Annotated in this window: 204 protein-coding genes, 3 tRNA genes, 6 pseudogenes and 1 riboswitch (2 of these 214 cut by a window edge); of the genes and pseudogenes, 114 read left to right on the plus strand and 99 right to left on the minus strand. The window is 55.3% G+C overall.

The features are described from left to right. The 10 genes from rapZ to EA20_RS0109875 form a co-directional block, all read right to left on the minus strand. A protein-coding gene (rapZ, locus tag EA20_RS0109830; RefSeq protein ID WP_024966660.1) for an RNase adapter RapZ crosses the window boundary here: on the minus strand, window positions 1–264 show its 5' end (the start). It extends 591 nt beyond the left edge of the window; the window shows 264 of its 855 coding nt (coding positions 1–264); the start codon lies at window positions 262–264; its stop codon lies off the left edge, out of view. A 109-nt stretch (window positions 265–373) separates the two neighbouring features. Then, window positions 374–856: a PTS IIA-like nitrogen regulatory protein PtsN gene (gene ptsN, locus EA20_RS0109835; RefSeq protein ID WP_024966661.1), complete on the minus strand. Its 483-nt coding sequence runs from the start codon at window positions 854–856 to the stop codon at window positions 374–376. Between the two features lie 154 nt (window positions 857–1,010). Further along, a complete protein-coding gene (gene hpf, locus EA20_RS0109840) occupies window positions 1,011–1,298 on the minus strand; it encodes a ribosome hibernation promoting factor (protein ID WP_024966662.1) in 288 nt (95 codons plus the stop codon). A gap of 22 nt (window positions 1,299–1,320) precedes the next feature. Further along, window positions 1,321–2,751: an RNA polymerase factor sigma-54 gene (gene rpoN, locus EA20_RS0109845; protein WP_024966663.1), complete on the minus strand. Its 1,431-nt coding sequence runs from the start codon at window positions 2,749–2,751 to the stop codon at window positions 1,321–1,323. Window positions 2,752–2,799: 48 nt separating this feature from the next. Beyond that, complete coding sequence (lptB, locus tag EA20_RS0109850) at window positions 2,800–3,525, minus strand: LPS export ABC transporter ATP-binding protein (protein WP_024966664.1); 726 nt, start codon at window positions 3,523–3,525, stop codon at window positions 2,800–2,802. Further along, window positions 3,525–4,073, minus strand: coding sequence for a lipopolysaccharide ABC transporter substrate-binding protein LptA (gene lptA / locus EA20_RS0109855; RefSeq protein ID WP_024966665.1), 549 nt, complete (start codon window positions 4,071–4,073; stop codon window positions 3,525–3,527). Before lptA ends, lptB begins: the two co-directional genes overlap by 1 nt. Continuing rightward, complete coding sequence (gene lptC / locus EA20_RS0109860; RefSeq protein ID WP_024966666.1) at window positions 4,045–4,620, minus strand: LPS export ABC transporter periplasmic protein LptC; 576 nt, start codon at window positions 4,618–4,620, stop codon at window positions 4,045–4,047. The genes lptA and lptC overlap by 29 nt, the downstream gene beginning before the upstream one ends. After that, window positions 4,617–5,183 (minus strand): 3-deoxy-manno-octulosonate-8-phosphatase KdsC, encoded by a 567-nt coding sequence (kdsC, locus tag EA20_RS0109865; RefSeq protein ID WP_024966667.1) that lies wholly within the window; start codon window positions 5,181–5,183, stop codon window positions 4,617–4,619. Before kdsC ends, lptC begins: the two co-directional genes overlap by 4 nt. A 16-nt stretch (window positions 5,184–5,199) precedes the next feature. Further along, on the minus strand, window positions 5,200–6,186 hold the full coding sequence (gene kdsD / locus EA20_RS0109870; protein WP_024966668.1) for an arabinose-5-phosphate isomerase KdsD: 987 nt from the start codon (window positions 6,184–6,186) through the stop codon (window positions 5,200–5,202). A gap of 14 nt (window positions 6,187–6,200) precedes the next feature. After that, window positions 6,201–7,181: a calcium/sodium antiporter gene (locus tag EA20_RS0109875; RefSeq protein WP_024966669.1), complete on the minus strand. Its 981-nt coding sequence runs from the start codon at window positions 7,179–7,181 to the stop codon at window positions 6,201–6,203. A 223-nt stretch (window positions 7,182–7,404) separates the two neighbouring features. On the opposite strand from EA20_RS0109875, the gene mlaF reads away from it, so the two are divergent. From mlaF to murA, 7 genes are all read left to right on the plus strand, one after another. Continuing rightward, on the plus strand, window positions 7,405–8,217 hold the full coding sequence (mlaF, locus tag EA20_RS0109880) for a phospholipid ABC transporter ATP-binding protein MlaF (protein WP_024966670.1): 813 nt from the start codon (window positions 7,405–7,407) through the stop codon (window positions 8,215–8,217). A 6-nt stretch (window positions 8,218–8,223) separates the two neighbouring features. Next, window positions 8,224–9,006 (plus strand): lipid asymmetry maintenance ABC transporter permease subunit MlaE, encoded by a 783-nt coding sequence (gene mlaE / locus EA20_RS0109885; protein ID WP_024966671.1) that lies wholly within the window; start codon window positions 8,224–8,226, stop codon window positions 9,004–9,006. Between the two features lie 4 nt (window positions 9,007–9,010). Beyond that, complete coding sequence (mlaD, locus tag EA20_RS0109890) at window positions 9,011–9,553, plus strand: outer membrane lipid asymmetry maintenance protein MlaD (protein WP_024966672.1); 543 nt, start codon at window positions 9,011–9,013, stop codon at window positions 9,551–9,553. A gap of 11 nt (window positions 9,554–9,564) precedes the next feature. After that, window positions 9,565–10,200: a phospholipid-binding protein MlaC gene (mlaC, locus tag EA20_RS0109895; protein WP_024966673.1), complete on the plus strand. Its 636-nt coding sequence runs from the start codon at window positions 9,565–9,567 to the stop codon at window positions 10,198–10,200. Then, window positions 10,200–10,496, plus strand: coding sequence for a lipid asymmetry maintenance protein MlaB (gene mlaB / locus EA20_RS0109900; protein WP_024966674.1), 297 nt, complete (start codon window positions 10,200–10,202; stop codon window positions 10,494–10,496). Before mlaC ends, mlaB begins: the two co-directional genes overlap by 1 nt. A gap of 123 nt (window positions 10,497–10,619) precedes the next feature. After that, window positions 10,620–10,874 carry a BolA family iron metabolism protein IbaG gene (ibaG, locus tag EA20_RS0109905; protein WP_024966675.1) on the plus strand — a complete coding sequence of 85 codons (255 nt, stop codon included), beginning with the start codon at window positions 10,620–10,622 and terminating at the stop codon, window positions 10,872–10,874. A gap of 75 nt (window positions 10,875–10,949) precedes the next feature. Beyond that, window positions 10,950–12,212 carry a UDP-N-acetylglucosamine 1-carboxyvinyltransferase gene (gene murA / locus EA20_RS0109910; RefSeq protein ID WP_024966676.1) on the plus strand — a complete coding sequence of 421 codons (1,263 nt, stop codon included), beginning with the start codon at window positions 10,950–10,952 and terminating at the stop codon, window positions 12,210–12,212. A 36-nt stretch (window positions 12,213–12,248) separates the two neighbouring features. Here murA and EA20_RS0109915 read toward each other — a convergent pair whose 3' ends face one another. Together EA20_RS0109915 and ispB are read right to left on the minus strand one after the other, a co-directional pair. Then, window positions 12,249–12,524: a helix-turn-helix domain-containing protein gene (locus tag EA20_RS0109915; protein WP_024966677.1), complete on the minus strand. Its 276-nt coding sequence runs from the start codon at window positions 12,522–12,524 to the stop codon at window positions 12,249–12,251. Window positions 12,525–12,819: 295 nt separating this feature from the next. Next, the gene (gene ispB / locus EA20_RS0109920) at window positions 12,820–13,791 is read right to left on the minus strand and encodes an octaprenyl diphosphate synthase (RefSeq protein WP_024966678.1); all 972 of its coding nucleotides are present in this window, start codon (window positions 13,789–13,791) and stop codon (window positions 12,820–12,822) included. A gap of 255 nt (window positions 13,792–14,046) precedes the next feature. On the opposite strand from ispB, the gene rplU reads away from it, so the two are divergent. From rplU to cgtA, 3 genes are all read left to right on the plus strand, one after another. Further along, window positions 14,047–14,358 carry a 50S ribosomal protein L21 gene (gene rplU / locus EA20_RS0109925; protein ID WP_024966679.1) on the plus strand — a complete coding sequence of 104 codons (312 nt, stop codon included), beginning with the start codon at window positions 14,047–14,049 and terminating at the stop codon, window positions 14,356–14,358. A 15-nt stretch (window positions 14,359–14,373) separates the two neighbouring features. Further along, window positions 14,374–14,631: a 50S ribosomal protein L27 gene (gene rpmA, locus EA20_RS0109930; RefSeq protein ID WP_004155107.1), complete on the plus strand. Its 258-nt coding sequence runs from the start codon at window positions 14,374–14,376 to the stop codon at window positions 14,629–14,631. A 332-nt stretch (window positions 14,632–14,963) separates the two neighbouring features. Further along, a complete protein-coding gene (gene cgtA / locus EA20_RS0109935) occupies window positions 14,964–16,145 on the plus strand; it encodes an Obg family GTPase CgtA (protein ID WP_024966680.1) in 1,182 nt (393 codons plus the stop codon). Window positions 16,146–16,350: 205 nt separating this feature from the next. Here the strand turns inward: cgtA and dacB are convergent, their stop codons facing one another. Continuing rightward, window positions 16,351–17,784: a serine-type D-Ala-D-Ala carboxypeptidase gene (gene dacB, locus EA20_RS0109940; protein ID WP_024966681.1), complete on the minus strand. Its 1,434-nt coding sequence runs from the start codon at window positions 17,782–17,784 to the stop codon at window positions 16,351–16,353. 249 nt (window positions 17,785–18,033) lie between these two features. Here dacB and greA point away from each other — a divergent pair, with 249 nt between their 5' ends. Next, entirely contained in the window at window positions 18,034–18,510 is a 477-nt protein-coding gene (gene greA / locus EA20_RS0109945; RefSeq protein ID WP_024966682.1) for a transcription elongation factor GreA, read from the plus strand. Window positions 18,511–18,634: 124 nt separating this feature from the next. Here the strand turns inward: greA and yhbY are convergent, their stop codons facing one another. Continuing rightward, window positions 18,635–18,928 (minus strand): ribosome assembly RNA-binding protein YhbY, encoded by a 294-nt coding sequence (gene yhbY / locus EA20_RS0109950; protein ID WP_024966683.1) that lies wholly within the window; start codon window positions 18,926–18,928, stop codon window positions 18,635–18,637. A gap of 127 nt (window positions 18,929–19,055) precedes the next feature. On the opposite strand from yhbY, the gene rlmE reads away from it, so the two are divergent. From rlmE to EA20_RS0110045, 19 genes are all read left to right on the plus strand, one after another. Further along, window positions 19,056–19,685, plus strand: a complete 630-nt coding sequence (gene rlmE / locus EA20_RS0109955) for a 23S rRNA (uridine(2552)-2'-O)-methyltransferase RlmE (RefSeq protein ID WP_024966684.1) — start codon at window positions 19,056–19,058, stop codon at window positions 19,683–19,685. A 175-nt stretch (window positions 19,686–19,860) separates the two neighbouring features. Continuing rightward, window positions 19,861–21,795, plus strand: a complete 1,935-nt coding sequence (gene ftsH / locus EA20_RS0109960) for an ATP-dependent zinc metalloprotease FtsH (protein ID WP_024966685.1) — start codon at window positions 19,861–19,863, stop codon at window positions 21,793–21,795. 119 nt (window positions 21,796–21,914) lie between these two features. Continuing rightward, window positions 21,915–22,751, plus strand: a complete 837-nt coding sequence (gene folP, locus EA20_RS0109965) for a dihydropteroate synthase (RefSeq protein WP_024966686.1) — start codon at window positions 21,915–21,917, stop codon at window positions 22,749–22,751. A gap of 4 nt (window positions 22,752–22,755) precedes the next feature. After that, window positions 22,756–24,090 (plus strand): phosphoglucosamine mutase, encoded by a 1,335-nt coding sequence (gene glmM, locus EA20_RS0109970; RefSeq protein ID WP_024966687.1) that lies wholly within the window; start codon window positions 22,756–22,758, stop codon window positions 24,088–24,090. 343 nt (window positions 24,091–24,433) lie between these two features. Continuing rightward, window positions 24,434–24,766 carry a preprotein translocase subunit SecG gene (gene secG, locus EA20_RS0109980; RefSeq protein ID WP_024966688.1) on the plus strand — a complete coding sequence of 111 codons (333 nt, stop codon included), beginning with the start codon at window positions 24,434–24,436 and terminating at the stop codon, window positions 24,764–24,766. Between the two features lie 55 nt (window positions 24,767–24,821). Next, window positions 24,822–24,908 (plus strand) — tRNA-Leu (locus EA20_RS0109985). A gap of 59 nt (window positions 24,909–24,967) precedes the next feature. After that, window positions 24,968–25,044, plus strand: a tRNA-Met gene (locus EA20_RS0109990). Between the two features lie 210 nt (window positions 25,045–25,254). Continuing rightward, window positions 25,255–25,707, plus strand: a complete 453-nt coding sequence (gene rimP / locus EA20_RS0109995; protein ID WP_024966689.1) for a ribosome maturation factor RimP — start codon at window positions 25,255–25,257, stop codon at window positions 25,705–25,707. Window positions 25,708–25,731: 24 nt separating this feature from the next. After that, complete coding sequence (gene nusA / locus EA20_RS0110000; RefSeq protein ID WP_024966690.1) at window positions 25,732–27,219, plus strand: transcription termination factor NusA; 1,488 nt, start codon at window positions 25,732–25,734, stop codon at window positions 27,217–27,219. 25 nt (window positions 27,220–27,244) lie between these two features. After that, the gene (gene infB, locus EA20_RS0110005; RefSeq protein ID WP_024966691.1) at window positions 27,245–29,935 is read left to right on the plus strand and encodes a translation initiation factor IF-2; all 2,691 of its coding nucleotides are present in this window, start codon (window positions 27,245–27,247) and stop codon (window positions 29,933–29,935) included. A gap of 65 nt (window positions 29,936–30,000) precedes the next feature. Further along, window positions 30,001–30,414, plus strand: coding sequence for a 30S ribosome-binding factor RbfA (rbfA, locus tag EA20_RS0110010; RefSeq protein WP_024966692.1), 414 nt, complete (start codon window positions 30,001–30,003; stop codon window positions 30,412–30,414). After that, window positions 30,414–31,382 carry a tRNA pseudouridine(55) synthase TruB gene (gene truB / locus EA20_RS0110015; protein ID WP_024966693.1) on the plus strand — a complete coding sequence of 323 codons (969 nt, stop codon included), beginning with the start codon at window positions 30,414–30,416 and terminating at the stop codon, window positions 31,380–31,382. The genes rbfA and truB overlap by 1 nt, the downstream gene beginning before the upstream one ends. An 83-nt stretch (window positions 31,383–31,465) precedes the next feature. Continuing rightward, a complete protein-coding gene (gene rpsO, locus EA20_RS0110020) occupies window positions 31,466–31,735 on the plus strand; it encodes a 30S ribosomal protein S15 (protein WP_024966694.1) in 270 nt (89 codons plus the stop codon). Window positions 31,736–32,041: 306 nt separating this feature from the next. Further along, window positions 32,042–34,171, plus strand: coding sequence for a polyribonucleotide nucleotidyltransferase (gene pnp / locus EA20_RS0110025; protein WP_024966695.1), 2,130 nt, complete (start codon window positions 32,042–32,044; stop codon window positions 34,169–34,171). A gap of 129 nt (window positions 34,172–34,300) precedes the next feature. Continuing rightward, window positions 34,301–35,185: a lipoprotein NlpI gene (nlpI, locus tag EA20_RS0110030; RefSeq protein WP_024966696.1), complete on the plus strand. Its 885-nt coding sequence runs from the start codon at window positions 34,301–34,303 to the stop codon at window positions 35,183–35,185. A 104-nt stretch (window positions 35,186–35,289) separates the two neighbouring features. Beyond that, window positions 35,290–35,346, plus strand: coding sequence for a protein YrbN (gene yrbN, locus EA20_RS21295; protein ID WP_152540238.1), 57 nt, complete (start codon window positions 35,290–35,292; stop codon window positions 35,344–35,346). Between the two features lie 16 nt (window positions 35,347–35,362). Further along, a complete protein-coding gene (locus tag EA20_RS0110035) occupies window positions 35,363–37,285 on the plus strand; it encodes a DEAD/DEAH family ATP-dependent RNA helicase (RefSeq protein WP_038381572.1) in 1,923 nt (640 codons plus the stop codon). A gap of 153 nt (window positions 37,286–37,438) precedes the next feature. Next, complete coding sequence (locus tag EA20_RS0110040; RefSeq protein ID WP_024966698.1) at window positions 37,439–38,437, plus strand: ROK family protein; 999 nt, start codon at window positions 37,439–37,441, stop codon at window positions 38,435–38,437. Between the two features lie 155 nt (window positions 38,438–38,592). Further along, window positions 38,593–39,750: an MFS transporter gene (locus tag EA20_RS0110045; RefSeq protein ID WP_024966699.1), complete on the plus strand. Its 1,158-nt coding sequence runs from the start codon at window positions 38,593–38,595 to the stop codon at window positions 39,748–39,750. A 57-nt stretch (window positions 39,751–39,807) separates the two neighbouring features. On the opposite strand, the gene EA20_RS0110050 is transcribed toward EA20_RS0110045, so the two are convergent. From EA20_RS0110050 to EA20_RS0110060, 3 genes are all read right to left on the minus strand, one after another. Continuing rightward, complete coding sequence (locus EA20_RS0110050; protein WP_024966700.1) at window positions 39,808–40,815, minus strand: LLM class flavin-dependent oxidoreductase; 1,008 nt, start codon at window positions 40,813–40,815, stop codon at window positions 39,808–39,810. 398 nt (window positions 40,816–41,213) lie between these two features. Further along, on the minus strand, window positions 41,214–42,092 hold the full coding sequence (locus EA20_RS0110055; RefSeq protein WP_024966701.1) for a U32 family peptidase: 879 nt from the start codon (window positions 42,090–42,092) through the stop codon (window positions 41,214–41,216). Window positions 42,093–42,100: 8 nt separating this feature from the next. Further along, a complete protein-coding gene (locus EA20_RS0110060) occupies window positions 42,101–43,096 on the minus strand; it encodes a peptidase U32 family protein (RefSeq protein WP_024966702.1) in 996 nt (331 codons plus the stop codon). Window positions 43,097–43,298: 202 nt separating this feature from the next. Between EA20_RS0110060 and EA20_RS0110065 the strand changes: the two genes are divergently transcribed. Next, window positions 43,299–43,823, plus strand: coding sequence for an SCP2 domain-containing protein (locus EA20_RS0110065; RefSeq protein ID WP_200868316.1), 525 nt, complete (start codon window positions 43,299–43,301; stop codon window positions 43,821–43,823). After that, window positions 43,817–44,320 (plus strand): GNAT family N-acetyltransferase, encoded by a 504-nt coding sequence (locus EA20_RS0110070; protein WP_024966704.1) that lies wholly within the window; start codon window positions 43,817–43,819, stop codon window positions 44,318–44,320. The genes EA20_RS0110065 and EA20_RS0110070 overlap by 7 nt, the downstream gene beginning before the upstream one ends. Here the strand turns inward: EA20_RS0110070 and EA20_RS0110075 are convergent. Beyond that, complete coding sequence (locus tag EA20_RS0110075; protein ID WP_024966705.1) at window positions 44,307–44,636, minus strand: GIY-YIG nuclease family protein; 330 nt, start codon at window positions 44,634–44,636, stop codon at window positions 44,307–44,309. The two genes, EA20_RS0110070 and EA20_RS0110075, sit on opposite strands and share 14 nt — an antisense overlap. 106 nt (window positions 44,637–44,742) lie before the next feature. Between EA20_RS0110075 and EA20_RS0110080 the strand changes: the two genes are divergently transcribed. Next, window positions 44,743–45,174 (plus strand): YhbP family protein, encoded by a 432-nt coding sequence (locus tag EA20_RS0110080; protein ID WP_024966706.1) that lies wholly within the window; start codon window positions 44,743–44,745, stop codon window positions 45,172–45,174. A gap of 145 nt (window positions 45,175–45,319) precedes the next feature. On the opposite strand, the gene EA20_RS0110085 is transcribed toward EA20_RS0110080, so the two are convergent. Continuing rightward, entirely contained in the window at window positions 45,320–45,838 is a 519-nt protein-coding gene (locus EA20_RS0110085; RefSeq protein WP_024966707.1) for a type 1 glutamine amidotransferase domain-containing protein, read from the minus strand. A gap of 158 nt (window positions 45,839–45,996) precedes the next feature. Between EA20_RS0110085 and EA20_RS0110090 the strand changes: the two genes are divergently transcribed. Beyond that, window positions 45,997–46,632, plus strand: a complete 636-nt coding sequence (locus tag EA20_RS0110090; RefSeq protein WP_024966708.1) for an NAD(P)H-binding protein — start codon at window positions 45,997–45,999, stop codon at window positions 46,630–46,632. A 28-nt stretch (window positions 46,633–46,660) separates the two neighbouring features. Here EA20_RS0110090 and nrdG read toward each other — a convergent pair whose 3' ends face one another. Beyond that, window positions 46,661–47,128: an anaerobic ribonucleoside-triphosphate reductase-activating protein gene (gene nrdG, locus EA20_RS0110095; protein ID WP_024966709.1), complete on the minus strand. Its 468-nt coding sequence runs from the start codon at window positions 47,126–47,128 to the stop codon at window positions 46,661–46,663. Then, entirely contained in the window at window positions 47,125–49,263 is a 2,139-nt protein-coding gene (gene nrdD / locus EA20_RS0110100; protein WP_024966710.1) for an anaerobic ribonucleoside-triphosphate reductase, read from the minus strand. Before nrdD ends, nrdG begins: the two co-directional genes overlap by 4 nt. Before the next feature lie 400 nt (window positions 49,264–49,663). Here nrdD and EA20_RS0110105 point away from each other — a divergent pair, with 400 nt between their 5' ends. Further along, complete coding sequence (locus EA20_RS0110105; protein WP_024966711.1) at window positions 49,664–52,237, plus strand: DEAD/DEAH box helicase; 2,574 nt, start codon at window positions 49,664–49,666, stop codon at window positions 52,235–52,237. A gap of 133 nt (window positions 52,238–52,370) precedes the next feature. On the opposite strand, the gene treC is transcribed toward EA20_RS0110105, so the two are convergent. After that, the gene (treC, locus tag EA20_RS0110115; protein WP_024966712.1) at window positions 52,371–54,032 is read right to left on the minus strand and encodes an alpha,alpha-phosphotrehalase; all 1,662 of its coding nucleotides are present in this window, start codon (window positions 54,030–54,032) and stop codon (window positions 52,371–52,373) included. 350 nt (window positions 54,033–54,382) lie between these two features. Between treC and EA20_RS0110120 the strand changes: the two genes are divergently transcribed. After that, window positions 54,383–56,770: a beta-N-acetylhexosaminidase gene (locus tag EA20_RS0110120; RefSeq protein ID WP_051516350.1), complete on the plus strand. Its 2,388-nt coding sequence runs from the start codon at window positions 54,383–54,385 to the stop codon at window positions 56,768–56,770. Window positions 56,771–56,807: 37 nt separating this feature from the next. On the opposite strand, the gene ridA is transcribed toward EA20_RS0110120, so the two are convergent. The 4 genes from ridA to argF form a co-directional block, all read right to left on the minus strand. Continuing rightward, window positions 56,808–57,194, minus strand: a complete 387-nt coding sequence (ridA, locus tag EA20_RS0110125; RefSeq protein ID WP_024966714.1) for a 2-iminobutanoate/2-iminopropanoate deaminase — start codon at window positions 57,192–57,194, stop codon at window positions 56,808–56,810. Window positions 57,195–57,361: 167 nt separating this feature from the next. Then, complete coding sequence (gene pyrI / locus EA20_RS0110130) at window positions 57,362–57,826, minus strand: aspartate carbamoyltransferase regulatory subunit (RefSeq protein ID WP_024966715.1); 465 nt, start codon at window positions 57,824–57,826, stop codon at window positions 57,362–57,364. 12 nt (window positions 57,827–57,838) lie between these two features. Next, a complete protein-coding gene (gene pyrB / locus EA20_RS0110135; RefSeq protein ID WP_024966716.1) occupies window positions 57,839–58,774 on the minus strand; it encodes an aspartate carbamoyltransferase in 936 nt (311 codons plus the stop codon). A 257-nt stretch (window positions 58,775–59,031) separates the two neighbouring features. After that, complete coding sequence (gene argF, locus EA20_RS0110145; RefSeq protein ID WP_024966717.1) at window positions 59,032–60,042, minus strand: ornithine carbamoyltransferase; 1,011 nt, start codon at window positions 60,040–60,042, stop codon at window positions 59,032–59,034. Between the two features lie 159 nt (window positions 60,043–60,201). On the opposite strand from argF, the gene rraB reads away from it, so the two are divergent. Next, window positions 60,202–60,621: a ribonuclease E inhibitor RraB gene (gene rraB / locus EA20_RS0110150; RefSeq protein WP_024966718.1), complete on the plus strand. Its 420-nt coding sequence runs from the start codon at window positions 60,202–60,204 to the stop codon at window positions 60,619–60,621. 71 nt (window positions 60,622–60,692) lie between these two features. Then, complete coding sequence (gene miaE / locus EA20_RS0110155; protein ID WP_024966719.1) at window positions 60,693–61,460, plus strand: tRNA isopentenyl-2-thiomethyl-A-37 hydroxylase MiaE; 768 nt, start codon at window positions 60,693–60,695, stop codon at window positions 61,458–61,460. Window positions 61,461–61,505: 45 nt separating this feature from the next. Here the strand turns inward: miaE and EA20_RS0110160 are convergent, their stop codons facing one another. From EA20_RS0110160 to pepA, 4 genes are all read right to left on the minus strand, one after another. Continuing rightward, window positions 61,506–62,015, minus strand: a complete 510-nt coding sequence (locus EA20_RS0110160; RefSeq protein ID WP_024966720.1) for a GNAT family N-acetyltransferase — start codon at window positions 62,013–62,015, stop codon at window positions 61,506–61,508. Between the two features lie 169 nt (window positions 62,016–62,184). Then, a complete protein-coding gene (locus EA20_RS0110165) occupies window positions 62,185–65,040 on the minus strand; it encodes a valine--tRNA ligase (RefSeq protein WP_024966721.1) in 2,856 nt (951 codons plus the stop codon). A gap of 5 nt (window positions 65,041–65,045) precedes the next feature. Next, complete coding sequence (locus EA20_RS0110170) at window positions 65,046–65,501, minus strand: DNA polymerase III subunit chi (protein WP_024966722.1); 456 nt, start codon at window positions 65,499–65,501, stop codon at window positions 65,046–65,048. 114 nt (window positions 65,502–65,615) lie between these two features. Beyond that, a complete protein-coding gene (gene pepA / locus EA20_RS0110175; protein WP_024966723.1) occupies window positions 65,616–67,127 on the minus strand; it encodes a leucyl aminopeptidase in 1,512 nt (503 codons plus the stop codon). 287 nt (window positions 67,128–67,414) lie between these two features. On the opposite strand from pepA, the gene lptF reads away from it, so the two are divergent. The 4 genes from lptF to EA20_RS0110195 all read left to right on the plus strand — a co-directional run bounded on the left by lptF (window position 67,415) and on the right by EA20_RS0110195 (window position 71,424). Next, the gene (gene lptF, locus EA20_RS0110180; RefSeq protein ID WP_024966724.1) at window positions 67,415–68,515 is read left to right on the plus strand and encodes an LPS export ABC transporter permease LptF; all 1,101 of its coding nucleotides are present in this window, start codon (window positions 67,415–67,417) and stop codon (window positions 68,513–68,515) included. After that, window positions 68,515–69,591, plus strand: coding sequence for an LPS export ABC transporter permease LptG (gene lptG / locus EA20_RS0110185; protein WP_024966725.1), 1,077 nt, complete (start codon window positions 68,515–68,517; stop codon window positions 69,589–69,591). The genes lptF and lptG overlap by 1 nt, the downstream gene beginning before the upstream one ends. Before the next feature lie 368 nt (window positions 69,592–69,959). Then, a complete protein-coding gene (locus tag EA20_RS0110190) occupies window positions 69,960–70,367 on the plus strand; it encodes a YsnF/AvaK domain-containing protein (protein WP_024966726.1) in 408 nt (135 codons plus the stop codon). Window positions 70,368–70,392: 25 nt separating this feature from the next. After that, complete coding sequence (locus EA20_RS0110195) at window positions 70,393–71,424, plus strand: YsnF/AvaK domain-containing protein (protein ID WP_024966727.1); 1,032 nt, start codon at window positions 70,393–70,395, stop codon at window positions 71,422–71,424. Between the two features lie 20 nt (window positions 71,425–71,444). Here EA20_RS0110195 and EA20_RS0110200 read toward each other — a convergent pair whose 3' ends face one another. The 5 genes and pseudogenes from EA20_RS0110200 to EA20_RS0110220 all read right to left on the minus strand — a co-directional run. Next, window positions 71,445–72,725 carry a DUF445 domain-containing protein gene (locus EA20_RS0110200; protein ID WP_024966728.1) on the minus strand — a complete coding sequence of 427 codons (1,281 nt, stop codon included), beginning with the start codon at window positions 72,723–72,725 and terminating at the stop codon, window positions 71,445–71,447. A gap of 78 nt (window positions 72,726–72,803) precedes the next feature. Beyond that, complete coding sequence (locus tag EA20_RS0110205; protein ID WP_024966729.1) at window positions 72,804–74,303, minus strand: helicase HerA-like C-terminal domain-containing protein; 1,500 nt, start codon at window positions 74,301–74,303, stop codon at window positions 72,804–72,806. A gap of 232 nt (window positions 74,304–74,535) precedes the next feature. Next, window positions 74,536–74,970, minus strand: coding sequence for a hypothetical protein (locus tag EA20_RS19975; RefSeq protein WP_024966730.1), 435 nt, complete (start codon window positions 74,968–74,970; stop codon window positions 74,536–74,538). A gap of 134 nt (window positions 74,971–75,104) precedes the next feature. Then, window positions 75,105–75,539, minus strand: a complete 435-nt coding sequence (locus EA20_RS0110215) for a hypothetical protein (RefSeq protein WP_152540228.1) — start codon at window positions 75,537–75,539, stop codon at window positions 75,105–75,107. Between the two features lie 76 nt (window positions 75,540–75,615). Then, window positions 75,616–75,981, minus strand: a pseudogene (locus EA20_RS0110220) (Hcp family type VI secretion system effector); the annotation flags it as partial. 906 nt (window positions 75,982–76,887) lie between these two features. Between EA20_RS0110220 and EA20_RS21100 the strand changes: the two are divergent. The 4 genes from EA20_RS21100 to EA20_RS0110240 all read left to right on the plus strand — a co-directional run bounded on the left by EA20_RS21100 (window position 76,888) and on the right by EA20_RS0110240 (window position 80,108). Beyond that, window positions 76,888–79,053: an S-type pyocin domain-containing protein gene (locus EA20_RS21100; protein ID WP_235192644.1), complete on the plus strand. Its 2,166-nt coding sequence runs from the start codon at window positions 76,888–76,890 to the stop codon at window positions 79,051–79,053. 16 nt (window positions 79,054–79,069) lie between these two features. After that, a complete protein-coding gene (locus EA20_RS0110235; protein ID WP_024966735.1) occupies window positions 79,070–79,354 on the plus strand; it encodes a hypothetical protein in 285 nt (94 codons plus the stop codon). Between the two features lie 338 nt (window positions 79,355–79,692). Next, complete coding sequence (locus EA20_RS21105; protein ID WP_235192645.1) at window positions 79,693–79,848, plus strand: hypothetical protein; 156 nt, start codon at window positions 79,693–79,695, stop codon at window positions 79,846–79,848. Next, window positions 79,845–80,108, plus strand: a complete 264-nt coding sequence (locus EA20_RS0110240; protein WP_024966736.1) for a hypothetical protein — start codon at window positions 79,845–79,847, stop codon at window positions 80,106–80,108. Before EA20_RS21105 ends, EA20_RS0110240 begins: the two co-directional genes overlap by 4 nt. 398 nt (window positions 80,109–80,506) lie before the next feature. Here EA20_RS0110240 and EA20_RS0110245 read toward each other — a convergent pair whose 3' ends face one another. Next, window positions 80,507–81,013, minus strand: a complete 507-nt coding sequence (locus EA20_RS0110245) for a DUF2501 domain-containing protein (RefSeq protein WP_024966737.1) — start codon at window positions 81,011–81,013, stop codon at window positions 80,507–80,509. A 498-nt stretch (window positions 81,014–81,511) separates the two neighbouring features. On the opposite strand from EA20_RS0110245, the gene EA20_RS0110255 reads away from it, so the two are divergent. Both EA20_RS0110255 and EA20_RS0110260 read left to right on the plus strand, forming a co-directional pair. After that, a tRNA-Leu gene (locus tag EA20_RS0110255) sits at window positions 81,512–81,596 on the plus strand. Window positions 81,597–81,760: 164 nt separating this feature from the next. After that, window positions 81,761–83,017 carry an integrase arm-type DNA-binding domain-containing protein gene (locus EA20_RS0110260; RefSeq protein WP_024966738.1) on the plus strand — a complete coding sequence of 419 codons (1,257 nt, stop codon included), beginning with the start codon at window positions 81,761–81,763 and terminating at the stop codon, window positions 83,015–83,017. A gap of 317 nt (window positions 83,018–83,334) precedes the next feature. On the opposite strand, the gene EA20_RS0110270 is transcribed toward EA20_RS0110260, so the two are convergent. Then, on the minus strand, window positions 83,335–83,586 hold the full coding sequence (locus tag EA20_RS0110270) for an ogr/Delta-like zinc finger family protein (protein WP_024966739.1): 252 nt from the start codon (window positions 83,584–83,586) through the stop codon (window positions 83,335–83,337). Next, window positions 83,583–84,293, minus strand: a complete 711-nt coding sequence (locus EA20_RS0110275; RefSeq protein ID WP_024966740.1) for a hypothetical protein — start codon at window positions 84,291–84,293, stop codon at window positions 83,583–83,585. The genes EA20_RS0110270 and EA20_RS0110275 overlap by 4 nt, the downstream gene beginning before the upstream one ends. A 573-nt stretch (window positions 84,294–84,866) precedes the next feature. Between EA20_RS0110275 and EA20_RS0110280 the strand changes: the two genes are divergently transcribed. From EA20_RS0110280 to EA20_RS0110305, 6 genes are read left to right on the plus strand one after another with little or no spacing between them, the layout of a single operon-like run. Beyond that, on the plus strand, window positions 84,867–85,124 hold the full coding sequence (locus EA20_RS0110280; protein WP_024966741.1) for an AlpA family transcriptional regulator: 258 nt from the start codon (window positions 84,867–84,869) through the stop codon (window positions 85,122–85,124). Continuing rightward, window positions 85,121–85,369: a hypothetical protein gene (locus EA20_RS0110285; protein ID WP_024966742.1), complete on the plus strand. Its 249-nt coding sequence runs from the start codon at window positions 85,121–85,123 to the stop codon at window positions 85,367–85,369. Before EA20_RS0110280 ends, EA20_RS0110285 begins: the two co-directional genes overlap by 4 nt. A 13-nt stretch (window positions 85,370–85,382) precedes the next feature. Beyond that, window positions 85,383–85,907, plus strand: coding sequence for a host cell division inhibitor Icd-like protein (locus tag EA20_RS20205; protein WP_071995398.1), 525 nt, complete (start codon window positions 85,383–85,385; stop codon window positions 85,905–85,907). Further along, a complete protein-coding gene (locus tag EA20_RS0110295; RefSeq protein ID WP_024966744.1) occupies window positions 85,904–86,173 on the plus strand; it encodes a hypothetical protein in 270 nt (89 codons plus the stop codon). Before EA20_RS20205 ends, EA20_RS0110295 begins: the two co-directional genes overlap by 4 nt. Further along, window positions 86,163–86,498 carry a DUF5375 family protein gene (locus EA20_RS0110300; protein WP_024966745.1) on the plus strand — a complete coding sequence of 112 codons (336 nt, stop codon included), beginning with the start codon at window positions 86,163–86,165 and terminating at the stop codon, window positions 86,496–86,498. The genes EA20_RS0110295 and EA20_RS0110300 overlap by 11 nt, the downstream gene beginning before the upstream one ends. 11 nt (window positions 86,499–86,509) lie before the next feature. Beyond that, entirely contained in the window at window positions 86,510–88,825 is a 2,316-nt protein-coding gene (locus EA20_RS0110305; RefSeq protein ID WP_024966746.1) for a primase-helicase zinc-binding domain-containing protein, read from the plus strand. A gap of 96 nt (window positions 88,826–88,921) precedes the next feature. Here EA20_RS0110305 and EA20_RS0110310 read toward each other — a convergent pair whose 3' ends face one another. Continuing rightward, window positions 88,922–90,172: a hypothetical protein gene (locus EA20_RS0110310; RefSeq protein WP_024966747.1), complete on the minus strand. Its 1,251-nt coding sequence runs from the start codon at window positions 90,170–90,172 to the stop codon at window positions 88,922–88,924. An 832-nt stretch (window positions 90,173–91,004) separates the two neighbouring features. Continuing rightward, a pseudogene (locus tag EA20_RS21110) lies at window positions 91,005–91,138 on the minus strand (transposase); the annotation flags it as partial. On the opposite strand from EA20_RS21110, the gene EA20_RS19650 reads away from it, so the two are divergent. Then, entirely contained in the window at window positions 91,082–91,597 is a 516-nt protein-coding gene (locus tag EA20_RS19650; RefSeq protein WP_024966748.1) for a polyprenyl synthetase family protein, read from the plus strand. The pseudogene EA20_RS21110 and the gene EA20_RS19650 overlap by 57 nt on opposite strands. Here EA20_RS19650 and EA20_RS0110320 read toward each other — a convergent pair. The 3 genes from EA20_RS0110320 to EA20_RS0110335 all read right to left on the minus strand — a co-directional run bounded on the left by EA20_RS0110320 (window position 91,582) and on the right by EA20_RS0110335 (window position 94,361). Further along, on the minus strand, window positions 91,582–92,223 hold the full coding sequence (locus EA20_RS0110320) for a response regulator transcription factor (protein WP_024966749.1): 642 nt from the start codon (window positions 92,221–92,223) through the stop codon (window positions 91,582–91,584). The two genes, EA20_RS19650 and EA20_RS0110320, sit on opposite strands and share 16 nt — an antisense overlap. Before the next feature lie 7 nt (window positions 92,224–92,230). After that, on the minus strand, window positions 92,231–93,730 hold the full coding sequence (locus EA20_RS0110325; RefSeq protein ID WP_081772567.1) for a PAS domain S-box protein: 1,500 nt from the start codon (window positions 93,728–93,730) through the stop codon (window positions 92,231–92,233). A 100-nt stretch (window positions 93,731–93,830) separates the two neighbouring features. Next, on the minus strand, window positions 93,831–94,361 hold the full coding sequence (locus EA20_RS0110335) for an RNA polymerase sigma factor (RefSeq protein ID WP_024966751.1): 531 nt from the start codon (window positions 94,359–94,361) through the stop codon (window positions 93,831–93,833). Between the two features lie 286 nt (window positions 94,362–94,647). Between EA20_RS0110335 and EA20_RS0110340 the strand changes: the two genes are divergently transcribed. The 11 genes from EA20_RS0110340 to sctU are packed head-to-tail and all read left to right on the plus strand — an operon-like array spanning window position 94,648 to window position 105,156. Further along, window positions 94,648–95,772 (plus strand): HrpJ domain-containing protein, encoded by a 1,125-nt coding sequence (locus EA20_RS0110340; protein ID WP_024966752.1) that lies wholly within the window; start codon window positions 94,648–94,650, stop codon window positions 95,770–95,772. A 17-nt stretch (window positions 95,773–95,789) separates the two neighbouring features. Further along, the gene (locus tag EA20_RS0110345; protein ID WP_024966753.1) at window positions 95,790–97,991 is read left to right on the plus strand and encodes an FHIPEP family type III secretion protein; all 2,202 of its coding nucleotides are present in this window, start codon (window positions 95,790–95,792) and stop codon (window positions 97,989–97,991) included. Continuing rightward, entirely contained in the window at window positions 97,991–98,857 is an 867-nt protein-coding gene (locus EA20_RS0110350; protein ID WP_024966754.1) for an FHA domain-containing protein, read from the plus strand. The genes EA20_RS0110345 and EA20_RS0110350 overlap by 1 nt, the downstream gene beginning before the upstream one ends. Next, window positions 98,851–100,209 carry a type III secretion system ATPase SctN gene (sctN, locus tag EA20_RS0110355; protein ID WP_024966755.1) on the plus strand — a complete coding sequence of 453 codons (1,359 nt, stop codon included), beginning with the start codon at window positions 98,851–98,853 and terminating at the stop codon, window positions 100,207–100,209. Before EA20_RS0110350 ends, sctN begins: the two co-directional genes overlap by 7 nt. After that, window positions 100,193–100,654, plus strand: coding sequence for a hypothetical protein (locus EA20_RS0110360; protein ID WP_024966756.1), 462 nt, complete (start codon window positions 100,193–100,195; stop codon window positions 100,652–100,654). Before sctN ends, EA20_RS0110360 begins: the two co-directional genes overlap by 17 nt. Further along, the gene (locus EA20_RS19980; protein WP_024966757.1) at window positions 100,651–101,310 is read left to right on the plus strand and encodes a flagellar hook-length control protein FliK; all 660 of its coding nucleotides are present in this window, start codon (window positions 100,651–100,653) and stop codon (window positions 101,308–101,310) included. Before EA20_RS0110360 ends, EA20_RS19980 begins: the two co-directional genes overlap by 4 nt. Then, window positions 101,307–102,335, plus strand: coding sequence for a FliM/FliN family flagellar motor switch protein (locus EA20_RS0110370; protein WP_024966758.1), 1,029 nt, complete (start codon window positions 101,307–101,309; stop codon window positions 102,333–102,335). Before EA20_RS19980 ends, EA20_RS0110370 begins: the two co-directional genes overlap by 4 nt. A gap of 6 nt (window positions 102,336–102,341) precedes the next feature. Continuing rightward, window positions 102,342–102,995 (plus strand): type III secretion system export apparatus subunit SctR, encoded by a 654-nt coding sequence (sctR, locus tag EA20_RS0110375; protein ID WP_024966759.1) that lies wholly within the window; start codon window positions 102,342–102,344, stop codon window positions 102,993–102,995. A 7-nt stretch (window positions 102,996–103,002) separates the two neighbouring features. Beyond that, the gene (gene sctS, locus EA20_RS0110380) at window positions 103,003–103,263 is read left to right on the plus strand and encodes a type III secretion system export apparatus subunit SctS (RefSeq protein ID WP_024966760.1); all 261 of its coding nucleotides are present in this window, start codon (window positions 103,003–103,005) and stop codon (window positions 103,261–103,263) included. Beyond that, window positions 103,263–104,078 carry a type III secretion system export apparatus subunit SctT gene (sctT, locus tag EA20_RS0110385; protein WP_024966761.1) on the plus strand — a complete coding sequence of 272 codons (816 nt, stop codon included), beginning with the start codon at window positions 103,263–103,265 and terminating at the stop codon, window positions 104,076–104,078. The genes sctS and sctT overlap by 1 nt, the downstream gene beginning before the upstream one ends. Continuing rightward, window positions 104,071–105,156, plus strand: coding sequence for a type III secretion system export apparatus subunit SctU (sctU, locus tag EA20_RS0110390; protein WP_024966762.1), 1,086 nt, complete (start codon window positions 104,071–104,073; stop codon window positions 105,154–105,156). The genes sctT and sctU overlap by 8 nt, the downstream gene beginning before the upstream one ends. Before the next feature lie 420 nt (window positions 105,157–105,576). Here sctU and EA20_RS0110400 read toward each other — a convergent pair whose 3' ends face one another. From EA20_RS0110400 to EA20_RS0110450, 11 genes are all read right to left on the minus strand, one after another. Beyond that, entirely contained in the window at window positions 105,577–106,005 is a 429-nt protein-coding gene (locus EA20_RS0110400) for a type III secretion system chaperone (protein WP_024966764.1), read from the minus strand. 12 nt (window positions 106,006–106,017) lie between these two features. Further along, complete coding sequence (locus tag EA20_RS0110405) at window positions 106,018–111,372, minus strand: AvrE-family type 3 secretion system effector (RefSeq protein WP_024966765.1); 5,355 nt, start codon at window positions 111,370–111,372, stop codon at window positions 106,018–106,020. A 21-nt stretch (window positions 111,373–111,393) separates the two neighbouring features. Beyond that, on the minus strand, window positions 111,394–111,582 hold the full coding sequence (gene hrpT / locus EA20_RS0110410) for an HrpT family type III secretion system protein (protein WP_024966766.1): 189 nt from the start codon (window positions 111,580–111,582) through the stop codon (window positions 111,394–111,396). Between the two features lie 8 nt (window positions 111,583–111,590). Next, window positions 111,591–113,651, minus strand: coding sequence for a type III secretion system outer membrane ring subunit SctC (gene sctC, locus EA20_RS0110415; RefSeq protein ID WP_024966767.1), 2,061 nt, complete (start codon window positions 113,649–113,651; stop codon window positions 111,591–111,593). Window positions 113,652–113,728: 77 nt separating this feature from the next. After that, window positions 113,729–113,956 carry a hypothetical protein gene (locus EA20_RS0110420; protein WP_024966768.1) on the minus strand — a complete coding sequence of 76 codons (228 nt, stop codon included), beginning with the start codon at window positions 113,954–113,956 and terminating at the stop codon, window positions 113,729–113,731. Window positions 113,957–114,030: 74 nt separating this feature from the next. Continuing rightward, window positions 114,031–114,633, minus strand: coding sequence for an HrpE/YscL family type III secretion apparatus protein (locus EA20_RS19660; RefSeq protein WP_161635081.1), 603 nt, complete (start codon window positions 114,631–114,633; stop codon window positions 114,031–114,033). Further along, window positions 114,617–115,162, minus strand: a complete 546-nt coding sequence (locus EA20_RS20940; RefSeq protein WP_024966769.1) for a hypothetical protein — start codon at window positions 115,160–115,162, stop codon at window positions 114,617–114,619. Before EA20_RS20940 ends, EA20_RS19660 begins: the two co-directional genes overlap by 17 nt. Further along, window positions 115,159–115,935 (minus strand): type III secretion system inner membrane ring lipoprotein SctJ, encoded by a 777-nt coding sequence (gene sctJ, locus EA20_RS0110435; RefSeq protein ID WP_024966770.1) that lies wholly within the window; start codon window positions 115,933–115,935, stop codon window positions 115,159–115,161. Before sctJ ends, EA20_RS20940 begins: the two co-directional genes overlap by 4 nt. Window positions 115,936–115,940: 5 nt before the next feature. Beyond that, window positions 115,941–116,306: an EscI/YscI/HrpB family type III secretion system inner rod protein gene (locus EA20_RS0110440; RefSeq protein WP_024966771.1), complete on the minus strand. Its 366-nt coding sequence runs from the start codon at window positions 116,304–116,306 to the stop codon at window positions 115,941–115,943. A 67-nt stretch (window positions 116,307–116,373) separates the two neighbouring features. After that, on the minus strand, window positions 116,374–116,613 hold the full coding sequence (locus tag EA20_RS0110445; protein ID WP_024966772.1) for a hypothetical protein: 240 nt from the start codon (window positions 116,611–116,613) through the stop codon (window positions 116,374–116,376). A gap of 142 nt (window positions 116,614–116,755) precedes the next feature. Beyond that, the gene (locus EA20_RS0110450; RefSeq protein ID WP_024966773.1) at window positions 116,756–117,748 is read right to left on the minus strand and encodes a sigma 54-interacting transcriptional regulator; all 993 of its coding nucleotides are present in this window, start codon (window positions 117,746–117,748) and stop codon (window positions 116,756–116,758) included. 468 nt (window positions 117,749–118,216) lie between these two features. On the opposite strand from EA20_RS0110450, the gene EA20_RS0110455 reads away from it, so the two are divergent. Further along, on the plus strand, window positions 118,217–119,002 hold the full coding sequence (locus tag EA20_RS0110455; RefSeq protein ID WP_024966774.1) for a hypothetical protein: 786 nt from the start codon (window positions 118,217–118,219) through the stop codon (window positions 119,000–119,002). Then, a complete protein-coding gene (locus EA20_RS19670) occupies window positions 119,002–120,120 on the plus strand; it encodes a hypothetical protein (RefSeq protein ID WP_024966775.1) in 1,119 nt (372 codons plus the stop codon). Before EA20_RS0110455 ends, EA20_RS19670 begins: the two co-directional genes overlap by 1 nt. 49 nt (window positions 120,121–120,169) lie before the next feature. On the opposite strand, the gene EA20_RS0110465 is transcribed toward EA20_RS19670, so the two are convergent. The 3 genes and pseudogenes from EA20_RS0110465 to EA20_RS20220 all read right to left on the minus strand — a co-directional run bounded on the left by EA20_RS0110465 (window position 120,170) and on the right by EA20_RS20220 (window position 121,797). After that, a complete protein-coding gene (locus EA20_RS0110465; protein WP_024966776.1) occupies window positions 120,170–121,189 on the minus strand; it encodes a lytic transglycosylase domain-containing protein in 1,020 nt (339 codons plus the stop codon). Window positions 121,190–121,443: 254 nt separating this feature from the next. Then, window positions 121,444–121,642, minus strand: a pseudogene (locus EA20_RS20215) (PhoH family protein); the annotation flags it as partial. 8 nt (window positions 121,643–121,650) lie between these two features. After that, window positions 121,651–121,797, minus strand: coding sequence for a DUF1778 domain-containing protein (locus EA20_RS20220; RefSeq protein WP_081772570.1), 147 nt, complete (start codon window positions 121,795–121,797; stop codon window positions 121,651–121,653). Between the two features lie 261 nt (window positions 121,798–122,058). Between EA20_RS20220 and EA20_RS0110470 the strand changes: the two genes are divergently transcribed. The 7 genes from EA20_RS0110470 (at window position 122,059) to EA20_RS0110500 (ending at window position 129,523) form a co-directional block, all read left to right on the plus strand. Continuing rightward, entirely contained in the window at window positions 122,059–124,815 is a 2,757-nt protein-coding gene (locus EA20_RS0110470; RefSeq protein ID WP_024966777.1) for a sigma 54-interacting transcriptional regulator, read from the plus strand. Window positions 124,816–124,905: 90 nt separating this feature from the next. Next, window positions 124,906–125,328: a PTS sugar transporter subunit IIA gene (locus EA20_RS0110475; RefSeq protein WP_024966778.1), complete on the plus strand. Its 423-nt coding sequence runs from the start codon at window positions 124,906–124,908 to the stop codon at window positions 125,326–125,328. A 15-nt stretch (window positions 125,329–125,343) separates the two neighbouring features. Beyond that, on the plus strand, window positions 125,344–125,814 hold the full coding sequence (locus EA20_RS0110480) for a PTS sugar transporter subunit IIB (RefSeq protein WP_024966779.1): 471 nt from the start codon (window positions 125,344–125,346) through the stop codon (window positions 125,812–125,814). A gap of 14 nt (window positions 125,815–125,828) precedes the next feature. After that, window positions 125,829–126,605, plus strand: coding sequence for a PTS mannose/fructose/sorbose/N-acetylgalactosamine transporter subunit IIC (locus EA20_RS0110485; protein ID WP_024966780.1), 777 nt, complete (start codon window positions 125,829–125,831; stop codon window positions 126,603–126,605). Next, window positions 126,586–127,422: a PTS system mannose/fructose/sorbose family transporter subunit IID gene (locus tag EA20_RS0110490; protein ID WP_024966781.1), complete on the plus strand. Its 837-nt coding sequence runs from the start codon at window positions 126,586–126,588 to the stop codon at window positions 127,420–127,422. The genes EA20_RS0110485 and EA20_RS0110490 overlap by 20 nt, the downstream gene beginning before the upstream one ends. A gap of 10 nt (window positions 127,423–127,432) precedes the next feature. Beyond that, window positions 127,433–128,494 carry an SIS domain-containing protein gene (locus tag EA20_RS0110495; RefSeq protein WP_024966782.1) on the plus strand — a complete coding sequence of 354 codons (1,062 nt, stop codon included), beginning with the start codon at window positions 127,433–127,435 and terminating at the stop codon, window positions 128,492–128,494. A gap of 18 nt (window positions 128,495–128,512) precedes the next feature. Next, on the plus strand, window positions 128,513–129,523 hold the full coding sequence (locus tag EA20_RS0110500) for an SIS domain-containing protein (RefSeq protein ID WP_024966783.1): 1,011 nt from the start codon (window positions 128,513–128,515) through the stop codon (window positions 129,521–129,523). A 402-nt stretch (window positions 129,524–129,925) separates the two neighbouring features. On the opposite strand, the gene EA20_RS0110505 is transcribed toward EA20_RS0110500, so the two are convergent. The 3 genes and pseudogenes from EA20_RS0110505 to uxaC all read right to left on the minus strand — a co-directional run bounded on the left by EA20_RS0110505 (window position 129,926) and on the right by uxaC (window position 134,437). Next, window positions 129,926–131,389, minus strand: a complete 1,464-nt coding sequence (locus EA20_RS0110505; protein ID WP_024966784.1) for a mannitol dehydrogenase family protein — start codon at window positions 131,387–131,389, stop codon at window positions 129,926–129,928. 74 nt (window positions 131,390–131,463) lie between these two features. Beyond that, window positions 131,464–133,008: an MFS transporter gene (locus tag EA20_RS0110510; RefSeq protein WP_024966785.1), complete on the minus strand. Its 1,545-nt coding sequence runs from the start codon at window positions 133,006–133,008 to the stop codon at window positions 131,464–131,466. A 20-nt stretch (window positions 133,009–133,028) separates the two neighbouring features. Beyond that, window positions 133,029–134,437: pseudogene (gene uxaC / locus EA20_RS19675) on the minus strand (glucuronate isomerase). A gap of 480 nt (window positions 134,438–134,917) precedes the next feature. On the opposite strand from uxaC, the gene uxuA (EA20_RS0110520) reads away from it, so the two are divergent. The 3 genes and pseudogenes from uxuA (EA20_RS0110520) (at window position 134,918) to EA20_RS0110540 (ending at window position 139,435) form a co-directional block, all read left to right on the plus strand. Continuing rightward, window positions 134,918–135,988, plus strand: coding sequence for a mannonate dehydratase (gene uxuA, locus EA20_RS0110520; protein WP_024966786.1), 1,071 nt, complete (start codon window positions 134,918–134,920; stop codon window positions 135,986–135,988). Window positions 135,989–136,256: 268 nt separating this feature from the next. Continuing rightward, window positions 136,257–137,398 (plus strand): annotated as a pseudogene (locus tag EA20_RS0110535) (IS3 family transposase). A gap of 321 nt (window positions 137,399–137,719) precedes the next feature. Further along, window positions 137,720–139,435, plus strand: coding sequence for a DUF4153 domain-containing protein (locus tag EA20_RS0110540; protein WP_024966789.1), 1,716 nt, complete (start codon window positions 137,720–137,722; stop codon window positions 139,433–139,435). Window positions 139,436–139,502: 67 nt separating this feature from the next. Here the strand turns inward: EA20_RS0110540 and rtcR are convergent, their stop codons facing one another. Beyond that, a complete protein-coding gene (gene rtcR, locus EA20_RS0110545; protein ID WP_024966790.1) occupies window positions 139,503–141,089 on the minus strand; it encodes an RNA repair transcriptional activator RtcR in 1,587 nt (528 codons plus the stop codon). Between the two features lie 185 nt (window positions 141,090–141,274). Here rtcR and EA20_RS0110555 point away from each other — a divergent pair, with 185 nt between their 5' ends. Together EA20_RS0110555 and EA20_RS0110560 are read left to right on the plus strand one after the other, a co-directional pair. Continuing rightward, window positions 141,275–142,498, plus strand: a complete 1,224-nt coding sequence (locus EA20_RS0110555; RefSeq protein ID WP_024966791.1) for an RtcB family protein — start codon at window positions 141,275–141,277, stop codon at window positions 142,496–142,498. Window positions 142,499–142,502: 4 nt separating this feature from the next. Next, a complete protein-coding gene (locus EA20_RS0110560; RefSeq protein ID WP_024966792.1) occupies window positions 142,503–143,297 on the plus strand; it encodes a nucleotidyltransferase domain-containing protein in 795 nt (264 codons plus the stop codon). Between the two features lie 226 nt (window positions 143,298–143,523). Here EA20_RS0110560 and EA20_RS0110565 read toward each other — a convergent pair whose 3' ends face one another. The 5 genes from EA20_RS0110565 to EA20_RS0110595 all read right to left on the minus strand — a co-directional run bounded on the left by EA20_RS0110565 (window position 143,524) and on the right by EA20_RS0110595 (window position 148,988). Continuing rightward, on the minus strand, window positions 143,524–143,850 hold the full coding sequence (locus EA20_RS0110565; RefSeq protein WP_024966793.1) for a DNA-binding protein: 327 nt from the start codon (window positions 143,848–143,850) through the stop codon (window positions 143,524–143,526). A gap of 662 nt (window positions 143,851–144,512) precedes the next feature. Then, complete coding sequence (mtr, locus tag EA20_RS0110580) at window positions 144,513–145,757, minus strand: tryptophan permease (protein ID WP_024966795.1); 1,245 nt, start codon at window positions 145,755–145,757, stop codon at window positions 144,513–144,515. Window positions 145,758–146,176: 419 nt separating this feature from the next. After that, complete coding sequence (locus tag EA20_RS0110585; RefSeq protein ID WP_152540229.1) at window positions 146,177–147,319, minus strand: hypothetical protein; 1,143 nt, start codon at window positions 147,317–147,319, stop codon at window positions 146,177–146,179. A gap of 62 nt (window positions 147,320–147,381) precedes the next feature. Further along, window positions 147,382–147,975 (minus strand): bifunctional 2-polyprenyl-6-hydroxyphenol methylase/3-demethylubiquinol 3-O-methyltransferase UbiG, encoded by a 594-nt coding sequence (locus tag EA20_RS0110590; RefSeq protein ID WP_024966797.1) that lies wholly within the window; start codon window positions 147,973–147,975, stop codon window positions 147,382–147,384. Further along, window positions 147,975–148,988: an HNH endonuclease gene (locus EA20_RS0110595; RefSeq protein ID WP_024966798.1), complete on the minus strand. Its 1,014-nt coding sequence runs from the start codon at window positions 148,986–148,988 to the stop codon at window positions 147,975–147,977. Before EA20_RS0110595 ends, EA20_RS0110590 begins: the two co-directional genes overlap by 1 nt. Before the next feature lie 400 nt (window positions 148,989–149,388). Between EA20_RS0110595 and EA20_RS19680 the strand changes: the two genes are divergently transcribed. Continuing rightward, a complete protein-coding gene (locus EA20_RS19680) occupies window positions 149,389–150,162 on the plus strand; it encodes a glycosyltransferase family 25 protein (protein WP_024966799.1) in 774 nt (257 codons plus the stop codon). A 415-nt stretch (window positions 150,163–150,577) separates the two neighbouring features. Here the strand turns inward: EA20_RS19680 and EA20_RS0110605 are convergent, their stop codons facing one another. Genes EA20_RS0110605 through EA20_RS0110615 form a run of 3 tightly spaced genes read right to left on the minus strand, consistent with a single transcriptional unit; the run spans window position 150,578 to window position 153,442 of the window. After that, window positions 150,578–151,879, minus strand: a complete 1,302-nt coding sequence (locus EA20_RS0110605; protein ID WP_024966800.1) for a TRAP transporter large permease — start codon at window positions 151,877–151,879, stop codon at window positions 150,578–150,580. Further along, a complete protein-coding gene (locus tag EA20_RS0110610; protein ID WP_024966801.1) occupies window positions 151,879–152,400 on the minus strand; it encodes a TRAP transporter small permease in 522 nt (173 codons plus the stop codon). Before EA20_RS0110610 ends, EA20_RS0110605 begins: the two co-directional genes overlap by 1 nt. 43 nt (window positions 152,401–152,443) lie before the next feature. Further along, entirely contained in the window at window positions 152,444–153,442 is a 999-nt protein-coding gene (locus EA20_RS0110615) for a TRAP transporter substrate-binding protein (protein ID WP_024966802.1), read from the minus strand. A gap of 426 nt (window positions 153,443–153,868) precedes the next feature. Between EA20_RS0110615 and EA20_RS0110620 the strand changes: the two genes are divergently transcribed. From EA20_RS0110620 to EA20_RS0110630, 3 genes are all read left to right on the plus strand, one after another. After that, window positions 153,869–154,960, plus strand: a complete 1,092-nt coding sequence (locus EA20_RS0110620) for a LacI family DNA-binding transcriptional regulator (RefSeq protein ID WP_024966803.1) — start codon at window positions 153,869–153,871, stop codon at window positions 154,958–154,960. 121 nt (window positions 154,961–155,081) lie between these two features. Further along, entirely contained in the window at window positions 155,082–158,186 is a 3,105-nt protein-coding gene (locus EA20_RS0110625) for a beta-galactosidase (protein ID WP_024966804.1), read from the plus strand. 72 nt (window positions 158,187–158,258) lie between these two features. Further along, a complete protein-coding gene (locus EA20_RS0110630) occupies window positions 158,259–159,524 on the plus strand; it encodes an MFS transporter (protein WP_024966805.1) in 1,266 nt (421 codons plus the stop codon). Window positions 159,525–159,561: 37 nt separating this feature from the next. Here the strand turns inward: EA20_RS0110630 and fucO are convergent, their stop codons facing one another. Beyond that, window positions 159,562–160,713, minus strand: a complete 1,152-nt coding sequence (fucO, locus tag EA20_RS0110635) for a lactaldehyde reductase (protein WP_024966806.1) — start codon at window positions 160,711–160,713, stop codon at window positions 159,562–159,564. Between the two features lie 175 nt (window positions 160,714–160,888). Next, the gene (gene ampH, locus EA20_RS0110640) at window positions 160,889–162,082 is read right to left on the minus strand and encodes a D-alanyl-D-alanine-carboxypeptidase/endopeptidase AmpH (protein WP_024966807.1); all 1,194 of its coding nucleotides are present in this window, start codon (window positions 162,080–162,082) and stop codon (window positions 160,889–160,891) included. A 270-nt stretch (window positions 162,083–162,352) separates the two neighbouring features. On the opposite strand from ampH, the gene EA20_RS0110645 reads away from it, so the two are divergent. Beyond that, complete coding sequence (locus tag EA20_RS0110645; RefSeq protein ID WP_024966808.1) at window positions 162,353–163,906, plus strand: sensor domain-containing diguanylate cyclase; 1,554 nt, start codon at window positions 162,353–162,355, stop codon at window positions 163,904–163,906. A 102-nt stretch (window positions 163,907–164,008) separates the two neighbouring features. Here the strand turns inward: EA20_RS0110645 and EA20_RS0110650 are convergent, their stop codons facing one another. The 3 genes from EA20_RS0110650 to EA20_RS0110660 all read right to left on the minus strand — a co-directional run bounded on the left by EA20_RS0110650 (window position 164,009) and on the right by EA20_RS0110660 (window position 170,172). Continuing rightward, window positions 164,009–165,568, minus strand: coding sequence for a methyl-accepting chemotaxis protein (locus tag EA20_RS0110650; RefSeq protein WP_024966809.1), 1,560 nt, complete (start codon window positions 165,566–165,568; stop codon window positions 164,009–164,011). A gap of 215 nt (window positions 165,569–165,783) precedes the next feature. Then, the gene (gene opgB / locus EA20_RS0110655) at window positions 165,784–168,081 is read right to left on the minus strand and encodes a phosphatidylglycerol--membrane-oligosaccharide glycerophosphotransferase (RefSeq protein ID WP_024966810.1); all 2,298 of its coding nucleotides are present in this window, start codon (window positions 168,079–168,081) and stop codon (window positions 165,784–165,786) included. Between the two features lie 369 nt (window positions 168,082–168,450). After that, window positions 168,451–170,172, minus strand: a complete 1,722-nt coding sequence (locus tag EA20_RS0110660) for a glycerol-3-phosphate dehydrogenase/oxidase (protein ID WP_024966811.1) — start codon at window positions 170,170–170,172, stop codon at window positions 168,451–168,453. Window positions 170,173–170,491: 319 nt separating this feature from the next. On the opposite strand from EA20_RS0110660, the gene EA20_RS0110665 reads away from it, so the two are divergent. Further along, window positions 170,492–171,643 carry a porin gene (locus tag EA20_RS0110665; protein WP_024966812.1) on the plus strand — a complete coding sequence of 384 codons (1,152 nt, stop codon included), beginning with the start codon at window positions 170,492–170,494 and terminating at the stop codon, window positions 171,641–171,643. A gap of 100 nt (window positions 171,644–171,743) precedes the next feature. Further along, complete coding sequence (gene mug, locus EA20_RS0110670) at window positions 171,744–172,265, plus strand: G/U mismatch-specific DNA glycosylase (RefSeq protein WP_038381576.1); 522 nt, start codon at window positions 171,744–171,746, stop codon at window positions 172,263–172,265. Window positions 172,266–172,343: 78 nt separating this feature from the next. Here mug and rpoD read toward each other — a convergent pair whose 3' ends face one another. The 3 genes from rpoD to rpsU form a co-directional block, all read right to left on the minus strand. Beyond that, window positions 172,344–174,188: an RNA polymerase sigma factor RpoD gene (gene rpoD / locus EA20_RS0110675; RefSeq protein WP_024966814.1), complete on the minus strand. Its 1,845-nt coding sequence runs from the start codon at window positions 174,186–174,188 to the stop codon at window positions 172,344–172,346. Between the two features lie 298 nt (window positions 174,189–174,486). Continuing rightward, window positions 174,487–176,223, minus strand: coding sequence for a DNA primase (dnaG, locus tag EA20_RS0110680; protein ID WP_024966815.1), 1,737 nt, complete (start codon window positions 176,221–176,223; stop codon window positions 174,487–174,489). 230 nt (window positions 176,224–176,453) lie between these two features. Beyond that, window positions 176,454–176,669 carry a 30S ribosomal protein S21 gene (gene rpsU, locus EA20_RS0110685; protein WP_001144069.1) on the minus strand — a complete coding sequence of 72 codons (216 nt, stop codon included), beginning with the start codon at window positions 176,667–176,669 and terminating at the stop codon, window positions 176,454–176,456. Between the two features lie 299 nt (window positions 176,670–176,968). On the opposite strand from rpsU, the gene tsaD reads away from it, so the two are divergent. Then, a complete protein-coding gene (gene tsaD, locus EA20_RS0110690; protein ID WP_024966816.1) occupies window positions 176,969–177,991 on the plus strand; it encodes a tRNA (adenosine(37)-N6)-threonylcarbamoyltransferase complex transferase subunit TsaD in 1,023 nt (340 codons plus the stop codon). A 220-nt stretch (window positions 177,992–178,211) separates the two neighbouring features. Here tsaD and plsY read toward each other — a convergent pair whose 3' ends face one another. Further along, complete coding sequence (plsY, locus tag EA20_RS0110695; protein WP_024966817.1) at window positions 178,212–178,829, minus strand: glycerol-3-phosphate 1-O-acyltransferase PlsY; 618 nt, start codon at window positions 178,827–178,829, stop codon at window positions 178,212–178,214. 107 nt (window positions 178,830–178,936) lie between these two features. On the opposite strand from plsY, the gene folB reads away from it, so the two are divergent. After that, the gene (folB, locus tag EA20_RS0110700; protein WP_024966818.1) at window positions 178,937–179,296 is read left to right on the plus strand and encodes a bifunctional dihydroneopterin aldolase/7,8-dihydroneopterin epimerase; all 360 of its coding nucleotides are present in this window, start codon (window positions 178,937–178,939) and stop codon (window positions 179,294–179,296) included. A 111-nt stretch (window positions 179,297–179,407) separates the two neighbouring features. Continuing rightward, complete coding sequence (gene bacA / locus EA20_RS0110705) at window positions 179,408–180,253, plus strand: undecaprenyl-diphosphate phosphatase (RefSeq protein WP_369699785.1); 846 nt, start codon at window positions 179,408–179,410, stop codon at window positions 180,251–180,253. 46 nt (window positions 180,254–180,299) lie between these two features. Here the strand turns inward: bacA and EA20_RS0110710 are convergent, their stop codons facing one another. Then, window positions 180,300–181,532 carry a multifunctional CCA addition/repair protein gene (locus EA20_RS0110710; RefSeq protein ID WP_024966820.1) on the minus strand — a complete coding sequence of 411 codons (1,233 nt, stop codon included), beginning with the start codon at window positions 181,530–181,532 and terminating at the stop codon, window positions 180,300–180,302. A 142-nt stretch (window positions 181,533–181,674) separates the two neighbouring features. Beyond that, window positions 181,675–182,295: a TIGR04211 family SH3 domain-containing protein gene (locus tag EA20_RS0110715; protein WP_024966821.1), complete on the minus strand. Its 621-nt coding sequence runs from the start codon at window positions 182,293–182,295 to the stop codon at window positions 181,675–181,677. Between the two features lie 303 nt (window positions 182,296–182,598). On the opposite strand from EA20_RS0110715, the gene EA20_RS0110725 reads away from it, so the two are divergent. The 3 genes from EA20_RS0110725 (at window position 182,599) to hldE (ending at window position 188,351) form a co-directional block, all read left to right on the plus strand. After that, the gene (locus EA20_RS0110725; RefSeq protein ID WP_024966823.1) at window positions 182,599–183,903 is read left to right on the plus strand and encodes an inorganic triphosphatase; all 1,305 of its coding nucleotides are present in this window, start codon (window positions 182,599–182,601) and stop codon (window positions 183,901–183,903) included. Between the two features lie 70 nt (window positions 183,904–183,973). After that, window positions 183,974–186,814 carry a bifunctional [glutamate--ammonia ligase]-adenylyl-L-tyrosine phosphorylase/[glutamate--ammonia-ligase] adenylyltransferase gene (gene glnE, locus EA20_RS0110730; protein WP_024966824.1) on the plus strand — a complete coding sequence of 947 codons (2,841 nt, stop codon included), beginning with the start codon at window positions 183,974–183,976 and terminating at the stop codon, window positions 186,812–186,814. Between the two features lie 109 nt (window positions 186,815–186,923). Continuing rightward, window positions 186,924–188,351, plus strand: a complete 1,428-nt coding sequence (gene hldE, locus EA20_RS0110735; protein ID WP_024966825.1) for a bifunctional D-glycero-beta-D-manno-heptose-7-phosphate kinase/D-glycero-beta-D-manno-heptose 1-phosphate adenylyltransferase HldE — start codon at window positions 186,924–186,926, stop codon at window positions 188,349–188,351. A gap of 69 nt (window positions 188,352–188,420) precedes the next feature. Here hldE and EA20_RS21115 read toward each other — a convergent pair whose 3' ends face one another. Further along, on the minus strand, window positions 188,421–188,822 hold the full coding sequence (locus tag EA20_RS21115) for an accessory factor UbiK family protein (protein WP_024966826.1): 402 nt from the start codon (window positions 188,820–188,822) through the stop codon (window positions 188,421–188,423). A 203-nt stretch (window positions 188,823–189,025) separates the two neighbouring features. Then, window positions 189,026–189,178, plus strand: a riboswitch (FMN riboswitch). Between the two features lie 108 nt (window positions 189,179–189,286). Between EA20_RS21115 and ribB the strand changes: the two genes are divergently transcribed. After that, window positions 189,287–189,943: a 3,4-dihydroxy-2-butanone-4-phosphate synthase gene (gene ribB / locus EA20_RS0110745; RefSeq protein WP_024966827.1), complete on the plus strand. Its 657-nt coding sequence runs from the start codon at window positions 189,287–189,289 to the stop codon at window positions 189,941–189,943. A 121-nt stretch (window positions 189,944–190,064) separates the two neighbouring features. Here the strand turns inward: ribB and zupT are convergent, their stop codons facing one another. Next, window positions 190,065–190,832: a zinc transporter ZupT gene (zupT, locus tag EA20_RS0110750; protein WP_024966828.1), complete on the minus strand. Its 768-nt coding sequence runs from the start codon at window positions 190,830–190,832 to the stop codon at window positions 190,065–190,067. 190 nt (window positions 190,833–191,022) lie between these two features. Here zupT and ygiD point away from each other — a divergent pair, with 190 nt between their 5' ends. After that, window positions 191,023–191,808, plus strand: coding sequence for a 4,5-DOPA dioxygenase extradiol (ygiD, locus tag EA20_RS0110755; protein WP_024966829.1), 786 nt, complete (start codon window positions 191,023–191,025; stop codon window positions 191,806–191,808). A gap of 75 nt (window positions 191,809–191,883) precedes the next feature. Here ygiD and EA20_RS0110760 read toward each other — a convergent pair whose 3' ends face one another. The 3 genes from EA20_RS0110760 to tolC form a co-directional block, all read right to left on the minus strand. Further along, window positions 191,884–193,044 (minus strand): glutathionylspermidine synthase family protein, encoded by a 1,161-nt coding sequence (locus EA20_RS0110760; RefSeq protein ID WP_024966830.1) that lies wholly within the window; start codon window positions 193,042–193,044, stop codon window positions 191,884–191,886. Window positions 193,045–193,050: 6 nt separating this feature from the next. Next, the gene (locus EA20_RS0110765) at window positions 193,051–193,725 is read right to left on the minus strand and encodes a DUF1190 family protein (RefSeq protein ID WP_024966831.1); all 675 of its coding nucleotides are present in this window, start codon (window positions 193,723–193,725) and stop codon (window positions 193,051–193,053) included. Between the two features lie 151 nt (window positions 193,726–193,876). Continuing rightward, on the minus strand, window positions 193,877–195,361 hold the full coding sequence (gene tolC, locus EA20_RS0110770) for an outer membrane channel protein TolC (RefSeq protein WP_024966832.1): 1,485 nt from the start codon (window positions 195,359–195,361) through the stop codon (window positions 193,877–193,879). A gap of 213 nt (window positions 195,362–195,574) precedes the next feature. On the opposite strand from tolC, the gene nudF reads away from it, so the two are divergent. From nudF to parE, 5 genes are read left to right on the plus strand one after another with little or no spacing between them, the layout of a single operon-like run. Beyond that, the gene (nudF, locus tag EA20_RS0110775) at window positions 195,575–196,210 is read left to right on the plus strand and encodes an ADP-ribose diphosphatase (RefSeq protein ID WP_024966833.1); all 636 of its coding nucleotides are present in this window, start codon (window positions 195,575–195,577) and stop codon (window positions 196,208–196,210) included. Next, complete coding sequence (locus EA20_RS0110780) at window positions 196,207–196,632, plus strand: DUF1249 family protein (RefSeq protein WP_024966834.1); 426 nt, start codon at window positions 196,207–196,209, stop codon at window positions 196,630–196,632. Before nudF ends, EA20_RS0110780 begins: the two co-directional genes overlap by 4 nt. A gap of 47 nt (window positions 196,633–196,679) precedes the next feature. Next, window positions 196,680–197,507, plus strand: coding sequence for a 3',5'-cyclic-AMP phosphodiesterase (gene cpdA, locus EA20_RS0110785; protein ID WP_024966835.1), 828 nt, complete (start codon window positions 196,680–196,682; stop codon window positions 197,505–197,507). A gap of 3 nt (window positions 197,508–197,510) precedes the next feature. Continuing rightward, a complete protein-coding gene (gene yqiA / locus EA20_RS0110790; protein ID WP_024966836.1) occupies window positions 197,511–198,092 on the plus strand; it encodes an esterase YqiA in 582 nt (193 codons plus the stop codon). A gap of 52 nt (window positions 198,093–198,144) precedes the next feature. Then, window positions 198,145–200,040 carry a DNA topoisomerase IV subunit B gene (gene parE, locus EA20_RS0110795; protein ID WP_024966837.1) on the plus strand — a complete coding sequence of 632 codons (1,896 nt, stop codon included), beginning with the start codon at window positions 198,145–198,147 and terminating at the stop codon, window positions 200,038–200,040. A gap of 79 nt (window positions 200,041–200,119) precedes the next feature. Here the strand turns inward: parE and EA20_RS0110800 are convergent, their stop codons facing one another. The 4 genes from EA20_RS0110800 to EA20_RS0110815 all read right to left on the minus strand — a co-directional run bounded on the left by EA20_RS0110800 (window position 200,120) and on the right by EA20_RS0110815 (window position 203,762). After that, on the minus strand, window positions 200,120–201,451 hold the full coding sequence (locus tag EA20_RS0110800) for a gluconate:H+ symporter (RefSeq protein WP_024966838.1): 1,332 nt from the start codon (window positions 201,449–201,451) through the stop codon (window positions 200,120–200,122). Window positions 201,452–201,514: 63 nt separating this feature from the next. Next, entirely contained in the window at window positions 201,515–202,579 is a 1,065-nt protein-coding gene (gene uxuA / locus EA20_RS0110805; RefSeq protein ID WP_024966839.1) for a mannonate dehydratase, read from the minus strand. A 252-nt stretch (window positions 202,580–202,831) separates the two neighbouring features. Then, window positions 202,832–203,146 carry a putative quinol monooxygenase gene (locus tag EA20_RS0110810; protein WP_024966840.1) on the minus strand — a complete coding sequence of 105 codons (315 nt, stop codon included), beginning with the start codon at window positions 203,144–203,146 and terminating at the stop codon, window positions 202,832–202,834. Between the two features lie 34 nt (window positions 203,147–203,180). Beyond that, window positions 203,181–203,762 carry an NAD(P)H-dependent oxidoreductase gene (locus EA20_RS0110815; protein ID WP_024966841.1) on the minus strand — a complete coding sequence of 194 codons (582 nt, stop codon included), beginning with the start codon at window positions 203,760–203,762 and terminating at the stop codon, window positions 203,181–203,183. Between the two features lie 148 nt (window positions 203,763–203,910). Between EA20_RS0110815 and EA20_RS0110820 the strand changes: the two genes are divergently transcribed. The 4 genes from EA20_RS0110820 (at window position 203,911) to ftsP (ending at window position 209,504) form a co-directional block, all read left to right on the plus strand. Continuing rightward, complete coding sequence (locus tag EA20_RS0110820; RefSeq protein ID WP_024966842.1) at window positions 203,911–204,678, plus strand: transporter substrate-binding domain-containing protein; 768 nt, start codon at window positions 203,911–203,913, stop codon at window positions 204,676–204,678. Window positions 204,679–204,820: 142 nt separating this feature from the next. Beyond that, window positions 204,821–207,106: a DNA topoisomerase IV subunit A gene (gene parC / locus EA20_RS0110825; RefSeq protein ID WP_024966843.1), complete on the plus strand. Its 2,286-nt coding sequence runs from the start codon at window positions 204,821–204,823 to the stop codon at window positions 207,104–207,106. A gap of 147 nt (window positions 207,107–207,253) precedes the next feature. Then, a complete protein-coding gene (locus tag EA20_RS0110830) occupies window positions 207,254–207,991 on the plus strand; it encodes a 1-acylglycerol-3-phosphate O-acyltransferase (protein ID WP_024966844.1) in 738 nt (245 codons plus the stop codon). 97 nt (window positions 207,992–208,088) lie between these two features. Beyond that, window positions 208,089–209,504: a cell division protein FtsP gene (gene ftsP, locus EA20_RS0110835; protein WP_024966845.1), complete on the plus strand. Its 1,416-nt coding sequence runs from the start codon at window positions 208,089–208,091 to the stop codon at window positions 209,502–209,504. Window positions 209,505–209,726: 222 nt separating this feature from the next. Here the strand turns inward: ftsP and dkgA are convergent, their stop codons facing one another. Beyond that, window positions 209,727–210,551 (minus strand): 2,5-didehydrogluconate reductase DkgA, encoded by an 825-nt coding sequence (gene dkgA / locus EA20_RS0110840; protein WP_024966846.1) that lies wholly within the window; start codon window positions 210,549–210,551, stop codon window positions 209,727–209,729. Window positions 210,552–210,794: 243 nt separating this feature from the next. On the opposite strand from dkgA, the gene EA20_RS0110845 reads away from it, so the two are divergent. Next, entirely contained in the window at window positions 210,795–211,685 is an 891-nt protein-coding gene (locus EA20_RS0110845; RefSeq protein ID WP_024966847.1) for an AraC family transcriptional regulator, read from the plus strand. Window positions 211,686–211,700: 15 nt separating this feature from the next. Here the strand turns inward: EA20_RS0110845 and EA20_RS0110850 are convergent, their stop codons facing one another. Together EA20_RS0110850 and metC are read right to left on the minus strand one after the other, a co-directional pair. Further along, window positions 211,701–212,360 carry a DedA family protein gene (locus EA20_RS0110850; RefSeq protein WP_024966848.1) on the minus strand — a complete coding sequence of 220 codons (660 nt, stop codon included), beginning with the start codon at window positions 212,358–212,360 and terminating at the stop codon, window positions 211,701–211,703. 113 nt (window positions 212,361–212,473) lie between these two features. Then, a complete protein-coding gene (metC, locus tag EA20_RS0110855; RefSeq protein WP_024966849.1) occupies window positions 212,474–213,667 on the minus strand; it encodes a cystathionine beta-lyase in 1,194 nt (397 codons plus the stop codon). 249 nt (window positions 213,668–213,916) lie between these two features. Between metC and exbB the strand changes: the two genes are divergently transcribed. Both exbB and exbD read left to right on the plus strand, forming a co-directional pair. Next, window positions 213,917–214,651, plus strand: a complete 735-nt coding sequence (gene exbB / locus EA20_RS0110860) for a tol-pal system-associated acyl-CoA thioesterase (protein ID WP_071995429.1) — start codon at window positions 213,917–213,919, stop codon at window positions 214,649–214,651. Window positions 214,652–214,656: 5 nt separating this feature from the next. Then, complete coding sequence (gene exbD / locus EA20_RS0110865) at window positions 214,657–215,079, plus strand: TonB system transport protein ExbD (protein WP_024966851.1); 423 nt, start codon at window positions 214,657–214,659, stop codon at window positions 215,077–215,079. A 92-nt stretch (window positions 215,080–215,171) separates the two neighbouring features. Here exbD and EA20_RS0110870 read toward each other — a convergent pair whose 3' ends face one another. The 5 genes and pseudogenes from EA20_RS0110870 to EA20_RS0110890 all read right to left on the minus strand — a co-directional run bounded on the left by EA20_RS0110870 (window position 215,172) and on the right by EA20_RS0110890 (window position 220,431). Further along, on the minus strand, window positions 215,172–216,155 hold the full coding sequence (locus EA20_RS0110870; protein ID WP_024966852.1) for a spore coat U domain-containing protein: 984 nt from the start codon (window positions 216,153–216,155) through the stop codon (window positions 215,172–215,174). After that, the gene (locus EA20_RS0110875) at window positions 216,152–218,569 is read right to left on the minus strand and encodes a fimbria/pilus outer membrane usher protein (protein ID WP_024966853.1); all 2,418 of its coding nucleotides are present in this window, start codon (window positions 218,567–218,569) and stop codon (window positions 216,152–216,154) included. The genes EA20_RS0110870 and EA20_RS0110875 overlap by 4 nt, the downstream gene beginning before the upstream one ends. 3 nt (window positions 218,570–218,572) lie before the next feature. Continuing rightward, window positions 218,573–219,286: pseudogene (locus tag EA20_RS19685) on the minus strand (molecular chaperone). Window positions 219,287–219,309: 23 nt separating this feature from the next. Further along, window positions 219,310–219,807, minus strand: a complete 498-nt coding sequence (locus EA20_RS0110885) for a spore coat U domain-containing protein (protein ID WP_024966854.1) — start codon at window positions 219,805–219,807, stop codon at window positions 219,310–219,312. A gap of 57 nt (window positions 219,808–219,864) precedes the next feature. After that, entirely contained in the window at window positions 219,865–220,431 is a 567-nt protein-coding gene (locus tag EA20_RS0110890) for a spore coat protein U domain-containing protein (protein WP_024966855.1), read from the minus strand. A 550-nt stretch (window positions 220,432–220,981) separates the two neighbouring features. Between EA20_RS0110890 and EA20_RS0110895 the strand changes: the two genes are divergently transcribed. Further along, window positions 220,982–223,123: a bifunctional diguanylate cyclase/phosphodiesterase gene (locus EA20_RS0110895; RefSeq protein WP_024966856.1), complete on the plus strand. Its 2,142-nt coding sequence runs from the start codon at window positions 220,982–220,984 to the stop codon at window positions 223,121–223,123. Between the two features lie 172 nt (window positions 223,124–223,295). Next, the gene (locus EA20_RS0110900; protein WP_024966857.1) at window positions 223,296–224,705 is read left to right on the plus strand and encodes a PLP-dependent aminotransferase family protein; all 1,410 of its coding nucleotides are present in this window, start codon (window positions 223,296–223,298) and stop codon (window positions 224,703–224,705) included. A gap of 44 nt (window positions 224,706–224,749) precedes the next feature. On the opposite strand, the gene EA20_RS0110905 is transcribed toward EA20_RS0110900, so the two are convergent. Beyond that, complete coding sequence (locus EA20_RS0110905) at window positions 224,750–225,232, minus strand: YlaC family protein (RefSeq protein ID WP_024966858.1); 483 nt, start codon at window positions 225,230–225,232, stop codon at window positions 224,750–224,752. A gap of 340 nt (window positions 225,233–225,572) precedes the next feature. Here EA20_RS0110905 and EA20_RS0110910 point away from each other — a divergent pair, with 340 nt between their 5' ends. Further along, the gene (locus tag EA20_RS0110910; protein ID WP_024966859.1) at window positions 225,573–226,181 is read left to right on the plus strand and encodes a cupin domain-containing protein; all 609 of its coding nucleotides are present in this window, start codon (window positions 225,573–225,575) and stop codon (window positions 226,179–226,181) included. Here the strand turns inward: EA20_RS0110910 and EA20_RS0110915 are convergent. Further along, complete coding sequence (locus tag EA20_RS0110915) at window positions 226,157–226,558, minus strand: hypothetical protein (protein ID WP_024966860.1); 402 nt, start codon at window positions 226,556–226,558, stop codon at window positions 226,157–226,159. The genes EA20_RS0110910 and EA20_RS0110915 overlap by 25 nt on opposite strands. A gap of 524 nt (window positions 226,559–227,082) precedes the next feature. Here EA20_RS0110915 and mdcA point away from each other — a divergent pair. The 4 genes in view from mdcA to EA20_RS0110935 are tightly spaced (at most 32 nt apart) and all read left to right on the plus strand, a layout consistent with a single transcriptional unit that may run on beyond the window. Continuing rightward, window positions 227,083–228,738, plus strand: coding sequence for a malonate decarboxylase subunit alpha (mdcA, locus tag EA20_RS0110920; protein WP_024966861.1), 1,656 nt, complete (start codon window positions 227,083–227,085; stop codon window positions 228,736–228,738). Between the two features lie 32 nt (window positions 228,739–228,770). Then, complete coding sequence (locus tag EA20_RS0110925; RefSeq protein WP_024966862.1) at window positions 228,771–229,616, plus strand: triphosphoribosyl-dephospho-CoA synthase; 846 nt, start codon at window positions 228,771–228,773, stop codon at window positions 229,614–229,616. Between the two features lie 9 nt (window positions 229,617–229,625). Continuing rightward, a complete protein-coding gene (gene mdcC / locus EA20_RS0110930; protein WP_024966863.1) occupies window positions 229,626–229,928 on the plus strand; it encodes a malonate decarboxylase acyl carrier protein in 303 nt (100 codons plus the stop codon). Next, on the plus strand, window positions 229,918–230,686 hold the 5' portion of the coding sequence (locus tag EA20_RS0110935; RefSeq protein WP_024966864.1) for a biotin-independent malonate decarboxylase subunit beta. 68 nt of this gene lie beyond the right edge of the window; 769 of the gene's 837 nt are visible here — the first part of the coding sequence; the start codon lies at window positions 229,918–229,920; its stop codon lies beyond the right edge, outside the window. The genes mdcC and EA20_RS0110935 overlap by 11 nt, the downstream gene beginning before the upstream one ends.

Raw genomic sequence — 230,686 nt, forward strand, 5'->3', positions numbered from 1 at the left:
ATCGGCATCAAGGAAGAGAAGCTGAGGCGAAAAGCTTTCCGGCAGGCTGGTCAGGGCTTTTTCAAAAATCTCAGGTGATTCTGGCATATTACGAACATCAATACTGACCGCCGCGGACATATTACGATCGGCCAGTGAGTTCGCCAGTTCAGGCAGTAAAGCGACGGGCAGATTATCCACACAGTAAAAGCCCATATCTTCCAGCGCGCGCAGCGCGACGGACTTGCCGGAACCTGAACGCCCGCTGACGATCATCAGCACCATGACTTATTCTCCTGAGTTGCCAGTTAGCCGGAGCGTCCTCTGCGTCAGCACAAAAGGTCCCGGCACACGCTTATTGATTCAATCAGCCGGCTCCTGCCGGCGCGAAAGGTTAGTGACTCTCTTCCTGGCCCTCGGCCATGATCTCAAAGAGTTCCTCATCGCTCTGCGCTGCCCGGAGACGACGGCAAACGGTTTTATCGGCCAGGCGCCGCGCCACCAGCGAAAGCGTATGCAGATGCGTTTTGCACTGGTCTGCGGGCACCAGCAGGGCGAACAGCAGATCGACCGGTTGATTGTCGATAGCATCAAAAGCGATAGGCTGATCGAGACGGATAAACACGCCGACCGCACGCAACGTATCTTCAAGCAACTTGCCGTGAGGAATGGCTATGCCGTTGCCGATACCGGTACTCCCCATCCGTTCACGGGTCAGAATTGCTTCGAAAATCGTCTGGTGCGGAAGGTTTAGCTGCTTGGCTGCCAGCTCGCTGATAATTTCCAGCGCCCGCTTTTTACTCTGGCAGTGTACCCCGTTCCGGGTGCAGGAGACGCTTAGTACAGAGCTCAGTTCCAGTTTTAAGTCATTGTTCATCATAGGTTCACTTACGTGTTCACTTCCGCCTGGCCAGATGGCCTTCTATTGATCAACGGCCCGTACCCCATCAGCAGAGTACGAGCCGAAAATTTTCCATCGCCTTCTTCTTCAGATGAGGGTGACGAAAAAAGAATCAATGTCTGAGTGAAATTTAGTGTTGCTTCAGTTTGTCTTTGTGTTTGTTAAGTTGGCGCGTCAGCTTGTCGATCAAGCCGTCAATCGCCGCGTACATATCTTTATCTTCCGAGGTGGCGTGCAGCTCTCCGCCATTGACATGCAGTGTTGCATCCGCGATTTGCGTCACCTTCTCCACTTTGAGAACGATATAGACCTGATTTATCCGGTCAAAATAGTGCTCAAGCTTGGCAAATTTTGTTGTCACAAACTCCCGTAAAGGTTCGGTGATTTCAACATGCTGGCCAGTAATATTGAGTTGCATACGCTATTCCTTATCTGTTCGTTCAGACCAGCTGTTTTCGCTGGTTTGAGGGCGGGATGGATAAAGACTCTCGGTACTTCGCGACGGTACGGCGTGCCACCATGATTCCCTGACTGGAAAGCAGGGCGGTCAGCTTGCTGTCGCTCAGTGGTTTGGCGGGATTCTCCGCCGAGATTAATTTTTTCACCAGCGCCCGTATCGCCGTTGAGGAGGCTTCGCCACCCCCTTCGGTACTGACGTGGCTGGAGAAAAAATACTTCAGCTCAAAAATTCCCCGCGGGCTGTGCAGATACTTCTGCGTGGTCACGCGGGAAATCGTGGATTCATGCATATCGACGGCCGTTGCGATATCCGCCAGCACCATTGGTCGCATAAACTCTTCACCCTGCTCAAAGAACGCCTGCTGCTGCTCGACGATACAGCGGGTGACTTTAAGCAGCGTCTCATTCCGACTCTCAAGGCTTTTGATCAGCCACTTCGCTTCCTGCAGATTGCTGCGAATAAACTGGTTATCGCTGTCGTTACGGGTACTGCCGCCAAGGGAGGCATAATGCTGATTAATCTTCAGCCGCGGTACGCTGTCAGAATTAAGCTCCACCGTCCAGCGATTGCCGACTTTACGCACCAGCACGTCCGGAATGACATATTCAGGCTCGCTGGTGTTGATCGACTGGCCGGGACGAGGATCAAGCGTCTGGATCAGCTGCATGGCATTTTTCAGCACGTCCTCTTTCAGACGGGTTACGCGCATCAGGCTGCGGAAATCATGATTGGCCAGCAGATCGAGGTGCTCGCTAACGATAAGCGTAGCCTCTTTCAGAAAAGGAAGCTCCGCAAACTGGGAAAGCTGGACCAGCAGACAGTCACGTAAGTCGCGCGCGCAGACGCCAACCGGATCGAACCGCTGTACGCGTTTCAGCACCGCCTCGACTTCTTCCAGCGTCACCTCTTCATCACCGAGGCTTTCCAGAATTTCCGGTAAGTCTGCGGTCAGGTAGCCCGTCTCATCCACGGCATCGACGATAGAGGTGGCGATAGCGCGATCGGTATCGCTAAAAGGCGTCAGCTCCACCTGCCACATCAGGTAATCCTGAAGTGACTGAGTCGTCTCGCCCTGATAAACAGGCAGCTCGTCGTCATGATAATCGGTTCCGGTACCGGAAGGGGTGCCCGCCGTGTAGATTTCGTCCCAGGTCGCATCCAGCGGGAGTTCTTCCGGCATATCCTTTTGTTCAAGCGCTTCACGCGTATCCAGGGCTTCTTTTTCCTGATATTCGCGGGCATCCACTTCTTCATGAACGTCGGTTTGTTCAAGCAACGGGTTGCTTTCCAGCGCCAGCTGAATTTCCTGCTGTAGTTCAAGCGTAGAGAGTTGCAGCAGGCGAATGGCCTGTTGCAGCTGTGGCGTCATGGCAAGCTGTTGGCTAAACCTGAGTTGCAAACCTTGCTTCATGTTCAGGATACTGATTCCTCAAAATTTCCGGCTGGTCTGGACACCTTATCAGAGTCTGAACTCTTCTCCCAAATAGACTCGCTTAACTTGTTCATCCGCCAGGATTTCTTCCGGCGAACCGTGGGCGATTAAATGCCCCTGGCTGACAATATAAGCCCGTTCACAAACCGCGAGAGTTTCCCGCACGTTGTGGTCGGTAATCAGTACGCCAAGGCCGCTGTCGCGCAGGTGTTCGATGATCTTTTTGATATCGATAACCGAGATAGGGTCCACGCCCGCAAAAGGTTCATCCAGCAGAATAAATTTAGGATTGGCGGCCAGCGCGCGGGCAATCTCCACCCGGCGGCGTTCACCACCAGACAGTGCCTGACCCAGGCTGTTCCGCAGGTGCTCAATGTGAAATTCGTTCATCAGCTCATTGGCGCGATCTTCACGCTGCTCTTCCGTCAGATCGTCGCGGATTTGCAGCACGGCCATCAGATTGTCAAACACGCTAAGCCGGCGAAAAATTGAGGCTTCCTGCGGCAGATAGCCAATTCCCCGGCGCGCACGGGCATGGAGCGGCAGGATGCTGATATCTTCATCATCAATAATGATGCGGCCCGCATCACGGGGAACAATGCCCACCACCATATAAAACGTGGTGGTTTTACCCGCACCGTTAGGGCCGAGAAGGCCCACAATCTCACCGGACTTCACCTTCAGGCTAACATCTTCGACTACGCGCCGGCCTTTGTAAGCCTTCGCCAGGTTTTCCGCAATTAAAGTCGCCATTAGTTACTCTTTTTCTGTCCGTTTGCCGGAGTGCCTTTGTCCTGGAGCTGCGAAGGCACCAGAACGGTGGTTACGCGCTTGCCGGAATTGCTGTAGGCCTGCATTTTCTGTTCCTTCACCAGATAAGTAATGCGGTCGCCTTTCACGTTGCTGTCCAGCTGTTCCAGATAGGCGTTAGTGGTCAGCTCAACGAAATCTTTAGCCAGCTCATAATGCATTTTCTGCGCATGCCCTTTTACCGGTTTGCCGTTGTCCTGCATCTGAAAAAAGGTCGCCGGATTGCCATAGGCATCAATGATCGTTTTATTGCTGTCGCCGCCGGGACGGGTCACCACGACTTTATCGGCGGTGATCTTGATTGAACCCTGAGTGACGATGACGTTGCCGGTAAAAGTGGCCACGTTGCCCTGCATATCGAGCGCCTGGTTTTCCGAGTCCACATTGACCGGCTTGTCAGAGTCACCCGTCAGGGCAAATGCCGGCAGGCTGGCCGCTAACAACAGGCCGAGGGTCAGAAACTTAAGGTTGTTTTTCATTTTGAATTTCATAGGAGGTTTTGACCTTTTCAATCAACTCGGCAGTTTTCTTCCGTAAATTCCCACGCAGTTTCATCCCGGTAGAGTTGAAGCTACGGCCATAAAGCGTGACCTGATCTTCTGATGTCACGTCCTGTGTTACCAGATTTACCACAGCGTTATCAGTCTTGATCCGATCAATCTGAGCCTGTTGCGTCAGGCTATTGACCTCAACGTGACCATATAAATAGAGCATGCGGTCTTTGGTCAATTTGGCCTTATCCGCCCGGACGGACCAGGTAGGGATTTTGTTCTCGTCATAGGTCGTCATCACCGGATTTTCGAACCAGCTCACCGCTTCTTCAGAGAAGTGGGTAACTTTGTCCGAGACCAGCTTATAACTCATCGCCCCCTGTGGATTATAAACCACAGTGCTTGATGTCTGGCTGGTATAGGTTGGCTCAAGTTCATTGACGGCAGCCGATGAAGCGTCATCGTCCGGTCCGGCCAGATTCCAGCCGATCAGTACCAGGGCCACAAGGGCCAGCAATAGCGTAATCCAACGCCGTGTTTTACTCATACAGACTGCCCTTTGGCCTCATCGAACTTACCCTGTGCGATCAGGATAAGGTCGCAAATTTCTCTAACGGCGCCGCGCCCACCCGCGATGCGGGTCACGTAATCCGCCCGGGGAAGCAGGGCGGGATGCCCATCGGCGACGGTAACGCTCAGCCCCACTTCGGCCATTACCGGCCAGTCGATCAGATCATCACCGATGTAAGCGACCTGCTCCGGGCGTAACGACAGTTTATCCAGAAGTTCACGGAAGGCCAGAAGCTTATCTGACTGTCCCTGGTAAAGATGCGTAATGCCAAGCGTGGCGCAGCGATCTTCCAGCAGCTTCGCGCTGCGGCCGGTTATGATAGCGACTTCCACCTCAGAGGTCAGCAGGCAGCGAATGCCATAGCCGTCACGGACGTTAAATCCCTTCAGCTCTTCGCCATTATTTCCCTGATAGATCACGCCGTCCGACATCACGCCATCAACATCGCAAATTAACAGCCTGATTTGGCCGGCGCTTTTCATGACTTGCTGGCTAACCGTGCCGTAACAGGTTTCAATCCCTTCCGCTGCACTACTCATTACTTTTGTTCCTTTATTAAACTACGCCCGCGCGCAGCATGTCATGCATGTGGACCACGCCCAGCAGCTGATCGCCATCTGCAACCATGACGGCGGTAATATTGCGGCTCTGCATTAAATTAAGCGCATCGACCGCCAGAATATTTGGACGCACTCTGATGCCGCCGGTCGTCATCACGCTGGCGATGCTGGCATGCTGAATATCAATCCCCATATCAAATACTCTGCGCAGGTCACCGTCAGTAAAAATACCTTCGATTTTCATCAGATCGTTGCAGATAACCGTCATGCCCATATTTTTTCGTGTGATCTCCAGCAACGCATCGCGCAGGGAAGCGTCACGGCTGACATGAGGGATTTCATCCCCCGTGTGCATAATATCACTGACGGTTAATAGCAGCTTACGGCCCAGCGCGCCGCCAGGATGGGAGAGGGCAAAATCTTCCATGGTAAAGCCACGCGCTTTCAGCAATGCGACGGCCAGCGCATCTCCCATGACCAGCGTGGCCGTGGTGCTGGAAGTTGGCGCCAGCCCTAAGGGACAGGCTTCCTGAGGTACTTTAACACAGAGATGAATATCGGCCGCACGGCCCATTGCGCTCTCTGGCTTGCTGGTCATACAGATCAGTGAGACGTGCAGGCGTTTCAGTACCGGAATCAGCGCCAGGATTTCTGAGGATTCTCCGGAGTTTGAAATGGCGATCACAACATCGCCTGCACCTACCATACCTAAATCACCGTGGCTGGCCTCGGCGGGATGGACAAAAAATGCCGGTGTACCGGTACTGGCGAAGGTGGCCGCCATTTTTTTCCCAATGTGGCCCGATTTGCCGATGCCCATAACGACAATTTTACCCAGGCAGTGAGAGATAAGCTGACAAGCCTGGGTAAAGTCATCGTTAATATACTGATCGAGCTGTTCAAGTCCCTGACGTTCAATATTCAGTACTTCTTTGCCGGCCTGTATGAAATCAAAGCCTGGCTCGATGTTAGAAGTTGCCATTTTTTATCATCCTTTTACCAGAAGGTGGCCTCGGGAAACCAGTAGAGAACCGATACCCAGGCGATGAATCCGCAAACCAGCAGCGCACCCGCAGGGCGACCAATACAGCGGCTGCGTTGCAAACAGAGAAGCGCAAACAGGGCGCTGACGCCCAGCATGAGCCAGTAATCTCGCGCAAAGGCATGAAAATCCACACTTCCCGGATGAATCAGGGCGGGGACGCCCAGCACGATGGCGATATTGTAGATGTTGGAGCCGATCAGGTTGCCGATCGCAATATCATCTTCGCCTTTCAGGGCGCCGGCGATAATGGTTGCCAGCTCCGGCAGGCTGGTGCCCACTGAAATAATCGTCAGGCCGATGACCAGTTCGCTGACGCCAAAATAGTCAGCAATAACGGTGGCGTTATCAATGATCATCCGGGTCGACATCGGCAGAATGACCAGCGCGACAGCCAGCCAGAGAAACGCCACCGTATTACCCGCTTCGTCGCTTGGCAATTCCGCCAGTTGTTCCCGCGTCAACGAATCATTATTGTCGCGCTCGGCACGCCGGGCGATTTTAATAATAAAAAGCAGATAGCCCGCCGCAAACGCGATCAGCGCCAGACCATCATTGCGGCTGAGCGTATCGTCAAACAATACGATGCCGCAAAGCAGCGTTACCAGCAGCATTAAGGGCAGCTCTCGTCTGACGAGGTTTGAGGTGACGTTAAGGGGATGAAGCAGCGCCGCCCCGCCTAAAATCAGCAGAATATTAGTCATGTTCGAGCCGATAACGGTGCCGACAGCAATATCAAGCTGTCCATGATTGGCGGCGGAAATGGAGACAATCAGCTCAGGTAACGAAGTGCCTATGCCTACCACCGTCATGCCGATAATTAATGGCGGTATCCCTGAGGCACGGCAGAGGATGGCGGCACTGAACACCAGACGATCGGCACCATATACCAGCAGGACTAAACCGATAATCAAGAGTGCTGTAGCTACGAGCATGAAATGTCCTTTGATCGGGTATAATCGTCGGCTTACCTTGCGCGACGTCTAAAAAGGGGCGAAAGGATAATGGGCGTGATTTTGACGGTCTGAAAGCAAAAAGTAAAACTTATGCCAACTTTAGCCACGTCCTGGGAACAAGTTTCTGTAAAAGTGTCCTGTCAGGTGCTTATAGGCTACCATCGCAGAGAAATTATCTGTTTGTATAAGTGAAGAGGTAACAATGGGTAAGACGGAAACGAACTTGGTTGATGTCCGCAACGTCAGTTTTGCCCGTGGCGATCGGCCGGTTTTCGATAATATCTCGCTGACGGTGCCAAAAGGGAAAATCACCGCCATTATGGGGCCCTCTGGCATTGGTAAAACGACGCTGCTGCGCTTAATTGGTGGTCAGCTGCGCCCTGACAGTGGGGAGATCTGGTTCAACGGTGAAAATATTCCGGGCCTTTCCCGATCGCGCCTTTATGAAGCACGTAAGAAAATGAGTATGTTGTTTCAGTCAGGCGCGCTGTTTACCGATCTGAATGTTTTCGATAACGTGGCCTGGCCGCTGCGGGAGCATACGCAACTTCCTCCTCAATTGCTGCACAGTACCGTGATGATGAAACTGGAAGCCGTAGGATTACGCGGTGCGGCAAAACTGATGCCTTCCGAGCTTTCCGGCGGAATGGCCAGGCGTGCGGCATTGGCCCGGGCTATTGCACTTGAGCCCGATCTGATTATGTTTGACGAGCCTTTTGTCGGGCAGGATCCTATTACAATGGGCGTGCTGGTGAAGCTTATTGATGAACTGAACCACTCGCTTGGCATGACGTGTATCGTGGTTTCGCATGATGTGCCTGAAGTCCTGAGTATCGCTGACTATGCCTATATTATCGCGGGTCAGAAGGTCATTGCTCAGGGGACGGCCCGTTCGCTTAATGAAAATAAGGATGCCCGCGTACGTCAGTTTATTGATGGTATCGCCGATGGCCCGGTGCCGTTTCGCTTTCCCGCAGGGGATTATCTGCAAGATTTAGCTGGCTCAGGGAGTTAATCACTGATGTTTCTACATATACTGGCGTCAGCAGGACGTCAGGCTATTAATACCTGTGCCGCTTTTGGCCGGGCGGGACTGATGCTCTTCCACGCGCTGGTCGGTATTCCCCGCTTCCGCAAACATGCGCCGCTGGTGGTAAAGCAACTTTACAGCATTGGCGTACTGTCACTGTTGATTATCGTGGTATCAGGTTTATTTATCGGTATGGTGCTGGGGCTGCAGGGCTACCTTGTCCTTAATACCTACGGTGCAGAAAGTAGCCTGGGCATGCTGGTGGCGCTGTCACTGCTGCGTGAACTGGGTCCGGTAGTAACCGCACTACTTTTTGCTGGCAGGGCGGGATCGGCACTGACGGCGGAAATCGGGCTGATGAAGGCAACCGAGCAGCTTTCCAGCATGGAGATGATGGCCGTTGATCCACTGCGCCGGATAATTTCGCCCCGTTTCTGGGCGGGCTTTATCAGTATGCCGCTGCTGGCGCTGATCTTTGTTGCGGTGGGCATTCTGGGTGGCGCGATCGTTGGCGTCAGCTGGAAGGGTATCGACAGCGGCTTCTTCTGGTCGGCGATGCAAAATGCCGTTGATGTCCGGGCAGATATCGTCAATTGCGTGATCAAAAGTGCCGTGTTTGCCTTTACGGTAACCTGGATTGCGCTGTTTAACGGTTATGATGCGATCCCGACATCAGAAGGGATCAGTCGCGCGACGACGCGTACAGTAGTACATGCTTCTCTGGCAGTACTCGGTTTAGATTTTGTGCTTACCGCACTGATGTTTGGGAACTGATGCAATGCAAACGAAAAAGAGCGAAATTTGGGTAGGGGCATTTTTACTGCTGGCGCTGGTTGCCGCACTGTTCCTCTGCCTGCGCGTGGCTGATTTAAAATCGTTAGGCAATGAGCCGACCTGGAAGCTCTATGCCACTTTCGATAATATCGGCGGGCTGAAGACCGGATCGCCGGTTAAAATTGGGGGGGTGGTAATTGGCCGCGTTTCAGATATCACGCTGGATGAAAAAAATTATTCACCCCGCGTCACCATGGATATTGAAGACAGATATAACCAGTTGCCCGACACCAGTTCGCTGGCGGTCCGCACTTCCGGCCTGCTGGGCGAACAGTATCTGGCGCTGAATGTGGGATTCGACGATCCTGACATGGGTACTGCTATGCTGAAAGATGGCAGTACATTACAGGATACTAAATCGGCGATGGTCCTTGAGGATCTGATTGGTCAGTTCTTATATAAGAGCGACAACGATAACAAGAGTGATTCGCCAGCAGCACCGGCAGCCAGCGAGTCTCCTTCGCCAGCTACCACGACTAATCCATAAGAGGACAAGTAATGTTTAAACGTTTCCTGATGGCGGCAATGCTGATTATCGCGCCGGTTGTTGCTACAGCAGCAGCGGACCAGACCAATCCTTACCAGCTTATGAACGAGGCCGCAGAAAAAACATTTTCACGGCTTAAGAATGAGCAGCCGAAAATCCAGCAAGATCCGAACTACCTGCGTCAAATCGTTCGCGAAGAATTGCTGCCTTATGTGCAGATTAAATATGCTGGCGCTTTGGTGCTGGGGCGTTACTACAAAGACGCGACGCCCGCGCAGCGTGAAGCCTATTTCAAAGCTTTTGGCGATTATCTGGCACAGGCCTACGGTCAGGCGCTGGCGCTCTACAACGGCCAGACTTACCAGATTGCACCTGAACAGCCTTATGCCGATAAGAACATTATCGCCATCCGCGTGACGATTATCGACCCTAACGGACGCCCACCGGTTCGCCTGGATTTTCAGTGGCGTAAAAACAGCCGTACTGGCGAATGGCAGGCGTATGACATGATCGCTGAGGGTATCAGCATGATCACCACCAAACAGAATGAGTGGAGCGATACGCTGCGTCAGAAAGGGGTTGACGGTCTGACAACGCTGCTGAAGTCCTATGCGAGCCAGCCTATTACGCTGGACAAGAAGCAGTAATGAGCGATCACTTAAGCTGGCAGAGTGAAGGGAATCAGCTTCGGCTGGCGGGCGTTCTGGAGCGCGAGACGTTGCTGGCGCTCTGGGAGGCGCGTTACGGCGTGATGAAACAGATCGATACAATCGACGTTTCCGCTCTGAGCCGGGTCGATTCTGCGGGTCTGGCGCTGCTGGTCCATCTGCAGCAAATCGCGCAACAGCAGGGAAATACGCTGAAGTTCAGCGGGATAACCGACAAACTGCACTCTCTCATCTCGCTTTATAACCTGCAGCAGATCATTCTCGCCGGCAACTGAAAGAATATCTGAACCGACAGAACAAAAGCCCCCGTTAGCCCGGGGGCTTTTTGCTTGTTTAAGATGACGGCGCTTTCCACTAAGATGTGTGCCTGTTTACGATCAACTGGATCCGGAAGCCTCATGGAAAATAGTGAAATTCAGTCCGTGCTGATGAGCGCGTTACCTCTTCAGGAAGTTATTGTGACCGGCGACGGCAGCCACTTCCAGGTCATTGCGGTAGGTGAACTGTTCGGCGAGCTGAGCCGCGTTAAAAAACAGCAAACGGTTTATGCGCCGCTGATGGCCTATATTGCTGACAATCGTATTCACGCAGTGTCGATCAAGACCTATACCCCTGAGGAATGGGCGCGCGACCGTAAGCTGAACGGTTATTAAGCTGGTCTGCTGATGTCATCGCGCAGGGCTGCGGTGAGGCGGGCAACACATTTATGATTAATGAGAACTGGTGCAATGGATAAATTTCGTGTGCAGGGTCCCACCCGTCTAAGCGGGGAAGTGACAATCTCTGGCGCCAAAAACGCGGCGCTGCCGATCCTGTTCGCTGCTCTGCTGGCGGAAGAGCCGGTAGAAATTCAGAATGTCCCGAAGCTGAAGGACATTGATACCACTATGAAGTTGTTGAGCCAGCTTGGTGTGAAAACCGAACGTAATGGCTCAGTGCATCTGGATGCCAGCGAGGTCAGCATTTACTGCGCGCCTTACGAACTGGTAAAAACCATGCGGGCTTCGATCTGGGCGCTGGGGCCGCTGGTGGCACGTTTTGGTCATGGTGAGGTATCACTACCCGGCGGCTGTGCTATCGGTGCCCGTCCTGTAGATTTGCATATTACTGGTCTGGAACAACTGGGTGCAGAAATCCGGCTGGAAGAAGGTTACGTTAAAGCGTCCGTTAATGGCCGTCTGAAAGGCGCGCATATCGTCATGGATAAGGTCAGCGTAGGCGCAACGGTCACTATCATGAGCGCCGCGACGTTGGCGACGGGCACGACGGTGATCGAAAATGCTGCCCGGGAACCAGAGATTGTTGATACCGCAAACTTCCTCAACACGCTGGGCGCGAAGATCAGCGGTGCCGGCAGCGATCGCATTACGATCGAGGGCGTGGAACGGCTGGGCGGCGGCGTTTATCGCGTGCTTCCCGATCGTATCGAAACCGGAACTTTCCTGATCGCGGCGGCGATTTCAGGCGGTAAGGTTATCTGCCGGAACACTCAGCCTGATACGCTTGATGCCGTTCTGGCAAAACTGCGCGAAGCCGGGGCGGATATAGAGCTGGGTGAAGACTGGATCAGTCTGGATATGCACGGCAAGCGACCTAAAGCCGTGAATTTCCGTACGGCACCCCATCCGGGTTTCCCGACCGATATGCAGGCGCAATTCAGCCTGTTGAATCTGGTCGCGGAAGGCACCGGCGTGATAACAGAAACTATCTTTGAAAACAGGTATATGCATGTTCCTGAGCTGATCCGTATGGGCGCTCATGCTGAAATAGAAAGCAATACGCTTATCTGTCACGGCGTGGAGACGCTTTCCGGCGCGCAGGTCATGGCGACCGACCTTCGTGCTTCAGCCAGCCTGGTGCTGGCTGGCTGTATTGCAGAAGGAACGACGACGGTCGATCGTATTTATCATATCGATCGCGGCTACGAGCATATCGAAGATAAGCTTAAAGCATTAGGGGCCAATATTGAGCGCGTAAGCGGCGAAGAGTAAGCGTCACTACGTGAGTAAACAGGGGCAATAGCATCGCTATTGCCCTTTTCTGTTTTCACGGATCAGCCGTTTGCGATCGATTAGCGTATGGCTCACCGGATCGTAATAGCGGCTGGGCCAGATCTCAGCTGGATGGACATTGAGCGCATCTGCAATCAGCCATTCACCTTTTGGCCATGGGCGAAACAGCGCATTGGCGAGTGTTGAAGAACTGAGTCCTGCCTCACGTGATACCTTCGCGAGAGAGGTTCCCTGTTTCCGAAGCGCCGCAATAATGTCAGCGTTATGCCAGTCTTTCTTTATCCGTTGCATGCGTTATCCTCCTTGTACACATGATTTCAGGAAGCTTTAAGCTTAACTTGTTATGCAAACATCTGTCTGAATAAGGGGTTATGTCAAAAACCTCTTTCAGATCAGTTGATGAGTGCGTGTTAGTTTATAGCAATAATAAGCTTGTTATTTCCAATAATTTCCGTAAATCATGTAGTTTTTGCGTGCTTTTACGCAAAAAAAGCGCAAATGTGGCGAGGGTTTCATTGCAGGGGAGAGAATAAATCAGACTGGCTGAGAAGAAGTAACAGAGCGCGGAGAACCGCGCCTGTAATGATTAAAATTCGCGTTGTACTGACATATGCGCTATCGCTTCCAGCGCACTGCGCCACGGTGACTCCGGCAGCACTTGCAGGGCGGCAATCGCTTTATCGGCTTCCTGTTCAGCGACCTGCCGTGTCCACGCCAGTGAACCGCAGAGGCGCATAGTTTCGAGAACGGGTTCCAGCAGGTGGCGCCCGTTACCCTGTTCGATGGCGCCCCGGATCATTGCGCTCTGCTCGGGAGTACCGTTACGCATAGCATGAAGAAGCGGCAGCGTCGGTTTACCCTCGCTAAGGTCATCACCGACGTTTTTACCCAGCGTTTTGCCATCTGCGCTGTAATCCAGCAGATCGTCAATAAGCTGAAACGCCGTACCGATGTAACGGCCATAATCCTGTAGCCCTTTCTCCTGTTCTGGCGTGGCGGCAGCCAGAATAGCCGACGACTGCGCGGCAGCTTCAAACAGACGCGCTGTTTTACTGTAGATCACCCGCATATAGCTCTCTTCAGTAATATCGGGATCGTTACAGTTCATCAGCTGCAGCACTTCGCCCTCAGCAATGACGTTAACGGCTTCGGACATCAGCGCCAGTACGCGCAGTGAGCCAAGGCTGGTCATCATCTGGAAAGCGCGGGTGTAGATAAAATCACCCACCAGCACGCTGGCCGCATTGCCGAAGGCTGCGTTTGCGGTCGCTTTGCCGCGGCGCATATCAGATTCGTCCACGACGTCATCATGCAACAGCGTGGCCGTATGGATGAATTCAATCAGCGCGGCGACGGTAACGTGCTGTTTTCCCGTATAGTCCAGGGCCCGCGCTGCGAGGACGGCAATCATCGGGCGAATGCGTTTCCCACCGCCGCTGATGATGTAGTAGCCCAGCTGATTGATGAGGGTGACCTCAGAATTCAGCTGTTCGAGTATGGTTGCATTGACGTCCGCCATGTCCTGCGCGGTGAGTTCGTTTATCTGTTCTAAGTTCATCAGTCTGTTCAGCTATTGCTCAATATGCTGCTAGGATAAGCGTCTTTACCGGTGCCTGCGGCATGTAATGTATAACAGATTGTACTTGAAAATGACGGCCTTGAAACGTTTGCATTCGATTAGCGTTTTTTTTCTGCAATACGGCGCAACAGACACTTGTCATTACCGCTGAATTTGCGTAGAATTCGCGCCCTATTGTGAATATTTATAGCGCAGCCTGAAACCATGACGGCAAGCGCGAGAGCGGAGTTTTATATGTACGCGGTTTTCCAAAGTGGTGGTAAACAACACCGAGTAAGCGAAGGTCAGACCGTTCGCCTGGAAAAGCTGGACATCGCAACCGGCGAAACAATTGAATTCGACCAGGTTCTGATGATCGCTAATGGCGAAGACGTAACTATCGGCGCGCCGTTAGTTTCAGGTGGCGTGATCAAAGCAGAAATCATTGCTCATGGTCGTGGCGATAAAATTAAAATCGTTAAGTTCCGTCGCCGTAAGCATTATCGTAAGCAGCAGGGTCACCGTCAGTGGTTTACTGACGTGAAGATCACTGGCATCAGCGCCTAAGAGGAGATCTGACACATGGCACACAAAAAGGCTGGCGGTTCCACTCGAAATGGCCGCGATTCCAATGCAAAACGTCTGGGTGTTAAGCGTTTTGGCGGCGAATCTGTTCTGGCAGGTAGCATCATCGTTCGTCAGCGTGGCACCAAATTCCACGCAGGCACCAACGTAGGCTGCGGCCGTGACCATACCCTGTTTGCAACAGCAACGGGTAAAGTCCTGTTCGAAGTGAAAGGCCCGAACAACCGTAAATATATCAGCATCGTTGCTGAGTAAGGTTTTCGAGCCTGAAAGCGGTACCTGATACCGCTTTCAGCAGCGAATCGAAAAGCCCCGCTATGATTGCGGGGCTTTTTACATTCTGCTTTTCAGTTTGCAATAGTGCCGCAGGCACCTGCGGGTTGACAGCATTACGCATATTTGCTGTACACTTTATATTCAGCTGCACGATGTCTTATGGCGGATCCCCTTTCTGGTAATGACGCGAAGACAGGATTTGCGGCTCCAGATACCCTGTTTCCGTCACCCGACATCGCTGTTGGCCACGACGGATCACCCCCGGCCTGAGACGTATTTTGCGCCGGGTGAATGATTTACGGAGAAGTAACATGAAGTTTGTTGATGAAGCGACGATCCTCGTTGCTGCGGGCGATGGCGGCAATGGCTGCGTCAGCTTCCGTCGTGAGAAATATATTCCCCGGGGCGGCCCTGATGGCGGTGACGGTGGCGACGGCGGCGACGTTTATATGCAGGCCGACGAAAACCTGAACACCCTGATCGACTATCGTTTTGAAAAATCTTTCCGTGCAGAGCGTGGGCAGAATGGTCAGAGTCGCGACTGTACCGGTAAGCGTGGCAAAGATATCACCATTAAAGTCCCAGTCGGGACACGTATCATTGACCAGGGTACCGGCGAAACGCTGGGTGATATGACGCACCACGGCCAGGTTCACATGGTCGCTAAAGGTGGCTGGCACGGCCTGGGAAACACCCGCTTTAAATCATCCGTAAACCGTTCTCCGCGCCAGAAAACGATGGGAACGCCGGGCGAGAAACGCGATCTTCAGCTGGAGCTGATGCTGCTGGCTGACGTGGGGATGCTGGGGTTACCTAACGCCGGTAAATCGACCTTTATCCGTGCTGTTTCGGCCGCTAAACCCAAAGTAGCGGATTATCCGTTTACCACGCTGGTGCCTAGCCTGGGCGTGGTACGTATGGACAGCGAGCAAAGCTTCGTGGTGGCCGATATTCCAGGTCTGATCGAAGGCGCCTCTGATGGCGCAGGCCTGGGGATCCGTTTCCTTAAGCATCTGGAACGTTGCCGGGTATTGCTGCACACCATCGATCTTGCACCTATCGACGAATCAGATCCGGTCGAAAATGCCCGCATTATTCTCGGTGAGCTTGAGAAGTACAGCGAGAAGTTATTTAACAAACCGCGCTGGCTGGTATTCAACAAAGTTGACCTGCTGGATCAGGAAGAGGCGGAAGCGCGCGCTAAAGCCATTGCCGAGGCACTGGGCTGGACGGACAAATACTATCTGATCTCAGCGGCTAATCGCATTGGTGTAAAAGAGCTGTGCTGGGATGTGATGTCCTTTATCAACGCGAACCCGAAAGAAGCTGAACTGGCCGCGAAAGAGCCGGAGAAAGTTGAATTCATGTGGGATGACTACCATCGTCAGCAGCTTGAGGAAGCCGATGCGGCGGCCGTTGAAGACGACGACGAGTGGGATGAAGAGTGGGACGATGAGGACGACGAAGGCGTCGAATTCATCTACCAGCGCTGACAGGCAAAAGGGACACGAAATGTGTCCCTTTTTTATAGGTTATTGCCAGGCTTTCAGCAACGTTCGGGCAGCCTGAAGGGCGGGAACATCTGACGTGATAAGTTTTGGTGGGCTGAAAAAAGCAGGGCTGATGATGGCGCCGAAAGCGTAACAACCGCAGCGGAATAGCGCGTCGCTGCGGTTATCAGTCCGGATCGGATCGCCGTCAGTTATTCTGGTACACATCCTTATAAAGCCGGCTTTCAAAACGCACCAGCGGAATACGGCGCTGGCGATGATCCTTCGGCGGCACAGCATAGCCGGAAAGGAACTGAACGAACGCCACGCGCTGCCCGCTGGCGGTAGTCATAAAGCCAGCGAGATTATAAACGCCCTGTAGCGATCCGGTTTTGGCTGAGACCTTGCCATCCACGCCCGCCTCATGCAGCCCGCCGCGATAGCGTAAGGTGCCGTCATAGCCTGCCAGCGGCAGCAGAGAGATAAAGTTAAGCTCACGATCGTTTTGCGCAATGTACTGCAATACTTTCATCATTGTTGCGGGGGAAATCAGGTCGTGACGAGACAGGCCAGATCCATCGACCTGAATGCTGTTGCCGAGATCAATATCCGCTTTCTGACGAAGGATCTGCCGCACGGCATCCGATCCCGCGCGCCAGGTTCCCGGCACACCAAAACGCTCATGACCAATGGTACGAAACACCGTATCGGCAATCATATTATCCGATTTTTTCAGCATGATTTTCAGCAGGTCATGCAGCGGCGCTGACTGGGTGCTGGCGAGGACGCTCGCGGGCGGGGTGACCAGTCGCTGGCGTACCAGATGACCAGTGTAATCAATCCCTGCTGACTGGAGCTCTGCTTTCAGTAGCGCACCGGCATAGCTGGCTCCGTCCTGGATAGCAAACGCCAGGGGTAAAGGCTCTGTGCGCTGCATCATACAGCCTGTGAGAGTAAAGCGGTTAAGCTCTCCCGGCACCACGTCCAGTTCACAATATTGTGCCTCAGGAGAACCTTTGGCCAGCGTACGGACCTGACTGAACATATTAACCGGATAGAACGAGGCGACGCGGATAAAGGCGTTATCACCCGCAGTGGGTGCGCTGTAAAGTGAAACGGAGAAGCAGTTCCGGTCAACGATAGCCGCTGCGGGCGGCGCACTGAAGCATTGCGTCATATCATTCCACGGCCAGCCGGGGGCCTGGTCATGGCTGGCGAAGACGGACGTATCAATCACCAGGTTGCCTTTAATATGCTGGACGCCTTGTTTTCTGAGCGTCGCCACCATATTACGCAGATCCTGACGCGTCAGCGTGGGATCGCCGCCAAAGCGCGCCACAAGGTCGCCCTCCAGCGTATCACCGCTCAGGCTGCCTTTACTCTCCAGTTGAGTATGAAAACGGTAGTCGGGACCAAGCTGTAGCAGCGCGGCCAGCGCAGTAATCACCTTAATCGTACTGGCTGGCAGTGCCATCTGCTGGCTGTTGTAGTCGACAGAAGGTGTGCTTTCGCCTATTTTTTGCACCATTAGCGCCAGGTTTGCGCCTTCGGGTAAATATTTAACGTAGTTTTCAACTGGAGCAGCCTGGGCATTCAGCATAAATGCGCAGGTTAAGCCCGCAACAATTCTTAAAAATCGCATAATCTCGCGTTTACTGGCAGGTGATGCAGCCATACTACGGTGCATTACGGTGGAAAGTAAACGATGACCCATAAGGAACTCTGGGGTAAAATACGTATCAAAATGCAAAACCTGCCGGGTCCTGAGCTTTCCTCCGGGCCAGGTTTCTTTCGTTTGTAATTCAGTGGCAAGCGCCGCAGAACGCTTTTTCTGCATTAACCTGTCAGGATGACGAAATTTTGCACAGGACCGACTTTACGAGGTATTGAGATGAATCAGATTCCGATGACGTTAAGGGGCGCAGAGAAGCTGCGCGAAGAGCTCGAAGAGCTGAAAACCGTTAAACGCCCCAGAATTATTGCCTCAATTGCTGACGCACGTGAGCATGGCGATCTGAAAGAAAACGCTGAGTATCATGCTGCACGTGAAGAGCAGGGCTTCTGTGAAGGCCGTATCCAGGAAATCGAAGCGAAACTGTCGAACGCGCAGGTGATTGACGTCACAAAAATGAACGCGAATGGTCGGGTGATCTTCGGTTCTACCGTCACCGTGCTGAATCTGGACAGTGATGAGGAGTCAACCTATCGCATCGTCGGTGATGACGAGGCTGACTTTAAGCAAAATCTGATTTCTGTGAACTCGCCCATGGCGCGGGGCCTGATTGGCAAAGAAGTGGATGATGTTACCGTCATCAAAACGCCGGGCGGCGATGTAGAATATGAGATTCTTAAAATCGAATATCTCTGATTTCTGCTACGCTGACCAGGTCAGTGTAATGTAAAGAAAGGAAAAAGGCCGCTAAGCGGCCTTTTATCAACATCAGGAGCGTGGCACCTTTCTCTCCACTCAGGTTAAGGAGTCTCTCCCAACCTTAGCGTGGAATGGTGATTTTTCGTTCTTTCGTTGGACGGTACAGCACCAGCGTCTTGCCGATGACCTGCACGTTAACCGCACGGGTTTCACGCACGATGGCCTCAACAACAAGGTTTTTTGTCTCACGGTCTTCCGTGGCGATTTTCACCTTGATGAGTTCGTGGTGCTCCAGTGCCTGTTCGATCTCAGCCAGCACCCCTTCGGTCAGACCATTGTTGCCGAGCATAACGACCGGCTTCAGCGGATGAGCCAGTCCTTTCAGGTGCTGTTTTTGTTTGGTACTCAGATTCATCGTATTTTTTACTTACATTGGGATTGAAAACGGGTCATTCTACCGCCATCTCAGGTGTATCACCAAATCGGCGTGCTGATTTGCGCGGTTTATTTATCGCATACGTTGAATCATAGTTGGAAATTGTATGACTGGTAAAAAGCGTTCGGCCAGTTCCAGCCGCTGGCTACAGGAACACTTTAGCGATAAATATGTGCTTCAGGCACAGAAAAAAGGGCTGCGCTCGCGCGCCTGGTTTAAACTTGATGAAATACAGCAAGGCGATAAGCTCTTTAAGCCTGGCATGACCGTTGTGGATTTGGGCGCAGCCCCGGGCGGCTGGTCTCAATATGTGGTCACGCAGATTGGATCTAAAGGGCGAGTAATCGCCTGTGATATCCTACCGATGGATCCTATCGTTGGTGTCGATTTCCTTCAGGGTGACTTTCGTGATGAACTGGTCCTGAAAGCCCTGTTGGAGCGTGTTGGTGATAAAAAAGTGCAGGTTGTGATGTCCGATATGGCACCCAACATGACCGGCACGCCAGCCGTTGATATCCCCCGATCGATGTATTTAGTCGAACTTGCGCTGGATATGTGTCGTGATGTACTGGCACCCGGCGGCAGTTTTTTAGTGAAAGTATTTCAGGGAGATGGCTTTGAAGATTACCTCCGGGAAATTCGCTCCCTGTTTACGAAAGTAAAAATTCGTAAGCCGGACGCTTCACGCTCTCGTTCGCGTGAAGTGTACATTGTAGCGACAGGGCGCAAAATATAGCCATCACAGGTGGTTTCGCGGCAGAGCGGCAGACGCAGCTTCATTCTGATTTACATAATAAGTCAGTCAGAGTGAGACGCAGTCAGCATCGCAGCGATTCCAACCAGGATGGTTATATAGTACCCTACGCTGTCTGTTAACACCGTTGTAAGAAGAGGTTAATCCCTTGAGTGACATGGCGAAAAACCTGATTCTCTGGTTAGTCATCGCAGTCGTGCTGATGTCTGTATTCCAGAGCTTTGGGCCCAGCGAGTCGAATGGCCGTAGGGTTGATTACTCTACCTTCCTGTCTGAAGTGAACCAGGATCAGGTCCGCGAGGCGCGTATTAACGGGCGTGAAATCAACGTTACCAAAAAAGACAGTAATAAATACACGACCTACATCCCCGTCAACGATCCCAAGTTGCTCGATAACCTGTTGACTAAAAATGTAAAAGTGGTTGGTGAACCGCCGGAAGAACCGAGCCTGCTGGCGTCGATTTTCATCTCCTGGTTCCCAATGCTGTTACTTATCGGTGTCTGGATCTTCTTTATGCGTCAGATGCAGGGCGGCGGCGGAAAGGGCGCGATGTCCTTCGGCAAAAGCAAAGCCCGTATGCTGACGGAAGATCAGATCAAAACGACTTTTGGTGATGTGGCTGGTTGCGACGAAGCGAAAGAAGAAGTGAGCGAACTGGTTGAATACCTGCGCGAACCGAGCCGCTTCCAGAAACTCGGCGGTAAGATTCCGAAAGGCGTGCTGATGGTAGGCCCGCCGGGTACCGGTAAAACATTGCTGGCTAAGGCGATCGCTGGCGAAGCGAAAGTGCCATTCTTCACCATCTCCGGCTCCGACTTCGTTGAAATGTTTGTTGGCGTGGGTGCATCCCGCGTCCGCGATATGTTTGAGCAGGCGAAAAAAGCTGCACCTTGCATTATCTTTATCGATGAGATTGATGCCGTAGGTCGCCAGCGTGGCGCAGGTCTGGGCGGTGGTCACGACGAGCGCGAGCAGACGCTGAACCAGATGCTGGTTGAGATGGATGGGTTTGAAGGCAATGAAGGCATTATCGTCATCGCCGCAACTAACCGTCCGGATGTGCTTGACCCCGCGCTGCTGCGTCCAGGCCGCTTTGACCGTCAGGTGGTGGTTGGTTTGCCAGACGTACGTGGTCGTGAGCAGATTCTGAAAGTGCATATGCGTCGTGTTCCTCTGGCGACGGATATTGATGCATCTGTTATTGCCCGTGGCACGCCTGGCTTCTCCGGTGCGGATCTCGCTAACCTGGTAAACGAAGCCGCGCTGTTTGCTGCGCGCGGAAACCGCCGCGTTGTGTCGATGGTTGAGTTCGAAAAAGCGAAAGATAAAATTATGATGGGTGCGGAACGCCGCTCCATGGTAATGACGGAATCGCAGAAAGAGTCGACCGCCTATCATGAAGCAGGCCACGCTATCATTGGCCGTCTGGTTCCTGAGCATGACCCGGTGCACAAGGTGACGATTATTCCTCGCGGACGTGCTTTAGGTGTGACGTTCTTCCTGCCCGAAGGCGATGCCATCAGCGCCAGCCGTCAGAAGCTTGAAAGTCAGATTTCAACGCTGTACGGCGGTCGTCTGGCCGAAGAGATTATCTATGGTCCTGAGCGTGTTTCTACCGGTGCGTCGAATGACATTAAGGTAGCCACCTCCATTGCACGTAACATGGTGACGCAATGGGGCTTCTCAGAAAAACTTGGCCCGCTGCTCTATGCTGAAGAGGATGGCGAAGTCTTCCTCGGCCGCTCAGTGGCAAAAGCGAAGCATATGTCTGATGAAACCGCGCGCATTATCGACCAGGAAATTAAATCTCTGGTTGAAGGTAACTACCAGCGTGCACGCCGCATCCTGAATGAAAATATGGACATCCTTCACGCGATGAAAGACGCGTTGATGAAGTATGAAACCATTGATGCTCCTCAGATCGATGACCTGATGGCTCGCCGTGAAGTACGGCCACCTGCAGGTTGGGAAGATCCGGGCAGCACCAGTAATTCTGATGACAGCGGTACGCCAAAGGCACCGCGTCCGGTTGATGAACCGCGTACGCCAAACCCAGGCAATACCATGTCCGAGCGGCTGAGCGACAAATAAGTCCCTCTCTGACAGACAAAAAATTGAAACCCCGGCGCCGTCCGGGGTTTTTTATATCCCCGCATTCGTTACACTATCAGCCTGACTGTCCCGCCTGATGTGCATGGAGAAACTCAAACATGAAGCTGTACGCCCGCGATTCCATTCTGGATCTGTCACATCCCCACGTCATGGGGATTTTAAATGTGACGCCGGACTCTTTTTCAGACGGCGGTCAGCATAACGAGTTAATCCGGGCTCTGACGCATGCTAACGAGATGATTAATGCCGGCGCCACCATCATTGATATAGGCGGCGAGTCCACCCGCCCAGGCGCAGCTGAAGTTAGCGTTGAGCAGGAACTGGAACGTGTAATACCTGTGGTTGAAGCTATCGCTCAGCGGTTTGAAGTTTGGGTGTCAGTAGACACTTCCAAGCCTGAAGTCATACGCGAATCAGCGCGCGCTGGGGCGCACATCATCAACGATATTCGCTCCCTGAGCGAACCCGGTGCGCTGGAAGCGGCGGCAGAGACAGGTTTGCCGGTATGCCTGATGCATATGCAGGGCGCGCCTCAGACCATGCAGCAGGCGCCGAAATATGACAACCTTCTGCAAGACGTGAATGATTACTTCGTTGAACAGATTGCACGTTGTGAGCGCGCTGGGATCAAAAAAGCGCAACTGCTGCTCGACCCGGGATTCGGTTTCGGTAAGAATCTCTCCCATAATTATCAGCTACTGGCGCACCTGGCCGACTTTCACCACTTTGGATTACCGCTGCTGGTCGGCATGTCCCGTAAGAGCATGATCGGACAACTCCTGAACGTCGGACCGTCGCAGCGCCTTACCGGCAGCCTGGCTTGTGCGGTCATAGCGGCTATGCAGGGCGCGCATATCCTGCGCGTTCATGATGTTAAAGAAACCGTCGAGGCGATGCGCGTCGTCGAAGCAACACTGTCAGCGAAGGAAATGTAAGGCTATGAGCAATCGTAAGTATTTTGGTACCGATGGCATCCGCGGCAAAGTGGGCGAGTCGCCTATCACTCCTGATTTTGTGCTGAAGCTTGGCTGGGCGGCCGGAAAGGTGCTGGCAAGAAACGGTTCTAAAAAAATCATCATCGGCAAAGATACACGCATCTCCGGTTATATGCTGGAATCTGCCCTTGAAGCTGGCCTGGCGGCCGCCGGACTTTCTGCGGCTTTTACCGGGCCGATGCCGACACCGGCCATTGCCTATCTGACCAGAACTTTCCGCGCTGAAGCAGGTATCGTCATCTCCGCTTCCCATAACCCGTTTGATGATAACGGCATTAAATTTTTCTCGATTGAAGGCACTAAACTGCCTGACGACGTGGAAGAAGCGATTGAGGCAGAGCTTGAGAAGCCGATCACCTGCGTCGAGTCTGCTGCGTTAGGGCGTGCCAGCCGCATTGTTGATGCTGCTGGTCGTTACATCGAATTTTGTAAGGGGACTTTCCCGAGCGAGCTGAGTCTGAACGGCCTTAAGGTCGTGGTGGATTGCGCTAATGGTGCCACATACCACATCGCGCCTAATGTGTTACGTGAGCTGGGCGCCACGGTGATTACGATTGGCATCCAGCCGGATGGCATGAACATTAACAAAGAGTGTGGCGCGACCGACGTGCGGCAGCTTCAGGAGCGCGTCCTGGCTGAAAAAGCCGATGTGGGTCTGGCTTATGATGGCGATGGCGACCGCATCATGATGGTGGATCATCTGGGCCATAAAGTGGATGGTGACCAGATACTTTACATTATCGCCCGTGAGGGTTTACGCCAGGGGCAGCTTCGTGGCGGCGTTGTAGGTACGCTGATGAGCAATATGGGACTTGAGCTGGCGCTGAAGCAGTTGGGTATCCCTTTTGCCCGGGCGAAAGTGGGTGACCGTTACGTGCTGGAAAAACTGCAGGAGAAGGGCTGGCGCCTTGGCGCAGAAAACTCTGGTCACGTCATCCTGCTCGACAAAACCACCACCGGCGACGGTATCGTGGCGGGTTTGCAAGTGCTTACCGCTATGGTGCGTAACCATATGACGCTGCATGACCTTTGCAGTGGCATGAAACTGCTGCCGCAAATTCTGGTGAATGTGCGCTTCAGTGGTACCACAGACCCGCTGGAAGATGAAACCGTGAAAGCGGTAACGGCCGAGGTGGAGAAAGCGCTGAGTGGACGCGGACGTGTGCTACTGCGTAAATCCGGTACCGAGCCGCTTATCCGGGTCATGGTTGAAGGGGAAGATGAAGCTCAGGTCAGCGCGCTGGCGCATCGCATTGCAGATGCGGTGAAAGCAGTGTAATTCTCCTCCGGCCAAAGCGGCCAAAGCGTGAATTTTCCGGGCCGGACAGCCTCAAAAACTGCCCGGCCTGTTTTATTGTTTAGCCAGCAACAAAAGCTCAGGCATACGGCATCCTGACCTGCATTTTTGCTATTAAATCAGTCGTTTTCGCTTAAAAAAAATGCAACCTGACTTTTTTTGCTGTTTTTTTCTGCAGTTGATGAAGGCATGATAAATTGCTCTTGCACAGAAGGGCGGGTTTGGTTAGTATTCACACCCGCTTCTGATGGGTAGCGACAACGCTATCACTCTGACTGGTTTGAAGCTTTTGATGTGCGGTTTCCGCGCAAGGAACAGGTTGAATATGTACGAAGCTCTTTTGGTAGTTTTCCTTATTGTGGCAATCGGCCTTGTAGGTCTGATCATGCTGCAGCAAGGTAAAGGCGCTGATATGGGCGCGTCATTTGGTGCAGGCTCTTCTGCAACGCTGTTTGGTTCTAACGGTTCAGGTAACTTTATGACCCGTATGACCGCAGTGCTGGCAGCATTGTTTTTCATCATCAGCTTGATTCTGGGTAACCTCAACAGCAACAAAACCCAGACAGGAAGCGAGTGGGAAAATCTGACTCAGCCTGCACAGTCGCAGCAGAGCCAGCCAGCTAAACCGGCCTCGCCGGCAAGCGATATCCCACAGTAAGCAGTAAGCGTCACTATTTCGACGCGACAGAAATAAAAAAGTCGCAATCTTTTGTGCCGTGGTGGTGGAATTGGTAGACACGCTACCTTGAGGTGGTAGTGCCCGCATGGGCTTACGGGTTCAAGTCCCGTCCTCGGTACCAAATCTCAGTTTTGCTTGCATTTTATGCAAGATCGGCGTAGTATTTGCCACGTTTTCGGACGCGGGGTGGAGCAGCCTGGTAGCTCGTCGGGCTCATAACCCGAAGGTCGTCGGTTCAAATCCGGCCCCCGCAACCACTTTCCCTTAGAGTTCTTTTTCAAATATACTGTATGCAAGGTAACGCGCATTTCAGCAGATTTTGAAAAAAATTCTTCTGGATTGTGCCGAACCGCCAGTGATGGCGTACAGGGTCCAGTCGCATAAAGCCCCGAATTTTCGGGGTTTTTTGTTATCAGGAAACAGCATACTGGGCTATTAAGCCCTTTTTTTATGTCTTGGGGGTGGGATTGTCCACATTAGAGCAAAAATTGACAGAGCTGATTTCAGCACCGGTTGAAGCGCTAGGCTACGAACTGGTTGGTATTGAGTTTGTACGCGGCCGCACATCCACGTTGCGCATCTATATTGATAGTGAAGATGGCATCACTGTTGATGATTGTGCTGATGTCAGCCACCAGGTAAGCGCCGTATTCGACGTTGAAGATCCGATAACCGTCGCCTACCATCTTGAAGTCTCCTCACCAGGCCTTGAGCGCCCTCTCTTCACCGCTGAGCACTACGCACGATTTACTGGCGAAGAAGTGAGCCTGGTGCTGCGTATGGCCGTACAGAACCGCCGCAAATGGCAGGGAATCATTAAATCTGTTGAAGGTGAAATGATCACTGTTACCGTTGAGGGTAACGACGAAGTGTTCGCGCTGAGCAATATCCAGAAGGCGAACCTGGTTCCCCACTTTTAAGAGTCCGGATTGAGGCATACCAGGATGAACAAAGAAATTTTAGCTGTAGTCGAAGCCGTATCTAACGAAAAATCCCTCCCGCGCGAGAAGATTTTTGAAGCGCTGGAAAGCGCTCTGGCGACAGCAACCAAGAAAAAATATGAGCAGGAAATCGACGTCCGCGTCAGCATCGATCGCAAAAGTGGCGATTTTGATACGTTCCGTCGCTGGGTTATCGTTGATGAAGTGACCATGCCAACGCGTGAGATCACGCTTGATGCAGCGCGTTTTGAAGATGAATCACTGAATCTGGGCGAATATGTCGAGGATCAGATTGAATCTGTAACCTTTGACCGTATCACCACGCAGACCGCTAAACAGGTTATCGTGCAGAAAGTGCGCGAAGCTGAACGCGCGATGGTGGTCGATCAGTTCCGCGAGCAGGAAGGTGAGATCATCACCGGCGTGGTGAAGAAAGTAAACCGCGACAATATCTCTCTGGATCTGGGTAGTAATGCAGAAGCTGTCATCATTCGTGAAGATATGCTGCCTCGCGAAAACTTCCGTCCGGGTGACCGTATTCGCGGCGTTCTCTATGCGGTACGTCCCGAAGCACGCGGTGCCCAGCTGTTTGTCAGCCGTTCCAAACCGGAAATGCTGATTGAGCTGTTCCGCATCGAAGTGCCGGAAATTGGCGAAGAAGTGATTGAGATTAAAGCCGCCGCGCGCGATCCGGGCTCTCGTGCCAAGATTGCGGTGAAAACCAACGACAAGCGTATCGATCCGGTCGGCGCCTGCGTGGGTATGCGTGGTGCGCGTGTTCAGGCGGTATCCAGTGAACTGGGTGGCGAGCGCATTGATATCGTACTGTGGGATGATAATCCTGCGCAGTTCGTGATCAACGCGATGGCCCCGGCGGATGTCGCCTCTATCGTGGTGGATGAAGATAATCACACCATGGATATCGCTGTTGAAGCCGGAAATCTGGCTCAGGCGATCGGCCGTAATGGCCAAAACGTACGTCTCGCTTCGCAGCTAAGTGGCTGGGAGCTGAACGTAATGACGGTCGACGATCTGCAAGCGAAGCATCAGGCTGAGGCCCATGCCGCCATCGACGTCTTTACCAAACATCTCGATATTGATGAAGACTTTGCCACCGTGCTGGTCGAAGAGGGCTTCTCTTCGCTGGAAGAACTGGCTTATGTCCCGATCAATGAGCTGTTGGAAATCGACGGTCTGGATGAAGAGACAGTAGAAGCGCTGCGCGATCGTGCGAAAAATGCGTTAACCACTCTGGCTCTTGCTAAAGAAGAGAGCCTTGGCGACAACCAGCCAGCAGAAGATTTGCTGGGTCTGGAAGGTCTTGATCGCGAGCTGGCGTACAAGCTGGCAGCGAAAGGCGTATGCACGCTGGAAGATCTTGCCGAGCAGGGTGTTGACGATCTGTCAGATATTGATGGCCTGAGCGACGAACAGGCTGGTGAGCTGATTATGGCTGCACGTAATATCTGCTGGTTCGGCGACGACGCGTAATAAACTGTAAGCAGGAAGGAACAGCATGACAGATGTAACCGTAAAATCGCTGGCCGCAGAGATTCAGACCCCGGTAGAACGCCTGGTACAGCAATTTGCTGATGCAGGGATCCGCAAGACTGAAACAGACTCTGTGACACAGCAGGAAAAAGAGACGCTCCTCAACCACTTGAACCGTGATCATAACAGCGGTTCGGGTAAACTGACTCTGCAGCGCAAAACGCGCAGCACCCTGAATATTCCGGGCACCGGCGGTAAAAGCAAATCGGTGCAAATTGAAGTCCGCAAAAAGCGCACCTACGTGAAAGGCGATCCTGCCGAAGCCGAGCAGGCTGAAGCAGAAGAGCAGGCGCAGCGTGAAGCGGAAGAACTGGCTCGTCGTGAGGCTGAAGAACAAGCCAAACGCGAAGCTCAAGAGAAAGCGAAGCGTGAAGCCGAGGAGCAGGCTAAACGTGAGGCAGCTGATAAAGCCAAACGTGAAGCAGCGGAAAAAAATAAAGTGAGCAATCAACATACCGACGATATGACCCGGGCGACCCAATCTGACAAAGCCCGTCGCGAAGCCGAAGCCGCAGAGCTGAAGCGTAAAGCTGAAGAAGAAGCGCGTCGCAAAATTGAAGAAGAAGCGAAGCGCGTAGCGGAAGAGGCCCGTAAAATGGCGGAAGAGAAGGGCTCCGAGTGGGCTGAAGCGGAGAAAGAAGTGGAAGACACTTCTGACTACCACGTCACCACTTCTACCCATGCTCGTGCGGCAGAAGATGAGAACGACGCGCAGGTTGAAGGCGATCGCCGCACCCGCGCTGCCCGTCCGGCTAAGCCAGCACAGCGCAAAAAAGGCAATAAGCATTCCGAAGCGAAAACTGACCGGGAAGAAGCGCGTGCGCAGTTCCGTGGCGGTAAAGGCGGTAAGCGTAAGCCAAGCACCCTTCAGCAGGGCTTCAACAAACCTGCTCAGGCTGTTAACCGCGACGTGATCATTGGTGAAACCATTACCGTCGCTGAACTGGCGAACAAAATGGCGGTGAAAGGCTCTCAGGTCATCAAAGCGATGATGAAAATGGGCGCTATGGCCACCATTAACCAGGTTATCGATCAGGAAACGGCTCAGATGGTCGCGGAAGAGATGGGTCACAAAGTGACGCTGCGCCGCGAGAACGAGCTGGAAGAAGCGGTAATGAGCGATCGTGATACCGATGCGGCAATGGAATCCCGCGCACCGGTCGTGACCATCATGGGTCACGTTGACCACGGTAAAACCTCGCTGCTGGACTATATTCGCTCCACAAAAGTCGCCTCTGGCGAAGCGGGTGGCATTACCCAGCACATCGGTGCATACCATGTTGAAACCGACAACGGTATGGTCACCTTCCTGGATACTCCAGGTCACGCCGCGTTTACCGCAATGCGTGCCCGTGGTGCTCAGGCAACGGATATCGTTATCCTGGTCGTCGCCGCTGATGATGGCGTTATGCCACAGACTATTGAAGCTATCCAGCACGCCAAAGCCGCTAAAGTGCCGGTTGTGGTTGCGGTGAACAAGGTTGATAAACCAGAAGCCGATCCGGATCGCGTTAAGAACGAACTGACTCAGTACGGTATCATTCCGGAAGAGTGGGGCGGCGAAAACATGTTCGTCAACGTATCAGCGAAAGCGGGTACCGGTATTGACGACCTGCTGAATGCGATTCTGCTTCAGGCGGAAGTGCTGGAACTGACCGCAGTTCGCCAGGGTATGGCAAGCGGTGTGGTCATCGAATCCTTCCTGGATAAAGGTCGTGGTCCGGTTGCTACCGTTCTGGTACGTGAAGGGACGCTGAACAAAGGCGATATCGTTCTGTGTGGCTTCGAATATGGCCGTGTGCGTGCGATGCGTGACGAGTTAGGTCGTGAAGTTATGACGGCGGGTCCTTCGATTCCTGTCGAGATCCTCGGCCTGTCAGGCGTTCCTGCTGCCGGTGATGAAGCGACCGTTGTGCGTGATGAGAAGAAAGCGCGTGAAGTTGCGCTCTATCGTCAGGGCAAATTCCGCGAAGTTAAGCTGGCTCGTCAGCAGAAATCTAAGCTGGAAAACATGTTTGCCAACATGACCGAAGGCGAAGTGTCCGAGCTGAACATCGTGCTGAAAGCCGACGTACAGGGTTCTGTCGAAGCAATCACCGACTCCCTGCTGAAGCTGTCAACCGAAGAAGTGAAAGTCAAAATCGTGGGCTCTGGCGTAGGTGGCATCACCGAAACCGACGCCACGCTGGCTGCGGCTTCCAATGCGATTCTGGTTGGCTTCAACGTACGTGCTGATGCTTCTGCCCGTCGCGTTATCGATGCTGAGAGTCTGGACCTGCGCTATTACTCCGTCATCTATAATCTGATTGACGAAGTTAAGCAGGCCATGAGCGGGATGCTGGCGCCGGAATACAAGCACCAGATTACTGGACTTGCCGAAGTGCGTGACGTGTTTAAATCACCGAAGTTTGGTGCTGTCGCGGGCTGTATGGTCACCGAAGGCAACATCAAGCGTCACAACCCAATCCGCGTTCTGCGCGACAACGTGGTTATCTATGAAGGCGAGCTGGAATCACTCCGTCGCTTCAAGGATGACGTCAACGAAGTCCGTAACGGCATGGAATGTGGTATCGGCGTGAAGAACTACAATGATGTGCGTGTTGGCGATATGATTGAAGTCTTCGAGATTATCGAGATCCAGCGTACTATCGCTTAATGGTTGCCTGAACAACCTATTCGGGAGGCCTTAGCGCCTCCCGTATTTATTTGGAGAGAATAATTATGGCGAAAGAATTTGGTCGCCCGCAGCGTGTCTCCCAGGAGTTGCAGAAAGAGATCGCTATTATTTTACAGCGTGAGATTAAAGATCCCCGTCTGGGCATGATGGTAACTGTTTCAGGTGTGGAGCTTTCACGTGACCTGGCCTATGCCAAGGTCTTTGTTACCTTCCTCAATGACAAAGACGAAGACGCTATCAAAGGCGGCCTGCGCGCGCTGGGTGATTCCACAGGATACATCCGCTCACTGCTGGGTAAAGCAATGCGCCTGCGTATTGTGCCGGAACTGACCTTCTTCTATGACAACTCGCTGGTTGAAGGGATGCGCATGTCTAACCTGGTGACAAATGTGGTCAGAAACGACGCCGAGCGTCGTGGGCCGGGTGAAGGGCAGGAAGAAGACAAGAAGGAAGAGTGATGAGCCGTCCCCGTCGTCGCGGTCGCGACGTCCACGGCGTGCTGCTGCTGGACAAACCTCAGGGGCTTTCAAGCAATGATGCCCTGCAGAAAGTAAAGCGGCTGTTCACAGCAAACCGTGCCGGCCACACTGGCGCGCTGGATCCGCTGGCGACAGGCATGCTGCCTATCTGCCTGGGCGAAGCCACCAAGTTTTCCCAGTATCTGCTGGACTCTGATAAACGCTACCGCGTGATTGCCCGACTGGGCCAGCGCACGGATACCTCTGATGCCGATGGTGCGGTAATCAGCGAGCGTCCGGTAACGTTTACGCAGGAAGCGCTGGATCAGGCGCTGGAGGGTTTCCGCGGAGAAACTCAGCAGGTGCCATCGATGTACTCTGCTTTGAAGTACCAGGGCCGTAAACTGTATGAATATGCCCGTGAAGGTATTGAAGTGCCACGGGAAGCGCGCAGCATCACAGTTTATGATCTGCAGTTTATCCGCTGGGAAGGGGATGAGCTTGAGCTGGAAATCCACTGCTCAAAAGGGACTTACATCCGCACCATTATCGACGACCTTGGCGAGATACTGGGCTGCGGCGCGCACGTCATTTTTTTGCGGCGCCTGCAGGTGGCGACTTATCCCATCACCAGCATGGTGACGCTGGAGCAGCTGGCCGCGCTGAGTGAAGAAGCTTACCGAACAGATCGAACCCCTGCAGACCTGCTGGATCCTTTACTGATGCCAATGGACAGTCCCGCAGCGGCCTGGCCTGAGGTTAATCTGCCAATCACCGTCTCCGCTTACTTTAAGCAGGGGATGCCGGTGCAGGCGGCTAACGCGCCAGACACCGGACTGGTGAGGGTGACAGAAGGCGATGAACGCAAGTTTATCGGCATGGCGGAGATTGCGGAAGATGGGCGCGTTGCTCCCCGTCGTCTGGTTGTGGAATATTCTGACCTGCCATTTGCGAAAGCATCGGGCTAAGAGTAGAATAGTGCGGCTTTACACTGGGTGGCTGAATTAGAGATCGGCGCCTGTACATTTATCTTATAATTTGGAGTTGTAACATGTCTCTAAGTGTTGAAACTAAAGCGCAGATCGTTGCTGATTACGGTCGTGATGCGAACGACAGTGGTTCTACCGAAGTTCAGGTTGCTCTGCTGACTGCTCAGATTAACCACCTGCAGGGTCACTTCTCTGAGCACAAGAAAGACCACCACAGCCGTCGCGGTCTGCTGCGTATGGTTTCCCAGCGTCGTAAGCTGCTGGATTACCTGAAGCGTAAAGACGTTGCACGTTACACCAGCCTGATCGAGCGTCTGGGTCTGCGTCGCTAAGTCTCAGAATCGGCCCCGCCACCGTTTCAGCGCAATCTGATTCGAAAAATGGCATAAAGGCAGATTCGTGCGAGTTTCGCTAAAAAGGGGCCTTTATGGCCCCTTTTTTCAGGTGAGCCGCAGCATTTACGACCAAACTATTGTATTGTTGACGAGTGTGATCTTCAGTTGCAGCGTTTCGCGCGGCTAATGAGAGGCTTTACTCCCGGGTGGGGATTAAAGATTGTCATTAGTCGCGAGGATGCAGATGAGGATTGAAAATTAACGGCAGGGTCAGTGCCCTGCCAGCACGTTAAGGACATAATTTTGCTGAACCCGATCGTAAGAAAATTCCAGTATGGTCAGCATACCGTCACCATTGAGACCGGTATGATGGCTCGCCAGGCAACCGCAGCCGTAATGGTAAGCATGGACGACACCGCAGTGTTCGTGACCGTTGTCGGCAAGAAAAGCGCCAAGCCAGGCCAGGACTTTTTCCCGTTAACCGTTAACTATCAGGAGCGTACTTACGCTGCTGGTCGTATTCCGGGCAGCTTCTTCCGTCGTGAAGGCCGTCCAAGCGAAGGTGAAACCCTCACGTCGCGCCTGATTGACCGTCCGGTACGCCCGCTGTTCCCTGAAGGGTTTGTTAACGAAGTCCAGGTCATCGCGACCGTGGTTTCCGTTAACCCACAAGTTAATCCGGACATCGTTGCGATGATCGGTGCTTCTGCCGCGCTCAGCCTTTCCGGTATGCCATTTAATGGCCCGATTGGTGCTGCTCGCGTCGGTTATATCAACGATCAGTACGTGCTGAACCCAACCACCGATGAGCTGAAAGAGAGCAAGCTGGACCTGGTGGTTGCCGGTACTCAGGGCGCGGTGCTGATGGTTGAATCTGAAGCAGAACTGCTGAGCGAAGATCAGATGCTGGGCGCAGTGGTGTTCGGCCACGAGCAGCAGCAGATCGTAATCGATCAGATCAATTCACTGGTTGCAGAAGCGGGCAAGCCGCGCTGGGACTGGCAGCCTGAAGCTGTAAATGAATCGTTACACTCCCGTATTGCCGCGCTGGCTGAATCCCGTCTGAGTGATGCTTACCGCATCACTGAAAAACAGGAACGTTATACCCAGGTTAGCGATATCAAAACGGAAGTCACCGCTGCGCTGCTGGCTGAAGATGAGAGCCTGGACGAAGGTGAAATCAGCGATATCCTGCACGGTCTGGAAAAAGACGTTGTACGTAGCCGCATCCTGCGTGGTGAGCCACGTATCGACGGACGTGAGAAAGACATGATCCGTGGCCTGGATGTGCGTACCGGCGTACTGCCACGTACTCACGGTTCAGCCCTGTTCACCCGTGGTGAAACTCAGGCACTGGTCACCGCCACGCTGGGCACCGCCCGTGATGCGCAGAATCTGGATGAGTTGATGGGCGAACGTACCGACAACTTCCTGTTCCACTACAACTTCCCTCCGTACTCCGTGGGTGAAACGGGTATGGTTGGCTCGCCTAAGCGTCGTGAAATTGGTCACGGACGTCTGGCGAAGCGCGGCGTGCTGGCAGTAATGCCTAAAGGCGATGCTTTCCCTTATACCGTGCGTGTGGTTTCTGAAATCACCGAATCTAACGGCTCCTCTTCAATGGCTTCCGTCTGCGGTGCTTCTCTGGCGCTGATGGATGCTGGCGTGCCGATTAAAGCCGCCGTCGCGGGTATCGCGATGGGTCTGGTAAAAGACGGCGATAACTTTGTTGTCCTGTCAGATATCCTGGGTGACGAAGATCACCTTGGCGATATGGACTTTAAAGTAGCCGGTAGCCGTGAAGGTATCACCGCGCTGCAGATGGACATCAAAATCGAAGGCATCACCCGTGAAATCATGCAGGTGGCGCTGAATCAGGCTAAAGGTGCGCGTCTGCATATCCTGGGCGTGATGGAACAGGCTATCAGCACACCACGTGGTGATATCTCTCAGTTTGCGCCACGCATTCACACCATCAAGATTAGCCAGGACAAAATCAAAGACGTTATCGGTAAGGGCGGCTCGGTTATTCGTGCGCTGACCGAAGAAACCGGCACCACTATCGAAATCGAAGATGACGGTACCGTTAAAATCGCGGCAACCGATGGTGAGAAAGCGAAGTATGCTATTCGCCGCATCGAAGAGATCACCGCAGAAATCGAAGTAGGTCGAATCTACAACGGTAAAGTTACCCGCATCGTTGACTTCGGTGCCTTCGTGGCTATCGGTGGCGGTAAAGAAGGTCTGGTGCATATTTCTCAGATCGCCGATAAGCGCGTAGAGAAAGTGACTGATTACCTGCAGATGGGCCAGGAAGTCCCGGTGAAGGTTCTGGAAGTTGATCGTCAGGGCCGTGTGCGCCTGAGCATCAAAGAAGCGTCCGAACAGGCTGAGCCTGAAGCGGCCGCGACACCAGCGCCTGAAGCAGAGTAACGTCGTACCAATAAGCTCCTCCTGCGTGATGCCGGAGGAGCTGTTTCATCGCGAGGGCAGGAAGACACCTTGTGCACGGCAGGCGGATGAAAGGATTATCATCCCATTGTTTGTATTCGGGAGTGGGAAATGAAGCCTTTTTTGCGCTGGTGTTTCGTTGCGACAGCTTTAACGCTGGCAGGATGCAGCAACTCTGATTGGCGTAAGAGTGAGGTTCTGGCCGTCCCGTTGCAGCCAACGTTGCAGCAGGAAGTCATTCTGGCGCGCATGGAACAAATACTTGCCAGTCGGGCCCTGAGCGATGATGAACGCGCACAGCTGTTATATGAGCGCGGAGTGTTGTATGATAGTTTAGGTTTGAGAGCACTGGCGCGAAATGATTTTTCACAAGCGCTGGCTGTCAGACCCGATATGCCTGATGTATTCAATTACTTAGGCATTTATCTTACGCAGGCAGGCAATTTTGATGCTGCCTATGAAGCGTTTGATTCTGTACTTGAGCTTGATCCAACTTACAATTATGCGCGTTTAAACCGTGGTATCGCACTTTATTACGGCGGAAGGTTTAAACTGGCGCAAGATGATCTGCTGGCGTTTTATCAAGACGATCCTAACGATCCCTTCCGCAGCTTGTGGCTTTATCTCGATGAACGGGAAATTGACGCGAAAAAGGCTGTCGCCGCGCTACAACAGCGTTACGACAAAGCGGCCAGGGACCAATGGGGATGGAATATTGTCGAGTTCTACCTGGGGGATATCAGCGAAAGCACGCTGATAGACAGCCTCAAGGCGGACGCAACGGATAACACCTCGCTCGCTGAACATCTCAGTGAAACCAACTTCTATTTAGGTAAGTACTACCTAAGTCTGGGGGAGAAGGACAACGCAGAAGCGTTGTTCAAGCTGACGGTCGCTAACAACGTTCATAACTTCGTTGAGCACCGATATGCATTGTTGGAGCTGGCGCTACTCGGCCAGACACAAGACGATCTATCAGAATCTGACCAGCAATAGCTGACGAACTTTTATTGCCCTTTTTTTCGAAATGTCATCATCTTAGCGGATGAGGGCTTTCTTGTTCGTCGAAACCACTAATTTGAGCCGGTTCACACTTTTTGATGAAAATGACTAAATGTTTTCACGACGAGTTATGTAGACTGGCCGCCGCAATCTAAGAGGCACGTGTACTACATGACTGATATTGAAACCACTATTGAAACCACTTTCGCTGACCTTGGCCTGAACGAAGATATCCTTGAATCACTTAACGGCATGGGCTATGTAAAGCCTTCTCCGATCCAGGCTGAGTGTATTCCTCACCTGCTGGCGGGCCGTGATGTGCTGGGTATGGCTCAGACCGGGAGCGGCAAAACCGCAGCGTTCTCGCTGCCACTGCTGCATAACATTGACAGCAATCTGAAAGCACCACAAATCCTGGTACTGGCACCAACCCGTGAGTTGGCGGTTCAGGTTGCAGAAGCGGTCACCGACTTCTCTAAACATATGCGCGGACTTAACGTTGTGGCCCTTTACGGCGGTCAGCGTTATGACGTCCAGCTGCGCGCTCTGCGCCAGGGACCACAGGTCGTTGTGGGTACACCTGGACGCCTGCTCGATCACCTGAAACGCGGCACGTTAGACCTTTCTAATCTGCGCGGCCTGGTGCTGGACGAAGCTGATGAAATGCTGCGTATGGGCTTCATCGAAGACGTCGAAACGATTATGGCGCAGATTCCAGCGGACCATCAGACCGCGCTGTTCTCTGCCACCATGCCAGAAGCGATTCGTCGTATCACTAAACGCTTTATGAAAGATCCGCAGGAAGTGCGCATCCAGTCAAGCCTGACCACGCGCCCTGACATCAGTCAGAGCTACTGGACGGCTTACGGTCGTAAGACCGATGCACTGGTTCGCTTCCTGGAGTCGGAAGATTTTGATGCGGCGATTATCTTCGTGCGTACCAAAAACGCCACGCTGGAAGTGGCCGAAGCGCTGGAGCGCAGCGGTTACAACAGCGCCGCGCTGAACGGCGATATGAACCAGGCGCTGCGTGAACAGACCCTGGAACGCCTGAAGGATGGTCGTCTTGATATCCTGATCGCCACCGACGTTGCTGCCCGTGGTCTGGACGTTGAGCGTATCAGCCTGGTCGTTAACTATGACATTCCTATGGATGCGGAATCTTACGTGCACCGTATTGGCCGTACCGGTCGTGCAGGTCGTGCGGGCCGCGCGCTGCTGTTCGTTGAGAACCGTGAGCGTCGTCTGCTGCGTAACATCGAACGCACCATGAAGCTGACCATTCCTGAAGTTGAACTGCCTAACGCAGAGCTGCTGGGTCAGCGTCGCCTGGCTAAGTTCGCGGCAAAAGTTCAGCAGCAGCTGGAAAGCAGCGACCTGGAACAGTACCGTGCGCTGCTGAGCAAAATGCAGCCTGCGGAAGAAGAGCTGGATATCGAAACGCTGGCTGCCGCGCTGCTGAAAATGGCGCAGGGCGAACGTCCGCTAATCGTACCTGCCGATCCGGCTCCGCGTCCGCGTCGTGAGTTCAAAGAGCGTGACGATCGTCGTGGTGATCGTCCGGAGCGTGGTCCGCGCGAAGCCCGTGATGGCGACCGTCCACGCCGTGAACGTCGTGACGTTGGCGATATGGAAGTGTACCGCATTGAAGTTGGCCGTGATGATGGCGTTGAAGTCCGTCACATCGTTGGCGCGATCGCTAACGAAGGTGATATCAGCAGCCGTTACATCGGTAACATCAAGCTGTTCGGTACGCACTCCACTATCGAGCTGCCGAAAGGTATGCCGGGCGACATCCTGACGCATTTCACCCGTACGCGTATTCTGAACAAGCCGATGAATATGCAGCTGATTGGTGATGCCCAGCCTCGCAGCAACGATCGTGGCGGCGAACGCCGTGGCGGTGCTCCAGCGCGCGGCGGTTTCGGCGAGCGTCGTGAAGCTGGTCGTGGCGATCGTCCTGAAGGCGCCCGTCGCTTCAGCAACGACCGTGGCGGTGAGCGTCGCAGCGGTGGTTTCAGCCGTGACGGTGGCAACCGTGGCCCACGTCGTGAAGAGGGTGGCGCAGCGCCAACCCGTCGCCGCGATGCGTAATCGCTGACGGTCCTTTACCGGCAATCGTCAGAAAAACCAGTCACCTCAGGGTGGCTGGTTTTTTTTTGCCTGAAGGATCCGGCCTGTTCAGTTCAGGCCTTCGCCTGCGTTGTGATAAATTAGCGCTGTGAATGAACACGTCAGTGAGGCGATATGAATATTCCCGTCACCCGTACGACCCGTGAAATGAAAAAAAATAACGTCGTGCAGGTTATCGAAGCGCTGAGATCGCAGGAAGCTGCCACTAAATCAGAGGTGGCAGTGGAAACCGGCCTGAGCGTGGCGACGTGTGGCACCGTGCTGAATGAGCTGTGTGAGAGCGGTGAAGCGCTGATGCTGGAACAGGCCGCTTCGCGGGGGGGACGGCCAGCGCAGCGTTACGCCCTCAATCCAGATTATTATTCCGTGCTCAGCCTGTATGCGGAAGGTAGCGATACCGCCGCCACGCTTGTCTGGTCTGTCACGTCGGCGACGGGCGAGATGCTCGGGCAGGGGGAAATGGATTACAGGCCGCTGACGCTGGACTATTTTTTTCAGCAGGCGAAAAACCTGCTTGATGCCTGGCCGGGTGTTAAGGTGCTGGGCGTCGGGCTACCGGGCGTGGTCACGGATGGCGTGGTACTTTCCTGCGACATCAGTCATTTTGTTAATGTGCCGGTTTTGGCAGAATTGCAGCAGCGGTTTGGTCTGTATGTGCAGATCGATAACGATATGAATTATACCGCCTGGGGCTTTTATCGCAGCAGCTGTGCCGACATAACAGCGCCGGTAGCCTATATACTGAAACCGGACGTGCCCTGCACCGGTTGCGGCATTGTCGTTAACGGTCAGCTACTACAAGGTGCCAGCTTTTTTGCGGGAGAAGTCTCCTACCTTCCCTGGCAAGCCGGAAATGACCTGCCACTCGCCGATGAGCTGGGAAAAATTGTGGCCTCGCTGACAGCGGTAATCAACCCGGCCACGGTGGCGCTATCCGGACCCCGCCTCAGCGATGCGCTGCTGCCGCAGATACGCCAGCGCTGTGCGGAGTATATTCCAGCAAGACATATGCCCCAGCTTGTCTTTCGTCCTTCCGTCCGTTCTGACTATCTGCAAGGCATCGCCGAACTGAGCCGCCAGCGCTATATGCTCTATCGTCTTTTTAACGACTGAACCACACTTTCATCTTCTCCTGCCACTGTCTGAGGCGGAAATTTACCGCTGATGATTTGACAGTTTTTGCCGGGCATGAATATAATCATCACTTATTAAAAGTGTTTTAATAAGCTGCGGCCGTTCCTCTCCCTCTTTTATAAAGGTAGCCAACGATGACTGTCGAAAACGTAATGGTGATGGCGGGCAGCCATGACAAGCGTATCGCCACCCGGGCGATTTTTTTTATCACCGGTATGGCGATGGGGCTCTGGGCAGCGCTGGTGCCATTTGCCCAGCAACGTACCGGATCGGCTGCCGGTGAGTTGGGCCTGCTGTTGCTCTTCCTTGGCGCAGGTTCTTTGCTGTCTATGCTGGGATCAGGGCGCATTATCGGCCGGTTTGGCTGCCGCAGCGTCATCATTGCATCAGTCGTGCTCTACAGCCTGATGTTACCGCTGCTGGCGATGCTAGAAACGCTACCACTGCTGGCCATGAGCCTGTTTATCTTTGGCATGGGCATTGGTCTGACGGATGTGGCGGTCAACGTACAGGGCTCGCTGGTTGAGCAGGCGGCGGGTAAGCCGCTGATGTCCGGATTCCACTGTCTGTGGAGCGTCGGCGGCATCGCGGGTGCGGGCGGCGGAGCGCTGCTGTTCAGCCTGGGCATGACGCCGCCGGTAAGTACTTTCATCGCCATCGCCCTGATAGGGGTAGTGACGCTGCTGTCATTTACCGCATTGCTTCCTGTGGGCAGTCATGAAGAAAAAGATGAAACCAAACCGAAGGCGCGACCCAATTTCCGCCTGGTATTGATGGCGGCAATGACCATGATCTGCTTTATGGCAGAAGGCGCAGTCATTGACTGGAGCGGCGTCTTTATGACGGAGGATCGTGGGCTGGCGCTGGAACATGCAGGATGGAGCTTCGCGCTTTTTTCGCTCACCATGTCGCTGATGCGTATGACGGGTGATGCGGTGGTCAGCCGTCTCGGACGTAAACGTGTCCTCATTTATGGCGGGATTATCGCGATGCTGGGCTATCTGATCGTGGTACTGATGCCAGGCTGGATGTGGTCACTGGCCGGTTTCGCACTGGTTGGCCTTGGGGCTGCAAATATTGCGCCGGTGCTGATTACGCTTGCTGGTCAGGAAAAAGTGATGCCGGTAAATATGTCGGTCGCGCTGGTGGCTACTATGGGTTATCTGGGCATTCTGGGTGGTCCGGCGCTGCTGGGCTGGGTTGCACATCTCTCCAGCCTCTATCTCGCTTTTACCCTGATGGGGCTGGCGTTCCTGATCATTATCGCCGGGGCATTCAGGCTACGTTATTAGCCGTTCAGCCTGGGTAGCCGACAGCAGATGTTGGTGCACCTGCTGTCGGCAAGCGAATTAAAGCGCGTTGTGCGCTTCCATCGCCAGAGCAAAGGAGCGCAGGCGCGCCGCTGTATCAAAGATCTGGCCATTTACCATGATTTCATCCGCCTGTGTTTCCCTGATCAACGTCGCAAGTCCGCTGCGGACCATCTCTTTATCGCCAACGACAGACATGCTCAGCGCCTGCTGTACGCCATACTGTTCGGATGGCGACCACAGATTATCCATATTCTCAACAGGTGCTGGCAGCGGGCCTGGCATGCCGCGACGCAGATTAATAAACTGCTGCTGCATGGAGGTAAACAGGAAGCGTGCATCGCGCTCGCTGTCAGCCGCTACGACGTTAATGCAGACCATGGCATGAGGTTTCTCCAGACGCGCCGAGGGCTTGAAGTTCTCGCGGTAGAGATGGAGTGCCTGAAGCAACATATCCGGGGCGAAGTGCGAAGCGAAAGCAAACGGCAGACCGAGCCGGGCGGCCAGCTGGGCGCTGTAGAGGCTGGAACCGAGCAGCCAGACCGGAATCTTCAGGCCCAGGCCAGGCACCGGCTGTACCGCAGGCCGGTCAGTTTCCGCTGCGTCAAACCAGTGCAGCATCTCTTCGACATCGGCGGGGAAATTATCAATATGCCCGCCCATATGGCGGCGCAGTGCCATCATCGTCCGTTGATCGGAACCAGGCGCACGGCCCAGGCCCAGATCAATGCGGCCGGGATAGAGGGATTCCAGCGTGCCGAACTGCTCGGCAATCACCAGCGGCGCGTGGTTAGGCAGCATCACACCACCGGCGCCCAGACGCAGCGTCTGGGTATTCGCGGCAAGATAACCGATCAAAACCGAGGTGGCGGCGCTGGCAATCCCGGTCATATTATGATGTTCAGCCAGCCAGTAACGGTTATAACCCAGCTTTTCAGACTGCTGCGCCAGTGCCAGTGAGGCGTGAAAAGCGTCGCGCGCGGTGGCGTTCTGCGGGATGGGGGCCAGATCGAGAACCGACAGTGGTACCAATTTTTTATCAGACATACTCGCTCACTTATTTGAAGGGCGGAAGCTAACGTTCACTTACAGACGTGCAGATGCAGCAGAACCCGTCTGCAAGCAAACCATTAAGGTTAGCGCACCAATACCCACAGACTAAAGGATCTTGCGCCAGAGTAATTGGCAGTTTGCAGCACTTTTCATGCGGGAAGGCCCGGCATGCGTACCTTTACTGACAAATGCAGAAGGCAGAGAGACCAGTATTGCGCATCATTATGAAGAGTCAAACGGGGATGGTTTTGACAAATGCGCCCTGAGCATGGGTCTGAGGTAAGAATATCACGTCATCAACCGCGTACGCCGTTGAACACCCCGTCCGTACCGTCCCTGGCATGGGGTTATCTCTCCGCATACAGGTGAGAAAATATAACGGACGCCGCGTGTTAGCTGACCAGCTCCAGTCCGGCGACCTGACGCCAGTAGCCGTTGCAGTGCTGCTGTGAGCTCACGGATAATGGATGTTTACCGGCTTCGTTGGCGCGAAAGCGGCCAATCATCGCCAGCGTTTCCTGACTGTCTGGCGACAGCCGGACGATATCCACCAGTCCCTGCATTGAGATCAGATCGTTGCCAAGGTTATAGCAGTAGCCGCTCATTGTCTGAATGCCGTTCAGCACGAATACCTGCTGATCTTCCTGCGACCGCAGCACACGGCCCTGCGGCCAGTTAATACAGCAGGTCTGGCAGTCATCCTTACCCCGGTTTTCAGCTCTGGCCGTAAAGCAACGGGCGGACCAGGCAAGCGGCAGATGGCCATAGCCCAGCACTTCAACCTCGAACTGATGGCGAATGCCCAATGTTTCACACTGCGTCAGCAGGTTTTTCAGCCAGTCACGCGACAGCTCAACAGGCATGCACCAGCGCACCATACCCATTTTCAGCAGCAGGCGCAGCGTGACGGCGTTGTAACAGTTAAGCGCGTGGCCCGCCACAAAGGGCAGGCCAGCTTCCGCCGCCATATTTACCGTGCCCATATCGTTCGCTTCGATCAGAAACTCACCGTTATCGACGTAGCGTTTCAGTTCAACCAGTTCGGAGCCGGATTGCACCAGCGCCAGCGTAGTGAGCACCACCTGCTTACCGGATGCCGCCAGCGTTTTCGCCATCGCCAGCCAGTCTGCAACTTTCGTTGCGCGACGTTTGCTGCAGACGGCTTCGCCCAGATAGACGATCTCCGCGTCGCTTTCTGCTGCCGCCTGATAAAATTCCTGTAACGTTTCTTTTGGCCAGTACCATAATACCGGGCCGACTGCATATTTCATGGGATATCCTACTGCCATTGACGATGATACGCGCCCAGAGTGGTTTGCGTGCCCTCACTTAATGCACTGAGCGCGGTCATCCAGTTTTGCTGGACGGCAAAAAGCTCAGGATCCGCTTTACAGCGATCGATAGCCTGACGCCAGATGCGGGCAACCTGCTCAACATAAGCCGGGCTGCGCTGACGCCCCTCAATTTTTACCGAGGCGATATTGGCACCCAGTAGTTCGGGTAACAGCGCGAGCGTGTTCAGGCTGGTCGGCTCCTCCAGCGCATGATAGCGGCCGGCATCCACCTTATAGCGGCCCTTACAGAGCGTCGGATAGCCGGCGTTCTCATTGGCCTCGTAGCGGTCAATCAGCACCTCATTCAACCTCGACTCCAGCCCCTGTGGGGTTTGTTGCCAGCGGACGTAACGGGCAGGCGAGCAGGCACCCACCGTATTGGGAGACTCACCGGTCAGGTAAGAAGAGAGATAACAGCGTCCTTCAGCCATAATGCACAGGCTGCCGAAGGCAAAGACCTCCAGCGGTACGGTGGTGGTGCGGGAGAGCTGGCGCACCTGATGCATCGACAGCACGCGAGGCAATACCACGCGGGACACGTCAAAGTAACGCTGGTAAAAATTAACGGCTTCCGCATTGGTCGCGGAGGCCTGGACAGAGACGTGTCGTTCAATGTGGGGATAACGCTCTGTGGCGTATTCCAGCATGGCGATATCGGCCAGTATCAGCGCGTCCGCGCCAGCATTGGCAGCTAAGTCGATCGCTCTCTGCCAGCGCTCGTAGCCATCCGGATGAGCAAAAGTATTGATCGCAACATGCAGTTTACGTCTATGCTGATGCACGTAACGGGCCGCCTCCTGGAGACGTTTTTCGGTGAAATTCAGGCCCGCAAAATGACGGGCGTTGGTGTCATCTTTCAGACCGATATAGACGGCGTCGGCGCCATTTTCAATCGCCGCCTTCAGCGCAGGCAGATTACCGGCGGGGCAAAGCAGTTCCATAAACGCATTCCTGGAAACATAAGAACCGTTAAGTCTAGACAGCCTGGCGAGGACAATTTTTGATTTAAGGCAGCTAATGGCGTATTGATGAGAAACGGATTCGGGGTCATCACGCCATAAGTTGCACGTTTTGTTGATCCAGCCGCCAGATGGGATTTGTCAGTGTGGCAAAATAGCTGAAATTTATTCGTAAGGAGTGAAAATGGTGTTAAACCAGTTACGTGCGCAACTTGTCCGCAAAGGACCGCAATATTTGCGCTTTCCGCTACGATTTGCCCCCTTTGTGCTGAAAAAAAAGCTTCTTCAGCAGCTGCTGGGCTGGCAATTTCATCATGCTCTTGCCGAAGGTGAGTTAGACTTTCTTGAAGGGCGCTGGCTGGGCATTGAAATCCGCGATTTGGGGCTGCGCTGGACGACAACGCTTGAGCAGGGCGTGCTGCGCGTGGAAGAGCGGGATGAGGCGGACGTCTGGTTTCGCGGAGACGCAAACGATCTGGTGCTCGTGGCCGCCCGCAAACAGGACCCGGATACGCTCTTCTTCCAGCGACGTCTGGTGATTGAAGGAGATACTGAACTGGGGCTGGAGGTGAAAAACCTGATGGATGCCATTGAACCTGAACACATGCCGGCACCGTTGCGCTTTGGGATAATGCAACTGGCTGAGCTGGTAGAGAGAGGACTGACTGAGGACGCGACCCCCGCGGATCGCGCAGGTGCATCATGTTAATTCGTACTGAAATCGGGGTGGATGCGGCCAGCATCGACATGCTGTTACGCCGGAGCTTTGAAACCTCTGCGGAAGCGGAGCTGGTTCAGCAACTGCGTGAAGACGGGCTGCTGACGCTGGGCGTGGTGGCGACAGATGATGAAGGTCAGGTGCTGGGCTATGCTGCGTTCAGTCCGGTGACGCTGAACGGTGAAGATCGTCAGTGGGTTGGACTGGCACCGCTGGTGGTCGATGCAAGCGTACGGCGTCAGGGGCTGGGAAAACAGCTGATCTATGAGGGGCTGGATACGCTGAATGAGTTCGGTTACGCCGCCGTGGTAGTGATGGGCGATCCTGCATATTACGGTCGCCTTGGCTTTGAGCCAGCTGCACGCCACCAGCTGCGTTGCCGCTGGCCGGGCACCGAAGCGGCGTTTCAGGTCTATAAGCTCTCCGATGGGGCTTTTGATCAGATTGAAGGCCAGATCGAGTACGCCGCCCCCTTTACCCGTTTTTAAGCGCCTCAAGCCATGCGCTGAGGGAAGCAGGCTGGTGGGTCACCAGCCTGAGCTTATCCTGCCGTTTCAGCTGCTTGACCCGATATTCAAGCCTCGACGCGCTGGCGCGGTCTCCCGCCTCACAGTGAAATATCAGTTCAAGCGGGCCTTTCCCCCGTAGCGCTTTTGCCCCTTTTCCGCTCTGATGCTGTAAAAAACGCCTGGCCACATTATTGGTAATACCGGTGTAAAGCACGCCGCTGGCGGTGCGCACAATATAAAGTCGCCACAGGGTGCTTTCGCTGCTTTCCGTTACGATTTTCTCAAGTCTGCTCATTACATCTGGCCCCTCAATAGCGGATATGTCGCAACGGTATCAGCGCCTGCGGCTGGTAAAAAGCCCCAGGCCTGTGGCAAAGTGGCGGTTTATTCGCGAGGTCAGTATGTCCGATTCCAGTTCGCTTGACGCTATCAGTCGCTATCTCAAGAAACAGCACGTTCTTTCCCTTTGTTGCGGCGATCCTGTGTGGTGCGCCAACTGTTTTTATGTGTTCGATCGCGAACGGGTCGCCTTCTGGATCATGACCGAACAAGAGACCCGGCACGGTCAGCAGATGACCGCCGCTCCGCAGGTGGCTGGTACCATCAACGGACAACCTAAATCCGTTATGCTCATTAAAGGCGTTCAGTATGCCGGACGGATCGCCTTGCTGGAAGGCGAGGACGAAGCGCGTGCGCGCCACTATTATATCCGTCGTTTTCCCGTCGCGGCCCGGGTTTCCGCGCCAGTCTGGGAAATCAGGCTGGATGAACTGAAAATGACCAATAACGCGCTGGGCTTTGGCAAAAAACTGAGCTGGATACGGGAACACTGAGGATTGGGGCAGAACATCTGCCTGACGCGCCAGATACGGATTCAGTGAGTCTGATAGAGAATGCAGGCTGAGCGGGGAGGCGCGAAGCGTGAGCAGGGCAGTGATATAAAGAGAACAAAGCCGGGCGAACCCGGCTCAGTGAGGCTTATGCCGTTTCCAGAATACGTAATGATTCCCGGTTAAACGCGGGAAGATCGTCAGGCGTGCGGCTGGTCACCAGTTTGTCGTTATCAACCACGACTTCTTTATCATAAAAATCCGCGCCGGCATTTTTCAGATCGATGGCGATGGCCTTAACCGACGTCATCTTACGCCCGCGAACGGCGTTAGCGCTGATCAGCAACTGAGGGCCGTGGCAGATGGCAAACACAGGCCGGCCCAGCGCGACAAACTCCTTGGTGAAGTTAACAAAGCGATCGTCACCGCGCAGGCTGTCCGGCGAATGGCCGCCCGGCAGCAGCAGGGCATCAAACTCATCCGCCCTGACGTGATCAATATCTTTATCAATCTTGACCGTCGCCTTCCCCTGTTTGCCGGTAACGGTAACGCCAGCTTTTTTATCAATGGTGACAACCTGATGGCCCGCTTTGGTAAAGGCATCGGCAGGAGAGGTAAATTCTGAATCTTCAAATTCGTCCGTAATCAGAACCGCAATCTTCTTCATTTTTCCTCCGGTTAAAATGTTGTGCAGTATCGCTAAGTGTGGTTGGTCATTCTGAAAAATCAAGCCAGGAAGGATATTCAGACTGCAGATTGCGGAAACGCCTAATCCTTTCTCTGCTTTGGCGGAAGCAGCTAAACTGATTGAAAAGGAGAGAAATTATGAGCCGGGTTCTGATAACGGGCGCTACCGGTCTGGTGGGGCGCCATCTGCTGCGAAAACTGATCGATGAGCCGAAAGTCAGCGAAATTATTGCGCCGACGCGACGCAGGCTGCCGGAAATGAAAAAAGTCATCAACCTTGTCGAAGCCGATCTGACGGACTCACTTGGCCCGCTGAAAACGCCGGTTGATATGGTCTTCTGCTGTCTGGGAAGTACGCGCCGTGAAGCGGGCACGAAGGAGGCTTTTATTCATGTGGACTATACGCTGGTCGTGGATACGGCGATAACGGGTCAGCGGCTGGGCGCGAAACATCTGCTGGTGGTCAGCGCCCACGGCGCTAACAGGCGTTCGCCCTTTTTCTATAACCGGGTCAAAGGCGAGATGGAAAATGCGCTGATGCAGGAGCATTGGCCGCGCCTGACGCTGGTCAGGCCCTCGCTGCTGCTGGGCGATCGCGAAAGCAAGCGCAGCGGGGAATCCTTTATGGCCCCGATCTTTAAGATCCTGCCGGGCAACTGGCGTGCCGTGCAGGCCGCTGATGTAGCGGCAGTCATGATGCGGGAAGCCTTTTCACCCGGTGGGCAGAGCCTGAAAATCATCGAATCGGGCGATATCCCGCAGGAAAACGCATGACTAACCGGTTACCGGGAACATTTGCTCCCTATTTTCGCAGATAATGGATCACCTGATTGCTGCTGCCACGCCAGAGCAGCGCAGGATCTTTCAGTGCCTGAATAAATTTGCCGTCAATGAGCACGTCTAACAGCTCCGTCACTTGCCGCTGGGCTGAGGTGAGCTCAGCCAGCCGGTAGCCCGTCCACATCCAGATATCCTTTTCCGGGCATGTCCGGCGGACGCGCTTCACCAGCCTGAGAATGTCCGCCACATTGGCTGGGTGAAGAGGATCGCCGCCCGTCAGCGACAGCCCCTGGCGCGGAATACGGCTGTCGGTGAGATCGGCGATCAGCTGCTCCTCATGCTCGATTGTGAACGGCGTACCGGAATTGAGCCGCCAGGTACTTTTGTTGTAGCAGCCTTCGCACTGATGCTCACAGCCCGCCACAAACAGCGTACAGCGGGTACCCGGCCCGTTGACAATATCGACCGGGTAGTATTGATGAATATTCATCCCAGCTGGCCCGTTGCCATGTGTTTGACGCGGCGCTTCACTTCTTCCTGCTTGCCTGCGTTGAAAGGGCGCGCATCCGGGCTGCCCAGATAGCCGCAAACCCGCCGGGTTACCGATACGCGGGCAGCGTCATGGTTGCCGCATTTCGGGCAGGTAAAGCCTTTGCTGGTGCATTCAAACTCACCGCTGAAGCCGCACTCGTAGCATTCGTCGATAGGCGTATTGGTGCCGTAGTAGGGAATGCGGCTGTAGCTGTAGTCCCAGACATCCTCCAGCGCCTTCAGGTTGTGCTGGATATTGGGGTATTCGCCGTAGCAAATAAAACCGCCACTGGCGATCGGCGGATAGGCCGCCTCAAAGTCGATTTTATCGTAGGGATTTACCTTCTTCTCCACGTCCAGGTGGAAGCTGTTGGTGTAGTAGCCTTTATCGGTAACCCCAGGCACCACGCCAAACTCGGCGGCGTCCAGACGGCAGAAACGGTCGCAAAGATTTTCGCTTGGCGTACTGTAAAGGCTGAAACCGTAGCCGGTCTCCTCTTTCCAGCTGTCGACGGCCTCGCGCAGGCGGCTGACGATAGCCACGGCTTTTTCACGCAGCGCGGCATCATCATAAAGATGCGTCTGGCTGCCATAGAGTGCGTTAATGGTTTCATGCAGGCCGATATAACCCAGCGAAATGGAAGCGCGCCCGTTTTTGAAAATCTCCGCCACGTTATCATCGGCATTAAGGCGAACGCCGCAGGCACCTTCCATATAAAGTATTGGCGCGACGCGGGCTTTAACGTTCTCCAGCCGCGCGATACGGGTCATCAGCGCCTTTTTCGCCAGCAGCAGACGGCGATCCAGCAGCGCCCAGAAAGCGGCCTCATCGCCTGCTGTTTCCAGCGCAATTCTTGGCAGGTTCAGGCTGATGACGCCAATATTGTTGCGACCTTCATGCACCAGCTCGCCATTTTCTTCCCAGGCATTGAGAAAGCTCCGGCAGCCCATCGGCGTTTTAAACGAGCCGGTGACTTTCACCACCTGTTCATAGTTAAGGATGTCGGGATACATGCGCTTGCTGGCGCACTCCAGCGCCAGCTGCTTAATGTCATAATTCGGATCGGACGGTGCACGGTTGAGACCCGCTTTAATGGCGAACACCAGCTTGGGGAAGACCGCCGTTTTATGATTTTTGCCTAAGCCGGCGATGCGGTTGCGCAGGATGGATTGCTGAACCAGCCGCGCCGCCCAGCAGGTACCAAGACCAAAGCCGAAAGTCACAAACGGCGTCTGGCCGTTAGCGGTATGGAGCGTGTTCACTTCATATTCAAGCGACTGGAAGGCGTCGTAACACTCTTTCTCCGTGCGGGTATGAGCATAGGCGTCGGGATCGGGGATCTGCCACTCTTCGGCAATGACGCGATGCTTCTGCAAGCTGGCCTCAACGAAAGGCGCCAGCACTTCATCAATACGATTGATGGTGGTGCCGCCGTAGATGTGGCTGGCTACCTGCGCAATAATCTGCGCGGTGACGGCGGTGGCCGTGGAGATCGATTTTGGCGGTTCGATCTCCGCATTGCCCATTTTAAATCCGTGGGTCAGCATGCCTTTCAGGTCGATCAGCATACAGTTGAACATCGGAAAGAAAGGGGAATAGTCGAGATCGTGATAGTGGATCTCACCCCGCTCGTGCGCCTGCACCACGTCGCGCGGAAGGATATGCTGCGTGGCGTAATGTTTCGCCACGATCCCCGCCAGCAGGTCGCGCTGGGTAGGGATCACTTTACTGTCCTTATTGGCGTTTTCATTCAGTAATGCCGGGTTACTCTGCTCGACCAGACCGCGAATCGCCTTATTCAGATTGCCACGCAGTTCGCGGGCAATATCTCTGTCGTGACGGTATTCAATATAGGTACGGGCCAGTTCGGGATAAGGGCCTGCCATCAGGTGATTTTCAACCGCTTTCTGAATATCACTGATATCCACGCTTTCCTGCGGCTGAAGCTGCTGACAAATCTCACGGGTAACGCGACTGCAGTATGGGCCATCATCAATGCCCGCTGCCCGCGCCGCGCCGCGCACGGCGTCGTGAATGCGTGCTTCATCAAAAGCGACCTTGCAGCCATCCCGTTTTATTACCCTGGAAACCATGACCTTCCCTCGCGCTAAGTAACTATATGTAGGTTTTGACAGGCATAGTAAACGCTATATATAGTGTTTTCGCCTTTTTTAACTGCCACTTTATTGACCTGAAACAAAGATTAAAAAAGGACGCAGCAAAGTTAATCAGTTGCGTTAGCCTCGATTGTTGGCAAAACGGGAAGAGAAATGAACAGGGGGTACAAAGCGTGAAGCGGGAGGAAATGAGGGATCCTGCCAGCAAGCATTTTGCCGCTTCCTGAGGTGATGATGCCCGGAGAATAACCGTGCCTTTCCGGAAAATTTGCGCACCGCAAGGCTTAACACGGTTGCATAACAGGTGGAGGAATTCATATTATTGCCTGTTATGCAGAGCAAACACGCGGTTGCTCAGGTTCCGGGACACTCTCTGATGCCTTCTGTGACATACAATGAAAAACAGGTAAGCCGATGGATCGGTGCGCGCACCGTCGCCAGAGCGAAAGGCCTGGTGGAAAAAGCGCAGAATATTCACTGGGAAAATAACCTGCTGACCGGTGAAGTCCCCGGAAGGAAAATCGAACCTTTTCAGGTGATCGTCCATTTCAGCCAGCCTCAGGGGCAGCTGCATGCCAGCGGTGAATGTACCTGCCCGGTGAAAAATAACTGTCGCCACGTGGCGGCGGTGATGCTGGCGTGGCTGCACCGCCCACAGGCCGGTAAGGTGGATATGGCCGCAGGCAGCATCAGCGTGGCCCCCGTTCCGGTACTCCGGCTGGAGTCCCGCGCAAAATTCATCAGCGGGTTTGGCCGTTATGGTCACCGACAGAAGCGGCTGGACTTTGCTGCCCTCAGTTTTGACTATGCGGGCGTCAGCGTTGCCGCAGGCAGTAGCGGTAATCGCTTTGCCGATCGCGAAGGGCGTTTGTTTCATGTCGATCGCCAGCTGGAACGCGAGCAGCAGTGGCTGGCAGAGATAAATGCGGCCGGCCTGCGCACGATCCCCGCTGCGCATATCTACACGCCTGCATCCGCGCCGCTGCCGCCCCTGATATTCGCACCGGAAACGCCCGCCTTCTGGCGGGAGGTGATCCGTACCACGCTGCCTGCGCTACGCAGGCAGGGCTGGCAGGTCAGCATGGACGAGGATTTCACCTGGAACGTTACCGATATCAGGACGATACATGGCCGGGCGGAACAGGATCAGGATGGCTGGTTCAGGCTGACGCTGGAGGCGAAGGTGGGTCGCAGACAGCAGAATCTGCAGCCGTTGCTAACCTCGCTGTTTCAGCAGGATCGCCGCTGGTTCGCTGGCGATCTCTCCCTTATCCCTGACGAGGAAGTGATTGAGCTGCGCAGCGATCGCAACGAGCGGCTGCATATTAATGCCGGTACGCTCAAGCCCGTCTTGGGTAATCTGATCGATCTCTTTACGCAGGAGAGTGACGCACCGCTGCGGCTGCCGCCGTTCGAAGCGGGCAGGCTGACGGCGCTGAGCGATACCGGACGCTGGCAGTTTTATGGTGAAAGCGGCGTTTATGCGCTGGCTGAACGGCTGCGCTCAAGCGAAGGTATTCTGCCTGTTGCGCCACCGGAAGGGTTACATGCCCGGCTGCGTGATTATCAGCAGCAGGGGGTGAACTGGATGCAGTTCCTGCGTGCGCACGATCTCTCCGGCATACTGGCTGATGATATGGGGCTGGGCAAAACCATTCAGACGCTGGCGCACCTGCTGCTGGAAAAAGAGGCCGGACGGCTCGACCGCCCCGCGCTTATCGTGGTGCCGACGACGCTGGTCTATAACTGGATGCAGGAAGCCAGCCGCTTTGCGCCTGGGCTTAAGGTACTTGCGCTGACCGGATCTGGGCGTAAGGCGTTCTATGACAGCATCGGGCACTATGACATTGTGCTGACGACCTACTCACTGCTCTGGCGCGATCAGCCGCAGCTGCTCAGCTTCAGCTATCACCTGCTTATCCTTGATGAAGCGCAGTATGTCAAAAACAGCGCCTCGCGGGCAGCCTCCGTCATCCGTACGCTGAAGTCCCGCCATCGTCTCTGCCTGACCGGCACGCCGCTGGAAAACCACCTGGGTGAACTCTGGTCGCAGTTTGATTTTCTGCTGCCGGGCTTTCTGGGCAGTGAAAAAGCGTTTACCCAGGCGTGGCGGATCCCGATTGAGCGCAACGGCGATCGGGTCCGGCGTGAACTGCTGGCCCGACGCGTCAGGCCCTTTATGCTGCGGCGCCGGAAGATGGAGGTGGCAAAAGAACTGCCGCCGAAAAATACCATTATCCGCTCGGTAGCGCTGGAAGGCTCGCAGCATGAGCTGTATGAATCGGTCCGCAGCGCCATGCAGGATCGCGTCCGTCTGGCGATCGAGCAGCAGGGCGCCGGACGCAGCCATCTGCTGGTGCTGGATGCGCTGCTGAAGCTGAGGCAGATCTGCTGCGATCCACGGCTGGTCAGCACGGATAAAGCGGTAAAAGTGAAGCACTCGGCCAAGCTGGCGCTGCTGCGGGAAATGCTCAGCGAGCTGCTGGCGGAAGATCGCCGGATCCTGATCTTTTCACAGTTTACGACGATGCTTTCGCTGATAGCCGAAGAGTTGCAGAAAGCCCGGATCCCCTTTGTCACGCTCACGGGAAGCACGCGGGATCGCAACGAACCGGTGCGCCGTTTTCAGGAAGGTGAAGTGCCGGTATTTCTGATCAGCCTTAAAGCGGGCGGTGTCGGTCTGAACCTGACGGCGGCGGATACGGTGATCCACTACGATCCCTGGTGGAATCCGGCCGCAGAAAACCAGGCGAGCGATCGCGCCTGGCGCCTGGGTCAGGATAAGCCGGTGTTTGTTTACAAGCTGATTGCGGCAGGCACGATTGAAGAGAAAATCGTTTCCCTCCAGCAGCAGAAAGCGGAACTGGCGGGCGGGATCCTCGAAGAGGGACTGAGCGATCCCGCTATATTGAGCAGTGAGGATCTTGCAGCACTGTTCGAGCCGGTCTGATCCCCGTTTAAGTCACTTCGCCGTGTCAGGATCGGGTGTTGGCATCCGGTCTGGCACGCGGTTCTGGCCCTTCCGATCCCGGTTTGAGCGGCCTCGCCCTGTCAGGATAGGACGCTGGCATCCGCTTCCCGGTTCAGCCCCGCTTCTGATACCACCATACGGCTTCCCAGGGTCGCAGCATGACTTCGCCCGGTGTTACATGCGTGTCCGGATAGTTGCTTATCAGCACCTCCCAGTGGCCGCTATAGGCCGGCGGATGCCAGACCTGTGTATCACCACTGAAGTTGGTGGCGACCACCAGCGTCTCATTCCCCATACGGCGGCAGTAGCACCAGAGATAAGGATGCTCTGGCAGCAGGTCCAGGTAGTCTCCCCAGGTCAGAATCGCATACTCTTTACGCAACCTGATCAGTTTCTGATAGGTGTAAAATACTGACTGCTCATCGGCGACTACGGCTTCGGCATTGATGGTTTCGATGTTATCGCACATCCCGATCCAGGGCGTGCCGGTGGTAAATCCGCCGTTTTCGCCCGCGTTCCACGGAATTGGCGTACGCCCGTTATCGCGGGATTTACTGGCAAGGATCGCCAGCAGGTTATCGCTGTCACGTCCCTGCGAGCGCAGCTCGGCATACATGTTATGGCTTTCAATATCGCGATAGTCGAGGATGCGCGTAAAGTGCGGGTTGGTCATGCCCAGCTCTTCGCCCTGAAAAATATAGGGCGTGCCCTGCATACCGTGCAGCACCATCGCCAGCATTTTCGCCGACTGAACGCGATACTGACCTTCATCGCCCCAGCGGGAAACCACGCGCGGCTGATCGTGGTTACACCAGAACAGCGCGTTCCACGCTTTGTTGTGCATCCCCTGCTGCCAGTGGGTGAAGATCGCCTTCTGCGCCACCAGGTCAAGCGGCGTCAGCGTCCACTTCTGGCCGTTGTAAAAATCGACCTCAACGTGATCGAAGCTGAACACCATCGACAGCTCTTCACCGCTCAATGCACCATAGCGCTGGCAGTGCTCCAGCGTGGCGGAAGACATTTCGCCCACGGTCATCAGCTCGCGCGGCTTGAACACGTCACGGCTCATCTCCTGCATATATTCGTGAATGCGCGGACCGTCGGTATAGTAGCGAAGCCCGTCTCCGTTAGGATCATCCGGGAAATCCAGATGTTTTGACACCAGATTCACCACGTCCAGCCGCAGGCCATCAATGCCTTTATCCGCCCAGAAGTTAACAATCTGCTTCAGCTCGGCGCGCAGATTGTCATTTTCCCAGTTGAGTTCAGCCTGCTCGGGCGCCCAGAGGTGCATATAGTACTGGCCACTTTCCGGATGCCAGCGCCACGCGCTGCCGCCAAACTTGGAAAGCCAGTTATTAGGCGGCTCGGTGGGCGTGCCGTCACGCCAGATATAATAGGAACGGTACGGGCTTTCCCGATCGAGCGCCTCATGGAACCAGTGATGCTGGGTGGAGCTGTGGTTAAATACCATGTCCAGAATCAGGCGCATACCGCGACGGTGAGTCTCCTCAACCAGCGTATCGAAGTCGGCCATGGTACCGAAAATAGGATCGATAGCGGTATAGTTGGCAACGTCGTAGCCGTTATCCACCTGCGGTGAAATATAGAACGGCGTCAGCCAGATAGCGTCCACGCCCAGTTTCTTCAGATAGTCCAGCCGCTGAACCACGCCTGCCAGATCGCCCATGCCGCTGCCCGTCGTATCCTGGAAGCTTTTGGGATAAATTTGGTAAATCACGCCGTTTTGCCACCAGGGTGGAATTTTATTCATTGCTCAATCCCGTTATCAGGGTGAAAAGATCCGCCCGTTCTTATGAAGATGCTTTGCTTTTTTAATCTCTTACTAAGGTTAGCTATTAACTCAGAAGGTGAAACCGTCGCGCCAGTACTACGGGTAAAAATTTTTTTCCGGCTGTAACACAATTGCGGTAACGGCCTCTCCTGTATACCCCTGCCCAATGAAGGCAGCCGAAAAAAGTGAGAATAATCCGGCGTTAAGCCCATCACAAAATCGCGGCTCCCGGCGGCGGCCTGCCTTGTGTTACTTGATGTGTGTCGCGAATTATGTTTTATGAAGGTTTGTGCGTTTTTTACCCCGCATCCCTTCAGGAGAGTGCCCTCGTGCCCAGACCTCTGCGTTATACGCTGCTCGTAACCTCACTGCTTGCCACTTTCGCCACCTTTGCCGCACCCGCAGGAAACCTGCCGCTCATGCCCTGGCCTCAGCAGGTGAAACAGCCTGCCGGCGGGGGAAAGCTCGTGCTGGATAACCTTTTTTCGGTACGCGTTGAGGGCGACAACCTGGATAACGCGGTATCCCGGCTGCGTCAGCGTGTGGGACTGCAAACGGGCTGGGAAATGATGCCACAGACGACGACGCCGGCGAAGCCCACGATGCAAATCATTATCAGACAGCGGGTCGATCCACTGCCGCAGCCTGACAGCGATGAAAGCTACAACCTGAAGGTTTCTGCCGGGGGTATCAGGCTGGAGGCCGCTACCCGCTTTGGCGCGCTGCACGGTATGGAGACATTGTTACAGCTGGTTGAGAATACGCCACAAAATAGCGTTATCCCCTGGGTTGAGATTCAGGACAGCCCGCGCTTCCCCTGGCGGGGGATCCTGATCGATTCAGCCCGGCATTTTATGCCGCTGGAAACTATTCGCCGGCAGATCGATGGCATCGCCGCCGCACGAATGAACGTCTTTCACTGGCATCTGACGGACGATCAGGGCTGGCGTTTCGCCTCTGAGCATTTTCCGCAGCTGCAGGAAAAGGGCAGCGACGGCCTCTTTTATACCCAGCAGGAGATGAAAGCGATCGTGAGTTATGCGGCGGAGCGTGGCGTGCGTGTCGTACCGGAGATCGATTTCCCTGGCCATGCAACGGCGCTGGCGGCGGCGATGCCGGAGCTGATCAGCGCGCCGGGGCCTTTCCAGATTGAACGTGGCTGGGGGGTGTTCAAACCGCTGCTCGATCCCAGCAATGAAAAAGTGTATGACTTTATCGATAGGCTGATCGGCGAGGTGGCAGCGATATTCCCCGATCCCTGGATACATATCGGCGGTGATGAAGTCGATGCCACTCAGTGGAAGGACTCAGCGACCATCCAGCGCTTTATGCAGCAGAACGGCCTGAAGGATGAGCATGCCCTGCAGGCCTGGTTTAACCAGCGCGTGGAAAAAATCCTCGAAAAACATCAGCGCAAAATGGTCGGGTGGGATGAAATTGCGCATCCCGATCTGCCGCGCAGCATTTTGATCCAGTCATGGCAGGGCCAGGATGCGCTGGGTGAAGTCAGCAAGAATGATTATCGTGGCATCCTTTCCGCCGGTTTCTACCTCGATCAGGCCCAGCCTGCGTCCTATCACTATCGCAATGAAGTCTATCCGGTGGGTCTGGAAGGCCAGGATCGGTTGCAGCCGGGCGAGGAGGCGCAAAGCTGGTCATTCACTATGCCGCGCCTGAAAGGCAGTGAGGTGAAAGGCAGCTTTACGCTTATCCGGCATGAGGATCGCTGGCGTGGGTTTATTGATTTTGCTGGCAAAGCGCGGCGCATGGTACGCGATGTGCACTGGTTATCGCCCGACCGGGTGACGTTTGAGGTGGATACCTGGATGGGCGTTTTCAAACCGGTTGTCACCCTGAACGACAGCCTGAGCGGCTATATGCTGGTGGGCAATGTGCGCTATCCCGTCCAGGGGAGCAAGCTGAAGAACATCCCGGAAGGTATTCAGCCTGAGGTGCCGGACGCGCAGCAGATGAAGGCGAATCTGCTGGGCGGTGAGGCAGCGCTCTGGGCGGAGATCGTCAATGCCCAGGTTATTGATACCCGTCTCTGGCCGCGCGCCTTTGTGGTGGCAGAACGCCTCTGGTCAGCGAAGGACGTCACCAGCGAAGAGAATATGTACCGTCGCCTGGCTGCCGTGGACGGCTGGTCAGCGGTGTCGGTTGGCCTGCAGCAGCACGCTCAGGCACAGCGGCAGATGATACGCCTGGCCAACGGCAGCGATATTCTCCCGTTACAGATCCTGGCCGAAGCGCTGGAACCGGCACAGTATTACACCCGACAGCATCTGAAATTCCAGGCGGGGCATTACGATTTGAGCGAGCCGCTAAACCGCCTTGCGGATGTTTTGCCTGCGGAAAGTCAGAAAGTGCGGGAGCTGGATCGTCAGCTGGACGCGCTGATAAAAAATCCTGGCGATCGGCAGGCGATGCAGGCGGTGCGTCATCAACTGACGGCGTGGCAGCAGAACGTACCGGCGGTCCTGCCGCTGCTCAGTCAGAACTATCAGCTGAAGCCGCTGGAACCGGTCGCCCGTCAGCTTGCCGCCGTCAGCGCCATGGGGCTGACGCTGCTCGATGCGCTGGAGCAGGATAAGGCCGTTGAGGCTCAGCAAAAGGCAGCGATGCAGGAGACACTGGATAACGCGGCGGCCACGCAGGATGAGGTGGTGATCGCGCTGGTCTATCCGGTTGAGAAACTGCTCAGGGCAGGAAAATAGCATAACGCCTCTCCCGCCAGCGGGAGAGGCGCTGGCATCAGCGACGGACAGCGATCGCTTCGATTTCGATTTTCACATCTTTCGGCAGACGGGCCACTTCCACACAGGAGCGCGCCGGGAAGCTGGCGTTATGCTCGGTAAAGAACGCTTCATACGCGGCGTTAACTGTGGCGAAGTCGTTCAGATCTTTAACGAACACGGTCGTTTTGACGATATCGCCGACCTGCAGGCCGGCAGCCTCGACGATGGCCTTCACATTCTCCAGCGACTGACGCGCCTGTGCCGTTACGTCTTCGGCGACGGCGCCCGTTTTTGGGTTAACCGGGATCTGACCAGAGGTGATAATCATGCTGCCGAGATCGACGCCCTGTACGTAAGGTCCGATGGCGGCAGGGGCGTTTTCAGTACTGATTTCACGAGTCATAATTTCTCCATGAACAATGTTCGGTTCAGGGCGCTGCCGCACCCGTTGGTTTCCGGCGGGTGCGGCAATGCCCTTTGTGAAAAGATGTCTATCAGGCTGTGATAAACACCGGCTGAAGCGGCACGCTGCCGCCTGCTACCGCCTCATTATATGACGCGGTCCGGCGATTACCAGTTCGCCAGCACCACGTGATGAGCGAAGCCTTTTTCGCAATATTTACAGGTTAACTGCACCTCATCGTTCCGTTTTTTCACGGTAAAGCTGGAGTAAACCGGCTCGCTGAGGCTGATGCAGTTGCTGTTCGGGCAGGTCAGGACCCGCTCAATCCGCTCTGGCAGCGTTGGGGCAATTTTTCCCACCACGTCATAATTATCAATCCGGTTAACCGTGGCGTGCGGGGCGTAAACGGCCAGCTGGTTAATCTGATCGTCAGTCAGAAAGGTATTTTCAATCTTAATCAGGTCCTTACGCCCCAGCTCGCGCGAAGGCAGATTGAGGCCGATAGTGATGCGCTGATCGGTCTCCGTCAGGCGGAACAGCGAGAGCAGCTTAAAGCCGATCTGCGCCGGGATATGGTCAATGACCGTGCCACGCTTAATCGCTTCGACCTGAAGTTTATTATCCTGCGTCATTCTCGTTCCCCCTTACAAAGCCAGTTCGCTGTTCAGCACCAGCGCCAGAAGCGCCTGGCGCGCATAGATGCCGTTGCCCGCCTGCTGAAAGTACCAGGCGTACGGCGTGCTATCCACGTCGGTGGTGATCTCATCAATCCGCGGCAGTGGATGCAGGACTTTCATATTGTCACGCGCGCCCGCCAGATCTGCCGCACGCAGGATAAACTGCGCTTTGACGTTGGCATATTCGGACGGGTCGAGGCGCTCTTTCTGGACGCGGGTCATATAGAGAATATCCACCTGCGGCACCACTTCTTCGATGCTGTCGTGGCGGCTCCACTGAATGCCTTTTTCATCCAGCATATCGGTAATATAGGCGGGCATGGCCAGCGCATCTGGCGCAATAAACCAGAAACGGTTGCCGTCAAATTTCGCCAGCGCCTGCGCCAGCGAATGGACGGTACGCCCGTACTTCAGATCGCCGACCATCGCTATGTTCAGGTTATCCAGACGGCTCTGGGTTTCCCTGATGGTAAACAGATCCAGCAGCGTCTGCGTGGGATGCTGGTTTGCGCCATCACCGGCGTTAAGGATCGGCACGCCGCCTGAAAACTCGGTCGCCAGGCGCGCCGCCCCTTCCTGAGGATGGCGCATCACGATGGCATCCACATAGGTGCCGATGACCGAAATCGTGTCAGCCAGCGTCTCGCCCTTTTTGCCCAGCGAGGTGTTGCCGCCGTCGGCAAAGCCCACCACCGAGGCGCCGAGGCGGTGCATGGCGGTCTCAAAAGAGAGCCGGGTACGCGTGGAGGCCTCAAAAAAACAGCTCGCCACCACGGCGTGCCGGAGCAGCTCCGGCTGCGGGGTCGCTTTCAGGCTGGCCGCGGTATGCAGCACCAGTTCCAGCTCGTCGCGGTTCAGATCGTTAATCGAAATAATATGTTTTTGATACAGCGGATTGGCCATCTCCACACCTCTTATACGTGCCGGCTGGCGGAAAAACGGACAAAAAAAAGCCCCTCAATGAGGGGCTTTTTTCTATGATCGGTGATGCCGGAACAGGAAAAACGGCACTGCCCGCCTGTGGCGAGGCGCGTCAGTTCAGCAATGTTAACGGTGCTCAGTTTCATGCATTCTCCCGGCAAACGGGGAGGATTATACGCCTTCAGGCCACTGCGGCAAGTAAAAAACGACAGGCGGGTAATCGTTTGCCCGCCCCGCTATCAGTGCAGTTTGGCCAGCGTTGCGACCATCACCGCCTTGATCGTATGCAGGCGGTTTTCTGCCTGGTCGAACACCACGCTATGAGGCGATTCAAACACTTCATCGGTCACTTCCATACCGCCGTGCAGGTCATACTGCTCCGCCATCTGGCTGCCAAGCACGGTCTGATCGTCATGAAAGGCGGGCAGACAATGCAGAAACTTCACCTGCGGATTGCCGGTCAGCGCAAGCATGGCGCGGTTAACCTGATAATCCCTCAACAGCGCGATGCGCTCCTGCCAGACCGCTTTCGGCTCGCCCATCGATACCCAGACGTCGGTATAGATAAAATCGGCGCCGTTCACGCCTTCAGCCACATCTTCAGTCAGGGTGATTTTGCCGCCGGTCTTCTCCGCCGCCTGACGGCATTCCGCCACCAGCGCCGCTTCCGGCCAGCACGCCTTCGGCGCGACCAGGCGCAGATCCAGCCCGACCAGCGCGGCGGCTTCCATCATGGTATTTCCCATGTTGTTGCGCGCATCTCCCACATAGGCGAGCGTCATCTGACTGAATGCTTTCTCCGGCAGATGCTCCTGCATGGTCAGCAGGTCAGCAAGCAGCTGAGTAGGGTGAAACTCATCGGTCAGGCCGTTCCATACCGGCACACCCGCATGTTCCGCCAGCGATTCAACCAGCGCCTGACCATAACCGCGATACTGAATACCGTGATACATCCGGCCAAGCACGCGCGCGGTATCCTTCATCGACTCTTTATGGCCGATCTGGCTGCCGCTTGGCCCAAGATAGGTGACGTTGGCGCCCTGATCGTAGGCGGCAACTTCGAAAGAGCACCGGGTGCGGGTCGAGTCTTTTTCGAAGATGAGCGCAATGTTTTTCCCCTCGAGGTGCCGGGTTTCTTCACCATTTTGCTTGTCGGTTTTCAGGGTGGCGGCCAGCGCCAGTAGGGCGGTTAACTCGGCGGGGGTAAAATCGAACAGCCTGAGAAAGTGGCGTTGATATAACTGACTCATAAAGCACTCCGGAGATTAATAAATGAATTAAAATTCAATTTAAACGTATGGATATGCATTTTCAACCCCAGCGGCAAGAAACTTTTCTATAAAGGTAGTGGCAGGATGGGCAGTGTGGGAAAATACTTGTCAAAGATGCCACACATTGAGGAACGGATCATGGCTAATGAAGCATTGCTGGAAGAGCAGCGTGAAGAGACGCGGCTGATTATTGAAGAGCTGCTGGATGACGGCAGCGATCCCGATGCGCTTTACACCATCGAACACCACCTCTCCTGCGACAGTTTCGACGCGCTGGAAAAGGCGGCGGTGGAAGCGTTTAAACTCGGTTATGAAGTCACCGAGCCTGAAGAGCTGGATCTGGAAGATGGCACCAAGGTGATGTGCTGCGACATTCTCAGCGAAGGTGCGCTGAATGCAGAGCTGATTGACGCACAGGTGGAACAGCTGATCGATCTGGCAGGAAAATACAACGTGGATTACGACGGCTGGGGCACCTACTTCGAAGATCCGGATGCAGAAGATGAGGACGATGACGGTGAAATGATTGACGATGAGGACAACGGCATTCGTCACTAACCGTTCTGGCCGGGGAGGGAACATCTCCCCGGCACTTTATGACCACGCTTTTAATGGATCGTTATTCCCGCATGAACACCGAGCACCTGCTTGCCCCCATTCACGCTTTTCTGCACTGTAAAACCCCTCAGGCCTGGACAGATGAAGCCCGCAAGCCGGAGAATCTGCCGCTGCTGCTGACCGATCATCTGGTCTGTGAACTGAAGGCGGCGCAAACGGCAATGTGGCTTATCCGCAAATATGTGGCCGACAAAGAGAGCGGCGAAGCGCTGCTGGCCTGGCTCAGGCCCTGGGAACAGTTTGTCCACAGTGAAAATGTTGACCTGGCGTTTCTTGAGCAGCAGAAAGGGTTATCGAAAGCGATTATCAGCCGGACGGAAGTCCCCTATGGTGACAATCTCGTCGACAAGATGGTCCTGCTGATTAAAGAAGAACTGCACCATTTCTGGCAGGTGCTGGAAATTATGCAGGCGCGTAACATCCCCTATATCAAAATCACCGCCAGCCGTTACGCCAAAGGGCTGATGCGGGAAGTGACCACGCACGAGCCGCAGACGCTGGTGGATAAGCTGATTTGCGGGGCCTACATCGAAGCTCGCTCCTGCGAACGCTTTGCCAGCCTCGCGCCTTATCTGGATGCGGAACTGGCCGCTTTTTATATCTCGCTGTTGCGCTCTGAAGCGCGCCACTACCAGGATTACCTGGCGCTGGCGGCGGAGATCTCAGCCACGGATATCAGCGCCCGGGTAAGGAAAATTGGTGAAACGGAAGCGAAGCTTATTCAGGAACCGGACAGCGAACTGCGCTTTCACAGCGGCGTACCGGCTTTCAGGACATAAGAAGCGGTCAGGCGTTAATTCAGCATGGTGCTGAGGCTCGCTTATTCAGCATGGTCTTAACGATCGCAGCATGGTCACTTCACAATCCACATGGCCGGTGTTGCCCATTGGCCCGTCGATATGCTGAAAGCCCAGATGCTCATAAAGCCGCACGGCGCGGGTCAGCGAGGCGGTGGTTTCAAGGTAGCAGCGCTGAAATCCCCGCTCGCGGGCAAAATCCATCGCCTGCATCGCCAGTTCTCGTGCCATGCCCATACCGCGAATGGCCGGCATAAAATACATTTTTTGCAGTTCGCAGGTACCCTCATCACCGCCCTGAAGCGGCGCCACGCCGCCGCCGCCGAGCACTTTCCCTTCCAGTTCTATCACCCAGTAGGCGCTGTTGGCCTCACTGTAGCGTTCAAACAGGCGGTCAAGATCGGGGTCAGAGACGGTAAAACCTTTATCGGCGGTCAGGCCAAATTCAGCGGAAACGTCGCGGATAACCTGGGCGATATGCGGATTATCCGCGGCCTGAATAGGCCGGACCCGCAGTCGGGTTGGGAGCGTTGTCATAGTCGGTGCCGTTCATTTTCTGATCCAATGGCAGTGTAATAACACCGCCAGCGACGGGATGCAATCCTGTACCAGAGGAAGCATGAGCCTTAAAGCTGCACCGGGTTAATCGCAGGCATGAAAAAGGCCCGGCAAAGTGCTTACCGGGCCTGACAGATGCAGAAAGGATTTACAGTGCTTTAATCACTTCCTGCTGCTCAATCAGCTTCGCTTTGGCCTGCTCAAAACCGGCCATGCGCTCACGCTCTTTCGCCACGACGGCTTCCGGTGCGCGGGAAACAAAGCCTTCATTGGAGAGCTTGCCTTCGATCTTACCGATTTCCACTTCCAGCTTGGTCACTTCCTTCGCCAGACGCTCCAGCTCGGCGGTTTTATCCACCAGGTCGGCCATCGGGATCAGCAGTTCCGCACCCTCGATAATCTTGGTGACGGAAACCGGCGCTTCCTCACCGGCGGCCAGGCAGCGCAGGCTGTCCAGACGCGCCAGCGTTTTCAGGAAGTTATGGTTATCAGTCACCCGGCGCACCACGTCGGCGCTGGCGCCACGCAGCAGCACTTCCAGCGGTTTCGATGGCGGCAGATTCATCTCGGCACGAATATTACGTACCGCGACAATTGCCTGCTTCAGCCATTCGGTATCGTTCAGCGCGGCGTCATCCACCTTCGCCTCATCAAAGGCTGGCATCGGCTGCAGCATGATGGTGTCATCGCTGATGTTTTTCAGCACTTTCACCTGCTGCCAGATGGTTTCGGTAATAAACGGAATGATCGGATGCGCCAGGCGCAGCAGTGCTTCCAGAACATTCACCAGCGTATTACGGGTACCGCGCAGCTGAGCTTCTGAACCGCCGTTCATTACCGGCTTGGCCAGCTCCAGATACCAGTCGCAGAACTGGTTCCAGGTGAACTCATAAAGGATATTGGCCGCGATATCGAAACGATAGCTGTCCAGCGCGCCGCGATACGCTTTCACCGTCTGGTTAAATTCAGCGATGATCCAGCGATCCGCCAGCGACAGTTCAAGCTCGCCGCCGTTAAAGCCGCAATCCTGATCCTGAGTGTTCATCAGCACAAAGCGGCTGGCGTTCCACAGCTTATTACAGAAGTTGCGGTAACCTTCCAGGCGTTTCATATCCCAGTTGATATCACGACCGGTGGAAGCGAGTGCCGCCAGGGTAAAGCGCAGGGCATCGGTGCCGTGCGGCTCGATGCCGTTCGGGAACTGCTTCTCGGTGCGCTTGCGGATTTTGTCCGCCAGCTGCGGCTGCATCATATTGCCGGTGCGCTTCTCCAGCAGATCTTCCAGCGAAATGCCGTCTACCATATCCAGCGGATCGATGACGTTGCCTTTCGACTTGGACATCTTCTGGCCTTCATCATCGCGGATCAGACCGGTCATATAGACGGTCTTGAACGGCACCTGAGGCTTGCCGTTCTCATCTTTGATAAAGTGCATGGTCAGCATGATCATGCGGGCGATCCAGAAGAAGATGATGTCGAAGCCGCTGACCAGCACGCTGGTAGGATGGAAGGTGCGCAGCGCATCGGTATTCTCAGGCCAGCCCAGCGTGGAGAAAGTCCACAGGCCGGAAGAGAACCAGGTGTCCAGCACGTCTTCATCCTGGTTCAGCGCCACCTCTGCCCCCAGGTTATTTTCCGCACGGACTTCTTCCTCGGTACGGCCAACGTAGACGTTGCCTTCGGCGTCATACCAGGCCGGGATACGGTGACCCCACCAGAGCTGGCGGGAGATACACCAGTCCTGAATGTCACGCATCCAGGAGAAGTACATGTTTTCATACTGCTTCGGCACGAACTGGATATCACCCTGCTCAACGGCTTCAACGGCCACTTTCGCCAGCGGCGCGGTACGCACGTACCACTGATCGGTCAGCATCGGCTCAATCACCACGCCGCCGCGATCGCCGTAAGGCACGGTCAGGTCGTGCGGTTTGATCTCATCCAGCAGGCCCAGCGCGTCAACGGCCGCCACCACAGCTTTACGGGCGGCAAAGCGCTCCAGATTCTGGAATTCCGCCGGGATAGCCGGATCGCAGACGTTGCTCTCCTCACCGTTGGTATCGTAAACCTGCGCCTCTTCACGGATATTACCGTCAAAGGTCAGGATATTAATCATCGGCAGCTGGTGACGACGGCCTACTTCATAGTCGTTGAAGTCGTGCGCAGGCGTGATTTTCACGCAGCCGGTGCCTTTTTCCATGTCGGCGTGCTCGTCGCCCACAACCGGAATACGGCGGTTCACCAGCGGCAGCACCACGAATTTGCCAATCAGATCTTTGTAGCGCGGATCTTCCGGGTTAACGGCCACACCGGTATCGCCCAGCACCGTCTCAGGACGGGTGGTGGCGACAACCAGATAATCTTTGCCATCGGCGGTTTTCGCACCGTCGGCCAGTGGATAGCGGATATGCCACATTGAGCCTTTAGACTCACGGTTTTCCACTTCCAGATCGGAGATTGCGGTGCGCAGTTTCGGATCCCAGTTAACCAGGCGCTTGCCGCGGTAAATCAGGTTCTCTTTATAGAGGCGGACAAACACTTCTTTGACGGCGTTGGAGAGGCCGTCATCCATGGTGAAGCGCTCGCGCTCCCAGTCCACGGAGTTACCCAGACGGCGCATCTGGCGGGTAATGGTGCCGCCGGATTCCGCTTTCCACTGCCAGATCTTGTCAATGAAGGCATCACGGCCATAATCCTGACGGGTTTTTCCTTCTTCAGCGGCGATTTTACGCTCGACCACCATCTGGGTAGCGATACCCGCGTGATCGGTACCGGCCTGCCACAGGGTGTTTTTTCCCTGCATGCGCTGGTAGCGGATCATGGTATCCATGATGGTCTGCTGGAAAGCGTGTCCCATATGCAAGCTGCCGGTAACGTTCGGCGGCGGGATCATGATGCAGAAGCTTTCCTGGCGGGTGTCGCCATGCGGTTTGAAGTAGCCCTGCTTTTCCCAGTGCTCGTAAAGCGGCTGTTCGATCTCTTGCGGGTTATATGTCTTTTCCATTTCTGCTATGTCTTAGGCACGGGCGGCGTGGCCGTATTCAAGTGGAATCCAACGCTGCGATACGCCTTAAAGCGTTCGCGCGCCAGCTGTTTCAATGATTCTTCAGTCGGGACAAAGTCTATCACTTCATGGAAAGCGGTGGCAAAATCCACAAAGTAGGGCAGCAGGCTGATCAGCAGATCGCGCGGGGCGTTGCCGCGCCGCTGTGGCCAGGCCAGCTCCACCGGCGCGCCATACTTTGGCCCTTCGCCCGCCAGGTTATGGGGAACAAAGGCGCTGGCGGGGCGCTGCCACAGCGCCTCATCCAGCCGGATCGCCTGCGCTTCATCCTCACAGGCGATCAGCACGCGTTTCCCCTCGCGCCAGCGCGTCTCCGCCAGCTCACAGGCCAGCGCTTCCAGCGCGCTGAGGCCCGCAACCGGCGTATCGGTTTCCAGCAGATAAAAGGTGGCGTTTTTCATAACTGAGCCTGCTACTGAATAAAAACGGGCGGAAAAATTCCGCCCTGAAATTGACTGCCGTAATTTTACAGGCTGCACCCTGGGCGGGTCGAATAAAATCGACCCGCCGGCGGATTAATCGTCGCCGTTAAGGCCGGCGCGGTTCAGCAAAAACTGTGACAGCAGAGCGACCGGACGACCGGTGGCGCCTTTGGCTTTGCCGGAGCGCCAGGCCGTACCGGCAATATCCAGGTGCGCCCAGTTGTATTTACGGGTGAAGCGCGCAAGGAAGCTGGCTGCGGTAATGGCGCCGCCAGGACGACCACCAATGTTTGCCATATCGGCAAAGTTGGAGTCGAGCTGCTCCTGATATTCATCGGCCATCGGCAGACGCCATGCGCGATCGCCCGCCTGCTCAGAGGCGCCAATCAGCTCATGGGCCAGCGGATTATGGTTCGAGAGCAGACCGCTGATATGGTGCCCCAGCGCGATGACGCAGGCACCGGTCAGGGTGGCGACGTCAATCACCACATCCGGGTCGAAACGCTCGACGTAGGTCAGGGCGTCGCACAGCACCAGACGGCCTTCCGCATCGGTATTCAGCACTTCGACGGTCTGGCCGGACATGGTAGTGAGGACATCGCCCGGACGGTAGGCGCGGCCGCCCGGCATATTTTCACAGCCGGCCAGCACGCCCACCACGTTCAGCGGCAGGTTCAGCTCAGCGACCATGCGCATCACGCCGTAGACCGACGCCGCGCCGCACATATCGTATTTCATCTCATCCATGGCTTCGCCAGGCTTGATCGAGATGCCGCCTGAGTCGAAGGTCACGCCTTTGCCGACCAGCACAATCGGTTTGCTTTCCGGATCCGGGCTGCCTTTATATTCGATAACCGACATCAGGGATTCGTTCTGCGAACCCTGGCCGACCGCCAGATAGGCGTTCATGCCCAGCTCTTTCATCTGCTGCTCGCCGATAACGCGGGTCGTGATGTTTTTGCTGTAGGCGTCCGCCAGCTGGCGTGCCTGAGAAGCCAGATAGGCAGCGTTACAGATATTCGGCGGCATATTGCCGAGATCTTTTGCCGCCTTCACGCCTGCCGCCACGGCCAGGCCGTGCTGGATCGCGCGTTCGCCGCTGGTCAGTTCGCGACGGGTTGGCACGTTGAACACCATCTTGCGCAGCGGGCGGCGTGGCTCAACCTTATTGCTCTTAAGCTGGTCGAAGCTGTACAGCGTCTCTTTAGAGGTTTCAACCGCCTGACGCACTTTCCAGTAGGTGTTGCGGCCCTTAACGTGCAGTTCGGTGAGGAAGCAGACGGCCTCCATAGAGCCCGTATCGTTAAGCGTATTAATGGTTTTCTGAATAACCTGCTTATACTGGCGCTCGTCAAGCTCGCGCTCTTTGCCACAGCCGATCAGCAGGATGCGCTCTGACAGAATATTCGGCACGTGATGCAGCAGGAGCGTCTGGCCCGGTTTACCTTCCAGTTCCCCACGACGCAGCAGGGCGCTGATGTAGCCATCGCTGATTTTATCCAGCTGTTCAGCTATCGGTGACAGTCTGCGCGGCTCAAACACGCCGACCACAATGCAGGCACTGCGCTGTTTTTCCGGGCTACCGCTTTTTACACTGAACTCCATGCACTCTCCTGAATCTTAAAGACAACGGCGCTTGCTGCGGCTAGAATGGTGCGCTTTCATAACGTCCGCTGCCGGGGCACAACGCCGTTAAGGGTAACGGGCGACAGATTTAGTTTCGGTGATTACCCGCCAGATTGGGGTAAAATGGTGTTTCTACCTCACCAGAACGCGATTATTGTCATACTCTTTGAGCTATGACGAGGGCCATTGATGAGAATAAATGGCGTATAAGCGATGAAACTAGCGATTTTCCTGCAAAAAGACAAGTTTTCACAGGCGTACTCAGCGTGATCATCATTAGATATCTGGTTCGTGAAACGCTCAAAAGCCAGCTGGCTATCCTTTTCATCCTGCTGCTGATCTTCTTTTGTCAGAAGCTGGTCAGGATATTAGGCGCCGCGGCAGAGGGCGAAGTACCGACAAATTTAGTACTGACATTATTGGGCCTTGGCGTTTCGGAAATGGCGCAGCTAATTCTGCCGCTAAGCCTCTTTTTAGCCATTTTGATGACGCTCGGCCGGTTGTATACCGAGAGTGAAATCACGGTGATGCACGCCTGCGGCTTAAGCAAAGCGGTGCTGGTGAAAGCGGCGATGGTACTGATGCTGTTCACCGCCGTGGTCGCGGCCGTTAACGTCGCCTGGCTCGGTCCCTGGTCTTCCCGCTATCAGAATGAAGTGACGACCAACGCCAAGGCCAACCCCGGCGCCGCCGCGCTGGCTGCCGGTCAGTTCCAGCAGTCCGGGGACGGGCAGTCCGTGCTGTTTATTGAGAACGTGAAGGGTAACACCTTCGGTAATGTGTTCCTGGCGCAGCTGCGGCCAAAAGGGAACGCGCGCCCTTCGGTAGTGATGGCGGATAAAGGGCATATGGAGCAGCGGCAGGATGGTTCTCAGGTGGTGACGCTGGATAACGGCACCCGCTTTGAAGGTACCGCCATGCTGCGCGATTTCCGCATCACCGACTTCAAAAACTATCAGGCGATTGTGGGCCATCAGCAAGTGCTGCTTGACCCGAACGATGCCGAGCAGATGGACTTCAAAACCCTCTGGCAGTCTCCTAAGCCGGAGTTTGCCAGCGAGCTGCACTGGCGGCTGACGCTGATTTTCTCCGTGCTGGTGATGGCGCTGATGGTGGTGCCGCTCAGCGTGGTGAACCCACGTCAGGGTCGCGTGCTTTCGATGCTTCCCGCCATGTTGCTCTATCTGATCTTCTTCCTGCTGCAAAGCTCGTTGCGCTCCAGCGGGGCGAAAGGGCGCCTGGATCCCGCCATCTGGATGTGGGGAGTGAACCTCTTTTACCTGGCGCTGGCGGTGCTGCTTAACGTCTGGGATACGGTGCCGATGCGGCGTATTCGTGCCCGCTTCAGCAAGAGAGGTACCGTCTGATGTTTGGCGTTCTCGACAGATATATCGGTAAAACAATCTTTAACACCATCATGGCCACGCTGTTTATGCTGGTCTCGCTTTCCGGCATCATCAAGTTTGTCGATCAGCTGCGCAAAACCGGGCAGGGCGAATATACCGCCCTCGGCGCCGGGCTTTACACCGTTCTCAGCATTCCTAAGGATATTGAAATTTTCTTCCCGATGGCGGCCCTGCTGGGTGCGCTGCTCGGGCTGGGAACGCTGGCGCAGCGCAGCGAGCTGGTGGTGATGCAGGCGTCTGGCTTTACCCGGATGCAGATCGCCGCTTCGGTGATGAAAACGGCGATCCCGCTGGTGATCCTGACCATGGCTATCGGCGAGTTTGTAGCGCCGCAGGGTGAGCAGATGGCGCGTAACTACCGCGCACAGCAGCTGGTGGGCGGCTCGCTGCTCTCAACGCAGAGCGGCCTCTGGGCGAAGGATGGTAACAACTTTATCTTTATTGAGCGCCTGAAGGATAACAGCGAGCTGGCCGGTATCAGTATTTACACTTTCAGTGACGATCGTCGCCTGCGCAGCGTCCGTTACGCCGCCTCGGCAAAATATAACCCCGAAGCCCGCGCGTGGGATCTCTCCCAGGTTGATGAGTCCGATCTGACCAATCCCCAGCAGGTTTCCGGCAGCCAGACGCTGACCGGCCAGTGGCAAACGACCCTGACGCCCGACAAGTTAGGCGTGGTGGCGCTGGACCCGGAAGCACTGTCGATCAGCGGGCTCTACAGTTATTCCAAATATCTTAAGCAGAGCGGGCAGGTGGCCGGGCGCTACCAGCTCAATATGTGGAGTAAGATCTTCCAGCCGCTGTCGGTGGCGGTGATGATGCTGATGGCGCTCTCGTTTATCTTCGGGCCGCTGCGCAGCGTGTCGATGGGAATGCGCGTGGTGACCGGGATCAGCTTCGGCTTCCTGTTCTACGTGCTTGACCAGATCTTCGGCCCGCTGAGTCTGGTCTACAACATACCGCCCGTGCTGGGCGCGCTGCTGCCAAGCGCCGCGTTTTTCGCCCTCAGCGTCTATATGCTGCTGAAGCGACGCTAACCGGACTGACCTTCCACGGCTGCCTGCCGTGGAAGGTTGCTTAATTGCCGCTGGTACTAAATCTTATAATCCCCGCCCCATAAATAACCCGGAAAAATATAAAACATCTCTGTTTATATTTCGCCGTTTTCCAGGGACAACGCATTTATAAAAATGTTCACAAAATAACGTTCAGTTTGTGTAAATAATACAGCTGCGCGAATTTTTGTCAGTGAATTTAATTATTGTTACATTTTCAACGCTAACAGACGCAGCGGAAGAATTAATTTCAACTACAGTTATAAGCGTGAGGTTGTTAATACTCTTGCGGTGAAAGGCAGCGTATCAGCGAAAGGCACATTTTTAATTATTCTCTACAGGATTTTACTATGGGAAATAAAAACGCGCCGCAGGCTGAACAGGCAGAGCGCGCAGAAATTATGCCGCTGGCTGAAGAGGAAGTGACTCTCAGCAAGCAGCGCGAGGTGGACAGCAGGCTACGGCTTGAACGCACCACGCATTCTGTTGATAAGCTGCTGGAAGCCGAGCTGACACGCGATGAGGTGCATATTGAGCACGTCGCGAAAAACCAGCTGCTTACGTCCGATGACTCACCACAGGTTCGTCAGGAAGGGGAAGTATTAATTATTCCCGTGATCGAGGAACAGGTTGAAATAATACGTCGGAAAGTTCTGAAAGAAGAGATACATATTCACAAGCGGACTAAAACTGAATTATTCAGGGAAAGTGTGACGCTACGCAATCAGGAAGTAACGATTACCAAAGAAAAACCCTGACTTCATTAACTGCGAGGATCTATCCATGGCACATGAAAAAATTGTTACCGCATTCAATCAGGTACAACAGGCAGAAGCCGCCAAAGAGAAATTGATCGTCGAAGGTATTGCTGAGAAAAATATTGATATTATTTCAGGTGAAAGACTGCGGGTTGAAGATAAAGAGATTCGTCACCCCAGCTTCTGGCAGCGCCTGTTTGGTGATGACCTGGATGATGATTACGCAAGCGAATACAGTAAAGCTATCCAGTCGGGCGGCGTACTGCTGACCGTCAGGGCACCAAAAGATCAGGCTGACCACATTGAGCAGGAGCTGAGCGCTTTTGCGGCGGATTACTCCTCCGTTTCCCACCAGGATCGTGCGCTGACCGGTGGTGAATTTGCTGGTGAAACCAATGACCGTATGACCAATGCGCCGGGCGTCTCGCCGGATAACCTGGCCTCAGTCACTGCGGGTACCTCATCTATTACGCCGCCAGACGTGAACAAGCCTTCGCTGACCAGCGCTGAAACAGAGATGAACACCGATCGTGATCCGCTGACCAGCGATCTTGACCGGGACCCACTTGGTAATCTGGATAACGAGCCGCTGTCCCGCGTTGACAGCACCACTGACCGTGACACCCTGGCAACCGATCACGATGCGCTGAAGCTGGCAGAAGAACAGGTCGATATCAGCAAGCGTCAGGTAAGCGACGGTACAGTACGTCTGCGTCGCTATACGGTTGAAGATGAAGTGTCGGAAGATCTGTCACTGTACGATCAGCACGCTGAAGTGGTCCGTCGCGCCGTTGACGAGCCCGCTTATCTGAACAACGTCGACTGGTCTGATAAAACCATCGAAGTGGAAGAGTCACACGAAGTGCCGGTCATTGAGAAGACCGCCCGCGTGAAAGAGGAAGTGGGCCTGCGTGGTGAAGAAACATCTCGCGTCGAGACTGTGAAAGACAGCGTACGTCGCCAGGAAGTGGAAATCGACCACACTGACGACGCCCGCCTGAAAGAAGATAAACTTTCTGGCCTCTCCGGTGATGGCATCTCTGATAAGAAGTTCTGATACTGAGTAACCGCGCTGGCTTACCTGAGCAGTGCGGGAACCAGCGAGAACAACCAGAGCAGTAAGCCAATGGCACCGCCAACAACGGTGCCATTGATGCGTATACGCTGTAAATCTTTGCCGATATTCAGCTCCACCTGATGTGACATATCCGCCGCATCCCAGCTTTTTACCGTATCGCTGATATGGCGGCTCAGGAACGCGGAGAATTCCGGCGCAACGCTCATGGCGGCCTCTTCCATATGCTGATTCAGCGAGGCGCGGAGGTTGGTGTCCTGAAGCAGCGTTTCCCCCAGCCACTGCCCGGCGGCGCTGACTTTAGCGTGCAGCGTGGAATCCTCTTTCGCCAGATCCTCTTTCAGCCAGGCCCTGACATCGCCCCACAGCTGGCCGATATAGGTATTCAGCGCCTCATCCTGTTTCAGATACGCTTTAATCTCTTCCGCCTTCAGCGCCATCTCCGGATCGGTTTTCAGCCGCTCAATAAGCCGCTGTACCGCACGGTTAAAGCCCTGACGCAGTTCATGGGTACCGTCCTGCTCAATATCATTCAGGATAGACTTCACCGCATTGGCCGCCAGCTCGGCGCTTTTCTCACCGACCCATTCGGTCGGTAACATCTTCTCTTTCAGCGGATGCTCCCGCTTCAGCCAGCGCATCACCTGCTGGGCGATAAACTCGTGGGTGCCCGGTTTATTCACCAGCTGCAACAGCTGGCTGATGGCGTCATCCAGTAGCGCCTGATGGCGGTTATTTTTGGTCAGGCTCTCCAGCACTAACGCGGCTGACTGGGTCAGATCAACCTTATCGATCGCTTTATGGATGGCGCGGCGCATAAACGCCTGAATGCGGCTGTCGTCCGCCAGATCGAGAAAGCCTCTGACGATCTTCAGCAGATAGCCGCCCAGCCGGGCGGCATTGTCCGGGGTGCTGAGCCAACTGGCGATAATGTGCGCCGGGTCGTGGCGGCGGATCAGCGTCAGCAGCGAGGTGGTGTTAAGGAATTTATCCTGCACGAACAGCGCCAGGTTATCGGCAATCCGATCCTTATTGCGCGGCACGATGGCGGTATGCCTGCCGACCAGCGGAATGGGAACCCGGCGAAACAGCGCGCTGACGGCAAACCAGTCCGCCAGCGCGCCCACCATCGCCGCCTCAGAGACCGCCTTCAGCGCCGCCACCCACCAGACGGGCGGAAACCAGACTGGCCAGAGCACGGTGGCGATAAACAGTAGCACCGCGCCGCACAGCAGCAGCAGTGGAAGACGTTTCGCTTTTAGCAGTTCAGTTTCTTTATCCATCCTGAGTGTGCCGCTCCTCTGTTCTGTTATAAAAGTAGATCCGCCCGACGAAGCCTTCAGGGCGGAATGGCGGGGCGCTTAGCGTCTGCGGCCGCCCATAATGCTGCCGAGGATACCGCGAACGATCTGCCGGGCAATCTGCCGGCCAGCGCTTTTCGCCATGCTTTGTACCACGCTGTCACGCTTACCGCCCCGCGGGCCGGTGCTGCCAAATAATATCTCTTTAAGGTTGCCCATCAACCCATCATCCTGCTCACTCTGGTCTTTCGCCGCTGGTGCATCCGCTTTTTCCGCCGCCGCCGCCGTTCCCTTACTCAGCATCTCAAAGGCCGATTCCCGATCCACCGCTTCTTCATATTTGCCGGAAAGCGGGGAGTGATTAATCAGCCCATTGCGCTCGTCATCGCTGACGGGCCCCATACGGGAGAAGGGCGCGATCACCGAGGCACGTTCGACAACGGACGGGCTGCCTTTCTCATCAAGAAAAGAGATCAGCGCTTCCCCGGTGCCCAGTTCCTGGATGACGGTCGCCGTATCAAACGCCGGATTGGCCCGCATTGTCTGCGCTGCCACCTTCACCGCTTTCTGATCCTTTGGTGTAAAGGCACGCAGCGCATGCTGGACGCGATTTCCTAACTGACCAAGCACCGCATCAGGGATATCCGCCGGATTCTGTGAAACGAAGTAGACGCCAACGGCTTTGGAGCGGATCAGTCTGATTACCTGTTCGATTTTATCCAGCAGCACCTTCGGCGCATCGCTGAACAGCAGATGCGCTTCATCGAAAAAGAAAACCAGTTTAGGTTTATCCCGATCGCCTGCTTCCGGAAGATGCTCATAGAGTTCGGAAAGCATCCACAGCAGGCTGGTGGCGTAGAGCTTCGGCTGCTGATAAAGCTTCTCTGCGGAAAGGATATTAATGATCCCCTTGCCGTCGCTGTCGGTACGCATCCAGTCGCGGATATCCAGCATCGGCTCACCAAAAAAATATTCCGCGCCCTGCTGCTCCAGCGTCAGCAGTCCACGCTGAATTGCGCCGACCGACCCGCTGCTGGTATTGCCGTATTCGCTGCGCAGGGTTTTGGCGTTATCCCCCACGAACTGCGTCATGGCCCGCAGATCTTTAAAATCGAGCAGCAGCAGGCCGCGGTCGTCCGCCACGCGGAAGATGATTTGCAGCACGCCGCTCTGCACTTCGTTCAGATCGAGCAGTCGGGCAAACAGCAGCGGGCCGAGGTCGCTTACCGTCGCGCGTACCGGATGCCCCTTTTCACCAAAGATATCCCACAAGACGACCGGATTCCCCTGCGGCGACCAGTCGTTCACACCTATCTTTGCCAGACGCGCCATCAGCTTTTCTGACGCTTCGCCCGCTTTGGCGATGCCGGTTAAATCGCCCTTAACGTCGGCCATAAACACCGGTACGCCGATGTTTGAAAAACTTTCGGCGAGCTTCTGTAGCGTGACAGTCTTTCCGGTGCCGGTGGCGCCGGTGATCAGCCCGTGGCGGTTAGCCATTGCTGGCAGCAGATGCAGGTCAGTGCCGTTGGATCTGGCAATCACTAGTGGTTCACTCATCAATCTCATCCCTAAAAGTCAGTGAAGGTGGCAGGCGAAACAGCCCCTGGGTCAGCCGCCCCGCGACGGGACGTTTTGCTTTCCGGTATGGTATACCGGGACGCAGAGCAGGCGCGAGGATAGAAACGAGGGACAGATGCTTGAGAGAAGAGAGTCAGGCTGATATATCCCTGCGGAAAGTGATGTGTCAGCAGTTGACCCCCTTTGCGTTGGCATTGGGGGAAGAATTAGATCAAAATTCACGCTGGGCTATGATATAACCATTAAACCTTATACTGCATTCATAATCATTAACTATTGCTGAAGCATAAAAAATATTATGCTTTCCCTGGTTATTTTCATAAACCAGTTTCACGATTAAATTTTCCGCTCCATCATCAAAATATATTTCTTTATAGTCTCTTACGGAAAGCCATCTCTCCGGCGATTTTTTTTGATCATTGACAGCATAAAGCTCCGCCAGTCTGTCATTTACTCTGACTTTTTCAATGAGTTGCGTAGTGGTCTTCTTCCTTATGACAGTACTGATATCAATTTTCATATTCTGTTCCATGGCGTCAATCATATCAATATCAATTGACGAACCCGTTCTGATACAGGGTTCGGATTGAGTTGCGAATAAGAATGCTGGGAAAGAAATTAATGCAAGTAGTAATATCTTATTCATTTAATAATAATCTCCTTGTCATTGCTATCCCATATATACTTTCTGACGCTCAGTTTTGTAACAATGCAACCATTTGACGCTGTACCCGGCAGCAGTTGAACCCCCTTTGCGTTGGCATTGGGGGAAGTATTAGATCAGAACTCGCGCTTAACTATAATATAGCCATTATACCTGACGCTACATTCATAGTCGTTGACGAAGGCTGATACTAAAAAGATATCTTTTTTCTCTTTTTTGAAAAACGTGAATTTTATTATCAGATTTCTTGGGTTGTAGGTGAAATAAGTATCGAAATAATCCTTTGCAGTCATCCATCTGTCGGGGGTTGCCCTGTAATCATCAGTGGCATACTGATAGGCTAAATTTTCATCCACAGGTTCATTAAAGAGTAATTCGGTTGTGGTTTTTTGTTTATCTATACTGTCAGTATCAATTTTCATCGTATTGTACATATCATTCATTAATGATGATGAGATGCCAGATACAGGTGATTTGCAATTATCATCTTTCACTGGGGAAGCAAAAGAGCTAACGGAAAAAACTAACAGCGTAAAAATTAATAATTTCACTGTATGATTACCTCTTTATCCAGACTTTCCCAGATGACTCTTCGGTAATGAGGGTCAAGAATTATACAACCGTTTGATGCCGTACCGGGGGCTCGCCTGCTATCCCTAAGACCTTAACGCCCTCCAGGAACATATTGAAATACTCCTCTTCCTGTCCGGCATGGTTGAGGCGGTACCATTTTATTTCTGCGCTTTTTAACGTCTGACCGGTTGCTACTGCTTTGTAGAGATAAGGGCTGGAGGAGTCGAATTCTTTCTCAAATTCAAGGGCGCTATGTATACGTGTACCGGTAAGTTTACCTGTGTGGTCGTCTGTTGGGATACTGAGGCCGTGAGTAAAGCTGATAATTTCGATGCTGTTTTCACGATCAAAAACCTCAACCGAGCCTTTGATATCTGCGCCGCCATCGTCTTTAAGCCACAGGTATGCTGGGATAGCCATAATATTTCCTTATATTGTCAGCTGATTAAAAATTCCTTTGCGCTAACAGATAGCAAAATCCCCGGGTTGTTTACCAGTGCCGGACTGTTAAAGTTAATTCTGGTTTGATATGCATCAACTAATAATTGATTATTTATTAATCGGTCTTATTGTCTGCAAAGAATGAGTTTCTATGCACCGTTTCTCTACTATTTGAATACTTTCCCAGTGGGGTTTCCTGCTTTTCTGAGAAAAGAGAGTCCGAAATTTTATCAACCGATAAATATCCATTCCAGAACGCCGCTATGAGGGTATCTGTTATTGTCTTGCTTCTGTAATTCCATAATGTTCACTTCCCGGACTATGATAGTCACATTGCTTCAGAGATCGTTTTACCGCTTGTCAGTGGGGAAGGCGCCGGATCAGATGGCTGATGCTGATATGATGAGGTGTTCCCCACGCTGCTATTTGTTCGGTTCGTTGATGCTGGAGGCCTTTTGCGTGTTTTTTACGTAGATAAGCACTTTGCTACTAAAACAAGTCAACTATTTCTTTCAATGTTGCAATGCGTAAGTAACATTGATAATCAAATGATATCAATTATCAAAGATAACGGGTGGTTTAGTTTTTGTAAAAAGCTGATGATCACAACTTTCTTAGATATGCCTGTTATTATTGGGTGACGATAACATGTTACGTGAAATCATTAAGCAATAAGATAGTGGTGCAGTCATTAGAATACGCCATGGTTCTGCAGAGGTTTATATTACTTATTTCCTTGCTAAATTTTGTTCTGAATAATAAACCTAAGGAATTACTTTCTCTCTGGTTCGGAATTTAAGATGAGAGAGCAGTATGATGGCATATGCCGGGACGCTGCCCCATAGATTCAATGCTCTTATTAACCATAAGGAAGAGGTAAATAATATGAGTAACAGCAACGATCAGGGAACGATGACGGTAAGTGCCTCATCATCTGAACCTGGCTCACAAAGCCCGCGCGGAAATGGCGGGGGCGCCGGTAAGGACAATTCTGGTGGGGGAAAAAAGCAGAGTAATACCGCTTCATCAACTCTGGGCTATATCGGAGATAAACTGGCGCGATCGGCAGGCATTCCGCCCACGGAATTTATATCTTACTTTATTGATGAAGGTCACATATATGGACTTAGCAAAACGGCGACTGTGGAGCTAAACGGGGATATTTCTCCTGCATGGGTCGATCTGGGGCCTGTCCCTGACAACCTGAAAAATACCAGCAATAGCGTGGAGGCAGTGGCGGAAGCCAACAGCAGTATTAGTGTCACTTACAAAGGCGATATTTCTGACGCACGCATAGCAGCACTGAAGAAGATCATCGCCGACAATGCCCGTCTGGCAAATAGTACCCAGGCAGGCAGGAGGATTACTGCAGCCCGACTGAAGACACTGCGGGCGAAAAATGAACTCGGAATGATCCATTTTGTCCGTGAGAAACGTCAGGAAAAAGAGGCAAAAGCCAAAGCTGAGGCAGAAGCGAAGGCCAGAGCTGCGGCGCAGGCAAAGGCTAAAGCTGAGGCAGAAGCGAAGGCCAAAGCTGAGGCAGAAGCAAAAGCGAGAGCTGAGGCAGAAGCGAAGGCCAAAGCTGAGGCAGAAGCGAAGGCCAAAGCTGAGGCAGAAGCAAAAGCCAGAGCTGAGGCAGAAGCAAAAGCCAGAGCTGAGGCAGAAACAAAAGCCAGAGCTGAGGCAGAGTCAAAAGCCAGAGCTGAGGCAGAGGCAAAAGCCAGAGCAAAAGCAGAGGCAGAAGCTCGGGCAAATGAAGAGGCCAGAAAGGAACTTTTTGCAAAGGCGGGAGTAATAGCCCCACCCAAATACACTCCGGAAATGGTAAAGGCGGCAGAAGCTTCGTTAAGTGCTTCCGGCGTGATGTCACTGAACAATGCTGCATCTTCTGCGCAACTTTCACTGGCAGGCAGAGGAGTATGGGCTGCTACCGGTGACACTCTTAACCTTATTGAAGCAAGTGTCAGCACATCACTTCGACATCTCACAGCATCGGGTATTGCAGGGATAGCTGGAGCGACGGTGGCCTCTGTCACTATGTTGCTCTGGTCAGCGCCAGCAGGAGAAGGTTCAGATAACGTGCCAGGCAGAGACGTGGAAGCGATGCTTGCGCTTAACGCGCGGCATCTGACTGGTGAAAATATAAAAATTGAACCGGGTGCAACAAACGTTAACCTGCCCGTTCGTGGACATCTGGCCTGGCGTAACGGGCAGTTGGCGCTGCAATTACTGAAAACTGATGGTGTATCACTTCCAGCCGCCGTGCCTGTTCTGAATGCCGTTCGGGATGCAGTAACAGGCCTGGATCGTATCACTTTACCGGCCATACCTGGCGCACCGTCGCGCACTATCCTGGTAAACCCAGCGCCCGCGTCAGGAGGGGGATGGAATACAGGAAATCAGAACCCGCAGGTTCCATCAAATCCTGTACTGAGCGGGGTGACAGTCAATCCTGTCGATTTTGGTAAAACCTCAGAACCGGTATTGATCGGAAATAAAGTCATCTCAGTGCAGACGCCCGTGATAACCACGACGCCAGTGCCAGAAATTGATAAGTCTCAGGACTTTATATACTGGCGTCCTGACGCGGCGGGAACAGGCGTGGAGCCGGTCTATGTTGTGCTGAGCGACCCTTACGGCGAAACCAATGCCAGAGGAAAATACAGCGGTCGTGACTACAATACGGATAAAGCCGGTGGGCCGATTCAGGATTTGGACTGGAGATCGGCGTCAATAGATCGTGCCGGCGTGGATAAGGTTAAGCTGCATACGGGACGGTTTGGTGAGTCGGATGCCAACAAGGTAATGATTGACCGGCTGGAAAAAATCCTGAAAGGAGAGATGCAGCCCACCGACACCGACAAGCGTTTCTATACCCATGAAATCAGAGAACTGGAGCGGTACAGGGCTTTGGGTGTTAAGGATGGTGAGGTACCAGAAAATAAGGCTGAAGTATGGAATAACACACATACAGCAACACTTGAAGATTATCAGTTAGCTTCTGATGAAGCGCTTTTGTATACACCAGAAGCACTGAACGCATTAGAATAAATATTGAGGTATTTAAATGATTGATTTTGATGCAATGGTTAAGAATGAAACTATGGGTGATGTTATTTTATTTTTGGTTAGTCATAGAGAGAATGGTATAGACTATCCGACTATGGACCGATTTTTCGGCAAGCATAAGGCTGCTGAAAAATATAAATCTTATAACATTAAACTAATTCATGAAGTAAAGCACCTGGAGGAGTTAGGTAGGATCTTCTCAGGAAAAACTTATATCTATCAAAAGGGCCCTAACTGGCAGGTTCCTGCATTTGTAGCCGAGAAAAAATACGGGGTTGAATAGTTTTCTTATGCGCCACCTTTTCTGGTGGCGTTTTACCATTAAAAATAATTTTTTGATTATAAAATAGAAGGGTTTTAAAAGTTACGATTCTAGGTTTTATTAGCATAGCGGCTATTGTTAGCATGAATAAATATATGTCATTCGGTTTATCTTAACAAAACACATTTATTTTATTATCTTGTTGATTTAACATGAAAAAACAGGCGTCATTAAACCATGTAAGGCAGTTATTAATCATTTTCCGGCTGGGGAGAATCCTGAAAGGAGAGATGCAGCCCATCGACACCGACAATCGTTTCTATACCCATGAACTCAGGGAACTGTAGCGGTACAGGGCTTTGGGTGTACCTGATGATATGGAAGAAGAGTCCGTCTGGAATAACGCACATACTGCTACTTTAGAAGATTACAAAACAAACGAGAAAACTCAGCCTTTGTATACACCAGAAGCAGACAAGGCTTATGAAGAACAAGATAAGCGAGAAAATCCATGATTGATTTTAAAAAAATGATTGAAAATGAGAGCGTTGAAGATGTTCTTTTATTCTTTGCTCCGAAAAGATCTTACCCTGATATAGATCGTATTTATGTCCGGTATAGTTTTGAGGTGGCCGCAAAACGCGAGCTTCTGATATCTTTTCAGAGGTTAATCAAAGAGGGAAAATTAGCAAAAAACGAAAAAGGACATGCCATTAAAGGACCATATTGGCAAGAGCCAGTGTTTGTCACTGAGAAGAGATATGGTATCGAATAATTTTTAATATATATGCCATCCGTAAGGGTGGCGTTTTTAACAGTATGTATCTATTATACTACCGTATCTCAGCGGGAGAATTCGCGCAGAAAATTACGATTCGAGGTATTGTCAGGATAACGGCGATAACTTCCCACATGCTTATATATGTTATCCGGTTTCGGCTTAAAAGATTTTTTACCGCATTTCTTACCCGAAGAGCAAGCATGTTGTCCGTACCAGTCTGTATTCCCTGCATTACCGGTTATCAGTCTATAGTTGCTGGATGCGTCGGGATAGCTAGAGCGATTGTCTCGCGCCATCCATTACGCGAGACGCTTTATATAATGCCCGTTTTTCCCGTCATTCTGGGTGCATGAGGAATCAGCAAGCCGGGCTAAGAACCAACTTCGCCATTATCAAGAGATAAACTGGCTACTCTGCTTCAGCACCAGGTCGCAGGCTTTGGTTTTCACCTTCTTGCCCAGTGCGGTGTCGCCCAGGCTTTTCAGGTTGATCTGCTGGTTGTCGGCGGTGTTCAGTAGTCCCATCAGACCCTGCTTGTAATCGGTGGTTTCTTTGGCTTTCTGCGTGTCTTCCAGACCCAGTTTGCCCATCAGCTGATCTTTGACCGAGTTAACGTTGTTATCCACGATATTGTTCTGCACGCAGTACTGCAGCACGCCTGCGGCATTGGTCATGCTGTTAGCGCTCAGCGTCTGGCTGCCGCCGTTCAGCAGGCCGGTCAGCGCACCCAGCGACAGGCCATTGCCCTGCGTATTGGTGGATGAGCTGGAATTGGAGTCCTGGCTGAGCGCATTCGCCGCGCTGCTTAACTGCTCCTGCCAGCTTGCTGCCGACGCTGCACCTGCCAGCAAGGAAGAAGATACTGCCAGCGCCACCATCATCATTGAAACTGCTTTCATTTACATACCCTTTTAGTAATTAGCCTGTGCCGCCGCCAGCCCTGGCATGGCGACAGGATCTCCTTTCGGACTGCGGGCCGCCGGAGGAGTTCCCATGACAGGAAAAAGAAGCCGTAAGTACACCAGGGGTTTGAGAGTAATCTTAAGAGACTCTTGTGGCGCGGCATTGGCCTGGGTATCCATCCGCTAAAAGGGTAAGGCCGTCAGGTAAATCGTGGTGGTGTTGGCGACATTGGTAAAATGGTAGACGTTACCTTTTACAGCCAGCCTGAGATTGCTATTGCTGATTTCATATTTGACGTCGGGGGCGGCGGTGGAGAGAAAGTATATTGGGAGGAAGTAAATGTGCTGAAGAAGTGGGATATTTTCAGGAAGCACGGAGGGAAAAATACGCGGTAGTGGTGAATTTTACAGCGGTTGCACGCGCCTCTGCGGATAGGGGTTGCGGAAACAGGGGGTAAGGGTATAATCCACAGCGTTTTCCGCATACCCTTCAGTGCCGAAGTGGCGAAATCGGTAGACGCAGTTGATTCAAAATCAACCATCGAAAGATGTGCCGGTTCGAGTCCGGCCTTCGGCACCAGTATCCTGTCCATCCCCGTCCGGGGAAGTCCAAAAAAACCTTAAAAATCATTGTGTAGGATGATTTTATCATCCGGCGTCGTCCGAGCACATCCGTTGCAATCCAAACCCCGCTGGGGGCATAATTGGGGGCATCCCCACTTCGATAAGAAATGTGCCCCCAAAATGAAGCTGAATGCCCGCCAAGTCGACACTGCAAAGCCTAAAGAAAAAACCTATAAAATGGCTGATGGTGGCGGTTTGTATCTTGAGATCACGACCAAAGGATCAAAGTACTGGCGTATGAAGTACCGACGGCCAGCCGACAAAAAAGAAGACCGGCTTGCCTTTGGCGTCTGGCCGATAGTAACGCTTGCCCAGGCGCGTGCTAAGCGTGACGAAGCTAAAAAGATGTTAGGGCAGGGGATTGATCCCAAAGCTGAGCAGAAAGAAGCCCAGGCTGAAAATGCGGGGGCCTACACTTTTGAAACGATCGCTCGCGAATGGCATGCCAGTAACAAGCGCTGGAGTGATGACCATCGTTCACGGATCCTGCGCTACCTCGAACTGTATATTTTTCCTCATATTGGTTTGGCAGACGTTCGCAAGCTGAAAACCAGCCAGCTGCTAGCACCCATTAAGGCCGTTGATGCAAGTGGCAGGCATGATGTCGCTCAGCGCCTTCAGCAGCGTGTTACTGCGATAATGCGCTATGCCGTGCAGAACGATTACATTGAGTCTAATCCGGCTGTTGATATGGCCGGTGCACTTTCTACGGTCAAGGCCCGTCATTATCCCGCATTACCCTTCAGCCGTTTTCCTGAGTTTCTTGCGCGGCTTGCCGCATACCGTGGCCGTATCATGACGCGCATAGCCGTCGAGCTTTCATTACTGACTTTTGTCCGCTCCAGTGAGCTGCGCTTTGCCCGGTGGGATGAGTTCGATTTTGAAAGGGCTTTGTGGCGGGTTCCTGCACAACGCAAAGAGATTGAAGGAGTTCGTTACTCCCACCGTGGTATGAAAATGAAAGAGGAGCATCTTGTACCGCTAAGCCGTCAGGTTTTAGCCCTCTTGGAAAAGCTGAAGCAATTAAGCGGTGACAACGAGAGACTTTTCCCCGGCGATCACGACCCCAAAAAAGTCATGAGCGAAAACACGGTTAATAATGCTCTGCGTGCTATGGGGTATGACACGAAAACCGAGGTTTGTGGGCATGGCTTCAGGACAATGGCACGAGGTGCGCTGGGTGAGTCGGGATTATGGAGTGATGATGCGATTGAGCGGCAGTTGAGCCACTCCGAGCGTAATAATGTACGCGCTGCTTACATTCATACTTCTGAGCATTTAGATGAACGCAGATTGATGGTGCAATGGTGGGCGGATTTTCTTTATGCAAACAGTAGTGAGTACGTCTCTCCTTACGATTATGCAAAACGTAAGTGAGGTATTGCGATGCGCAATTTAGCCACTCCAAAACAAAAGCATGTTTGGCACTAAGCTATATTGTTTTTCCCCTCAGCGCGCAATGCTACCCCCGCCTCGCCTGCCCGCTTTATGCATCGGTTTTTATGCAGATGCATGAACCGGGCAAAGCCTCGCCGGGAGTGGGCTGACAGGATATTTGGGGCGCTGCATTATGCATGCAAATCCATGCACCTTATGCATGCATCGCTCTTTACAAACCGGGCTGGCCAGAAAAAGGGCGTTGAAAGGACGAAAACCGGAGACAAAAAAGCCGCTGTTTTCAGCGGCCATGATGGTTAATGGAGAGTGCGGAAGGCCGAGCCGTAGCGCCCGATGGTCTGGCGTTCTTTAATCAGCTCCGGGATGACTGCGGGGGCCGGTTCGGGCTGCGGCGGCGCCGTAATCACCTTCGTAATACTCTCATTCGTTTTGAAGGTGCAGGAACAGTCAAGGTTTGTGCACTGGTGATAACGTTCCTTCACCTGTTCAGACATATACCGGCTTGAACGGGTATGCGCCGGGCTTTTGCAGTACGGACAGTGCATCATTTCTTTTTACCTTCCCTTATCCACGGGCGGTGTACATGGATGGCATCCCACGCCCTGTTGCGCTTAATCGGATTTGCATACAGCACCATATCCACGCCGGTGAGCGCCGGACGCCACAGGCCGATATTCTTTAGCACCGGAGCTTCGGTCAGCGCCTTCTCTGGCAAAGCGGCCGCCGCGCGGGTCAGCGCGTTACCAATCAGCTCCGCCACGACCTGTACGTCGCTGCGCTCGTCGTCGTCACGGGGATTAACCTTCTCACGCTGAAGACGCAGGCGGATGGCCCATAAGAGCGACGGACTGACGTTGCGCAGTGCCGACAGCCAAGTTGCATCAGCAAACTCGTTAAACGCCAGCTTGTGCGCGTAGATATATTCCTTACCCGTGCCGCATGCATTCAGCATGGCGACCTGCTTATCCAGCTCCAGCTCGGCAATCAGCCCGGTAAACTCTTCCGCCAGCTCCCGGCTGGCGATGCGCTGGCTGTGCTCCGCTTTCAGCTCGTCGGTCAGGTTGCCGCGCAGGCTGCGAAAGCGCATCCGCCAGTTTGTTTCGGCTTCCTTTCCTGCCTCAATGGCCGCTTCACGCTCTTTCGTGCAGCGGGTGATATCGGCGCAGATGGCGTTGTACTCTTTCATCTTCTCAAGGTGTGCGGTACGGGCCTGCTCAAAGGCTGCCAGGGTACTGCTCTTTTCCGGGGTGCTCATAGCTTTTCTCTCTGTCTGTAAAGTATGTCGCTATTCTGTCGTTCACCACCGGACAAATCATTCCATTGCTGTCTGTCTGTCGCTCAGCAAACACGGCTACATTCTGACCTGCCCCCCTGCTGAGCTTTTAGTTTTATATGAAACTGTTCACTACTCTTCACCTTAAGAAAAAAGATAATAAATACAGTAAGTAGAGGGGTGAACACTTTAGGATTACCTGTTCACCGGGTGTTCACCACTGTTCACCCGGTTTTGAAACGCCCTTTTTCTGGCAAGCCTGATTTTGAGATTAAAACTCACTCAGGCTAAAACAGAGGGGTGATGCAATTAGAACTTATTGGAATAAAAAGTAAAACTTACAGAACTGGAAGTGGCGCATTCATTTGCCACAATGGGCCAAGATATGCCAAAACATTGTCACAGTTTACCTCTCTTACAAATCAACCACTTTGTTCATTTACCAGCAAAAAATCGCTTGTTTACACGGGCAAAAATATTCTCACAATAGGGGGTTACCAGCACAACACGACCGGAACCGGCCAGCGCCGCCCGGATACAAATTGAGGTAACACCATGCTCTCCACCGCTACACCTTCCACCCCGGCCACGCCGTCCGTAAACGACCTGCAATACCCCCGCGACCGCTTTATGCGCCTGCCGGAAGTTATCAGCATCTGCGGGCTGTCCCGCTCCACTATTTACGACCTGATTTGCCGTGAGCAGTTTCCGTCACAGATTTCGCTGGGCGGCAAGAACGTCGCCTGGCTGGCGTCAGAGATTGACGACTGGATGCAGGCCCGTATCGCGCAGCGTGCCGGAGGTGCGGCATGATTAAGCTCAACTTTGGCACTTGCAGTTACCCGCTGAGTAAGGAAGAGGCCGTGTACGTGGCCGAAAGCCTGCTTTCCGCTGCCGGTGGTAAAGCCGCCACGCTGCCCGCGTTTAACAGCAGTCGTCACGGCCATATTTCCGTATTCACCGGAAAGCCGAAGCCTGCAAAGGGAAGTGGAAGTGCGCAAGGCGAGAACTTCCGATCAAATCCGCCTCAATCCGATCACGTCCTGACCGATTGCTGAGGAAAAAAGCCCGATGCGTAAAAAAAGGCTTTTTTCTGGCGAGCCGCCGGTATACAGTTTCTCCGCTGCCGCAAAATCGGCAGCCGGGCGTGGAAACCCGAGCTACTCAATGGTGACACCAGACGCGCCATGCGTCTTTTTTTGTGTCTATGCCTTCGTGCACCTGTTACTTGCACACCGGTTTATATGCCGTTGTGTATCTCGAGTAATGGTGGCCCGGGCGGGGCAGCCTTCGGGCTGGCCGGTATCCATTGAGGCCGGTTTTCCACCCCCGTTCGGGCCACCGCCAGAGTGTGGAAACTCCGGTAGTGGCGTTAACCGCTACTCAATGGAGTCTGCCACTATGGCCGCAACCCTTATTTCTGCACGCATGCAGTTCACCTTTCTATTTGCCGCCGTGCGCCGCGCCGATACCGCCGCCCGTCCCTGCATGCTGCGCACCACCGCCGAAACCGAAACTGCCGCCCGCCGCCTGCTGGCCCGCGATTACGTGCTTTCCTTTGCCGGTCGCCTGCCGCTGTGTGAGGTGGCCGCATGAATACCCTGTCAGCCCGACATAACCAACACGCAAGCTATCCCATTCCCCACGCCGATTTTCTGCGCCTTCAACATGCCCATAACGTCGGCGTGACCGTACTCGACATGCTGAACGTGATTGAATGCTCCGGTAACCGCCACAGCGGGCCGGATGGTGATGCGCTGGCGTCCGTGGTGGCGCTGCTTACTGACCAGCTGGGTAAAGTGGTCAGCACCTGTGAATCCGTCATGCTCACCGATATGGAGGTCTCCGCCCGTGACAACTAATCATTCCTGCCTGCCCGTTGAGGTGCGCACCGCCGTCTACCGCCGCGCCGTTGCCCAGGGCTATCTTTCCGCCTGTGAATATTACGGCCTCGACGTGTCCGCCTCGCTTGACGAGGTGCAGATGACCATCGCGCTGGAGCTTGAGGGCTATTACGTACGTAAGTACGGCCCGGTAAACGGCATGGACATGGCCTGCACCATGCTCAGCGAAATGGTACAGCCCGACGTGCTGGTTGCCGCACCGCGACTGACACGCATGGGCGAAACCATGATGGATGAACTGCTGTGCGGTCGTCTGGCCGCGTCTAAAGCCAAGCTGCATTAAGGAGGCCAGCCATGACACATATCGTCACCGACACCGTACGCGCCGCCGCCGGTCACTGGCCTCAGTTGCTGCCCGCCTTAGGTATCAGCATTAACGTAGCCGGTCAGCACTCGCCGTGCCCCATATGCGGCGGGAAAGACCGCTTCCGCTTTGACAATCAGGCCGGGCGCGGCACGTGGGTCTGCAACCAGTGCGGCGCGGGCGATGGGCTGGCGCTGGTTGAAAAGGCGCTGGACGTTAATACAAAAGAGGCCGCCTGCCGTGTGGCCGACCTGACTGGCACACTGCCGGTTAAGCTGGTTACCTCTCAGGAAAAGACCGATGAAGAGAAGGCGCGTGCGCGCCTTAACGCCGCAAAAGAGGCTTCACGGCTTATCGCCGGTGCGAAAGCGAACACCGGTAACGCCTACCTGACCGGCAAGGGGCTGGCTGATATCAGCGCCCTGACGCTGACAACCACAAAGCGCATCAGCGACACCACCTATCAGCCCGGCGATCTGCTTGTGCCGCTGACGGACTTTAACGGCGACACGGTTAACGCCCAGCTGATTAACGCTGACGGCACCAAGCGCACTCTTGCAGGCGGTCAGGTAAAAGAGGCCTTTCACCGCCTGGGTGAACCGGGCGACACGCTCTGGCTGACCGAAGGGTACGCCACCGGTCTGACCGTGCACAGGCTTACCGGGCAGGCGGTTTTTGTGGCATTAAGCGCCAATAACCTGCCCGCGCTGGCGGAACTCCTGCACGCGGAATACCCGGAGACGATGATACTGATTGCCGCCGACAATGACGAGAACGGCACCGGCCAGTTGCGCGCCGAAGCGGCCTCAAAACGCTGTAACGGGAAGCCCGCGCTGCCGCCCGTGACCGGCGACTGGAACGACGTCTTTCAGGCAGAAGGAGAAATGATCACTCAGGCGATGCTGACCGCCTTCACGCAGCCGAAAGCGCTCAGCCCGTTTGAGTCGGTAAGCGAGGCCGACCTTAAGGCGATGAGCGCCAGCCAGAAGGCCGAGCTGCTGGCCACGCACTACCTCAACACGCTGGCCGTGCCGGTTGTCGGTGAAGACCTGTGCCGCTATGAGGGCGGCGCGTGGCAGGTGCTGCCTTACCGCGTGCTCAGCCGTGAGATTGCCGCGCTGTTTCAGAAAGTGCGCGCCCCGTTCTCGGCAACCGGTATCGGCGGCATCGTGGATACCCTCAAGCTGATGGTGCCGCAGATGGGCGCGCCGGCCCGCCGGCTGATTGGCTTTCGTAATGGCGTATTCGATACCGCAACCGGCACCTTCGGCCCACACAAGAAAGAGCACTGGCTCCGCACCGTTAACAGCGTCAACTACACCACCCCGAAGGCGGGCGAGAATCTCGCAGACGATGCCCCTGCCTTCTGGCAGTGGCTGACGCGGGCGGCCGGACGTAATGAAACAAAGCAGGAGCGTATCCTCGCGGCGTTATTTATGGTGCTGGCAAACCGCTACGACTGGCAGCTGTTCCTTGAGGTCACCGGCCCCGGCGGCAGCGGTAAAAGCGTGATGGCCTCCATTGCCCGCCTGCTTGCAGGCGAGGACAACACCACGGCCGCCACCATCGACACGCTGGAATCGTCACGGGAACGCGCCTCGGTCGTCGGCTACTCCTTAATTATTCTGCCGGACCAGGAGAAGTGGAGCGGCGACGGCGCGGGCATCAAGGCGATCACCGGCGGCGACGCCGTGGCGATTGACCCGAAATACCGCGACGCCTACTCAACCCACATCCCGGCGGTGATACTGGCAGTGAACAATAACCCGATGCGCTTCAGCGACCGCAGCGGCGGCGTTTCGCGTCGGAGGGTAATACTGCCGTTCCCGGACGTGATACCGGCCAGCGAGCGCGACCCGCAACTACTGGAGAAGATTGCCGGTGAGCTGGCGGTTATCGTGCGTTACCTGATGCAGCGCTTCACCCGGCCTGATGATGCCCGCGAACTGTTACAGGCGCAGCAGTCGTCGGAGGAGGCGCTGGAAATCAAGCGCAGCGCCGACCCGCTGGTCGACTTCTGCGGCTACCTGACGCCGCTGAGCACGCCGACCGGGCTGTTTATCGGCAACGCGAATATCCGGCCAATGAACCCGCGCCGCTACCTCTATCACGCCTACCTGTCCTTTATGGAGGCCAGAGGCCATCAGCACCCCATGAGCCTGACGGCGTTCGGCCAGGCGGTGCCGCAGACGCTGAAGGAGTATGAAATTGAGCTGTTGAAGCGCAAGACGAAGAACGGCATCCAGACTAGCCTGGAGCTGAGCGAAGACTGTGAGGCCGACTGGCTGCCGCGCTGCGATGCATAAATAATACGAAAAGACCAAACCGGCTCTGGCCGGTTTGTGCCAGGAGCAGTCATTAACAACAGGAAAAAGCAGGCACGCAAAAAGTGGTTATTTTCTTTACATTGGAATAGGGTCTGTAGCTGCGATCCAGTCAGGCGGAATTTCCATTTTTCTGCCATATTTACCTGTATCTTCCATAAAAAGATTTAAGTGTTTTTTGTGCTGTTTTATTGCCCATGTCAAGCTCTGGAACTCAAATGCAACCCGTAAAAATGATTGCATTGATACCCTAAACCCTCCATCTAAAATATTTCCTGTTGCTGATATTTGAGCATACCAATGCTCGTCTTGTAAAAAAATGATATGTAGACCATTTCTCTTAAACCTTCTCTTTATGACTTGCAAGTCAAGAAGAACAAAAATGCTTAAATTTCCATTTATGAAATTGTATATATGTTCAGGGCTTAGAGAAAGTTGGAAGGGTGTATAGGGATGCCAATTCATTTCCCTTTTGTATTCGTTCAAACTGAGCATATGAATGTACTTTCCATGTATCTGGTCAAAAACTTCTTGCTTGAATTTTGTTATAGCTAGATAGTGAACTCCGCTCTCTGGTGAGACATGGCTAGTGCCTTCTTCATAGGACTTACTTATGCAATCATTGATAGCTTGCAAGTGATACTCTTCTTTTCCTATGTGTTCGCGTCTTATTACAGGCCCTACACCTCGGAAGTTTTCAGCCTCATCGTTTATGAAAAAGCCATTTAGCTCATCTATGTTTTTAAGTTGTTTTTCCCCTCTATTATTCAGTTTACTTGATGTTTTAACTTCAATAGGATAGGGGTCATTATGACCTAGTAGGCATACATCGCCATGTCTTAGCGTATTTGTAAGATCACAAAGCACTGCAGGCACATTCTTTTGAGCTGCTGTTTTTAAAAGCATTATTTCCGATTTGATGCCTTCTTTCCCAGAAATGAATCCGGCAGTTTCCTTTACATGATAATGTTCATTGTAAAGAAAGTGTTTTATTGCATATTTGTCACAAAAATGGAATGCAATGCTATCTCCATACATCTTCCATATATAAATGATATATCTATAGCTCTCCGTTTTTTTATCAAGTTTATTTATAAGAGCTGTTATTTCTTTTGAACGTTCTCTGGTTGGTCTATCATTTGCTTTTTCAAGACGTAGTTTTTTAATTATTCCTTTTGTGCGAATAATTGCTTTTTCTGCCTCTTTAATCTTTTTCAAAAGCAATAATTGAAAGTCTACGATTGCTCCTATCGACAAATTTTTTTGTGTCTTGATAATGTGAAGCATTATCGTGAATTGTTCAAGGCTCTTCTTGTATCTGGCAACCATTGATTAGCCCCCTCCCAAAAAAAACACATGTAAAACATGTCTTGAACTTACCACAAAGTCCAGCAGTCTTGCGACAGCCTTTCATAGTTCCACAACAGGCGGCGAAATCTCGCAGCCATCCAAAGTTCCGCTCGTCTATCAAGTAATTTTGATACTTTTTATCGAGATCGAAAGATTGCGTGACCTGCTCCCTGTTTGTTAACACAGAATGCAGTTAGCAATTTCCGATTCTCGCTCATAGCAGCCTTTCATCTTAGATGATAAGTATGGGTGAGTGACATTTTTGTCATAATCTTCAGGTTAACTCCGATTTGCCAAGCCATGAAGTTAGCCAATGGTTTCAGTGCGATAGATAACCATCTGAAAAAGCCAAACTGGGCAGACCAGATTTTTTACGTCTGAAAGTGAATAGTGTTCACCCTCGGGTGAAGAGTGATGAATAGTACAAATGTAAGTGATCACCACTTAACTGTATGATAATAAATAATAAAAATGAAAGGTGAACAGGGTGAACACTTTTCAGTAAAATCTTTTTTTTCTGAGTGGATAGTACAATTTTAGGGGCGGTAGCGCCGGTTAGGGTCTACAGCACGGAACCGAACCGGGGGAATAATTTTATAGAAAAAAGGAATGGGTGATTTTTATTCAATTTCATAAACGTTTGTTTTTAAAAAGATAGCCATAAATTATTGTGGGGGCACAAAAGGGGGCACTCCTAGGTTTTGTTTATATAAAATTCAATTAAAACATAAGGTTGTATGAGTATTTGAGTCCGGCCTTCGCATCAGTCTGTTTCCTGCGTGCAGCAAGCCATGCTGCTTTGGTGGCTTGGGCGCTTAACTTCCGGCACCTCCATGCCGCCATTCTTCTTGCGCCACGTGTAAAACGTGGCGTCGGAAATGGCGGCTTATGGCAGAACTTCCGGGCGGAAATACCGGCTTCAGCCTCGCGCAGGATGCTGAAGATCTGTTCATCGGGAAATCGCTTCTTCATGGGGATGTCCTCACGTTGCTGATGAAGACATTACTAACATCGCGGTGTATTAATCAACGGGGGGCAGGTCGCTATACAAACAACGCGCAGCCGCGCCGGAGCCGTCCCACTATTCATCGACAGTATGGCGAAAATGCCGCTATCCTTGTGGCGGTTGCGCTGCTGAGCCGCGCCTTTGGCGTGGTTGCGGAGGCGCAGTTGCTGCCGCACGCCTGTAAAACCCAGGTGGTGGTGGAGCTTTCAACCACCGTCGGCCTGCAAGGCCGATACGGGGGCAATATCTTGAAGGAAGAAGCGCGCAGCGCCGAAACCATCCTGTTGACCAATGAACTGGAAACCAGCCGCTTATTCGATGCCACGCTACAAATGGCGGCGATCGTCGCGGATGCTTCGTCGCAGGCGCGTCAGCGGTTGCGCTATTGCACCAGATGATGGCTAATGGCGTATTTAACGATCTCGGCGTTGGTGGTGAAAGCCATTTTCTTCATCAGGCGGGATTTATAGGTGCTGACGGTTTTGTTGCTGATTACCAGCGCATCGGCAATGGCATTAATCGATTCGCCGTGCGCCAGCATAATCATGATCTGGCGCTCGCGCATGGTAAGACCCTCATGGGGCGGGCGATCGCCGCTCTGATAGTGGGAAAAAATAATCTCCTGCGCCAGCTCGTGATCGATATAGCGCGATCCGCGCGCTACCTGGCGAATCGCCGCCAGCAGCGCTTCGGGGTTTTTATCTTTGGTAATATAGCCCAGCGCGCCGCAGTATAGCACCCGACGGGCGATCTGCGGTTCGTTATACATGCTCAGCACCAGAATACGCTGCTCCGGATATTGCAGCGTAATGCGGTTAATCAAATCTTCGCCGCTGATGCCGGGCATAGAGATATCCAGCAGCAACAGATCCACGCCGCCTTCGCGCAGCCGCTCCAGCACCTGGCCGCCGTCAGCCGCTTCCCCAACCACGTTAATGCCGTCGTCCAGCAGAAAAATTTGCTTCAGGCCTTCACGCATAATGGCGTGATCGTCGGCAATCATCAGGCGTATTGCTTGCGTCATTGGTTACTCACTTATCGTTCTTGTTAAACAGGGCGTGGGCAAGCACGCGCGGGCGATGCGGAAAGCTCAACTGGACGCGCGTGCCCTCGCCGGGACGGCTGTCGATGCAAACCTCGCCGTTCAGCATCGCCGCCCGCTCTACCATGCCCGGTAATCCCCAGGCGTTCGGGCGCACATGCTGCATATCAAAGCCTCTGCCGTTATCCACCACATCGATCCGCAGCTTATCGCCATCCTGTTTCACAAAGATATAGACGCTGCTGGCTCCGGCATGACGCTGCACATTGGTTAGCGACTCCTGGACCACACGAAACGCGGCGGTTACGCACTCATCGCTCAGGCGTAGCTCTTGTTCATGCGGGGGAATAAAAATACAGCGGGTAGTATTGTGCTTATTGAATTCGTCGCGCAGCCACTCCAGCGCTGGCACCAGGCCCAGGTTCAACATATTGGGGCGCAGGCGGGTAGAGACATCGCGCACGACCTGGATGGTGCTGTCGACCAGCTGCATCAAATTATCCACCTGCTGATGCACCGCTTTGCCCGCTTCTGGCGACCGCATATGGATCAGCGACAGGCCGACGCGTAGCGACGTTAAATGCTGACCGAGTTCATCATGGATCTCATGGGCAAGATGTTTACGTTCCGCCTCGCGTTGGGCTTCCTGATTACGCGCCAACAGGCGTAACTGTTGATGTGCCTCGCGCAGCTCCTCTTCTGCCAGACGAATGCCGGTAATATCGCGTCCGACCGTTAGCACGCTTTCCAGCTCGCCGTGCAGATCGTATTCCGGTACGCTGCGCACATGCAGAATACGCCGACGGCTGCCCTGCGTCAGCGTCAGTTCGCCTTCCGCCTCGGTGCCGCTCGCCAGGCTCTGTGATACCAGGCGCAGCAGCGCCATTCCGGTCTCGTTATGGGGAACAGCCTCCGTTAACTGGCGGCGGTAAATCTCCTGTTCGCGTCCTGCAAACCAGCTCAGCACCGGCGGATTAACATAAACACAACGCAGGGTCAGATCGAAGCGCGCGATCATATCCGGCGAGTTTTCCACCAGCGCCCGAAACTGCTTTTCACGCAGCTGCTGGACCGCCTCTTTCTGTTTCAGCTCGCGTACATCGCGCACCACGCACAGCACGTGCGGCTCGCCGCCGTGAAGATAGTGGCTGGAGCTAACCTGAACCGAGATCAGCTCTCCGCGACGGGGCGTATGTTGTGAAGTAAAGGTAATGCCCTCCGGGCGCATGGCCAGTTTCCACCACAGCGCGGTGACATCATTATCCTGTAGTTCATGATCGATAACCGCAAAGCTCAACTGCATCAAGGCGCGCTGGGAATAGCCCATTAATTTGCACGCCTTCTCATTGAAATATTTTATACGCAGGTTGCGGTCCACTAAATAAATCGCATCATGAATACGATCCAGCGCAATAGAAGAAAGCGTATCGGGCGGCGTCAAAGCCGGATTAATTGAATTAAAATAACCCTGCAATAGCGAGATCTCCATTTTCTTACATCATTAATCAGCACCAAAAACATCCCGGCGCCGGGCCAACAGAATAAACTTCCCGTCAAGTTTATCATGCCCGCGTAATGTCAGGATAATCTCAGGCATAAACACGGCTTTTTAGCGTCTCCCTGGCGCGAGAAAGTCGGGAGCGAACGGTCCCCACTGGAATATTAAGCTGTTGCGCCACATCCTGATAGCTGCCGTCATGCCCAACCAGAATCGACAGCATGGTTTTCAAATCGTCCGGCAATGTTTCGATCGAGGCCAGCGTCGCGCCTAAAACCCGTTCATTTTCCGTGATATCGCTGGGATCGCTGTCACAATGCAGATTGGTAAGAATATCGTCGTTTAGCGAATCAAATAAAAAACGCCCCTGCTGGCCCTTATAATAATTACGAATCAAATTAATAGCGATACCAAACATCCAGGTTTCCGGGCGTGACGCGCCGATAAATTTATGACCATTGCGCAGCACCTCCAGGCAGGTCATTTGTGCGATATCCTCCACATCTTCGTGATTAGCCACACGCTTACGAATAAAATTCAGCAATTTCTTATTATTTTCTTTAAAAACTTCAGCCCAGTCGATGGCAACGGTAATTGGCTGACAGGCAGTTGCGTTGAGCATTTTATTTTCTCCAGAGGAATCAATAGTAATGGCCCACTGGATATAGCAAGCGCTGTGCCAGGAAAAAAAGATCAACTAACAGCTTGTTTTTATTATTTACTGGAGAAGCCTCCAGGATATTTCTGAGAAAGAATCGGCAAAAAAGGTTTTATTTGCTGTGCCATATTTTACACAAGTTTCCTTGCTGAATTATTTCGCAGCGGTGAGAATTTTTTTATTTATTTTTGACGGAACCCAGGCGGCCGTATCGCCACATAATCGGGGTCAACCTGATGAGGAACTGGCGATGCTGAAAAGCTCAATGACGCCGCTGATGCCGCACCCACTTAAAGCCCTGATGAAAGCTGCCGACAGCGGCACGCAGAAAAATGCCAGCCGGGCAGGGGAACACCCGTCTGCCGCTGCCAGCGCCAATGACATGAAAGAAGAGGTGGGGATGATGTTCACCGAGCGCGCTGAAAGCCAGAAAAAGGCCGAGCAGCGCCGGGTACAGCAGCAGCACCTGCGTCACCGGAAGAACGCAGGCAAGGTTGAACTGCACCGGCTTTACGCCATGCTCGACTCAGGCGATCGGTCACGGCGCGAAGCGCATCTCAGCCAGATGCGCGAAGCGCTAAAACGCAAGCCACCAGCGGATACCGATGAACTGCTGGCGCAGCTGGATAACGATCCGGCACGCTGCGATCTGCTGCTGCGCGTCATGGAACGCGAAGCGCGCGAGCAGGGCGATGAGGAACTGAGCCAGACCATCGCCACCCATTTACAAACGCTGGAAAGCCAGCATGGCGAGCGCCTGCGCGCCGGTCTGAACACTGCCGCCGCCTTTGCGGAAGCTACGCCCCATGCCGGGCAACGGCAGACGCTGCGCAATCTCTATTACGACAGCATCGTTCATCAGCAGTCGGCGATTGCCATGGTCGATTTACTGCTGGCGCATACCGAGCCGTCGCAGTTCGTCTCCGGCCTGCGCACCTTACAGCGGGCGTTGGCGGATGATATTGCCGCGCTGGCGTCTTCTATCAGCACCGGTGCGCTGCGCCATATTCAGAATGGCCTGGCGGAAGCGCGGCAGGTGGGACATACCCTGGAAGAGAGTCAAAAGCTGCTGAATCGCATGGCGGGGAAAATGACGCTACATGCCGTTAGCGGCGTGGATCTGACGCGCCGCCTGCTGCATCTCAGTCATCACGGCGCCTGGCAACAAGATTTACAGCAGCTCGGCGAGGATGTGGTCGCCCATCCCACCGCGCGTCAGCTGTCGCAATTTTTTAACGCGATATTGCCGCTGGTGCGCAGCCTGCCGCTGCCGCTGTGGAAAGTGAAAGATGGACGGAAAACCGCGCTGGCGCTGCTGGCGAGTCACAGCGTGATGCTGCTGGATAACGAACGTAAACAGGCGCGCCGCGCCTGATCGGGTAGAGACGCAAGATGAACGGCTTATTTTTAATTCTTAATAAAATCGCCATCAGCGCTATGCAGCGCTCGGAAATCGTCGGCGCGGTCTTCGCCATGGCGCTGGTGTTTATGCTGATTATTCCGCTACCGCTGGCGCTGATCGATACATTGATTGCGCTGAACATCTGTCTGTCATCACTACTGATTGTACTGGCGATGTACCTGCCGAAGCCGCTGGCGTTTTCTACCTTTCCGGCGGTGCTGCTGCTGACCACCATGTTTCGCCTGGCGCTGTCGATTTCCGTTACCCGTCAGATCCTGATCCAGCAGGACGCCGGGCATATCGTTGAGGCGTTCGGCAGTTTCGTGGTCGGCGGCAACCTGGCGGTGGGCATGGTGATGTTTTTGATTCTGACGGTGGTGAACTTTCTGGTGATCACCAAAGGATCGGAGCGCGTCGCGGAAGTGGCGGCGCGCTTCACCCTTGATGCGATGCCCGGTAAACAGATGTCGATAGACAGCGATCTGCGTGCTGGCCTGATCGATGTGCATCAGGCCAAATCGCGTCGTAGCGATCTGGCGAAAGAGAGCCAGCTGTTCGGGGCGATGGATGGCGCGATGAAGTTCGTTAAGGGCGACGCCATCGCCGCGCTGGTGATCCTGTTTATTAACCTGGTTGGCGGCGTCAGTATCGGCGTGCTCCAGGTTGGCATGTCGGCGGGCGAGGCGATGCATGTCTTTTCGATCCTGACCATTGGCGACGGCCTGATCGCTCAGATCCCGGCATTGCTGATCTCACTCACCGCCGGGATGATCATTACCCGCGTTTCGTCAGATAACGATACGGTGGAAACGCCCAACATCGGTCGCGAGATCGCCGAGCAGCTGACCAGCCAGCCGAAGGCGTGGATACTTGCCTCCATGGGTATGCTGGGCTTTGCGCTGGTGCCGGGGATGCCGGGTATGGTGTTTACCCTGCTGGCGATGATTACCCTTGGCAGCGGCGGCTTCCAGATCTGGCGCGCGAAGCATACGCTGCGGCTGGCGCAGCCGCAGATCGAAAACGAGGTAATCCCGCCGGAGCTAAATGGCCGAGAAGATCTGCGCCAGTTTAACCCGACGCGGCCTTACCTGATCCAGTTCCCGGTAGAGTGCCGCGGCAAAGCGGAAGCGCTCGATCTGGTCCAGGAGATCCGTCGTCTGCGTAACCGCATCGTTTACCACTTTGGTTTTACCCTGCCAGCCTTTGATATTGAGTTCAGCGACAAGCTGGTGGCAGATGAATTCCGCTTCTCGGTATATGAGATCCCAAAAGTGGTCGGCACCTTTAATACGCCCCGTGTCGCCGTCGAGGCACACTGGCAGGAGAGCCTGAGCGGCGAAGAACAGCAGCGGCTGGCGCAGGAGGCAGAGCAAACGGCGCTGCCCGAAACGGTTGAAGGCGAAGAAGCGGCTGCGCCGCTGCCTGGCGTGGCGCTGGGGCAGACCACGCGTCAGGAGACCGACTATCTCTGGCTGCCAGCCGATCATCCGCTGCTGGAAAATGAGGAGGTGGCGCGTTGGACCGCCGCCGGGCTGCTGCTGAAACGTATGGAAAACGCCATTCACGCCAGCAGCCCGCATTTTATCGGCCTGCAGGAAACCCGCGCGTTAATGGGCTGGCTGGAAAGCGAACAGCCGGAACTGGCGCAGGAGCTCCAGCGCGTGATGCCGCTGGCGCGTTTCTCCAGCGTGTTGCAAAAGCTGGTGGCGGAACGCATTCCGCTGCGTTCCGTGCGCGCCATTGCCGAAGCGCTCATCGAGCATGGCCAGCATGAGCGCGATGTCTTTCTGCTGACCGAGCAGGTGCGCATTACCCTGAAAACCCACTTATGTCATCAGTACAGCCAGGTGGACGGCATTCATGCCTGGCTGCTGGCGCCAGAGCTGGAAGAGGCGCTGCGCGATAGCCTGCGCCAGACGCAAAACGATCTCTTCTTTGCGCTGAGCCAGGAACAGATCCAGGCCGTACATCAGCAAATTCGTATGGCCTTCCCGGCCAGCAATGAACAGCAAAAGGTACTGCTGGCGGCGCAGGATCTGCGCGGCCCGCTACGTGCGCTGATTGCGGAATCTTTCCATCAGGTGCCGGTGCTCTCCTTCGCTGAGCTGGAACCAACGCTGGCGGTGCATGTGCTGGGACGCCTGGAAGCAGATGCCCTGTTTTATTCACTCAACCACTGGGAGGGAGAATAATGTTTGAACTGCGCGTATTGTCAGGGTTGCACTGCGGAGCCGCGCTGCCGCTCAGCGGCGATCGCTGGCAGATTGGCGCGTCGGCGCAGGTCGATCTGTTGCTCAGCGATGAGAGCGTAGGCGGTTGCGAACGCTGGCTGCATCGTCAGGGAGAGCACTGGTGGCTGGCGGAACAGGAAGAGGCCAGCAGCGGAGAACCGGTCACGCTGGAAGAGCCGTTTGTGCTGGCGGGCGTCTGGCTGTGCGTGGCGCAGGCAAATACGCCCTGGCATGAGGCGGCCGCGCTGCCCGCCAGCGCTTTTGCGGCTGCCGCGGCTGACGCGCCGAAAGAGATCGCCGTATCCCGTACCGGCACGCCACGCTGGATGCGCGGGATGATGTTCGGCCTGCTGCTGTTGTTCAGCTTTACCGTGGTGAGCTGGATATTGCAGCCGACGGTTGCCCAGCCTGCCGCAGGTGAAAGCTCGCGCCCCGTCTGGGCAACGGTGGAAGATCTCCGTGCGCCGCTGCAAATTATGCTGCGGGAGCGCGATCTGGCTAACAACGTGAAAATTACCCGCCAGGGGGATCAGCTGCTGTTGAGCGGCACCCTGAGCAAGCCGCAAATCTCAGTATTTAACCGTATGATGACGCGTTTTTATGCACGTTACAGCGCCAGCGCGCCGGTAAAAAGCGCAGTGCGTCCGCTGGAGAAAGAGCTGCCGTTTCGTATCGTGCAGATCGCTACCGGATCGCGCGCCAATATCGTCACCGATGAAGGCGATCGACTGTTTATCGGCGATCAGGTTGGCGAACTGCGGTTGGTGGCGATCACCGACGATCGTATTGAATTCAGCGGGCAAGATCCGATTACGGTGAAATGGTAATGAGCCTGGATCTCGACAGCTGGTTTAGCCAGCAGCAGCAGCGTTTGCAGCAGCCCGATGCGGTTAGCGTTTATGGCCGCATTACCGGTATCAGCGGCATTCTGCTGGAGTGCAGCCTGCCGCGGGCGCGTATCGGCGATCTTTGCCGCATCGAGCGTGACGCCGAAGAGAGCGTGATGGCGGAAGTGGTGGGCTTTAACCCGCAGCATACGCTGCTGTCGGCGCTGGGGCCGCTGGATGGCATTGCGCAGGGCGCACGGGTTACGCCGCTCTACCTGCCGCACAGTATTTGTGTCTCCGATGCGCTACTGGGCTGCGTGCTGGATGGCTTTGGTCGTCCGATTGACGGGCAGGGCGTTGGGGCCTTTGCCCTGCCGGGCGAGGCAGAACAGACCATTCCGGTACTGGGCGATGCGCCACCGCCCACCGCTCGTCCACGCATTTCCACTCCGTTGCCGACCGGCGTACGTGCCATTGACGGTATGCTGACCATTGGCGTCGGCCAGCGCGTCGGCGTATTTGCCGGGGCCGGCTGCGGTAAAACCACGCTGCTGGCGGAGCTGGCGCGTAACGCGCCCTGCGATGCGATCGTTTTCGGGCTGATAGGCGAGCGTGGTCGTGAGCTGCGCGAGTTCCTCGACCATGAACTGGACGAGGAGCTGCGCAGCCGCACGGTGCTGATCTGTTCTACCTCCGATCGCAGCAGCATGGAGCGCGCCCGCGCCGCCTTTACCGCCACCGCCATTGCCGAAGCCTTCCGCGAGCAGGGCAAAAGCGTACTGCTGATCCTCGATTCCCTGACCCGTTTCGCTCGCGCCCAGCGTGAAATTGGTCTGGCGCTGGGCGAACCACCCGGACGCGGCGGCCTGCCGCCGTCGGTGTATACCCTGCTGCCGGGGCTGCTGGAACGGGCCGGGCAAACTGAAAAGGGGGCGATCACCGCGCTCTATTCAGTGCTGATTGAAGCCGACTCAATGAATGACCCGGTGGCCGATGAGGTGCGATCGCTGATCGACGGCCATATCGTGCTGTCTCGTCGTCTGGCAGAGCGCGGCCACTATCCTGCCATTGATGTGCTGACCAGTCTGAGCCGTACCATGAGCAATGTGGTGGAACGCGAGCAGATGCAGGACGCCACCCAGCTGCGCCGCATGATGGCAGCGTGGCAACAGGTGGAAATGCTGATTCGCCTGGGGGAATACCAGCCGGGACATGATGCGATGACCGATGCGGCGGTAGAGGCGCAGCCGGTGATTAACGGGTATTTACGCCAGGCGACGCGCGCGCCCAGCGACTGGGAGAGCACGCTGCACCATCTTTCGGAGGTAAGCCAACATGCGCCAGAGAATTAATCCGGTTGAAGAGCTGGCAACGGACGATCCCGCCGCTGGCCTGCGTGAGGCGTTTGCGCTGCTGATGCCGATTCGCCGCCAGCGTCTGCGCCGCAGCGAACGCCAACAGCGTCAGCATGAACAGCAGCTGGCGCGTCTGCAGGAAGAAGAACGCGCCGCCGCCGAACAGCTCACCGAGCGACAGGGCAGCTATCAAACGCTGCGTGCCGGATTTGACGTCGCCTGTCTGGGCCATCAGCCGCTTTCTCAGCTACAGCGCGGTTTGCATCAGGAAGATCGCGCCGCCGAAGCGGTGCAGCAACAGCGTCAAACCGTACGCGAGAGCGCTGCGCAGTGCGCTGCGCAAAGCGAACAGCTGACGTCGGCGCGGGCAGAAACCCAGCTGCGCCAGCGCGAGCTGGAAAAACTGGAATTGTTGATGCAGGAACATGAGGTTAAGCCATGAATCCTTTTGTGGATCGATCGATCACGGCGAAGCCGCGCCCGGAAGCCAAAACAACCGAGCCGCGTGAACCACGCCCGCCGACACGGCAAGAGACGCGTCCCGCACCGGCGCGGGCAAAAGCGCAGCCTGAACCGGTGCCGCAGGCTAAACCTGCGCCGCGCGGTGCGGATAAAACCCGTGGCGAGCGTAGCCAGGCCAGCCCCCAAAGCAGCGGCGCGAAACGCAACAGTGAACCGCCTGCCGCCAGCCCGGATGGTATGTTGTTCAGCGCGCTGCTGGATATTGCGCCGACGCCGCCCGCCTTGACAACCGGCGGCGTGGAGCTACAGGTGCAGCCGCGCCATGCGCACGCCGCCGAGCAGAGCACGCCAGGCGCCGCGCCGATGGCGCTCTGGCAGCCGCTGGAGGCGGAGCTGGGACGCATAACCGATCGTCAGCCTGATGGCCCGGTGGCGATGACGCTGCTGCTGCCGCGGCTTGGCGCGGTGGATGCGCGTTTGCAGCATCTGCCCGCCGGCGGCTGGGATATTGCGCTGCGCTTTTCACCTGCGGCGCTGGGGGCGCTGGAAGCGCATCAGGAACGCTGTCGCCAGGCGTTGCGACGACGGTTGACCAGCCGGGTACGCCTGCGCTTTGAACAACGGGGGGCAGCATGAAGCTCGCTTTGCCGTGCCGGGAGTCTGCTGAGGCGCAGCTGCGTCAGCGTATCGGCGCTGGACGCTGTTTTCACTATACGCTGGCGGGCGAGGCGGGCCATCTGGTGCTCTCTTTGCCTGTCGGCCAGCCGCTGGAAGTGTGTCCGCTATCGCTGCGTTGCCACAGCGGTCTGTTACAGCTAAGCGATGCGGAAGGCGCGCTGGCGCTAATGTCGGAATCTCCCGCACTGCCATACGCTGAAGCAGAGATGACGCCCTGGTACTGGCCGCTGTTTAATCAAAGCTTGAGTCCGGAACTCCAGCAGCTGTTCGGCGATCTGGCGCCGGAAACTCAGACAAATAACCCATCATTTGCACTTCGCCTGGAACTCACGCTTGGCGGACTCCACTCAGAAAGCATGTTGATGGCATCGATCGCCACGCTAAACGCCCTGTTGGATAAGGCGGGCTGGCAGCCGCAGACGGCAGCATTGCCGTCTGATTTGCCGCTACGCTTTCCGCTGACGTTGGGCGCGCTGACTTTAAGCGCCGCGCAGCTGCGTCAGCTGTACCCGGAAGATGTGCTGTTGCCAACGCGCAACGCATTTTCTCCCTGTGGCGAAGGCGCGCTACAGCTGGCAGGGATACGCCTGACGGGCGCGCTAACCGGCGAGGCGGATCGCGCCTTTTTTACTCTTTCTGATTTGGAGATCATGCCAGTGACTTTGCCCTACGATAACGATGATATGGCCCCTGCTGCACAGCCTGATGAGGCGTGGCAGGGCGAACCTGCGCCCGGGCTGGATGGATTGCCGCTGGCGCTAACGGTACGCTGCGGCCAGCTGCGTTTGACGCTGGGAGAGTTACAGCACCTGAGCGCCGGGTCAACGGTCATGGTAGATAACGTCCAGCCGGGCGAGGCGCTGCTGTGTCACGGTGATTATCCGCTGGCGAAAGGCGAACTGGTGGATGTAGAAGGGCGTCTGGGATTACAAATTACCCATATGCTGCCGGGCAGCATTAACCCTTTGGGCCAGGGCGGGTAAGCACGCATGGAGATGCAGTCGCTTAATCCGATGATGCTGGCGCTGTTCCTCGGCGTGCTGTCACTGGTGCCGATGTTAATGATTGTTTGCACCTGCTTTCTGAAAATATCCATGGTGCTGATGCTGACGCGTAACGCCATGGGCGTACAGCAGGTGCCGCCCAATATGGCGCTGTACGGCATCGCGCTGGCTGCGACGCTGTTTGTCATGGCACCGGTATTTAATGCCTCCAGCGAGCGTATTAAGGCGATGCCGCTCGATTTCAGCAGTATGGAGCGGCTGGAGTACACCTTCGGCAACGGCGCGGAGCCGCTGAGAAAATTTATGTCGCACAATACCGATCCGGACATTCTGGTGCATCTTCAGGAGAACGGCGCGCGTATGTGGCCGAAAGAGATGGCGGAGAGCATTACGCCGCAAAGCCCGCTGCTGATTATCCCCGCCTTTGTGCTGTCGGAGCTGCAAAACGGCTTCAAAATCGGCTTTCTGGTCTTTATCCCCTTTCTGGTCGTGGATCTCATCGTGTCGAACGTGCTGCTGGCATTAGGGATGCAGATGGTTTCGCCGATGACGGTCTCGCTGCCGCTAAAAATCCTGCTGTTCGTGCTGGTCAGCGGTTGGACAAGGCTGCTGGACGGCCTGTTCTACAGCTATCTGTGAGGCGGTAATGGAAATACTGACTTTCTTCCGCCAGGCGATGTTGTTAGTGGTACTGCTTTCCGCGCCACCGCTGATTGTCGCCGTGCTGGTGGGTATTGTGATCTCGCTGGTGCAGGCGGCGATGCAGTTGCAGGATCAAACACTGCCGTTCTGCCTGAAACTGATGGCGGTAGGCATCACGCTGGCGATGACCGGGCGCTGGGTCGGCGTGGAGCTGATCCAGCTGACGCAAAACGCCTTTGCCATGATGTCGCGGGTAGGCAGCTAATGCTATGGAGCGATGCGCTGGATGAACTGTTTAACGCGCTACTGGCGCTGCTGCTGGGCATGGCACGCATTTTCCCCTGTTTGCTGCTGACGCCGATTTTCTCTTTCTCAGCCATTAAAGGCGTACTGCGCACCGCTATTGTGTTGTCGCTGGCGCTGTTTATCGCGCCGGTGTTTTATCGCGATATGTTAAGCGCTTCGCTGCCGATGACGGCGCTGGCGGCGATTGCCATTAAAGAACTGATCCTCGGCACGCTGATTGGCCTGATCCTCGGGTTGCCTTTCTGGATGTATGAATCGGTCGGCGCGCTGTTTGATAACCAGCGCGGCGCGCTAATGGGCGGGCAGATTAACCCACAGCTGGGACCGGACGCCACGCCGCTGGGCTATCTGATGAAGCAAACCATTATTCTGCTGCTGATGGTGGGGCCGGGCCTGAGTGCCATCACCCAGCTGCTGTGGGACAGCTATCGCATCTGGCCGCCGCTGGCATGGCTGCCGCCGTTGAGCGAGCAAGGCTGGCAGGTTTGGCTGGGTCTGCTGAAAGAGACCTTTGTCACCATGGTGCTGTATGCCGGTCCGTTGGTGGGATTGCTGCTGCTGCTTGATTTCGCCGTCGGCACTATCAGTATCTATAGCCCACAGATTCAGGCCACGGTACTGGCGATCCCATTGAAATGCCTGCTGGGTCTGCTGTTTTTCGTGCTCTACCTGCCGTTGCTGAATCATCTGGCCGGTGAGCGGCTGTTTGAACTGCGCGATCTGACGCATCTGTTCCCCAACCTGTTTGATGCTAAAGGCGCAGGGCATGAGTGAAAAAACCGAAGACGCAACCCCGCAAAAACTTCAGGAATCGCGAAAGAAAGGCCAGGTAAGCCAGAGCCAGGATATCCCCAAATTGCTGATCTTTATTGGCATTCTGGAGGCAATTTTTGCGCTGGTGGATAGCGGAATGCAGCGCATGGAAGCGATGGTTATGTTGCCGCTAACGCGCATCGGTCAGCCTTTTGGTCATGCGATGGAGGAAGTGATAACGAATTCGCTGATGGTGCTGCTGCTGTTTTCCACCATTATTGGCGCGATAGCGATTTTGCTGCGTATTGTCGGCGGCTGGCTGCAGTTTGGTCCGCTGTTTGCGGTGGAGGCGATGAAGCCGAAGCTGGATAGCCTGAATCCGGTCAACCACTTTAAAAATATGTTTTCGGCGCGTCAGTTCACCCAGCTGTTAACCAGCATCGTAAAGGCGTGCGTGATTGGCATCGTGGTATGGATGGCGCTGGAGCCTGAAATCGGCAACCTGGCGCGGCTGGCGCAAACCGATCTTAATACCTTCTGGCACGGCGTACTGATGCTGTTTATCAAGGCAGCACGCCAGGTATTGCTGGCGCTGCTGGCAATGAGCCTGCTCGATTTCGGCCTGCAAAAGTATTTTTATCTCAAGCAGCAGCGCATGAGCCACGAAGATATTCGCAAAGAATTTAAGCAGAGCGAAGGCGACCCGCATATGAAAGGGCATCGTCGTCAGGTAGCGCATGAAATTCTTAACGAAGCGCCCAAAGCGCCGCGCCAGGTGGCGGTAGAGGAGGCGGATGTATTACTGGTTAACCCCACTCACTTTGCCGTTGGGCTCTATTATCGTCCTGGCGAAACGCCGCTGCCGCGTCTGCTATTTAAGGCCAGCGATGATGACGCCCACCACTTAATCGAACAGGCCCAGCGCGCCAAAATCCCGGTTATTCGCTATATCTGGCTGGCGCGCACCCTGTATCGCACCACAGCAGAAGGGGAATGGATCCCACGTGAAACCTTAAAAGCGGTGGCCCAGGTTTATCGCCTGTTACGCGAACTGGAAGAGCACTATCTGGATGAGGTGATTGAACTGGAGGAAGAATAAGGACCATGCAAATACAGGGAAATGTAAAAAGTATCGCTTCTGATAATATCTTTTACAGGGGACTTGTTTATTTAAAATGCACGATGAATTAAATCAGTTGAAATAGATTTATTCGCAATCTAAATCCACTCGTTATTCGTTGATAATTTTTATCCTGCATCAAAACAATTAATTCTGCCCAGGAAATCAAAGTGTCTGCTTTTGCTGAATATTTAATTTCCTGGTATCGCCTGGCTGTTATCCAGTAACCGGGCCCGTCCGAAAAGGTCAGGCTCCAGTTCGTGTGCTGGAAAAACGTCCTGAAGGTATTGTCCCTGCCAGCGGCGGGCGGAGCCTCTCTTTTTTCTGACTTGCCTTTCAAAGCCAGACGCGCCTTTGCTGTTTTTACAAAAGGCGCGTTGGATCTTACCGTGACAATAATCAGACGGCTTCCGCCGTTTCAGCCAGCCGTGTCAGCAGCGTTGGCATAAACTCGCGGACCTGCCGTCCCTGGTCGATAAAATTATTCACTAATTTGGTAAAGCGCGGCGCGTCCAGATGCTCCAGCATGTATTGACTACACAGCCGCAGCGTCATTTCGCTATCCAGCGCCAGCCAGCAGCCGCGCATTGCGTCCATTTCAAAATTCATCGTCAGTAGCGCGCGCCATAGCGCTGGGTCGTCAGTCATCAGCTGCGACGACATCACCTGACAGTGCAGCAGCAGGTTTTCGCCCGGCGGCGCCTCAATGGTGACCAGCTCCTGCTGTTGCTTATCCAGTAGCAGACAAACGCCATTATCCAGCGTTAACTCACTATTCAGGGTATGGCCGTACTGCTCCAGCAGGCGCTGTAAGTAGAGATTATCCATGATGCTTCCTCATTAACTTTTAAGTACCCGACCACTCTGCCGGGCGGCCTGCAACGGCTGCGCCAGCTGTCCGGTGCTGCGCTTAGCCATTTCACCCTCCAGCGTATAAGCGAGCGGGCTCTGCTGATCGCGACCGTAGCTGAAACTGATTTTGCCGAGATTGCGGCTTTTGGCGATTGAGACATTACTGCCGCCGCCCAGCAAGAACTGCGGCGAGGTAACGCCGTCGCTTTTGCTCTTGCTCTCGGTAAAGGCGACCGATTTGATACGCATATTGCTGCGCGTCTGAAGGCGCGTTTCCAGTTCGTTGCGGCTGATGCGTCCAGCCATCCAGTCTGCATTCAGCTGCTCTTTAACCTCATCCTTCGGCTCCAGCGTTACCACCGCCTGGGTATCCGGGGAGAGCTGCATCTGCTTGATCAGCCCGCTCAGATGGCCATCCTGCTCCATCATGGTGCGAATGCGGTTGGCATTGCTGAGTGGGTGATTCGAACCGGTTTCATGGTTGAGCATATCGCCCAGCCAGTGCAGCAGACCGTTACTGTCAATTTTCGCCAGGTTGTTATAGGTGGATTGCGTCTCGGCACCTGCCGGTAGCGGAACATGCAGATTCAGCGCTTCACGCTGCTGGCGTAGCTTCACCAGCTCGCGGATAGCGGCGTACTGCGCGTTGTTGGTCACCTTGCCCTGCGCTTCGTGCTGGCCGAAATGGTTCAGTAACGCATCCAGTTTTTCATTGTTGGTTTTGGCCGTTTTACCGCTGTCGGCGGCAGGCTCCTTAAGCGAATCCATTAGCTGCGCGGTTGCCCGGTCGGGAAACGCTTTGGTCAGGCTCTCGGTTAACTTATCCAGATGCGTAGCGGCCAGGCGGTGCGGCTGGGTCAGCTCCAAGCTCAATGACTGTTTGGTTCGGTTATCAAAGCTGAAGCGCACGCCCGCGCCGGTGACGGCCATAATCGGCTGTCGCGCCTGATCGGTACGGTTCACCATGCCGCTCGGCGACACAAAGCGCGCTTCGGCAGCCCCCTGATTAAAGAAGCGTACGCGGTTAGTGCTGCTGGTCTGTTTACTGGTACTGGAATTGCCGTTGGTGTTGCGCTCGCGTGCGGCGGCGGCAATATTGAGGCTCGCTGCCACGCCGCCGCCAAAGCGCGTCAAGGCAATATGATTTTTTTCATTTTTATTGGTCATCGGCAGGCCGATGCTGGCCAGCGCGGCGCCACCGGTATCCAGGCTGGTGGTCCAGGTCGTGCCGTTTTTGACCTTGTGTTCATTGCCTTTATCCAGCAGTTCCAGCGGATCGATTTGGTCGCTGGCCAGGCGGTTAAGGAAATCTCCGATCTCATTATCAGCCAGGCTAAAAGTGACATTGTTTTGCGACTGCCGCTGAATATTCAGCGAGGCCGCGGCACCCAGCCGCACCACCGGCGATGCGGTATGTTCGCCATCCTTACCAAACTTGACATCATTGGGATCAACATGCCCCGTCAGCATGTTGTGTCCCACTCCAGTAAAGGGCGTGATACCGCCTGCGCCATTACGTCCGACGGTAACGGTCAGCCCTTCTTCCCCACGGGCGAAAGCCAGACTGTAGCCGCGGTCGGCATTCGCCCGTCCGCCTGCCAGTACCTGCGTCTGGACGCCTGGCACCACGACGCTGGAAGCAAAGGCGCCGTAGTTACTGCTAAAGGTCAGGTTCTCGCCGTTGCTTAATGACTTCAGTTCGTTCGCCATGCTCTCTACCAGCTGCGCCTGGTTTTGTGCGTTAAACACCGTACGCGAAGTGAGATTAAGGCCGTGGTGCTCTTTGGAAAAGGCATTGGTCATTTTCTTGATAGCGTCATAGTTCGCCTCGATCTGTTTAAGATTGGCGAATCCCTGATCGGTTAATTTTTTCACCGGATCAGCGCCCCAGCGTTGATGGCGCAAGTCACGAATATGTGTTTGCAAATCGCTGCGCGCCGTCGCCGGATCGGTGCCGCCATCCAGGCTACGCTGATAAACATCCAGCGCGCTGTGCAGGCGCTGTTGGGTTATGGCGTCGAGAAACAGCCGCGATTTCACCAGGCCCAGTTCATCACTGCTGTCGCGCACCGGCTTATCGGTATTGTGTTTCAAATGATCGAGCACTAAGCGATGGTTACGCATGTCGTTAATCACCCCCAGCGCCGGCGCGGTGTGAGCGGAGGGATTGTTATTAATCAGCTGATGCAGCGTGTTGACCATTTGCGGATCGCGATGGCGGGCCGAATTCAGGTGGCCGTTATGGGTATTCTTTAATTTTTTCGGATCGCTATTCAGCTGGTTTTTATCATCCAGCACGCCGTAATGCTGACCAACCGCCCGGGTTTGCAGCATCAGGCTGTGGCCCAGCTCCTCAGCAAATTCATTGATCTCCTGATGCAGGCCCGGATCGCTGCTTTTAAGATTCAGGCCGGTCAGGCGCTGCTCCAGCGCCTGCTGCGGCCGCGTACGCGCGTTGTGTTGGGAAGTGATTTCCAGCGCGATATTATTCTGCGCCGTATAGAGCGGGCTGAGTCCTTCGCGTCCGTGCAGGCGATGTTTAAATTCATTACCGAGGTTCTTCAACGGACGCGGCCAGCCGCCGCCGGAGGTACGCAGCACAAACGCCTCCATGCGTTTTTTAAACGGGCTGTTGACCTTCGAGGTATCGCTGCCGCTGCTGCCGAATAGGTCGATCTCACGTTTATAAGTGACGTTAGTGCCAGGAATGCGACCTGATTTGCCCGCATCACCCAGCCGCCCGAAGGTTTCGGCAGAGCTATTATTTTCATAGGCGCTTAGCGCCTGCTGACGATCCAGCGGCCGCCAGGTACCTGCCTCCAGTCGGGCGGCATTACCTGCTTCATCCGCCACCATCAGACGGCCTTGCCCATCGGTATGCAGGCTGGCAGGCGCGCCGGGATTTGGCGGCAGGGCGGTAACCGGCTGCCAGCCGCCGCCGTTATTGCCCTGCCAGTCTTTATCATCCAGCATAAACAGCCGACCGCCGCCGGTCAGGCCAAAGAGTTTGTGATGTTCGTTAACCGCCATATCCTTCAACTGGGCCTGCTTTGCCGCATCGCCGGTTAGTCCCTGCATCGAGGGCAAACCCGCTTTGGTAATGCTCTGCGGCGGCATCAGATCGCGCCGCAGGCCGGAAGCGATCTGATGCAGGCGCATTTCACCGCTCTTATCCAGCGCCAGCAGCCGACCATTGCCCAGCGAGGCGATAGTCTGGGTTTTGCTCTCTTTTCCCAGGCCGTGCAGCGCCAGATCCGCCTTGATGCTGTTTTTCACCTGCGTCAGCTGAAACAGGTTGTTGTGATGCAACGTTTTATTGCCTGCCTGGTTAACCTTCAGCGGCTTCACTTCGCCGCCTTCTACTTTCAGCGGCAGCCCGTCGTTGCCGCGAATTAAACGGTCCGCTTTTTCCGTGGTCGGCTCCCAGCGTTGGGAAACCTTATCGTAGAAATGGACCTTGCCATCCATTAGCGCCAGCTTGCCGAGGCGGCCGGAATCCACTACCGCGTGCGGCAGCGGTTCGCTGCGGCGCAGCCCTTTCTGGTAATCCATCACCATGCTTTCACTGAGATTCCAGCCCGGGGTGATGCCGTGCGCATCCAGCTGACAGCTGTGCTCGTTATCCAGCCGATCTTTCACCACCGCATGGAGCTGGCCCTGACCGTTGCTGTGCAGCGCGGCGATCTGCGCACCTTCGCCAAACACGGCGTGGATCGCCTGGTTGCGGTTATCTTCGGTGAAGTTAAGGTCGCTGGCGTTCGCGCCGGGACGAGCGGCGCTAAACAGCTTGCCGTTGGGATCGACAGCAAGGATCTGGTTGTCGTGCAGCGCGATGCTGCTGAGCTGAAAGTCAGCAGGTTGTCCATTTACGCGCTGCTTCATCGCCAGCGTCGGACTTTGCCAGTCGCCCGCCTTGATATTGTTCATCAGCCGCAGCTGTTGGGCGTGCGTTTCACCGTCTTTCAGCACCACCGCCAGTTCGCCCTGCGCGCCGGCGCTAAAGGCAGCGATCTTGTGATCGAACAGCAGGCTTTTCTGCTGCTGGCTTAAGTTATGCAGGCGCTTATCGCCCTGAATGGCATACAGTTGGTTGTTGCCCTGGCGGCTGAGCTTGTCGAAGGTTTTATCATCTGTGCCGTGCACCGGCTCCCAGCGCTGGCTGGTGGTATCAAAGCGGTGCAGACGATTTTCATGCAGGCGCAGCTGTTCACTTTGCGCGCCGTTGGCAGGTTGATGGCTGTAAATGCCGGTCAGCAATGCGTGAACCGCCTGGTCGGGTAGCGGACGATTCTCCCGCTCGCCGTTTTGCAGCAGGGCGATACGCTGTCCGGCGCGGTCCATACGCGGCTGCTGACCTGCGGCGGCAGGCTGGCTGTGGGCGATGGCGGTAAAGGCCAGCGGCGAATCCTGGACGTTAAGCAACCGCCCGCTGTGATCGAGCAGGACATGATGACGATCGCCCGCGCTGGCGTGCCAGCGATAACGCTGATCGGCTTTCCCCAGGGTCTGATCCAGCAGCGGCTTGAGCGTGTCCGCCGCATCAATATTTAATCGTTCGCCAGTAAGCGAGAGGCGGTTTAACTGTTCGCCTGGCGCCGCAGCGTCAGGTGCTGGCGTCTGGCCTTCGGCAGAGGTGCGCTCCAGCAGCTGGCGCTGCGCCTGTTTGGTGGCCAGTTTGCTTTTTTCATCATCGCTTAACGCGCTGGCGTGGCGCTCGGCGACCAGATCGATCAGCTGCAACATATTGCTGCTCCATTCGCTCAGCGATGCTGAAGAGCGGGACTGCTGCTGCGGCGGACGGGCGTTTTGCGTCGGCGTATCAGAGAGCGAATTGCGCCGTACCGGCGCGGCGGGCTTTCCTGTGCCGGACGGCGCGCCATCAACGGAATGGCGACGTTCCGGAATGACGGGCGTTTGCGTTCCCACATCCGCGCCGTCAATGCTGTGGCGGCGGGCGTGCCCGGCGGGTTTGGGCGTTTCTGTCGGCACGCCCTCAATAGAGTGTCGTCGGGCTGGGGGTTTGCTCACTGGCCAGTTATCGACGGGCAGCGCCTCTTTTTCGCCAGTGGAGTGCCGCCGCCGCAGCGCCGTGCCGTTGCCTGCATCCTGACCGGCGCGGCCGGGGCCCGGATGCGAGCCATGGCGACGCAGAGAGGCGGCGCCCGCCTGCTGCTGTGCTGAGGCGGGGCCTCGTGCTGCCCCCTGTAACAGGTTGCCGCTGCTACGCTGGGTCGCGCGCGCTGCGCCCTGAGTTACGGCAGATGATGTGGCGTGCGAGCTGGCCTGACCAACAGTGCGTGCCACCGCGGCGGCGGCGCTTGCGATTCCGGGAGCTAAAACCATTTGCTTCTCCTTTTATCTTACTCAGGGATGAACCTGGACCCGGGTGTAATCGTAAGGGCCGTTACGCAGTTCCGGCTGCCACCATATGGTTAAATGCTGTAGATCGGATTGCGGACGGCAGCGCACATCCTGACAGCCGGACGGCGCTTTTGGCGCGCAGGCGCTAAGCAGCAGACTGAGCAAAGCGGTAAAAAGCAGTTTACGTAACATAACGGTCCTCAACGTAGCAGGCGGCTGCCGGTGCTGGCGGCAGTGGAAGTGAGTAAGGAGACGCGTCCCGGGCGGGCAACGGCGCCAGGCTCAAAAGCCACGTAGACTTCGGCTGATTCGCCGGGGCGTAGCTGCGAGCGCGGCCAGACCGCTACCGCCAATGTGCGATCGCTACGGCAGGCTGCCTCGTCAAAGCGCTGGGTGACGTTGCTGTTATTGGTGATCACGCCCACGGCGATCTGCACCGAGCTGCTGTGATACCACTGATGGCGTCGGTAATCGTTAAACAGGCCGCCCGGCAGGCTACAGAGAGCGCTCAGCGTCTGGCCGCTGCCGCCGACGGAAAAGCCGGTGGGCTGGCGATTTTCGGCCAAATCACGCAGCGCGGTTTCCACCAGGCTTTTCATATCGGTGTACTTATGGCGGCGATTAACCTCGCCCATCGCATCATTCAGCTGGCTGCGGTTTTCGTCAGCGATATAGCGGGAAGGATCGACCTGATCGCCCACCAGATGCGGCGTGATGATAAATAATCGTTCGCGCTGCGAGGTCTCATGCTGGGTTGAAGTAAACAGCTTGCCGATCAGCGGGATGCTGCCGAGGATCGGGATGCGCCGCTCACGATCGCCGCTCCGCTTGGTATGGAAGCCGCCCATCACCAGCGAACGGCGCTCCTGTACCAGCGCCTGGGTGCTGATCACCCCGTTGCTGGTGCCTTCTGCTTCGCCGTCATCGTTTTTATCCAGCTTGCCGTCTTCCACGTCCACAATAAGCTGCACCGACGATTTAACGTTACCGATAGCGCGCGGCGTGACGCGCAGGCTTGTGCCCGCAGTGACCGCCTGAATATCCACCACCCGTTCGCCAACGGCGCGGATAAAGGCGGTATCGCTGAAATCAATGACCGCTGGCTGGTTTTCCAGCGTCATGATCGAGGGATTGGCAATAATCGACGCGGTGCCTTCGCCTTCCAGCGCCTGAATATCGGCGAAGAAACGGCGGAAGTCGGTGACGAACAGCGTGCTGGGGCCGGAAAGCAGCGCCGATCCGCCACTTACGTTACCAAACTGGCCTGCCCAGCTGGTGGAAAGACGCGCCAGTTCGTTGCGATCGATATCTACAATCAGCGCGTCGATCTCAATCAGCTTCTGCGGCACGTCGATGGTGGCGATCAGCGATTGATAGGCGTTGCGGTATTTGGGATCGTCACGCACCAGCAGGGCGTTGTTGCGGACATCGGCGGAAACGCGTCCGGCCATGGCGCTGGGTGCACCGCCAGAGGTATGGCGATCCTTATGGGTGCCGCGCCCCACCAGCTGGTTAAGAATACTTTGCGATTCCATGCGCATCTGCTCCATGCCGTCATCGCCAGCCTGGCCGCTGCTCATGCCTTTAGCGCTGTCGCTGCCGCCCTGGCCTAACAGTTCGTTGAGCATGGTCGCCACGCCGGGCACCAGTAGCGTCTGGTCGCGATAGCGAATAGTACGATCGGCTACCGAGGCATATTTCAGCGGAAACGCCATCATCTCTTTAGGCTCTTTATCTTCTTTCGGCGTATCTGATTTTTTCGCGAAGTCGGCGATCAGGTTGACATATTCTGGCGGGCCGGTGACCAGCACCACGCCTTCATCGGGCAGTTCACCCCAGCCGAAGCGCGGCTCCAGCAGGCCAACGCCTTTCAGCGCCTGTTTGATATCGGGCGCGGCGTCAGGCGAGATCTCCAGCCGCCGTGAGGCCTGCGCCGTCAGCGGGCTGACATACAGCGTGTCGTTGTAGACAAACCATTGAAAGCGGTACTCCAGCGCCAGGCGGTTCAGAAACGCTTCCGGGCTGGCGGCGCGCAGGCGGCCAGTGACATTGCTGTCGGGCAGGGTGCCAAGGTTAATATCCACGCCGAAGCTGTTGGTGAAGTCTTCAAGAATAATGTTGAGCGGCGTATTGTCGGCGGAATAGGCGTAGGCGCCATTTTTCCAGGCTTCCGGGGTGCTGGCATGTAAGGTGCCAGCGCACAGCAATAACAGGGCGGCTGTCCAGCGCAGCAGCCGTTTAACAGCGGGCAGGGTGATCACACCTTACTCCTTTCTTCTGACAGAATTTTTATGAAAGCCTGTTAACGGCAGCCGCAGCTGCCGTTGGTTAACGCACATCAGTTAATGGCATCAATAATCGATTTACGGATACCGAACTTAAACTGGGTATATTGCGAGCTGGCCCAGCTGGCGTTGGACATATCCAACAGCTGGTTCTGGAAGGCGTACATATCGCTGAGACTGAACGACTGATCCGACATCTCTTTAGCGACCTGATAGGTCTCGTTGTGGGTGCGGCTGGACTGTGCGGACAAGCGACGCTGCAGTAAATCTCCGGAAGGCATGGTGCGACTCCTCTGGTTTAGGGTTCTCCCTTAAGTGGCGCCGGTTATCGTTGGGTTCCGTTGGCGGTAAAAAATTATTCGCCGCCTAGCGTCTGGCAGAGCGCCTGCCAGCTGATGTGCAGTTCGCCCTGCGCGGTGACCAGCCGCAGCGCGTCGCTTTCCAGCCGCTCATTGGCAATCAGCTGCCAGCGCAGCGCGGGATGGGCGCTGAGCCAGGCTGATAGCGATGGCTGTTGCGGGACGGCGCAGTAAAGCGTCGCCTGGGTTTCTGCCGGACAGCGGCTCATTAACTGCGTCAGTAACGCTTCCAGACGCGCGGCGGGCGGCACCTCCGCCAGGCAGTGCGTCAGCGCCTGCGCTAACAGCTGGCTGGCCAGTGCGACCACCTGCTGCTGCTGTGCTTCCCGCTGCTGCCGCCAATCGTCAAACAGCACTTGCGCCTGTTGCCAGAAGTGCGCCTGCTCTTGCTCCAGCAGCCCGGCGGCCTGTTCCTGCGCCTGTTGCAGTATTTGCTGCGCCTGCTGAAGGGCTTCATCCAGCTGCCGCTGCGCCTGCTGTTTTGCCTCCAACAGGATGGCCTGCGCCTGCTGCTGCTGCGCCAGCGCCTCACGGCTGAGTAACGCCTGTTGCGGCTCTGGCGGGGTAAAGCAGGTTAATTGCCTAAGCTGCCACATCATTCTTCTCTCCGGCACGGCAGCGCCATAGCGCCGCTTCCCATAAGGGCTGCAATCGACGGGCAGGAATAACGAGTGGCGTGGCCGGGCAGGCCAGCGCCGCATCACGTGGAAAAGCCATGCGTAAACGGCTCCAGCAGGCGGGCCAGAGCGCCTGCAACAGCGGGAGCGCCGCAGGCTGCGGCTGAAAGGCATCTGGCAGCCAGCTTTCCGGGCGTAACCCTTTCGCCAGCCGCCGACACCAGATTTTCTCTTCGCCGGGTAGCCCGGTCTCTGCGCCGCAAATCGCTTCAGTGAGCGTCAGCAGCCGCGTTTTTTGTGGTTCCGACAGCGCCAGCAGATCCAGCAGCAGCGGCTGCGGCGGGGCAAGGGGCGCTGCCTCGACGCCCCAGTGGCGGCCTATCGCCGCGCCGCGCATCCGGGCCAGCGCCAGCTGACGCGCTTCCGGCAGCGCGAACCAGCTATCCTGGCGCCAGCTGTCATGGGCTGCTTGCCAGTAACCGCTGTGCCACCATGTTAGCCACGCTGTCATGACGGTTTCCCTGGGTTGGCGACCGCCGTACGCGTTCCTTTTTTACTGGAGCGCAACATCACGACGCCTGCGATCAGCAACAGCAAAATGCCCGCCATGCTCAGCACCCCTTTAACCAGCGAAAACTGGCCGGGAGAGAGGGTAAACGGCCCCATTTTCACTGTCTCCACCCGATCCTCATAGACCTTAGCCGGGACGAAAACGATGGCTAAATCGCGATCGTCGCGTCCGACCAGGCCGGGAATACTGGTGGCGACCAGGCGACGAATACGTGGCTCAATGCTGTCGGGATCGAGCGTGTCGTGGTATTTGATAAACACGGAAGCAGAGGCGGGCTGCACCGGCTCGCCGGGAGCGATACGCTCTGGCAGCACCACATGAACGCGCGACACCACCACGCCGTCAATTTGCGCCAGCGTGGATTCCACCTCCTGCGACAGCGCATAGATATAGCGTGCCCGCTCCTCCATCGGGCTGGATATGACGCCACTTTTCTGGAATACCTCGCCCAGATTGGTGCGCGCCTTGCGCGGCAGCCCGGCAGCCTCGAGAATATTGACCGAGCGCTCAATATTTTCCGGCGCGACCAGCACCGAAACGCCCGCCTTATCCACACGCTTGCTGGCGGGAATATGGTAGCGATTCAGTTCGGCAACAATATCGTTGGCATCATTTTCGGCCAGATTGCTATTCAGGACGGTATCGTCGCCACAGCCGCTCAGCAGCAGGGCAAGGCAGCCGACCAACAGGGCTTTTACCAGAAAAGGTCGCATAGCGTTTACTGTAGGTTGGTTAATTTATCCAGGCTTTGCACGCCCTTGGCAACGATCTTGGCATTCATCAGGCTCTCTACGTAATAGTCCGACAGCGCGGCGTTAGCGGCGCTAAAGTCGAGCGAGCTGGTAGAACGTGATGCCACTTCCAGATTGCGAAACGCGCTCTGCTGCGCCTGCTGGTTACGGCTGATGGCGCCGGTCAGGCTGCTGATAATATCGGGCGTACCGCCCGCAGGCGCGGAACCTTCAGGCGCGTTCAGCGCGGCACTGAACCACTGCGCATCTGCCTTATCAGGCTGGGGCGCGGTATCGTCCGCTTCTAACGTTACTGAGGTGGTCAGAGAAGGCGAGGCGTTATTGACTTTCATCGGTTCAGCTCTTCTGTTAAAGGAAAGAGAGGGAGGAGCGTGGCGTTCTCCTCCCCGCCCGCCGTGCTTAGTAGGAGATCTTCACCTGGGCTGCGGCTGAACCCGCCTGGGCCGCGCTGTCTGCGATACCGTTGACGCGCTGGTTTTCTGCGTCCAGCTTGGCCTTTGCCACCTGGTTCTGCTGCATCTCTTTCTGTACGCCCTGCATTTCCATCATAAAATCGGCACCGCCCATTGCGCCTGAAATCTGGCTCAGGGAGCTGGCGCCGCCGGTGATCATATTGGAGATGCCTGTAGTTACGCTCATGGTTATTTCCTCGTTAAAGTTTAAGGTTGTACTGCGATGGTTTCGATCATTGAGTGGTGAGCGCGCCGGGCGGGTTCCATAAAAATGCAGAATTTTTTCTGGCAAGAAAAAACCCGCGGTCGGTTGACGGCGGGCTGGGGGATCAGGCGCTGAGTTTCAGCTGTTTGAGCCGGTGATAGAGGGTGCGACGTGGAATGCCTAACTCATGCACCACCTCGTCGATACGGTTGCCGTGGCGATGCAGACACTCATGGATCAGGCTGCGTTCAATACGCCGTAGCCGCTCTTTCAGCATGATCGATTCCGCCTGCGGGATCGCCTGCTGACAGAGTACCGGCAGCCCCAGCACAAAGCGTTCCGCCGCCGCTTTGAGTTCACGGATATTCCCCGGCCAGCTGTGTAGCAGCAGCGCCTCATCCAGCCCGGGCTGGCGCGGCGGCAGGGGCTGATGCAGCCGCTGCGCCGCCTCCTGCGTAAACTGGCGGAACAGTGGAATAATCAGTTCCGGACGCGAGCGCACCGTGGGCGTAGCCAGCGTGATGGTGTTCAGACGGAAATAGAGATCGCGGCGAAAACGCCCTTCAGCCACCAGCTGTTCCAGCGGCGTCTGGGCTGCGGCGATCACGCGCAGCGTCAGCGGAATGCAGCGGGTGCTGCCGAGCCGCTCAATGGCGCGCGTCTCCAACATGCGCAGCAGTTTGGCCTGGACGGTTAACGGCATACTGTCGATTTCATCGAGGAACAGAATGCCGTTATTGGCGGCTTCGATATAGCCAGGACGCGAATGGTTGGCGCCGGTGTAAGCGCCGGACATCACGCCAAACAGTTCGCTTTCCGCCAGGGTTTCCGGGATGGCGCCGCAGTTCACCGGCACCAGCGGACCGCTGCAGCCGGAGCTGTCATAAATCCGCCGCGCCAGCGTATCTTTCCCGGTACCGGTTTCGCCCTCTAACAGCACATCCACATGGAGTGGGGCAATTATATCAACCAGTTTATGCAGATGAGCATGGATATCCGCTGACGGAACCGGGCAGGCCGACAATGTTGGCTGATGCAGCGCGGTGCTCTCAGCATGGCCGGTGCGCCGGCTCTCATGCGCCGTGCAACGCGTGCTGGTAGTCATTGCTTTAACCATAATGTCTCCAGTGATTCGACATAAAATTTTTGCTGCGCGTAGTGGTGCATAGATACGTAACGTAAATTGTGAAATTTTTTTTATGGCAGGTGGTTGATAAAAAATTACAAAACCATTCGGTTCACTTACTTTCCGCTATATCGATCGGCTACAGCTATCAGTCTGCGCTGATAAACTCGTAGGGATTCCCAACGCCGTTGTAGGGATTTCCTTACCTGTTGCCCGTTCGCCCCTTTAACCGTGCCGCTTGCCGCAATCCCTTGCCTATCAAGGTTGTCAGATGAATTTTTTATGTCTGTGGCCTGTGACACATCTCTTATCGCTTCTGATGGAACCCCTTTCGCTGTATTGCCACTTACAAATCGAGTCAGAGCCTGCCATGCCGTTACAAATGTCAGCAATCTGTAAATGCGGGGCGGCCTGGGATGCTCAATTCATTCACAAACGTAACGTTTAACCGGAGGATGTATGGGATTTAAATTAGGCGGACCTGGCGGACTTGGCGGCGGCGCGGGCAAACCGACAATGCCACCACCGGATTTATCTGGCAAAGGGCGTCAGGATATCGGGCCGAACGGTCCGCGTACCAATGCCAACAGCACCAACGGCACCGGTAATGGCACCAACACCCCGAATGCTAACGGCCCCAATACCAGCGGCCAGAACGTGAACGGCAAACAGGGTAAAGCCGGCAACCTGCTAGATTTCGGCGTCAATGCGGGCAGCGCCGGGCTGAGTCTGTTGGGGCCAGGCTTAACCGGCGGCGCAGGCGCGACGGGCGGTTCCGCCGGGCCCGCCAATCCCCTTAGCGCCCTGACAGGCAATCAGAGCGGCGGCCTGCTCTCGTCTGCTGGTAAAGGCGGCGGCGTTAGCCAGCTGCTACAGCAGCTGATGCTGCTGCTTGGTCTGCAACAGCTGCTGAAAGGCGGCGGTAGCGAACAGAACACCCAGCAGGCGGGCGGGCAGTCTGGCGGCAGCCAGGCGACGCAGGGTAACCAGGGCGGCGTTAACGGCATGATCCAGCAGCTTCAGCAAATGATGCAGCAGATGATGCAGATGATGCAGCAGCTGACCGGGATGCAGCAGGGCGGCGGCAATAGCGGCGGTACGCAGTCCAACAGCGGTGGTCAGAGCAATAGCCAGTCCGGCGGCAATATGTTAGGGAATCTGCTGAACTCGGTGCTGCAAGTGACCGGCCTGAATGCGCTGATGTCGCTGCTTGGCGGCGGTTCCAATAATGGGGACGTAAAATAATGGCATTAAACGTTAATGGAGGGGGAGCAGTCCCCCTTTTATCCGATCTCCCCGGGCGGCAGCCCGGCGGGGCAGATCTCAACGCAGGCGCTCAGCCCGGCACGCTGAAAAGCAATGGCGGCGTGCTTAAATATGGCGGCGCGGCGGCCAATGCGCCGCTGCCCGGCGAGGCATCCGGCAATGCGTTGCAGGCGGGTAGCGGACAGCAGGGCGGCGGTTTGTTACAGGGGCTGATGATGTTGATCGGGTTGCAGTCGTTGTTGCAAACCCTGTTCCAGTCGGCGGGCAGCCAGCAGACGGGGCAAACGACCCAGAGCGGTGAAGCCAGTCCGGAACTGCAAAATTTAACGCAGACGGGCGTACAGGGCGGCAGCGCCGGCGCAGGTCAGGTACGCAGCAGCGAGCATGACACCAGCGTCAGGCCGACCGAAGAAAACCTGACGGGCCGTCCGCCGGGCGATAACCGCAGCGCCGAACAGATTCTGGATGAAAACCCGGTATTGAAAAACCTGGGCAATCAGAAAGATATCAAGCGCGATCGGCTGAAGGAACGCTTTGGCGACTGGACCGAAAGTAACCCCGATCCGAAGAGCCGTGCTGACGCAGCCTACAATATGGCCTGTGTGCTCAACAGCGTGAAGGGGCTGAAGGATCGTGAAGGCGGCGATCGCGGCAGCGTGCATACCAACGGCAAACTCGAAGGGATCACCAAATCCGGCGATGCCCGTCACGGTACGGAAGCTGGCGTGCTGAAGGATATTGCGGAGAAAGGACTGAGCGCGTTGCCCGCTGACGGCAATCTGCCCCAGACCAAAGATACGCACGTGCGTAAGGACGGTACCAATAAAGACAACTTCCAGTGGGGAATGGGCGAAGTTGGGCGCGTGCTGTCCAATATCCCGATTCTGAAGTCAGTGCTGGCCCCGATGTTTAATAATATCGGCGAGGCGCGGACGCTGGGTGAGGTCTTTACCGGCGGCCTGACCGGGCTGGCGGAAGGGGCGATGAGCGCGGCGCGTGGCCCGGCGGGCTGGGCGGTGACGGCGGCGACCGATGTCGTTTCCATTGCGATAGAAAACGGTGGTAAGAATAAAAAAGATCCGCCGCCTTTTTCGTGAGCAACGGATGGCGACGAAAGTCCCTGCACAGGTGCAGGGACTTTTTTTATCAGGCGGGAAGCTGGCCCTGACCGCTGCTGATAATGGAGGAGAAGTTCATGACTTTATCCACGTAGGTGGCATCGCCGGTGCCAGTTTTCGATATATCGTTCAAATTATCGACGTTCACGTTAAGCGGACCCGAGTTATAGGCACGCAGCGCGGCGCCCATATTGCCGTCAAAGGCATTAAGCTGCTCTTTCATATAGAGCGCGCCTGCCATGATATTATCCGTGGGATTGTTGGGGTTGGCATTCGGCCCTAACAGATCCGGATTTTTGCTTTGCAGATCGGCAAAGGTGTTGCTGTTCACCTGCATCAGACCACTGTCCTGTAGCCCGTTGCCACCGTTAACCGTGGTTGCGCCCAAATTGCCGCGTGATTCCTGCCAGATTTGCGCTGCCAGCACCTCACCAGGCACGCCGGTTTTCGCTGCCGCATTTTGAATCGCTCCTTCATACGGCTTCAATGCCTCCGGCAAATGCAGCCCGCTGCTGCCCGCACTGCTTACGCTCTGGCCGCTACCGCTGGTAGCCGTAGTTCCTGCTGGCGCGCTGCTCTGTCCGCCTGTGGCTGAAGGTATTCCGCCACCGGTGGCCTGATCCGCTACGTTGCCTGCGGCAGGCGTTGTGGTACCTGCACCGCCAGCGCCTGCATCGTTAAACAGATCCTGTGGCGTGCCGCCGCCACTACCGCCGCCGGACACCGGCTGGCCGCTCTGCTGCCCGTTCTGCTGGCCAGCGAGCTGCTGAAGCAGCGGCATTAACGAGTTAAGCAGGGCGCCGATCAGCTGCGTCAGCGTCTGGGCAATCTCATTATTTAACGCTTCCTGCGTCGAGCCGCCATTCTGACCAAACAGCGCATTGAGATCGGTGCCGCTACTGCCGCTTTGACTAAAGTCGATGCTATTCATGCCGCCAGTAGGGGAGAACGTGCCGCTGTTCAGTAATGAGGTTTTCTCCGACAGACCGCTGAGATCGGGTGGCGACAGTGGTTGAGTGGGGCCGGACAGCCCGGGTAATGTGATCATAGAGTCATCCTTATTGCTTGTGGGGGTCAGTGAGTTAAGTGGCGCAATAAGGTCGGCGGTTCCGGATAAGATTGTACGCGTGAAAGATAAATGCAAAGCCACCAGCAGCATGAGGCCTGACGGCGAGTTAATTCAGAGCAGAGGTTCGATAGGGGCAACCGGCAGGAAAAATTTATATTCGCCTGCTTCGGTTTTTAGCTGGATAAACCTTAATTTGCGCCAGAAACCGGCGGCCTGCTTATCTTTGGCTTCTTGATCTTATCGGCTTCCTTATCCAACAAGCGCTGCGCTGCTACAGCGGTAGCCAGGTACGTTTTCCCGCAGCCGGCTTCACCACTGGCGAATGTCAGAGATTTAGTTTCAAGAGAGATAATGTGCCTGGGCTTCGTTACGTGCTTCGATAGGGGAGTTATCGCGCCTGGGTTTGGGAAGTAGAACGGATGCCCTTGCCAGAGCCGTTTTCATGCATCGGCTGGGCGAAATATTGTCGCGTCGGCAATAAACTGAGAAACGCTAACGCGGCTCAGTTGGGTGGCAGTCTCGATTTCGCTTTTTATATCAGGACTAATACGCAGTTCAAGACGTTCGCTTTTAGCTAAAGAAACCATAATCTCTCCCGTACTGTTACTTCATGATCTGCTATCGCGCGAAATTTATCTCAGCGTTGTTGCTGATATGTACGGCAGATTACCGTACAAAATCAGTGTGAGGCGCTAACCTGACGTAATCAATCATCAGAACAATAAAAAGTGCACTGCCGGCAAAGCTGTGCGGCACGCCACAAAACGGGAATTCCCTGGCGCGGTTACGGTTCCATGGGCTGAGTTCGCGGCATCATAGCCCTGAGTGGTCACCCAGGGAATACAATGATGCGTAAAGATAAATTACTGAATTTTCTTAGTAATCAGACCGATTTTTTTGATCCGCAGAATGTGAGTGAAGTCTTTACCGCCGCCTGGCTGGCGCAGCGTTTTGCTATGCAGCGTAATACCGCCAGCCATTACCTTAATCAGCTGGTGGCGCAGGGCGAACTGATAAAAATCAATGGCCGTCCGGTCTGCTTCCTGCATAAAGCCAGCTTTGAACAGCAGTTTTTCCCGCTGCCGCGCAGTGAGTACGCCAGCATCGCCGAGCTGCTGGCGGAAGAGGGAGAACCCGCGCCCGAGGCGGATCATTTCGCCTTATTAATTGGTCACGATGGCAGCCTGAAAAAGCCCATCGAGCAGCTCAAAACCGCGCTGTTTTATCCCGACGGCGGATTGCCGCTGCTGATCACCGGCGACAGCGGCACCGGCAAAAGTTATATGGCGCAGCTGCTGCATGAATACGCCATCGCCCAGCAGGTGATTGCGCCCGACGCTCCTTTTATCAATGTTAACTGCGCGCAGTATGCCAGCAACCCTGAACTGCTGGCCGCTAACCTGTTTGGCTATGTTAAAGGGGCGTTTACCGGCGCGGTGAGCGATAAAGCGGGCGCGTTTGAAGCAGCGTACGGCGGGATCCTGTTTCTTGATGAGGTGCACCGACTGCACGCCGAAGGGCAGGAAAAGCTGTTTACCTGGCTCGATCGCGGCGAAATCTTTCGGCTGGGGGAAACCGCGCACGGGCACAAGGTGGCGACGCGCCTGATCTTTGCCACTACCGAAGAGGTGCACAGTACCTTTCTCACCACCTTTATTCGTCGCATTCCGATTCAGATTACTTTGCCCGATCTGCAAAGCCGCAGCCCGCAGGAAAAACAGGCGCTGATGCGGCAATTTTTCTGGCAGGAAGCGCAAAAGGTCGGCGGCCGCCTGCGCCTGAGTCCACGGCTGATGAACGCGCTGGAAAGCCATATCTGGCGTGGCAACGTCGGTGAAATGAAAAATGCGGTGAAGTACAGCGTGGCGTCAGCCTGGGCGCGTCAGCGGAATCAGCCGACTATTGAGGTTACTCTTCACGATTTGCCGGAGACGGTGATGGTACAGCTGCCTGCCGTGGAGGATACCCTGGCGGAGCCGCTGCTGATTGACCAGAACAGCGTGCTGCCCTGGCTTCTGCGCCAGCAGGATGGCGCCCGGCTGCTGATTCAGGATGCGCAGCTGGAGGTGCTGTCACTGTTTGAACACTGGCGCAGCGGTCAGCTGGCGTGGGAAGAGATGGAAAAACGCATGGGCAATGAGATTGACAACCTGTTTGACCAGCTGATCTTTGCTCACCGCAATCCGCAGGCGTCACCCATGCTGTTGCTGACCAGTAACCAGGTGCGCGAAGAGTTTTACCGGCTGGAGAAGCGCTTTAACCTGCAATTTAACGGCAACTGCATTTACGCCCTGAGCCATTATCTGCTGCATCGCGCCAGCGAAGCCTCTGCGCGCCTTAACACCGAGCTGATCCGCACGCTTTCCCACAGCCTGGAACAGCGCTACCCGCTGCTGTACCGCTTCTGCCATGAGGTGCTGACGGCGGTAGCTCATAAGCTCGATTTGCAGGTACAGCATATGGACGCCTTGCTGCTGATCCTCTGGCTGCAAAAGTGTGGCGTGCTGAGCCAGACCCAGGTGACGCGCGCGGTGATCCTGGCGCACGGATACGCCACTGCCAGCAGTATTGCCAACGTGGCGAATCGCCTGTTGAAAAGCAATCTGTTTGAGTCTTTCGATATGCCGCTGGACGTCACGCCAGAAGCGATTGCCAGCGAGGTGATGCGCTACATTGAGCGTAATGCGCTGGCGACCGGGCTGGTGATCCTGGTGGATATGGGATCGCTGAATGCTATTTATCAGCACTTTAACCGCCATATCACCACGCCGGTAGCGATTATCAATAATGTTTCAACGCGGATGGCGCTGTATGTTGGCGAACGTATCCTGCGCGGCGATCTGCCGGAAGCGATCGTCAGCGACGTGGCGAGCGATCTGCCGATTGAGCATCAGCTGTTTTATCCGCAGCAAAATAAGCCACGGGCGATTATTACCACCTGCGCCACCGGCCTTGGCGCGGCCAATAATCTGAGCGCGCTGCTGAAAGCCAGCATTCCACAGGCGCTGGCGATAGAAACCGTCGCCTGTGATTACCACAGCCTGCTGGATCGCCACAAAAGAGAGCCGCTGCTGGCGCGTTATGAGGTACTGGCAGTGGTCGGCACGGTCGATCCTCACCTGCCGGTGCCGTGGATCTCGCTGGAGTCGCTGATTTCCGGCACCGGCAGCGCCACGCTGAAAGCGCTGTTCGGTACTTTGACCAGCGCCGAACAGGTCGAAGAGATCAACAATCAGCTGGTGAAGAATTTTTCCCTGCGGCGCGTTATCGAGTCGGTGACCATTCTCGATACCGGCAAAGTGATCAATCAGGTCGAGCAATTTTTGCTGCGTTATGAGCATCTTGCCGGGCTGGAGCTGACTAACGATCGCAAGGTGGCGCTCTATATTCATATCAGCTGCCTGATCGAACGGCTGATCCGCCAGGCCGCTATTGAATGTTATAGCGGAGCACAGCGTCCGTCCCGCCAGCTAAACGCGCTGCGCGAGGCGCTTAGTGTCATTGAGTCCAGCTATAGTGTCAAAATCCCCGACGCCGAGCTCTGTTACATCCACGATATTCTTCATCGTGAAACCGAATTTATCCCCTCAGATCAACAGTTTTAGTCCGATTTGTCCTTTTATGCATCGGCGCGCCACTATACCTGGCACGCCGGTTGCTCTTATTAACGCGTGGAACCGCTTGATGAGGTCAGGATGAAACGTCACTACATTTTTGCCAGCCATGGCTCTTTCGCCGCCGGTATTCGTCAATCCGTAGAGTTGATTCTGGGGGCGCAGCCGCATCTGCATGTGCTGTGCGCCTATGTCGATGACAACGACGATTTAACGCAGCAGGTGGACAACCTGATGGCCGCGTTTACGCCGCAGGATGAGCTGATCGTGATTACCGATATTTTTGCCGGCAGCGTCAATAACGAATTTATTCGCTATCTCCACCGGCCCGATTTTCATCTGCTGGCTGGATTAAACCTGCCGCTGGTGATTGAGATGCTGATCGCGCCGCCTGATGAACCAGCGATCCCGCTGATTAACGAGGCGTTGATCAACGCCCGCGAGGGAATGCAGTACTGCAACCAGACCATCAGCAGCGCCCGCTGCGCGGATAAAGATTTCTGAGCAAGGAGGATAACAATGATAAAGCTGTTACGGGTCGATCATCGACTGCTACACGGCCAGGTCGCTTTTTCCTGGACCCAGTACATCGGCGCTGACTGCATTCTGATCGCCAATGACAACGTGCCCAACGATGAGTTGCGTAAAACCACCATTAAGCTCGCCAAACCGCCTGCGGTAAAGCTGGTGATCAAAAGCATCGACGACGCCATTGAGGCGATCAAAAGCGGCGTTACTGATAAATACCAGCTGTTTATCGTGGTGGAGTCGGTCACGGACGCCTGGCGGCTGGCTACCGCGCTGCCAGAGATCACCAGCATTAACCTCGGCGGTATTAAAGCCAAAGAGGGCAGCCGGAATATTTCCAAAGCGATCAACCTGTTGCCGGATGAGATCTCACAGTTGCAGGCGCTGAGCCAGGCGGGCAAAGAGATTGAAATCCGTCAGGTGCCGGGCGATCGCAAACAGCTGTTTAGCGAAGCGCTGTAGCGCGAGGAGTGATGATGACAGAAGCACTATTGCTGGGGCTGGTGGCGTTTATCGCCCAGTCTGAATATGCGATGGGCACCTCGCTGCTCTCCAGGCCGATCGTCACCGGCCTGTTGACCGGCCTGGTGCTGGGCGATGTGCAAACCGGGGTGATTATGGGCGCGACGCTGGAGCTGGCGTTTATCGGCTCATTCTCGGTGGGGGCGTCGATTCCGCCCGATGTGGTGACCGGCGGCATCCTTGGCGTCGCCTTCGCCATTACCTCTGGCGCAGGCACCGAAACCGCGCTGCTTTTGGGTCTGCCTATCGCCACCCTGACGCTGGTCCTGAAAAATGTCTACCTCGGGCTGTTTATCCCCACGCTCAGCCATAAGGCGGACGCCTATGCCGAGCAGGGCAATACCGGCGGTATTGAGCGTATGCACCTGCTTGCCGGGTTCGGTCTGTCGCTGATGCTGGCAACCATCGTTACCGTCTCCTTCCTGGTCGGCAGTGGGGCGGTAAAAAGCCTGCTCGACGCCATTCCTGAATTTATCAAACATGGGCTGAGCGTCGCGACCGGCCTGATCCCGGCGCTTGGCTTCGCCATGCTGGCGCGGCTGCTGATTAACAAAAAGGTCGCCCCTTACTTTTTCCTGGGCTTTGTGCTGATGGCCTACCTCAAAATCCCGGTGACCGGTATTGCTATTCTCGGCGCGATTGTCGCGGTGGTGATGGTAAATATGACGCAGCAACCGGCACAACGCGCCTCAACGGCACAAGGAGTAAACGATGACGAAGATGACTTCTGACAACGCGCAGCCGGTGGAGCCGCAGATTACCCCGCGCGACCTGCGCCGTGTGTTCTGGCGCTCTTTCCAGATGGAGTTTTCGTGGAACTACGAGCGGCAAATGAACCTGGCCTTTGCCTACGCGATGATGCCGGTGTTGAAAAAACTCTATACGCGCCATGAGGATCTGGTCAGCGCGCTGAAACGCCACCTGGTGTTCTTCAATACCACGCCGCATATCGTCACGCTGATCCTCGGCATTACCGCAGCCATGGAGGAGAAAAACCGCAGCGGCGGCGGCATGGACAGCGCCTCGATCGATAACGTGAAGGCGTCACTGATGGGGCCGCTGGCTGGGCTGGGCGACTCCTTTTTCTGGGGCACGCTGCGGCTGATTGCCACCGGTATCGGCACCAGCCTGGCGCTGAAGGGCAATATTCTGGGGCCGATTCTGTTTGTGCTGATTTTCAATATTCCGCATATCCTGGTGCGCTGGCTGTTTACCCGCTGGGGCTACGTGCTGGGCACCGGCGTACTTCAGCGCATTCAGAAAAGCGGCATGATGGAAAGCGTCACCTACGGCGCCTCGATTATCGGCCTGATGGTGGTGGGCGCGATGACCGCCTCGATGATCGATATCACCATTCCCATTACCTTCGGTGCAGGCGAGGCGAAAACGCAGGTTCAGGAGATTATCAACGACATTATGCCCTGCCTGTTACCGTTGCTGAGCTTCGGCATTGTTTACTGGCTGCTGGGCAAAAAGGTACAGCCGCTGGCGATTATTGGCGGGATGGCGCTGGTCGGCATTCTGGGTTCATGGATTGGTCTGTTCTGAGGAGAAAATCATGGCGGTCACGATGATCAACTGTATCGAACGCGAGCCGGAAGTGCTGGCGCGCATTCTGGATGAATACCCGCAAAAACTGGCGGCGGTGTCGACGCTGCTGGCGCAAAAGCCGGTAAGGCGACTGCTGATCCTCGCCACCGGCTCGTCGCTGAATGCCGCACAGTGTGCCACGTTCGCCTTCAGCCAGTGGGCAAATATCCAACCCGAGATTAAGGAGCCGTACCCTTTTACCCATTACGAGCGCTTTGATGACGCCACCGACTGGGTGATTTCCCTGTCGCAAAGCGGCAAAAGCCACTCGACGCTTGAGGCGCAGCGCAAAGCACAGGCGGCGGGGCGCAAAGTTTACTGCCTGACCGCTAATCCCGACAGCCCGCTGGCGCGTGAGGCCGACGCGGTGCTGGATATTAACTGCGGGATTGAGCCGGTGGGCTTTGTCACCCTGGGTTTTAGCGCGACGGTGCTGAACCTGTTGCTGATTGCCCTGCTGGCTGGCGAAGCGCAGGGCGAGCTGGATGCGGACCACCGCGAACAGATTCTGCATTCGCTGCGTGAGGTGACGCGCTACCTGCCGGAAGCGATGCGTCGTAGTGAGGCGTTTATTACGCGCCACCAGGCCGTGTTGGCTGCCGCGCCGCGCTATGTCGCCATTGGCTATGGCGGTCTGGTGGGCGTGGCAAAGGAGTTTGAAACCAAGTTCACCGAGACGGTGCGCCGTCCGTCGGGCGGTTTCGAACTGGAGGCCTATATGCACGGCCCCTACCTGGAAGCCAATCCGGAGCATCTGCTGCTGTTTATTGAAGATGCGCCGCACTCGCGCCTCGCCGCGTTGCGCGACTACATGCGCCCGCACGTTAAGGCGGCCTTTACCCTTAGCGCCAGCGGCGAATGCAGTGAAAACCAGCTGGGACTGAATTTCCCCGTCGATCCTTTACTGGCGCCGCTGTTATTGATCGTGCCGGTACAGATCATGGCTTATCGGGTCGCCACGCTGAAAGGCATTAATTTAAGCGTGCGCATCTTTGACGATTTTGACCGGGTATTACAAAGCAAAATCTAATCACTCAGGAGAAATAATATGTTGGGTTTTAATCAGGACGAGTACCTGACCAGTGCTCGTGAGATCATCGCTGCGCGTAAAATCGCAGAGCAGGTAGCGGAAAATATTCATCAGGGCGGCTACAGCAATCTGTTTTTCGCCTCGGTAGGTGGTTCGCTGGCACCGATGATGGCCATCAGTGAGTTCGCCAAAGAGTGTACCGCGCTGCCGGTTTATACCGAGCAGGCAGCGGAGTTAATCAGCAAGGGGAATAAAAAACTAACCAAAGATTCGGTGGTGGTTACCCTGTCTAAATCGGGCGATACCAAAGAATCGGTGGCGATTGCGCAGTGGTGTAAAGCGCAGGGCATTCGCGTGGTGGCGATCACCAAAAACAGCGATTCACCGCTGGCCAGCAACGCCAGCTGGCATATTCCGATGCGCCACAAAAATGGGGTGGAATATGAATATATGCTGCTGTACTGGTTGTTCTTTCGGCTGGTGGCGCTGAACGGCGAATTTGCCGGATATGACCGCTTCGCCAGCCAGCTGGAGCTGCTGCCGGAAAATCTGTTACAGGCCAAGCGTGACTTTGACCCGCGCGCTGATGAGATTGCCCGTCAGTATCATGACCGTGACTATATGATGTGGATCGGCGGCGCGGAGATGTGGGGCGAGGTTTACCTGTTTTCGATGTGTATTCTGGAGGAGATGCAGTGGAAGCGCACCAAATCGGTCAGCTCAGCTGAGTTTTTCCACGGGACGCTGGAGCTGCTGGAAAAAGAGGTGCCGCTGTTCCTGGTGAAAGGCGAAGGGAGGTGCCGGGCGCTGGACGATCGGGTTGAAGCCTTTGCCGGTAAAATTAGCGACCATGTGGTGGTTATCGATCCACGCGAGTATCGCCTGAACGGTATTGATGAGGCGTTCCGCTGGATTATGGCGCCCTGTGTGGCTTCCACGCTGCTGGTTGACCGGCTGGCAGCGCACTTCGAGAAATATACCGGCCACGATCTGAATATTCGCCGCTATTACCGTCAGTTTGACTATTAATTTGCGTCGCCCTTTCCGTGCCGGAGAGGGCCGCTTCTGGCTTAACTTCGCTCAGCTAAAGATGCATCAGATGCATCTGTTTTTCGGGTCTGTTTACCCTGTCTGACAGGGTAAACAGACCCGTTTTAGATCTATGCATTATTAAAGGTGAACGATATCTGGCAGCCCAGGCTTTCTGCCGTAAGACTCTTTAAGATAATCGCTACAGTTCAGTCTGATCGCGATGAGTGGACAGCTTACTATCACAATAAGCGAACCCATGCGAAGGTGATGGTGCTGTGCCCGAACGACATAGAAACGTTACCTGAAAAGAGCCTGTAAGCATTCAAGCCGGACGCAATCTGACAGATATCGGTATAAATAACTAATATCTGTCAGATCGGATTTAATTTTTCGGTGAATTTAAAGCTTTGTAATATATTCAGCGACAGTGGCTTTTGCGCCATTTTTCAGCAGGGAGAGGTAAGCCTGCGTCACCTGCGTCACAAACAGCGGTTCCTGCGGTAATTCGTTGCCGAAAATGGCCTCCACGCCCAGCAGCGCTTTTACCCGCTGCTCGCCTTCTGCGCTCTGCATCACCGCATTCTGCAATACCGGCAACAGCGGATCGCTTACGTCAATACGGTTTCCCTGTTCATCCACTCCGCCGACGTAACGCATCCAGCCCGCTACGCCCAGCGCCAGCAGATCGAAACGATGGTGATGAGCCAGGTGCCAGCGAATGGAGTCCAACATGCGCTGCGGCAGTTTCTGGCTGCCGTCCATCGCAATCTGCCAGGTACGGTGACGCAGCCCCGTGTTGCTGTAGCGCGCAATCAACATATCGGCATAGCGGGTGAGATCCACCCCCGTCACGCTCAGCGTCGGTGCCTGCTCTTCCAGCATCAGCGCCCTCGCGGCACGCCGGAAGTGCTCATCTTCCATACACTCATTAATGTGCTGATAGCCGGCAAGATAACCCAGATAGGCGAGGAAAGAGTGGCTGCCATTAAGCATACGCAGCTTCATCTCTTCAAACGGCAGCACGTTAGCCACCAGTTCGGCTCCGGCCTTTTCCCATTCCGGGCGGCCTGCGACAAAGTTGTCTTCGATAACCCACTGGCGAAATGGCTCGCAGGCCACGCCTGCCGGATCGCGCACGCCAGTAAGCTGTTCAATCTTATCCAGCGTTTCCGCCGTCATCGCCGGGACGATACGATCCACCATCGTGGAGGGGAACGTCACGTTCTGCTCAATCCAGTTAGCCAGCCCGGCATCAACGGCTTGCGCATAGGCGCATATTACGTTGCGCATAACATGACCGTTTTCCGGCATATTGTCGCAGGACATCACGGTAAACGCCGGGAGACCCGCCGCTCTGCGGCGCGCCAGCGCTGCCACAATAACGCCCGGCGCTGATTTCGGCTGCTGGGGGTTTTGCAGATCGGCAACGATAGCCGGGTGATCGAGCATCAACTGACCGGTAGCCGGAGAGTGGCAGTAACCTTTTTCCGTGATCGTCAACGATACAATGGCAACCTGCGGCTCGCACATGGCAGCCAGCACCGTTTCCAGTCCATCCACCTGCGCGTGCAGCGCGTTCTTCACTACGCCAACCACGCGGGCGGTCCATGCATTGGCCGACATTTCCGCCACCGTATAGAGGCGATCCTGATTTTTCAGATCGGCGATCTGCTGCTCGCCGCCAATCAGGTTAACTTCGGTGTAGCCCCAGTCGCTGCCGTGTTCAGCAGCCAGAATATCGGCATAAACGGCCTGATGCGCACGATGAAACGCGCCAAATCCCAGGTGAACAATTCGCGGAACCAGCGCGTTGCGATCCCAGTTCGGAACGGTGGCTTTCGCGTGTAATAGCTTATTTTGCATCATTCTACTCACTGTATAATAAAGAGGGAGTGGTGGCAGCAGGCATATTGCGCCCTTGCTGCCGCCAGGCTGTATCAGCTCAGTATGGAGGTGGGTTCAATGGGTTTTGCCCGTTCAGGTGCGCTTTGACACCAGAGCGAGTCATAGCTGTAGCCCGTCAGGTCTTCCACAATATGGCGGGCTTCCGGCGTCACATCCTGTTTAAGACCGTCCGCTTTGAGACGTTCAATTTCGTCCACGAAAATTTTGTGCGTGCGCTTATTCAGATGGAAGGTCAGCGCTTGCCACAGTGCAATAATCAGAAGCCCGGCCGTGCCGACGAACAGCAGCATGGCAATGGTCGTGATCGCTTCCTGCGGCTGCGTCTGGCTGCCTTTCACGAAGCCGCCGCTTTGCAAAAGCAGGCCCACGGCAAAGGTCGCAATAGCCACCGTTGTTTTACGGGAGAACGTCATGACGGCGGCAAACAGCCCTTCACGGCGCTGACGGGTGATCATTTCGTCAATGTCCGGGATGAACGGGAACACGTTCCACGGCGTGAACTCCAGAATGCAGCGCCCGACCTGGTAAACCCCGGCGATAACCACTAACAGCACCACTTTGTTGTCGGTCGGGAACTGATAAACCAGGAAGAACCCGCCCAGACACAGCAGCATCAGGCTGTAGGAGAAGACATAGAGGCGGGAAGGGCCGTATTTAATAATCGCCACGCCCGCCGCCAGCGTGACCGGCAAGCCGACGATACTCATCGACAGCAATGTTCCCGCCAGCGAGGATGAAACATTCAGACAGTAGACGCAGAAAAAGACGAATACGGTGTTGTAGACATCCTTAGCGGTAAAGGAGAAAAGGTAGATCGTCAGATGTTTACGAAACGCACGCACTTTTAACGTTGAGGCATACTCTTTGAACAGGTTGCCAAACGCCGCCAGTTTCTCACCAGCGGTCATGGGCTGACGCTCTTTTTCCATTTCAGCCAGCATTTCCGGCGTCAGTTCACGTTCCCAGGTCACTTTCCAGGAGATAAACACACAGACCGTAAACATGATGGCAAACACAACGCCGTTGATCAGATACGCATCCGCGTTGTTTTCACCCAGCCAGCCAATCAGCAGGCCCGGAATAAAGGTAGCAAGGAACGTCCCGGATGCCGACAGGAACATGCGGCACGTTGACAGTTTGGTACGGTCAGTGAAGTCTTTGGTCATCTCAGACGGCAGCGTTTCCCACGGGATCAGCACCATAGCGGCGATAATCTCAAAGGCCAGATATACCGAGAGATAGAACCAGAAGTTCATACCATTCAGCCACAACAGGATATAAACCAGCATGAGTGGCGCGCCAATGAGCAGGAAGAACCGGCGGCGGCCAAATTTCTTGCCCAGATAATTCTTATAGAAATGGTCCGTGAAACTGCCCATAAACAGGCTCACGATCGCATCGACAATACGCGCTACCGCCACAATAGACGCCGCTTCAATCGGCGACAGACCAACAAAGGTGGTATAGAAGAAAAGCAGCCAGGCACCGATAACGGTAAATGCTCCGCCCCCCATGATATCCGTCAGGCCGTAGCCGATACTGACGGGAATGGTGACTTTTCTGTTCTTACGAGTCATCGTTTATTCCTGCATCAGTCTTATCGGAAACGGAAATAGCGGCGGGCGTTATCCACGCAAATGCCACGAATCATATTATTGAGGATTGCATCGTCCTCCGGCACTTCTCCTCTTTCGAACCACCCGCCAATTAAATCACAGAGGATTCGGCGGAAATAATCGTGTCGGGTATAGGAGACAAAGCTGCGGGAATCCGTCAGCATACCGATAAAGTTAGAGAGTAATCCCTGATCGGCAAGCGTATTAAGCTGATTCACCATGCCGCGTCGCGTATCGTTAAACCACCAACCGGAGCCAAATTGCAGCGGGGATTTCACGCCATCTTCACCGCTCTGGAAATTAGCGATGGTGGAGGCAACCACATCGTTATAGCTGGCGTTGAGGTTATAGAGGATCGTTTTCGGCAGGCCGTTGTTTTCCGCCATTGCGTTCAGCAGATCGTTCAGGCTTTCCGCAAGGTGTGTCTGATCGCCAATGGAATCAAAACCACAGTTAATACCGATTTTTTCGAACATTGGCACATTGTTGTTGCGAATCGCGCCAAAATGAATCTGCATTGCCCAATCACGCTGTTTGTACATTTTGGCCAGGGCGACAAAAATAAGGCTATCCCAGGCCTGAAGTTCATCTTCACTCAGTGCATCACCTGCCAGTCGACGCTGGAACAGCACGGCCTGCCCGGCATCATCAAGCGGGCGAAAACGAATGGCCAGCGGCCCATGATCCGACACCCGACAACCCGTGCTGTGGAAAAAATCGATGCGCGCCTCAAGCGCCGCGAGAAATTCATCCAGGGTGGTAATGGTTTTTTCGGTCTTCTGCGACAGGCGAGAAACAAACGTCAGGAAACGATCGGGATGCGTTTCAAACAGTTCATCGGGGCGGAAGGTCGGCAGCACGAGCGTTGAAAAATCACGCTTTTCCGCCAGTCGCTGATGATATACCAGATCGTCAAGCGGCCCATCGGTTGTGCAAAGCGCTTCAACATTTGAACGGGTAATTAACGCCTGCGGTAAAAAATCATCGCGACGTAATTGTTCATTACACTGCGCCATAATTATGCGCCAGTTCTTACTGTTTAACGTTTCCTCAATTGCAAAATAATATTTCAGTTCAAGATGGTCCAGTGATATAGCGGATTGCCAAAGCTTGCCTCAACGGTTTGCGCCCACGCTTCAAATTTTTCCTCTGAAGAGGCGTCACCGGTAATTTTCCGCTCGGGTATGCCATTGGCGCGCATCGCCCGCCATTTATAATGATCCCCTTCCAGCCAAAGCTGGGTAATATCAGCAAAAGGTTTGTTTTCCCAAATCGCTTTCGCTTCAAGATGGCAGTGATAGTCAATAATAGGTAACGACTTAGCTAGCTCAGAATATAACCGCTGGCCTGGTGCGTTATTTATCATAAAGGATTGATTTATCATGGGCATAACTACTCCGTACAAGGAGAGGGGGTTGGCTAAAACATCCCCAGATTGAGACTAAAATCGGTATGTGACAGGTATTTAATAGGCCCGACATTACTCCTCCCACACACTTAAAGTCTACTACCATACAAGAGCAATTAAGTAATTTTTGACTTAACTCATGTTATGTAACTTTCAATAAGAAATAACCTTCATGCGTGATGACATGTATTAATCACTGTGGTACAGAGGCATTTTTCACGATAAACGACAAATAAAAACAAACTGAATATTATGTTTTACAAAATTAAAACACTTGCCGAAAATCAGCTTTAAAGTAAAAGATTGCCCTTAACGTAAAGGGATATTTGGGTCGGCATTTACTCTTTATTTCTACAGCAGGGTTGAGCAAATTTTCACTGCTGAATATACTGTCAAATACTAGTATGGTAAGAAATGAAATATACACTAAATATGCAATAAGATAAGAAAGGCGGACAAAGAATGCAGATGACAATGCGCTGGTTTGGACCACAGGAAGACAAAACCCCGTTGGAATATATTCGCCAGGTGCCGGGTGTGGAAGGCGTCGTCGGGGCGCTCTACGATGTCGCCCCTGGAGAGGTGTGGCCGGTCGAAAAAATTAAGGCGCTGGTCGGGCAGGCGCACGCTGCGGGCCTGAAGATGGAGGTCATCGAAAGCGTCAATATCCACGATGACATCAAAATCGGTACCCCGGAACGGGATCGCTATATTGAGAATTACAAGCAGACGATCCGCAACCTGGCGGGCTTTGGCATAAAGGTCATCTGTTATAACTTCATGCCGGTCTTCGACTGGATGAAAACGGATATGAACTACGTCCTGCCGGATGGTTCTTTGACGATGGCCTTTGAAAAACATGGCATTGATAAGACGCTGGAAGAGGTCGTAAAAGAGGTTCTGGATAACTCCAACGGTTTCGCATTACCAGGATGGGAACCTGAGCGCCTGGCTAAAGTGCAGGAATTATTCGAACGCTACAGTGGGGTGGATGACAACAAGCTGCGGGAAAACCTGTTTTATTTCCTCCGGGAGATTATTCCCGTGTGCGAAGAGGTGGGCGTCAAAATGGCCATTCACCCGGACGATCCGCCATATTCAATTTTCGGACTTCCGCGCGTGGTCAAAAACCACACCGACCTGGCGATGATTTGCGATGCCGTTGATTCTCCGGCAAATGGCATCACCTTGTGTACCGGTTCGATCGCTGAAGATCCAGAAAATAACGTCTATGAAATCCTGGCTGAATTCACGCGTCGCAAGCGCCTCCATTTTGCGCACGTACGCAACATTAAGCTGATCAAAAATAAAGACTTCTACGAGTCGGCCCATCCTTCGCAGTACGGTTCGCTGGACATGTACCGCGTGATGCAGGCGCTCCACGATAACGGCTTTGATGGCTACATCCGCCCGGATCACGGTCGCTTTATCTGGGGAGAAACGGGTCGCCCAGGGTATGGTCTCTACGACCGCGCTCTGGGTGTGACTTATCTGATGGGGCTGTGGGAAGCTCTGAATAAAAAAGGGCAATAAAATCGTCCCTGTACACCATTCTGTGTAAAACCTTTACGTAGAATGTGTGTACAGGGTTTTTATCATTCCTGAAGATTCAGAACCTTATCCGCCACCAGGTCTGCGCCGCCGATGTGCAACTGACTGTCCGCTGTGATACTGAAGATACCCTGGCTGCTTTCCACGATGCTACGTTCTGGCTCTGGGTAGTGTCCTTCTCATCGATTGAATCGCCACGGGTTTAACAGACACCTCCGAGTCATTTAAGATGACTTAAAGAGAGGTGCCCATGAACGGTAAGCGTTATCCCGAAGAGTTTAAAATTGAAGCGGTAAAACAGGTTGTTGATCGCGGCCATTCTGTTTCCAGCGTGGCAACACGTCCTGGTATCACCACCCATAGTCTTTATGCCTGGATAAAGGCATATGGCCCGGATTCCTCAACCAATAAAGTCCAGTCAGACGCTCAGGCTGAGATCCGACGCCTCCAGAAGGAACTGAAGCGGGTTACTGACGAACGGGACATATTAGCCGCGGCGTACTTCGCAAAGCTGTCCGACTGAGGTACGCCTTTATCCGTGAGAACAACCGTTTCTGGCCTGTTCGCCTGCTTTGTCGGGTGCCGGATGTGCATCCGAGTGGATTTTACGCCTGGCTTCAGCAGCCGGATTCACGGCGGCATCATGCTGACCTGAAGCTGACGGGGCAGATAAAGCAGTTCTGGCTGGAGTCGGGTTGTGTTTATGGTTATCGCAAGATCCACCTCGACCTGCGGGATACCGGGCAACAGTGCGGAGTTAACCATGTCTGGCGACTGATGAAACGTGCCGGGATAAGGGCTCAGGTTGGGTACCGTAGCCCGCGGGCACGTAAAGGGGAAGCCAGTATCGTGACGCCCAACAGACTCCAGCGGCAGTTCAACCCGGAAGCACCGGATGAACGTTGGGCAACGGACATCACCTACATCCGGACCCACGAAGGCTGGCTGTATCTGGCTGTGGTTGTTGACCTGTTCTCGCGCAAAGTTATCGGCTGGACAATGCAGCCCCGAATGACAAACGATATTGTCCTGAATGCACTTCTGATGGCCGTGTGGCGACGTAATCCTCAAAAACAGGTGCTGGTGCATTCTGATCAGGGCAGTCAGTACACAAGCTATGAGTGGCAGTCGTTCCTGAAATCACACGGTCTGGAGGGTAGCATGAGTCGTCGCGGTAACTGTCACGATAATGCGGTTGCGGAAAGCTTTTTCCAGCTGCTGAAACGTGAGCGGATAAAGAAAAAGATCTACGGAACGCGAGAAGAAGCCCGCAGCGATATTTTTGATTACATCGAAATGTTTTATAACAGTAAGCGACGGCATGGTTCGAGCGATCAGATGCCACCGACGGAATACAAAAACCAATATTATCAACGGCTCGGAAGTGTCTAGATTATCCGTGGCGATTCAATGTCCTGGTTGGTGGACCACAGTGACTGTTATGACTACAGAGCATTACTCATAGCTCAGATATTATTAACTGGTTGTATTAAAAATATAGCTTACCTGGCCAGACACCGTCTGGATTCCGGCACGTCTTGCTGCGCACGGCTTTGGTGACTGTTTTTTGAAAAAAACCGAAGTAATGAAAACCGAAAAAAAGCAACATCAGGGGAGATAATCACTCTCCTTGCAAACTTTCCGTTAAAAACGCTTTATCATGGCTAAGATTCACTCACTTATCTCCAGCCACCTCAACAGAAAGGAAGCGCGATGTTGCAAAAGGACATTTTCCCTCACCGTACTAAATGGGTCATTATCGCTATCGGGATGATAGCCGGGCTGCTCTGGGCTTTGCCGGATCTCTTTGACCTGCATGCTCGTTATGCACCCTATCTGCCAGCGCTCTCGCTGGCGATGGCCAGCATACTGGCGTTTACGCTATATCGTCTCCGCGACGTCAAGCCCTGGTTCTGCGCCTTGCTGACACTGCCGGTTATTGCCTTGATGACGGGGTGGTACCGCTGGCATTTCCCCACCATGTCGCCGGGTGAGTTTAATTTCAAAAATATCTGCGCCGTGATGGTTATGCTCAGCCTGGTGATGCCAATGCTGGTCGCCTTCTGCAATAAGCAGGAGCAGGGTGGGTCACCCTGGAGCAGGCTTGTCACCGAATCCCTGTGGCGCAATACTTTTACCCTGGCCGTCACCGCCGTGATGACCGGGCTGTTCTGGCTGGTACTGATGCTGTGGAGCAATCTCTTCAGCATCATCGGCATCACGCTGTTTGAGCAGCTGTTTTTTGATAATGCCGTCTTTCCGCCGGTGGCGACCGGCGCGGTCATCGCGGCGGGCATCGTGTTTTGCCGGCGCCTGCCGGGCGCTGCCGGGCTGTACCGGCAGTTGATTACGCGGGCGGTTAACGTACTGCTGCCTTTGCACGCGGTCGCCTTACTGCTGTTTCTGGCCTGTTTGCCGTTCACCGGCCTGGCAATCATCCCCGACGCTTTTTCAGCCACAACGCTGTTGTTGATCATGACGCTGATGATGCTGGCGTTCAGCACCATCGCTGGTGAAAGCGCGCCTGGCCTGTCGCGCGGGCAGCGGGTTTTAGCGCGCATAGTACTGGTTGCACAGGGGCTGACGCCGCTGCTGGCCGGGCTGGCTGTCTGGGCGCTGTGGCTGCGTATCGCTGACTATGGCTGGACAGTGGAGCGGGTTTACGCCGCTATGATCGCCCTGATCGCGGTGACTGGCTCGCTGCTGCTACTGTGGTTCCAGCGCCGCGCCTGGGTGCAGGGTGCCGCCAGCATGAACATGTTTGTGCCTCTGATGCTGACTCTGACGGCCTTTAGCTGGTTTTTGCTGCACACGCCGGTGATCGACCCGTGGCGCATTACCGTGAAGAATCAACTGGCGCGCTTTGCAGAGGGTAGCGCAAAGGTGGACGAAAGGGATCTCTACTTATTCAGTGATGCAGGTCGCCGGGGAAAACAGGCGTTGCAGGCGATAAGCAGGCATCCGCAGTGGCTCAGCGATCCTGCCCGGCAAAAAGCGGTGCTGATGCAGCTGCTGGCAGCACGTAACGCCACTAACGCGAAGCCAGCCATGAGTGACCTTCAGCGCGCTATCCCGCTGCGGGCAGGCAGCGAAGCGCCGCCGGAAAGCTGGTGGCAGATGCAGGCGCAATATATTGCGCAGGAGGCGGGCATCTGCCTGGTGGATACCGGTTCCTGCCTGGTGTGGATGCAGGATATGAATAACGACGGCACGCCGGAAGTGCTGCTCTATAACCGCAATCAGCAGAGCATCACTCTCTATGCCCACCAGGCCACAGGCTGGAATCAGATTGGCAGAGTGACCCTGTCGGAAAGGCTGGAGCAGGCTCTCCGGGATAAAATACCTGAAACTGTAGTTAAGCCGTGGCGCGATCTGAAAGTGAACGGCCAGCGGCTTCCGGTGCAATACTACGGCTTCGAAGGACAATAGTGCATTACCCGCTTTTGCAGCCGTGCAGCATCAGGCCCGGCTGCAAAAGCGTTACGGTTGTCGCCGGTTACGTTCCCCCTTTAACCTCCTCCCAGCTCAGCCCAAACCGTGCCAGATACTTACGCAGACGATCGGCATCGTTGGGCTGTTTTTTTCCCTGGCGGGAGACGGCAAACAGGCGCCGGCCCGCTTCGGAAAGCGAATCCGCCGCACGGCATACGCTCAGCACCGTCTGTAGCTGGCACTCGTCAAAGAGATCGTACTGCGCTGAGTGATTATCGGGCAGGGTTGCCTGCGGTGTCGTGGTGCGCCAGCTGGCGCGCAGCCGGGCGATCTCTTCTTCCGCCAGTTCCAGCGAGATCCTTCCCTGTTCCGCCAGCGTTGCCATCCGGGTGACGGCAGCGCCCAGCTCGCGGAAATTGCCGCGCCAGCTGGCTTCTGCCGAGCAGGCGAAGCGCAGAAAGTGGCTTCTCGCTTCTTTATCAAAGCGCACCTGGGTCTGCTGTTCCCGCGCATAACGTTCCAGCTCAAAATCCAGGTTGGGTTCAATATCCTCGCGGCGTTCGGCCAGCCCCGGCAGCTGAAACGTCCACATATTTATGCGGGCAAACAGATCTTCGCGAAAGCGACCTTCCGCCACCCACTGCTGCATATCCCGGTGCGTGCCGGCGATCAGCTGAAAATCGCTGCTGACATCTTTATCAGATCCATACGGAAAGAAGCGTTTCTCCTCAATGGCGCGCAGCAGCATCGCCTGCTCATCCAGCCCCAGCTCGGCTATCTCATCCAGAAACAGCATGCCGCCGTCGGCTTCGCGCAGCAGCCCGCCGCGCGCCTGCTGTGCGCCGGTAAAAGCGCCCTTAACGTGGCCGAACAGCGTGGACATCGCGTTGTCGCCGCGCAGCGTGGCGCAGTTCACCGCCACGAATCTACCGGCCAGCCGGTGGCGGGCATGGCGCAGCTGATAGATGCGCTCCGCAAGGAAAGATTTACCCGCGCCGGTGGGGCCGGTCAGCAGCATCGGAGCGTCCGAGCGCAGTGCCACGCGTTCAATCTGCTCGATCAGGCTGTTAAACGTGGGGTTGCGCGTCTCGATACCGGATTTTAAAAACGAGGTGGAGTGCTGCTGTTCGCGCTGAAAGCGGCTGGTCAGCGTGGCGTACCGGTTCAGATCGAGATCGATAATGGAATAGTGGCCGAGTGCGGTTGGCGTCTCCGACCCTTTGCTGGCCGGCGAGGTCTGCAAAATGCGCGCGGGCAGATAGCGGGCTTCGGTCAGCAAAAACCAGCAGATTTGCGCCACGTGCGTGCCGGTAGTGATATGCACCAGATACTCTTCGGCGTCGGTATTAAAAGGATAGCGGCTGACAAAATCGAGGAAGCTGCCATAGACCTCTTCAAAGTCCCAGGGATCTTCCAGCTTAACGCTGTGCAGCACTACCTGGGTAGCGGGCGACGCCTGAATGATATCTTCCGCCACCTGCTGCGCCATACTGAGATCACGCGGTTGATGCAGCAGCTCCAGCCTGTCGATCTGTAAGCCCTCCTGCTGGCAAAGCGCGACGGTTGGCCGCCATTTGCTCCAGCGGTTTGCCCGCTTGCCGCGTTTATCCAGCACCGTGCCCAGCACGCCGATCACTACGTTAGCTTTCATGCTTATCCCGGAAGATAAATAACTTATCCAGTAAGATAAGCTGCTCTGTCGGTAATGGCAATGCGCAGCCACGCTGTGATAATAAATATGAATAATAATCAAGGAGATAAATTTTATCATGCAGCATGGCGCTCTTCTGGCACGGCATTCGCACTAGTTAAGCCACAGCAATGAGGAAAACAAAGATGAAAAACAGCTATCAGACTCTGCAACAGGCGAAAGGCGTGCCGGTAAAAATGTGGACCAACGGCGTGCCGGTGGAACCGGAAGCGCGCGAGCAACTGCTGAACACGGCGAAAATGCCGTTTATCTTTCGCCATCTGGCGGTGATGCCGGACGTGCATCTGGGCAAAGGCTCTACTATCGGCAGCGTGATCCCGACCAAAGGGGCGATTATCCCGGCGGCAGTCGGCGTGGATATCGGCTGCGGCATGATTGCGGTGCGCACCTCGCTGATGGCCCGCGATCTGCCGGACAATCTGTCGGGTGTGCGCAACGCCATCGAACAGGCGGTGCCGCACGGCCGCACCAATAACCGTTCCGGTCGTGATAAGGGCGCCTGGCAGACGCCGCCGCAGGAGGTGGATCGTCACTGGGCCAAACTGGCGCCGCGCTTCAAGACGCTGACGCAAAAACATCCGGCGCTGTTTAAAACCAACAACTACCAGCACCTGGGAACGCTGGGAACGGGCAACCACTTTATTGAGGTCTGCCTGGACGAAAGCCAGCAGGTCTGGGTGATGCTGCACAGCGGGTCGCGCGGCGTAGGTAACGCCATCGGCAACCTGTTTATCGCGCTGGCGCAAAAGGATATGCAGCGGCATATCGCCAATCTGCCGGATCGCAACCTCGCTTATTTTGAAGAGGGCAGCAGGCATTTTAACGACTATGTGGAAGCGGTGAGCTGGGCGCAGGACTACGCTCGCCACAATCGCGAAGCCATGATGGAGCGCGTGCTGGCGGCGATGTCACGGGTCATCAGCAAGCCCTTCAGCACGCATCTGGAAGCGGTGAACTGCCACCACAACTACGTGGAGCGGGAAACGCACTTTGGCGAGTCGGTGCTTGTCACACGCAAAGGCGCGGTCTCGGCGCAGAAAGGTCAGATGGGCATTATCCCCGGCTCGATGGGCGCGAAGAGCTTTATCGTGCGCGGCCTGGGTAACGAAGAGAGTTTCTGCTCCTGTAGCCACGGCGCGGGGCGCACCATGAGCCGCACGGCGGCGAAAGCCCGCTTTACCGTGGAAGATCAGCGACGCGCGACGGCGCACGTGGAGTGCCGCAAAGATAAAGAGGTCATCGATGAAATCCCGATGGCTTACAAAGACATTGATGCTGTTATGGCCGCCCAGTCTTCGCTGGTGGAAGTGGTGCATACGCTGTCACAGGTAGTTTGCGTAAAAGGATAAAAAAATGAGAACAGGATTGCATGGCGTGGATAGCGCAATGCGCGAGCGCGTACGTGACGTGCTGCGCCAGATAGAAGAAGAGCACTCGGTAAAAGTGCTGTATGCCTGCGAGTCGGGCAGTCGCGGCTGGGGCTTTGCCTCGCCGGACAGCGATTACGACGTACGTTTTCTTTATGTGCATCAACCGGAATGGTATCTGCGTATCGAGCCGCCACGCGACGTTATCGAGCTGCCGATCGACGATACGCTGGACGTCTGCGGCTGGGAGTGGCGCAAAGCACTGGGCCTGTTAAAGCGAGCCAACCCAACGCTTGTCGAATGGCTGGACTCGCCGGTGATCTATCAACAGGAAGAAGCCATCATCACCGGTTTACGGGAAAGGATACCGGACTGGTTTTCGCCGCTACGGGCGCGCTGGCACTATCTCTCAATGGCGAAAAAGAACTTTCATGGTTATCTGCAGGGCGACAGCGTGCGGCTGAAAAAGTACTTTTACGTATTGCGCCCGCTGCTGGCGGTACAGTGGATAGAGGCCGGAAAAGGCGTGCCGCCGATGCGTTTTGAAGATCTGCTGGCAGGGACGGTGACGGATCCCTTGCTGCTGGCCGAAATTGAACAGCTGCTGGCGCGCAAGCAGCGGGCGGGCGAAGCGGAATACGGTGAGCGTCTGGAGCGCATCCATGCTTTTATCCGCCAGCAGCTGGACGAGAACCGTGTCAGCGTAGATCTGCCGGATAGCGAGCGGCGCGACTGCTGCGATCTGGATGCGTTGCTGATGAAAACCGTGCTGAGTGTATAGCTTATTACTGGTCTGGCGTTGTGCATAAGTAGCTCAGGGTGACAGCATTATCTAACAGCGCGTTCAGACGCATCGTCTGTTCGATACCAGAATTAGGGATCCAGCGGCGGTTTAACAGCGTATCTATGTTTTATTTTAATGTTGCAGGTGAGGGGAATTAGTCGCGAACGGTGGTTGCTATTAAAAAGCCCGGGATATGCCGGGCTATAATTTTGTCTGGCTTGCATTAAGCATTTGCATGCGCATTGACTGTTGCAATACGCGAAATTGGATATCCTGTTGCCGATGCAAGTGCGGCGACGCGCTTAAAGGATGGATTACCTTTTGGAGAAAGAGACTTATAAAGCGATTCACGTGACATACCTGCACGTTTTGCAATAGCAGTCATGCCGCCCGTTGCCTCAATAACATGGCGTAGCGCAAGCATGAATGCCTCATAGCCACCTTCTTCATCAATTTCAATGAAGGCCTGGTGGAGGTAGATCGGCGCAAATGCCGGATCGTCTTTGATGAGTTGAACCATTGCGTCATCATGAAGCACTGATTTAGCCATAACATTCACCTCTTATGTTCTGCTTTAATACGGGTTGCAATCTTAGACTTTGCGATAGGGTCTTTTACATTACGCAAAAACTCATCAAAGGGGTCGCGGCCATCGGTTGTTTTGTAATGCTTAACCTTAGCCATAATTGTAGCTCATAGTTAACGATGAGTGGGGGGGGTTGTACTCTTTGGGCTACGATTTACAAGAGCCATTGCAAGATGTCAGCGTTATGGCAGTGCATCGGGCGCAACGCCCATCCATTACAATTTATCTCCGATTTGCTGGTCGATATAATCAGCCAGGCGGCTATTAAATGTAATAAACAGCACTTTCTTTTTTTCTGCAATTAGCCGTCTTGTAAATTCAATTCCAATGATCGTTTTTCCTCCGCCAGACGCGTTAACGCTTTTTCTGCTGAGCGAGAAGCTTTTAAAGGACACCCGTCAAGCTGCAAAGCAAAAGGCGAAGGGGGAGCGTATGGCGCCCAGTGACATAAAATCTGCAAAAGTTCTGTCAGTGCGCAGCCGTCAGATAAGATTTGCCGGACTGTGGATGAACCGGCAACAACTGCGTGAGCCGGTTCAGCTGCTCAGTTAACAACGTATTTCTGCTGCGGAAAGCCTCCACGGAAAGTTGGGCCGCAGAGCCTTGCGGATGACCAGGCGCCCACCTCAGTGATAAACCGGCAGCAGATTAAAACTGGATAAAATATGGATCAGCGCGTTGCTGAAGCCAAAAAGCAAAACCACAACGATCATGGCGTTACCGCCCCATACCCGGTAGTGCGGGCTGTTAAAGCGCTTACGTGACGCGCGGGCCAGCAGGGCAGGGACAATCGCCGCCCAGACCGTCGCAGCCAGGCCAGCGAAGCCGATCGCGTAGAGAAATCCGTCAGGCCAGATCGCGCCGCCCACTATCGGTGGCAGGAAGGTGACTATTGCGGTTTTAAAGCGTCCCAACGCACCGTCATCGAACTTAAACAGATCGGCCAGGTAGTCAAATAACCCCAGGGTGACGCCGAGGAAAGAGCTGGCGACGGCGAAGTTGGAAAAGATAGTCAGCAGCAGATCCAGGGTAGCGCTATTCAGCAGCCCGCTCAGGGTCTGCACCAGCACATCAATATTGCCGCCTTTTTCCGCGATCTCGATAAATGCCGGGCGCGGGATTGTACCCATCGTGCCGGTCAGCCAGATGATGTAGAGCACCAGCGCCATCAGCGTCCCCAGTACCAGGCAGCGGCGGATAGTCTGCGGGTCCTTGCCATAATGTTTCATCAGGCTCGGCACGTTGCCGTGATAACCAAATGAGGCGAGGCAGAACGGCAGCGCCATCAGCACATAGGGCATATAGCTGGGGTTCACTTCGGCGGTATTCAGCAGCACAGCTGGCTGAACATGCCAGAGCAGGCCGCCGAAGGTCATAAAGAAGGTGAGTATCTTGGCCCCTAATACGAGGGTGGTCATCCGGCCCACCGCCTTCGTACTGAGCCAGACAGTGAACGCCACCACGAGTGCAAACAGCAATCCGCCCAGCCGCGCCGGGAAGGCGATATCCATCTGCGCGAGCGTATGGTGTATCACCGAACCGCTGGCAGAAATATAGGCGTAGGTCAGGATATAGAGCACGAACGCCACGCTCAGGCCGTTGATGATATTCCAGCGGTTACCCAGCAAATCTTTCGTGACCGTATCGAAGCTGGCACCGATATGGTAGTTGAGGTTCGCTTCCAGAATCATCAGCCCGGAATGCAGCATGCAGAACCAGGTGACAACCAGCGCCAGCAGTGACCAGAAGAACCAGGCGCCAGACATCACCACCGGCAGGGAAAACATGCCCGCGCCAATAATAGTGCCGCCAATAATCATTGCACCGCTAAGCAGAGAGGGCGCTTTTGTTGTTGCTGATAATGTAGCCATGACATGTTTTCCTTGCGTGGCGATGCGGTATAGCGCAGCGACCACGTGCTCCGACCCTGCGTGCATGCGTTGAAGAGTATGAAGGGGAACCGCAAAAACGTGCTCCCGTTGCAGGCGCGGGAGTATACGTTATTTCTCCGGCTTCAGTCTCGTCAGGGCGTGTGTACCAGGGGCGCTTGCAGGAGAACGGTAGTGTTTTAATGCGGGATTAATGCTGTCAGGACTGGCTGCGGATGTTGCTAAGCAGATCATGGGCATCATGCAGGCAACACAGCAGCCCCGGTATTAGTCATCCGGCCGCTGCTGGCCGTGGCTGGCAGGCCCGCCTCCGCAGATTTTAAGATTCCCCCGTTTGCCGCAGTTCTGAATGCACCAATGGTATATTCAGAGATATTCAGTCTTTCCCGCTCATCAGCTTTTTATACTGAAGGGGCCGCGCTCTGTGATTTCTTCTCAGAATCTTTGTCTTTCTGCCAGAAAAGCGTTGATCCGGTTTTATTTTCGATTTCGATACAATTTTCCATATCTTTCGAAGCACCTCGTGATTTTTCCAGACGGCTGAAAATTGTGGTTTCTTCTATCAGTTTTTTTTGTATTCTTGCCTGACTGTCCGCAGGACAGATAACCTTGATATTGCTGTTCTGAAAAATAGCATATCCTTCAACCCATATACTTTCATTTTCTCTGTACTTAACCGTCCAGTTATTTTTGAACCAATGCGCAGGGTACTCGTTAGCCTTGATTTTATATAAATTAATATGGTTGCTTTTGAGGCCTGCCAGGTAAATAGCATGGTCGTTAGCACGCACGAAAAAACCTGGCGTGATATTTAGCGTGACATAAAAAATAATAATGAAAGTAGTGGCTAAGGAAATGATTGTCTTTTTATTGATTCCCCTTTTGGTTTCACTAAAAAAATCATAAATTGCCATTATAGGAAAATAACATATTGTCATATATAAAAAAATAGTGATAAACCTGTAAAAACGATCTATACCGGAAAGATCCGCCTTGTTATAAATGAATAAAGATATAATAATAAATGCAACGTTGATAAGGAGAGCAGAAGCGTAAATTTTTATCTGTCGTCGCCAGTTGCCATAGAAGATATGAAAGATTAAATTAATGCAGTAACCAGATATTATAAATATGAAAATAGAATTGGCTGTTTCACTTTCAAGTACGCCAGTTACCGAGATAATAAAGCTCATAAGGAAAGAATGAGGGATAATTGCTTTGTCTGGTTTATGCTCCTTTGACAGAAGCATTTTCGCCAGGTAAAAAATTGCTGGCATAAGAAGAGTAATGAAGAAGGCGACTATGATGCCTGCAAGCGCAAACGAGATAGCTAACAACGTTGAGGGCGTGGTCAGCATAGAGGGTAGTAACGTCAGGTGATCAATCCGGTACAGATAAAACCACAGGTTGAAACAACCCATCATCACTAAGAACAGACTGATTTTAGTGATATTGTTCGCCAGGTATCGAAGGACGTTAAAGACAGGGGGGCTTTTTTTCAAAGGCGTATTACTGCGGATTTTTTCTAATATTGATCTATTCATAAAAGGTTCCATTTCAGGGAATATGACCGGGGATTTTATTAGTTCCTGTACTGAATAATTGACTAATTCCGCATAGGTGTATTTCTGATAAGGAGGGCATTTAGCCACCGCTCAGCTTCTCTGCCGCGCCTTGCGTCACCGGTAAACCAGACTTTTTCAATCTCAACGCCAGACCCTGCAACTATTTTCCTCAGCGACGCCTCATCCATATCCGTAAACCGCCGTCCGTCCTTCTCCCGCTCACCGTGGCCATATTTAAACGACAGATACCACACTCCGCCGGGCTTCAGCGCTCTGGCAAGCCGCGCCATCACTTCCGATAACTCGTTTTCAGGAACATGCAGCAGCGACGCGCAGCACCAGATGCCGTCATACTTCTCCACCGTATGCAGTTCCCGGAAGCGCATCACTTCCACGGATTTCCCCGTTAATTGCCTGGCACGCGCAGCCAGCTCTGCCGAGGCGTCAAAGGCTTCCACCTCATAACCCCGTTCGCTGAACGCTTTGGTATCACGGCCTGAACCACATCCGGCATCCAGAATGCGCGCGCCGGGCGACAGATGGGCCAGAAAGGGCGCATAGAGGGCGGACATATCCACATCTACGGTGTCGTCGTAAAAGCGTTGCGCGTTTTGCTGGTAGTAATCGTCATTCATCAGAATATTCCGCTTCCCTGTGCGCTAGGTTCCCATTCATGCAGCAGCGTGAATTTCGCCGTCTCCCAGCTACGTTGCAGGAAATTATGTCGCATTGCCGGCGTAGTGCCCGTCTGGCGGATCAGGGTTTCACGCAGCGGCAGATGGCTGTTAATAAAATACTCGTTACGGTCATGCAGGCGCTGAAGCAGTTTTGTTGAGGGTATCCGCGTAAATTTCCCCTGATGACCCCGGTTGCAGTGCTGGCAGGCCAGGACCAGATTCCAGACGCCGTCCAGGTTGCTGATAGTGCCATTAAGCGTAAAAGGCAGGAAGTGATCGACATCGGCTAGGTCTTCACCGCCCGTAACCACGCTGACCGGGCAGAAGCAGTAGAAGCAGTAGCCTTTCTGGTAACCGTTCAGGCTGTCGCGGCAGCTGGTGATAGTAATGCGCTGATTACTGCGACGGCTGAACAGCATCTTACTGTCATCATCATATTCCACCGCAATCAGATTACGGGAAACACCCATCGCCCAGGCTTCCTCAACCAGCCGCCAGCGCGCATCGGTTTCCCGGATCAGGTTGGGGAACTGATCGTTTTCAGTCAGGTAGTAATAATTGTCGGTAAGACGGATACCTTTTGACGTTTTACGTTCATCAAGGAAGAAGCGCTTATCGATTTCGGCCTGATTGACGTTATGAAAGGCATCGATCACGGCGGCGAAACCGAGTTTAACGGTGATCCCGGTCAGCTGCTCCTCAGTGATTTCGCCATTATTAAAACGGACGCAGGCGTCCAGGAACTGGCTGCGCTGGCTGGTGATCTGTTTGGGGGCCAGTTTTAAATGTGCGCACAAGTGGCGGGAAAACGGGACGGCCAGTGCCTCAAGCGTAATCAGATCGTTATCCGGCTGTTTCAGATCATAGAGCGCATGGGCCAGCGCAAATTTGTATGAAGCGACGTTTCGGCCAAACAAAATCACCCCACGCCAGTAATGTTCCAGTTTGGGATCGGCCTGATAAAAACGCATAGGAGTCCTGTTTTGTGAAGCGGCTCGTAAGAATGGGCGTTACGAGATCACATAACAGAATGCGTGAATTGTAAATAAAAAGATGTCTGTAGCCCTGACGGCAGGCGCAAGGGATGCCGTAAAGGGTTTCATTTTATTAAAAATCAATGAATTACTTTCTTGCCATCTGGAGGGGCAGCCTGTGGCAGGCAATGCTGATATTGCCTGGCCTTTGACTATCCTTAGCAACAAACATCAAACCGTCTTGCCGTTCGTTATCCAGGCACGCCTTCGGGTTAAACGTTAATTACCTGTTTTCTTGATCAAAACACGCTAAAAGCCCCAATAAATGATGTTGTTAAAAGAGTAATTATTTTAAGATAATTCCTAATTATCTTGTCGGACTGCTGGCACATAAATAGTGAAAATTTTTATCGTAAATCTGGCGAAAGATGCACTCCGCCGTGACGCCATTTTGCAGCAATGCAGCAGGATGGGCTTAGAGGCTGAAATTATCAGTGCCGTGGACGGGCGGCTGTTTTCAGCAAATGAAATCAGCGCGCTGACGCATCCGCGTTATGCTGCCGGTATGACGCCCGGTGAGATTGGCTGCTCGCTGAGCCATCACAGCATTTACAGGAAAATCGTGGCAGAAAACATCGACTGTGCCTTAATCCTTGAGGACGATGTGGCGCTGACGGCGTCACTACCCGATGTGCTGGCGTGGTACCGCGGCAGGCAAAACAAACAGCCCGAAGTAGTTCTGCTTAGCGAAGCGGATAAATATGTGCGCAAGCCCTGCGATGTTATCAACAACTGTCATCAGGTGGTGAAAGTCACCGAAGCGGTTTTTACGCACGCCTATATCCTTAACAAAGCGGCGGCGGAAAAGCTCTCAGCATTTTTATATCCCATCTGGCTGGAAGCCGATCGCTGGACGCTGCTCAGGGAGTACGGACTGGTAAATCTGAAAGCCGTTATTCCGCCAGTCGGCCTGCATTCAGAGCTGAGCCACACGTCTACAATCTGGGTCGGTGATGAAGAGGTGATGAAAAGAAAGAAAGTGGAAACTCACCGCTCAGCGACTTTTAAGCTGATTAAAAAAGATCGGCCTTTCTGGATAAAGCTGAAAAACGCCTACTGGCGAATCTTTGTCAGGAAGTTTTTACCGATTGAGAATGGCCGGCTTCAGTAATTGATGCTGAAAAACGGATTGGGTGTGGTGGCATAGTAGTGCATCGCGCTTTGAGTGATCCCACTCTTCGACGGCGCACAACAGGTGTTTTTTATCCGCCACGCTGGGCAGAAAGCGGGTTATTTCATTAAATGCCCGACGGCGTGACGGTTACGTTACCGGTGTCAAACCGGGCATGCCTGTCGCTAAACTGTCTGGGAACGCCCGAATCAGTTAAGCACGGCAAAATCATCCGGTGCCAGGTGGACAGAAACTTGCAGTATACCGACGGCGGGAACGTCAAAGACTGACGCAGCATTAGAATGCGCCTTTACCCAACACGTTATTCTCTCACCCCGTCATACCCCTTTTCTTAATGCGCAAATAAAAAAAAAGCCAGAGGATCACCTCTGGCTCAGCACGTCCTGGTAACTGATTAATGCAAACCGAACAGGCCCGGCAGAAACAGGCTCAGCGACGGGATATAGGTTATCGCCATCAGCGCGACCACCAGGACCGCAAAGAAAGGCAGCATCGGTTTGATCAGCGCCTGTATCTTGATACCGGAGACGGAGCAGCCAACAAAGAGCGCGCTGCCTACCGGCGGGGTGCAGAGGCCAATGCAGAGGTTAAAGACCATCATGATGCCGAAGTGCACCGGATCCATACCCAGCTCATTAACGATGGGTAAAAAGATCGGCGTGAAAATCAGCACCGCAGGCGTCATATCCATAAAGATGCCGACGATAAGCAGGATGACGTTGATGATCAGCAGAATAATGATCGGATTATCAGACACCGCCATCAGAGCTTCGCTGATGGTGTAGGGAATATCCGCATTGGTCATTGCCCAGGACATACCGACGGAAATCCCGATCAGCAGCAGCACAATCGCGGTAGTAATCACCGAGTCCAGCAGAATGGCAGGCAGGTCGCGGAGTTTGACCTGGCGATAAACCACCACCGACAGGATAAAGGTATAAACCACGGCAATCGCGGAGGCTTCGGTGGCGGTAAAGATCCCGCCCAGAATTCCACCCATGACCACCACGACCAGCATCAGGCTTGGGAAGGCATCCCAGAACACGCGCAGGATCAGGCCGAACGTTGGCCGTTCCGTCACCGGATAGCCGCGGCGTTTGGCAATGATGCCCGCCACCACCATTACGCTCAGCCCCATCAGGATGCCGGGGATATAGCCAGCCATAAAGAGCGCCGCCACCGAAATGCCGCCAGCGGTCAGCGCATAGATAATCAGCACGTTAGAAGGCGGGATCAGCAGGCCGGAAATGCAGGAGGTCACGTTCACCGCCGCTGAGAAAGCGGGATCGTAACCGGCTTTTTTCTGCATCGGGGCCATGGTGCCACCGACCGCAACGGCGGCCGCCACGGCTGAGCCGGAGATGGAGCCAAACAGCATATTCGCCATGACGTTGACATGGCCCAGTGAGCCAGGCACCCGGCCAACCAGCACCTGTGAAAGGTTAATCAGGCGCTGCGCGATACCGCCGCTGTTCATCAGCGAGCCGGCGAGGAAGAAGAAGGGGATCGCCAGCAGGGAGAAGCTGTCGAGCCCGGTTGCCATTTTCTGCCCGACCACCGTAATAATGGTCTCGAAGGGCAGCATCATTACGCCTGCCGCCAGCGTCGCCAGTCCGATGGAGAAGGAGATGGGGACACCGGCAAAAACAAGCACGAAAAAGGAGCCAAACATCACAACCGTGAGCATCCAGTCCATCAGGATTTCCCTCCTTCAGTCTGTGGTAAAGCGGGTTCGTGGCGGTGACACATCACGGTTTCCACCATAAACAGCAGGCTGTACCAGCAAATCAGTACGCCGCTTAATGGCAGCACCAGATAGACATAGGCCATCGGCATTTGCAGGGCAGGCGAGAGCTGGCCGGTTTCATAAACACCAAGCAGCAGTGACAGCCCGCCCCATACCATGACGGTGGCGGCAAAAAAGAAAATCGCGATATCAATAAAGAGCTGGTTGAACAGTTTGCGCACGCCGGTCAGCTCTGAAGTAAAGAGGTCGATATTGAGGTGTTTGCGCTTACCGGTGGCATAGGCGGCGCCTAATAAACCGACCCAGATCATACTGAAACGGGCGATTTCATCGGTTGAGGTGCTGGGCTGGGCTAGCACATAACGGCTGAATACCTGCCAGACGACGCAGATAACCAGCATAACCATCACGATAATACAGAAGAGTGCCAGTAGGTTATCGATCGCTTTTTTATATTTTTCGATTTTCATAAAACCCCCGTCATAAGGGCGGCCAGGCCGCCCTTACTGTGCATTATTGCGCGAGACCTTTAGCCGCATTTTCTACCTGGGCAATCCAGGGGCCGCGGACGGGATCTTTTTTAAACTCATCGTAGAGAGGCTGTAAGGCTTTACGGAAAGGTTCTTTATCGACTTTAATAAAGGTTGCGCCTTCTTTCTCCGCTTCTTTTACCGACTCCGCCACCATAATATTCCAGGCTTTGGCCTGTTCGGTTTCCGATTTTTTAAGGACTTTTTCCAGTACCGCTTTTTGTTCATCACTCAGGCGATCCCAGGTTTTATTCGATATCACCAGATAGTCGGGCACCGAAGTGTGCTGGTTTTCAGTGTAATATTTCGCGACTTCTTCATGACGTGTCTGTACATAGGAAGGTTCATTATTTTCAGCGCCGTCAATAACGCCCTGCTGAAGCGCGGTATAAACTTCCCCTAATGGAATAGAAACCGGTGACGCACCAAGCAATTCAATAAATTTAATGGTGGTTGGCGTTACAATAACGCGGAATTTCATGCCCTTCATATCGGCCGGAGAATGAATCGGTTTTTTGGAATAGAAACTGCGTGTGCCGCCCACATAGGCCGCGACTGGAAAGAAGCCTTTCGCTTTGGTCTCCTCCGTCATGGCCTGCCCGACCGGGCCGTGGATCACAGCATTGAAGTGCGCATCGCTATGAAAGAGGTAAGGCAGACTGTAGATGGAATAGGCGGGGGTAAAGGCTTCTAATTCATTAGCCATGGCTTTGGTCATATCCAGAGCGCCATTCTGAAGCAGCTCAAGCGTTTCACGCGGACCGCCCATCTGGCCGCCGGGATAAATACGCAGCTTCATTTTGCCGCCGGACTCCTCATTTAAATCTTTCGCCATTTGTGCCCAGGTCTGATGCACAATGTGGGAGGTATCAAGATTGTGCGCCAGTTTCAGCGTGATTTTGTCCATCGCCGCGGAAGAAAAAGCGGTAGCGACGAGAGGCAGGGCCAGAAGTAACTGCTTTGAAATTTTAGTACGTTTCATATTTTACCTTTCAAGCGGGGCGCCAGTGTTGCAAAGAAAATACGCACTAAATGTGAAGAATAGTTTGAAGCGCGTCTCATTAGATTAAAAATGAAACGCCATTTTATAAAATTAGTGATGCTGTTCACTTTTTGTCTGAAAGACGATTTCAGAAAGCATTTTCGACGGCGGTGATTTATTAATTCGCATCAATGGCTTGAGAAAGAGTGACCGCATTACTAAAAAATAAGTAATAAGCTTAAAAAAGTTGAAGATCCTGCTTTAATTACGCTTTGCTTAAACTATTTTTTAATTTCATGGCTTCATTCATCATGCTGCGTGGCACTTTTACCCTTAAGCGCACCGCCGCCACGACAGATGATCGTTGCTCCCGACGGCAAATAACGTTAGTTTCCTGAAAAAACTTGCCGGGAAGGCGATGACCGCATGAAAACCAAATCCTCTACGCTCTATGATGTTGCCCGCCAGGCGGGCGTCTCTTACCAGACGGTGTCGCGCGTGATTAATCAGGCTGAGAACGTTTCTGATAAGACGCGGAAAAAGGTGGAGGCGGCGATGGCGGCGCTGCACTACGTGCCGAACCGGGTGGCGCAACAGCTAGCAGGCAAGCAGAGCAAGACGCTCGGTCTGGTCACCACCACGCTCTCCCTGCATGCGCCCTCGCAGATTGCCGCATCGGTCAAATCCACCGCTGGCAGGCACAATTTCAATGTGCTGATCTCCATGCTGGAGCAGCCAGATGCGCAGGGATGCCGTCGTGCCATCAGCTATCTGCTTTCACAGCGGGTGGATGGACTGATCGTTAATATGCCGCTTGAAGATGCGGAAGTGCAGATGATGCGCGACGCCTGTGGTGGCGTACCGCTGATTTTTGCCGACGTTAATCCCGCACTGGCAGCCAACAGCGTGCTGTTTGATCCTGCCGAAGGCGCCAGGCTTGGCGTGTCGCATCTGCTGAAGCTGGGGCATCAGCGCATCGCTCTGCTGGCCGGACCGCATGCGTCGGTATCGTCGCGGCTGCGCCTTGAAGGCTGGCTGGCTGGACTGGCGGCGGCGGCGCTAAAGCCTGTCACGGTGATGTACGGCAACTGGAGCGCCCGATCCGGCTTTGACACTATGTCGGCGCTGCTGGCAAGCGGCACCCGTCCCGATGCGCTGCTGGTGGCCAACGATCAGATGGCGCTGGGCGCGATGCGCGCGCTGAGCGAAGCGGGGTTGCAGGTGCCCGCCCAGGTCTCGGTGATTGGCTATGACGATACGGAAGACAGCGCCTGCTATATTCCACCGCTGACCACCGTGAAGCAGGATTTCCGCCTGCTGGGTGAGGAGATCGTGGAGCGTCTGGTGCGGCAAATTGCCAGTGGAGAGGCACAGAGCCAGCCGCGCATCCTGCCGGTCACCCTGGTAGAGCGAAAAACAACCGCACGCCCTGGAGGCACGGCACCAACGCCCGGTCAGCTGGCGGATGCGCTGATGTTACTGGCCCGTCAGGTGGCCCAGCTGCCGCCTGAACAGTAATATCTGAAAGCATCCGTTTCGTGAGGCATATCACCTAATGGCGGTTTGCCGCTTTACTCCTGGTGTTACCCTCAACATAGTGTCGTAAATTGTGAGCGCTTCGTAAATTCCGGGAGTCAGCATGACCGACACTGTTAAACAGCCTTATTCCGTAAGCTTATCCGCCCTGTTGGCCCGCCGGGACTGGGAAAGTCCGGGTATCACCCACCTTAACCGGCTGGCTGCCCATCCGCCGTTTTCCAGCTGGCGTGACGCCTTTGCTGCCCGCGACGACGAAGCGAGCAGCAGCCTGCTAAGCCTGAGCGGCAAATGGAAATTCAGTTATTTTACCAGCCCTTATCAGGTGCCTGAACAGTGGGTAACGGAAGATCTGGCGGAAGCGGACAGCATTCCGGTGCCGTCAAACTGGCAGATGCTGGGCTATGACGCGCCAATTTATTCTAACATTACCTATCCGTTTACCACCCAGCCGCCGCACGTTCCGGAAGAGAATCCAACGGGATGTTACTCGCTCACATTTGATGTGACTGATGAGGATCTTGCCTCCGGTCACACGCGCATTATATTTGACGGTGTGAATTCAGCTTTCCATTTCTGGTGTAACGGCACCTGGATCGGCTATTCGCAGGACAGCAGGCTGCCGGCGGAATTCGATCTCTCCGGCGTGCTGCAGGCGGGCGAAAACCGGCTGGCGGTGATGGTGTTGCGCTGGAGCGACGGCTCCTGGCTTGAAGATCAGGATATGTGGCGGATGAGCGGTATTTTTCGCGACGTCTGGCTGCTGAACAAGCCCGCCACCAGCCTGGCGGACTTCCGGCTGCGTACCGATCTGAACGCGGATTTCACCCGTGCCGATCTGGTGGCGAATGTGACGCTGGCAGGCGAAGCTATCGCGGCCAGCCGCATCACGCTCCAGCTCTGGCAGGCGCATCAGCTGGTGGGAGAGTGCAGCACCCAGCCCGGCAGCGCGGTGGTGGATGAGCGGGGCAACTACGCCGAGCGGGCCGAACTCCGGCTACAGGTGGAGCGCCCGCTGCTCTGGAATGCCGAAACGCCGCACCTGTATCGCGCGGTTATTCTGCTGACAGATGCGCAGGGACAGATCCATGAAGCGGAAGCCTGTGACGTTGGCTTCCGGCAGGTTGGTATTGAGGACGGATTGCTGAAGCTGAACGGCCAGCCTCTGCTTATTCGCGGCACTAACCGCCACGAGCATCATCCTGAGCATGGCCAGGCGATCGATGTGGCGACGATGATCGAAGACATCCGCCTGATGAAGCAGAATAATTTCAATGCGGTGCGCTGTTCTCACTATCCTAATCATCCGATGTGGTATCGACTCTGCGATCGTTTCGGGCTTTATGTGGTGGATGAAGCCAACATCGAAACGCACGGCATGCAGCCGATGAACCGGTTATCGGATGATCCTACCTGGTTCCCGGCAATGAGCGAGCGCGTGACCCGCATGGTGCAGCGCGATCGTAACCATCCCTGCATCATTATCTGGTCGCTCGGCAACGAATCAGGCCACGGCGCCACGCATGATGCCCTTTACAGCTGGATCAAAGCTAACGATCCGGGTCGTCCGGTGCAGTATGAGGGGGGCGGTGCCGATACGGCGGCGACCGATATTCTCTGCCCGATGTACGCCAGGGTGGATGAAGATCAGCCTTTCCCGCAGGTGCCGAAGTGGTCCATTAAAAAATGGATCAGCCTGCCCGAGGAAACCCGCCCGCTGATCCTGTGTGAATATGCACATGCGATGGGCAACAGCCTTGGCGGCTATGACAAATACTGGCAGGCGTTCCGTCAGTATCCCCGGCTGCAGGGCGGATTCGTCTGGGACTGGGCCGATCAGTCCCTGATCAAAACCGATCCTGACGGAGAGCAGTGGCACGCCTACGGCGGCGATTTTGGCGACAAGCCAAACGATCGTCAGTTCTGTATGAACGGCCTGGTGTTTGCCGACCGGACGCCGCATCCCTCTCTCTATGAAGCGAAGCGCGCGCAGCAGTTTTTCCAGTTCAGGCTGATCGGCCATTCTCCGCTGGAAATTGAGGTGGAGAGCGAATATTTGTTCCGCGCCAGCGACAATGAGCTGCTGCGCTGGCAGCTCACCCTTGATGGCAACCCTTTTGAACAGGGCGAAATCAGGCTGTCGCTGCCGCCGCAGGGCAGGCAGCGGCTGATCCTTGAACATCCTTCACTGTCACCTCAGAACGGACAGCTCTGGCTGAACGTTGAAGTGATCCAGCCTGACGCCACCAGCTGGTCAGAGGCCGGGCATGTGGTGGCCTGCGATCAGTGGCAGCTCCCGCTGGCTCAGGCAATGCAGCCCGCCACGCCAGCGCACGGCGAAAGCCCCACGCTGACCGTGACTGAGGCGCTGTTCGAGGTGTCGCATCAGGATCAGCGCTGGGCGTTCAGCCGTCAGGCAGGCGAGCTGAATCAGTGGTGGAAAGCGGATCGCCCGGCCTTTCTGACGCCGCTGCGGGATAACTTTATCCGTGCGGCGCTGGACAATGATATCGGCATCAGCGAAGTCGAACGCATCGATCCGAATGCCTGGGCCGAGCGCTGGAAGGCGGCAGGCTTCTGGCAGATGGAGGCGGAACTGCTGAGCTGTACAGCCGACAAGCTTCAGCAGGAAGTGCTGATCCGCACCGCCCATGCCTGGAAAAGCGGTGGCAAGACATTGTTTGTCAGCCGTAAAAGCTGGCGCATCGACAGCACCGGCGAACTGCATATCGACGTGGATGTGGCGGTGACCTTTGGTCTGCCGCAGCCGCCGCGCATCGGGCTGAGCTGCCAGCTGGCGCAGGTGGAGGAGCAGGTCGAATGGCTCGGGCTGGGGCCGCATGAAAACTATCCCGACCGCAAGCTGGCGGCGCAGCAGGGTCGCTGGCAGCGCCCGCTGGCGGAGATGCACACGCCTTATGTCCGCCCCTGTGAGAACGGGCTGCGCTGCGATACCCGACAGCTGCACTACGGGCCGCATCAGCTGGCAGGGCAGTTCCATTTCAATATTGGCCGCTACAGTCCGCAGCAGCTTGAGGAGACGACCCACCGCCACCTGCTTAAGCCCGAGGCGGGAAGCTGGCTGAATATTGATGGTTTTCATATGGGCGTCGGCGGTGATGACTCCTGGAGCCCGAGCGTGGCGCCGGAATATCTGCTGCAGGGTTCCTCCTGCCGCTACCGGCTGAGCTGGAAACGCCGCGATTAAGGCGTTCGTCTGCACGAAAAATCCGGGCCGCTTACGCGGCGGCCCGATGCTTACCCTGCCTGGAACTGAAAAATGCACTACATCAAAAATACCAATTTCTGGATGTTCGGCCTGTTTTTCTTTTTTTACTTCTTCATCATGGGTGCCTATTTTCCTTTTTTCCCGATCTGGCTGCATGATATTAACCAGATCAGCAAGAGCGATACCGGGATTATCTTCGCCTGTATCTCTTTCTTCTCCCTGCTGTTTCAGCCGGTCTTTGGCCTGCTTTCCGATAAGCTGGGGCTGAAAAAACATCTGCTGTGGATCATCACCGGGATGCTGGTGCTGTTCGCCCCGTTTTTTATCTATGTGTTTGGCCCGCTGCTGAAAACCAACGTGCTGCTCGGCTCTATCGTGGGCGGGATTTATCTGGGCTTTATCTATAACGGCGGTGCGCCGGCGATTGAAGCCTACATTGAGAAAGTGAGCCGCCGCAGTGACTTTGAGTTCGGGCGGGCGAGGATGTTTGGCTGCGTGGGCTGGGCGCTATGCGCCTCTATCGCGGGCATTATGTTCACTATCAATAATGAATTTGTGTTCTGGCTCGGCTCCGGCTGCGCGGTGATCCTGGCGATCTTACTTTTCATTGCCAAACCCCAGACGCAGAAAAGCGCCGAAGTGGCTGACAAGCTGGGGGCCAACCACAAAGCGTTCAGCCTGAAAATGGCGTTACAGCTGCTGAAAGAGCCGAAACTCTGGTTCCTGTCGCTCTACGTGGTGGGCGTATCCTGTACTTATGATGTGTTTGACCAGCAGTTTGCCAACTTCTTTACCGGCTTTTTCACCTCGCCGGAGCAGGGAACGCGGGTCTTTGGTTATGTCACCACCCTGGGGGAGCTGCTGAACGCCTGCATCATGTTTTTTGCGCCGCTGATCGTTAACCGCATCGGCGGAAAGAATGCGCTGCTGCTGGCCGGGATGATTATGTCCGTGCGCATCATCGGCTCATCTTTCGCTACCACGCCGGTGGAAGTGGTGTTCCTTAAAACGCTGCATATGTTTGAAATCCCGTTCCTGATCGTCGGCTGCTTTAAATACATCACCACCCAGTTCGAGGTGCGCTTTTCGGCCACCATCTATCTGGTCTGCTTCTGCTTCTTCAAGCAGCTTGCGGTGATTTTTATGTCGATCTTTGCGGGCAATATGTATGACAAAGTGGGCTTTCAGGGGACCTATCTGATCCTGGGCTGCGTGGCGCTGGGCTTTACGGTGCTCTCTGCGTTTACGCTGAGCGGGCTGGGGCCGGTGGGGCTGCTGCGGCAGTTTATCCAGCGCAAACAGCCACTGGCCGGATAACGTTCAGATGCAGGCGCAGCGCGCCTGCATCTGATCATCAGTAAATCTGGCGGTATAGTGCCGTAATCTCCTCCAGTGACGCTTCACGTGGATTGCCGCCGGTGCAGACATCATCAAAGGCAGCCTGCGCCAGCGCCGGAATATCTTCCTCTTTCATCCCCACATCACGCAGCCTCAGCGGAATACCCACATCCGCGCCGAGTTTTCTGACCGCTTCCACCGCAGCGGCGCGTGCCTCATCCAGCGTCATCGGGCAGACCCTTGGCACGCCCATGGCGCGGGCGATATCGCGGTATTTCTCACCGGTAAACGGCGCGTTCCACGCCATCACGTGAGGCAGAATAATGGCGTTGGCCACGCCGTGTGGCACGTTATAAAACGCGCCCAGCGGATGAGCCATACCGTGCACCAGCCCTAGTCCGACATTAGAGAAGCCCATGCCGGCGATATACTGGCCGAGCGCCATATCCTCAACGCCCTTCGCGTCGCCAGCGACCGAGGCACGCAGTGAACGGCTGATGATCTGAATCGCCTTCAGGTGCAGCGCGTCGGAAAGCTCCCAGGCGCCCCTGGTGGTGTAGCCTTCAATGGCATGGGTCAGCGCATCAATACCGGTGGCGGCTTTCAGCGCAGGCGGCATGCTTTTCATCATATCGGCATCAATCAGCGACACTTTCGGAATGGCATGGGGATCAACGCAGACAAATTTGCGTCGTTTTTCTTCATCGGTGATCACATAGTTGATGGTGACTTCTGCCGCTGTGCCGGCAGTGGTAGGAATGGCGATAATCGGCACGCAGGGATTACGCGTCGCGGCCACGCCCTCAAGGCTGCGGACATCCTCAAATTCCGGATTGTTGATAATAATGCCGATCGCTTTGGCCGTATCCTGGGGAGAGCCGCCGCCGATGGCGATCAGGTAGTCAGCCTGGGCCGCCTTAAAAGCGCCCACGCCGCGCTGAACCAGGCTGATGGTGGGATTAGGCATCACCTCATCGAAGAGCTGCCACGCAAGCTGATGCTTATCCAGCAGCGCTGTTACTTTCTCAATCACGCCAGCCTGAACTAACACCTTGTCAGTCACCAGCAGCGCCTTTTTAAAATTCCGCTGGGTGATCTCACTGACGAGTTGTGACACCGCGCCGCTGCCGAACCAGAAGGTCTCATTCAAAATCATTCTGTGAAGCATTCCATTCTCCTTAAGGTGGATGATAATCCGGATTCTTGAGGAAAATATGTACAGGAACGGGGCGGGGGGTTATTGACGGGGATCAGGAAGAGAGGCGATAGGACCGAAACGGAATCTGAAACAGGCAGCTAGCCAGCGGAGACCGGCAGAAAATTGCGTTTCTGCCGGTCCGGGATCAGTTGGCCATAATAGTGGCGGCCAGCTGTGCGCTGTCTGAGGTGTTGCCGATAAGCTCGGTCAGCAGGTTATTGACGCCGTCGCTCATCGGCGTGAAGCGCGTGTGCGGCGAACGCGTCACCACCACAAAAACCCCCACGCTGTAACGCGGCACCATCGCCATATAGGTGATAAAGCCGCCGCCGCCGCCGGTTTTCTGAATGATCCCCGGTCTGCCATCCTGCGGCGCGATATACACCCAGCCCAGCCCAAGGGCAGCGGCCTTGCCCGGTACATCCATGCCGCTCACTTTGGTCAGCTGGCTGCGCTGGTAGATCATCGTCTGCAGACGATCGGCCTGGGCTGAGCGGGCGTGCACGTCGGAGGAGAGAAACTGCTGCATCCAGCGGGCCATATCATCCGGCGTTGAGTAGACGCCGCCGCTGCCGATGGCGGCCAGCGTACTGATGCACGGACTGGCCCCTTTTTCCGCCACCATCAGCCGGCGGCACTGCTCCGGCGAAGGGGTGAAGGTGGTATCCTTCATGCCGAGCGGGCGGGTGATTTCGCGCTTCAGCAGTTCCGGATAGGCCACGCCAGCGGCGCGGGAAAGGGCATCGCCCAGCAGGTCATAGGCCAGGTTGGAGTAGCCCGCCTGGGTGCCCGGCGCCGCCTGGATCTGAGCGCTGTCCAGCCAGCGCCAGCGCTGACTGTAGGTTGGCCAGACAAACACCGGTCGATTCGGTTTGCCGCCCGGCTGTTCGCGCGGCAGGCTGCTGGTGTGGGTGGCAAGATTAATCAACGTGATCGTATGACCGGCGTAAGCGGGCACGTGGCGACCATCCGGCGCATATTTGCTGAGCGGATCGTCCAGGCGCAGCACGCCCTGCTCTGAAAGCTTCACCAGCAGCTGGCTGGTCATTAACTTGGTCAGGGAAGCGATGCGGACCAGAGAATCTTTTTGCGGCCGCACGAGGCTGCCGGGGCGCACGCTGCCGCGGCTGGCGAAGACCCGCTGGTTAGCATCGATGGCCACGATCGCCATGCCGGTCGCTTTACTGTTGTAAAAGATGTTGTCGGCATAGCGATCGACAATCTGAGACGCCAGCAGCGGGTCGGTAGCGGAGGGCGCGGCCAGGCTACAGAGCGGCAGGGCGGCGGCGGCCAGGGCCAGCAAACGGTGAAGTAGCGCTTTCAACGTGCGTATGTCCATCGGATTCAGTCAGGGGTCCGTATAGTAATCTGATTCGCATCGGCAAAAAAAGGCGATCCGCGTTTTTTTTCACCTGGCATCAGGACTGAGGTTTGCTGGTGGATTGCCAGTTCGCGTCGCGTTTCTGGGCGCTTAAGTCTCCCTTATTGGACCTGATGTTCCGGCATACACCTGGCATGGGAAGATGATTTTTACCCATTAATGAACGCATTCTTTCAACGAACCGTCCGCTATGCTTAATAAAAGTAATGATTTTCGCAGGAGAAATTGATGAGCCTCGGTCACCGCGTGTCCACATTTTTACTGTTAGGCTCGTCTCTTGGACGTAACCTCGCGGTATCGGGCTGCCTGCTGATCCTGGCGGTGGTACTGATGAACCTCTGGTCGCTCAACACGTCATGGCAGCAAACCATCCGCTCGGCGGAAGAACGTGCCGTGAATCTGGCGCTTTCGCAGGCCCGCCAGGCTGAAGATACCTTTCTGCAAACGGAGATTTCGTTAAGGGAGATCCAGCGCCATATCCAGCAGGAGCCTTCAGGCCGGGTGAATACCGAAGCGTTAAGCCAGATCATGCGGGAGCAGCGCAGCCATCTGCCTCAGCTGCATGGCCTGTTCTATTACAACGCCTCGGGAGACTGGCTTTCCTGGTCGCTGGCGCAGACTCCAAAAGGTGCCAATAACTCCGATCGCGAATATTTTGCCTACCACCGGCAGAACGGCCATAACAATATTCACATCGGCCCGGCAATCCAGAGCCGCAGCACCGGCGAGCTGGTGATTCCGGTTTCGCTGCGGCTGAATGATGCCGCAGGCGGCTTTGCGGGCGTGCTGCTGGCAACCGTCAGGGTGGACTATTTCCGTCAGTTCTACGCCTATTACGAGCTGGGGGAAAGGGATGTGCTGGTCCTGATGCTGGATGACAGCACCGTGCTTTACGCGCGTCCCATGCCGGACAGCTTCGTCGGCAAAGATCTCTCTTCCAGCCGGCTTTTTCAGGAGATGCTGGTGAAGTCAGATCGGGGAAGCGGGCAGTGGAATGCGGCACTGGATGGCCACACCCGCATATTCGGCTTTGTCCGCTCAGCGCGTTATCCGCTGGTGGTCGCCGCTGGCTATGATAAGCCCTCGCTGCTGCAAAACTGGCTGAAAGAGAAATCCCAGGATATTGCGCTTAATCTGCTGTTACTGATCATTATTATGGTCATCGGGCTGATTGTGCTGCGCCAGGTGCGCATCAACGTCAAAAATCAGACGGAGCTGACGCATCTGCGCGATGAGCTGACCGTGATTAACCGGATGCTCCAGGCGATGGCGCTGATTGACGGGCTGACCGGACTGGCTAACCGGCGTCAGTTTGATATCTATCTGCGTGAGAGCATGAAGCAGGCGTCGGCAAACGGTAAACCCGTCTCGCTGGTGATGATGGATATCGATTTTTTTAAGCGCTATAACGATGCTTACGGACATGTTGCTGGCGATAAGTGTCTTGAGACCGTGAGCGGTGCGCTGCGGAATATGTCGCTGCGGGATAACGCTCTGGTTGCGCGCTATGGCGGTGAAGAGTTTGCGATTGTCCTGCCTGAAACCGCCGCTGAAGAGGCACTGGCGATCGCCAGACGCGCGGTAGAAAACGTCCGACGCTGCCGGATCCCGCACTGTGAGACGGAGATTGCCGAAAGCGTGGTAACGCTGAGCGCCGGCTGCGCCACCGTGACCGGAACGGGAAACTATATGGATATTCAGACGCTGAAGCATCAGGCGGACGCCGCACTCTATGAGGCGAAGCGCCAGGGACGGAATCAGGCGGTCGGCTCACCTGGGTGAAACCGGCACGCCTGATAATACAACTGCCTGCTTCAAGTCCTTGTCAGACGCTTATCGGTTTTCGTGTGGTGACACGTTATCACCACACAAATTTACCGCAGTTTAAGAGGCGGCGTTCAGCTTAAAGATGCTGATCGCCTGAGAAAGCTGAACCGCCTGCTCCTGAAGGGAATGGGCGGCGGAGGCGGATTCCTGTACCAGCGAGGCGTTCTGCTGGGTGACCTGATCCATCTGGGTGATCGCCATATTAATCTCGTCGATCCCGCTACTCTGCTCGCTACTGGCGATAGAGATCTCGCCCATAATCTCCGTGACGCTCTTCACGCTCGACAGCACTTCTTCCATGGTGGTACCGGCTCTCGCGACCTGCCTGCCGCCTTCATCCACTTTTGCCACGGAATCTTCAATTAGCTGAGCAATCTCTTTGGCGGCGGAGGCGGAACGCTGCGCCAGGTTACGTACTTCGCTTGCGACAACTGCAAAACCACGCCCCTGCTCACCGGCGCGGGCGGCTTCCACGGCGGCATTCAGCGCCAGGATATTGGTCTGGAAGGCGATACCGTCAATCACGCTGATAATATCGACGATTTTACGGGACGAGCTGTTGATCATCTCCATGGTGGTCACAACGTTGTTCACCGCTGCGCCGCTCTGTACCGCCACGCTGGAGGCCTGCGCCGCCAGTTCGTTAGCCTGCCGCGCATTATCCGCATTCTGCTTCACGGTTGAGGTCATCTGCTCCATGGCGGATGCTGTCTCCTCCAGGGAGCTTGCCTGCTGTTCAGTTCGCGAAGAGAGATCCATATTACCCGCTGAGATCTCGCTGGAAGCGCTGGCAATCAGATCGGTGCCGCTGCGTACTTCCGTTACGATGCGCAGCAGGTTGTCGTTCATCTCCTTCAGCGCCGCCATCAGCTGGCCGGTTTCATCACGGGAAGTGACGCGGATAACGGTACGCAGATCGCCTGCGGCTACATTGCTGGCAATAGCGACGGCTTCCCGTAGTGGCCTGACGATCGACCGCGTCAGGAAATAGCCGAGGACCATGGCCATCAGCACCGCGAGGGCTGAGAAGATAAGCGTGATATGAATTGCCGTTTCGCCGTCGTTAAGAGCGCTGGCCCCTTCTGACTGAAGCTGCTGCGACTGCGAGTCGGCAAAGTTTGTGGCCAGCTCCAGAAAGGTATTCTGGATCGGTGTGATTTTCTTAAGCGCATACTCGGCGGCACCGCTCTCATCACCAGTACGTACCAGGTTGAGCAGGACGGTTTTGGCCTGCTCAAACGCGGTGGCGGCGTCCTCTACCGCCTGGATTTTCTTCTTGCCTACGGCCGTCGTCTGGATTTTGGCAATCGCCGCAATTGCGTCTGAGGTTTTCTGGGTGGCATCACTCAGCTGATCGAAACGTTTTACATTGTTTTGTGGGCGGGTGGTGTCAATGACCATTCCACGCAGATATTTAATCTGTTCATTGACGCCGTCGCGCACGTCGAAGGCCAGCCGGACTTTAACGTAACGGTCATTAACAATGCTGTTGACGGTGTTGTTGATGCTGCCGATCTTCACTGTTGCCGTGATGCTGACGATAATTAACAGCAGGATAACCAGACTGAAAGCTCCCCCGAGGCGAACCCCGACTTTCATATTTTGTACAAATGCCATTTCTAAGATCCCTTTGGATAAACAAAAGTGGTGATTACACCGGTGACAGGATTGTGGGAAGGCGTGGTTACCCACTTAACCAGCTGAGTTTATTATCTGGCCCGCCCAACCTTTTACCATCGGCAGCTGCGATGAAAACTTGACGGGCTATGTGTGCTATGGCGTTAACGCAAAGGAAAAACGGCCTCCGGCGATGCGCACCAGAGACCAGACAGCTAAGAGGCAGGAATAATCTTCAGTTTTACCAGGCCAATACCGAGCTTGCGGGCGGCGAAGCCATCAATGGCGCCTTCGGCCGTCTCTTCCGGTGCCGGAGGGATAATCTCCACCGTACGGGCGCCGGCGGTATTGCTGAAATGAACCCGTTGGGTCGTGTTGCTGGTGGTCAGCGTAACAGGCTGCGTTTCATTACCGACTTTGATGCGGAATGGCCGGTTACTGTTGGCGCCAAACGCGCGCGCGGTCAGCTCAAGATCGAAAGCAGCAGGCAGCGGTTCCAGGTAGTCAAGGGTGACTGAAGGCAGCAAATTAGCATCAGACCAGCGGCCACCCCAGGGTTCGATATAGGAAAGGCCGGAGACTTTCAGCACCTGTTCCGGCAGGCCCGGCACCGCAAAGTGAATGCTGTCCGAGCTGTATTTAATATCTTTATCTGCAGTGCGCAGGCGGGTGACCGTCTGCTGATAGCGTGCATCATTATGGTTGCCCACATTGCGGAAAGCGACGCTGCCCTGGGTAATGCCCGGCGCAACCTGCACGATTTCAGGCTGGCTGCCCAGCGTACCGTTCGCCACGCAAAGGCCGCTGTTCAGCTCAAGCGTTTTGTCCCAGACGCTGCCTATTTTGAAGCAGCGGTCTATCCAGACAAACTTTCTCTCCTGCGGAAATTGCGCCAGCTGCTGCTTCAGGGGAGCAGAGAGATAGACGTCAAATTTCGGTTCGACTTTGCCCGGCGTGACCGACAGCAGCAGCGGCAGCTTAAAGTGGACGCCTGAGAAACTGAAAGTATTGCTGGCGGTATCAATCGTGTAATCCGATATAGCCTTCGGGAAGTTCCAGAGCTTGATGACGTCCGGCTTCCACTCGTTGATTTTCTCCCGGATATTCAGATAAGTGGTCGAGAGCGAGGTGGACGAAAGGCTGCTGCGCCCGAGGCCGATAAAGTTATCACCGCCCATGGCGTCAAGCACGGTGGCGCCGTTATCCAGCGAGCTGCGCTTCACGGTGACCACCTTGCTGCTGTTATCACTGCCGCGCAGCATAAAGAACAGGTTGCGGCGATCGTGCTGGTTGAGATAGCGGAAGGCGGTATTGTTCATCGCCAGATGGTCAGAGCTGACCACAATAACCGTATTTTTAAAGTACGGCGTGGCGCGGATGCGTTCAATCAGCCTGGCGATATGCTCCTGGCTACAGGCGACGGCAGCAAAAGATTTATTGGGTTTGCCATCATAGATCCAGTTCTTCTGCCGGCAGCTACGGGAAATAAAGCCGTCCGGGTGGTGAGTGTCTACCGTCAGGGTGAAGAGCGAGAACGGCTTACCTGCTTTCGCCAGCGTCAGGTATTTATCAAAGACGACGTCGAGCACCGTGTCGTCATACCAGCCCCAGTCGTTACGGTAAGTGGGATCTTTGACCACGCTTTTCAGTTCGTTCAGGCCATAGAGATGATCGAAGCCGTGTGACGAAAGAAAGAGATCCTTTCCGGCAAAACTGAGGTTGGCGCCCTGATAGAAGTAGTTCTGATAGCCGGATGCTTTCAGAATATCGCCCAGGCAGACGTTCTGGGGGTAAAAGGTGGAGAGCGAGCTGGAAGCATTGCCGTCAAAAGGCGCAAACAACGGGATACCGCACTGCGAGGCTACCATGCCAGCGATGGTATATTCGGTGCCCGGAAGCTGCTCCGTATTACTGTAATCGAGCGCGCTGTTTTTCAGCTTGCTCAGCTCGGGCGCAAGCTCCGGAAAGGCCCGGTCGTCAAAGTAGGTACGCTCCAGGCTTTCAGCATAGATATAAACCAGGTTGGGTTTATCGCCGCGAAGCTGCTTGCCCGGCACTTTGTAATGGGTGTAGAAATCGGAAGTTCCCCGCGCGACCTGAGATTTAATCAGGCTGGAAACCTGCTGATAAGCCGGCGTGGTGTTAATGGAGGCCAGCGCCAGCATTAACGCCAGCAGGCTGTAGAGAGGACTCGCCCGCCGCGCTTTGCGCAGGCGCAGTACCCAGGAAAGCAGCAAAAACAGCAGAACCAGGCCGCCGATCAGGCCGAGACCCGGCAGAATATACTTGCTGATGCCCGCCCCGCTCAGGCTGCTGGTAATGGTATAAATGACCGCGTCGTTAATCCCTTCGCCGGTAAAGTAATTACTCGCCAGCAGGGTGGCGTTGAGAATGATATAGATCCCGAGAAACAGCAGGATAGCCGAGAACCAGAGCCGGTTTCTGCCGGCTTTCCAGGCATAGAGCAGCACCGAAGCGATAAACAATATCAGCGAGAGAAGTTCGGAACCCATCTGTTTTTATGATCCTCTGAGCGCGCGTCGGCCCGTGGCCGGGGAAGGGAGAAAACCGAACGGTTGGTGATGAACCCATCAATTTAATGCAGCGGATTATCACTGGCAAGGCGCAGAACGGTGAATGAAATGTGAGCCGCCCCGCAGTTTATTGCCGTTTGTTGATGGTTTGTTGAAGTTTTTATTTCATGTTCGCTGGGTTACTGATGTTTCCGGCCAGCGCATGACCGGAATGGGTTATAAATAGCCTTATTATTCATGCGCTTTAACAAATGATAAGAGGGTGCCGCCAGCCGCATTGTTAAGGAGAATCATCCTGATGCGCACGGCGCCCTGTTGCGGGATAAAATGCCGGAAGTCTGATTGAGATCACACCTCTGCCAGGTGAACGCCATGTTCCCGCTGCAGCTCTGCGCAGGTTTCCGCCAGCGCCTGCTTAGTTTGTGCTGCCGTCCAGCCTCGTTCCTGTGCAATTAGCTGCGCGATCTCCTCGATCAGCGGGGTGGAGAGCTGGCCGCTGACGGCGAGCGGCGTGCGGCGGATCAGAAGATCATTCAGTTTCTGAACCTGTTCATAACGGATCAGATAGCGTAGCTCGTTCCGGCTCCAGTCAGGCAGCGTGTACAGCGACGCATCCGGCTCGCTGACGATAAACTTCACCATCATCTGCACCCGGGTGCCATAGCGTTTAAGCAGTTGAGTGATACGCTCAGGCGATAAGCCGCTCTCATCGCTCAGAGCTTTAATCCATGCCGTTTTATGCGCCGCGTCCGGATAGTCCCGTCCGCCGCCGATCGCAAGCGCTTCTGTACTGACTTTGCGGCGCTCGCCCAGCAGATTAAGCACGCGGCCGGCGGCCTGTTCACCAAAGCTGCGGAACGTCGTCCATTTTCCGCCAATCAGGCAGAGCGTGGAGAAAGCCCGGTCCCGGCTGGGTGGGATCAGCTTCAGCGAATGGCTGCGGGAGATGGCGCCGCTGGTGGCGGCGTCGCTGGCGGGCAGCGGACGGATGCCGGAAAAGGTATAAAGTACGTCGTTCTCGCTGAGCGGCAAATGCGGAAAAATAAATTTCAGCGACTCAAGAATATAACGCTGCTCATCTGCTTCGCAGATCGCTGCGTCAGGATTGTCCACACGGATATCCGTGGTGCCCGCCAGCACATTGCCGTACCAGGGGAAAAGAAGGCAAATACGGCCATCCAGGTTCTCATAGTAGATCATCTCGCCTGCCAGCATCGCCAGTAGCGCCGGGCAGCGCAGCACCAGATGGGAGCCTTTGGTCCCGCCGATCAGCTTCTCTCCCGCAGAAGCCGCACTGAGCGTACCGTTAAGGCGATCGATCCAGGCACCGGTGGCGTTCACGACGATATGCGGCTGTAGCGTGAATTCTTCACCGGTCAGCCTGTCGCTGAGCGTGATGTTTTCGCCATCGCAGCGCTGCAGACTGAGATAATTCAGCGCCAGCGCAGCGGGACAGGCCTGCATAGTATCATCCGTCAGCTCAAAACCCAGCCGCTCTGGTGCGGTTATCCAGGCATCGTAATAGGAAGCGCTGTATTTCACCCAGTCCGCGAAGCCTGGCCAGCGCTGGCGCGTTTCGGCACTATCATGAAGCTGATGGCGGGGGAGCGCGCCGTAGCGGCCTGCCCAGGCATCATAAAGCGCCAGGCCGCTCTTAAGCAGCAGCGCTCCACGGCGTGAAGGGGTTGAAGTATCAAGGCCGAGAAAGCGCTTACCGGCACCGAGCATGCCGCTGCTCCAGCTGTCTACCGGCACCGTAGTCCGCAGCGGGAAAACGTAATGCGGCGCGTTTTTCAGCAGGCGATTACGCTCCGAAAGTGCCTCTTGCACCAGCGTGAACTCGCCCGTTTCCAGGTAGCGCAGGCCGCCATGGATCATTCTCGACAACGCTCCGCTGGCCGCCTGACACCAGTCACCCCGTTCAATCAGCAGTACAGGGATCCCCTGCAACGCCAGTTCACGGAAGGTGCTGATGCCGTTGATCCCTCCTCCCACAATCAGGACGGGCGTCCGGGGTATTTGCCGCAGCCGGGCCAGCAGCGTCGCCCGGTCGTTCACATGTTCAGTCATCTGGTCGCTCCTGAGTCTTACCTTGCGGAAGAAGAGAAAGAAAAGCGGGTATGTTGTTTAAATGTTAACTCAAAACAGGAAAAAGGGGGCGCTGCAAAAATAACCTCACACCCATTTTTCCTGGGCTTTCAGGTCCATCACCAGCGAAAATAACGCACAAAAGGCTTACTTTTATGAGTAAATGCGTCTGAATACATATTTGGTTAACTTTTATTTTGAATAACCCCGATAAAACAGCCTTTTATCAGCAATGGAATCTGGTGTTGCCACGTTATTCTTTGCGCGCCCAATAGCGGGCAATCTTTGACTGGTACACATAATGTTAACAAAAATGCGTGTTTTAAGCCGGGCCATTGGCCTGGGATTGATTGTAGGCGGCGCCTCTTTTGCAGCACAGGCAGAAATCACCGTCATTAAGCAGGATCCTCAGGCTGGCGATCCGCTCAGCCGCCTCAATTTTACCGTTGGTGGCAGCATCCGTCCCCAGTTCAATAATATGACGGGCGATGGCGATAAAGGCTCTTACAAGCGTAACGGCTTTGATGGCGGGACGCGGTTCCGTTTTCTGGCGGATTATTATCTGTTTGATGATGTCAGCTGGGTGGGCTATTACGAGCTGGGCGTCAATATTCCGGCGCTCTTTGACTGGGATAACCATTATGCGCCGGGCGCTAATGACACCAGCCGCCGTATGCTTTACACCGGCTTCCAGAGCAAAACCTGGGGTAAGCTGACCTTTGGTCAGCAGAACAGCGTTTACTATGATGCGGTTGGCGCTAAAACCGATATCTGGGATTACGATATGGTCGGCCAGGCCTCCGGTAACGGCATCAATGGCGACTATGACGGCTCCTATCGTTCCCGCAAAATGCTGAAGTATAAAAACACCTTCGGCGATGCGGATGTTTATGCGTCTTATCTGTTCAGTGACAACGAGTATCTGCCGGGTAACGGCCTGCGCTATAAGCGTCAGGGCGGCGGCTCGCTGGCGGTGGATTATCATCTGACGCGCAATCTGAGCTGGGGCGCAGCGTGGAACTACACCCGTGCAGAGATGCGCAATCCCGGCAACGGCGACGCGAAGCGTTACGATCAGAATATCTACGGCACGGCGCTTAGCTGGAAGCCTGATAACTGGACGTTGACGCTGGGCGGCGGCTACTACCAGAACTTCCTGACCACCAAAAAAGTGGACGTGAACAACTACTTTGCTGGCGATGCCTGGGGCATTGAGTATCTGGCGGGCTATACCATTCCGGTCAATCAGTACGCGCTGAAGTCCGTTATGCCTTACGTGATGGGCGACCGCCTGGAGTACATCAACGGTCGTGACTATCAGCGCATTGATAATGGCGTGGGGATCACATTCCAGCTGGATTACGGCTTCCGCGTTGACTACGAACATGTCTTCACTTCAAGCACCGACAACCTGGGCGATATGAACCTGGTACGCCTGCGTTACGACTTCTGATAGTGTCCCGCTTTCCCCGGCGCTTGCCGGGGAATCTCCCTGCCTGGCATTCATGCCCTGTTCTGATAAGCTATTTTGATTTGCCTGAATGAGAACCCGAATGGATGAAATAACGGAACACAGTATCGCTGATATCCTGAAGCCGGGATTGCGGGTGGTATTTTGCGGGATTAATCCGGGAAAATCGTCCGCCCACAAGGGCTATCATTTTGCCCACGGCGGCAACCGTTTCTGGAAAACGATCTGGCAGGCGGGCTTTACTCTCCGTCAGCTCAGGCCGGAAGAGGAGATGCAGCTGCTGGACACCGGTTGCGGTATTACCATGCTGGTAGAACGTCCGACCAAAGAAGCGACCGAACTATCCGGCCCGGAACTGCGGGAAGGTGGCAGGGTGCTGCGGGAAAAAATCGCGGCCTGTCAGCCGGAAGCGCTCGCCGTACTGGGCAAGCAGGCTTATCAGCGGGCTTTTGGCGTCACTAAAGTGAACTGGGGCAGGCAGCCGCAGATGCTGGGCAAAACGGCGGTATGGGTACTGCCTAATCCCAGCGGGCTGAACCGCGCTTCCCAGGAAGCGCTGACGGCGGCTTACCGGGAACTGAATGAGGCACTGAGCAGCAGGTGAGGGTGCTTGTTGCCGGGTTACCGGCAAAAAAAATCCCGGCTTTGCGGCCAGGATTTTTTCAGCAACGTCCGGAAACGATTAATCGTCCAGGAAGCTACGCAGCACTTCAGAGCGGCTTGGGTGACGCAGCTTACGCAGCGCTTTTGCTTCAATCTGACGGATACGCTCACGCGTTACGTCAAACTGCTTGCCGACTTCTTCCAGCGTATGGTCAGTATTCATATCAATACCGAAGCGCATCCGCAGTACCTTGGCTTCGCGGGCGGTCAGGCCTGCCAGCACGTCGTGGGTAGCCGAGCGCAGGCTCTCTGAGGTCGCAGAGTCCAGCGGCAGCTCCAGCGTGGTATCTTCGATAAAATCACCCAGATGCGAATCTTCATCATCACCGATAGGCGTCTCCATTGAGATCGGCTCTTTGGCAATTTTCAGCACCTTGCGGATTTTATCTTCCGGCATCAGCATCCGTTCAGCCAGCTCTTCCGGCGACGGCTCGCGGCCCATCTCCTGCAGCATCTGACGCGAAATACGGTTGAGTTTGTTGATCGTCTCAATCATATGCACCGGAATACGGATGGTGCGCGCCTGGTCTGCGATAGAGCGCGTAATAGCCTGACGGATCCACCAGGTGGCGTAGGTGGAGAATTTATAACCACGACGATATTCAAATTTATCAACCGCTTTCATCAGGCCGATGTTGCCTTCCTGAATCAGGTCGAGGAACTGCAGGCCACGGTTGGTATATTTTTTCGCGATAGAGATAACCAGACGCAGGTTAGCTTCCACCATCTCTTTTTTCGCCCGGCGGGCTTTCGCTTCGCCAATGGACATGCGGCGGTTGATATCTTTGACCTGCTCGATGGTCAGACCGGTTTCTTCTTCGATCTGTGCCAGCTTCTGCAGGCTGCGGTGCACGTCGTCCGCCACGTCGTTCAGTTTCTCTGACCACGGCTTGTTCATCGCCAGCGCCGCTTTAAACCAGGTTTCGCTGGTTTCATTACCGGTAAACAGCGTAATGAAGTTCTTCTTCGGCATCTTACAGATTTCAACGCAGAGCTTCATGATGAGGCGTTCCTGAGTACGGACGCGATCCATCATGGTACGCATGTTGTTCACCAGGTAGTCGAACTGCTTCGGCACCAGGCGGAACTGCTTGAAAACGTCGGAAAGATTCTGGATTTCAGCAACGGCATCCGCATGGCTGCGGCCCTTGGCTTTAATCACCGTACGGGCTTTTTCATACTGAACGCGCAGATCGTTGAACTTCTCGCGCGCCAGTTCCGGATCGATGCTGTTGTCATCATCCGCGCTGTCGTCGTCGGACTCTTCATCCTCGTCTTCTTCGTCGTCGCGCTCGGCTTCTGAGAGCTCAGAACCGACGTGCGTTGCGGTCGGCGCGATCTCCGCCTCGGCGTTCGGATCGACAAAGCCGGTGATCATGTCAGACAGGCGCGCTTCGCCCGCTTCAACGCGATCGTATTGCTCAAGAAGATAGGTGATGGCTTCAGGATATTCAGCAACGGAACACTGGACCTGGTTGATGCCATCTTCGATGCGCTTGGCGATGTCAATTTCGCCTTCGCGCGTCAGCAGCTCAACGGTACCCATTTCGCGCATATACATGCGCACCGGGTCGGTGGTACGGCCAATTTCCGATTCAACGCTGGATAGCACTTGAGCAGCCGCTTCAGCAGCATCCTCGTCCGTATCTGAGCTGTTTTCATTCAGCATTAGATCGTCGGCATCAGGCGCTTCTTCCACCACCTGGATGCCCATGTCGTTGATCATCTGAATGATGTCTTCGATCTGATCGGAGTCGACGATATCTTCCGGCAGATGGTCATTGACCTCGGCATAGGTCAGATAGCCTTGCTCCTTACCACGGGTGACAAGCAGCTTCAGCTGTGACTGCGGGTTTTGCTCCATAAGACGGTATCCACACTTCTGTTAAATTAAATGGTGTTGGTCGGCAAGTGTAAGCAGCCAACAATAACAGTGAGGGCATTGGTTTATTGCCGCTGCCCGTCGCGGCGGCTGCCAGGTTTAACCTGGCGTCAAATCGGCACTTAAGCCGCGGATATTCTTGCAGAAACGTGTAAGCGGCATCAACTTACCTGCAGCCTGGTCAGCATCACCTAAAGACGTTGCTGAAAGGGCGCGGTAAGTTTGACTGCAACAATACACGCTTCCGTTGTGATCATATGCCGCCGGATTTGCCCGGCGGTTACTGTTTCTTCAGCGCCTGGCTGAGCGTCCAGAACTCCCGCCGCTCGCTGGCATTCAGGCCATGGGTGCGATCGCGGGCGATTAACTCTTCCAGCCTGCGCTCCAGCGCCGCATCGTACATGCTGGCCAGCGCGTCTTTGAACATGGTTTCCACTTCGTCATCAACGATCATGTGGTTCCATGTGGCCAGAGTTTCAAGGCTCTGACTGAATTTTGTACCGCGATAGAGCTCCAGCAGTTGCCCTGTCGTCAGTCCCGGATGCGCAACGCAGGTGCCCACCAGCTCGACAAAGAGCGGGAAACCGGCCACATCCGACGACTCCAGACCCTCAAGCGAGGGCACCATGGCGGCGAGCTGGGGATTCTGAATCAGCAAGCCAATCAGTATCCGCATGGTGGTCCGCTTTAGCTGCGGCGGCTGGGACGGTTTCGCACTGTCATTCTGCTTTTTCAGCAGTTTTTCCAGCTGAACGTGATCGGGGATCCCAAGCTTGTCACCCAACACCTGCAGCAGATAAATACGCAACGTCTCGCCCGTAACCTGACTGATTAAAGGCAGCGCCAGAGCGGTCAGCTGCGTGCGTCCATCGGGCGTACTCAAATCAACCTGAGGCAGTAGCGAATCAAACAGAAACGCAGAGAGCGGCATGGCCTGCTCCATCCGCGCTTCAAACGCCTCTTTTCCTTCTTTACGCACCAGCGTATCGGGATCTTCGCCGTCAGGCAGAAACATAAAGCGTAGCTGACGGCCATCATTCATGTAAGGCAGCGCGGTTTCCAGCGCCCGCCATGCTGCTTCCCGGCCAGCTCTGTCGCCGTCATAGCAGCAAATGACGTTATCGGTCGTCCGGAACAAAAGCTGAATATGCTCGGGCGTGGTGGAAGTTCCCAGCGACGCCACGGCATAATCGATGCCGAACTGCGCCAGCGCCACGACATCCATGTAGCCTTCGACCACTAACAGCTTTGCGGGTTCCGGGTGGTTCTTCTGCGCTTCATAAAGGCCATAAAGCTGGCGGCCCTTATGAAAAATATCGGTTTCCGGGGAGTTAAGGTATTTGGGCATCGCATCGCCAAGGACGCGTCCGCCAAAACCAATTACCCGACCTCGTTTGTCGTGGATCGGAAACATCACCCGTTCGCGAAAGCGATCGTAACTGCGGCCCTGTTCGTTGGTGACCAGCATGCCTGCATCGATTAATGCCTGCCGGTTATCCTGATTGCCGCTAAATCGCTTCAATGCATTGGTAGGCGCATAGCCTATAGAAAAATGCCTGATGACCTCATCGCTGAGTCCGCGCCTGGCGAGATAGTCACGCGCGCCAGCCGCCTGATTTTCCTTCAGCGACTGCTGATAAAACTCGCTGACGCTGGCCATCAGCTGATAAAGGTTCTGACGTTGATGGCGCTCCATCTGGGTCGGTCCGGTCCCGCTTTCATACGGTACCTCCAGCCCATAAAGCGTAGCTAACTCTTCAATACTTTCCACGAATTCCAGACGATCGTAGTTCATCAGGAAATCGACGGCGTTACCGTGAGCGCCACAGCCGAAGCAATGGTAGAACTGCTTTTCGCCATTGACGGTGAAAGAGGGGGTTTTTTCATTATGGAAGGGACAGCAGGCGTGATAATTTTTGCCCTGCTTTTTCAGCTTTACGCGGGCATCGATCAGATCCACGATGTCCGTGCGCGCCAGCAAGTCATTAATAAATACACGCGGAATGCGTCCAGCCATAAATCCCCTTCATCTTTCAGCATCTGGCTGCGTCGGCGGCCTTTGCGTTTCCCGGCGGCTTAACCGGTAAGCCGTCGCAGAACCGCGCTGTTGTCACTCCAGCCGGTACGGAAAAGCGCGGGGCTTTCACTCTGGCTCATAAACGGCAACAAGCCGCGCATTCCTTTCGGAAAGCACGGCCTTTTTAACTTCTTACTTGTCTGTGATGCGTAAGGGCGAACCCTAAAGAATTAGTACAGACGAGTGCGGCGTGCGTTTTCGCGAGCCAGTTTCTTCGCGTGGCGTTTTACTGCTGACGCTTTAGCGCGCTTACGCTCGGTCGTTGGTTTTTCATAAAACTCACGACGACGAACTTCAGCCAGAACGCCTGCTTTCTCGCATGAACGCTTGAAGCGACGCAGTGCTACGTCGAACGGCTCGTTTTCACGTACTTTAATTACCGGCATGTAACTCTCACCTCGATAAATTCGGTTTGCTGGGCTCAAAGCCAGCTCATTTCAAAATGGTGCGGAATTTTACTCCAACACAGGCTGCGTTGTAAAGCACCATAGCGTAATCTCACCAACAGATGCGCCTGTGCCACTGCCGGTATTTTCAGGCCGGAGAGTATACATCAATCCACCACCGCCAGGCGAAAAATTTTTCTCCTTTTGCATCAGGCATCTGGCCGGGCGACGGGAAAATTGCCGCGCCGGCCCTGGCCTTCGTGCTACACTGCGCGCCGCAAGAATGAGGTAAAAAAGTCATGCGTGTGCTTGGAATTGAAACATCCTGCGATGAAACCGGTATTGCCATTTACGATGATGCCGCCGGGCTTCTCGCCAATCAGCTCTACAGTCAGGTAAAACTGCATGCCGATTACGGCGGTGTGGTGCCTGAACTGGCCTCGCGCGATCACGTGCGAAAAACTGTGCCGTTAATTCAGGCGGCGATCGCGGAAGCGGGACTCAGGCCGCAGGATATTGATGCCGTCGCCTATACGGCGGGTCCGGGGCTGGTCGGCGCGCTGCTGGTCGGCGCAACGGTTGGCCGCGCGCTGGCTTTTGCCTGGGACGTGCCGGCGATCCCCGTGCACCATATGGAGGGGCATCTGCTGGCGCCGATGCTGGAAGAGACGCCGCCTGAGTTTCCGTTTGTCGCGCTGCTGGTCTCGGGCGGTCATACGCAGCTTATCAGCGTAACCGGCATTGGTGAGTACACTTTGCTGGGAGAATCGATTGACGATGCCGCCGGTGAAGCGTTCGATAAAACCGCCAAGCTGCTGGGACTGGATTATCCCGGTGGCCCGATGCTGTCAAAAATGGCGCAGCAGGGCGTTGAAAAACGGTTTGTCTTTCCAAGGCCGATGACCGATCGTCCCGGTCTGGATTTCAGCTTCTCCGGGCTGAAAACTTTTGCGGCAAACACCATCCGTAATAACAGCGATGATGAACAGACCCGCGCTGATATTGCCCGTGCCTTTGAAGACGCGGTAGTGGATACGCTTGCCATCAAGTGCAAGCGCGCCCTGGAGCAGACCGGCTTTAAGCGACTGGTCATTGCCGGCGGCGTCAGTGCGAACCGTACGCTGAGAGAGAAAATGGCGGCGGTAATGAAAGCGCGGGGCGGCGAGGTCTTTTACGCGCGTCCTGAATTCTGCACCGATAATGGTGCGATGATCGCTTATGCGGGAATGGTCAGGATGAAGGGCGGCACGCGAGGCGAGCTGAGCGTCACCGTCCGGCCACGCTGGCCGCTGGCGGAGCTGTCGCCGCTGCAAAACGGTTAAAAAAAGCCGGTGCCGAAAGGTGCCGGCTTTTTTAATGCCCGGTAACGAAAGCCTTTCAGGAGAGCGCCTTTTGACGATTACCGACGCCCTGGCCCACACCCCTCGCACAACTCTCTTACCAGGCTCACTGCCAGTCAGATGCAGACCGGTTGCCGCTGGCAATAAAAATGCCTGACAGCGGGCAAGTTTTAACATGTGGGCTTATAAACACCCCAGGCCGCTAAGAGGACTTTTTAGCGGTTTTCGCTTTCTTCTTTTTCCAGATTTTCGTTTCCTGCCCGCGCCACAAACGCTGGATATTATCGTGATGGCGTAAAAGCACCAGGCAGGAGAGCATCGCGACCGGAAAGGTGAGTTGGGGCTTAAACCACCAGACGTAAAACGGCGCGATCAGCGCGCTGATGATGGCGCCCAGCGACGAATAACCGCTGAGCAGCACGGTCAGTAACCATGTGCCGGTCATCAGGCCAGTCAGATCCCAGCCGATGGGGGCAATCGCGCCAAACGCCGTCGCCACGCCTTTTCCCCCCTTAAAACCGAAAAAGAGAGGATAAATATGGCCAAGACAGGCCGCGATAGCGATAAGGCCGAGGTAAAAAGGAGAAACGCCGTAGCGGTACGCCAGCCAGACCGGCAGCATCCCTTTCAGGACGTCGAAAATCAGCACCGCCACAGCGGGTACTTTCCCCCCGATGCGCAGCACATTCGTGGCACCGGGATTGCCGGAGCCATTCAGGCGTGGGTCAGGTAATCTGAACAGCCGGCAAACCAAAATCGCGCTGGAAATGGAGCCGCACAGATACGCGAAAATGATCATACCAAGCGCGAATACACTCATAACACCGTTCCGTTTTGTAGGGGTCGTTTTATTTCGGTCATCTGTGGATAATACGCATAAACCACCGTAAGTGGTATCCGGCAACCCTAAAAACAGAGACAGACATCATGGATATTGTATTTATCGAGCAACTCTCGGTTATCACCACCATCGGCGTTTATGACTGGGAACAGACCATTAAGCAGAAGCTGGTGTTCGATGTCGAAATGGCATGGGACAACCGTCAGGCGGCAGCCAGCGATGACGTAAATGATTGTTTAAGCTATGCCGACGTGTCAGAAGCCATTATCAATCATGTCGCGGGCGGGAAGTTTGCTCTGGTCGAACGCGTGGCGGAAGAAGTGGCTACATTGCTGATGACGCAGTTCAGCTCCCCGTGGGTACGCATCAAGCTGAGCAAGCCTGGTGCCATCGCCCAGGCCAAACAGGTTGGCGTGCTTATAGAACGAGGGACTAATCCGAAATAAAACCATTGTGATTGCCATCACGGTGAAACCAAACGACATTATGGTCTGTCTCAGAGTGGCCTTGTTTCGCAGGGACACCATTTGGCGGTGGCATTAGCGGCCGCCTTTTTAATGATTTTTATACTAGGGGTAGATTTGATGGCAGATATTCATCAGCTATGGGTGGCGGTAATCCTTGGCATTGTTGAGGGCTTAACGGAGTTTCTTCCCGTCTCCTCCACCGGGCACATGATCATCGTCGGTCATCTGTTAGGGTTTGAAGGGGCGAAGGCGAATACTTTCGAAGTGGTTATCCAGCTTGGTTCAATTTTAGCCGTCGTGGTGATGTTCTGGCGTCGCTTATTTGGTCTGATCGGCATTCATTTCGGCAAAGTGCCTCATGAAGGCACCGGTAAAGGGCATCTGACGCTGGTACATATCCTGCTCGGCATGATCCCCGCAGTGGTGATAGGGCTGCTCTTCCACGATGCGATTAAAACCCTCTTTAATCCTATCAATGTAATGTATGCGCTGATTGTCGGCGGCGTGCTGCTGCTGGCTGCGGAATTTCTGAAACCGAAGCAGCCTAAAGCCGTAGGCATTGATGATATGACCTACCGTCAGGCTTTCGTGATTGGCTGCTTCCAGTGTCTGGCGCTGTGGCCGGGCTTTTCGCGTTCGGGCGCGACCATTTCGGGCGGTATGCTGATGGGCGTCAGCCGCTATGCAGCCTCCGAGTTCTCATTTATCCTGGCGGTGCCGATGATGATGGGCGCGACGGTGCTGGATCTCTATAAAAGCGCCAGTTTCCTGACGATGGCCGACTTCCCGATGTTTGCCGTTGGCTTCATCACCGCCTTTTTCGTGGCGCTGATCGCCATCAAAGTCTTCCTCAAGCTGATTCAGCGCATCTCATTCGTGCCCTTCGCCATCTATCGCTTTATTGTTGCTGCGATCGTTTACATGGTATTTGTCTGACCGGGCAATAAGCAGGGGCTGGCGTCACTGACGGCCAGCCCCGCTCTTACTGAGCTTGCTGCTCTTCCTGCCAGCGACACAGCGCGGCAATCCTTCTCCGGGTGAGCTCTTCCCTGACCTCAGCGCCTTTATAGCCCGCCGACACAACCTCTTTAGTCGACACATTCAGCACAATATCGAATGCCTGGCGCAGATAAACACCCTGCGGATAAGCATTATTTTCAAATCCCGTCCGTCCACGCGCATCGGCTTCGCTGGTCAGGGCGATTTGCTCAATGCGCTGCGGCTTGCGCCAGGCATCCAGCCGGTCAAACAAGGCCACCAGCGCTTCGGCAGGCTGCCGGCTGATGGTGTGCACCACATCGTGAAATTCCGTCACCAGTAGCGCCAGATCGCGTATCGCATTGGGGACACGAAGCCGCTGACACACCTCTGCAACCAGCGGAACCCCAGCCAGACCGTGACCGTGATGGCTGGGCCACTTCTCCGGCGGCGTCAGCGCTTTGCCCACATCGTGGAACAGCGTCGCAAAACGCACCGCCACATCGTCACTGAGCTGAGCGGCGATCGCAAGCGTCATCAGTGTATGAACGCCGGTATCAATCTCAGGATGCCACTTTGCCGGGGCGGGCACACCATACAGATTATCCAGCTCGGGAAACAGCACAGCCAGCGCGCCGCAGTCGCGCAGCACCTGAAAATAGACCTGAGGAGAGGGCGTTTGCAGCGCCCGCTCGGTCTCTTTCCAGACCCGCTCGGGCGTCAGCGTATCCAGCTCGCCGCTGGCGGCCATGGAACGCATCAGCGCCAGGGTTTCATCCGCCACGCTGAAGCCGAGGTGGGCAAAACGGGCGGCAAACCGCGCGACACGCAGAACACGTAAAGGATCTTCATTAAATGCCGCTGAAACATGGCGAAGCTGGCGCTGTTGAATATCTTCCCGGCCATGATAAGGATCGACGAGATTGCCATTTTCATCCTGAGCGATGGCATTAACGGTAAGATCGCGGCGCGCTAAGTCCTGCTCCAGCGTTACGTCAGGCGCAGAATAGCAGACAAAACCGGTGTAGCCGCTGCCGTTCTTACGCTCTGTTCGCGCCAGTGCATACTCTTCATGCGTGACAGGATGCAAAAATACCGGGAAGTCCCGGCCTACCTGTTGATATCCCTCACTGAGCATCGCTTCGGGTGTGGCACCAACCACGACCCAGTCTTTATCTTTGACCGGCAGATTCAGCAGGGCATCGCGTACCGCGCCACCTACAAGGTAAGTCTTCACTACTGCGCTCCTGAGTTTGTCGTTTCTTTTATCATACGTGATGTCGGATGGGAGGCCCAATTTTGCGGCGCATCAGGCGCTTTACGACGCCCATGCCAAAAAGGGCATCAATGGATGCCCTGAGAGAAGAGACGGAGGAGGATCAGTTCATCCAGCGGTCTTTTTTCTTGCGGCTGGGGATCATGTGCGGCAGCAGCAGACCAAGCAGCAGACCGACGCCCGCCACGCCGCCGCCATACATAAACCACTGCATAATGATGGTGCGCTGTTTATCGTCCAGCTGAACGTTGGCGGCGTTCACTTTTTTCTGCGCGACAATCAGTTCATTCTTAAGTTTCTGATTTTCCGACTTCAGTTTATTGATCGCCGCATCGCTGCCGGCCACTTTTTCCTGCATTTCAGCCGTGCGCTGATTCCAGCTGTTATCAATATTGGCGAGCTTACCGGTCAAATCTTTCACCTGCTGCTCAAGCTGAGGCACGCGGGTGCGAAGGCTCGGCTGTTCGCTGAGCTGGGCCAGTGGGATCCAGGTCGTGCGGCCATTCGCGTCGCGGATCTGACCATATTTCGTGCTTTCGTTGGTCTGGAGCAGCGTCACTTCTTCACCCGCGTTTAATGTGCCAACCAGACGGTAACCGTCGCTGGGGCCGCTGCGGACATAGGTGGAAAGTTCGTCAGAAATGTAGCGTTTTTCTTCAGCGTGGACGGCGGTTGCTACGCTAACTGTCAGTAAAGTGAGGCCAAGAAAGTAAGTTTTTTTCATTCGATGTCTTTATTTACGTCAATGCTGGAAAAAAAGTAATGGCACAGTCTGGAGGCGCCTCGCAGAAAGCTGAATGAGAACTATCCTGGTCTCGGGAGCGGTGCGAGCCGCTCTGCGAAAGCATAATAAAGCCGAGACAGCCAGGGCAATTCTGCATTACTCTTCACGTCATATCTGGCTGACAGAGCCCTCGCACGGAATGGCGTTATTTCGCCCGGAAAGGCAAAATAACGGCGGTAATAGCGAGGAAAATCAGGCCTTACTCCCATTTTACCGTATCGGTAACGTTCAGATTAAGAAAATATGACCATGGAAATCGAGTTAAAGTTCATTGCTACCGCTGAGGCAGTGGAAAAGTTGCCAGCCAGCCTGGCCGCGTGGCCACATCAGCACACGCCGCCGCAGACGCTGACCAACATCTATTTTGAAACGCCGGAACGTCAGCTGCGTCGCTGGGATATGGGGCTGCGCATTCGCGGCGTCGGCGACAGCTATGAGATGACGCTTAAGGCCGCAGGGCAGAGCGTGGGCGGGCTGCATCAGCGCCCCGAATATAATGTGCCGCTGGAAAAGCCCGAACTGGCGCTGGAAAAGTTGCCCGCGGAGATCTGGCCTGCGGGCACCGATCCGGCGGCGCTGCAACAGCAGCTTGCTCCGTTGTTCAGCACGCATTTTACGCGTGAAAAGTGGGTGATTACTTACCTGAACAGCGAGATAGAAGTGGCGCTGGACCAGGGTGAAGTCAGCGCGGGCGATGAGAAAGAGCCCCTCAGGGAAATCGAGCTGGAGCTGAAAAGTGGCGACCGTGACGATCTCCTGGCCTTTGCCGCCGAAATGCAAACGCTGGGCGGGCTGCGCCTCGGCAGCCTGAGCAAGGCGGCACGGGGCTACTGGCTGGCACAGGGTAACATGACGCGTGAGCTGCATCCTTTGCCGGTCATGAAGCTAAAGCCAAAGGCAACGGTAGAAGAGGGCATGCAGGCCGCCTTCACCCTGGCGCTGAGTCAGTGGCAGTATCACGAAGATCTGTGGCTGCGCGGTAACAGGCAGGCGCTGCATGAGATCCATCAGGCGCTGGAAACGCTGCGTCAGGCTTTCTCGCTGTTTGGCGCGCTGGTTCCGCGTAAGGCCAGTAGCGAACTCCGGCAACTGCTGCTGGAACTGGAAGAAGCCTTGCTGGATGAGAATCTCAACGCGGAGGCGTTCTGTTTCAGCCCGCTCTCTCTGCGCACCCAGTTAGCGCTTACTGACTGGCTGGCCGCCGGTCGCTGGCGTGCGTTTATTGATGAGAAAGCAGATGCCAGGCTTCAGGGCTCGTTCAAGCGTTTCTGCGACATTATGCTGGGTCGCCTTTCTGCCGATCTGAAAGAGACCTTCGGGCGCGTGCACCAGCTTAACGAGTATCAGGATAAGCTGACCCGGCTCCATCGTCAGCTGCTTGCCGCACATCTGCTGGCTGGCGCCTATGATCAAGCCGCCGTTGCCGCCTGGTTTGCTGACTGGCAGCAGCTGGCCCATGCCATTGAAACAAAACAGGTGAGCTGGCTGGACGCACACTGCCGTCAGGCGCTGAAGCATCCGGCATTCTGGAAAAACGGTAGCGTCTGAAACCTGTCGTGCAGCCACGCAGAGTGGCGCCCGGCCTCCGATTTTAGTCAGCCTTACTCAGGGAGCGTTTATGTTGCTATTGCCCTCACAGAGCCTGCCGCCACTGCTGGTTGAGCAGATTAGCCAGCTTCCGCCGGCTCTGGATGACCTGACGCAAACCGAGCGGTCCGTCATGGCCTTCAGCGATTTCATCAGTGAAAACCTGGGGCGGCATCCCGACTGGTTGCAGAGGCTGCGCGAGGAGGCACCGCACCCCGATGAATGGCAGCATTATGAGGGTAGGCTGCAGGCGCGCCTGGCGGAGGTAAGCGATGAAAATACGCTGATGCGCGAGCTGCGGCTGTTCCGTCGCGAAGCGCTGACGCGTATCGCCTGGATGCAGGCGCTGGCGACAAGCACGACCCCTGCCACGCTGAAACAGCTGAGCGTACTGGCGGAAACGATGATTGTGGCGGCCAGAGACTGGCTATGGCACGCGTGCTGCCGCGAGTTCGGCACGCCGGTTAACGCCGCAGGCGAGCCGCAGCCGCTGCTGATCCTGGGAATGGGAAAACTGGGCGGTGGCGAGCTGAATTTTTCTTCGGATATCGACCTGATTTTCACCTGGCCGGAAAACGGCACCACACAGGGCGGCAGGCGGGAGCTGGATAATGCCCAGTTCTTTACCCGTCTGGGCCAGCGGCTGATTAAAGTGCTCGACCAGCCAACCGCAGAGGGATTTGTCTACCGCGTGGATATGCGGCTGCGTCCCTTTGGCGACAGCGGACCGCTGGTGCTCAGCTTTGCCGCGCTGGAGGATTATTACCAGGAGCAGGGGCGTGACTGGGAGCGCTATGCGATGGTCAAGGCCCGGCTGATGGGCGATCGTGACGATCGCTGGAGCCAGGAGCTGCAGCAGATGCTTCGCCCCTTTGTTTACCGCCGCTATATCGACTTCAGCGTGATCCAGTCACTGCGCAATATGAAAAGCATGATCGCGCGTGAGGTGCGGCGTCGCGGGCTAACCGACAATATCAAGCTGGGGGCGGGCGGTATCCGTGAAACGGAGTTTATCGTGCAGGTGTTCCAGTTGATCCGCGGAGGGCGTGAGCGCACGCTTCAGCAACGTTCACTGCTGCCAACGCTGGAGGCGATCGATGCGCTGAATCTTCTGCCGCAGGATCAGGTAAAGCAGCTTGGTGAGGCCTGGCTTTTTCTGCGGCGGCTGGAAAATCTGCTGCAAAGCATCAACGATGAACAGACGCAGAAGCTGCCCGCGGATGCGCTGAACCGGGCGCGTCTGGCCTGGGCGATGGGCTTTGATGCCTGGCCGCAACTCTACCAGCAGCTGGAGCGGCAGATGGCCGCCGTGCGGGCCATCTTCGACGAGCTGATCGGGGACGACACGCCGGACATTGATGAAAACAAGGAGTCGGAAGAGTATGGCGTACTCTGGCAAGACCAGCTGGAAGAGGCCGAGCTTGCCCCGCTCGTCCCTCAGCTGGAAACGCCCGCCCGTCAGCAGCTGCTCCAGGTCATCACCGAATTCCGTCATGATGTGGATAAGCGCACCATCGGCCCGCGCGGTCGTCAGGCGCTGGATCAGCTGATGCCGCGCCTGCTGAGCGAGGTTTGTCCGAGAGAGGATGCGGCAACGACGCTGGGGCGTCTGACGCCGCTACTGCTTAGCGTGGTGACCCGAACCACCTACCTTGAGCTGCTGACCGAGTATCATGGCGCGCTCAGGCATCTGATCAGGCTGTGTGCCGCTTCGCCGATGGTTGCCGCTCAGCTGGCACGCTATCCGCTTCTGCTGGATGAACTGCTGGATCCGGCAACGCTCTACCAGCCCACCGCCACGGACGCCTATCGCGATGAGCTGCGTCAGTATCTGTTACGCATCCCCGAAGAGGATGAGGAGCAGCAGCTGGAGGCGCTTCGCCAGTTTAAGCAGGCACAGCATCTGCGTATCGCAGCCGCTGACATCGCCGGTACGTTACCGGTGATGAAGGTCAGCGATCATCTCACCTGGCTGGCGGAGGCGATTATTGAGCAGGTTGTACAGCAGGCCTGGCAGATGATGGTTGCACGCTACGGTAAACCTTCGCATCTTGCCGGCGAACAGGATCGGGGATTTGCCGTCGTCGGTTACGGCAAGCTGGGAGGCTGGGAGCTGGGGTACAGTTCCGACCTGGATCTGGTTTTTCTGCATGACTGTCCGGTCGAGGCGGTGACGCTGGGCGAGCGGAGTATCGACGGGCGGCAATTTTATCTCAGGCTGGCACAGCGAATCATCCACCTCTTCAGTACCCGTACCTCGTCGGGCATTCTTTATGAAGTTGATGCCCGCCTGCGGCCTTCCGGCTCTGCCGGTATGCTGGTCAGCACCTTTGAAGCCTTTGATGATTACCAGCGTAATGAAGCCTGGACATGGGAGCATCAGGCGCTGGTCCGTGCCCGTATCGTTTTTGGTGAAGCGGCGCTGCGTCAGCGTTTCGATGCGATCCGGCGCGGCATTTTATGCCTGCCAAGAGAGCCGGAGAAGCTGAAAACCGAAGTGCGTGAGATGCGTGAGAAAATGCGCGCCCATCTGGGTAAAAAACACAAAGGCCGCTGGGATATTAAAGCCGACAGCGGCGGCATCACCGACATTGAATTTATCACCCAATATCTGGTGCTGCGCTATGCGGCTCAGGAACCCGGTCTGACACGCTGGTCTGATAATGTGCGCATCCTCGCGCTGCTGGCTGAGGATGGGCGTATCGGTGACGACGAGGCGAAGGCGCTGACCGGCGTCTACGTTACGCTGCGTGACGAACTGCATCATCTGGCGCTACAGGCGTTACCCGGACATGTGCCTGACAGCGCCTTTGCCAGCGAACAGGCCGTGGTGAATGGCAGCTGGCAGCGCTGGTTTGGCGATGCGGGGTGATTGATTTACTGTCTGTTGCCGGGCGGAAAAATAACGGGAAATGTGCGTGGTCAGCCGCTTATGCTATTATCGCGCGCATAAATTTTGACTTAGGCCAGGAGTGTCTGGAATGAAAATTACGCTGCCCGATTTTAACCGTGCGGGTGTTCTGGTTGTTGGCGACGTGATGCTGGATCGCTACTGGTACGGCCCGACCAGTCGCATCTCTCCTGAGGCGCCGGTGCCGGTCGTGAAGGTGGATAACGTCGAGGAGCGTCCCGGCGGAGCGGCCAACGTGGCGATGAATATCGCCTCACTGGGCTCGGCGGCTCGTCTGGTGGGCCTGACCGGAACTGATGATGCGGCGCGCGCGCTGGACGCCTCTCTGAGTAACGTGAACGTGCAGTGTGATTTTGTCGCCGTCTCAACCCATCCTACCATCACCAAGCTGCGCATCCTTTCACGTAACCAGCAGCTGATCCGTCTTGATTTTGAAGAAGGATTTGAAGGCGTCGATCCGGAACCGCTGCACGCGCGTATCCGTCAGGCGCTGCCCGAGTGCGGTGCGCTTGTGCTCTCGGATTATGCGAAAGGTGCGCTGGCGAGCGTGCAGACGATGATCAAAATCGCCCGTGAAGCCAATGTCCCGGTGCTGGTCGATCCTAAAGGCACCGACTTTGAGCGCTACCGGGGCGCGACTATCCTGACGCCAAATCTTTCTGAATTCGAAGCGGTAGCAGGCAAGTGCCGCGATGAAGCGGAGATCGTGGCACGCGGCATGACATTGATGCAGCAGTTCGATCTCTCTGCGCTGCTGGTGACCCGTTCAGAAAATGGCATGACGCTGCTGCAGCCGGGTAAAGCACCTTTCCATCTCCCGACTCAGGCGCAGGAAGTCTACGACGTGACCGGCGCTGGCGATACGGTGATCGGCGTACTGGCGGCGGCGCTGGCGGCAGGCAACACGCTGGAAGAGAGCTGTTTTCTGGCCAATGCGGCGGCGGGTGTCGTGGTCGGCAAGCTGGGCACATCGACGGTCTCCACGGTTGAACTGGAAAATGCGATTCGCGCCCGTCCGGAATCAGGTTTTGGCGTTATGAGTGAAGCACAGCTTATTGCCGCCGTGGAGCTGGCGAGACAGCGTGGTGAAAAAGTGGTGATGACCAATGGCTGCTTCGACATTCTGCATGCCGGCCACGTCTCCTATCTGGCGAACGCCCGTAAGTTAGGCGACCGCCTGATTGTGGCCGTTAACAGCGATGCTTCCACCAAACGCCTTAAAGGCGAAAGCCGACCCGTTAATCCGTTGGTTAACCGGATGATTGTGCTGGGTGCGCTGGAAGCGGTGGACTGGGTGGTGCCTTTTGAAGAAGATACGCCGCAGCGTTTGATTGCCAGCGTGCTGCCGGATCTGCTGGTGAAAGGCGGCGACTATAAACCGGAAGAGATTGCGGGCAGTAAAGAGGTATGGGCAAACGGCGGCGAGGTTCGCGTTCTTAACTTCGAAGATGGCATCTCAACCAGCAACATCATCAAAGCCATTCAGTCGAAAGCCTGATGCACAACTGCACCCGAACAACCCTTTCGGGCCGCTATTCTGGGTGCAGTTATGCGTAAAGAGAAAGGCTTACGCTTTTTCGTCCGGGGTCGTTGCTGCGGTTGGAGCCGCTGCCGGCGCAGATGCCGATGTGGCTGTGGGTGAAGTCGTAGCAGGTGTCGGCGCTGAGGGCGTTGCCGTCGTCGCTACCGGAGACGCGGTGTTAGCCGCTGTCGGCGTGGTTGCCACCGGGCTACGGCTCTCCAGTTCGGCAATACGCTGCTCCAGCGTCGCCAGCTTTTCGCGGGTGCGCAGCAGCACCTGGGTCTGTACATCAAACTCTTCCCGGTTCACCAGATCCAGGCGCGTCAGCTGTGACTGCAACGTCTGACGGATCTTTTTCTCGACGTCATCACCAAAATCGCGGATGCCTTTTGGCATGGATTCATGAACCTGACGGGCGAGCTGTTCTATTTTTTTGGGATCGATCATGGCGGCTTCCTGATAGCGTCAAAGATTCTGTAAGTGTAATGCCATAACCTGAAAGGATAAACCCGAAAACGCCAAAGCGGCAAAATGGGGCGGCTATCGCGCTTTTTGTCCGTTGCCCTGGCCTTTTTTCGGCGTTATATTAGTCGGCGAGTCGCCAGCTTGTGTACCCCGGTACCGTGCCAGAGGCGATTCACAAACTCTATGTTTATTCTCAGGGCGGGGCGAAATTCCCCACCGGCGGTAAACCGGCACAGCGCCGGAAGCCCGCGAGCGCTTCAGACCTTCTGGTTTGAAGGTCAGCAGATCCGGTGTAACTCCGGAGCCGACGGTTAAAGTCCGGATGGGAGAGAGTGACGTATCCTGCCGGGTCATTGTGCCCGCTTGCCGTTATTTTTTGTCGTTGAATGACACTCCTAAGCATGCCCTGATTCTGGTAACCCATACATTATTAAGGACTATTTACCATGAATCAGACGCTACTTTCTGAATTTGGCACGCCGGAGCAGCGCGTGGAACAGGCGATTGCTGCGCTGCGGGATGGACGCGGCGTAATGGTGCTGGATGACGAGGATCGTGAAAACGAAGGCGATATGATTTTCGCTGCCGAAACCATGACCGTTGAGCAGATGGCGCTGACTATTCGCCACGGCAGCGGCATCGTTTGCCTCTGCCTGACTGACGAACGCCGCCTCCAGTTGGATCTGCCGATGATGGTGGAGAACAACTCCAGCGCTTACGGTACCGGCTTCACCGTGACTATCGAAGCTGCCGAAGGCGTGACGACCGGCGTGTCGGCTAAAGACCGGCTTACCACCATCCGTACCGCCATCGCGGATGACGCTAAGCCTTCCGATCTCAATCGCCCTGGTCATGTATTTCCGCTGCGCGCGCGTGACGGAGGCGTCCTGAGCCGTGGTGGTCACACCGAGGCCACTATTGATCTGGTGACGCTTGCCGGATTTAAACCGGCTGGCGTACTTTGTGAGCTGACCAATGACGATGGTTCAATGGCGCATGCGCCAGAAGCTATCGCTTTTGCTAAGCAGCACAATATGCCGGTCGTGACGATTGAAGATCTGGTTGCGTATCGCCGCAACCATGAAGCCCTTCAGGCAAGCTGAGTCCGGCCTTAACGGCATAAAAAAACCGGGTATTCTCACCCGGTTTTTTATTCGGCATCCTGCCAGAGCCGTTCGCCCGGCATCCTGCCAGAGCCGTTCGCCCGGCATCCTCACTAGTGCTTCAGCCGACGCCGCTACTCTGTAACAACGTCAGGCTCAGCCCCATTACCGCCATGCCACACAGCACGCCGTAGCTTGGATTGTTATGCGGATCGACTTCGCGCGCCAGCGGCATCAGCTCATCGACGGAAAGGGCGACCATAATCCCCGCCACGGCAGCCATGGTTGCGCCCATCACCACCGGTGACACCAGCGGCCCGAGGACCAGAAATGCCATTACCCCGCCCAGAATCTCTGCCATCCCTGAGATGCCTGCCCAGAAAAGCGCTTTGCTCTTTGAACCCGTTGCGGCATACATCGGACCGGCCACGGCCAGCCCTTCCGGAATATTATGGATAGCGACCGCCAGCGCGATGCCGAGACCCAGCTCCAGATCGCTGCTTGCGGTCACAAAGGTCGCCACACCTTCCGGGAAGTTATGCAGGCTGATACCGAGCGTCAGCAGGATCGCCGTACGGCGAAGATTGCGTGGCGACGTGCCGGGAGACATAAGATCCTGCGGATGCTGATGCGGCAGCAGCCGGTCAAGGGCGAAATAGCCCAGCAGACCCGCGACAAACATGCCGTAGCCCAGCATGGGAGACATCCCCTCCGCATGCAGCGCGGCGGGCAGCATTTCCATCAGCGAGATAAGCAGCATAATTCCCGCCGCAAAGCCGAGCGCAAAAGCCAGCAGGCGGTTCGAGGGCTTCTGCCCGATAATGCCTAGAAATGCGCCGATAAAGGTCGCGCCACCTGCAAGCAGGGTCAGTAGCAACGGCACGGACATGACACTCTCCTGAAATAAGAAAAAGTATAGCCTTTGCTATAATCTAGCAGAAATATTGTGCGCGTCACGTAAAGAAGTGTCGGGAAAATCATCAAATTTCCTGACTATCTCCATCATGTTTATCCGGGTTCTTCATTCACTAAAAGCGCGTACTCTTCCGGCTATTGATGCTGATTACTGGAAGTACGCTATGACTTACCCGCTAATGCCAGCGCTTTTTCTGGGCCACGGTAGTCCGATGAATGTGCTGGAAGAGAATGCTTTTACCGACGTCTGGCGAAAATTAGGCGAAACCTTGCCACGACCAAAAGCGATTGTGGCGGTGTCCGCGCACTGGTATGGCCCGGAAACGGCGGTAACGGCGATGGCGCAGCCACGAACTATTCATGATTTTGGCGCATTTCCGCAGGCGTTGTTTGATACGCGCTACCCAGCCCCAGGCGCGCCGGAACTTGCCGGACAGATAGCGGCAGCGCTTTCGCCAGTTGACGTCCGGCTCGATCAGCACTGGGGTTTCGATCATGGCTCATGGGGTGTGCTGATTAAGATGTATCCCGAAGCGGATATTCCGGTCGTTCAGCTGAGCGTGGATAGCCGTAAACCGCCCGCTTACCACTTTGCACTGGGGCGTAAACTTACGGCGCTTCGTGAACAGGGGATTATGATTGTCGCCAGCGGTAACGTGGTGCATAACCTGCGTAAAATAAGCTGGCAGGGCAACACGGAACCTTACACATGGGCCCGTTCTTTTAACCAGTATGTGCGTGACAATCTGGCATGGCAGGGGCGCGCTGAAGCACATCCGCTGGTCAATTTTATGCAGCATGAGGGCGCAGCGCTGTCGAATCCGACGCCAGAGCATTACCTGCCTTTACTTTATGTGCTGGGCGCGCGCCGGAAAGATGAAGCGGTATCGGTGCCGGTCGATGGTCTGGTAATGGGTTCCATCAGTATGCTGTCGGTGCAGGTTGGCTGAATGAGGTGCGAAACGCGTGACGCATGCAGAAAAGCTACAGGGAGACTGCTGGCGGCAGTAAGCGCCGCCAGCCGGTTAGTCAATAAAGGCGTGGGGATAGAAGCGTGAAAGATCCTGCGTGATCAGCGCACGATCTTCCCGCAGGCCAATACCGGCAGGCTGATCGTCGATCAGCCAGCTACCGATCACCGTGTAGCTGTCGCCAAATTTGGGCAGCGGATGAAACTGCTGCACGATCGTGCCTTCTTCACCATAAGGGCCATCAACACGGGCAATTTCCTGACCATTTTCAAGGATGCGGATATTCGCCCCTTCCCGTGAAAACAGCGGCTTAACCACATATTTATCCATCGGTGGCACATCATCTTCTGCAAACCAGGCGGGCAGCAGATTAGGATGATTAGGGAACATCTCCCACAGCATCGGCAGCACGGCTTTATTAGAGATGATGCTTTTCCAGGCCGGCTCCAGCCAGCGTACGCCAGCATCTTCCAGCTTGGTGGAGAAGATTTCCCGCAGCATAAACTCCCAGGGATAGAGCTTAAACAGGTTGCTAATCACCTGGTCGTGGACGTCCGTGAACTGGCCGCGTTCACCCAGCCCAATCTCGTCTATAAACAGGAATTCGCTGGGAAGGCCCGCTTCGGTCGCGCAATCCTGCAGATACTGCACCGTACCGCGATCCTCATCGGTATCACGGCAGCAGGCGAAATGTATCCAGCTGAAGCCGTGCTGCTGATGCAGCGTGGCAAAACGCTCAATCAGCTTTTCCTGAAGGCTGTTGAACTGATCGCTGTTGGTGGGCAGGTGACCAGCCTTCAGCTGATCCTCCAGCCAGATCCACTGAAAAAAGGCGGCTTCGTACAGGGAAGTTGGTGTATCCGCATTATTTTCCAGCAGCTTGGCATCGCCATAACCATCCCAGGCCAGATCCAGACGTGAATAGAGCGACGGCTGGCTGGTTTTCCAGGAGTTGCGCACGAAGTCCCAGGTATGTTTGGGAATACGGAATTTAGTCAGCAGCGCTTCACTGTTGACCACTTTTTCCACTACCTGTAAGCACATCTGGTGCAGTTCACTGGTGACGTCTTCCAGGGTTTCGACCTGCTGGAGCGTAAACTGGTAATAGGCGTCTTCGCACCAGTAAGGCTCGCCGTGCATGGTATGAAAGCGGAAACCGTACTCGGTTGCCTTAGCCTGCCAGTCCGGGCGTTCAGCTATTGGGAGTCGCTTCATTACCCGTCAGCCCCCGTAGGAGCGGCTGGAACCGGATGCCGCGCTGCTGCGCTGCATGCTGGTCTGTTTGGCCACGCTTTCACCAAAGCCGCCGCGGGTTACCGTGCTGGTGGTCGCCGGTTTTGGCGCCAGCGCCGTTTTCGGCACGGTCATGGTGCGGCCAGGTGTGGCGTTGCCGAAGCTTTTGCCACTCGCATCGACGAATTTTCCGTTAGCCGGGCTGCCTGGCGCGCGCGAGGTGAAGAGGGGCTGCTGAGCAAAGCCCGCGCCGCCACCCATCATACGGCCCATCATATAGCCCGCCATTAGCGGCATCCAGAAGCTGCCGCTCTGCTGAGCTTCAGCATTATTATTAGTAGCACCAACGCCAGCCTGAGCAGGCGCCTGCTGGCACTGACCTTCACCAAACTCTGCCACGCAGTCTTCGCGGGTGGCGTATTTAGGCGCCGTTTTAACCGCTTCTTTCTGCGCATTGTTATAGGCGGTGGTGCACTGCTCGCTCTTGCCTGGGTTGGCACTGCTGCAGTCATCCGCATTCTGATAAAGCGAAATGGTCTCGTCGGTTTTCTCGCATCCGGCAAGCATAAATACCGCCGTGACCGCGAGGGCTACCGGAGTGAGATGGCGTGCGCTCCAGTTCTTACGAAAAGAGGCATGATTAATCTGTCTGGTCCGTTTCATCGCGTTCGGTCCTGGGCTCTGAGTTATGACGAATTATGACATAGCATAGGGGAATGCCGATGAAAAATGAAGCGATGCGGGGGCTGGCGAGGGGATCTTTACCTGAATATACCCAGGTTTGTGAAGGGGCAGCCTGCGCTGCCCCCGGCCCTTAATTCGCGAAGGGATTTTGTCCGGCACGCGCAGGGGCACGGCTTTCAGTCGCTGGCGTGGCGCGAGCCTCCGCCGGGGCGGATACTCTCTGTGCATTGTCCACGGAAGCGTTCTGTTCAGGCGTCTCAGGCGCCACCGCTTCAGGTGATGTTGGGATCTCCTTACCGAGTCGGTTGTTCAGCGCGATCAAATCCTGCTCGTTCAGCGTACCCAGAGCCGATTTAATATTCAGTTCGTTAATCATGTAGTTGTAGCGGGCATCGGAAAGCTGCTGCCTGGCGTTAAACAGCGTGGTGGTCGCATCCAGCACATCGACGATGGTGCGCGTACCGACCTGATAACCTGCTTCCATCGCGTCCAGAGAACTCTGCGCAGAGACCACAGCCTGCTTGTAGGCATTGATACTGCTGATAGAAGCATTCACGTTGTTGAACGATGAGCGAACGGTGCGCACCGCGGTACGGTGAGCGCTTTCCAACTGCTCGCTGGCGGAGACGTAAGCGTACTGGGCCTGCTTAACCTGTGACGTCACCGAACCGCCGCTGTACAGCGGCAGCGAGAAGCTCAGGCCGACCTGGCTGTTGCCGGTGATGTTGTCGCTGCTGCCGGTGGACTGATTGGCGCGGCTGCCACTGTACTTATTGTTAGACATCCCGGTCGACGCTTTCAGATCCACCGTAGGCATATGGCCTGTTTCATAGTAGCGAATCTGCTCGCGGGCCAGATCCTGAGAAAGGCGCGCGGAGAGCAGGTCCAGATTACGGCTTTCCGCTTCTTTCAGCAGATCGTTGACCGGTTTTGGTCGTGTCGTTTCAAAACGATCAACGTTCAGCGAGGCCAGACTTGGGTAGTAATGCCCGGTCACCTGGCGTAGCGTCTCCACGTTGTTATCCAGGTTATTGCGCGCGGCGACTTCATTTGCCAGCACGTTGTCGTACTGCGCACGGGCGTTCTGCACATCGGTGATGGCGACCAGGCCAACGTTAAAGCGCTGGGTGGTTTGATCGAGCTGACGATAAATAGACTGCTTCTGCGCTTCAATGAAGGAGAGCGTATCGATGGCGTTCAGCACGTTAAAATAGGCGGTAGCCGTATTCAGGATCAGCGTCTGCTGCGCGGATTGATAGGTGACGTCCTGAATACCGGCGGTTTTTTCCTGTAACGTCAGCGCGCGCCATTTAGACATATCAAAGATCGTCTGGGTCAGCTGGAGCGAGCCGCTGGTAGTGTTGGAATTCAGACCACTGCTGTCACGATAACCGTTGTTATAGGTATAATCAGCGCCAAGGCCGAGCTGCGGCAGCAACGGGCTACGGGATTCATTGATTTTCTCAAACGCGGCATCGCGATCGGCTGCAGAACTGCGTAAATCTGGATTTGATAACCGGGCCTGCTGGTAAATTTGCACCAGGTTCTCTGCCTGACTGCCGACACTGAAGCCGCCCAGGCTCAGGCCGATAAGTAAAGGGAGCAGTTTCTTCATTTGCATTCCTTGTAGTGCAGCAAAATTGCTATGGTAGCGCTGACGTAAGCCAAAAATAATGGCCGATTCTAACAGACCAGGCGGAAAAGATAAGGTGGCTGAAAGTGCCATGTAGCCTTAATTTACGTAAAAAATTCATCAAGAACCAGACTCTCAGCGGATTCGGGATTGCCTTTTCCGTTTTCGCCACCATCACCCCCAGCGAGGTTTCTTATGGAAGGCGCGAAACAATATCCAGTGACTTTCACCAAAAACGATGTAGAAATTATTGCACGAGAGTCACTTTATAGCGGTTTTTTTTCACTCACCCGTTACCGTTTCCGGCATCGGTTATTTAATGGTGAAATGAGCGGTGAAGTTGTCAGGGAGGTTTTCGAGCGCGGACATGCCGCGGTGCTGCTACCTTATGACCCGGTTAATGATGAAGTGGTGCTGATTGAGCAAATCCGTATACCCGCTTTTGACAGCAGCCCGACCCCCTGGCTGTTAGAATTGGTTGCCGGGATTATCGAGCCCGGCGAATCGCCGGAGGATGTGGTCCGGCGTGAAGCGGTAGAGGAAGCCGGCATTGTGCCGGGACGTGTGAAACCAGTAATGAACTACCTGGCCAGTCCGGGTGGGACCAGCGAAAGGCTGGCCATTCTGGTAGGAGAAGTGGATGCCCGCGTGGCGCAGGGAAACCACGGTCTGGAGGAAGAGAATGAGGATATTCTCGTCCATGTGGTGAGCCGGGAACAGGCTTACCAGTGGGTGGAAGAGGGAAAAATCGACAACGCGGCTTCGGTCATTGCGCTGCAATGGCTCGAGCTGCATCATGAAAAGCTACGAGAAGAGTGGAAACCCGAATGACTAAGCGCTACGTACCTGATTTTCCGGAAATGATGCGGATCTGCGAAACCAATTTCGCCCAGCTGCGTCGCCTGCTGCCCAAAGAAGATCGGGCGGGAGAGTCAGTGACGTATCAGGTCAATGGCGCCAGCTACAAAGTCACCATTGAAGAGTCTACGCGCTACACGACGCTGGTCGAGATCCGGCAGACTGCCCCGGCCGTCAGTTACTGGAGTCTGCCTGCGATGTCCGTCAGACTTTACCATGATGCGATGGTGGCGGAAGTGTGTTCAACTCAACAGATCTTTCGTTTCAAAGCGCGCTATGATTACCCGAATAAAAAACTTCATCAGCGTGATGAAAAGCATCAGATTAACCAGTTTCTGGCAGACTGGCTGCGCTACTGTTTAGCGCACGGCGCTATGGCCGTTCCCGTCTGTTGAGCGCCCGACAATATGTGTTGAGATGGCGTTAACCCTAAGGACTTTGATTGGATAGCCTGTTGAAACTTCCTGTCGCGAGTGGGTCGAAGGTCAGGATTTTACAGATTACGGACACCCACCTTTTTGCCGGTAAAGATGAGACGCTACTGGGGGTGAAAACCTGGGCCAGCTTTGATGCCGTGCTGGAAGCGATAGCCGCCAGCCGCCGTCACTATGATCTGATCGTCGCCACCGGCGATCTTGCCCAGGATCATACGGTAGAGGCCTATCAGCATTTTGCTGAGGGCATAGCTCGCCTGTCGGCACCCTGCGTCTGGCTGCCGGGCAATCATGATTTCCAGCCGACCATGTTCAGCGCCCTCGCCGAGGCGAAAATAGCGGATGAGAAACATGTTCTGGTGGGCGACCGCTGGCAAATCGTGCTGCTGGACAGTCAGGTTTTCGGCGTTCCCTTTGGGGAGCTGAGTGAATTTCAGCTTGAGTGGCTGGATAAAACCCTGGCCATTTACCCGGAGCGGCACACGCTGGTGCTGCTACATCATCATCCTTTGCCTTCCGGCTGCACCTGGCTCGATCAGCACAGCTTGCGCAACTCGCATATGCTTGAAGCCGTTTTGCAGCGCTATCCGCTGGCCACCACGCTGATTTGTGGACATATTCATCAGGATCTCGATCTCAGCTGGAACGGCCGCCGCGTGCTGGCAACGCCCTCAACCTGCGTCCAGTTCAAGCCGCACTGCACCAGTTTTACCATTGATTCTGAAACGCCCGGCTGGCGCTGGCTGGATTTGTACGAGGATGGACGGCTGGAAACGGAAGTCGGGCGCCTGACGACGCGGGCTTTCAGTCCCGATCTGGATTCAGAAGGATATTGATCGATGGCGACGCTGCTTTATCTGCACGGCTTCAACAGTTCGCCCCGTTCAGCCAAGGCGACCCAGTTTGGTCAGTGGCTGGCGGTCAACCACCCCGGCATTCGTTTTCTGGTGCCGCAGCTCCCTGCCTGGCCCGCCGAAACCGCCTCGCTGCTTGAAGAGATTGTGATGTCCACCTCCGGAGAACCGCTGGGTATCGTTGGCTCTTCGCTGGGCGGTTACTACGCCACCTGGCTCTCCCAGTGTTTTATGCTGCCCGCCGTGGTGGTGAATCCCGCCGTCAGGCCATTTGAGCTGCTGACCGATTATCTGGGTGACAACGAGAACCCATACACCGGTCAGCAATATGTGTTAGAGTCTCGGCACATTTACGATCTGAAAGTGATGCAGATTGACCCGTTAGAATCGCCCGATCTGATCTGGCTGATCCAGCAAACGGGTGATGAAGTGCTCGATTACCGTCAGGCCCAGGGCTATTACAACGCCTGCCGGCAGACGGTAGAAGAGGGCGGCAATCACGCTTTTATCGGATTCGAGCGCCATTTCTCCCCGATCCTCGACTTCCTGGGCCTGTCAGGGACCTGAAGCAGGCTGCGGAGGCTGGCCATTCATTTTAGCCACCAATCAGATTTATACGATGACTCAATCCAGCTATAACGCTGACTCCATTGAGGTACTCAGCGGCCTTGAACCCGTTCGCCGTCGTCCGGGAATGTATACCGATACCTCACGCCCTAACCATCTCGGTCAGGAAGTGATCGATAACAGCGTTGATGAAGCGCTGGCGGGCCATGCCAAACGCGTCGAAGTGATTCTGCATGCCGATCAGTCGCTGGAAGTGATTGACGACGGACGCGGAATGCCTGTCGATATCCATCCCGAAGAAGGCGTGCCCGCGGTTGAGCTGATCTTCTGTCGCCTCCATGCGGGCGGCAAATTCTCAAACAAAAACTACCAGTTCTCCGGCGGCCTCCACGGCGTGGGCATCTCGGTGGTTAACGCGCTTTCCACCCGCGTGGAAGTGACCGTGCGTCGTAACGCGCAGGTTTACGAGATGGCGTTTGAAAACGGGGACAAGGTCGAGGATCTGCGCGTCACGGGTACGGTAGGCAAACGTAATACCGGGACCAGCGTCCACTTCTGGCCGGACGGCTCCTTTTTCGACAGCCCGCGCTTCTCCGTTTCCCGCATGAGCCATCTGCTTAAGGCGAAAGCGGTACTCTGTCCTGGTGTGGAAATCATCTTTAAGGACAACGTCAACGGCACCGAGCAGAGCTGGTGCTATGCCGATGGCCTGACCGACTATCTGTGCGAGGCGGTCAACGGCCTGCCGACGCTGCCGGAGAAGCCGTTTGTTGGCACTTTCTCCGGCGAAGTGGAAGCGGTTGACTGGGCGCTGCTGTGGCTGCCGGAAGGCGGGGAGCTGCTGACGGAAAGCTACGTCAACCTGATCCCGACGATGCAGGGCGGTACCCACGTCAATGGCCTGCGTCAGGGCCTGCTGGATGCGATGCGTGAGTTTTGCGAATACCGCAATATCCTGCCGCGCGGCGTGAAGCTGTCGGCAGAGGATATCTGGGATCGCTGCGCTTATGTGCTGTCAGTAAAAATGCAGGACCCGCAGTTTGCCGGCCAGACGAAAGAGCGTCTCTCGTCGCGCCAGTGCGCGGCGTTTGTTTCCGGCGTGGTAAAAGACGCCTTCAGCCTCTGGCTGAACCAGAACGTGCAGGCGGCGGAACAGCTGGCCGAACTGGCGATTTCCAGCGCCCAGCGGCGTATGCGCGCGGCGAAAAAAGTGGTGCGTAAAAAGCTCACCAGCGGCCCGGCGCTGCCTGGCAAGCTGGCGGACTGTAGCGCTCAGGATCTCAACCGCACTGAACTATTTCTGGTGGAAGGGGATTCGGCAGGCGGCTCGGCCAAACAGGCCCGCGATCGTGAATATCAGGCGATTATGCCGCTTAAGGGTAAAATCCTGAACACCTGGGAAGTCTCTTCCGACGAGGTGCTGGCGTCACAGGAAGTGCATGATATTTCGGTCGCGATCGGCATCGATCCTGACAGTGAAGATATGGCTCAGCTGCGCTACGGTAAGATTTGTATCCTCGCGGATGCGGATTCGGATGGTCTGCACATCGCCACGCTACTCTGCGCGCTGTTTGTGCGTCATTTCCGTACGCTGGTCAAAAATGGTCACGTATACGTTGCCATGCCGCCGCTCTACCGCATCGATTTAGGCAAAGAAGTGTATTACGCGCTGGATGAAGAAGAGAAGGCGGGCATCCTCGATCAGCTGAAGCGTAAAAAGGGCAAGCCAAACGTGCAGCGCTTTAAAGGGCTGGGCGAGATGAATCCCCTCCAGCTGCGTGAAACGACGCTCGATCCCAACACCCGTCGTCTGGTTCAGCTGACCGTAGACGATGACGATGTGGAGCAAACGCTGGCAGTCATGGATATGCTGCTGGCGAAAAAACGCTCGGAAGATCGCCGCAACTGGCTGCAGGAAAAAGGCGATACCGCCGAAATCGAAGTGTAAGACCTTCTATGCAGCATTAAAAAAAATCAGCTGGCCTGCTACTGGCCCGCTGATTTTTTTACGCCCTGTTCTGGAGCCGCTAGATGATATAGCTCAGCCCCATTACAGCCATCAGGCCGACAACGGAGTTAATCAGCTCCAGCAACCCCCAGGTCTTAAACGTATCTTTCATCGAAATACCGAAGGTTTCTTTAAACAGCAGAAAACCGCCATCGTACATTAATGTGATGGTGTTACTGCCGCAGGCGACGGCCAGCGCCATCAGCGCGGGATTAAGATTAAAAGCCCCAATCATCGGCGCGACAATGCCCGCTGAGGTAATTGCCGCAACCGCGCCCTGTCCGGTAAGAATACGAATCACGGCAGTAATAACCCACGCCACGATAAACGGCGACATGCTGACGTGGCTCATAGCACTGACGATATGATCGCCCACGCCAGCGTCGATAATCACCTGCTTAATAATCCCCCCAGCACTGATAACAAACAGCACATTCGCAATCTTTGAAATCGCATCGCTGACGCAGTGGGTAATGCCGTCAGGCGTCATGCCCCGGCGAAGGCCCAGTAGCCAGATTGCGGCCAGGGTAGCCAGCAACATACTGATTTCTGCACTCCCCAGAAACTCACAGATCCTGGCTGCCTGAGAATCTACGCCCATCACCGGTTTAATAATGGAAGAGGCGATCATCAGTACCGCCGGTATCAGCGGGATCATGATGCTGGTAAAAAAAGAGGGAAGCTTATGGGCGGGAATTTCATCGACAGGTTTAAGCATCGAATTCAGCGGCATGCTGGCAATACCCGGCAGAAATCGGGGCAACAAGATCCCGGCACAGAACAGCGAAGGGATCAGCACCAGCGCGCCGTACAGATAAACCTGAACGATATCGGCACCGAAAGTGCTAATCAGGGCGACGGGGCCGGGCTGCGGTGGAAACAGACTGTGGCCCATCGTTGCACCGACAACGGTCGGGATCACCAGTTTCATATAAGGAATATCCGCTTTTTTAGCGATATTCATGACTAGCGGCATAGCGATAAGAAAGGCAACTTCATAAAACATGGCGATGCCGAATATCACGCCGATAAACATTAACCCCAAGGAGAGAAAGCGGGTTCCGCATTTCCGGATCACGGTGTCGGCAATTTGCTGACTGGCGCCCGACTCGGTCATAAATTTACCAATAATGGCACCGAATATGATGATTAACGCCAGGTGCCCCATAATACTGCCCAGCCCCTGCTGGACAAGAGTGACAATTTTATTAATGGGGATACCTTCCATTATTGCGATAAATATTCCCGCAATAAGTAAGGAAAATATATTATGGAATTTGAATTTCAGATTGAGTACGACAAGAATTCCTATCCCAATAATTACCCATAAAAGCGCAAGAAAAGTGTCCATAATCTTTCCGGTTTTTTATAATAAAAAAAGACAAACATGGCGGCCCATGTTTGTCTTAATGAATTATCTCTTTTGTAACGCTTCCCACAGGCCGAGCAGATAGGTCACGCCTAAGGCACGGTCATAAAGTCCGTAGCCAGGACGTCCGGTTTCGCCCCAGATAAAGCGACCATGATCGGGACGGATGTAGCCATCAAAGCCGTTATCGTAGAGCGCTTTCATCACCTGATACATATCCAGCGATCCGTACTGAGACGGATGAGCGCACTCGTAGAAATCCTTATCCTGAATTAATTTGATATTCCGCACATGCGCAAAAGGAATGCGCTTGCGACGGGTAAATTCAGCCAGAATATCACAGACGTTATTTGCCGGATCTTCAGCGATAGAGCCGGTGCAGAGCGTAATACCGTTTGCTTCAGAATCAACTGCGTTGCAGATCCAGTCCAGATCCTCGCGGTTTTTTACAATGCGCGGCAGGCCGAAAATAGAATAAGGCGGATCGTCGGGATGGATCGCCATTTTAACGCCAACCTCTTCGCACACCGGAACAATCTGCTGCAGAAAATATTTCAAATTCTCACGCAGCTTCGTTTCATCAACGTCTTTATACCGTCCGAACAGTTCCTGTACTTTCGCCAGACGCTCTGGCTCCCAGCCTGGCAGCGCAAAGCCGTTAGAATTATCCAGCACCTCTTTCACGACTTCTTCCAGCGGCTTATCAACCCCTTTTTTCTCAAAGGCCATGGTCAGTGAGCCGTCCGGCAGAACGTAATTCATATCGGTTTTCATCCAGTCAAAAACCGGCATGAAGTTATAGCAGATGACTTTAATACCGTGCTTCGCCAGATTGCGAATGGTCTGCTGGTAGTTAGCAATATAGCGATCGCGGCTGGGTGAACCGATTTTGATGTCATCGTGAATATTAACGCTTTCGATGACCTCCATCTTCAGGCCAGCAGCCTGGGCCTGGCCGATCAGGTTTTTGATTTTATCTTCTGGCCAGGTTTCGCCGACCGGCACGTCATAGAGCGCGCCAACCACACCTTCCACACCGGGGACCTGTTTCATGTGCTCCAGTGGAATTTTGTCTTCGTCTGGCCCGAACCAGCGCATAGTAAATTGCATATGAGTTCCCTTTAGAATGAAGTGCGACACTATGAGTACCATACTAGTATCAAACCTGTCGCCAGGGTTGATAGCATGGGTTGATCTTTATCACAAAAAGAAGGGGTAACCCGGCGGGAAGACTAACGGACTGAGTGACGGGCTGGCTGATGGAATAACTTGCTGACGACTGGCTGACTCTGCTGGCGGAGCTGACTGAGCGGGGAGGGGCAAAAGGAAAAAGGGCGGCAACCGCACCACCCATAGAAACACTTAATGCGCTTTTGGCTGCTCCAGAATAAAGATCTTCACCTCCACGACATCTTCTTTAATCGCGGAGCGGTGACGTTCCATATGGTCAGCCTGCTGGTGCCGCTCAAGATGGCGCAGCGACTCCCAGTGTTCCACCATAAAAATGGAGTCAGGTGAGTTCTGCTTCCAGGGAATCTGTGCCTGATGGTCCACCAGCGCCTGATAGCTGCCGCAGCCTTCTTCCTGGAGCACGGTAGGCGTCAGCGTTTCAATCGCCGCCAGCACCGCCTTACGGCGGCCCGGCTTGACGCAGATTTCAGCGAGTACGGTAAGCATAGGTGTTCCTCAGTGGGGGATCTCACCCGGTAAGTTAAGCAAAGATCTGGCTCAGATGAGTCCGATAGCGGCTAATATCGTTCGCGATGTCCGGCTGTTTGATCACATCGTTGCAGATAAATGTCGGTAAACCGGTCATGCCCAGGAACTGATTGGCCTTATGAAAGTGGAGATAAAGACCATCCACGCCCACGCCTTCAAAAAACTGCTCCGGATCGGTAAAGGCTTCCAGCGGCGCGTTCCAGGTCAGGGAAAGCATATAGGTTTTGCCCTGTAACAGGCCGCCCGAACCATACTTCTTCGCGGCGTCTGAGCGGGTACGACCGTCGCTGGCATAGAGCGTGCCGTGGCCTTCCGTAAAGACTTCATCAATATACTTTTTCAGGATCCAGGGCTCACCCATCCACCAGCCCGGCATCTGATAAATTACCGTGTCGGCCTGGGCAAATTTCGCGACTTCTTCTTTGACGTCATAACCGTCATCTACCACAGTGACATCCACGTCGTGGCCCGCATCGCGCAGAAAAGACGCTGCCACGTTCGCCAGGGTATGATTCAGTTCGCCTTTAGAGTGTGCAAAGGCTTTACCGGCATCAAGGATCAAAATTTTGCTCATGTGTTTAACTCTCCCGTTCATGATATTGCGGGCAGTTTACGCGCGACGGCCGGGGAAAAAAATGTGCATTTGATCACAACACTTTTGCGTTTAAAGCAATAATAGTGGCGCAACACTTCTTTTTCTTACCTCAGAAGAGACAGACAGAATGATAAAAACGGCTATTACCGCACTGCTGCTGATGGCGGGCGGCGCAAGCGCCCAGTCGCACCTTGACCGTGTTATGCAAAGTAAGACCCTGATGGTATGCACCACTGGCGACTATAAGCCCTACACCTTTCTTCGTGCAGATGGAGAATATGAAGGGATTGACGTGGCGATGGCGCAGTCGCTGGCACAAAGCCTGAATGCGAAAGTAAAATGGGTGCCGACAACATGGAAAACCCTGACCCCCGACTTTCTCAGTAAGCAGTGTGATATCGCCCTGGGTGGCGTCTCGGTCACGCTGAAACGGCAGCAGACCGCCTGGTTTGCCACGCCGCTGGGAACGGATGGCAAAATCCCGCTGGTGCGCTGCGCCGACAAGAAAAAGTACCGGACGATCGCTCAGCTTAACCGTCCGGAGGTCAGGCTGATTGAACCGGCTGGTGGTACTAACGAGGCCTTTGTCCACAGCCATTTACCTCAGGCAACCCTGACGCTCTTTCATGATAACGTCACCATCTTTCAGCAGTTGGTGGATAAAAAAGCTGACGTCATGATCACCGATGCATCGGAGGCGCTGTTCCAGCAGAAACGCTATCCCGAGCTCTGCGCGATCAATCCTCAGCAGCCCATGCAATACGGTGAGAAGGCCTATATGCTGCCGCGTGATGATATCAGCTGGAAGTTCTATGTGGACCAGTGGCTGCACCTCAGTAAGGCCACCGGCGAGTATCAGAAAATTGCCGCTCAGTGGCTCGGAACGACCAGGTAGCAAGGCGAATATTCTTTCCCGGGTCTGAATGCAGCCAACCCACGGATACCTGTGACAGACCCGGTGCGGATAAGGTACTATCCTCGCCAAACGACCCCGATGCGGCGTGCCTGGTGCGCCGCGATGTGAGGAAAAACGACGAATGAGTGACCTGACGCAGGATGGCGCAGAACGTCTCGCCCTGCATAAATTTACCGAAAATGCGTACCTCAACTATTCCATGTACGTCATCATGGACAGGGCGCTTCCCTATATTGGCGACGGCCTGAAGCCGGTACAGCGCCGTATTGTCTACGCGATGTCGGAACTGGGGCTGAATAACAGCGCCAAATTCAAAAAGTCTGCCCGTACCGTCGGTGACGTGCTGGGTAAATACCACCCGCATGGTGACAGCGCCTGTTATGAAGCGATGGTGCTGATGGCGCAGCCATTCTCCTACCGCTACCCGCTGGTTGACGGTCAGGGAAACTGGGGCGCGCCGGACGATCCTAAATCCTTCGCTGCCATGCGTTATACCGAATCACGCCTGTCCAAATATGCCGAGCTGCTGTTAGGCGAGCTGGGGCAGGGCACGGTCGACTATATACCCAACTTCGACGGCACCCTTCAGGAGCCGAAGATGCTGCCTGCACGGCTGCCGAACATCTTGCTGAACGGCACCACCGGCATCGCCGTTGGGATGGCGACGGATATCCCGCCGCATAACCTGCGGGAAGTGGCCCAGGCGGCGATCAAGCTGATCGACTCGCCGAAAGCGACCATTGAAGATCTTCTTGAACTGGTTCAGGGGCCGGATTATCCGACCGAAGCTGAGATCATCACCCCGCGCAATGATATCCGTAAAATCTACCAGACCGGACGCGGTTCGGTACGTATGCGCGCCGTCTGGAAAAAAGAGGATGGCGACGTGGTGATCACCGCGCTGCCGCATCAGGTTTCCGGCGCGCGCGTACTGGAGCAGATTGCCGCGCAGATGCGCAATAAAAAACTGCCGATGGTGGAAGATCTTCGCGACGAGTCGAACCACGAAAATCCGACCCGCCTGGTGATTGTGCCGCGATCCAATCGCGTGGATATGGAACAGGTGATGAATCATCTGTTTGCCACCACCGACCTGGAAAAAAGCTACCGCATCAATATGAACATGATCGGGCTGGATAACCGCCCGGCGGTGAAAAACCTGCTCGAAATCATCAGTGAGTGGCTGGTCTACCGGCGTGACACCGTGCGTCGGCGCCTGAACTACCGGCTGGAGAAGGTGCTGAAGCGTCTGCACATTCTCGAAGGTTTGCTGGTGGCCTTCCTGAATATCGACGATGTGATCCATATTATCCGCACCGAAGATGAGCCGAAGCCGGTGCTTATGTCACGCTTTGATATCAGTGAAACCCAGGCTGAAGCGATCCTGGAGCTGAAACTGCGTCATCTTGCCAAGCTGGAAGAGATGAAGATCCGCGGTGAGCAGGATGAACTGACGCAGGAGCGCGATCGTCTGCAGGGCATTCTGGCTTCCGAACGCAAAATGAACACCCTGCTGAAGAAAGAGCTCCAGGCAGACAGCGACACCTACGGGGACGATCGCCGTTCGCCGCTGCGTGAGCGCGAAGAGGCGAAAGCGATCAGCGAAAGCGAGCTGGTACCTTCAGAGCCGGTCACCATCGTGCTGTCACAGATGGGCTGGGTGCGCAGCGCCAAAGGTCATGACATCGATCCGGGCGGGCTGAGTTATAAAGCGGGGGACAGCTATCGTGCGGCCGCACGGGGTAAAAGCAATCAGCCGGTGGTCTTTATCGACTCCACGGGCCGCAGCTATGCGCTCGATCCGGTCACGCTGCCTTCCGCTCGCGGGCAGGGCGAGCCGCTGACCGGCAAACTGACGCCGCCGCCGGGCGCGGTTATGGAACAGGTGGTCATGGAGCAGGAGGAGCAGAAACTGCTGATGGCATCGGATGCCGGCTACGGCTTTGTCTGTACGTTCAGCGATCTGATCTCCCGCAACCGCGCCGGCAAAGCGTTGCTGAGCCTGCCGCAGAATGCCAAAGTGATGACGCCCATCGCCATTCATCATGACGATGATATGCTGCTGGCGATCACCGCCGCTGGCAGAATGCTGCTGTTCCCGGTCGCTGATCTGCCGCAGCTGTCGAAGGGGAAAGGGAATAAAATTATCTCTATCCCTTCGGCACAGGCGGCCTCGGGTGAAGATAAACTGGCGTGGCTGCTGCTGCTGGCGCCGGACACCTCTCTCACGCTCTATGTGGGCAAACGCAAGCTGACGCTGAAGCCGGACGATCTGCAAAAATTCCGTGCCGAACGGGGACGTCGCGGTACGCTGCTACCGCGTGGCCTTCAGCGCATCGATCGCGTGGAGACGGATGCGCCATCCCGCCCTGCTGCCAGCGACAACGCAGCGGACAGCGAAGCCTGATTTGCCTGGGGCAGTTACCGGTGACGGCGACTGACCCGGTGCAAAGCACGGCGTAATACAGCCTGAATTTTTACGGCAGGCCCGCCGCTCAGCCAGCGCTGCTGAGCGCCAGCAGGGCCGGGCCACGGAAGTGATAGTGAGGAAGTGATGCTCTCAATTTTACGTATCATCGTAGTGATTATCTATTCGATACTGGTTTGTGTTTTTGGCTGCATTTATTGCCTGTTCAGCCCGCGCAACCCCCGCCATGTTGCCACCTTTGGCCATCTTTTTGGCCGCCTGTCGGGCGTCTTTGGTCTGAAGGTGGAGCTGCGCAGGCCGGAAGGCGCGGATAACTATCCGAATGCCATCTATATCGCTAACCACCAGAACAACTACGATATGATTACGGCTGCGAAAATCGTCCAGCCGTCCACGGTGACGGTGGGGAAAAAAACGCTGCTGTGGGTGCCGTTTTTCGGCCTGCTTTACTGGCTGACCGGCAACCTGCTTATCGATCGCGATAACCGCGCCCGGGCGCACGATACGATCGGTCAGCTGGTGGAACAATTTAAGAAAAAGCGTATCTCTTTCTGGATGTTCCCGGAAGGGACGCGCAGCCGTGGACGCGGACTGCTGCCTTTTAAAACGGGCGCTTTCCATGCGGCGATGGCGGCCGGGGTGCCGATTATTCCTATCGTTGTCTCGACCACGCACGATAAAATCAAACTTAACCGCCTGAACAACGGGCTGGTGATCGTCGAGATGCTGCCGCCGATTGAGCCGGCGGACTTTGCCGACCAGTCGGTCCGCAAGCTGGCGACCCATTGCCGCGAGCTGATGATGGCCAAGCTGGATGAACTGGATGCCGAAGTGGCGGAGCGGGAAGCCAGCGGCCGGGTATAATGTAGAAGTAGTCAGTGAAGTCACACAGCAATAACCAGAATCATAATAAATAGATAGCGGCCCGTTCAGGGCTGCTTTTTTGGGTTACGGAGTTTTTATGTCCTTCAGTCGACGTCAGTTTATTCAGGCCTCGGGCGCAGCGCTTTGCGCCGGTATGCTGCCGGCTAATGCGCATGCCGCTGGCGCGGGTAACGCTTTACCGGTTCCGCCACTGATCGAATCCCGCCGGGGACAGCCAATTTTCCTGACGCTACAGCGCAGCCACTGGTCATTTGAGAACGGCAGCAAAGCGCAGGTCTGGGGCATTAATGGCCTCTACCTCGGGCCGACGGTCCGCGTCTGGAGCGGAGACGACGTCAAACTGATCTATACCAACCGGCTGAACGAACCCGTGGCGATGACCGTCAGCGGTTTACAGCTCCCCGGTGCGCTCGCGGGCGGCGCGCCCAGGATGATGTCTCCGGGCGTTGACTGGGCACCCGTGCTGCCGATACGCCAGGCGGCGGCAACCTGCTGGTATCACGCCAATACGCCCAACCGCATGGCGCCGCATGTTTATAACGGCCTGGCCGGACTGTGGCTGGTGGAGGATGAGGTCAGTAAGTCACTGCCGATCCCAAACCACTATGGCGTGGATGATTTCCCGCTGATTATTCAGGATAAAAGGCTGGATAACTTCGGCACCCCGGAATATTCTCCCCCCTCTAACGGCGGCTTTGTCGGTGACACGCTGCTGGTTAACGGCGTTCAGAATCCCTATCTTGAAGTCTCGCGCGGCTGGGTACGACTGCGGCTGCTTAACGCCTCTAACGCCCGTCGCTATCAGCTACAGCTGAGCGATGGCCGTCCGTTTAACGTTATCGCCAGCGATCAGGGCTTCCTGCCTGCGCCGGTGGCCGTGCAGCAGCTTTCACTGGCACCAGGCGAACGGCGTGAGGTGCTGATAGATATGAGTGAAGGAAATGAAGTTTCCATTACCGCTGGTTCTGCGGCTGGCATCGTCGATCGCCTGCGCGGGCTGTTTGAACCTTCCACGATTCTTACTTCCACCTTAATCCTTACACTGCGCCCGACCGGCCTGCTGCCGCTGGTCACCGATAATCTGCCGATGCGGCTGCTGGCGGATCAGATGATTGAAGGCAGCGTCAGCCGCACGCGTGAATTCACGCTGGGCGATACGCTGCCGGGCATTAACGGCGCGCTGTGGGATATGCAGCGCATTGACGTTACGGCGCAGGAAGGCACCTTTGAGCGCTGGATTATTCATGCCGATCTGCCACAGGCGTTTCATATTCAGGGCGTGATGTTTCTGATTAAAAACGTCAACGGCGCGCAGCCAATGGCGGAAGATCGTGGCTGGAAGGATACCGTCTGGGTGGACGGCAGCGTGGAGCTGTTTGTCTCTTTCACCCAGGCTTCTTCGGAGCACTTTCCGTTTGTCTACTACAGCCAGATGCTGGAGATGGCCGATCGCGGCACGGCAGGACAGCTACAGGTTAACCCTGTCGTCTGAAAATTGCCTTGTAAGGCGTGGTGGGAAGGTGGCTCAGTGAAAAAGCTGATGCCCGGCGGGGCCTGCTATTTGTGATAAAAGGCAGTCGATGAATGGCGCGCTGGAAAGCGCACGGGCGCAGCAATCAGTTTGCCTGCGCCATACTCAGCAGAACACGCCCTGGCGCTATGTGGCTGTCATGCGGCGCACATCAACAAAGCGCACGCCGCACAAAGGCTGAACTTAGTTCAATTCATCCGGATTTGGTCCCAGACGATTACCTTTATCCAGCGACGCAATCTCGCTGATTTCCGGTTTTTCCAGACGGAAATCAAACACCTTGAAGTTCTCCTCAATGCGCGACGGCGTGACCGATTTCGGGATCACCACCAGGCCGCTGTCCAGATGCCAGCGGATAACTATCTGCGCCGGTGTTTTGCCATACTTTTTCGCCAGGTTGCGGATGATTTCCTGGTCGAAGACACCCTTACCGCCCTGAGCCAGCGGGCTCCAGGACTCTGTCTGGATCTGATGCATCGCGTTCCAGGCGTGCAGCGTACGCTGCTGCAGCATCGGATGCAGTTCGATCTGGTTAATAACCGGGCTGACGCCCGTCTCATCCAGCAGGCGCTTCAGATGGTTTTCCTGGAAGTTACAGACGCCGATACTTTTGGTCAGTCCCTGCTTCTGTAATTCAATCATCGCCTTCCATGCGTCGACGTAGTTATCTTTTGCCGGACAAGGCCAGTGCATCAGATAGAGATCCACACTTTCCAGCTGGAGTTTTTTCAGGCTGGTTTCCATCGCCTGCTCTGCGTTCAGCTGATCGTCATTCCACAGTTTGGTGGTGACAAAGATGTCGTCACGGGGCACGTCCGTTTCCTGTAACGCCTGGCCGATACCCTCTTCGTTCTTGTAGATCGCGGCGGTATCAATGGAGCGATAGCCCACGTTCAGCGCCTTAACGGCGGCGTTGCGGGCTTCTTCGATGCTGGCCTGCCAGACGCCAAGACCGAGTTGCGGCATCATATTGCCGTCGTGGAGTTTAATTAAAGGTTGGTCTGCCATGTTATCTCCTGTGCAGCGAATGAACCGAAAGTTCTGCATCGGTTAGTGACGTTAAGTCTAGTTGAGAAAAACGCGACGTTTAATAAATCTTGCCGCTGGTGTCGTGAGCACCTTAAGCAACCTGAAAGGGCAGGCTTACTGCCTGTTTCTGCCTCGATCTTGCCTGTTTCTCCAGCCCGCTGGAGAATTGGCCGGAAATTCGCCATGATGGCGGAGAAAACGATCTGATTAGGGAAAACGACGATGGATCATCACTCGCTTTGCGCCCGGCTGGCGCAGCAGGTCATTGCGCTAAGAGCCTCTCCTTTGCTGGCCACGGTGCCGGATATCAAATTGCTGTACGCCGATAAACCGGGCGGACGCACGCCGGTCATGTATTCATCAGGGATTGTGATCCTGTTTCAGGGGCAGAAAACGGGTTATCTGGGCAATACCGTCTTTCACTATGATGCGACGAAATATCTGATGCTGACGGTGACGATGCCCTTTGAATGTGAAACCTTCGCCACACCGGAAACGCCGCTGGTGGGCCTGTTGCTGAACGTTGATCCCGCCAGGTTACAGGATTTGCTGATCGACATTGGCACGGACGACAGCTTCCATCCTGAGCCGCTGACGCGCGGCATCCATACTGCATCGCTGACCGGTGAGATGCTTTGCGCGGCGGAGCGGCTGCTGGATGTGATGCGCAACCCGCGTGATGCCCGCGTGCTGGGGCCGCAGATTGTGCGGGAAATTCTCTATTACGTTCTGCTGGGGCCATGCGGAGGCGCATTGCTGGCGCTGGTCAGCCGTCAGACGCAGTTCAGCCAGATCGCGCGGGCGATAAGACGGATAGAAAATCACTATACGGATACGATGAGCATCGACCAGCTGGCGGCTGAGGTGAACATGAGCGTCTCGGCGTTCCACCACAATTTCAAGGCGGTGACCAGCACCTCGCCATTGCAGTATCTGAAAAGTTACCGGCTGCATCAGGCAAGAACGATGATGTTGCAGGATGGATTAAAGGCCAGCGCGGCGGCCATGCGGGTCGGCTACGAAAGCGCCTCACAGTTCTCCCGGGAATTTAAACGCTACTTTGGCGTAACGCCGGGGGAGGAGATTGCGCGGATGCGTCAGGCAGCGTTATAAGGCCGCCTGACGGCGTTATGAAGAGGATTTGCGGCGCTTGATCACCAGCGTCAGGCTGCCAATCAGGCCGGCAACCAGCAAGACCAGCGGCAGGATCATCAGAAATGTCATCACCTGATCTTCATGGCGTTTGATAAAGGGAACCTGGCTGATGGCGTAGCCAAACGAGACCAGAATAGTGACCCAGAGCGCGCCGCTCAGCCAGTTGAACAGCTGAAAACGGCTGTTCCGCAGGCCAGAAATCCCGGCCATGGTCGGCAGAATGGTGCGGACAAAGGCCAGAAAGCGCCCAACCAGCAGCGCCATCAGGCCGTGGCGGTGAAACAGACTCCAGGCGCGCTGGTGATACTGGGCAGGCAGATGCATCAGCCAGCTTTTTACCAGGCGGGTATTGCCAAGCCAGCGCCCCTGAAGATAGCTCAGCCAGCAGCCCAGGCTGGCGGCGGCGGTCAGCAGCAGTATGGTCGGCACAAATGTCATCACGCCTTTAGCCACCATCGCCCCCGCCAGCAGCAGCAGGCTGTCGCCAGGCAGGAAGGAGGCGGGCAGCAGGCCGTTTTCCAGCAGCAGGGTGAGAAACATTATTCCGTAGACTATCCAAATGACATCCGGATTGGCCAGGGCGGCAAAATCCTGATGCCAGAGCGCCTGAACAATCTCGTGCAATACACCCATTTCATATCCCGTTGACAGCAGTAATCTGTCGATTGTAACTGCAATCGGCGCTCAGTACCCTGATCAAGGTCTTCCGTGCGGCCTCATTGCGGGTTTATTTACTTTTCTGCCCCTCAATTGGGCGTCAGCCGGGCAAAACCTGCCGCCAGATCGTCAATCAGGTCTTCAACATTTTCCAGGCCGATATGTAGGCGTACCAGCGTTCCGCTAAAGGCAATGCCGGTCGCCGGACGGATCGCCGCCAGTTCTTCAGGCTGGTTTGCCAGGATCAGTGATTCATAACCGCCCCAGGAGTAGGCCATGCTGAAATGTTCAAAATGGTCGAGGAAATCCGCCAGTTGCTGATCGCTCAGGCGTGCTTTCAACACGAATGAGAAGAGGCCGCTGCTGCCGGAGAAGTCGCGCTGCCAGAACTGATGGCCCTGACACTGCGGCAGCGCCGGATGATTAACAACCTCAACCTCCGGGCGGGCCGCCAGCCAGTGCGCCACGCGCAGGCCGCTCTCTTCGTGCTGGCGCAGACGAACCGCGAGCGTACGCAGACCCCGGCTGGCCATATAGGCGGTATCCGCATCCACCATCTGCCCCATCAGATAGGAATTCTCGCGCAGCTGCGCCCAGCAGCGTTCATTCGCCACGGCGGTGCCGATCATGGCATCCGAGTGACCAATCAGATATTTGGTGCCCGCCTGAATGGAGATATCGATGCCGAAATCCAGCGCGCGGAACAGCACGCCAGCGGACCAGGTGTTATCGAGCATGATAACGGCATCAGGCGCTTTGCTACGTACCGCTGCGACAATGGCCGGAATGTCCTGAACTTCCATGGTGATGGAAGCGGGAGACTCCAGAAAAACGACGCGGGTGTTGGGCTGGACGAGCGCGGCAATCTCCGCGCCAGCAGTATGATCGAACCAGGTGGTAGAAACATTCATCCGGCTGAGAACGTTGGTACAGAAATCCTGAGTCGGTTCATAAACCGATCCTGCCATCAGCACATTATCACCCGCCGAGACGAAGGCCAGAATAGCGTTGGCCACGGCGGCGGCCCCGCAGGGATAAAGCGCGCAGCCCGCGCCACCTTCGAGTTCGGTCATCGCCTCCTGGAGCGAAAAGTGGGTGAGAGTACCGCGCCGGCCATAAAACAGTTCTCCTGCGGCGCGGCCTGCGGTGGCGCGTTTTTTGTCGGCCACGCTGTCAAACACCAGCGACGAGGCGCGCTGAATCACGCTGTTGACGGAACCTTGTGTGTAGCGCTTGTCGCGGCCTGCGGCGATCAGCATCGTTTCGAGTTTTTTCCGGGTCATCTTCTGCTCTGTCTGCAAGTGGCGTAGTGCAGTCACGTTACCACGGCGGAGGGCAGGGTGAAATTGGGCGACAACGCAGTGCCTGAGAGATGACGCAAATATGCCGCTTACCTGAGGCAGGACAATAAACCGGCCATTAATTGGCGCAGGCCAGGTAAATAGTAATGATAACCACTATCAATTCAGCTTCGATTTGGTATGATCCGCACTGGTTTTTTCCATTCAGTTGACTTCCGTTGGAGAGACAGCGTGACGAATAATTTGATGCAGACGGACCTTTCCGTCTGGGGCATGTACCAGCATGCGGACATCGTGGTTAAAGTGGTAATGATCGGACTGCTGCTGGCATCGGTCGTGACCTGGGCCATTTTCTTCAGCAAAAGCATTGAACTCGGTTCGGCAAAACGCCGCCTTAAACGCGAACAGCAGGCGCTGGCGGGTGCCCGCTCAATGAAAGACGCGGCCGCGACCTGCGCCTCGTTCAAAGCGAACAGCCTGAGCGCTCAGCTGCTGAATGAGGCTGAAAACGAGCTTGAGCTTTCCGAAGGTTCCGACGATAACGACGGCATTAAAGAACGCACCGGTTTCCGCCTGGAACGCCGGGTCGCCTTCTTCAGTCGCCATGCCGGACGGGGCAATGGTTTCCTCGCCACCATCGGCGCCATTGCACCCTTTGTCGGCCTGTTCGGCACCGTCTGGGGCATTATGAACAGCTTTATCGGCATCGCCCAGACGCAGACCACCAATCTGGCCGTGGTGGCGCCCGGTATCGCTGAAGCGCTGCTGGCGACCGCCATCGGTCTGATTGCCGCCATCCCGGCCGTGGTGATCTATAACGTTTTTGCCCGCACCATCGCCAGCTATAAAGCGTCACTGGGCGATGTTGCGGCACAGATCCTGCTGCTGCAAAGCCGCGATCTGGACCTGGCGGCCAGCGGCAGTTCACACCGTGCGCAGCCGGCGCAGAAACTGCGGGTGGGCTGACGGCGATGGCAATGCGATTTAACGAAGATCTGGATAGCAACGGCGAAATGCATGAAATTAACGTCACGCCGTTTATTGACGTCATGCTGGTGCTGCTGATCATCTTTATGGTCGCCGCGCCACTGGCTACTGTTGACGTCCGCGTTAACCTTCCCGCTTCCACCAGCGCGCCGCAACCACGTCCCGAGAAGCCGGTTTATCTCTCGATCAAGGCGGATAAGCAGCTCTTTATCGGTAATAACGCGGTGACGGAAGAGACGCTGATTAATGCCCTGATTGCTCAGACTGATGGAAAGAAAGAGACTACCGTTTTCTTTCAGGCCGATAAATCCGTGGATTATGAAACGCTGATGCGCGTGATGGATAAGCTACGCCAGGCGGGCTATCTCAAGATTGGCCTGATGGGCATGGAGACGGTCAGCCAGTAATCCTGTCTGAGCCGATCGTTCGGTCGGCTCAGTTACCTGCCCGCTCAGCCTCATGCGGAGGCTGATTCTCCCTGAGTCATTTTCCCTGCCGTTCAGAAGGATAAATCCACCACCACGCTGTCGCTGTAGTTGCCTGCGGGTGGCGTATTCTGGTTAGTCAGAATGCGCGCCGTATAGTTATAGGTCCGCGTCAATCCGTCGCTGCTCACCGTGTTCGCCGCCGTGCTTGCAACCCGTTGTGAACCCGCCGGTCCCCATCGCGAGGTGGTGGCTCTTTTATAAATATCATAGGCAAGCTGATTGCTACCGCTTCGCATATAACGCTGCCCGCCAACCGCATTGTTGCCGTTGCTCAGCCCGACGGTATAGGTGCTCCCTTTCGTGCAAATCACGTTAATGGATTGCGCAACGCTGTTAAAGCTACCGACCAGCGGCGCGCTGCCAAAACTGATATTGGGCGCGGTGATGGTGGTGCAGTCATTGGTAATCGTCATATTGACGGTAATGGGCACAGTGCCCGAACCATTTTGCTGGCTGCCCAACAGGCAGGCGCCAAGCAGCCCGATGCCGGTACAGACGCTGTAGTTAACCAGCACGTTCAGCACCACAGTGTAGTTACCTGCCGCGACCACTTCGCCGGGTACGGTGCGCAGATAGAGCGGAAAGGTAAAGTTCAGCCCACCGAGCAGCCCAATCAGGTTCAGCAACTGAGCCGAGGTATAGGTGGTTGCCGGGCCGCCCACGGTCAGTTCTGTGGTGCAGGCCGCTTCGCGGCAGAGCTGAAGCGGTATGCTGTCTGTTCCGGTGCTCGCGGTTTTCAGCGTACCCCGCGTGCTGCGGGTAAAGGTGGCGCTGGCCAGCTGAAACCTCACAAAGTCAGCGGTGAGCAGTGACAGCACGCTGCCGTTGCCGCAGTTCACATTGACATTGGCCTGGGTCGTGCTGGCCGTCGTGTTAACGGTAAAGGAGCTGACGGTGCCAAAAGCGCCGCTGGCAGGAGGGAGCGTACAGGCCGCCCAGCCGGGCAGCGCCCAGCCCATCAGCAGCGGTAACAGACAGAGCAGGCGGGTTTTCATGGTGAGGTTCCTGAAGCGTCAGAAGAGAGAGCGCAGGTCAGCGGACCGTAGGTCTCAAGCGATAAAGGCCGTCCGCCAGGGAGTTGCAGCACCGCCTCGCAGTGGCGGCCATCCGGCGTTTCGGCCCGGAAAGGGTTTTCAGCAGAGAGATTTTCCATCCAGGCAAGGCCGTCCCAGCCCACATATTCAACGGTCTGGTCGGCACGAATAATTTGCGTGGAAACGGGAAGCGGCTCGCCGGTCTGATCAAGGAGGATCACGCTGGCTGCCCGCAGTGGCTCAATGGGGAAATGCAGCAGATAGCCGCTCTGCCTTTTTACCGAGAAGCGCTGTTCCACGCGGGAAGTGGTCATGTCTGCCGGCAGATCCAGCGTATCGATATCATATTTTGCGGGATAGTAGGAGCTGATCCCCGGCACCAGCAGATAGCCTGCCCGGTCGGTTTTGCCCATCAGCTGGTTTTCGTAACGTACGCTGATATCCGGATAGTCGGTTTTGACCAGCACAAAAGCATCCGGAACCTGGTTTGCGGCAAACAGACTGCCATCCATCAGCACCAGCGAGCCGGTCACGTCGGCCCATTCGGTACTGTAATCCCGGTCGCCATAGAAGCCTGCGGAGGTTTCCACTTTCGCATTGCGCCAGCTGAGACTGCCCTGGCGATAATCGCTGCCGCTGCTCTGGTTTGCCCATGAGGCATCCCAGGCGATGCCGCCCTCGGTAGGCATGGCGCGGGCAATACTGACACGCTGTGTGCTGCCACCCTCGACGTCACGCTCCATGCTGACGCTGGCATTGCTGCGATCGCTTAACGGAATAACCAGTGACATTGCCCCGGACCAGGCGCCCTGCTGCTGGTCGCGGCTTGCGGAGATATAGAGGCTGCTGTTGCCCCACAGGTTTTTACTCCAGGAGAGGTTTAACAGCTGGGTTCGATCGTTACTGCCGCTGACGATATCTATATAGGCCGCCCCAAGACTGCCATACTGATTCAGCGACAGGCTGGCGCTGTACTGGGCGCTGCGGCGGCTCAGCGTATATTCCGTCCCGCCCACGCTGCTGCGATCGCCATAGAGCGCGAGGTTACTGAAGCCCGCCGACCGGATAATATGCTGGGTGCCGATGCTGAAGCGGCTGTTGTTGTACTGATAGCCCCAACTGTACTGATTGCCGTGCTCACCCTTCATCTGGCTCTGCGTCAGCGCCGCGTTCACCACGCCCAGCGACCCGAGCCGCATCTGTCCTCCTGCGCCACCGGCAGCCAGTGATTCGGCGCCTTCCGCATGGCTTTCCAGCGTCAGCCAGTCATTCAGCCCATAGCGGTAAGAGCCGCTGGCTGCGGCGGCGTCGTAGTCAAAGTTTTTCACGCCGTAATTCCCGCGCAGCGCCCCGGCGGAGAAGGAGAAATCAGCCAGGCCAGGCTTTAACAGATTGCTGGAAACATAGAACGGCAGCGTGGTGGTTACGCGACGACCTACGGCATCCGTTGTCACCACTACCGCGTTTCCCGCGCCGTTTACAAAGGGCAGATTGGTCAGTGACCAGGGGCCGGGCTGTACCTCATTGCTGCTGCTTTTATAGCCGTTAACAAACAGGTCCACGGTCGAGGGCACCGCGGCCTGGCCGGAAAAAGAGGGCAGAGGATAGGTGATAATGTCCGGCCTGACTGAAAAGTCTTTCGCTATTTTCAGGCCGCCAAGCCGCACGCTGTTGCTCCAGGCCAGCGCATCGGTGGTCAGGTCGCCCACACGCCAGCTTAGCGAGCGGTTCTCATCCTGATAACTGAACCAGGTATCGTAGCGAAGATAACCTTCATTCACGCTCCCTGGCGCGCCGGAGAGCTGCTCCTGCCAGACGCCGTTACTGGAGAACTGTCCGGCCACGCCGAACAGGCGGAATTCGTTCCAGGCCGACAGGCGTGTGCCGCTTTGCGCCGTATGGCTGGTGTAGAGATCGTAGTTAAACAGCGCGCCGGGCGTGGTACGGCCTGGATAACGTGGACCGGCACGCTGTTCGCCCTCAATTGTCTGACGGGGAAGCCATGCGGGCGGTACTTTCAGCACGATTCGCTGGCGGGCCTGATCATACTCCGCGCTCACTTCCGGCATGCTGGTGACATCGACCATCGATGAGGTAATGCGGGCGCTGGGAATACCTGCCCGCTGCAAATCCCCGGCACGCAGATAATAGTGATTGTCCCGGAACTCTACGGGAACCACTTCACCGCTGTCCTGCCCGTTTACCACCAGTCCCAGCATATATTGCTGCTGACCGGCGGGAGAGGTATTTTGCGTCGGCGGGGGGGGCAAAGAGGAATAGACTTCCGTGCGGCCTGCCACAGGAATCAGGCCGCATAAAATGCCAGTCACGGCCAGGGAGCAGCGCCTGAGAGACGCACGTCTTCGCCCGTTCATTGGCTAGCGGGAGGAACCGCTGCGCCAGGCTTTCGTTCCCACTTCGGCGCTCAGTTCTGCGCCGCTGGCGGGGGTAAATTTCAGTGGAAAGGTGTTCATCGATCCTGCCAGCACGTAGCCAAAAAGGCTGTCAGAAAGCACCCGTCCGCCGAGACTGACCCTGCTCAGACGGGCGTGTTTGCTGCCGGTATTGGTGATTTGCAGCGCCGGCCGACCGCTCTGGTTGACGATTTTCCAGCTCAGTTCTGGCCTGGCGGCATCGGGGGAGAGCCCCTGACCATAGGTAAACAGCGGCACGGAGTAGCGCATCTAAAAATTAAGGCCAGCCTGGTTTTGTCCTGGCTCCTGCGGCGTGGGGATTTCATCCAGCAGCACGCGGTAAGCGAGCTCTTTTCCAGCTGGAGGCTGACTCTGGCCGATCAGACGCACCAGCTGTTTCTGACCGGGTTCAATCCTGACCAGCGGCGGACTGGCTACGACCTTTTGCTGCGTCTGATACTGTTCTTTACCCTCAACCTGTTCCCACGCAAATATTCTGACCTGCATCAGCGTAGTGGCGTCGCCCCGGTTCTCCAGCCAGAGTTCGGAAGCTTTGTCACCGCTGAGGATTTTGGGATCGATTGGCCAGATCAGCACCGAATTTCCCGCCCGGGCTGTTGTCATCAGCGCGCCACCTGCCAGGCAGATTAACAGCGCAAAAGTATGTAGCGTCTTCATTCTTGATCCTTCTGTGTCCCTTTTTACCAACTCAGCGTGACCCGCAGGGTATCGCTGTAAGTCCCGGCCCGGTTTACGCCACTCAGCTGCAGCAGGCCGAAGATGGGCAGGGTAATAGTGTTTGCATTGCTGTAGCTCAGCGCCACGTTCTGATTGACCGGTATCGCGCTGGTGGCGCTGTGAGTGGCGCTACTGTAAAGCGTATAGCTCACAAGATTACTGTTATTCGCCACCCTGAGGTTGCGTGTGGTGGTGTAGTTACTGCCGCCGTCGATACTCATTGATAACGTCGTCCCTGGGGTGCAGGCCAGATTAAGGGTCGAGTTCTGCACATAGCTTGCGCTGACCGACCGGCTTCCAACGCCTGGGTGGCTGCCAAAATCCAGCGTGCCAAATAGGCTGGTATTGGTACCGGAAATCACGCAGCCGTTAACGATCGAAGCCGTGACCTGGAAGGTTTGCGTCGGCAGTGCAGCACTCCCGGCGCTGACAGTCAGCAACACAAGACAAAGCGGGCGCATCAGGCCCGCCACGCATCTTCCTCGTTCCGCCACGCTGGCGCTCCCTGTCGGTCAGACTCAGTAGTTCACGGCAACGCTGATCGTATCCGTGTAGGTGCCTGCCGGGATTGTGGCATCGAATCCGCCTCCGGTGATGCGGCCATAAATCGGATAGTTTTCGCCGTTAATAGGATCGGTCGTGCCGGTGTTGGTAAGGTCAGTGTTATTGGCGATCGGCGTGGTGTAAGAAGTGGTGCTATAGAGGGTGTAAGCAATTCCCTGAGTGGCATCGCTGCCAAGAACAAGGTAGCGGGGCTGCGCGGTGACGGCACCAAACACGGTGGTCGGCGCCGTATTGCTGCTGGTGAGCTGGACGTTATAGGTCTGGCCGGTGGTACAACGCACGAAAATGCCGTTGCCCAGCGAACCGACCAGGGTGGCGTTGAGGGTATCGAAGGTGGCAGCGCTGCTACCAAAGTCCAGAGTACCGAAGTCAACGCCGGTCGTGGCCGATTGTCCGTTAACGAGACAGCCGGTGGTCAGCACCAGCTGGGCGTTGATGGTTCCCGTCGTGGTGGCGGCAAAGCCGCAAGAGGCTACGCCGAGGCCCAGGCCACAACCCAGCAAAAAAAGCTTCATTTTCATAACCGTTCCTTACTGATTAGACCGATGAATGTGCTTTTTCGCCTGGCGTGAAATTAACGTTAAGCGGGCTTAACGCTGTCAGAAAAATAATGCTTTATCCCCGCTATGAATAATATCAGGGGCGTTTTTGCTGCCTTTTATGGTCAGCATTCTTTTATTTTTCTTTACTATAGAACAGCAACATAAGCGCTGTGAAGCGAAACGAAAAAATAACGCTTATGGTTCACAAAAAAAGAGGAATTTCGGCCCGGAGGCCAGGGTGTGAGCGGTAAGTGAAAAGTGGAATGCCTTTACATTTAATTCTGTGCAAGAGAAATTGGCGATGTTATGTTTTGCCAGCCTGCTACAGGCCAGTCTTAAACGCTATAAATTATAAGGATATAAGCCTCGCAGGATCGGTAAGCGCTTACAGGTGCTAAGTCTTTATATTGTGTAGCGTAAAGTTGCCTGTTCTTTAGCCGATACCCAAAGGGTCAGAACGACGGTTTTTCAGAAATATTATTTAACTACAGGGTGCCAGAAAACTGGCGACGGACCCAGAGATTTGCCTATGCTCATTAACGCTTATGACCAGCTGCTGGTCGCCGTCTCGATTTTTGTCGCCATACTGGCTTCCTATACCGCGCTGGATATGGCAGGACGGGTCGCGACATCAGCTGGCAGGGTGGCCCTTATCTGGCTGGTGGGCGGCGGTTTCGCCATGGGGATTGGCATCTGGTCAATGCATTTTATCGGCATGCTGGCCATGAATATGGAAATGATGATGAGCTACGATCCCGCGCTCACCATGCTTTCCATGGCGGTTGCGGTCGCCTCCTCCATTTTTGCGCTCTGGATTGTCTGTTATGGTGAACTGCCGCTCTCCCGGCTGATTGTCGGCGCACTGACGCTCGGCAGCGGAGTGGTGGCGATGCACTATATCGGCATGGCGGCGCTGATGTTTGCGGCGGAAATCATCTGGAACTGGGGCTGGATTACGCTCTCTGTGATCATCGCGCTGGTCGCTTCAACCGCCGCGCTGTGGCTGGCGTTCAAGCTGCGTCAGGGCGGTGGAAAGCTGGCGCTGCTGCGCGCTGGCGCGGCTACGCTGATGGGCATAGCCATCGCAGGCATGCACTACACCGGCATGGCGGCGGCCAGCTTTCCGGCGATGAGCCACGCCAGTGAAATGGGCGTTAACAGCAACTGGCTGGCGGTGCTGGTGGTGGTGGTCACGCTCTCCATTCTCGGCATTACGCTTATTGTCTCCACGCTGGATGCACGTCTTCAGGCCCGCACGTCGGTGCTGGCCTCCTCGCTGGCGGAAGCGAACCGCGAGCTGGCACAGCTGGCGCTGCATGACAACCTTACCCGTCTGCCCAACCGTATTCTGCTGGAGGACCGGCTCGATCAGGCGGTCAATAAAGCCGAACGTGAAGGTAACTCGTTCGCGCTGATGTTCATGGATCTGGATGGTTTTAAAAGCGTTAATGACGCTTTTGGCCACCATATTGGCGATAACTTGTTGATTGCCGTCACCGAGCGGATGAAATCACTGCTGAAAGGCCACCATACGCTTGCCCGGCTCGGCGGTGATGAATTCGTGCTGCTGGTTGAAATCGGCGACCCTAATGATGCGGCCACCGTGGCCGATATGCTGGTCAAAGCGATTGATGTACCTTTCCTGATTTCCCGCTACGAACTGGCGGTATCGCTGAGTATTGGTATCGCCGTCTATCCCGGCGACGGCAAGGATGAGCGTGAGCTGATGTTTAATGCCGACGCCGCCATGTATCACACCAAAAATAATGGCCGTAACGGCTACAGCTTCTTCCAGCCGTCGATGAACACCATCGCCCAGAATCAGCTGCAGCTGATTAACGACTTGTGGCTGGCGCGGGACAACAATGAGCTTCGCGTCTTTTATCAGCCCAAGTTCTGCGCGCCGCAGGGGCCGATTATGGGCTTTGAAGCGCTGGTCCGCTGGCAGCATCCGCAGCGCGGCCTGCTGACGCCGGACACTTTTTTGCCGCTGGCGGAGAAGACCGGCCTGATTGTCACCATCGGCAACTGGGTTATCGGGGAAGCGTGCCGCCAGCTGCGCATCTGGCATTTGCAGGGGAATCCTCACTGGTCGATCGCAGTTAATCTTTCAGCGCTCCAGTTTGAGCAGGCTGGCCTGGTCGAAGCGGTCACCACCGCGCTGGAAACGCATCACATTTCTCCCGAGCTGCTGACGCTGGAAGTGACGGAAACCACCGCCATGCGCGATCCGGACGAAAGTATCCGCATTCTGACTCAACTGACGGATCTGGGCGTCAAAGCGTCCATAGATGATTTCGGTACCGGCTACTCAAGCCTGCTTTACCTGAAGCGGCTGCCGGCAAGCGAGCTGAAAATCGATCGGGCTTTTGTTAACGAACTTCAGGCGAAAAGTGAAGATGCCACCATTGTCACCGCTATTGTGGCGCTGGCGCAGACGCTTAACCTTAAAGTGGTGGCGGAAGGGGTGGAAACGCCTGAGCAACAGGCCTTTCTGACCGAGCTTGGCTGCAATTCGCTGCAGGGCTACCTGTTAGGCAAGCCGATGCCTGCCGACCAGGTGCCGGAGCTGACTCACTATGTGGATGGCAGGGAAGTTGACGTGCTGCCAGGGCTGAAAAAGAGAAAACAAGAAGCGGCTTGCCTTGCTGACACGGCTGACTCGCTCTGATCTTACTGACGCGATCTGAGCGGCGACAGACGCTGCTCAGGCGACAGAGCTGAGCAACCTGCCGTCCAGCCCGGCCTCCAGCCTGCTGCGTGATGCATTGTCCGGGGCTGTTAAATTACCGCTGTCAGACCTATAATAGTTGCCAAATTCTTTATACTGGCCTGTAACAGTTTTGGCAAAATATCAGCAGCTTATCGATCGTATTTCCCAGCAGATAGCCGATGAAATCTGGCTTCCGGGCGAGAAACTGCCCTCGCTGCGCGAACAGGTCGCGCTCAGCGGTATGAGCCTGATGACGGTGATGCACGCTTATCAGGTGCTGGAAAGTCAGGGCTGGATACAGTCGCGTCCGCAGTCGGGCTATTTTGTCGCGCCGCGCGCGGAATTCCTCAGCCAGCCTGCCAGCCACCAGAAGGTGCAGCTGGCGGAGTCGGTCGATATCAACGCCTTTATTTTTGATGTGTTGCAGGCGTGCCGCGATCCGGAGATCCTGCCATTTGGCTCTGCGTTCCCCGATCCCGATCTTTTCCCCCAGCGCCAGCTGATGCGCTCGCTCAGTGCGGTATCGCATACCCTCACGTCATCAGATGCCCTGAATAATCTCCCGCCCGGCAATGAGATGCTGCGTAAAACGCTGGCCCAGCGCTACGCGCTGCAGGGCGTGCAGGTCTCTCCGGATGAAATTGTTATCACCAACGGCGCGATGGAAGCCCTGAACCTCAGTATGCAGGCGGTAACGGAGCCTGGCGACTGGGTAATCATTGAAAACCCTTGCTTCTACGGGGCGCTACAGGTGATTGAGCGGCTGAAGCTGAAAGCCGTCGCTATCGCCACCGATCCCCGGGACGGCATGGATCTTGACGAACTGGAAAGGGCGCTGGCGCGCTGGCCGGTTAAAGCGTGCTGGATGATGACCAACCAGCAGAATCCGGTGGGCTGTACGCTCACCCGTGAGAAAAAGCAGCAGCTTGTGGCGCTGCTGGAAAAGCATCAGGTCGCGCTGATCGAAGATGATGTTTACAGTGAACTCTACTTCGGCGGTGACAAACCGCTTCCGGCAAAAGCCTTTGAGCAGCAGGGAAGCGTGCTGCACTGCTCCTCATTCTCAAAAAATCTGGTGGCGGGATTCCGCGTCGGCTGGGTGGCGGCGGGCAAGCACGCGCAGCGGATCCAGCGCTTACAGCTGATGAGCACGCTGGCGACCAGTGCGCCTATGCAGCTTGCCATCGCCAATTATCTCGGCACCCGCAGCTATGACACGCATCTGCGGCGGCTGCGGCAGGCGCTGGAGCTGCGGAAAAATCAGGCGCGACTCTCGCTGAGGCGACACCTGCCGGAAGGGGCCAGAATCAACGAGTCGCATGGCGGCTATTTCCTCTGGGTGGAGCTGCCGGGGCAGATTAACGCGACGGATCTCTATTACCAGGCGCTCCGCCACGGCATCAGCATCGCGCCGGGAAAAATGTTCTCGTCCGGCGATCAGTACGCCAACTACTTCCGGTTTAATACGGCGTGGGAGTGGGATGATAAAAAGGAGCAGGCGGCCGCCACGCTGGGGAAACTGATAGCATCAATGCGCTGAGGCGCCCGGAGAAAAGGCGCCCGGAGAAAAGGCGCCTCTGGGTGTCAGACGGTTGACGCGCGCTGCTGACCCCAGGTCAGACGGTAAACGTCGTAAAAATCGACTTCGCCTTTCAGCGACAGCAGTTTTTCAATGCCCTTCTTCACGCTGTCAGGCGCCGTCGGGCTGGCGAGGATCTCCTTCACCGCGCTCTCAGAAAGCGTACGCACGTAATACCACTCGCCGTAGTAACAGACGCGCAGATCCAGCGTATCGATATCTTCAAACCGGTAGCGCGGATTAACGTCCATCAGCATCAGCACGCTCATCACCAGCACAAACAGCGTCGCGCCCCAGAAGGCGGGCCAGCCAAGAAACTCGGTGGTAAAAATCAGCGCCACGGTCAGACCATAGCAGAGGTACATGGAGATCCAGAGACCCGGATGATTTTTCAGAAAGGTCAGGCTGAAGCGCGGGCGGTTATCGCGTTTTTCTTCACGATTCAGGGTGTCAATTTCACGCAGCAGGATTTGTTTGATGTCGTTCACGGTAGCCTCTCTCGTTATGGTTTTCAGTAAACCACAGCGGGTAAAGTTAATACAGACACAGTTAAGACAATCCGGGCTATAACAGTTAGCGTTTTACCCGTTTTTAGCACACTTTACGTCATTATATCGTGCACATCCGACGGCCTGAGCCAGGTTTTTTTACCGGTCCTGTGCGTTCTGGCAAGATGGTCGTATGCAATCGCGCGTCAGTTTGAGTTAAGTCTCAGTAAATAAAAGAGTTATGTGATCTGCGACTGCGCTTGCAAGTTGCAAGTTAGTTAATAAATGCCACAATTGATCTACATAAAAAGCGCTGCATACGCACCACAGGAGTCGCCGCATGGTTACGCATACCGCGAGTTTACTTAGCATGATGTCATTCGCCGCCGGTACGTTCGCCGCAGGCGCCTCAACCAGCCCGCAATATATGACTTTTCAGCCCACGGTTGGCGTACCGAACAACATCCTGCCGCTGATTATCTATCCGCAGGTTGTGCCGGAGGAGGTAGAGGACATTGCCGCCTATTTTGAAACGCAGTTTGGCCGCCATCAGTGGCCGCCGCGCTGGCGTTATCATGTCTTTCCTTACACGCACTATCATCCCAATACCCATGAGCTGCTGGGCGTGAGCGCTGGCTGGGCGCAAATTCTCTTTGGTGGCGAAACCGGGCGGGCGGTGACCGTTTACGCCGGAGATGCGGTACTTATTCCGGCGGGCGTGGGGCATCAGCAGCTGGCCGCCAGCGAGGATTTTTTTGCGGTAGGGGCTTACCCGACCGGGATGGAACCCGACACCAAACGCGACGATCCGGCGGATGTCACCCCGTCATTAAGCAAAATTGCGAAGGTGCCGTTGCCGCCTTTTGATCCCATTACCGGTGAAGAAGGGGCGGTAACGGAAATATGGCATCCGCTTGCACATCATCAGGCTGACGGGCCGAAGGAGTAGGGCGATATCCGCATCGTCGGACATTGCCCTTTACGATCTGCCGTTTCGGCCAGCCGCAACAGCATGCGATGGCCGATATCGTTATCCCAGTTAAAACTGTTTTGCAGCACCACAATGGCGTTTTTATGCCGGATATCCTTGCCGATATAACTGGCGTAGCCGCCAATAAATCCGGACTGACAGACTCGCTGCTGGCCGTTAATCTGATTGCTCAGCCAGGCCAGCGCCGCTGCATCGTTTTTTGCTGAGGCAACGCGCAGGGTGGTGGCATCTCTTAACGCCCGATCGGGATCGGCATGCCCGCTGCCATTGAGGTGCGCATCAAGGTAGCTCAGTCGATCGTTGGCGCTGGACCAGAGCGAGGCGGCACCGGTCATATAGCCGGAAAAGTGCCAGTCGGTACCCCTTCTCTACGGGCTTGTCAGAAACAGGAAAATCAGCGGAAAAAAGCTTACTCATAACGGGGCGCCGAACTGGAAATTTGGACTGCCGCGCGTTTTTTTATGCCTTCAGTAAGCTCCAGCGTTATTGCCTGCCTCCGGTTTCCTTTCATGCCCGCGATTAAAGCATGCACGCAAGTAAAATTATAATAAAAACAATATCTTATACAATGCGCTGTTTTTAACTTGTATTATCACCCGCCGCAAACAAATGCGTTCACCCCATAAATGACAGGGAATATTTACCCTCATTTATGAAAAATAAAAAAATTAGTTTGCAGGAAAAATTGTGATGCGGTGCCAGAACGGACCTTTGTAACTAGCCGATTTAAAAAGGCATTTTTTTTCATTACTCTGAGGCTAACGGTTAAACGGCGGGGTTAATTGATACTCCCTCAGGCGGGGGCCACACTTTCTCACCAGAACCTGGACATCTAGCGATGGACTTACTGGAGGTGAAAATGTTGTCTGAACAAAAGACTGCCCGCGTCTGGGATACGCGCCGGAGTGAAAAACGGCGGCGCATTGAGGCCCTGGGCGTAAACGGCAAAGTGCTTCCCACCGACGATATTGTCGGCCTGCTGCAAAAGCTCATTCTTCCCGGCGATCGGGTGGTGATGGAGGGGAACAATCAGAAGCAGGCCGATTTCCTTTCGCGCTCGCTGGCTGAGGTCAATCCCAACATCATTCACGATCTGCATATGATTATGCCGAGTGTGGGACGCAGCGAACATCTGGATATTTTTGAAAAGGGCATCGCCCGTAAACTTGATTTCGCCTTCTCTGGCCCGCAGAGCCTGCGCATCTCCCAGCTGCTGGATGATGGCCTGCTCGAAATCGGCGCGATTCATACCTACATTGAGCTCTACTCCCGACTTTACGTCGATCTGGCACCCAACGTGGCACTCATTGCTGGTTATAAAGCTGACCGTAAAGGCAATCTTTATACCGGGGCCAGCACCGAAGATACGCCAGCGCTGGTCGAAGCCGCCGCCTTCCATGATGGCATCGTCATCGCGCAGGTCAATGAACTCGTGGATGACGAGTGCGATCTACCCCGCGTGGACATTCCTGCCTCCTGGATCGATTTTGTAGTGGTGGCCGATAAGCCCTTCTTCATTGAACCGCTGTTTACCCGCGATCCCCGGCTGATCAAACAGGAACATATCCTGATGGCGATGCTGGCGATCAAAGGGATCTATGCCGAGCATCAGGTGCAGTCGCTGAACCACGGCATCGGTTTTAATACCGCCGCTATCGAGCTGTTGCTGCCCACCTACGGCGAGCAGCTCGGCCTGAAAGGCAAAATCTGTAAGCACTGGACCCTCAACCCGCATCCCACGCTGATCCCGGCCATTGAGAGCGGATGGGTGGAAAGCGTGCACTGCTTCGGCGGTGAGATGGGGATGGAAAACTACGTCGCGGCACGGCCTGATGTCTTTTTCACCGGCGCGGATGGCTCAATGCGTTCTAACCGCGCGTTTTGCCAGATGGCGGGTCAGTATGCGGTGGATATGTTCATCGGCTCCACCCTCCAGGTTGATGGCCTGGCAAACTCCTCCACCGTTACCCGTGGTCGTCTTTCCGGCTTCGGCGGCGCGCCCAATATGGGACACGATCCGCATGGCCGGCGTCATGCAACACCCGCCTGGCTGGCGATGATCGATGAGCCAGACCCGCTGGCCCGTGGCCGCAAGCTGGTGGTGCAGATGGTGGAAACCTTCCAGGCCGGGGGCAAACCGACCTTTGTGGAAAACCTGGAAGCCGTTGAGGTGGCAAAAGCGACCGGCATGCCGCTCGCGCCAGTGATGATTTACGGCGACGACGTCACCCACGTGCTGACGGAAGAGGGCATCGCCTATCTTTACCGGGCCAAAACCCTTGAGGAGCGCCGCGCGATGGTGGCCGCTGTTGCCGGTATCACCGATATCGGGCTGGGCGTGGATGCGAAACGTGTGGCGCAGCTCCGGCGCGAAGGTAAGGTCGCCTTCCCTGAAGATCTGGGTATTCGCCGCACGGAAGCCAGCCGCTCGCTGCTGGCCGCAGGCAGCGTCGCCGATCTGGTGGAATGGTCGGACGGTCTCTACACCCCACCGCCTAAATTCCGGAGCTGGTAATGAACAGAGAGCCGTCACTGCAAAGCATCGCTATGCCATCCGCGCAGCGCATCGAGGTGCCCTCAGCGATGATGGCGGCGCTGGCAACGCGTTGCCTGATTGATGAAGCGCGGCTGAGTCCTAAGCCGGGACTGGTGGACAGCCGGGGCAGCGGTGCGCATCAGGATCTGACGCTGGCGCTGATGGAGCGTTCCGCCCACAGCCTGCAGCCGACTTTCCAGGCGCTGGCGCTGCACAGCTGGAACCGGCCAGCAGACATCGCCCTTCGTCAGACCATCGGCAGATTGGGACGTGAAGGCGAACGGCAGATGATGCAGGCCACAGAGGGCGTGAATACCCACCGTGGCGCTATCTGGGCGATGGGCCTGCTGGTGAGCGCCAGCGCGATGCTGGCGGGTGAGCGCGCGCCACAGGCGCTGGCTGAGGCTGCCGCGAGCCTGGCACGCATTGCTGACGAGGCCGCGCCTAAGCTGTTCAGCAAGGGGTTGCGGGCGAGCCGGCGCTACCGGGTCCCGGGGGCGCGGGAAGAAGCTCAGCAGGGCTTTCCGCATATCCTTCAACTGGCGCTGCCGCAGCTTATCCGCAGCCGGCACCTTGGAGCATCTGAAAATGAAGCCCAGCTGGATGCGCTGATGGCCATCATGACCTCGCTCAGCGATACCTGTGTGCTTTCCCGCGCTGGCGCGCAGGGGCTGACCGCCATGCAGGAAGGCGCCCGGCGGGTACTGGCTGCCGGTGGCGTGATGCAGCCCGAAGGCCAGCAGGCGCTTGCGGCGCTTGATGCACAGATGATCCGGCTTAATGCTTCGCCCGGCGGCGCGGCAGACCTGCTCGCCGCCACCCTGTTTTTAGATCGCTTAGCCGATCTCCCTTTTTGAGAGGACGTTATGGAACAGATCACTTTTTCCCTTCCGGCCACGCGGAAGCTCAGCGGTAAAGCGCTGGCTGGCGTGGTGGGGTCTGGCGATATGGAAGTGCTGTTTGAGGCCGACGACAGCCAGAAGCTCACCGTCAGCCTTACCACCTCGGTGGATAACAGTAACAAACGCTGGCTTGCGCTGTTTGACCGCCTGAACACCCTGGGCGACCTGCCGTCGGGGCAGATGATCATTCACGATTTTGGGGCCACGCCCGGCGTGGCGAGGATCCGTATTGAGCAGGTTTTTGAGGAGGTAAGCGATGCGCAATGATCGCAGCTTTATCGAGCTGAAAGCGCGCCAGCGGGCCAGGCTGTTGCTGGATGAGGGTAGCTTTCGCGAGTTGCTGGATCCCTTTGAGGTGATCATGTCTCCGTGGCTTGGGCCGCAGGGCATCGTGCCGCAGTCCGACGACGGTATGGTGGTCGCCAGAGGCACCATCAACGGCCAGCCGGCGGTTGTGGTGGCGATAGAAGGCTCCTTTCAGGGCGGCAGCATGGGGGAAGTCTCCGGGGCCAAAATGGCTGCCGCGCTGGAGCTGGCGGCGGAAGATAACCGTAACGGCATCAAAACCCAGGCAGTTTTGTGTCTCGAAACCGGCGGCGTGCGGCTGCAGGAGGCCAACCTTGGTCTGGCGGCCATTGCTGATATTCATGCCGCCATTGTCGATCTGCGCCGCTACACGCCGGTGATCGGCATTATCGCCGGTACCGTTGGCTGCTTCGGCGGCATGTCCATTGCGGCGGCGCTTTGCAGCTACCTGATCGTCACCCGCGAGGCGCGTCTGGGGCTGAACGGGCCGCAGGTTATCGAGCAGGAAGCGGGGATTGAAGAGTATGACTCGCGTGACAGGCCGTTTATCTGGAGCATGACCGGCGGTGAAACCCGCTACCGCAGCGGTCTGGTTGATATGCTGGTCGAGGACGGTGAACAGGCGGTGAAAAAAGCGATGAATGAGGCGATTGCCAAAGGGATCCCTGCCCGGCACCGCTCGGACAACTATGACTATTTTCTGCCGCGTCTCAGCCAGT

The organism is Pantoea sp. IMH, assembly GCF_000599885.1.
In the GTDB taxonomy this organism is placed as follows: domain Bacteria; phylum Pseudomonadota; class Gammaproteobacteria; order Enterobacterales; family Enterobacteriaceae; genus Erwinia.

Excerpts from the sequence above, each read along its gene's own strand:
- EA20_RS0110320 (WP_024966749.1), bottom strand. The coding sequence starts at position 92,223 with ATGACGCAAGCAATACGCCTGATGATTGCCGACGATCACGCCATTATG.
- rpsU (WP_001144069.1), bottom strand. The coding sequence starts at position 176,669 with ATGCCGGTAATTAAAGTACGTGAAAACGAGCCGTTCGACGTAGCACTG.
- rpoN (WP_024966663.1), bottom strand. The coding sequence starts at position 2,751 with ATGAAGCAAGGTTTGCAACTCAGGTTTAGCCAACAGCTTGCCATGACG.
- EA20_RS0110305 (WP_024966746.1), top strand. The coding sequence starts at position 86,510 with ATGACACATATCGTCACCGACACCGTACGCGCCGCCGCCGGTCACTGG.
- EA20_RS0110360 (WP_024966756.1), top strand. The coding sequence starts at position 100,193 with ATGCGCCAGAGAATTAATCCGGTTGAAGAGCTGGCAACGGACGATCCC.
- EA20_RS0110650 (WP_024966809.1), bottom strand. The coding sequence starts at position 165,568 with ATGGCATTTGTACAAAATATGAAAGTCGGGGTTCGCCTCGGGGGAGCT.
- dnaG (WP_024966815.1), bottom strand. The coding sequence starts at position 176,223 with ATGGCTGGACGCATTCCGCGTGTATTTATTAATGACTTGCTGGCGCGC.
- ygiD (WP_024966829.1), top strand. The coding sequence starts at position 191,023 with ATGACTTACCCGCTAATGCCAGCGCTTTTTCTGGGCCACGGTAGTCCG.
- tolC (WP_024966832.1), bottom strand. The coding sequence starts at position 195,361 with ATGAAGAAACTGCTCCCTTTACTTATCGGCCTGAGCCTGGGCGGCTTC.
- opgB (WP_024966810.1), bottom strand. The coding sequence starts at position 168,081 with ATGGGTTCCGAACTTCTCTCGCTGATATTGTTTATCGCTTCGGTGCTG.
- mlaD (WP_024966672.1), top strand. The coding sequence starts at position 9,011 with ATGCAAACGAAAAAGAGCGAAATTTGGGTAGGGGCATTTTTACTGCTG.
- parC (WP_024966843.1), top strand. The coding sequence starts at position 204,821 with ATGAGTGACCTGACGCAGGATGGCGCAGAACGTCTCGCCCTGCATAAA.
- EA20_RS0110915 (WP_024966860.1), bottom strand. The coding sequence starts at position 226,558 with ATGACCGGTGCCGCCTCGCTCTGGTCCAGCGCCAACGATCGACTGAGC.
- EA20_RS0110260 (WP_024966738.1), top strand. The coding sequence starts at position 81,761 with ATGAAGCTGAATGCCCGCCAAGTCGACACTGCAAAGCCTAAAGAAAAA.
- nusA (WP_024966690.1), top strand. The coding sequence starts at position 25,732 with ATGAACAAAGAAATTTTAGCTGTAGTCGAAGCCGTATCTAACGAAAAA.
- EA20_RS0110325 (WP_081772567.1), bottom strand. The coding sequence starts at position 93,730 with ATGGAGATCTCGCTATTGCAGGGTTATTTTAATTCAATTAATCCGGCT.
- EA20_RS0110620 (WP_024966803.1), top strand. The coding sequence starts at position 153,869 with ATGAAAACCAAATCCTCTACGCTCTATGATGTTGCCCGCCAGGCGGGC.
- rraB (WP_024966718.1), top strand. The coding sequence starts at position 60,202 with ATGGCTAATGAAGCATTGCTGGAAGAGCAGCGTGAAGAGACGCGGCTG.
- EA20_RS0110605 (WP_024966800.1), bottom strand. The coding sequence starts at position 151,879 with ATGGACTGGATGCTCACGGTTGTGATGTTTGGCTCCTTTTTCGTGCTT.
- EA20_RS0110310 (WP_024966747.1), bottom strand. The coding sequence starts at position 90,172 with ATGGTTGCCAGATACAAGAAGAGCCTTGAACAATTCACGATAATGCTT.
- EA20_RS0109915 (WP_024966677.1), bottom strand. The coding sequence starts at position 12,524 with ATGCAACGGATAAAGAAAGACTGGCATAACGCTGACATTATTGCGGCG.
- EA20_RS0110875 (WP_024966853.1), bottom strand. The coding sequence starts at position 218,569 with ATGAACGGGCGAAGACGTGCGTCTCTCAGGCGCTGCTCCCTGGCCGTG.
- EA20_RS0110295 (WP_024966744.1), top strand. The coding sequence starts at position 85,904 with ATGAATACCCTGTCAGCCCGACATAACCAACACGCAAGCTATCCCATT.
- EA20_RS0110555 (WP_024966791.1), top strand. The coding sequence starts at position 141,275 with ATGAAAAACAGCTATCAGACTCTGCAACAGGCGAAAGGCGTGCCGGTA.
- EA20_RS0110895 (WP_024966856.1), top strand. The coding sequence starts at position 220,982 with ATGCTCATTAACGCTTATGACCAGCTGCTGGTCGCCGTCTCGATTTTT.
- EA20_RS0110505 (WP_024966784.1), bottom strand. The coding sequence starts at position 131,389 with ATGCAAAATAAGCTATTACACGCGAAAGCCACCGTTCCGAACTGGGAT.
- folP (WP_024966686.1), top strand. The coding sequence starts at position 21,915 with ATGAAGCTGTACGCCCGCGATTCCATTCTGGATCTGTCACATCCCCAC.
- EA20_RS0110800 (WP_024966838.1), bottom strand. The coding sequence starts at position 201,451 with ATGGACACTTTTCTTGCGCTTTTATGGGTAATTATTGGGATAGGAATT.
- EA20_RS0110885 (WP_024966854.1), bottom strand. The coding sequence starts at position 219,807 with ATGCGCCCGCTTTGTCTTGTGTTGCTGACTGTCAGCGCCGGGAGTGCT.
- EA20_RS0110780 (WP_024966834.1), top strand. The coding sequence starts at position 196,207 with ATGACTAAGCGCTACGTACCTGATTTTCCGGAAATGATGCGGATCTGC.
- EA20_RS21100 (WP_235192644.1), top strand. The coding sequence starts at position 76,888 with ATGAGTAACAGCAACGATCAGGGAACGATGACGGTAAGTGCCTCATCA.
- EA20_RS0110610 (WP_024966801.1), bottom strand. The coding sequence starts at position 152,400 with ATGAAAATCGAAAAATATAAAAAAGCGATCGATAACCTACTGGCACTC.
- EA20_RS0110645 (WP_024966808.1), top strand. The coding sequence starts at position 162,353 with ATGAGCCTCGGTCACCGCGTGTCCACATTTTTACTGTTAGGCTCGTCT.
- EA20_RS0110845 (WP_024966847.1), top strand. The coding sequence starts at position 210,795 with ATGGATCATCACTCGCTTTGCGCCCGGCTGGCGCAGCAGGTCATTGCG.
- EA20_RS0110060 (WP_024966702.1), bottom strand. The coding sequence starts at position 43,096 with ATGGAACTGCTTTGCCCCGCCGGTAATCTGCCTGCGCTGAAGGCGGCG.
- EA20_RS0110540 (WP_024966789.1), top strand. The coding sequence starts at position 137,720 with ATGTTGCAAAAGGACATTTTCCCTCACCGTACTAAATGGGTCATTATC.
- yqiA (WP_024966836.1), top strand. The coding sequence starts at position 197,511 with ATGGCGACGCTGCTTTATCTGCACGGCTTCAACAGTTCGCCCCGTTCA.
- EA20_RS0110820 (WP_024966842.1), top strand. The coding sequence starts at position 203,911 with ATGATAAAAACGGCTATTACCGCACTGCTGCTGATGGCGGGCGGCGCA.
- EA20_RS0110595 (WP_024966798.1), bottom strand. The coding sequence starts at position 148,988 with ATGCGTTTTTATCAGGCCGATCCCAAACTGGAACATTACTGGCGTGGG.
- EA20_RS0110455 (WP_024966774.1), top strand. The coding sequence starts at position 118,217 with ATGGGATTTAAATTAGGCGGACCTGGCGGACTTGGCGGCGGCGCGGGC.
- EA20_RS0110480 (WP_024966779.1), top strand. The coding sequence starts at position 125,344 with ATGATAAAGCTGTTACGGGTCGATCATCGACTGCTACACGGCCAGGTC.
- EA20_RS0110400 (WP_024966764.1), bottom strand. The coding sequence starts at position 106,005 with ATGGATAATCTCTACTTACAGCGCCTGCTGGAGCAGTACGGCCATACC.
- EA20_RS0110715 (WP_024966821.1), bottom strand. The coding sequence starts at position 182,295 with ATGAAAAAAACTTACTTTCTTGGCCTCACTTTACTGACAGTTAGCGTA.
- ftsH (WP_024966685.1), top strand. The coding sequence starts at position 19,861 with ATGGCGAAAAACCTGATTCTCTGGTTAGTCATCGCAGTCGTGCTGATG.
- EA20_RS0110925 (WP_024966862.1), top strand. The coding sequence starts at position 228,771 with ATGCCATCCGCGCAGCGCATCGAGGTGCCCTCAGCGATGATGGCGGCG.
- EA20_RS19975 (WP_024966730.1), bottom strand. The coding sequence starts at position 74,970 with ATGAATAAGATATTACTACTTGCATTAATTTCTTTCCCAGCATTCTTA.
- EA20_RS0110160 (WP_024966720.1), bottom strand. The coding sequence starts at position 62,015 with ATGACAACGCTCCCAACCCGACTGCGGGTCCGGCCTATTCAGGCCGCG.
- lptA (WP_024966665.1), bottom strand. The coding sequence starts at position 4,073 with ATGAAATTCAAAATGAAAAACAACCTTAAGTTTCTGACCCTCGGCCTG.
- EA20_RS20940 (WP_024966769.1), bottom strand. The coding sequence starts at position 115,162 with ATGACAGCGTGGCTAACATGGTGGCACAGCGGTTACTGGCAAGCAGCC.
- EA20_RS0110240 (WP_024966736.1), top strand. The coding sequence starts at position 79,845 with ATGATTGATTTTAAAAAAATGATTGAAAATGAGAGCGTTGAAGATGTT.
- EA20_RS0110585 (WP_152540229.1), bottom strand. The coding sequence starts at position 147,319 with ATGAATAGATCAATATTAGAAAAAATCCGCAGTAATACGCCTTTGAAA.
- ftsP (WP_024966845.1), top strand. The coding sequence starts at position 208,089 with ATGTCCTTCAGTCGACGTCAGTTTATTCAGGCCTCGGGCGCAGCGCTT.
- uxuA (WP_024966786.1), top strand. The coding sequence starts at position 134,918 with ATGCAGATGACAATGCGCTGGTTTGGACCACAGGAAGACAAAACCCCG.
- ridA (WP_024966714.1), bottom strand. The coding sequence starts at position 57,194 with ATGACTCGTGAAATCAGTACTGAAAACGCCCCTGCCGCCATCGGACCT.
- bacA (WP_369699785.1), top strand. The coding sequence starts at position 179,408 with ATGATTTTTATACTAGGGGTAGATTTGATGGCAGATATTCATCAGCTA.
- nrdD (WP_024966710.1), bottom strand. The coding sequence starts at position 49,263 with ATGGTTTCCAGGGTAATAAAACGGGATGGCTGCAAGGTCGCTTTTGAT.
- lptC (WP_024966666.1), bottom strand. The coding sequence starts at position 4,620 with ATGAGTAAAACACGGCGTTGGATTACGCTATTGCTGGCCCTTGTGGCC.
- EA20_RS0110765 (WP_024966831.1), bottom strand. The coding sequence starts at position 193,725 with ATGAAACGGACCAGACAGATTAATCATGCCTCTTTTCGTAAGAACTGG.
- EA20_RS0110560 (WP_024966792.1), top strand. The coding sequence starts at position 142,503 with ATGAGAACAGGATTGCATGGCGTGGATAGCGCAATGCGCGAGCGCGTA.
- EA20_RS0110105 (WP_024966711.1), top strand. The coding sequence starts at position 49,664 with ATGCCTTCTGTGACATACAATGAAAAACAGGTAAGCCGATGGATCGGT.
- EA20_RS0110615 (WP_024966802.1), bottom strand. The coding sequence starts at position 153,442 with ATGAAACGTACTAAAATTTCAAAGCAGTTACTTCTGGCCCTGCCTCTC.
- mlaF (WP_024966670.1), top strand. The coding sequence starts at position 7,405 with ATGGGTAAGACGGAAACGAACTTGGTTGATGTCCGCAACGTCAGTTTT.
- kdsD (WP_024966668.1), bottom strand. The coding sequence starts at position 6,186 with ATGGCAACTTCTAACATCGAGCCAGGCTTTGATTTCATACAGGCCGGC.
- mlaC (WP_024966673.1), top strand. The coding sequence starts at position 9,565 with ATGTTTAAACGTTTCCTGATGGCGGCAATGCTGATTATCGCGCCGGTT.
- rpoD (WP_024966814.1), bottom strand. The coding sequence starts at position 174,188 with ATGGAGCAAAACCCGCAGTCACAGCTGAAGCTGCTTGTCACCCGTGGT.
- greA (WP_024966682.1), top strand. The coding sequence starts at position 18,034 with ATGAATCAGATTCCGATGACGTTAAGGGGCGCAGAGAAGCTGCGCGAA.
- metC (WP_024966849.1), bottom strand. The coding sequence starts at position 213,667 with ATGACCCGGAAAAAACTCGAAACGATGCTGATCGCCGCAGGCCGCGAC.
- EA20_RS0110490 (WP_024966781.1), top strand. The coding sequence starts at position 126,586 with ATGACGAAGATGACTTCTGACAACGCGCAGCCGGTGGAGCCGCAGATT.
- EA20_RS0110665 (WP_024966812.1), top strand. The coding sequence starts at position 170,492 with ATGTTAACAAAAATGCGTGTTTTAAGCCGGGCCATTGGCCTGGGATTG.
- EA20_RS0110405 (WP_024966765.1), bottom strand. The coding sequence starts at position 111,372 with ATGGTTTTAGCTCCCGGAATCGCAAGCGCCGCCGCCGCGGTGGCACGC.
- parE (WP_024966837.1), top strand. The coding sequence starts at position 198,145 with ATGACTCAATCCAGCTATAACGCTGACTCCATTGAGGTACTCAGCGGC.
- EA20_RS0110285 (WP_024966742.1), top strand. The coding sequence starts at position 85,121 with ATGATTAAGCTCAACTTTGGCACTTGCAGTTACCCGCTGAGTAAGGAA.
- rpsO (WP_024966694.1), top strand. The coding sequence starts at position 31,466 with ATGTCTCTAAGTGTTGAAACTAAAGCGCAGATCGTTGCTGATTACGGT.
- EA20_RS0110190 (WP_024966726.1), top strand. The coding sequence starts at position 69,960 with ATGGGAAATAAAAACGCGCCGCAGGCTGAACAGGCAGAGCGCGCAGAA.
- rbfA (WP_024966692.1), top strand. The coding sequence starts at position 30,001 with ATGGCGAAAGAATTTGGTCGCCCGCAGCGTGTCTCCCAGGAGTTGCAG.
- EA20_RS0110050 (WP_024966700.1), bottom strand. The coding sequence starts at position 40,815 with ATGTCTGATAAAAAATTGGTACCACTGTCGGTTCTCGATCTGGCCCCC.
- EA20_RS19980 (WP_024966757.1), top strand. The coding sequence starts at position 100,651 with ATGAATCCTTTTGTGGATCGATCGATCACGGCGAAGCCGCGCCCGGAA.
- EA20_RS0110470 (WP_024966777.1), top strand. The coding sequence starts at position 122,059 with ATGCGTAAAGATAAATTACTGAATTTTCTTAGTAATCAGACCGATTTT.
- cgtA (WP_024966680.1), top strand. The coding sequence starts at position 14,964 with ATGAAGTTTGTTGATGAAGCGACGATCCTCGTTGCTGCGGGCGATGGC.
- EA20_RS0110465 (WP_024966776.1), bottom strand. The coding sequence starts at position 121,189 with ATGATCACATTACCCGGGCTGTCCGGCCCCACTCAACCACTGTCGCCA.
- EA20_RS0110200 (WP_024966728.1), bottom strand. The coding sequence starts at position 72,725 with ATGGATAAAGAAACTGAACTGCTAAAAGCGAAACGTCTTCCACTGCTG.
- ispB (WP_024966678.1), bottom strand. The coding sequence starts at position 13,791 with ATGAACTTAGAACAGATAAACGAACTCACCGCGCAGGACATGGCGGAC.
- nlpI (WP_024966696.1), top strand. The coding sequence starts at position 34,301 with ATGAAGCCTTTTTTGCGCTGGTGTTTCGTTGCGACAGCTTTAACGCTG.
- EA20_RS0110075 (WP_024966705.1), bottom strand. The coding sequence starts at position 44,636 with ATGAGCAGACTTGAGAAAATCGTAACGGAAAGCAGCGAAAGCACCCTG.
- zupT (WP_024966828.1), bottom strand. The coding sequence starts at position 190,832 with ATGTCCGTGCCGTTGCTACTGACCCTGCTTGCAGGTGGCGCGACCTTT.
- rplU (WP_024966679.1), top strand. The coding sequence starts at position 14,047 with ATGTACGCGGTTTTCCAAAGTGGTGGTAAACAACACCGAGTAAGCGAA.
- EA20_RS0110205 (WP_024966729.1), bottom strand. The coding sequence starts at position 74,303 with ATGAGTGAACCACTAGTGATTGCCAGATCCAACGGCACTGACCTGCAT.
- EA20_RS0110065 (WP_200868316.1), top strand. The coding sequence starts at position 43,299 with ATGGTGTTAAACCAGTTACGTGCGCAACTTGTCCGCAAAGGACCGCAA.
- EA20_RS0110370 (WP_024966758.1), top strand. The coding sequence starts at position 101,307 with ATGAAGCTCGCTTTGCCGTGCCGGGAGTCTGCTGAGGCGCAGCTGCGT.
- EA20_RS0110090 (WP_024966708.1), top strand. The coding sequence starts at position 45,997 with ATGAGCCGGGTTCTGATAACGGGCGCTACCGGTCTGGTGGGGCGCCAT.
- mlaB (WP_024966674.1), top strand. The coding sequence starts at position 10,200 with ATGAGCGATCACTTAAGCTGGCAGAGTGAAGGGAATCAGCTTCGGCTG.
- EA20_RS21115 (WP_024966826.1), bottom strand. The coding sequence starts at position 188,822 with ATGATCGATCCCAAAAAAATAGAACAGCTCGCCCGTCAGGTTCATGAA.
- EA20_RS0110830 (WP_024966844.1), top strand. The coding sequence starts at position 207,254 with ATGCTCTCAATTTTACGTATCATCGTAGTGATTATCTATTCGATACTG.
- infB (WP_024966691.1), top strand. The coding sequence starts at position 27,245 with ATGACAGATGTAACCGTAAAATCGCTGGCCGCAGAGATTCAGACCCCG.
- EA20_RS0110335 (WP_024966751.1), bottom strand. The coding sequence starts at position 94,361 with ATGCTCAACGCAACTGCCTGTCAGCCAATTACCGTTGCCATCGACTGG.
- nudF (WP_024966833.1), top strand. The coding sequence starts at position 195,575 with ATGGAAGGCGCGAAACAATATCCAGTGACTTTCACCAAAAACGATGTA.
- EA20_RS0110870 (WP_024966852.1), bottom strand. The coding sequence starts at position 216,155 with ATGAAAACCCGCCTGCTCTGTCTGTTACCGCTGCTGATGGGCTGGGCG.
- EA20_RS0110040 (WP_024966698.1), top strand. The coding sequence starts at position 37,439 with ATGAATATTCCCGTCACCCGTACGACCCGTGAAATGAAAAAAAATAAC.
- EA20_RS0110235 (WP_024966735.1), top strand. The coding sequence starts at position 79,070 with ATGATTGATTTTGATGCAATGGTTAAGAATGAAACTATGGGTGATGTT.
- EA20_RS0110350 (WP_024966754.1), top strand. The coding sequence starts at position 97,991 with ATGTTTGAACTGCGCGTATTGTCAGGGTTGCACTGCGGAGCCGCGCTG.
- miaE (WP_024966719.1), top strand. The coding sequence starts at position 60,693 with ATGAACACCGAGCACCTGCTTGCCCCCATTCACGCTTTTCTGCACTGT.
- EA20_RS0110345 (WP_024966753.1), top strand. The coding sequence starts at position 95,790 with ATGAACGGCTTATTTTTAATTCTTAATAAAATCGCCATCAGCGCTATG.
- EA20_RS0110565 (WP_024966793.1), bottom strand. The coding sequence starts at position 143,850 with ATGGCTAAATCAGTGCTTCATGATGACGCAATGGTTCAACTCATCAAA.
- EA20_RS0110495 (WP_024966782.1), top strand. The coding sequence starts at position 127,433 with ATGGCGGTCACGATGATCAACTGTATCGAACGCGAGCCGGAAGTGCTG.
- EA20_RS0110450 (WP_024966773.1), bottom strand. The coding sequence starts at position 117,748 with ATGGTTAAAGCAATGACTACCAGCACGCGTTGCACGGCGCATGAGAGC.
- sctT (WP_024966761.1), top strand. The coding sequence starts at position 103,263 with ATGCTATGGAGCGATGCGCTGGATGAACTGTTTAACGCGCTACTGGCG.
- EA20_RS0110055 (WP_024966701.1), bottom strand. The coding sequence starts at position 42,092 with ATGAAATATGCAGTCGGCCCGGTATTATGGTACTGGCCAAAAGAAACG.
- pepA (WP_024966723.1), bottom strand. The coding sequence starts at position 67,127 with ATGGAGTTCAGTGTAAAAAGCGGTAGCCCGGAAAAACAGCGCAGTGCC.
- ribB (WP_024966827.1), top strand. The coding sequence starts at position 189,287 with ATGAATCAGACGCTACTTTCTGAATTTGGCACGCCGGAGCAGCGCGTG.
- sctJ (WP_024966770.1), bottom strand. The coding sequence starts at position 115,935 with ATGCGACCTTTTCTGGTAAAAGCCCTGTTGGTCGGCTGCCTTGCCCTG.
- sctU (WP_024966762.1), top strand. The coding sequence starts at position 104,071 with ATGAGTGAAAAAACCGAAGACGCAACCCCGCAAAAACTTCAGGAATCG.
- EA20_RS0110810 (WP_024966840.1), bottom strand. The coding sequence starts at position 203,146 with ATGCTTACCGTACTCGCTGAAATCTGCGTCAAGCCGGGCCGCCGTAAG.
- EA20_RS0110275 (WP_024966740.1), bottom strand. The coding sequence starts at position 84,293 with ATGAGCACCCCGGAAAAGAGCAGTACCCTGGCAGCCTTTGAGCAGGCC.
- EA20_RS0110035 (WP_038381572.1), top strand. The coding sequence starts at position 35,363 with ATGACTGATATTGAAACCACTATTGAAACCACTTTCGCTGACCTTGGC.
- EA20_RS0110660 (WP_024966811.1), bottom strand. The coding sequence starts at position 170,172 with ATGACTGAACATGTGAACGACCGGGCGACGCTGCTGGCCCGGCTGCGG.
- EA20_RS0110500 (WP_024966783.1), top strand. The coding sequence starts at position 128,513 with ATGTTGGGTTTTAATCAGGACGAGTACCTGACCAGTGCTCGTGAGATC.
- hrpT (WP_024966766.1), bottom strand. The coding sequence starts at position 111,582 with ATGTTACGTAAACTGCTTTTTACCGCTTTGCTCAGTCTGCTGCTTAGC.
- fucO (WP_024966806.1), bottom strand. The coding sequence starts at position 160,713 with ATGCTTCACAGAATGATTTTGAATGAGACCTTCTGGTTCGGCAGCGGC.
- EA20_RS0110045 (WP_024966699.1), top strand. The coding sequence starts at position 38,593 with ATGACTGTCGAAAACGTAATGGTGATGGCGGGCAGCCATGACAAGCGT.
- rtcR (WP_024966790.1), bottom strand. The coding sequence starts at position 141,089 with ATGAAAGCTAACGTAGTGATCGGCGTGCTGGGCACGGTGCTGGATAAA.
- EA20_RS0110510 (WP_024966785.1), bottom strand. The coding sequence starts at position 133,008 with ATGACTCGTAAGAACAGAAAAGTCACCATTCCCGTCAGTATCGGCTAC.
- EA20_RS0110085 (WP_024966707.1), bottom strand. The coding sequence starts at position 45,838 with ATGAAGAAGATTGCGGTTCTGATTACGGACGAATTTGAAGATTCAGAA.
- plsY (WP_024966817.1), bottom strand. The coding sequence starts at position 178,829 with ATGAGTGTATTCGCGCTTGGTATGATCATTTTCGCGTATCTGTGCGGC.
- EA20_RS20220 (WP_081772570.1), bottom strand. The coding sequence starts at position 121,797 with ATGGTTTCTTTAGCTAAAAGCGAACGTCTTGAACTGCGTATTAGTCCT.
- EA20_RS0110420 (WP_024966768.1), bottom strand. The coding sequence starts at position 113,956 with ATGCCTTCCGGAGATTTACTGCAGCGTCGCTTGTCCGCACAGTCCAGC.
- mtr (WP_024966795.1), bottom strand. The coding sequence starts at position 145,757 with ATGGCTACATTATCAGCAACAACAAAAGCGCCCTCTCTGCTTAGCGGT.
- folB (WP_024966818.1), top strand. The coding sequence starts at position 178,937 with ATGGATATTGTATTTATCGAGCAACTCTCGGTTATCACCACCATCGGC.
- dacB (WP_024966681.1), bottom strand. The coding sequence starts at position 17,784 with ATGCGATTTTTAAGAATTGTTGCGGGCTTAACCTGCGCATTTATGCTG.
- yhbY (WP_024966683.1), bottom strand. The coding sequence starts at position 18,928 with ATGAATCTGAGTACCAAACAAAAACAGCACCTGAAAGGACTGGCTCAT.
- mlaE (WP_024966671.1), top strand. The coding sequence starts at position 8,224 with ATGTTTCTACATATACTGGCGTCAGCAGGACGTCAGGCTATTAATACC.
- rlmE (WP_024966684.1), top strand. The coding sequence starts at position 19,056 with ATGACTGGTAAAAAGCGTTCGGCCAGTTCCAGCCGCTGGCTACAGGAA.
- lptB (WP_024966664.1), bottom strand. The coding sequence starts at position 3,525 with ATGGCGACTTTAATTGCGGAAAACCTGGCGAAGGCTTACAAAGGCCGG.
- EA20_RS0110280 (WP_024966741.1), top strand. The coding sequence starts at position 84,867 with ATGCTCTCCACCGCTACACCTTCCACCCCGGCCACGCCGTCCGTAAAC.
- glnE (WP_024966824.1), top strand. The coding sequence starts at position 183,974 with ATGTTGCTATTGCCCTCACAGAGCCTGCCGCCACTGCTGGTTGAGCAG.
- EA20_RS0110165 (WP_024966721.1), bottom strand. The coding sequence starts at position 65,040 with ATGGAAAAGACATATAACCCGCAAGAGATCGAACAGCCGCTTTACGAG.
- EA20_RS0110080 (WP_024966706.1), top strand. The coding sequence starts at position 44,743 with ATGTCCGATTCCAGTTCGCTTGACGCTATCAGTCGCTATCTCAAGAAA.
- EA20_RS0110440 (WP_024966771.1), bottom strand. The coding sequence starts at position 116,306 with ATGAAAGTCAATAACGCCTCGCCTTCTCTGACCACCTCAGTAACGTTA.
- mug (WP_038381576.1), top strand. The coding sequence starts at position 171,744 with ATGGATGAAATAACGGAACACAGTATCGCTGATATCCTGAAGCCGGGA.
- EA20_RS0109875 (WP_024966669.1), bottom strand. The coding sequence starts at position 7,181 with ATGCTCGTAGCTACAGCACTCTTGATTATCGGTTTAGTCCTGCTGGTA.
- EA20_RS0110910 (WP_024966859.1), top strand. The coding sequence starts at position 225,573 with ATGGTTACGCATACCGCGAGTTTACTTAGCATGATGTCATTCGCCGCC.
- EA20_RS0110245 (WP_024966737.1), bottom strand. The coding sequence starts at position 81,013 with ATGAAAGCAGTTTCAATGATGATGGTGGCGCTGGCAGTATCTTCTTCC.
- EA20_RS0110485 (WP_024966780.1), top strand. The coding sequence starts at position 125,829 with ATGACAGAAGCACTATTGCTGGGGCTGGTGGCGTTTATCGCCCAGTCT.
- murA (WP_024966676.1), top strand. The coding sequence starts at position 10,950 with ATGGATAAATTTCGTGTGCAGGGTCCCACCCGTCTAAGCGGGGAAGTG.
- ptsN (WP_024966661.1), bottom strand. The coding sequence starts at position 856 with ATGAACAATGACTTAAAACTGGAACTGAGCTCTGTACTAAGCGTCTCC.
- EA20_RS0110475 (WP_024966778.1), top strand. The coding sequence starts at position 124,906 with ATGAAACGTCACTACATTTTTGCCAGCCATGGCTCTTTCGCCGCCGGT.
- EA20_RS0110340 (WP_024966752.1), top strand. The coding sequence starts at position 94,648 with ATGCTGAAAAGCTCAATGACGCCGCTGATGCCGCACCCACTTAAAGCC.
- EA20_RS0110890 (WP_024966855.1), bottom strand. The coding sequence starts at position 220,431 with ATGAAAATGAAGCTTTTTTTGCTGGGTTGTGGCCTGGGCCTCGGCGTA.
- sctR (WP_024966759.1), top strand. The coding sequence starts at position 102,342 with ATGGAGATGCAGTCGCTTAATCCGATGATGCTGGCGCTGTTCCTCGGC.
- argF (WP_024966717.1), bottom strand. The coding sequence starts at position 60,042 with ATGAGTCAGTTATATCAACGCCACTTTCTCAGGCTGTTCGATTTTACC.
- kdsC (WP_024966667.1), bottom strand. The coding sequence starts at position 5,183 with ATGAGTAGTGCAGCGGAAGGGATTGAAACCTGTTACGGCACGGTTAGC.
- glmM (WP_024966687.1), top strand. The coding sequence starts at position 22,756 with ATGAGCAATCGTAAGTATTTTGGTACCGATGGCATCCGCGGCAAAGTG.
- EA20_RS0110195 (WP_024966727.1), top strand. The coding sequence starts at position 70,393 with ATGGCACATGAAAAAATTGTTACCGCATTCAATCAGGTACAACAGGCA.
- treC (WP_024966712.1), bottom strand. The coding sequence starts at position 54,032 with ATGAATAAAATTCCACCCTGGTGGCAAAACGGCGTGATTTACCAAATT.
- EA20_RS0110850 (WP_024966848.1), bottom strand. The coding sequence starts at position 212,360 with ATGGGTGTATTGCACGAGATTGTTCAGGCGCTCTGGCATCAGGATTTT.
- mdcC (WP_024966863.1), top strand. The coding sequence starts at position 229,626 with ATGGAACAGATCACTTTTTCCCTTCCGGCCACGCGGAAGCTCAGCGGT.
- EA20_RS0110170 (WP_024966722.1), bottom strand. The coding sequence starts at position 65,501 with ATGAAAAACGCCACCTTTTATCTGCTGGAAACCGATACGCCGGTTGCG.
- EA20_RS0110725 (WP_024966823.1), top strand. The coding sequence starts at position 182,599 with ATGACCATGGAAATCGAGTTAAAGTTCATTGCTACCGCTGAGGCAGTG.
- sctN (WP_024966755.1), top strand. The coding sequence starts at position 98,851 with ATGGTAATGAGCCTGGATCTCGACAGCTGGTTTAGCCAGCAGCAGCAG.
- lptG (WP_024966725.1), top strand. The coding sequence starts at position 68,515 with ATGTTTGGCGTTCTCGACAGATATATCGGTAAAACAATCTTTAACACC.
- mdcA (WP_024966861.1), top strand. The coding sequence starts at position 227,083 with ATGTTGTCTGAACAAAAGACTGCCCGCGTCTGGGATACGCGCCGGAGT.
- pyrI (WP_024966715.1), bottom strand. The coding sequence starts at position 57,826 with ATGACGCAGGATAATAAACTTCAGGTCGAAGCGATTAAGCGTGGCACG.
- exbD (WP_024966851.1), top strand. The coding sequence starts at position 214,657 with ATGGCAATGCGATTTAACGAAGATCTGGATAGCAACGGCGAAATGCAT.
- hldE (WP_024966825.1), top strand. The coding sequence starts at position 186,924 with ATGAAAATTACGCTGCCCGATTTTAACCGTGCGGGTGTTCTGGTTGTT.
- EA20_RS0110590 (WP_024966797.1), bottom strand. The coding sequence starts at position 147,975 with ATGAATGACGATTACTACCAGCAAAACGCGCAACGCTTTTACGACGAC.
- EA20_RS0110625 (WP_024966804.1), top strand. The coding sequence starts at position 155,082 with ATGACCGACACTGTTAAACAGCCTTATTCCGTAAGCTTATCCGCCCTG.
- dkgA (WP_024966846.1), bottom strand. The coding sequence starts at position 210,551 with ATGGCAGACCAACCTTTAATTAAACTCCACGACGGCAATATGATGCCG.
- EA20_RS19650 (WP_024966748.1), top strand. The coding sequence starts at position 91,082 with ATGGCAGAACTTCCGGGCGGAAATACCGGCTTCAGCCTCGCGCAGGAT.
- sctS (WP_024966760.1), top strand. The coding sequence starts at position 103,003 with ATGGAAATACTGACTTTCTTCCGCCAGGCGATGTTGTTAGTGGTACTG.
- EA20_RS0110070 (WP_024966704.1), top strand. The coding sequence starts at position 43,817 with ATGTTAATTCGTACTGAAATCGGGGTGGATGCGGCCAGCATCGACATG.
- EA20_RS0110760 (WP_024966830.1), bottom strand. The coding sequence starts at position 193,044 with ATGAAGCGACTCCCAATAGCTGAACGCCCGGACTGGCAGGCTAAGGCA.
- EA20_RS0110445 (WP_024966772.1), bottom strand. The coding sequence starts at position 116,613 with ATGAGCGTAACTACAGGCATCTCCAATATGATCACCGGCGGCGCCAGC.
- EA20_RS20205 (WP_071995398.1), top strand. The coding sequence starts at position 85,383 with ATGCGTAAAAAAAGGCTTTTTTCTGGCGAGCCGCCGGTATACAGTTTC.
- EA20_RS0110630 (WP_024966805.1), top strand. The coding sequence starts at position 158,259 with ATGCACTACATCAAAAATACCAATTTCTGGATGTTCGGCCTGTTTTTC.
- truB (WP_024966693.1), top strand. The coding sequence starts at position 30,414 with ATGAGCCGTCCCCGTCGTCGCGGTCGCGACGTCCACGGCGTGCTGCTG.
- rpmA (WP_004155107.1), top strand. The coding sequence starts at position 14,374 with ATGGCACACAAAAAGGCTGGCGGTTCCACTCGAAATGGCCGCGATTCC.
- hpf (WP_024966662.1), bottom strand. The coding sequence starts at position 1,298 with ATGCAACTCAATATTACTGGCCAGCATGTTGAAATCACCGAACCTTTA.
- pyrB (WP_024966716.1), bottom strand. The coding sequence starts at position 58,774 with ATGGCCAATCCGCTGTATCAAAAACATATTATTTCGATTAACGATCTG.
- EA20_RS19660 (WP_161635081.1), bottom strand. The coding sequence starts at position 114,633 with ATGATGTGGCAGCTTAGGCAATTAACCTGCTTTACCCCGCCAGAGCCG.
- EA20_RS0110815 (WP_024966841.1), bottom strand. The coding sequence starts at position 203,762 with ATGAGCAAAATTTTGATCCTTGATGCCGGTAAAGCCTTTGCACACTCT.
- nrdG (WP_024966709.1), bottom strand. The coding sequence starts at position 47,128 with ATGAATATTCATCAATACTACCCGGTCGATATTGTCAACGGGCCGGGT.
- tsaD (WP_024966816.1), top strand. The coding sequence starts at position 176,969 with ATGCGTGTGCTTGGAATTGAAACATCCTGCGATGAAACCGGTATTGCC.
- secG (WP_024966688.1), top strand. The coding sequence starts at position 24,434 with ATGTACGAAGCTCTTTTGGTAGTTTTCCTTATTGTGGCAATCGGCCTT.
- EA20_RS19670 (WP_024966775.1), top strand. The coding sequence starts at position 119,002 with ATGGCATTAAACGTTAATGGAGGGGGAGCAGTCCCCCTTTTATCCGAT.
- uxuA (WP_024966839.1), bottom strand. The coding sequence starts at position 202,579 with ATGCAATTTACTATGCGCTGGTTCGGGCCAGACGAAGACAAAATTCCA.
- EA20_RS0110270 (WP_024966739.1), bottom strand. The coding sequence starts at position 83,586 with ATGATGCACTGTCCGTACTGCAAAAGCCCGGCGCATACCCGTTCAAGC.
- ibaG (WP_024966675.1), top strand. The coding sequence starts at position 10,620 with ATGGAAAATAGTGAAATTCAGTCCGTGCTGATGAGCGCGTTACCTCTT.
- ampH (WP_024966807.1), bottom strand. The coding sequence starts at position 162,082 with ATGGACATACGCACGTTGAAAGCGCTACTTCACCGTTTGCTGGCCCTG.